This window comes from Microbacterium sp. Be9, assembly GCF_011754135.1.
GTDB lineage: Bacteria > Actinomycetota > Actinomycetes > Actinomycetales > Microbacteriaceae > Microbacterium > Microbacterium maritypicum_A.
Genome location: NZ_WNWT01000004.1, coordinates 1 through 225,810, shown reverse-complemented (window position 1 = coordinate 225,810; position 225,810 = coordinate 1). Strand labels below are relative to the sequence as shown.

General features: G+C 67.4%; 218 protein-coding genes and 3 tRNA genes (1 of these 221 only partly in view). 63 read left to right on the top strand and 158 right to left on the bottom strand.

Annotation, left to right across the window (positions count from 1 at the left end; translation table 11 throughout):
* Both GLO27_RS05280 and GLO27_RS05275 read left to right on the top strand, forming a co-directional pair.
* Positions 1-317, top strand: partial view of a DUF305 domain-containing protein gene (locus GLO27_RS05280; protein ID WP_167253931.1) — the 3' portion only. 289 nt of this gene lie to the left of the window's left edge; 317 of the gene's 606 nt are visible here — the last part of the coding sequence; the start codon falls outside the window, past its left edge; its stop codon occupies positions 315-317.
* A 70-nt stretch (positions 318-387) separates the two neighbouring features.
* Complete coding sequence (locus GLO27_RS05275) at positions 388-1,038, top strand: CueP family metal-binding protein (protein WP_167253929.1); 651 nt, start codon at positions 388-390, stop codon at positions 1,036-1,038.
* Between the two features lie 106 nt (positions 1,039-1,144).
* Here the strand turns inward: GLO27_RS05275 and GLO27_RS05270 are convergent, their stop codons facing one another.
* The 8 genes from GLO27_RS05270 to GLO27_RS05235 all read right to left on the bottom strand — a co-directional run bounded on the left by GLO27_RS05270 (position 1,145) and on the right by GLO27_RS05235 (position 9,399).
* Entirely contained in the window at positions 1,145-1,429 is a 285-nt protein-coding gene (locus GLO27_RS05270; protein WP_021198535.1) for a hypothetical protein, read from the bottom strand.
* Positions 1,430-1,534: 105 nt separating this feature from the next.
* The gene (locus tag GLO27_RS05265; RefSeq protein WP_021198534.1) at positions 1,535-2,542 is read right to left on the bottom strand and encodes an Lrp/AsnC family transcriptional regulator; all 1,008 of its coding nucleotides are present in this window, start codon (positions 2,540-2,542) and stop codon (positions 1,535-1,537) included.
* A 23-nt stretch (positions 2,543-2,565) separates the two neighbouring features.
* Complete coding sequence (locus GLO27_RS05260) at positions 2,566-3,465, bottom strand: alpha/beta hydrolase (RefSeq protein ID WP_021198533.1); 900 nt, start codon at positions 3,463-3,465, stop codon at positions 2,566-2,568.
* A gap of 30 nt (positions 3,466-3,495) precedes the next feature.
* Positions 3,496-4,674: a Xaa-Pro peptidase family protein gene (locus GLO27_RS05255; RefSeq protein ID WP_021198532.1), complete on the bottom strand. Its 1,179-nt coding sequence runs from the start codon at positions 4,672-4,674 to the stop codon at positions 3,496-3,498.
* A gap of 9 nt (positions 4,675-4,683) precedes the next feature.
* On the bottom strand, positions 4,684-5,583 hold the full coding sequence (locus GLO27_RS05250) for an ABC transporter permease (RefSeq protein WP_021198531.1): 900 nt from the start codon (positions 5,581-5,583) through the stop codon (positions 4,684-4,686).
* The gene (locus GLO27_RS05245; RefSeq protein WP_021198530.1) at positions 5,580-6,542 is read right to left on the bottom strand and encodes an ABC transporter permease; all 963 of its coding nucleotides are present in this window, start codon (positions 6,540-6,542) and stop codon (positions 5,580-5,582) included. The genes GLO27_RS05250 and GLO27_RS05245 overlap by 4 nt, the downstream gene beginning before the upstream one ends.
* Positions 6,543-6,574: 32 nt before the next feature.
* Positions 6,575-8,194: an ABC transporter substrate-binding protein gene (locus tag GLO27_RS05240; RefSeq protein ID WP_021198529.1), complete on the bottom strand. Its 1,620-nt coding sequence runs from the start codon at positions 8,192-8,194 to the stop codon at positions 6,575-6,577.
* Positions 8,194-9,399 carry a membrane dipeptidase gene (locus GLO27_RS05235; protein ID WP_021198528.1) on the bottom strand — a complete coding sequence of 402 codons (1,206 nt, stop codon included), beginning with the start codon at positions 9,397-9,399 and terminating at the stop codon, positions 8,194-8,196. The genes GLO27_RS05240 and GLO27_RS05235 overlap by 1 nt, the downstream gene beginning before the upstream one ends.
* Before the next feature lie 156 nt (positions 9,400-9,555).
* Here GLO27_RS05235 and GLO27_RS05230 point away from each other — a divergent pair, with 156 nt between their 5' ends.
* The gene (locus GLO27_RS05230; RefSeq protein ID WP_235045210.1) at positions 9,556-11,223 is read left to right on the top strand and encodes an ABC transporter ATP-binding protein; all 1,668 of its coding nucleotides are present in this window, start codon (positions 9,556-9,558) and stop codon (positions 11,221-11,223) included.
* A gap of 23 nt (positions 11,224-11,246) precedes the next feature.
* Here GLO27_RS05230 and GLO27_RS05225 read toward each other — a convergent pair whose 3' ends face one another.
* From GLO27_RS05225 to rplU, 10 genes are all read right to left on the bottom strand, one after another.
* On the bottom strand, positions 11,247-11,936 hold the full coding sequence (locus GLO27_RS05225; protein ID WP_029260175.1) for an SDR family oxidoreductase: 690 nt from the start codon (positions 11,934-11,936) through the stop codon (positions 11,247-11,249).
* A gap of 1 nt (position 11,937) precedes the next feature.
* Positions 11,938-12,321 (bottom strand): ribosome silencing factor, encoded by a 384-nt coding sequence (gene rsfS, locus GLO27_RS05220; RefSeq protein WP_029260174.1) that lies wholly within the window; start codon positions 12,319-12,321, stop codon positions 11,938-11,940.
* The gene (locus tag GLO27_RS05215) at positions 12,321-13,502 is read right to left on the bottom strand and encodes a hypothetical protein (RefSeq protein ID WP_167253927.1); all 1,182 of its coding nucleotides are present in this window, start codon (positions 13,500-13,502) and stop codon (positions 12,321-12,323) included. The genes rsfS and GLO27_RS05215 overlap by 1 nt, the downstream gene beginning before the upstream one ends.
* Complete coding sequence (gene nadD, locus GLO27_RS05210; protein ID WP_167253925.1) at positions 13,499-14,104, bottom strand: nicotinate-nucleotide adenylyltransferase; 606 nt, start codon at positions 14,102-14,104, stop codon at positions 13,499-13,501. The genes GLO27_RS05215 and nadD overlap by 4 nt, the downstream gene beginning before the upstream one ends.
* A gap of 6 nt (positions 14,105-14,110) precedes the next feature.
* Positions 14,111-14,335 carry a hypothetical protein gene (locus tag GLO27_RS05205; RefSeq protein WP_021198522.1) on the bottom strand — a complete coding sequence of 75 codons (225 nt, stop codon included), beginning with the start codon at positions 14,333-14,335 and terminating at the stop codon, positions 14,111-14,113.
* 65 nt (positions 14,336-14,400) lie between these two features.
* Positions 14,401-15,654 carry a glutamate-5-semialdehyde dehydrogenase gene (locus GLO27_RS05200; RefSeq protein ID WP_029264967.1) on the bottom strand — a complete coding sequence of 418 codons (1,254 nt, stop codon included), beginning with the start codon at positions 15,652-15,654 and terminating at the stop codon, positions 14,401-14,403.
* A 9-nt stretch (positions 15,655-15,663) separates the two neighbouring features.
* A complete protein-coding gene (proB, locus tag GLO27_RS05195) occupies positions 15,664-16,449 on the bottom strand; it encodes a glutamate 5-kinase (RefSeq protein WP_021198520.1) in 786 nt (261 codons plus the stop codon).
* Positions 16,446-17,945, bottom strand: coding sequence for a GTPase ObgE (gene obgE / locus GLO27_RS05190; protein WP_029260171.1), 1,500 nt, complete (start codon positions 17,943-17,945; stop codon positions 16,446-16,448). Before obgE ends, proB begins: the two co-directional genes overlap by 4 nt.
* A 100-nt stretch (positions 17,946-18,045) precedes the next feature.
* Positions 18,046-18,303, bottom strand: a complete 258-nt coding sequence (rpmA, locus tag GLO27_RS05185) for a 50S ribosomal protein L27 (protein WP_028501603.1) — start codon at positions 18,301-18,303, stop codon at positions 18,046-18,048.
* A gap of 18 nt (positions 18,304-18,321) precedes the next feature.
* Positions 18,322-18,630: a 50S ribosomal protein L21 gene (gene rplU / locus GLO27_RS05180; RefSeq protein WP_028501602.1), complete on the bottom strand. Its 309-nt coding sequence runs from the start codon at positions 18,628-18,630 to the stop codon at positions 18,322-18,324.
* A gap of 246 nt (positions 18,631-18,876) precedes the next feature.
* Here rplU and GLO27_RS05175 point away from each other — a divergent pair, with 246 nt between their 5' ends.
* Entirely contained in the window at positions 18,877-19,143 is a 267-nt protein-coding gene (locus tag GLO27_RS05175) for a DUF4031 domain-containing protein (RefSeq protein ID WP_021198518.1), read from the top strand.
* Here GLO27_RS05175 and GLO27_RS05170 read toward each other — a convergent pair.
* Entirely contained in the window at positions 19,108-21,657 is a 2,550-nt protein-coding gene (locus tag GLO27_RS05170) for an Rne/Rng family ribonuclease (protein WP_208323551.1), read from the bottom strand. The two genes, GLO27_RS05175 and GLO27_RS05170, sit on opposite strands and share 36 nt — an antisense overlap.
* Positions 21,658-21,940: 283 nt before the next feature.
* Between GLO27_RS05170 and GLO27_RS05165 the strand changes: the two genes are divergently transcribed.
* The gene (locus GLO27_RS05165) at positions 21,941-22,558 is read left to right on the top strand and encodes a vitamin K epoxide reductase family protein (protein WP_021198516.1); all 618 of its coding nucleotides are present in this window, start codon (positions 21,941-21,943) and stop codon (positions 22,556-22,558) included.
* Between the two features lie 82 nt (positions 22,559-22,640).
* Here the strand turns inward: GLO27_RS05165 and ndk are convergent, their stop codons facing one another.
* From ndk to ileS, 4 genes are read right to left on the bottom strand one after another with little or no spacing between them, the layout of a single operon-like run.
* On the bottom strand, positions 22,641-23,057 hold the full coding sequence (gene ndk / locus GLO27_RS05160; RefSeq protein WP_017830321.1) for a nucleoside-diphosphate kinase: 417 nt from the start codon (positions 23,055-23,057) through the stop codon (positions 22,641-22,643).
* Between the two features lies 1 nt (position 23,058).
* On the bottom strand, positions 23,059-23,499 hold the full coding sequence (locus GLO27_RS05155) for a DUF4233 domain-containing protein (protein WP_208323550.1): 441 nt from the start codon (positions 23,497-23,499) through the stop codon (positions 23,059-23,061).
* A complete protein-coding gene (locus GLO27_RS05150) occupies positions 23,496-24,848 on the bottom strand; it encodes a folylpolyglutamate synthase/dihydrofolate synthase family protein (protein ID WP_167253923.1) in 1,353 nt (450 codons plus the stop codon). The genes GLO27_RS05155 and GLO27_RS05150 overlap by 4 nt, the downstream gene beginning before the upstream one ends.
* Positions 24,845-28,234 carry an isoleucine--tRNA ligase gene (gene ileS, locus GLO27_RS05145; protein WP_167253921.1) on the bottom strand — a complete coding sequence of 1,130 codons (3,390 nt, stop codon included), beginning with the start codon at positions 28,232-28,234 and terminating at the stop codon, positions 24,845-24,847. The genes GLO27_RS05150 and ileS overlap by 4 nt, the downstream gene beginning before the upstream one ends.
* 312 nt (positions 28,235-28,546) lie before the next feature.
* Here ileS and GLO27_RS05140 point away from each other — a divergent pair, with 312 nt between their 5' ends.
* The gene (locus tag GLO27_RS05140; protein WP_167253919.1) at positions 28,547-29,197 is read left to right on the top strand and encodes a pentapeptide repeat-containing protein; all 651 of its coding nucleotides are present in this window, start codon (positions 28,547-28,549) and stop codon (positions 29,195-29,197) included.
* Between the two features lie 7 nt (positions 29,198-29,204).
* Here the strand turns inward: GLO27_RS05140 and GLO27_RS05135 are convergent, their stop codons facing one another.
* From GLO27_RS05135 to GLO27_RS05120, 4 genes are read right to left on the bottom strand one after another with little or no spacing between them, the layout of a single operon-like run.
* A complete protein-coding gene (locus tag GLO27_RS05135; RefSeq protein ID WP_167253917.1) occupies positions 29,205-30,713 on the bottom strand; it encodes an ABC transporter ATP-binding protein in 1,509 nt (502 codons plus the stop codon).
* A complete protein-coding gene (locus GLO27_RS05130; protein ID WP_167253915.1) occupies positions 30,710-31,522 on the bottom strand; it encodes an ABC transporter permease in 813 nt (270 codons plus the stop codon). Before GLO27_RS05130 ends, GLO27_RS05135 begins: the two co-directional genes overlap by 4 nt.
* The gene (locus GLO27_RS20240; protein WP_167253914.1) at positions 31,519-32,466 is read right to left on the bottom strand and encodes an ABC transporter permease; all 948 of its coding nucleotides are present in this window, start codon (positions 32,464-32,466) and stop codon (positions 31,519-31,521) included. The genes GLO27_RS05130 and GLO27_RS20240 overlap by 4 nt, the downstream gene beginning before the upstream one ends.
* Positions 32,467-32,491: 25 nt before the next feature.
* The gene (locus tag GLO27_RS05120; RefSeq protein ID WP_167253913.1) at positions 32,492-34,102 is read right to left on the bottom strand and encodes an ABC transporter substrate-binding protein; all 1,611 of its coding nucleotides are present in this window, start codon (positions 34,100-34,102) and stop codon (positions 32,492-32,494) included.
* Between the two features lie 169 nt (positions 34,103-34,271).
* Between GLO27_RS05120 and valS the strand changes: the two genes are divergently transcribed.
* Entirely contained in the window at positions 34,272-36,887 is a 2,616-nt protein-coding gene (gene valS, locus GLO27_RS05115) for a valine--tRNA ligase (protein ID WP_167253912.1), read from the top strand.
* On the top strand, positions 36,887-37,102 hold the full coding sequence (locus GLO27_RS05110; protein WP_029258189.1) for a hypothetical protein: 216 nt from the start codon (positions 36,887-36,889) through the stop codon (positions 37,100-37,102). Before valS ends, GLO27_RS05110 begins: the two co-directional genes overlap by 1 nt.
* 25 nt (positions 37,103-37,127) lie before the next feature.
* Here the strand turns inward: GLO27_RS05110 and GLO27_RS05105 are convergent, their stop codons facing one another.
* The 4 genes from GLO27_RS05105 to tdh all read right to left on the bottom strand — a co-directional run bounded on the left by GLO27_RS05105 (position 37,128) and on the right by tdh (position 40,309).
* Entirely contained in the window at positions 37,128-37,346 is a 219-nt protein-coding gene (locus GLO27_RS05105) for a hypothetical protein (RefSeq protein ID WP_136025007.1), read from the bottom strand.
* A complete protein-coding gene (locus tag GLO27_RS05100; RefSeq protein ID WP_029258191.1) occupies positions 37,343-37,966 on the bottom strand; it encodes a helix-turn-helix domain-containing protein in 624 nt (207 codons plus the stop codon). The genes GLO27_RS05105 and GLO27_RS05100 overlap by 4 nt, the downstream gene beginning before the upstream one ends.
* Positions 37,967-38,087: 121 nt before the next feature.
* Positions 38,088-39,266, bottom strand: a complete 1,179-nt coding sequence (locus GLO27_RS05095) for a glycine C-acetyltransferase (protein ID WP_021201500.1) — start codon at positions 39,264-39,266, stop codon at positions 38,088-38,090.
* A complete protein-coding gene (gene tdh, locus GLO27_RS05090; protein WP_031208257.1) occupies positions 39,266-40,309 on the bottom strand; it encodes an L-threonine 3-dehydrogenase in 1,044 nt (347 codons plus the stop codon). Before tdh ends, GLO27_RS05095 begins: the two co-directional genes overlap by 1 nt.
* A gap of 82 nt (positions 40,310-40,391) precedes the next feature.
* Between tdh and GLO27_RS05085 the strand changes: the two genes are divergently transcribed.
* The 3 genes from GLO27_RS05085 to GLO27_RS05075 are packed head-to-tail and all read left to right on the top strand — an operon-like array spanning position 40,392 to position 43,910.
* Positions 40,392-41,309 (top strand): LysR family transcriptional regulator, encoded by a 918-nt coding sequence (locus tag GLO27_RS05085; protein WP_029258194.1) that lies wholly within the window; start codon positions 40,392-40,394, stop codon positions 41,307-41,309.
* 32 nt (positions 41,310-41,341) lie between these two features.
* A complete protein-coding gene (locus GLO27_RS05080) occupies positions 41,342-43,408 on the top strand; it encodes a M3 family metallopeptidase (protein WP_167253911.1) in 2,067 nt (688 codons plus the stop codon).
* Positions 43,409-43,412: 4 nt separating this feature from the next.
* Positions 43,413-43,910, top strand: a complete 498-nt coding sequence (locus GLO27_RS05075; RefSeq protein ID WP_167253910.1) for a GyrI-like domain-containing protein — start codon at positions 43,413-43,415, stop codon at positions 43,908-43,910.
* 13 nt (positions 43,911-43,923) lie between these two features.
* Here GLO27_RS05075 and GLO27_RS05070 read toward each other — a convergent pair whose 3' ends face one another.
* The 11 genes from GLO27_RS05070 to GLO27_RS05020 form a co-directional block, all read right to left on the bottom strand.
* Complete coding sequence (locus GLO27_RS05070) at positions 43,924-44,478, bottom strand: NUDIX hydrolase (protein WP_167253909.1); 555 nt, start codon at positions 44,476-44,478, stop codon at positions 43,924-43,926.
* Complete coding sequence (gene clpX / locus GLO27_RS05065; RefSeq protein ID WP_021201506.1) at positions 44,475-45,743, bottom strand: ATP-dependent Clp protease ATP-binding subunit ClpX; 1,269 nt, start codon at positions 45,741-45,743, stop codon at positions 44,475-44,477. The genes GLO27_RS05070 and clpX overlap by 4 nt, the downstream gene beginning before the upstream one ends.
* Positions 45,744-45,920: 177 nt before the next feature.
* On the bottom strand, positions 45,921-46,772 hold the full coding sequence (locus tag GLO27_RS05060; protein WP_021201507.1) for an aldehyde dehydrogenase family protein: 852 nt from the start codon (positions 46,770-46,772) through the stop codon (positions 45,921-45,923).
* Complete coding sequence (locus tag GLO27_RS05055) at positions 46,769-48,211, bottom strand: aldehyde dehydrogenase family protein (RefSeq protein WP_021201508.1); 1,443 nt, start codon at positions 48,209-48,211, stop codon at positions 46,769-46,771. The genes GLO27_RS05060 and GLO27_RS05055 overlap by 4 nt, the downstream gene beginning before the upstream one ends.
* Before the next feature lie 13 nt (positions 48,212-48,224).
* The gene (gene deoC, locus GLO27_RS05050) at positions 48,225-49,226 is read right to left on the bottom strand and encodes a deoxyribose-phosphate aldolase (RefSeq protein ID WP_021201509.1); all 1,002 of its coding nucleotides are present in this window, start codon (positions 49,224-49,226) and stop codon (positions 48,225-48,227) included.
* Complete coding sequence (locus tag GLO27_RS05045) at positions 49,223-50,158, bottom strand: sugar-binding domain-containing protein (protein ID WP_021201510.1); 936 nt, start codon at positions 50,156-50,158, stop codon at positions 49,223-49,225. The genes deoC and GLO27_RS05045 overlap by 4 nt, the downstream gene beginning before the upstream one ends.
* Before the next feature lie 152 nt (positions 50,159-50,310).
* Entirely contained in the window at positions 50,311-50,952 is a 642-nt protein-coding gene (locus GLO27_RS05040) for an ATP-dependent Clp protease proteolytic subunit (RefSeq protein WP_021201511.1), read from the bottom strand.
* A 20-nt stretch (positions 50,953-50,972) separates the two neighbouring features.
* Entirely contained in the window at positions 50,973-51,569 is a 597-nt protein-coding gene (locus GLO27_RS05035; RefSeq protein WP_017830295.1) for an ATP-dependent Clp protease proteolytic subunit, read from the bottom strand.
* An 81-nt stretch (positions 51,570-51,650) separates the two neighbouring features.
* Positions 51,651-52,145 carry a tetratricopeptide repeat protein gene (locus GLO27_RS05030; RefSeq protein ID WP_021201512.1) on the bottom strand — a complete coding sequence of 165 codons (495 nt, stop codon included), beginning with the start codon at positions 52,143-52,145 and terminating at the stop codon, positions 51,651-51,653.
* Positions 52,146-52,215: 70 nt separating this feature from the next.
* The gene (tig, locus tag GLO27_RS05025; protein ID WP_021201513.1) at positions 52,216-53,721 is read right to left on the bottom strand and encodes a trigger factor; all 1,506 of its coding nucleotides are present in this window, start codon (positions 53,719-53,721) and stop codon (positions 52,216-52,218) included.
* Positions 53,722-53,784: 63 nt separating this feature from the next.
* Positions 53,785-53,858, bottom strand: a tRNA-Pro gene (locus tag GLO27_RS05020).
* A gap of 109 nt (positions 53,859-53,967) precedes the next feature.
* Here GLO27_RS05020 and GLO27_RS05015 point away from each other — a divergent pair.
* Both GLO27_RS05015 and GLO27_RS05010 read left to right on the top strand, forming a co-directional pair.
* Positions 53,968-54,038: transfer RNA gene (locus GLO27_RS05015), tRNA-Gly, on the top strand.
* A gap of 142 nt (positions 54,039-54,180) precedes the next feature.
* Complete coding sequence (locus GLO27_RS05010; protein ID WP_167253908.1) at positions 54,181-55,410, top strand: hypothetical protein; 1,230 nt, start codon at positions 54,181-54,183, stop codon at positions 55,408-55,410.
* A gap of 70 nt (positions 55,411-55,480) precedes the next feature.
* Here the strand turns inward: GLO27_RS05010 and GLO27_RS05005 are convergent, their stop codons facing one another.
* The 16 genes from GLO27_RS05005 to GLO27_RS04930 form a co-directional block, all read right to left on the bottom strand.
* Complete coding sequence (locus tag GLO27_RS05005) at positions 55,481-55,834, bottom strand: RNA polymerase-binding protein RbpA (protein ID WP_017830291.1); 354 nt, start codon at positions 55,832-55,834, stop codon at positions 55,481-55,483.
* Complete coding sequence (gene secG, locus GLO27_RS05000; protein ID WP_017202783.1) at positions 55,834-56,082, bottom strand: preprotein translocase subunit SecG; 249 nt, start codon at positions 56,080-56,082, stop codon at positions 55,834-55,836. Before secG ends, GLO27_RS05005 begins: the two co-directional genes overlap by 1 nt.
* Before the next feature lie 81 nt (positions 56,083-56,163).
* Complete coding sequence (tpiA, locus tag GLO27_RS04995; RefSeq protein WP_021201515.1) at positions 56,164-56,955, bottom strand: triose-phosphate isomerase; 792 nt, start codon at positions 56,953-56,955, stop codon at positions 56,164-56,166.
* Positions 56,946-58,160 carry a phosphoglycerate kinase gene (locus GLO27_RS04990; protein WP_021201516.1) on the bottom strand — a complete coding sequence of 405 codons (1,215 nt, stop codon included), beginning with the start codon at positions 58,158-58,160 and terminating at the stop codon, positions 56,946-56,948. The genes tpiA and GLO27_RS04990 overlap by 10 nt, the downstream gene beginning before the upstream one ends.
* Positions 58,161-58,170: 10 nt before the next feature.
* A complete protein-coding gene (gene gap / locus GLO27_RS04985) occupies positions 58,171-59,181 on the bottom strand; it encodes a type I glyceraldehyde-3-phosphate dehydrogenase (RefSeq protein WP_021201517.1) in 1,011 nt (336 codons plus the stop codon).
* Between the two features lie 115 nt (positions 59,182-59,296).
* Positions 59,297-59,923 carry a superoxide dismutase gene (locus GLO27_RS04980; protein WP_021201518.1) on the bottom strand — a complete coding sequence of 209 codons (627 nt, stop codon included), beginning with the start codon at positions 59,921-59,923 and terminating at the stop codon, positions 59,297-59,299.
* Between the two features lie 185 nt (positions 59,924-60,108).
* Positions 60,109-61,086 (bottom strand): DNA-binding protein WhiA, encoded by a 978-nt coding sequence (whiA, locus tag GLO27_RS04975; RefSeq protein ID WP_017830285.1) that lies wholly within the window; start codon positions 61,084-61,086, stop codon positions 60,109-60,111.
* Positions 61,087-61,153: 67 nt separating this feature from the next.
* Positions 61,154-62,026: an RNase adapter RapZ gene (gene rapZ / locus GLO27_RS04970; RefSeq protein WP_021201519.1), complete on the bottom strand. Its 873-nt coding sequence runs from the start codon at positions 62,024-62,026 to the stop codon at positions 61,154-61,156.
* A 34-nt stretch (positions 62,027-62,060) separates the two neighbouring features.
* The gene (gene uvrC / locus GLO27_RS04965; protein WP_167253906.1) at positions 62,061-63,965 is read right to left on the bottom strand and encodes an excinuclease ABC subunit UvrC; all 1,905 of its coding nucleotides are present in this window, start codon (positions 63,963-63,965) and stop codon (positions 62,061-62,063) included.
* Positions 63,965-66,853 (bottom strand): excinuclease ABC subunit UvrA, encoded by a 2,889-nt coding sequence (uvrA, locus tag GLO27_RS04960; protein WP_021201521.1) that lies wholly within the window; start codon positions 66,851-66,853, stop codon positions 63,965-63,967. Before uvrA ends, uvrC begins: the two co-directional genes overlap by 1 nt.
* Before the next feature lie 9 nt (positions 66,854-66,862).
* Positions 66,863-67,456: a hypothetical protein gene (locus GLO27_RS04955; protein WP_167253904.1), complete on the bottom strand. Its 594-nt coding sequence runs from the start codon at positions 67,454-67,456 to the stop codon at positions 66,863-66,865.
* On the bottom strand, positions 67,453-68,766 hold the full coding sequence (locus tag GLO27_RS04950; protein ID WP_208323549.1) for a DUF58 domain-containing protein: 1,314 nt from the start codon (positions 68,764-68,766) through the stop codon (positions 67,453-67,455). The genes GLO27_RS04955 and GLO27_RS04950 overlap by 4 nt, the downstream gene beginning before the upstream one ends.
* The gene (locus GLO27_RS04945) at positions 68,763-69,734 is read right to left on the bottom strand and encodes a MoxR family ATPase (RefSeq protein ID WP_167253902.1); all 972 of its coding nucleotides are present in this window, start codon (positions 69,732-69,734) and stop codon (positions 68,763-68,765) included. The genes GLO27_RS04950 and GLO27_RS04945 overlap by 4 nt, the downstream gene beginning before the upstream one ends.
* A complete protein-coding gene (locus GLO27_RS04940) occupies positions 69,731-70,204 on the bottom strand; it encodes a hypothetical protein (RefSeq protein WP_243844746.1) in 474 nt (157 codons plus the stop codon). Before GLO27_RS04940 ends, GLO27_RS04945 begins: the two co-directional genes overlap by 4 nt.
* A complete protein-coding gene (locus GLO27_RS04935; RefSeq protein ID WP_167253900.1) occupies positions 70,201-70,956 on the bottom strand; it encodes a DUF4129 domain-containing protein in 756 nt (251 codons plus the stop codon). Before GLO27_RS04935 ends, GLO27_RS04940 begins: the two co-directional genes overlap by 4 nt.
* Before the next feature lie 71 nt (positions 70,957-71,027).
* Positions 71,028-71,471 carry a MarR family transcriptional regulator gene (locus GLO27_RS04930; protein ID WP_021201527.1) on the bottom strand — a complete coding sequence of 148 codons (444 nt, stop codon included), beginning with the start codon at positions 71,469-71,471 and terminating at the stop codon, positions 71,028-71,030.
* 45 nt (positions 71,472-71,516) lie between these two features.
* Here GLO27_RS04930 and GLO27_RS04925 point away from each other — a divergent pair, with 45 nt between their 5' ends.
* Entirely contained in the window at positions 71,517-71,759 is a 243-nt protein-coding gene (locus GLO27_RS04925) for a hypothetical protein (RefSeq protein WP_172889137.1), read from the top strand.
* A 35-nt stretch (positions 71,760-71,794) separates the two neighbouring features.
* Here GLO27_RS04925 and GLO27_RS04920 read toward each other — a convergent pair whose 3' ends face one another.
* The 11 genes from GLO27_RS04920 to rpsA form a co-directional block, all read right to left on the bottom strand.
* Positions 71,795-72,145, bottom strand: coding sequence for a TfoX/Sxy family protein (locus GLO27_RS04920; protein WP_021201529.1), 351 nt, complete (start codon positions 72,143-72,145; stop codon positions 71,795-71,797).
* Between the two features lie 11 nt (positions 72,146-72,156).
* Entirely contained in the window at positions 72,157-74,229 is a 2,073-nt protein-coding gene (gene uvrB / locus GLO27_RS04915) for an excinuclease ABC subunit UvrB (RefSeq protein WP_021201530.1), read from the bottom strand.
* 108 nt (positions 74,230-74,337) lie between these two features.
* The gene (locus GLO27_RS04910; protein WP_021201531.1) at positions 74,338-75,555 is read right to left on the bottom strand and encodes an MFS transporter; all 1,218 of its coding nucleotides are present in this window, start codon (positions 75,553-75,555) and stop codon (positions 74,338-74,340) included.
* Complete coding sequence (gene coaE / locus GLO27_RS04905; protein WP_021201532.1) at positions 75,552-76,151, bottom strand: dephospho-CoA kinase; 600 nt, start codon at positions 76,149-76,151, stop codon at positions 75,552-75,554. The genes GLO27_RS04910 and coaE overlap by 4 nt, the downstream gene beginning before the upstream one ends.
* A gap of 32 nt (positions 76,152-76,183) precedes the next feature.
* Positions 76,184-76,762, bottom strand: a complete 579-nt coding sequence (locus GLO27_RS04900) for a CoA-binding protein (protein WP_167253898.1) — start codon at positions 76,760-76,762, stop codon at positions 76,184-76,186.
* On the bottom strand, positions 76,759-78,063 hold the full coding sequence (locus GLO27_RS04895) for an O-acetylhomoserine aminocarboxypropyltransferase/cysteine synthase family protein (RefSeq protein WP_021201534.1): 1,305 nt from the start codon (positions 78,061-78,063) through the stop codon (positions 76,759-76,761). Before GLO27_RS04895 ends, GLO27_RS04900 begins: the two co-directional genes overlap by 4 nt.
* A 12-nt stretch (positions 78,064-78,075) precedes the next feature.
* Entirely contained in the window at positions 78,076-80,091 is a 2,016-nt protein-coding gene (gene acs / locus GLO27_RS04890; RefSeq protein ID WP_167253895.1) for an acetate--CoA ligase, read from the bottom strand.
* Positions 80,092-80,093: 2 nt separating this feature from the next.
* Positions 80,094-80,954 carry an ABC transporter permease gene (locus GLO27_RS04885; RefSeq protein ID WP_136025023.1) on the bottom strand — a complete coding sequence of 287 codons (861 nt, stop codon included), beginning with the start codon at positions 80,952-80,954 and terminating at the stop codon, positions 80,094-80,096.
* On the bottom strand, positions 80,951-81,991 hold the full coding sequence (locus GLO27_RS04880; RefSeq protein ID WP_021201537.1) for an aliphatic sulfonate ABC transporter substrate-binding protein: 1,041 nt from the start codon (positions 81,989-81,991) through the stop codon (positions 80,951-80,953). Before GLO27_RS04880 ends, GLO27_RS04885 begins: the two co-directional genes overlap by 4 nt.
* Complete coding sequence (locus tag GLO27_RS04875; protein ID WP_021201538.1) at positions 81,988-82,836, bottom strand: ABC transporter ATP-binding protein; 849 nt, start codon at positions 82,834-82,836, stop codon at positions 81,988-81,990. The genes GLO27_RS04880 and GLO27_RS04875 overlap by 4 nt, the downstream gene beginning before the upstream one ends.
* Before the next feature lie 142 nt (positions 82,837-82,978).
* Positions 82,979-84,433 (bottom strand): 30S ribosomal protein S1, encoded by a 1,455-nt coding sequence (gene rpsA, locus GLO27_RS04870; protein WP_021201539.1) that lies wholly within the window; start codon positions 84,431-84,433, stop codon positions 82,979-82,981.
* Between the two features lie 239 nt (positions 84,434-84,672).
* Between rpsA and GLO27_RS04865 the strand changes: the two genes are divergently transcribed.
* Positions 84,673-85,221, top strand: coding sequence for a hypothetical protein (locus GLO27_RS04865; protein WP_167253771.1), 549 nt, complete (start codon positions 84,673-84,675; stop codon positions 85,219-85,221).
* Between the two features lie 224 nt (positions 85,222-85,445).
* Complete coding sequence (locus GLO27_RS04860; RefSeq protein WP_243844745.1) at positions 85,446-86,051, top strand: hypothetical protein; 606 nt, start codon at positions 85,446-85,448, stop codon at positions 86,049-86,051.
* A 17-nt stretch (positions 86,052-86,068) separates the two neighbouring features.
* Here the strand turns inward: GLO27_RS04860 and GLO27_RS04855 are convergent, their stop codons facing one another.
* A complete protein-coding gene (locus GLO27_RS04855) occupies positions 86,069-86,794 on the bottom strand; it encodes a hypothetical protein (protein ID WP_167253893.1) in 726 nt (241 codons plus the stop codon).
* An 88-nt stretch (positions 86,795-86,882) separates the two neighbouring features.
* On the opposite strand from GLO27_RS04855, the gene GLO27_RS04850 reads away from it, so the two are divergent.
* Positions 86,883-87,821, top strand: coding sequence for a 5'-3' exonuclease (locus tag GLO27_RS04850; RefSeq protein WP_029258327.1), 939 nt, complete (start codon positions 86,883-86,885; stop codon positions 87,819-87,821).
* A 23-nt stretch (positions 87,822-87,844) separates the two neighbouring features.
* Here the strand turns inward: GLO27_RS04850 and GLO27_RS04845 are convergent, their stop codons facing one another.
* Positions 87,845-88,831 (bottom strand): PHP domain-containing protein, encoded by a 987-nt coding sequence (locus GLO27_RS04845; RefSeq protein ID WP_029258328.1) that lies wholly within the window; start codon positions 88,829-88,831, stop codon positions 87,845-87,847.
* A gap of 2 nt (positions 88,832-88,833) precedes the next feature.
* Positions 88,834-89,904 carry an anthranilate phosphoribosyltransferase gene (gene trpD, locus GLO27_RS04840; protein ID WP_029264931.1) on the bottom strand — a complete coding sequence of 357 codons (1,071 nt, stop codon included), beginning with the start codon at positions 89,902-89,904 and terminating at the stop codon, positions 88,834-88,836.
* 288 nt (positions 89,905-90,192) lie between these two features.
* On the opposite strand from trpD, the gene GLO27_RS04835 reads away from it, so the two are divergent.
* The 7 genes from GLO27_RS04835 to GLO27_RS04805 all read left to right on the top strand — a co-directional run bounded on the left by GLO27_RS04835 (position 90,193) and on the right by GLO27_RS04805 (position 96,148).
* A complete protein-coding gene (locus GLO27_RS04835) occupies positions 90,193-90,750 on the top strand; it encodes a heme-copper oxidase subunit III (protein ID WP_208323613.1) in 558 nt (185 codons plus the stop codon).
* Between the two features lie 20 nt (positions 90,751-90,770).
* Positions 90,771-91,574 (top strand): cytochrome c, encoded by an 804-nt coding sequence (locus tag GLO27_RS04830; protein ID WP_029258331.1) that lies wholly within the window; start codon positions 90,771-90,773, stop codon positions 91,572-91,574.
* A gap of 36 nt (positions 91,575-91,610) precedes the next feature.
* The gene (locus GLO27_RS04825) at positions 91,611-92,687 is read left to right on the top strand and encodes a Rieske (2Fe-2S) protein (protein ID WP_021201548.1); all 1,077 of its coding nucleotides are present in this window, start codon (positions 91,611-91,613) and stop codon (positions 92,685-92,687) included.
* Positions 92,684-94,495 (top strand): ubiquinol-cytochrome c reductase cytochrome b subunit, encoded by a 1,812-nt coding sequence (locus tag GLO27_RS04820; protein WP_021201549.1) that lies wholly within the window; start codon positions 92,684-92,686, stop codon positions 94,493-94,495. The genes GLO27_RS04825 and GLO27_RS04820 overlap by 4 nt, the downstream gene beginning before the upstream one ends.
* An 80-nt stretch (positions 94,496-94,575) precedes the next feature.
* Positions 94,576-94,980, top strand: a complete 405-nt coding sequence (locus tag GLO27_RS04815) for a Rid family hydrolase (RefSeq protein WP_021201550.1) — start codon at positions 94,576-94,578, stop codon at positions 94,978-94,980.
* Complete coding sequence (locus tag GLO27_RS04810) at positions 94,977-95,498, top strand: GNAT family N-acetyltransferase (RefSeq protein WP_021201551.1); 522 nt, start codon at positions 94,977-94,979, stop codon at positions 95,496-95,498. Before GLO27_RS04815 ends, GLO27_RS04810 begins: the two co-directional genes overlap by 4 nt.
* A 230-nt stretch (positions 95,499-95,728) precedes the next feature.
* Entirely contained in the window at positions 95,729-96,148 is a 420-nt protein-coding gene (locus GLO27_RS04805; RefSeq protein WP_021201552.1) for a rhodanese-like domain-containing protein, read from the top strand.
* A gap of 66 nt (positions 96,149-96,214) precedes the next feature.
* Here GLO27_RS04805 and GLO27_RS04800 read toward each other — a convergent pair whose 3' ends face one another.
* From GLO27_RS04800 to GLO27_RS04780, 5 genes are all read right to left on the bottom strand, one after another.
* Positions 96,215-96,649 (bottom strand): cytochrome c oxidase subunit 4, encoded by a 435-nt coding sequence (locus tag GLO27_RS04800; RefSeq protein ID WP_021201553.1) that lies wholly within the window; start codon positions 96,647-96,649, stop codon positions 96,215-96,217.
* A gap of 3 nt (positions 96,650-96,652) precedes the next feature.
* Positions 96,653-98,386 carry a cytochrome c oxidase subunit I gene (ctaD, locus tag GLO27_RS04795; RefSeq protein ID WP_021201554.1) on the bottom strand — a complete coding sequence of 578 codons (1,734 nt, stop codon included), beginning with the start codon at positions 98,384-98,386 and terminating at the stop codon, positions 96,653-96,655.
* A gap of 3 nt (positions 98,387-98,389) precedes the next feature.
* The gene (coxB, locus tag GLO27_RS04790; protein ID WP_167253891.1) at positions 98,390-99,292 is read right to left on the bottom strand and encodes a cytochrome c oxidase subunit II; all 903 of its coding nucleotides are present in this window, start codon (positions 99,290-99,292) and stop codon (positions 98,390-98,392) included.
* Between the two features lie 140 nt (positions 99,293-99,432).
* Entirely contained in the window at positions 99,433-99,795 is a 363-nt protein-coding gene (erpA, locus tag GLO27_RS04785) for an iron-sulfur cluster insertion protein ErpA (RefSeq protein ID WP_017830247.1), read from the bottom strand.
* Positions 99,796-99,865: 70 nt separating this feature from the next.
* Entirely contained in the window at positions 99,866-101,269 is a 1,404-nt protein-coding gene (locus GLO27_RS04780) for a dipeptidase (protein ID WP_029258336.1), read from the bottom strand.
* Positions 101,270-101,315: 46 nt separating this feature from the next.
* On the opposite strand from GLO27_RS04780, the gene GLO27_RS04775 reads away from it, so the two are divergent.
* Positions 101,316-101,888, top strand: a complete 573-nt coding sequence (locus GLO27_RS04775; RefSeq protein ID WP_021201557.1) for a DUF3043 domain-containing protein — start codon at positions 101,316-101,318, stop codon at positions 101,886-101,888.
* Here GLO27_RS04775 and GLO27_RS04770 read toward each other — a convergent pair.
* The 27 genes from GLO27_RS04770 to GLO27_RS04640 form a co-directional block, all read right to left on the bottom strand.
* On the bottom strand, positions 101,863-102,900 hold the full coding sequence (locus GLO27_RS04770) for a quinone-dependent dihydroorotate dehydrogenase (RefSeq protein WP_029258337.1): 1,038 nt from the start codon (positions 102,898-102,900) through the stop codon (positions 101,863-101,865). The two genes, GLO27_RS04775 and GLO27_RS04770, sit on opposite strands and share 26 nt — an antisense overlap.
* A gap of 10 nt (positions 102,901-102,910) precedes the next feature.
* Positions 102,911-103,381 (bottom strand): transcriptional regulator NrdR, encoded by a 471-nt coding sequence (gene nrdR, locus GLO27_RS04765; RefSeq protein WP_021201559.1) that lies wholly within the window; start codon positions 103,379-103,381, stop codon positions 102,911-102,913.
* Between the two features lie 10 nt (positions 103,382-103,391).
* A complete protein-coding gene (hisD, locus tag GLO27_RS04760; protein ID WP_021201560.1) occupies positions 103,392-104,696 on the bottom strand; it encodes a histidinol dehydrogenase in 1,305 nt (434 codons plus the stop codon).
* A 1-nt stretch (position 104,697) separates the two neighbouring features.
* Positions 104,698-105,948 carry a hypothetical protein gene (locus GLO27_RS04755; RefSeq protein WP_021201561.1) on the bottom strand — a complete coding sequence of 417 codons (1,251 nt, stop codon included), beginning with the start codon at positions 105,946-105,948 and terminating at the stop codon, positions 104,698-104,700.
* 71 nt (positions 105,949-106,019) lie between these two features.
* Positions 106,020-109,538, bottom strand: coding sequence for a DNA polymerase III subunit alpha (dnaE, locus tag GLO27_RS04750; RefSeq protein ID WP_021201562.1), 3,519 nt, complete (start codon positions 109,536-109,538; stop codon positions 106,020-106,022).
* A gap of 703 nt (positions 109,539-110,241) precedes the next feature.
* Positions 110,242-111,378 carry a hypothetical protein gene (locus GLO27_RS04745; RefSeq protein WP_021201565.1) on the bottom strand — a complete coding sequence of 379 codons (1,137 nt, stop codon included), beginning with the start codon at positions 111,376-111,378 and terminating at the stop codon, positions 110,242-110,244.
* A complete protein-coding gene (locus GLO27_RS04740) occupies positions 111,365-111,955 on the bottom strand; it encodes a sigma-70 family RNA polymerase sigma factor (RefSeq protein ID WP_167253889.1) in 591 nt (196 codons plus the stop codon). Before GLO27_RS04740 ends, GLO27_RS04745 begins: the two co-directional genes overlap by 14 nt.
* Before the next feature lie 31 nt (positions 111,956-111,986).
* The gene (locus tag GLO27_RS04735) at positions 111,987-112,586 is read right to left on the bottom strand and encodes a GNAT family N-acetyltransferase (RefSeq protein ID WP_167253887.1); all 600 of its coding nucleotides are present in this window, start codon (positions 112,584-112,586) and stop codon (positions 111,987-111,989) included.
* A gap of 48 nt (positions 112,587-112,634) precedes the next feature.
* The gene (locus GLO27_RS04730; protein ID WP_029258343.1) at positions 112,635-113,555 is read right to left on the bottom strand and encodes an RluA family pseudouridine synthase; all 921 of its coding nucleotides are present in this window, start codon (positions 113,553-113,555) and stop codon (positions 112,635-112,637) included.
* A gap of 2 nt (positions 113,556-113,557) precedes the next feature.
* Positions 113,558-114,238 (bottom strand): signal peptidase II, encoded by a 681-nt coding sequence (lspA, locus tag GLO27_RS04725; protein ID WP_046399048.1) that lies wholly within the window; start codon positions 114,236-114,238, stop codon positions 113,558-113,560.
* Positions 114,239-114,247: 9 nt separating this feature from the next.
* Positions 114,248-114,835: a DivIVA domain-containing protein gene (locus tag GLO27_RS04720; protein WP_021201570.1), complete on the bottom strand. Its 588-nt coding sequence runs from the start codon at positions 114,833-114,835 to the stop codon at positions 114,248-114,250.
* Positions 114,836-115,016: 181 nt separating this feature from the next.
* Entirely contained in the window at positions 115,017-115,316 is a 300-nt protein-coding gene (locus tag GLO27_RS04715; RefSeq protein ID WP_167253885.1) for a YggT family protein, read from the bottom strand.
* Positions 115,317-115,319: 3 nt separating this feature from the next.
* Positions 115,320-115,793 carry a cell division protein SepF gene (gene sepF / locus GLO27_RS04710; protein WP_017830233.1) on the bottom strand — a complete coding sequence of 158 codons (474 nt, stop codon included), beginning with the start codon at positions 115,791-115,793 and terminating at the stop codon, positions 115,320-115,322.
* Between the two features lie 43 nt (positions 115,794-115,836).
* On the bottom strand, positions 115,837-116,544 hold the full coding sequence (locus tag GLO27_RS04705; protein ID WP_021199341.1) for a YggS family pyridoxal phosphate-dependent enzyme: 708 nt from the start codon (positions 116,542-116,544) through the stop codon (positions 115,837-115,839).
* Positions 116,541-117,683, bottom strand: a complete 1,143-nt coding sequence (gene ftsZ / locus GLO27_RS04700) for a cell division protein FtsZ (RefSeq protein WP_167253883.1) — start codon at positions 117,681-117,683, stop codon at positions 116,541-116,543. The genes GLO27_RS04705 and ftsZ overlap by 4 nt, the downstream gene beginning before the upstream one ends.
* A gap of 164 nt (positions 117,684-117,847) precedes the next feature.
* Positions 117,848-118,795 (bottom strand): FtsQ-type POTRA domain-containing protein, encoded by a 948-nt coding sequence (locus GLO27_RS04695; protein WP_167253881.1) that lies wholly within the window; start codon positions 118,793-118,795, stop codon positions 117,848-117,850.
* A 3-nt stretch (positions 118,796-118,798) separates the two neighbouring features.
* The gene (gene murC / locus GLO27_RS04690; protein WP_167253879.1) at positions 118,799-120,199 is read right to left on the bottom strand and encodes a UDP-N-acetylmuramate--L-alanine ligase; all 1,401 of its coding nucleotides are present in this window, start codon (positions 120,197-120,199) and stop codon (positions 118,799-118,801) included.
* Positions 120,200-120,239: 40 nt separating this feature from the next.
* Positions 120,240-121,316 carry a UDP-N-acetylglucosamine--N-acetylmuramyl-(pentapeptide) pyrophosphoryl-undecaprenol N-acetylglucosamine transferase gene (locus GLO27_RS04685; protein ID WP_029258349.1) on the bottom strand — a complete coding sequence of 359 codons (1,077 nt, stop codon included), beginning with the start codon at positions 121,314-121,316 and terminating at the stop codon, positions 120,240-120,242.
* Positions 121,313-122,518, bottom strand: a complete 1,206-nt coding sequence (gene ftsW, locus GLO27_RS04680) for a putative lipid II flippase FtsW (protein WP_029258350.1) — start codon at positions 122,516-122,518, stop codon at positions 121,313-121,315. Before ftsW ends, GLO27_RS04685 begins: the two co-directional genes overlap by 4 nt.
* A complete protein-coding gene (gene murD / locus GLO27_RS04675; RefSeq protein ID WP_167253877.1) occupies positions 122,487-124,022 on the bottom strand; it encodes a UDP-N-acetylmuramoyl-L-alanine--D-glutamate ligase in 1,536 nt (511 codons plus the stop codon). Before murD ends, ftsW begins: the two co-directional genes overlap by 32 nt.
* A complete protein-coding gene (mraY, locus tag GLO27_RS04670) occupies positions 124,012-125,118 on the bottom strand; it encodes a phospho-N-acetylmuramoyl-pentapeptide-transferase (RefSeq protein ID WP_029258352.1) in 1,107 nt (368 codons plus the stop codon). The genes murD and mraY overlap by 11 nt, the downstream gene beginning before the upstream one ends.
* Complete coding sequence (gene murF / locus GLO27_RS04665) at positions 125,115-126,527, bottom strand: UDP-N-acetylmuramoyl-tripeptide--D-alanyl-D-alanine ligase (protein WP_096359496.1); 1,413 nt, start codon at positions 126,525-126,527, stop codon at positions 125,115-125,117. Before murF ends, mraY begins: the two co-directional genes overlap by 4 nt.
* Before the next feature lie 27 nt (positions 126,528-126,554).
* Positions 126,555-128,324, bottom strand: coding sequence for a penicillin-binding protein 2 (locus tag GLO27_RS04660; RefSeq protein ID WP_167253875.1), 1,770 nt, complete (start codon positions 128,322-128,324; stop codon positions 126,555-126,557).
* 25 nt (positions 128,325-128,349) lie between these two features.
* Positions 128,350-128,913, bottom strand: coding sequence for a hypothetical protein (locus tag GLO27_RS04655; protein ID WP_167253873.1), 564 nt, complete (start codon positions 128,911-128,913; stop codon positions 128,350-128,352).
* On the bottom strand, positions 128,910-129,848 hold the full coding sequence (gene rsmH, locus GLO27_RS04650) for a 16S rRNA (cytosine(1402)-N(4))-methyltransferase RsmH (protein ID WP_029258356.1): 939 nt from the start codon (positions 129,846-129,848) through the stop codon (positions 128,910-128,912). The genes GLO27_RS04655 and rsmH overlap by 4 nt, the downstream gene beginning before the upstream one ends.
* A gap of 102 nt (positions 129,849-129,950) precedes the next feature.
* Positions 129,951-130,382, bottom strand: a complete 432-nt coding sequence (mraZ, locus tag GLO27_RS04645; RefSeq protein ID WP_017830220.1) for a division/cell wall cluster transcriptional repressor MraZ — start codon at positions 130,380-130,382, stop codon at positions 129,951-129,953.
* A 272-nt stretch (positions 130,383-130,654) separates the two neighbouring features.
* The gene (locus GLO27_RS04640) at positions 130,655-131,029 is read right to left on the bottom strand and encodes a DUF3040 domain-containing protein (protein WP_029258357.1); all 375 of its coding nucleotides are present in this window, start codon (positions 131,027-131,029) and stop codon (positions 130,655-130,657) included.
* A 97-nt stretch (positions 131,030-131,126) separates the two neighbouring features.
* Between GLO27_RS04640 and GLO27_RS04635 the strand changes: the two genes are divergently transcribed.
* Positions 131,127-132,215 carry a polyprenyl synthetase family protein gene (locus GLO27_RS04635; RefSeq protein WP_292776255.1) on the top strand — a complete coding sequence of 363 codons (1,089 nt, stop codon included), beginning with the start codon at positions 131,127-131,129 and terminating at the stop codon, positions 132,213-132,215.
* A 9-nt stretch (positions 132,216-132,224) separates the two neighbouring features.
* Here GLO27_RS04635 and GLO27_RS04630 read toward each other — a convergent pair whose 3' ends face one another.
* Positions 132,225-132,593: an Rv2175c family DNA-binding protein gene (locus GLO27_RS04630; RefSeq protein WP_021199327.1), complete on the bottom strand. Its 369-nt coding sequence runs from the start codon at positions 132,591-132,593 to the stop codon at positions 132,225-132,227.
* A gap of 120 nt (positions 132,594-132,713) precedes the next feature.
* Here GLO27_RS04630 and GLO27_RS04625 point away from each other — a divergent pair, with 120 nt between their 5' ends.
* Both GLO27_RS04625 and pknB read left to right on the top strand, forming a co-directional pair.
* A complete protein-coding gene (locus GLO27_RS04625) occupies positions 132,714-133,916 on the top strand; it encodes a LysM peptidoglycan-binding domain-containing protein (protein WP_200861061.1) in 1,203 nt (400 codons plus the stop codon).
* A gap of 78 nt (positions 133,917-133,994) precedes the next feature.
* Complete coding sequence (gene pknB, locus GLO27_RS04620) at positions 133,995-135,941, top strand: Stk1 family PASTA domain-containing Ser/Thr kinase (RefSeq protein WP_167253869.1); 1,947 nt, start codon at positions 133,995-133,997, stop codon at positions 135,939-135,941.
* A gap of 104 nt (positions 135,942-136,045) precedes the next feature.
* Here the strand turns inward: pknB and GLO27_RS04615 are convergent, their stop codons facing one another.
* Entirely contained in the window at positions 136,046-137,386 is a 1,341-nt protein-coding gene (locus tag GLO27_RS04615; protein WP_017830214.1) for a 3-deoxy-7-phosphoheptulonate synthase class II, read from the bottom strand.
* A 47-nt stretch (positions 137,387-137,433) separates the two neighbouring features.
* On the bottom strand, positions 137,434-138,123 hold the full coding sequence (locus tag GLO27_RS04610; protein WP_021199324.1) for a lysophospholipid acyltransferase family protein: 690 nt from the start codon (positions 138,121-138,123) through the stop codon (positions 137,434-137,436).
* A 151-nt stretch (positions 138,124-138,274) separates the two neighbouring features.
* Here GLO27_RS04610 and GLO27_RS04605 point away from each other — a divergent pair, with 151 nt between their 5' ends.
* Positions 138,275-140,107 carry an AMP-dependent synthetase/ligase gene (locus GLO27_RS04605; RefSeq protein WP_021199323.1) on the top strand — a complete coding sequence of 611 codons (1,833 nt, stop codon included), beginning with the start codon at positions 138,275-138,277 and terminating at the stop codon, positions 140,105-140,107.
* Positions 140,108-140,168: 61 nt separating this feature from the next.
* On the opposite strand, the gene def is transcribed toward GLO27_RS04605, so the two are convergent.
* From def to GLO27_RS04590, 3 genes are all read right to left on the bottom strand, one after another.
* Positions 140,169-140,660 carry a peptide deformylase gene (gene def, locus GLO27_RS04600; protein WP_167253867.1) on the bottom strand — a complete coding sequence of 164 codons (492 nt, stop codon included), beginning with the start codon at positions 140,658-140,660 and terminating at the stop codon, positions 140,169-140,171.
* A complete protein-coding gene (locus GLO27_RS04595; protein WP_167253865.1) occupies positions 140,660-142,474 on the bottom strand; it encodes an AAA family ATPase in 1,815 nt (604 codons plus the stop codon). The genes def and GLO27_RS04595 overlap by 1 nt, the downstream gene beginning before the upstream one ends.
* Positions 142,475-142,539: 65 nt before the next feature.
* Positions 142,540-145,947 (bottom strand): pyruvate carboxylase, encoded by a 3,408-nt coding sequence (locus GLO27_RS04590; RefSeq protein ID WP_029258365.1) that lies wholly within the window; start codon positions 145,945-145,947, stop codon positions 142,540-142,542.
* A gap of 93 nt (positions 145,948-146,040) precedes the next feature.
* Here GLO27_RS04590 and GLO27_RS04585 point away from each other — a divergent pair, with 93 nt between their 5' ends.
* Complete coding sequence (locus tag GLO27_RS04585) at positions 146,041-146,853, top strand: ParA family protein (protein WP_029258366.1); 813 nt, start codon at positions 146,041-146,043, stop codon at positions 146,851-146,853.
* A gap of 69 nt (positions 146,854-146,922) precedes the next feature.
* On the opposite strand, the gene GLO27_RS04580 is transcribed toward GLO27_RS04585, so the two are convergent.
* The 3 genes from GLO27_RS04580 to GLO27_RS04570 all read right to left on the bottom strand — a co-directional run bounded on the left by GLO27_RS04580 (position 146,923) and on the right by GLO27_RS04570 (position 148,740).
* Entirely contained in the window at positions 146,923-147,468 is a 546-nt protein-coding gene (locus GLO27_RS04580) for a MerR family transcriptional regulator (protein WP_021199318.1), read from the bottom strand.
* Positions 147,469-147,568: 100 nt separating this feature from the next.
* The gene (locus GLO27_RS04575; RefSeq protein WP_021199317.1) at positions 147,569-148,255 is read right to left on the bottom strand and encodes a MerR family transcriptional regulator; all 687 of its coding nucleotides are present in this window, start codon (positions 148,253-148,255) and stop codon (positions 147,569-147,571) included.
* Positions 148,255-148,740 carry an FHA domain-containing protein gene (locus GLO27_RS04570; RefSeq protein WP_029258367.1) on the bottom strand — a complete coding sequence of 162 codons (486 nt, stop codon included), beginning with the start codon at positions 148,738-148,740 and terminating at the stop codon, positions 148,255-148,257. Before GLO27_RS04570 ends, GLO27_RS04575 begins: the two co-directional genes overlap by 1 nt.
* Positions 148,741-148,840: 100 nt before the next feature.
* Between GLO27_RS04570 and GLO27_RS04565 the strand changes: the two genes are divergently transcribed.
* Positions 148,841-149,491: a copper resistance CopC family protein gene (locus tag GLO27_RS04565; RefSeq protein WP_167253863.1), complete on the top strand. Its 651-nt coding sequence runs from the start codon at positions 148,841-148,843 to the stop codon at positions 149,489-149,491.
* A 9-nt stretch (positions 149,492-149,500) separates the two neighbouring features.
* On the top strand, positions 149,501-150,898 hold the full coding sequence (gene lpdA, locus GLO27_RS04560; RefSeq protein ID WP_029258369.1) for a dihydrolipoyl dehydrogenase: 1,398 nt from the start codon (positions 149,501-149,503) through the stop codon (positions 150,896-150,898).
* 66 nt (positions 150,899-150,964) lie between these two features.
* Here lpdA and GLO27_RS04555 read toward each other — a convergent pair whose 3' ends face one another.
* The 6 genes from GLO27_RS04555 to GLO27_RS04530 all read right to left on the bottom strand — a co-directional run bounded on the left by GLO27_RS04555 (position 150,965) and on the right by GLO27_RS04530 (position 155,373).
* A complete protein-coding gene (locus tag GLO27_RS04555) occupies positions 150,965-152,086 on the bottom strand; it encodes an NAD(P)/FAD-dependent oxidoreductase (protein ID WP_167253861.1) in 1,122 nt (373 codons plus the stop codon).
* The gene (locus tag GLO27_RS04550; RefSeq protein WP_167253859.1) at positions 152,073-152,798 is read right to left on the bottom strand and encodes a methyltransferase domain-containing protein; all 726 of its coding nucleotides are present in this window, start codon (positions 152,796-152,798) and stop codon (positions 152,073-152,075) included. Before GLO27_RS04550 ends, GLO27_RS04555 begins: the two co-directional genes overlap by 14 nt.
* Complete coding sequence (locus tag GLO27_RS04545; protein ID WP_029258372.1) at positions 152,795-153,955, bottom strand: type III polyketide synthase; 1,161 nt, start codon at positions 153,953-153,955, stop codon at positions 152,795-152,797. Before GLO27_RS04545 ends, GLO27_RS04550 begins: the two co-directional genes overlap by 4 nt.
* A gap of 62 nt (positions 153,956-154,017) precedes the next feature.
* Positions 154,018-154,632: a CYTH domain-containing protein gene (locus tag GLO27_RS04540; RefSeq protein WP_021199310.1), complete on the bottom strand. Its 615-nt coding sequence runs from the start codon at positions 154,630-154,632 to the stop codon at positions 154,018-154,020.
* Entirely contained in the window at positions 154,625-154,837 is a 213-nt protein-coding gene (locus GLO27_RS04535; RefSeq protein WP_029258374.1) for a hypothetical protein, read from the bottom strand. The genes GLO27_RS04540 and GLO27_RS04535 overlap by 8 nt, the downstream gene beginning before the upstream one ends.
* 65 nt (positions 154,838-154,902) lie before the next feature.
* Positions 154,903-155,373 carry an A24 family peptidase gene (locus tag GLO27_RS04530; RefSeq protein ID WP_167253857.1) on the bottom strand — a complete coding sequence of 157 codons (471 nt, stop codon included), beginning with the start codon at positions 155,371-155,373 and terminating at the stop codon, positions 154,903-154,905.
* A 126-nt stretch (positions 155,374-155,499) separates the two neighbouring features.
* On the opposite strand from GLO27_RS04530, the gene GLO27_RS04525 reads away from it, so the two are divergent.
* Genes GLO27_RS04525 through GLO27_RS04515 form a run of 3 tightly spaced genes read left to right on the top strand, consistent with a single transcriptional unit; the run spans position 155,500 to position 161,317 of the window.
* A complete protein-coding gene (locus tag GLO27_RS04525) occupies positions 155,500-156,318 on the top strand; it encodes a hypothetical protein (RefSeq protein ID WP_021199307.1) in 819 nt (272 codons plus the stop codon).
* A complete protein-coding gene (locus tag GLO27_RS04520) occupies positions 156,315-157,853 on the top strand; it encodes a DNA polymerase Y family protein (protein ID WP_167253855.1) in 1,539 nt (512 codons plus the stop codon). Before GLO27_RS04525 ends, GLO27_RS04520 begins: the two co-directional genes overlap by 4 nt.
* A complete protein-coding gene (locus tag GLO27_RS04515; protein WP_167253853.1) occupies positions 157,853-161,317 on the top strand; it encodes an error-prone DNA polymerase in 3,465 nt (1,154 codons plus the stop codon). Before GLO27_RS04520 ends, GLO27_RS04515 begins: the two co-directional genes overlap by 1 nt.
* A 16-nt stretch (positions 161,318-161,333) precedes the next feature.
* On the opposite strand, the gene GLO27_RS04510 is transcribed toward GLO27_RS04515, so the two are convergent.
* From GLO27_RS04510 to GLO27_RS04500, 3 genes are all read right to left on the bottom strand, one after another.
* On the bottom strand, positions 161,334-161,717 hold the full coding sequence (locus GLO27_RS04510; RefSeq protein WP_029258379.1) for a hypothetical protein: 384 nt from the start codon (positions 161,715-161,717) through the stop codon (positions 161,334-161,336).
* A gap of 288 nt (positions 161,718-162,005) precedes the next feature.
* Positions 162,006-162,380 (bottom strand): DUF2255 family protein, encoded by a 375-nt coding sequence (locus GLO27_RS04505; protein WP_021199303.1) that lies wholly within the window; start codon positions 162,378-162,380, stop codon positions 162,006-162,008.
* Between the two features lie 44 nt (positions 162,381-162,424).
* Positions 162,425-163,063, bottom strand: a complete 639-nt coding sequence (locus GLO27_RS04500; RefSeq protein WP_021199302.1) for a TetR/AcrR family transcriptional regulator C-terminal domain-containing protein — start codon at positions 163,061-163,063, stop codon at positions 162,425-162,427.
* A 186-nt stretch (positions 163,064-163,249) separates the two neighbouring features.
* Here GLO27_RS04500 and GLO27_RS04495 point away from each other — a divergent pair, with 186 nt between their 5' ends.
* The 3 genes from GLO27_RS04495 to helR all read left to right on the top strand — a co-directional run bounded on the left by GLO27_RS04495 (position 163,250) and on the right by helR (position 168,319).
* Positions 163,250-164,485, top strand: a complete 1,236-nt coding sequence (locus GLO27_RS04495) for an MFS transporter (protein WP_167253851.1) — start codon at positions 163,250-163,252, stop codon at positions 164,483-164,485.
* Complete coding sequence (locus GLO27_RS04490) at positions 164,482-166,071, top strand: amidohydrolase (RefSeq protein WP_021199300.1); 1,590 nt, start codon at positions 164,482-164,484, stop codon at positions 166,069-166,071. Before GLO27_RS04495 ends, GLO27_RS04490 begins: the two co-directional genes overlap by 4 nt.
* A 115-nt stretch (positions 166,072-166,186) precedes the next feature.
* Complete coding sequence (gene helR, locus GLO27_RS04485; protein ID WP_167253849.1) at positions 166,187-168,319, top strand: RNA polymerase recycling motor ATPase HelR; 2,133 nt, start codon at positions 166,187-166,189, stop codon at positions 168,317-168,319.
* 21 nt (positions 168,320-168,340) lie between these two features.
* Here helR and GLO27_RS04480 read toward each other — a convergent pair whose 3' ends face one another.
* Both GLO27_RS04480 and GLO27_RS04475 read right to left on the bottom strand, forming a co-directional pair.
* Positions 168,341-169,165 (bottom strand): ATP-binding cassette domain-containing protein, encoded by an 825-nt coding sequence (locus GLO27_RS04480; RefSeq protein WP_021199298.1) that lies wholly within the window; start codon positions 169,163-169,165, stop codon positions 168,341-168,343.
* Positions 169,162-169,830 (bottom strand): FCD domain-containing protein, encoded by a 669-nt coding sequence (locus GLO27_RS04475; RefSeq protein ID WP_167253847.1) that lies wholly within the window; start codon positions 169,828-169,830, stop codon positions 169,162-169,164. The genes GLO27_RS04480 and GLO27_RS04475 overlap by 4 nt, the downstream gene beginning before the upstream one ends.
* Positions 169,831-170,107: 277 nt before the next feature.
* On the opposite strand from GLO27_RS04475, the gene GLO27_RS04470 reads away from it, so the two are divergent.
* On the top strand, positions 170,108-171,808 hold the full coding sequence (locus tag GLO27_RS04470) for a 2-isopropylmalate synthase (protein ID WP_208323605.1): 1,701 nt from the start codon (positions 170,108-170,110) through the stop codon (positions 171,806-171,808).
* Here the strand turns inward: GLO27_RS04470 and GLO27_RS04465 are convergent.
* From GLO27_RS04465 to GLO27_RS04455, 3 genes are all read right to left on the bottom strand, one after another.
* The gene (locus GLO27_RS04465; protein WP_167253843.1) at positions 171,805-172,389 is read right to left on the bottom strand and encodes an NADPH-dependent FMN reductase; all 585 of its coding nucleotides are present in this window, start codon (positions 172,387-172,389) and stop codon (positions 171,805-171,807) included. The two genes, GLO27_RS04470 and GLO27_RS04465, sit on opposite strands and share 4 nt — an antisense overlap.
* Positions 172,390-172,480: 91 nt before the next feature.
* On the bottom strand, positions 172,481-173,023 hold the full coding sequence (locus GLO27_RS04460) for a hypothetical protein (protein WP_051667801.1): 543 nt from the start codon (positions 173,021-173,023) through the stop codon (positions 172,481-172,483).
* Between the two features lie 50 nt (positions 173,024-173,073).
* Complete coding sequence (locus GLO27_RS04455; protein WP_136025052.1) at positions 173,074-174,165, bottom strand: ATP-binding protein; 1,092 nt, start codon at positions 174,163-174,165, stop codon at positions 173,074-173,076.
* Between the two features lie 217 nt (positions 174,166-174,382).
* Here GLO27_RS04455 and GLO27_RS20235 point away from each other — a divergent pair, with 217 nt between their 5' ends.
* The 6 genes from GLO27_RS20235 to GLO27_RS04425 all read left to right on the top strand — a co-directional run bounded on the left by GLO27_RS20235 (position 174,383) and on the right by GLO27_RS04425 (position 180,282).
* Positions 174,383-175,024 (top strand): response regulator, encoded by a 642-nt coding sequence (locus GLO27_RS20235; RefSeq protein ID WP_136025053.1) that lies wholly within the window; start codon positions 174,383-174,385, stop codon positions 175,022-175,024.
* Positions 175,021-176,763: a hypothetical protein gene (locus GLO27_RS04445; RefSeq protein ID WP_167253841.1), complete on the top strand. Its 1,743-nt coding sequence runs from the start codon at positions 175,021-175,023 to the stop codon at positions 176,761-176,763. Before GLO27_RS20235 ends, GLO27_RS04445 begins: the two co-directional genes overlap by 4 nt.
* A 48-nt stretch (positions 176,764-176,811) precedes the next feature.
* Positions 176,812-177,486, top strand: a complete 675-nt coding sequence (locus tag GLO27_RS04440; RefSeq protein ID WP_021199289.1) for a GAP family protein — start codon at positions 176,812-176,814, stop codon at positions 177,484-177,486.
* Between the two features lie 27 nt (positions 177,487-177,513).
* Positions 177,514-179,109 carry a carboxylesterase/lipase family protein gene (locus tag GLO27_RS04435; RefSeq protein ID WP_167253839.1) on the top strand — a complete coding sequence of 532 codons (1,596 nt, stop codon included), beginning with the start codon at positions 177,514-177,516 and terminating at the stop codon, positions 179,107-179,109.
* Positions 179,110-179,158: 49 nt separating this feature from the next.
* Complete coding sequence (locus tag GLO27_RS04430) at positions 179,159-179,584, top strand: DUF1003 domain-containing protein (protein WP_029258950.1); 426 nt, start codon at positions 179,159-179,161, stop codon at positions 179,582-179,584.
* A 320-nt stretch (positions 179,585-179,904) separates the two neighbouring features.
* Positions 179,905-180,282 (top strand): hypothetical protein, encoded by a 378-nt coding sequence (locus GLO27_RS04425; RefSeq protein WP_167253837.1) that lies wholly within the window; start codon positions 179,905-179,907, stop codon positions 180,280-180,282.
* Between the two features lie 16 nt (positions 180,283-180,298).
* Here GLO27_RS04425 and GLO27_RS04420 read toward each other — a convergent pair whose 3' ends face one another.
* The 5 genes from GLO27_RS04420 to GLO27_RS04400 all read right to left on the bottom strand — a co-directional run bounded on the left by GLO27_RS04420 (position 180,299) and on the right by GLO27_RS04400 (position 189,831).
* On the bottom strand, positions 180,299-182,872 hold the full coding sequence (locus GLO27_RS04420; RefSeq protein ID WP_167253835.1) for an AAA family ATPase: 2,574 nt from the start codon (positions 182,870-182,872) through the stop codon (positions 180,299-180,301).
* Positions 182,872-185,970: a type I restriction endonuclease subunit R gene (locus GLO27_RS04415; protein WP_167253833.1), complete on the bottom strand. Its 3,099-nt coding sequence runs from the start codon at positions 185,968-185,970 to the stop codon at positions 182,872-182,874. Before GLO27_RS04415 ends, GLO27_RS04420 begins: the two co-directional genes overlap by 1 nt.
* Positions 185,967-187,214, bottom strand: coding sequence for a restriction endonuclease subunit S (locus GLO27_RS04410; RefSeq protein WP_208323547.1), 1,248 nt, complete (start codon positions 187,212-187,214; stop codon positions 185,967-185,969). The genes GLO27_RS04415 and GLO27_RS04410 overlap by 4 nt, the downstream gene beginning before the upstream one ends.
* Positions 187,211-188,776 carry a type I restriction-modification system subunit M gene (locus GLO27_RS04405; RefSeq protein ID WP_167253829.1) on the bottom strand — a complete coding sequence of 522 codons (1,566 nt, stop codon included), beginning with the start codon at positions 188,774-188,776 and terminating at the stop codon, positions 187,211-187,213. The genes GLO27_RS04410 and GLO27_RS04405 overlap by 4 nt, the downstream gene beginning before the upstream one ends.
* Positions 188,777-188,988: 212 nt before the next feature.
* Positions 188,989-189,831 carry a hypothetical protein gene (locus GLO27_RS04400; RefSeq protein ID WP_208323546.1) on the bottom strand — a complete coding sequence of 281 codons (843 nt, stop codon included), beginning with the start codon at positions 189,829-189,831 and terminating at the stop codon, positions 188,989-188,991.
* Positions 189,832-190,195: 364 nt separating this feature from the next.
* Here GLO27_RS04400 and GLO27_RS04395 point away from each other — a divergent pair, with 364 nt between their 5' ends.
* A complete protein-coding gene (locus tag GLO27_RS04395; protein ID WP_167253827.1) occupies positions 190,196-191,023 on the top strand; it encodes a hypothetical protein in 828 nt (275 codons plus the stop codon).
* A gap of 215 nt (positions 191,024-191,238) precedes the next feature.
* On the top strand, positions 191,239-191,667 hold the full coding sequence (locus GLO27_RS04390) for a uracil-DNA glycosylase (RefSeq protein ID WP_208323545.1): 429 nt from the start codon (positions 191,239-191,241) through the stop codon (positions 191,665-191,667).
* Positions 191,668-191,753: 86 nt separating this feature from the next.
* On the opposite strand, the gene GLO27_RS04385 is transcribed toward GLO27_RS04390, so the two are convergent.
* From GLO27_RS04385 to GLO27_RS04355, 8 genes are all read right to left on the bottom strand, one after another.
* Complete coding sequence (locus GLO27_RS04385) at positions 191,754-192,284, bottom strand: DUF3846 domain-containing protein (RefSeq protein WP_167253823.1); 531 nt, start codon at positions 192,282-192,284, stop codon at positions 191,754-191,756.
* Positions 192,278-192,808: a DUF3846 domain-containing protein gene (locus GLO27_RS04380; protein WP_167253821.1), complete on the bottom strand. Its 531-nt coding sequence runs from the start codon at positions 192,806-192,808 to the stop codon at positions 192,278-192,280. Before GLO27_RS04380 ends, GLO27_RS04385 begins: the two co-directional genes overlap by 7 nt.
* Before the next feature lie 363 nt (positions 192,809-193,171).
* Positions 193,172-193,492 (bottom strand): DNA-binding protein, encoded by a 321-nt coding sequence (locus GLO27_RS04375; protein WP_167253819.1) that lies wholly within the window; start codon positions 193,490-193,492, stop codon positions 193,172-193,174.
* Positions 193,493-193,660: 168 nt separating this feature from the next.
* Positions 193,661-194,206, bottom strand: a complete 546-nt coding sequence (locus GLO27_RS04370; RefSeq protein WP_208323544.1) for a hypothetical protein — start codon at positions 194,204-194,206, stop codon at positions 193,661-193,663.
* Positions 194,203-194,784, bottom strand: coding sequence for a hypothetical protein (locus GLO27_RS04365; protein WP_347878392.1), 582 nt, complete (start codon positions 194,782-194,784; stop codon positions 194,203-194,205). The genes GLO27_RS04370 and GLO27_RS04365 overlap by 4 nt, the downstream gene beginning before the upstream one ends.
* A 99-nt stretch (positions 194,785-194,883) precedes the next feature.
* Positions 194,884-195,162, bottom strand: a complete 279-nt coding sequence (locus GLO27_RS04360) for a hypothetical protein (RefSeq protein WP_243844744.1) — start codon at positions 195,160-195,162, stop codon at positions 194,884-194,886.
* Positions 195,163-195,288: 126 nt separating this feature from the next.
* Positions 195,289-195,423, bottom strand: a complete 135-nt coding sequence (locus GLO27_RS19995) for a hypothetical protein (RefSeq protein ID WP_269747796.1) — start codon at positions 195,421-195,423, stop codon at positions 195,289-195,291.
* Positions 195,424-195,872: 449 nt separating this feature from the next.
* Positions 195,873-196,517, bottom strand: coding sequence for a hypothetical protein (locus GLO27_RS04355; RefSeq protein ID WP_167253815.1), 645 nt, complete (start codon positions 196,515-196,517; stop codon positions 195,873-195,875).
* A 194-nt stretch (positions 196,518-196,711) separates the two neighbouring features.
* Here GLO27_RS04355 and GLO27_RS04350 point away from each other — a divergent pair, with 194 nt between their 5' ends.
* The 11 genes from GLO27_RS04350 (at position 196,712) to GLO27_RS04305 (ending at position 205,159) form a co-directional block, all read left to right on the top strand.
* Entirely contained in the window at positions 196,712-197,020 is a 309-nt protein-coding gene (locus GLO27_RS04350; RefSeq protein WP_167253813.1) for a hypothetical protein, read from the top strand.
* A complete protein-coding gene (locus GLO27_RS04345; protein ID WP_167253811.1) occupies positions 197,020-197,301 on the top strand; it encodes a hypothetical protein in 282 nt (93 codons plus the stop codon). Before GLO27_RS04350 ends, GLO27_RS04345 begins: the two co-directional genes overlap by 1 nt.
* Before the next feature lie 197 nt (positions 197,302-197,498).
* The gene (locus GLO27_RS04340; protein ID WP_167253809.1) at positions 197,499-198,113 is read left to right on the top strand and encodes an MT-A70 family methyltransferase; all 615 of its coding nucleotides are present in this window, start codon (positions 197,499-197,501) and stop codon (positions 198,111-198,113) included.
* Positions 198,113-198,313, top strand: a complete 201-nt coding sequence (locus GLO27_RS04335; protein ID WP_167253807.1) for a hypothetical protein — start codon at positions 198,113-198,115, stop codon at positions 198,311-198,313. The genes GLO27_RS04340 and GLO27_RS04335 overlap by 1 nt, the downstream gene beginning before the upstream one ends.
* Before the next feature lie 202 nt (positions 198,314-198,515).
* Positions 198,516-198,716, top strand: coding sequence for a hypothetical protein (locus GLO27_RS04330; RefSeq protein ID WP_167253806.1), 201 nt, complete (start codon positions 198,516-198,518; stop codon positions 198,714-198,716).
* The gene (locus tag GLO27_RS04325; RefSeq protein ID WP_167253803.1) at positions 198,709-200,835 is read left to right on the top strand and encodes a type IV secretory system conjugative DNA transfer family protein; all 2,127 of its coding nucleotides are present in this window, start codon (positions 198,709-198,711) and stop codon (positions 200,833-200,835) included. Before GLO27_RS04330 ends, GLO27_RS04325 begins: the two co-directional genes overlap by 8 nt.
* 181 nt (positions 200,836-201,016) lie before the next feature.
* The gene (locus GLO27_RS04320; RefSeq protein WP_167253801.1) at positions 201,017-201,859 is read left to right on the top strand and encodes a replication-relaxation family protein; all 843 of its coding nucleotides are present in this window, start codon (positions 201,017-201,019) and stop codon (positions 201,857-201,859) included.
* On the top strand, positions 201,856-202,209 hold the full coding sequence (locus GLO27_RS04315) for a hypothetical protein (protein ID WP_167253799.1): 354 nt from the start codon (positions 201,856-201,858) through the stop codon (positions 202,207-202,209). Before GLO27_RS04320 ends, GLO27_RS04315 begins: the two co-directional genes overlap by 4 nt.
* Before the next feature lie 50 nt (positions 202,210-202,259).
* Complete coding sequence (locus GLO27_RS04310) at positions 202,260-203,030, top strand: hypothetical protein (protein ID WP_208323543.1); 771 nt, start codon at positions 202,260-202,262, stop codon at positions 203,028-203,030.
* A gap of 2 nt (positions 203,031-203,032) precedes the next feature.
* On the top strand, positions 203,033-203,158 hold the full coding sequence (locus GLO27_RS19990) for a hypothetical protein (RefSeq protein ID WP_279587979.1): 126 nt from the start codon (positions 203,033-203,035) through the stop codon (positions 203,156-203,158).
* Positions 203,159-203,446: 288 nt separating this feature from the next.
* Complete coding sequence (locus tag GLO27_RS04305; protein ID WP_167253795.1) at positions 203,447-205,159, top strand: recombinase family protein; 1,713 nt, start codon at positions 203,447-203,449, stop codon at positions 205,157-205,159.
* On the opposite strand, the gene GLO27_RS04300 is transcribed toward GLO27_RS04305, so the two are convergent.
* Positions 205,122-205,198, bottom strand: a tRNA-Pro gene (locus GLO27_RS04300). The two genes, GLO27_RS04305 and GLO27_RS04300, sit on opposite strands and share 38 nt — an antisense overlap.
* Positions 205,199-205,304: 106 nt before the next feature.
* On the opposite strand from GLO27_RS04300, the gene GLO27_RS04295 reads away from it, so the two are divergent.
* The 5 genes from GLO27_RS04295 (at position 205,305) to GLO27_RS04275 (ending at position 208,992) form a co-directional block, all read left to right on the top strand.
* Positions 205,305-205,889, top strand: coding sequence for a GNAT family N-acetyltransferase (locus GLO27_RS04295; RefSeq protein ID WP_167253793.1), 585 nt, complete (start codon positions 205,305-205,307; stop codon positions 205,887-205,889).
* 34 nt (positions 205,890-205,923) lie between these two features.
* A complete protein-coding gene (locus tag GLO27_RS04290; protein WP_021199285.1) occupies positions 205,924-206,379 on the top strand; it encodes a hypothetical protein in 456 nt (151 codons plus the stop codon).
* An 80-nt stretch (positions 206,380-206,459) separates the two neighbouring features.
* Complete coding sequence (locus GLO27_RS04285) at positions 206,460-207,128, top strand: lysoplasmalogenase (RefSeq protein ID WP_167253791.1); 669 nt, start codon at positions 206,460-206,462, stop codon at positions 207,126-207,128.
* Positions 207,128-207,499 carry an RNA-binding S4 domain-containing protein gene (locus GLO27_RS04280; RefSeq protein WP_021199283.1) on the top strand — a complete coding sequence of 124 codons (372 nt, stop codon included), beginning with the start codon at positions 207,128-207,130 and terminating at the stop codon, positions 207,497-207,499. The genes GLO27_RS04285 and GLO27_RS04280 overlap by 1 nt, the downstream gene beginning before the upstream one ends.
* 62 nt (positions 207,500-207,561) lie before the next feature.
* On the top strand, positions 207,562-208,992 hold the full coding sequence (locus GLO27_RS04275; RefSeq protein ID WP_167253789.1) for an HNH endonuclease signature motif containing protein: 1,431 nt from the start codon (positions 207,562-207,564) through the stop codon (positions 208,990-208,992).
* A gap of 71 nt (positions 208,993-209,063) precedes the next feature.
* Here GLO27_RS04275 and GLO27_RS04270 read toward each other — a convergent pair whose 3' ends face one another.
* From GLO27_RS04270 to GLO27_RS04190, 17 genes are all read right to left on the bottom strand, one after another.
* Positions 209,064-209,969, bottom strand: coding sequence for an NUDIX hydrolase (locus tag GLO27_RS04270; RefSeq protein WP_029258968.1), 906 nt, complete (start codon positions 209,967-209,969; stop codon positions 209,064-209,066).
* Positions 209,970-210,030: 61 nt separating this feature from the next.
* Positions 210,031-211,503 carry a ribosome biogenesis GTPase Der gene (gene der / locus GLO27_RS04265; protein ID WP_208323601.1) on the bottom strand — a complete coding sequence of 491 codons (1,473 nt, stop codon included), beginning with the start codon at positions 211,501-211,503 and terminating at the stop codon, positions 210,031-210,033.
* Positions 211,504-211,543: 40 nt separating this feature from the next.
* A complete protein-coding gene (gene cmk, locus GLO27_RS04260) occupies positions 211,544-212,263 on the bottom strand; it encodes a (d)CMP kinase (protein WP_167253787.1) in 720 nt (239 codons plus the stop codon).
* Positions 212,256-213,392 (bottom strand): prephenate dehydrogenase, encoded by a 1,137-nt coding sequence (locus GLO27_RS04255; RefSeq protein ID WP_029264873.1) that lies wholly within the window; start codon positions 213,390-213,392, stop codon positions 212,256-212,258. Before GLO27_RS04255 ends, cmk begins: the two co-directional genes overlap by 8 nt.
* On the bottom strand, positions 213,389-214,195 hold the full coding sequence (locus tag GLO27_RS04250) for a pseudouridine synthase (protein ID WP_021199277.1): 807 nt from the start codon (positions 214,193-214,195) through the stop codon (positions 213,389-213,391). The genes GLO27_RS04255 and GLO27_RS04250 overlap by 4 nt, the downstream gene beginning before the upstream one ends.
* Positions 214,192-214,860: an SMC-Scp complex subunit ScpB gene (gene scpB, locus GLO27_RS04245; protein ID WP_243844743.1), complete on the bottom strand. Its 669-nt coding sequence runs from the start codon at positions 214,858-214,860 to the stop codon at positions 214,192-214,194. The genes GLO27_RS04250 and scpB overlap by 4 nt, the downstream gene beginning before the upstream one ends.
* Complete coding sequence (locus GLO27_RS04240; protein WP_231479815.1) at positions 214,850-215,617, bottom strand: ScpA family protein; 768 nt, start codon at positions 215,615-215,617, stop codon at positions 214,850-214,852. Before GLO27_RS04240 ends, scpB begins: the two co-directional genes overlap by 11 nt.
* Positions 215,618-215,690: 73 nt before the next feature.
* Complete coding sequence (locus tag GLO27_RS04235; protein WP_168441067.1) at positions 215,691-216,524, bottom strand: ParA family protein; 834 nt, start codon at positions 216,522-216,524, stop codon at positions 215,691-215,693.
* 153 nt (positions 216,525-216,677) lie between these two features.
* Positions 216,678-217,580, bottom strand: a complete 903-nt coding sequence (gene xerD / locus GLO27_RS04230) for a site-specific tyrosine recombinase XerD (protein ID WP_021199273.1) — start codon at positions 217,578-217,580, stop codon at positions 216,678-216,680.
* 2 nt (positions 217,581-217,582) lie between these two features.
* On the bottom strand, positions 217,583-218,167 hold the full coding sequence (locus GLO27_RS04225) for an NUDIX hydrolase (protein WP_318387314.1): 585 nt from the start codon (positions 218,165-218,167) through the stop codon (positions 217,583-217,585).
* Positions 218,168-218,183: 16 nt separating this feature from the next.
* Positions 218,184-219,878 carry a CTP synthase gene (locus tag GLO27_RS04220; RefSeq protein ID WP_167253783.1) on the bottom strand — a complete coding sequence of 565 codons (1,695 nt, stop codon included), beginning with the start codon at positions 219,876-219,878 and terminating at the stop codon, positions 218,184-218,186.
* Positions 219,879-219,895: 17 nt separating this feature from the next.
* Positions 219,896-221,587 (bottom strand): DNA repair protein RecN, encoded by a 1,692-nt coding sequence (recN, locus tag GLO27_RS04215; RefSeq protein WP_167253781.1) that lies wholly within the window; start codon positions 221,585-221,587, stop codon positions 219,896-219,898.
* A 13-nt stretch (positions 221,588-221,600) separates the two neighbouring features.
* On the bottom strand, positions 221,601-222,521 hold the full coding sequence (locus GLO27_RS04210) for an NAD kinase (protein WP_136023621.1): 921 nt from the start codon (positions 222,519-222,521) through the stop codon (positions 221,601-221,603).
* A complete protein-coding gene (locus tag GLO27_RS04205) occupies positions 222,518-223,315 on the bottom strand; it encodes a TlyA family RNA methyltransferase (protein ID WP_167253779.1) in 798 nt (265 codons plus the stop codon). The genes GLO27_RS04210 and GLO27_RS04205 overlap by 4 nt, the downstream gene beginning before the upstream one ends.
* Positions 223,312-223,488, bottom strand: a complete 177-nt coding sequence (locus tag GLO27_RS04200) for a hypothetical protein (RefSeq protein WP_021201744.1) — start codon at positions 223,486-223,488, stop codon at positions 223,312-223,314. The genes GLO27_RS04205 and GLO27_RS04200 overlap by 4 nt, the downstream gene beginning before the upstream one ends.
* A 52-nt stretch (positions 223,489-223,540) precedes the next feature.
* The gene (locus GLO27_RS04195) at positions 223,541-224,578 is read right to left on the bottom strand and encodes an HAD-IIA family hydrolase (RefSeq protein ID WP_167253777.1); all 1,038 of its coding nucleotides are present in this window, start codon (positions 224,576-224,578) and stop codon (positions 223,541-223,543) included.
* On the bottom strand, positions 224,578-225,336 hold the full coding sequence (locus GLO27_RS04190; RefSeq protein ID WP_167253775.1) for a hypothetical protein: 759 nt from the start codon (positions 225,334-225,336) through the stop codon (positions 224,578-224,580). Before GLO27_RS04190 ends, GLO27_RS04195 begins: the two co-directional genes overlap by 1 nt.
* Positions 225,337-225,810 lie beyond the last annotated feature (474 nt).

Genomic DNA, 225,810 nt, shown 5'->3' with positions numbered 1-225,810 from the left:
GCCCGGAGATCGAACAGCTCGCGGGCTGGTTGGACGATTGGGGCATCGGCTCCGACGACCGCGACGCGAACGGGATGGACCACGGCGACGGGATGATGAGCGACGACGACCTCGCCGCGCTCCGCTCCGCCGACGGTCCCGAAGCGTCGCGCCTGTTCCTCGACCAGATGATCGTGCACCACGAGGGAGCCGTCGAGATGGCGCGGGCGGAGGTCGACGGCGGGAGCGATCCGGAAGCGATCGAACTCGCCCAGACGATCATCGACGCGCAGACCGAGGAGATCCAGGAGATGAAGGACCTCCTCTCCACCCTCTGAACCCATTTCGGGGTCGGTGTCGGCGTATCCCCGCCCACACCGGCCCCACCTCGCACGAAGGACCGTCCCCATGAACCATCCCCTCCCCTCCACCACGTCTCCCGCCTCTCCGTCGGTCTCCGCATCACGTCGACGACGGAGGCTGTCCGCGGGGCTCGCCGCGTTGGCCGTCGCCGGAATCGCCCTGTCCGGGTGCGCGCCCGCCGTCTCCCCCGCCGACGTCGACTCGGTGGCGTCGGCGCGGGACCTGCTCGCCGCGCACGACCTCGCCGGGCTCGACGTCGGCGAGGTGATCGAACGACTCGACGCGATGCCCGTGGCGGACCGCCCGGACGATCTCCTCGCATCCGTCGAACCCGACGCGCTCCTGCTGCGTGACACCAGCGGCCGGGAGAGTCGGCTGCCGATGCCCGACGACGCGGTGTACATCTCGGTCGCACCATTCCGCGAACAGACCCATGAGTGCCACTTCCACAGCCTCACCACGTGCGTCGGCGAGCTCTCCGACACCGAGATGCGCATCGTCCTCACCGCCGCCGACGGGACGGTGCTCATCGACGAGATGCGCCGCACCCACGACAACGGGTTCACCGGCGTCTGGGTGCCTCGGGGAATCGAGGCGACGCTGACCGTCGAGAGCGCCGGCCTGACGGGCACCGTGCCGCTGTCGACCACGTCGCCGGACGATCGCACGTGCGTAACCGATCTGCAGCTGCTGTGATCCCGCACGTGGCCGCCTGAGCTCCGCAGCGCGGCACGCAGGAAGCGCACCCCCTCGGAGATCGAGGAGGTGCGCTTCTTCGTTCGCTGTCCGTGCCGCGGGATGACTAGGTCGCCAGCAGCGGCGGCCGATGGGGAATGGAGATCGGACGTGTGGCCCTGCTCGAACCACGCATCCTCTCGACATCCTCGAGCACCTCGAATGCGGTTCCATAACGCGTGGCGAGCGGCAGGTCACGCAGCCAGGTCACCTCGACCTCGGTCTCGGCGAGTTCGTACACGCACGCGACGACATGGCGCGGGTCGTTGGGCGAGTATCGAAGGTCGTTGATCACCCATTCCGACGCCGTGATGCGATTCAACATGAAACGCGGATCCGGAAGTTCAGACATGTGGGGCCCTCCAGGACTCTCTCTCCACAGAGAGTGCGCCACAAACCGCGCCCGGGGAAGCCCCTTGACACCACGCGCGGAGGGTGCCGTCACGGAAACCCGGGGCTACGACCCGGCGTCCACAGCCCCTGCCGAGGCCACCTGGGCCCGCCACCACGGCGTCTCGATGAAGCCGCGCTTCATGAAGACGAGCTCCATCGCCGCATTCCATCCGCGAACTCCCTTGAGGTGCGCGATGGTCCCGGTGAGGAAGTCGTGCAAGGTCTCGGTGCTCGGAAGGATGATCTCGCAATAGAGCGAGTTCTCCTCCAACGCCGCGGCGAGGAATCGCACCGACACGTGATGGGCGAGCGTCTGGGCGACGGAGGCGATCCGCGACGGTTCTACCCGCAGGATCAACAGTGTCTCGGCACTCATCCCCAGTGCCGATGCCGGCACCATCGTCACGGTGGTCAGGCATCCGGCGTTGCGCATCCGCTCGTAGCGACGGCGCACGCTGCTCTCGTTCATGTCGAGCGTGTCGCCGATCGACTGGAACGACGCACGGCCGTTGTGACGCAGCTCTTCGACGATGGCCCGGTCGGCGTCATCGAAGTGCGTGGGATCGCAAGTGTTCGGCGCGGGCATGTACGACTGCGGGTCGCTTGCAGCCTCGGCATGGGCGTCGTAGAGCTGCCGCCCCCAGTCGAAGCTCACCTTGTACGTGTGCACGACCAGGTCGCTGCGCCACCGTTCGACGCCCGGGATCGCCTGCAGATCGGTGAGGACATGCGCATACGTCGCGGAGTCGCCCGGGATGACGACCTCGGCGAACACGTCGAACTTGCCGGTCACCAAGGTCACGAAGCGCACGTAGGGCGAGCCGATCAGCGCCTGCGCGACACTCAACTGCGACCCCGGTGTGCAGTTGATGCGCACGAAGAAGGTCTCCACGTGCCCTTCGCTGCCCAGGGTCGGCACGATCCCTACACGCACCAGCCCTTCCGCCAGCAGCTGCTGGCCGCGTCGCGTGACGGTCGAGACCGATGCTCCGGCGAACTCCGCGATCGATGTCCAGCTTGCGCGCCCGTCCTGCTGCAGCGCTACGACGATCCGTCGGTCGAGGTCGTTCACTTCTCTCGTCAGGTGAACACTGCTCATCGGGTCGGCGGGTACACCCGGTGCAGGAACGTGCGCACGGTCTTCGTCCACGCCTCTGCCTCCTCGATCTGCGGGGAGTGCCCCGATTTCTCGAACACCACCATCTCGGAGTCCGGGATGAGATCGGCGATCGTCTGGCTACACGATACTGGCGTGATCCAGTCCGTCCGGCCCACGGTGATGAGTGTCGGCACACCGATCTCGTGCAGCCGTGGCTTGAGGTCATAATTCGGGAGGTTCACCGAGAAGGCGTAGTTGTGCGCGCGGTAGCGGTACGGCGTGGCCTGCACCTTGCGCTCGGTCGCCTCCGGATCGTAGACGAAGTCGTACAGAGGCAGGATCTCGCGCCAGCAGTCCTTGAGGTCTTCGTCGTCGTGGACCTGTCCCACGTCGATGCGATCGAACTTCTCCATGTCGATCGTCACGCGGTCGGAGGCGAGCGCGTTCTCGCGAGCCAGATGGGCGTTGGAGTTGTCCGGCGAAGTGTCGCGCAGCACGATGGCCGCCACCCGCTCCGGGTATCGCAGCGCGTACTCCATGGCCATGAAGCCGCCGTACGAGCCCCCCGCCATCACGATCTTCTCGGCGCCGATCCATTCCCGCAGACCATCGATGTCCGCCGCCCACTGCTCGTGGCTGTAGACGCCTTCCCCGTCGCTCTGGCCGCTCCCGCGCGCATCGAACACCACGACGCGGTACTCGTCGGCCAGGCGCCCGAAGCTGGCACGCGGTTCCGCACGGGAACCGAGACCAGGAGCACCGTGGTGGGTGATGATGACGGGCGCCCCCTCAGGACCGAGCACCTCGACGGCCAGGTGGTTGCCGTTGATCTCGACCCACTCGTGGGTGCTGGTGGCTGCGGCGAACTCCGGCGATACCGGCGGTGTCGATGTCATGTTCTCTTCTCTCTCTCGGATTCCGGGGCGTCAGAGCGCGATGGTGCAGTCGTCGAGACTGCGGGGGTAGGTGGTCAGAGGTTCGGCGCCGGTGTCCGTCACGAGCATGCTGTCGCTGATGCGGTACCCCGCGTGCTGTGGGACGTAGATGCCCGGCTCGTTCGAGACGACCATGCCCGCCTCCAGCAGCGTCGCATCGCCGTCTTCCAGCCAGGGCGCCTCGTGCATGCCGAGACCGATTCCGTGTCCTTGACGATGCCGGATGAACGCGCCGAGTCCGGCACCGCGGATCACGTCGAGACAGAGGCGGTTGGCTTCGCGACACTCGAGCCCGGCGCGGATGGTCTCACGCCCGAGCTGCTGCGCCGCGTTGATCGTGTCGTGGTAGCGCCGCTGCTCCGCCGTGGGCTCGCCCAGCACGAAGGTGCGCTCGCCCTCGATGAAGCGACCGCCCACCGCGCAGCCCAACGACAGCATGAAGGTGTCGCCGGCTTTGAGGCGGTTCACCGACGGGAGCCCGTGTGGGAAGGCGGAGTTCGCGCCGGAGTAGACCAGCCCGCCGGCGAGCAGGGAGGCCACCACCACGTTGCGGTGCTCTGCGTACATGATGCCGGTACCCGTCGCCGTGACGTGACGCTCGAGCTCGGCCTCGGTGGGGAGCTCTCCCCCGGCTGCGACGGCCTCGACCACCAGCGAAACCCCGGCCTCGAGCATCCGATCCGTCACGCGGGCGGCCTCGCGGTGCAGGGTCACCTCCTCGGGGAACTTCACGAAACGGGCGCGGGTCAACAGATCCGAGGCGACGAGATCGGCTCCGGGCATCGCCTCCCTCGCCGCCGAGAGACGGGAGAACGGCATGGACGACGCGAACCCGACCCGCCCCCGCGGCGAGACCGCGCGAGCCAGAGCCTCGAACGGTGCAACGACTCCGGGGAACTCGAAGAACGCCACCAGTTCTGCCCTCGCGGACTGCGACTCTGCGTACTCGCGTTCCAGTTCGGGCAACAGCATCACCACCCTGCCGTTCGCCTCGATCCAGATCGCCACCGGACGCTCGGAAGGGTGGTGGAAGAAGCCGGTGAGGTACGCGATGTCCTCCGGATGGTCGGTGAGGAAGGCGTCGAAGCCCTGCGCCCCCATCCGGTCGCGGACACCGGTCTGCACGCGATCGAAGAACTCGGGCGCGAGCCGCTGGTCGAACTCGGTCATCTCCGGCTCCTATCGGGCGAGGTGGCGCGGGTTGCGCGCATCGTTGTAGGCGATCGACAACAGGGTCGCGGACAGCACCAGGATGAGGATCGCGATCGAGGGGAACAGCGTCAGCCACCAGGCACTGACCATCGCGCCGGCCTGCTGCGCCTCGTAGAGGATGCGACCCCAGGACCAGGTCGTCGGGTCGCCGAGGCCGAGGAAGGCGAGTCCGGCGGCCGAGAGCACGGCCCGCGAGGCGGTCACGACCACGGACACCACGACCACCGGCGTGACGGCGGGGAGGACGTGTTTCGTGATGATCCAGACCGGAGAGGTGGTCATCAGGCGCGAGGCATCGACATAGGGCAGCCCGACCACGGTCAGCGCCTGCGAGCGCACGAGACGGGTGACCTCCGGCCAGGAGAACGCGGCGACCACGAAGATGATCGTCGACGTGCTCGGCCCCACGAGCGCGGCGATCAGGATCATGAGCGGGAGCACCGGCAGCGAGAGCGTCATGTCGACGATCACGCTGATAAAGCTGTCGAGCTTGCGGAAGTAGGCGCCGAGAACAGCGATGATCGTGCCGAAGACGATCGCGATCAGCGAGGCGGCCACCGCGACGAGCACACTCTGCTGCGTTCCCCAGATCACCTCGGAGAAGACATCGCGGCCCAGTGCGTCGGTACCGAACCAGTGGTCGCCGCTCGGCGGACGCAGGACGTCCGGTCCGTAGCTGGCGGGATAGGGCGCGATCAGCGGCGCCGCGAGAGCCACGATCACCAGCAGGATCAGCAGCCCGAGCGAGATCATGCCGAGCGGGTCCCGGCGGAAAGCGCGCCAGGTGTGCGCGCTCGCCCGCTCGCTGCCGGCGGCGGTCGGCTCGCTCGGAGCGAGGGTCTCTGAGGCGGGCATCGGAGCGGTCATGAGGTCTTCACTCTCGGGTCCAGGTAGCCGTAGATGATGTCGGTGATCGTGTTGGCGACCACGACGGTGATGGCGAGCATGAGGAAGGCGCCCTGCAGCACGGGGAAGTCGAGCTGTGTGACGGCCTCGTAGATCCCGCGCCCGATGCCCGGATAGGCGAACACGGTCTCGGTGAGTACTGCACCGCCGACCAGGAATCCGAGTTGCAGGCCGATCAGGGTCGTGGTGGGGAGCAGGGCGTTGCGCAGGGCGTGCTTCCAGAGGATGCGGCTGCCACGGATGCCGTTCGCCTTCGCCAGGAGGATGTAGTCCTCGCCGAGCGTCTCGATCAGCGTCGAACGCATCGTGAGCACGTAGGAGCCGACCTGGATGAGCATGAGCGACACCGCCGGGAGGACGAGGTGCTGCGCGACGCTGAGGTACCACTCGAAGCCGTAGGTGTTGTTGGTGTAGGCACCTCCGATCGGGAACCATCCGAGGTTCAACCCGAACACGAAGAGCAGGAGGATGGCGACGCTCGGGACGAACAGGGACTGCCCCGTCACGCCGACCACCTGCACCGCCCTGTCGATGAAGCGCCCCTTGTGGGACGCAGCCGCGACGCCGAGTGGAACGCCGATGAGGATCGTGAGCACCAGTGCCGTGATCGTCAGGAGAAGGGTCCACGGCAGCCGCTGCATGAGGACATCGGTGACCGGGATCGACTGCGTGAACGAGATGCCGAGGTTGCCCTGCAGCAGCTGCCACATGTAGAGCCCGTATTGCACGATCAGGGGCTGGTCCAGCCCGTACTGCTCGAGGATGGTCGCCCGGATGTCGTCCGTCATGTTCGGACTCGCCAGCGCCAGGGCCGGGTCGCCGGGAAGCAGACGCAGGAGCAGGAACGTCACGGTCACGGCGAACCAGATCGTGAGCAGACCTCGACCCACGCGACGGAGAATGAACGATGCTCGGGACACCCGGGCGACCTTCCTCGAGATTTCAGTGGTTGTTACTCGACCGGGTGCGCGCTCGCGAGCGAGAGCGGGTTCACGATCGAGAGCAGCTCGCTCGGCTTCGAGATGAAGCCGGCCCATTCGTCGCTGGCCGCGAAGAACAGGTTCTGCGTGTACATGATGTTGTCGTAGACCTGCTCGTGCACGATCTTGTTCGCCTCGCGCATGATCGAGATCTTCTCGTCCTCGTCGAACGTCACCATGCCCTCCTCGATCAGCGCGTTCAGGTCGGCGTCGTCGACATGGGTGTAGTTGATCGCACCGCCGGGAAGGTACGACAGCGAGAAGTTCGTCACCGGATCGTCCATGATCGCGAAGTTGCCCGCGTAGATGTCGTAGTCGCCCTCGCTGGTCATCGAGAGGTATGTGTTGCGCTCGGTGCCCTGCAGCTCGATCGTGATGCCGGCCTCCGCCGCGCTGTCCTTCACCATCTGCGCCCATTGGCTGGTCACGCTGTCCTGCAGCGAGTAGATCAGCCGGAACGAGACGGGGAAATTCCCGTTCGCGTCTGCCGTGTAACCGGCCTTCTCCATGAGGGAGCGCGACTTCTCGGGATCGAACTCGTACTCCTTCACCGACTTGTCGTAGTACTTCGCGAGCACTGGCATCAGAGCGCTGGAACCTGTCGAGACGGCCTGCCCCTGCAGCACGACGGTGCGGATCGCGTCATAGTCGACCGCATGGGCCAGAGCCTGTCGCACCTCGGTCTTCGCGAGGTCGGGCTTGTCCATGTTGTAGACCAGGTGCGCGTAGCCGAGCCCGGGCGCCTCGACGACCTGGAGGCCGTCGGTGCTGCTGAGCTGCTCGACCTGTGCGGGTGGCAGCGCATTCGCGATCACGTCGATCTCGCCGCTCTGCAGCGCCAGGATCTCGGTGTTCACGTCCGGGTACACGCGGTACACGACCTCGGCGGGCCCGGGGACGCCGCCCTTGACGAGCGGGTAGTCCTCGACGCGCTTCAGCGTGTAGTGCTGACCGACCTGGAAGTCGCTCATGATGAACGGCCCCATGCCCACCCAGCCTCCGGCGCTGCCGTCGTTCGCGAACTCGGCGATCGACCCCTGCGGCTCGAACACGTGCTTCGGAACGACGACGCCCCAGAAGCCGATCTCTTCGACGATCGAGGAGTCGGGCTGGGTGAGGGCGAGCTCGACGCGGGTTTCCGACACCGCGGTCGCGGTGTCGAGGTTGCCCAGCTGCCCGTAGAACGTGCCGGGAGCCTGATCGCGCTTGACGGCGTTCAGCGTCCAGGCGACGTCCTCGGCGGTGAGGGGCTCACCATCGCTCCAGGTGAGATCGTCGCGGATCTCGTAGAAGCCGGTGGTGTCGTCCACGTAGCCCCAGTCGGTGGCCACGTGGGCTTCCTTGGTGCCGTCGTCGCTGATGCTCAGCAGATGCGGATACATCAGGTTCGTGATCCACGAGTCCGTGCGGCTGTTGCCGAGGACCGGATTGAAGTTCACGACATCTGTCGTCGTGCCGATGCTGATCGTCTCGTCGCTGGGGCCGGTGGAGCCGGATGACTCCCCCGGTTCCGGCGCGGACGGGGCGCACGCGGCGAGGCCGACGGCGAGAGCCGCGGCCGCACCGAGGGCGAGGAACTTGCTGTACTTCATCAGACCCAAACCTCCTCGAGTACGCGCATGGTGTTCCCTCCGACGACGGCGCGAATCTCGTCGTCGGAGTAGTCGTGCTTCACGAGCCAGCCGATGATGTTGTAGAAGGCCTCGGCCGGGTTCTCGATACCGTCGACGTACGGCTGCTTCTCGTAGTCGACGTTCGCATGTGCCTGCCCGAGCGACAGGTTCGACGAGAACGCGTCGTGCAGGCCGACGTGATCGCCGAACAGCGTGTCAGGACCGAAGCTGACGTGCTCGAGTCCCACCAGGTCCACGCAGTACTGGAAGTGGTCCATGACCGATTCCAGGGAGTGCTTCGGGTGCTGGGGGGAGATCGTCGTGTGAGGGGCGGCCTCGATTCCGATCACGCCGCCGCGCTTGGCGCATTCGATGATCGTCTCATCCGTCTTCATGCGGTTCGTCGGCCACAGGCCGCGCGCACCGGCGTGCGTGATGAATACCGGCTTGGTCGAGTGGGCGATCACATCGAGACAGGTCTGGTCACCGGAGTGGGAGATGTCGATCGCGATGCCGAGCTTGTTCATACGCTCGACCGCGCGCTCGCCGAAGTAGGTCAACCCGCCGTCTCCGCGCTCTTTGAGACCGCCGCCGAGCATGTTCGCCTCGGAGTATGCGATGCCCATCTGCCGCACGCCGAAGCCGTACAGGACGTCGAGGCGGTCGACCTCGTTCTCGATCATGGTCGAGGCTTCGAGCGCGAAGATGTGCGCGACCCGTCCGGTCTCGGCGGCGTGACGGATGTCCTTGATCGACTCGGCCTTGATCACGTAGTCCTGGTGTGCGAGGTCGGCCATGCGCACGCCGAGGTCGAACAGCACGTCCTGGTACTTCCAGCCGGCATCGCTCGAGATGCAGCAGGTGCCATCCATGCCGTTGTCGAACACGGCGGTCAACCCGGAGCGGGCGAGGCCCTGGTAGCCGGTGGGTTCGCGGCCCTGGCGGATGTGGTCGCGCAGCTCGCCCATGTCCTCGGGAAAGACCTGCACGTGCTCGTGCAGGGAGATCACGGTCTCTTCGCGAAGCAGACGTTCGGTGCGTTCCTGCTGCGCGGCACTGAGCCCGAGGTCGTAGGCCGGCACACGGCCGATCTGCTTGGCGTAGCGGAACTCGCGGTAGTCCTTGCCGGCTTCCAGGTAGTCGTACGCGGTGTAGCCGGTGTACCGGCCAGCTTGTTCGAGCACGGATGCGCTCCTTCGGTTCGATGATGCGGGTGCCCTCCCGGTCGACGAGCGGGAGATTCCTCGAATCTGGAGGATTTCGGCGCAGATGTCAACCATTGTGATTATCTTCGGCTGAAATGTTTCCTGTTCGAAACAATTCAGAACAAAGAAGCTGGCATGATGGCATCCATGGAGAACACATCCGCCCCCCGGAACGCCGTCGTCCTGGACGTCAAGGGACTCACCGTCACCCTCACCGGCGATGGACGCCGCAGCCGCGTGGTCGACGGCATCGATCTCGCCGTTCGCCGCGGCGAAGTCTTCGCGCTGCTCGGCGAATCAGGCTCGGGCAAGTCGATGACCGCCCGCGCGATCATGGGTCTGATCGACGAAGGAGACGTCGAGGCGGAGACGATGTCACTGAGCGGAACCGACCTCCTCGCCCTCTCCCCCGAGCAGCATCGACGCCTGCGAGGCGTGCGCGTCAGCCTGGTCATGCAAGATGCCCTTTCCGCGTTGAACCCGGTCCTCAGCATCGGCGACCAGATCATCGACCTCATCCGCGCTCATGGCAGCATCGGCCGCCGAGCCGCCGAAGCGCGCGCGGTCGAGCTGCTGACCCTCGTCGGTATCCCCACCCCCGACAAGCGCGTGCACGACTATCCGCACCAGTTCTCCGGCGGTCAGCGCCAGCGCATCCTGATCGCCATGGCGATCGCGCTGGATCCTGATCTCATCATCGCGGATGAGCCGACCACCGCGCTCGATGTGACGGTGCAGGCGCAGATCCTCGACCTGCTGCTGTCCCTGCGCGACCGGCTGGGCATGGGAATCCTGCTCATCACGCATGATCTGGGCGTGGTGATGGAGGTCGCCGATCAGGTCGCCGTCATGCGCTCTGGCCGCATCGTGGAGTCAGGGCCCGCCGACGAGGTGCTCACGAAGCCGCAGCACGCTTACACCATGCGTCTGCTGAACTCCATGCCGCGAGATGTGAGCGCCGCCGCGGAGAACGACGGGACGGTGCCCATCCTCGAAGGCCGCGGCCTGAAGCGCACGTTCCGTTCCGGGAGCGGGCGACGAGCGCACCGAGTCGCCGCCGTCGCGGGTGTCGATCTCGAGCTCCGCCAGGGCGAGATCCTGGCGATCGTCGGCGAATCGGGCAGCGGCAAATCGACGCTGGCGCGGATGCTGGTCGGACTCGACTCACCCGATGCCGGCACCCTGCGCTACCGCGATCAGGACGTGACGCGCGGTCGGCTCCGCGACCGGAAGATCCTGCGTCGTGGCGTGCAGATGGTCTTCCAGGACCCGTATATGTCGTTGAACCCGCGGATGACCGTGCAGCAGATCATCTCCGAACCGCTCGCCGCGACCCACTCCGGAACGCCGGCGACGCGACGGGAGCGCGTCGCCGAGCTGCTCGATCTCGTCGGCCTCACCCCCGAGATGGGCTCGCGCTTCCCGCACCAGTTCTCGGGCGGCCAGCGCCAGCGCATCGGCATCGCCAGGGCGCTCGCGCTCGATCCGGACGTTCTGGTGTGCGACGAGCCTGTCTCGGCGCTCGACGTGTCGATCCGCGCACAGATCATCGACCTGCTGTGCGACCTGCGCGAGCGGCTGGGCATGTCGATCGTCTTCATCGCGCACGACCTGTCCCTCGTGCGTCACATCGCCGATCGCGTGGCGGTCATGTACCTGGGGAACATGGTCGAGATCGGGGAGACGGAAGACGTTTACCGCCACCCCGAACATCCCTATACGCGGTCGCTGCTGTCCGCGATTCCGCCGCAGACGCGCGCGGAGCGCGGCATGCTCGCACGCCGAACGCGTGTGACCGCCTGACCGTCCGGTACGACGAGGCCGGATCAGCGACCCGGCCGCACCGTGAGGTCGGTGATCTCCGCGTCTCGCGGAAGATCGAGGGCGGTGAGGATGGTCGTGACGACGGCGTCGGGGGTGATGAAGCGACCGGCGTCGTAGTCCTGCCCCTCCTGCTGGTGCACACGCTCCTGCATCGGGGTGGCGGTGCGACCCGGGTAGATCGACGTCACGCGCACGCCGTGCGGCGCCTCCTCGGCCCGCAACGCATCGGCGAGGGCCCGGAGACCGTGCTTCGACGCCGCATATGCCGCCCACCCGGCGTTGGCACGCAGTCCCGCCCCCGAGTTCACGAATACGACCTGCCCTTGCGACACGCGCAGAACGGGCAGCAGAAGGCGCGTGAGCTCGGCAGGAGCCACGAGGTTCACGGCCAGCTGCTGTTCCCACAACGCGGGAGCGAGGTCGGCCACGTCACCGAGGTCGACGACCCCGGCGACGTGCACGAGCGAGTCGATCCGGTCGGGCAGGTGCTGCTTCGACAGCGCCCACGACAGACGACCCGGCTGAGCCAGATCAGCGACCAGGACGGATGCTCCCGGAAGGCTCTCTGCGATCTGCCTGGCGCGTCCGGCGTCGCGGGCAAGCACCACCACGTCATCGCCACGGTCCAGCAGACGGCGCGCGAGGACTGCACCGATGCCGGAACCCGCACCGGTGATCAGGTGCGTGGGCATGTCAGCTCGGGTCTGTGGTGGCGGGCTCTGCCACGTCGATCGGAACGACGGGGCAGTCCTTCCACAGTCGCTCGAGGCCGTAGTAAACGCGCTCCTCCTGATGGAAGACGTGCACGATCAGGTCGCCGAAGTCGAGGAGCACCCATCGGGCCTCCGCGCGCCCCTCGCGCCGTACGCGCTTGTGGCCCGACTCGATCAGCCGGTCCTCGATCTCATCGGCGATGGCGGCGACGTTGCGCTCGCTGTTTCCGGTGACGAGCAGGAAGATGTCGACGAGCGGAAGAGGCTCGGACACGTTCAGTGCGACGAGATCTTCACCGCCCTTGTCGATGGCGGCTTGTGCTGCGAGACGCAGCATCTCTTCGGCAGTTTCAGGTGATTGCATCAGAACACATTCGTGGTGATGGCGATGATGACGACGACACCGACAGCGAGGGCGAGGCCTCCGGCGACGATCGCCAGGGTGATCATCAGCCGGTTGCCCTTCTCGGGCGCCGGCGGACGGATCACCTCGCCGGCGGGCTTGATGGTGCTGACCGCCGAGCTGGCGGCGATCGGCGTAGGCGACGACGCGGGGGGAAGCTCGCCGTCGATGAGAACGGCGTCGACGTCCTTGCCGTCGGTGGTTCCCAGGGCGTGGCCCTGCGAGCCCATGCCCTGAGGCAGTTCATAAGACCCGGTGACGAGGATCTCACCGGTGGAGGCGACAGGGCCGGAGAGCGAGCCCTCTCCCGGGGACGGCGTGAAGATCAGGGCGTTCGGTGCGGAGTGCTGCGACCCGGTCGAGTCACCGACGGAGAGCAGCTCGTCGAACGACGGGCGGAAGGGGGTGTGCGGGTCGGGAGCATCGGCGAGGATCCCCTCACCGAACGCGGGGTTGACGGTGGGGCGGGCTGCGGCGTCGTCATCGTCATCATCGGCGTCACCGACATCTGCCAGCACGTCGTCACCGTCGGCCTCGGAGTCACCGGTGCTCTCGGCCGGAAGGCCCAGAGCCGAAGCCACGTCAACATCGTCCTCGTCGGACTCGTCACCGGCACCATCGACGGACTCCAGCGGAACATCTCCCACGGAATCCGCGACGACGGATGCACGCACGGGAGCGACGGCGACCTCGTCATCGACGTCATCATCGTCGGCGTCGCCCGGCTCTTCGTTCCGTGTGAAGTTCGGGACCCCCGACACGATCTCCGCGGGGTCGTGCGTCGCGGCGGACTCCTCGTCGGTCGGTTCCGCCGGCGCGTCGGGGGCTGGCTGCTCGACCTCCGCCTCTTCGGACTGCTCTCCGGCGATCACGGGCACCGAGGCCGTGCGCACCTTCTCGAGCTCGCGCGCCTGGCGGCGCGTCAACGGCGCATCGCCGCTGACGTCGTCAGGCACGGAAGTCGGCGCGGGCGGGATCTCCACGGGCTCGGCGGCACGGGGCAGCGGCGGTGCGGGCGGTGCCGCCTCAGCCGCCGCGGCAGCCTCCTCGCTGGAGATGACCGGGGTCGAACCCGTCAATCGAATCTCCCGCAGCTGCTTTCGCGTCAGCGGACCCTGCTCCTGCTGATCCGATGTACTCATGCCTTGCTCCGATACAGATGATGCTTCGCGATGTACTGAACGACCCCATCAGGGACCAGATACCAGACCGGCTGATCGTCGCGAACGCGTTCACGGCAGTCCGTCGACGAGATCGACAGCGCCGGCACTTCCAGTTGGCTGACGTTGTCGCTCGGGAGGCCGTCTGTGCTCAGGACATGTCCAGGGCGTGAGACCGCGACGAAGTGGGCCAACTCCCACAACTCATCATGGTCCCTCCAACTGAGAATTTGCGCTACGGCGTCGGCTCCGGTGATGAAGAAGAGGTCGGCATCCGGTCGATCACGCTTCAGGTCGCGCAGTGTGTCGATCGTGTAGGTGGGGCCCTCGCGGTCGATGTCGACCCGGCTCACCGTGAACTGCGGGTTCGAGGCGGTGGCGATGACCGTCATGAGGTAGCGGTGCTCGCTCGGCGAGACTCCCGACTTCTGCCACGGGTGGCCGGTCGGCACGAAGACGACCTCGTCGAGCCCGAAGGAGTTCGCGACCTCGCTGGCTGCGACGAGGTGGCCGTGATGGATGGGGTCGAACGTACCGCCCATCACGCCGATGCGCGGGGGGCGCGGGGTCGCAGCGTCATTCATGGGGGCCTAGTGGCCGTGTCCCGCCTCGTGGCCGTCCTTGCCGTGCTGCGCTGCCCATGCCTCGGCCTTCGCCGAGTGACGGTTGGCGACGTTCTTGTACGAGAAGGTCACCAGCCCGAGGAAGGCGAACACGACCGCAGCGATGGCTCCGAAGATCACCGTTTCGAGCGCGACGTTGCCGTGGTGCTCGGTTTCGGCAGCGGCCATCGCGATCTGTGCGACGAGGTTCATCCTGACTCCGTTTCGTGGCGTGCTGTTCGGGATCCTGTGAGGTACAGCGTCCCCCAGTCTAGCCCTCAGCCGCGGGTCTGCCCCGACCCACGCGCGAGCCATTTCGTGCTGGTCAACTCGGACAGCCCCATGGGCCCGCGAGCGTGCAGCTTCTGGGTCGAGATGCCGACCTCCGCGCCGAATCCGAATTCGCCGCCGTCGGTGAAGCGCGTCGACGTGTTCACCATCACGACGGCGGAATCCACCTCGGCGAGGAAGCGTTCCGCGTTGCGCGAGTCGGTCGTGATGATCGACTCCGTGTGTCCCGTGCTGTAGCGACGAATATGGTCGAGGGCCTCGTCGAGGGAGTCGACGACCTTGATCGCGATGTCGAGACTCAGATACTCGGTCTCCCAGTCCTCCTCGACCGCCGGGATCACGTTCGACACCATGCCGGCGACCATGTCGTCACCGTGGATCGCGACGCCCTCACTCTGCAGAGCGCTGGCCACGAGCGGGATCAGACGCGGAGCCGCCTGACGATGCACCAGCACCGTCTCCACCGCGTTGCACACGCTGGGGCGCTGCACCTTGGCGTTCACGACGATGTCGCTCGCCCAATCGTCCGGGGCCGTCTCGTCGAGGAAGATGTGGACGTTGCCCGCTCCGGTCTCGATGACGGGCACGGTCGACTCCGTGACGACGGCTTCGATGAGACCGGCACTCCCCCGTGGCACCAGCACATCGATGAAGCCGCGACCGTGCATGAGCGCCTTCGCGCCCTCGCGACCGAAGTCGTCGACGGTCTGGATCGCCTCGCTCGTGAGTCCGACGCTCTCCACCGCCCGCCGCATGACGTCGACGAGCACGGTGTTCGACTCGCGCGCGGCACTCCCCCCGCGCAGCACGACGGCATTGCCCGCACGCAGCGCGAGCGCGGCGATGTCGACCGTCACGTTCGGCCGGGCTTCGTAGATCGCGCCGACCACTCCGAACGGCACGCGCACCTGCTCGAGGGCGACACCGTTGGGCATCCTGTGCCCGCCGACGACGCGGCCGACCGGGTCGGCGAGGGCCGCGACTTCGCGCACAGCGGCGGCAAGGGCCGCCACGCGCTTCTCGTCGAGACGCAGCCGGTCGATGAGCGACTCCCCGATGCCCTCGTCACGCCCACGGACGATGTCGCGGGCGTTCGCCTCGATGATGCGCGGCGCGGCGTCGAGAAGGGCGACGGCGATCGCTTCGAGCACCCGCGCCTTGTCGTCGCTCGTGAGCGCGGCAGCGGCGCGGGAGGCCTCTTTGGCGCGCTCCAGGCGCACCTGTGGGGTCTGGTCGGTCATCCGCCCAGTTTATGAGGTGGCCGGCTCGAACCAGGTTCCTATTTCCGCACCGGCGAGGGCCTGTTCGACGAGGTCGGCGCTGGTGACCAGGACGCCGATGCCGGATGCCGCCGCGAGACGCGCGGCCGAGACCTTCGTGGCCGCTCCTCCCGTGCCGACGCTGTTGACGACGGTCGCCCCGAACTCGAGGCCGGTCAGGTCGGCATCGGGAGCCACGACATCGATCGGTTCGGCGCCGGGGTCCGTCGGAGGTCGCGTGTACAGCGATTCGATATCGCTGAGAAGGATGAGCGCGTCGGCTTCGATCAGCTGGGCGACGAGCGCGCCGAGCCGGTCGTTGTCGCCGAAGCGGATCTCCTGCGTCGCGACGGTGTCGTTCTCGTTCACGATCGGCAGGGTGCGAAGCCCGAGCAGCCGCTCCATCGCGCGACGGGCGTTGGAGCGCGATGTCGGGTTCTCGAGGTCGCCGGTGGTGAGGAGCACCTGCCCCGCGACGATATCGAAGGGACGAAGCGACTCCTGGTAGCGATACATCAGGATGTTCTGACCAACGGCCGCCGCGGCCTGCTGGGTCGCGAGGTCGGTCGGGCGGGCGTCGAGCCGCAGGAACGGGATTCCGGACGCGATCGCACCAGACGACACCAGGACCACCTCGGCTCCGCGTGCATGCGCCGCGGCCAGAGCTTCGACGATGACGGGGATCCGCCACGACGAGTCTCCGCTGATCGAGGAAGATCCGACTTTGACGACGATGCGGGACGCGGTGGCCAGATCCGCGCGTGTGCGTGCTGTCACTCGCCGTCCTCGCGGTACGCGGCGAGACGCTGCGTCTCCACCTCGGCGCGAGCCTCGGCCTTGGCATCCATGCGCTCGTAGTACTGCTCGCGTCGCTCCGACGTCGTCCGGCGCGAATTCGGTGCCAGACGGGGGTCGGTACCCCGAGGCGCGCTCATCAACTCTGCCGCCGAGGTCATGGTGGGCTCCCAGTCGAAGACGATGCTGTCGCCCTCGCCGATCACGACGGTCGATCCCTGCACCGCACCGAGGCGGAAGAGCTCGTCCTCGACGCCGAGCTTCTCGAGACGATCGGCGAGATACCCGACGGCTTCTTCGTTCTGGAAGTCGGTCTGCTGCACCCAGCGCACCGGCTTCTCGCCCATGATGCGATAGACGTTGCCGTAGGTGCCGCCCTCGACCCGGATGGTGAAGTCCTTCTTGGAGCCTCGCGGGCGGATGACGACGCGCTCCGGCGGCGTCTCGAGCGCGGCCTCGGCACGGGCCTTCTCGACCAGCTCGCCCAGCGCGAAGGTGAGGGGACGCAGACCCTCGTGCGAGACCGTGGAGATCTCGAACACCCGGAAGCCGCGAGCCTCGAGATCGGGACGCACGAGCTCAGCGAGGTCGCGTGCCTCGGGGACGTCGATCTTGTTCAGAGCGATGAACTGCGGGCGCTCGAGGAGCGGCGTCTGTCCCTCGGGCACCTCGTAGGCGCCGAGTTCCGCGAGGATGACGTCGAGGTCGGAGATCGGGTCGCGACCGGGCTCCAGAGTCGCGCAGTCAAGAACGTGCAACAGCGCCGAGCAGCGCTCGACATGACGGAGGAACTCGAGACCGAGTCCTCGGCCCTCGCTCGCACCCTCGATGAGACCGGGTACGTCGGCGACCGTGTAGCGGAAGTCGCCGACCTGCACCACGCCGAGGTTCGGATGGAGGGTCGTGAACGGGTAGTCGGCGATCTTGGGGCGGGCGGCGGAGATCGCGCCGATCAGGCTCGACTTGCCGGCCGACGGGTACCCCACGAGGGCGATGTCGGCCACGGTCTTCAGCTCGAGGACGATGTCGCCCTCGTGGCCGGGAGTGCCGAGCAACGCGAAGCCGGGAGCCTTGCGCTTCGGAGTGGCGAGGGCGGCATTGCCGAGCCCACCCATACCGCCCTTGGCCACGACGAACCGCTCGCCGGGGATGATCATGTCGATGAGGACGTCGCCCGCGGTGTTCTTCACCACCGTGCCGACCGGGACGGGCAGCTCGAGCGTCTCGCCGAGGAACCCGGAGCGGTGGTCGCCCATGCCCGGCCCGCCGTTGCCGGAGGAACGGTGCGGCGAGTGGTGGTACGAGAGCAGCGTGCCGGTCTGCGGGTCGGCGACGAGCACGACATCGCCGCCGTCACCACCGTTGCCGCCGTCGGGGCCACCGAGCGGCTTGAACTTCTCGCGGTGCACGGAGACGCAGCCGTTGCCGCCCTTACCCGCACGCAGGTGCAGTGTGACGGTGTCGACGAACGTGACCATTTGCTAGTCCTCAGGGTTGCTGTGCGTTTTCGGAGGGTAGATACACGGACGGGGCGAGCCGAAGCCCGCCCCGAACCGGATATCTAGTGTCGCGCTGTGATCACTCAGCTGCGGCGACGATGTTGACGACCTTGCGGCCGCCCTTCGCGCCGAACTGGACCGCACCGGCGGCCAGAGCGAACAGCGTGTCGTCGCCACCACGACCGACGTTGACGCCGGGGTGGAAGTGCGTGCCGCGCTGGCGAACGATGATCTCGCCGGCGAGGACCTGCTGACCGCCGAAGCGCTTCACGCCGAGGCGCTGAGCGTTGGAGTCACGACCGTTACGGGTTGAGCTTGCGCCCTTTTTGTGTGCCATGTCCTAGTCCCCTCGGGCTTACTTGATGCCGGTGATCTTGACGCGCGTGAGCTCCTGGCGGTGGCCCTGACGCTTCTTGTAGCCGGTCTTGTTCTTGTACTTCTGGATGATGATCTTCGGGCCGCGGAGGTTGCCGATGACCTCTGCCGTGACCTTGACCTTCGCCAGCGAGTCAGCGTCGGTGGTCACCGTGGCGCCGTCGACGAGCAGCACGGCGGCCAGCTCGATCTTCTCGCCCTGGGCAGCCTTGACACGGTCGAGCTGAACGATCGTGCCGACCTCGACCTTCTCCTGCCGCCCACCGGCGCGCACTACTGCGTAAACCACTTCATACCTGTTTCGTTGGGGAGCTCGCGGCTCCGAGATCTCACGGGAAGACTGTTGCTTGCATGCGCCGCAGAACGGCGGGCGCGAACGCAAGACTCTCCGCTTCGACCGACGAGGACGACGCGGCATACGCACCAAGGGACTACTTTACCGGATGCGGGTCGGTGTCGCAAAGCGGCGCGGCTCCGAGGCGTCTCACATTCCGCTTCCGGCCCTGCCCTGTCGAGGCGGTCGTAGGCTGACCGGGTGACCGTACTCGTCGACGAACCCCTCTGGCCCGCCCACGGACGCCTCTGGGCGCACCTGGTCAGCGATGAGAGCCTCGACGAGCTGCACGTGTTCGCGCGCGCGAACGACGTCCCCGCACGTGCGTTCGACCTCGACCACTACGACGTGCCGGAGGAGATCATCCCCCGGCTCGTCGCCGCCGGCGCTCACCACGTGCAGGGCAAGGAACTGGTGCGCCGGCTGATCGCCTCAGGACTCCGAATCCGCAGCCGCGACCGGCGCTGACGGCTCGTTGTTCACCGAGACGGGAGTGCCGGTGAGCGCAGCAGTGCTCACCCGACGGCGTCCTCGCCCCTGACCGGGAGCTTTCGGCTCCGGAAGAGCGTCGAGGACCGAGTCGAGGAGCTGCTCGGCGGGAGACTTCGGCCCCTTGCGGTCGCCGCGCTTCTTGCGGGCCTTCTTCGGACGTTCGGCGGCCGCGGGCGCCTCAGCCGCGACATCGGCCGACTCGACTGCGGGCGCGCCATCCGCCGCCGGGGCGATGGTGGAGGCGGCGATCTGCGCGAGGGCCGATTTCGCGCCCTCGGTGATGCTGTGGGTGACCGGAGGAGCGGAGGGAGCACTCTGGCTCTGTCCGCTCCCGCTGCCGCCGTTGCCGCGCTGACGACGACCGCTCTGTCCGTTGCCGCCGTTGCTGCCGCCGCCGTTGCTGCTGGAGCGGTGCTTCACCACGGGGTCGTGGTGCACGATGACACCGCGACCGGCGCAGACCTCGCACGCCTCGCTGAAGGTCTCGAGCAGGCCGAGACCGAGCTTCTTGCGCGTCATCTGCACCAGACCGAGCGAGGTGACCTCTGCCACCTGGTGCTTCGTGCGGTCGCGGCTCAGGCACTCGATCAGTCGACGCAGCACGAGGTCGCGGTTCGACTCGAGCACCATGTCGATGAAGTCGACGACGATGATGCCGCCGATGTCGCGCAGACGCAGCTGGCGGACGATCTCCTCCGCCGCCTCGAGGTTGTTCTTGGTGACGGTCTCCTCGAGGTTTCCGCCGGAGCCGACGAACTTGCCGGTGTTGACGTCGACGACCGTCATGGCCTCGGTGCGGTCGATCACGAGCGAGCCGCCGGAGGGCAGCCATACCTTGCGGTCGAGAGCCTTCTCGATCTGCTCCGTGATACGGAATGCATCGAACGGATCGGTCTCGTCCTCGTAGGCCTCGACGCGCTCGAGGAGGTCGGGGGCGACGCTCTCCAGGTAGGCCCGGATGGTCTGCTGCGCGTCCTCGCCCTGGATGAGCATCTTCGTGAAGTCTTCGTTGAAGACGTCCCGGACGATCTTGACGAGCAGGTCGGGTTCGGCGTGCAGGAGCGCGGGCGCCTGCTGGTTCTCGACCTGCTTCTGGATGTGCTCCCACTGCGACGTCAGGCGCTGCACGTCACGCGTGAGCTGGTCCTCGGTCGCACCCTCTGCCGCGGTGCGGACGATCACGCCGGAGGACTCCGGCAGCACCTCTTTGAGGATGCGCTTGAGGCGCGCCCGCTCGTTGTCGGGGAGCTTGCGGCTGATGCCGTTCATCGACCCGCCAGGCACGTAGACCAGGTAGCGGCCGGGAAGCGAGATCTGGCTCGTGAGTCGGGCACCCTTGTGTCCGACGGGGTCCTTCGTGACCTGCACGAGAACACGGTCGCCGGGCTTGAGGGCCAGCTCGATGCGACGCGGCTGGTTGCCGGTCTCGACGCCGTCCCAGTCGACCTCACCGGAGTAGAGCACGGCGTTGCGCCCGCGCCCGATGTCGACGAAAGCGGCCTCCATGCTGGGGAGGACGTTCTGCACGCGCCCCAGGTAGACGTTTCCGATGAGCGACGCGTCCTGGTTGCGGGCGACGTAGTGCTCGACGAGCACGCCGTCCTCGAGGACGCCGATCTGGGTGCGGCCGTTCTTGGACCGGACGACCATCTTGCGGTCGACGGACTCACGGCGAGCGAGGAACTCGGCCTCGGTGACGACAGGGCGACGACGGCCGGCATCACGACCGTCGCGGCGACGCTGCTTCTTCGCCTCGAGACGGGTCGATCCCTTGATCGCCTTCGGCTCGGTGATGTACTCGACGACGCGCTGACGCTGACGCGGCTCTTCGCGCTGGTCGTCACCCTCGGAACCACCCCGGCGACGACGACCGCGGCCTCGGCCGGCTGCATCGTCCTGCGGCTGGTCGCGCTCGGCGATGCGGTCGAAGATGCGCTCGCGACCCGGACGTGCGGGCAGCGGCACGATCTCCGGCGCATAGAAGTGCAGTTGCGTGGAGACCTGGGAGACGAACACCTCAGGGAGCAGACCGAGCGACACGGCGGTCACCGGTGCCGGAGCCTCGGGAGCAGAAGGAGCCTCTTCGACCGCGGGGGCATCGTCCGCAGCGGGAGCTTCGTCCGCGACGGGAGCTTCGTCCGTAGCCGGCTCTTCGTCAGCGGCCTCGTTCTCCGCCTCCGATTTCGCCTCGGCGACGGCCTCTGCGATCGACTCGGCCGCAGCAGCGGCGTCGTCGGCAGCCGCAGCAGCGTCATCCGCCGCCGCGTAACCGGCTGCGACGTCATCGGCGGCCGCGTCCTCGGCCACCTCAGCAGCCTCAGCCACTTCAGCAGCCTCGGCGGCTTCCGCAGCAGTGGACGGCTCTTCGCCCTCGCCCGAAGACCCCGCGCGGTCGTCCGCGCCGGGAGCCGTGGGCTCCGTCAGCTCTCCCGCGGCGTCAGCCGGGAAGTCGAGGGTAGGGGCGTTGTTGTCATTGTTCTCATCGGCCATCTCTGGCTTACTCCCTGCACGGGACACTCGGTGTTCCGTGAAATCTCATGCGGTACCCGCAGGTGCCGCGAACTCACTCGGTCTGCGACCGGCTCATAGCTCTGATCGCGTGGGGCATTGGACCCCGAAGTCTGCTCGACGCGTGTCGCGGCAACGCCGTTCATCGCATCACAGGCCATTATCGCACCAAGTGGCTCCGTTCGCGGCATCCCGTCATCCGGGCCGGACATTTCTCCGGCCTGTTCTCGCCGCATCCATAGCAGTCGCTGGGATAATCCCCAGTATGAGCGAGCAGCGCACCCGCCCCGTCATCTACGCCGTCTGGCTGATCATCGCGAGTGTGGTGGGCTGGTTCGCCGCCTTCCAGCTCACTGTCGAGAAGTTCGTCCTGGCGGCCAACCCTGACGCCGTCCTCAGCTGCAACGTGAGCGTGATGATCCAGTGCGGGAAGAACCTCGAATCCTGGCAGGGCGAGGTCTTCGGCTTCCCCAACCCGATTCTCGGTATCGCCGGCTGGATGGCGCCGCTGTTCGTCGGCGTCGCCCTGCTCGCGGGATCCCGCTTCCCGCGGTGGTTCTGGCTGACCTTCGGTGCCGGGGTCACCTTCGCCTTCGGTCTCGTGTGCTGGCTGATCTGGCAGAGCATCTACGCCCCCAACCTCGGCGTTCTCTGCCCCTGGTGCATGCTCACCTGGTCGGTCACCATCCCCACATTCTTCGCGACGATGCTGCACCTCACCCGCAACGGCACCTTCACCAGCAACGAGAAGACGAAGGCCCGCGCCGAGAGGCTGATGGCCTGGGTCCCGCTCGCGACGATCCTCGCGTACGCCGTCGTCGTCCTGCTCGCTCAGCTGCGTGGCCTCGATCTCCTCGGCGAGGTCATCGGCATGATCTTCTGATCCCCGCTCCGCCGACGGCGGAGACGACGAAAGCCCGCCCGCCGAGACTCGGCGGGCGGGCTTTTCACGTGCGGACGGGTTCTCAGTCGAACCAGATGCCGAGCTCGCGCGCGGCGGACTCGGGGCTGTCCGAGCCGTGCACGAGGTTCTGCTGCACCTTGAGGCCCCAGTCGCGACCGAAGTCGCCACGGATCGTGCCGGGCGCAGCGGTCGTCGGGTCGGTGGTGCCGGCGAGCGAGCGGAAGCCCTCGATCACGCGGTTGCCCGCGAGACGGATGGCGACCGAGGGGCCGGAGAGCATGAACTCGAGCAGCGGCTCGTAGAACGGCTTGCCCTCGTGCTCGGCGTAGTGCTCGGCCAGCAGGTCGCGGTCGGGCTCCACCAGACGGATATCGACGAGGGCGTAGCCCTTCGCCTCGATGCGGGCGAGGATCGCGCCGGTGAGGCCGCGAGCGACGCCATCGGGCTTGACGAGGACGAGGGTTTCTTCGGTGGCCATGTCATTCACTCTCTGTGTCTGAGATCTGCGTGGTCTGAGTCTCGGTCGTGGGTCCGGCCGGGCGTCGTGCGTCCAATCGGGCCCCTCCGATGGTCGCATACGCCCACATGCCGCCGAAAATCAGGACGACGAGCAGGATGGAGGGAACGAAGAACGCCGATAGGGCGACGAGTGCCTGCACGACCCACCCGGCGGTGATCGCCCAGGGCTTCGTGATCATCCCGGCGATCGCGATGCAGGCGAGCGCGACCACCGCCCCGGCGACGATCGCCCACCACTGCTCGATACCGTCGGGAAGCTGCCGCAGCCCGAAGATCGTCAGGCCCACGAGGAAGACCACGATGGCCTCGAAACCCAGCACGACAGGTGCGAGCTTCTGCACGAGCGTGCGCGGCGGGCGCGGCCGGCGGGTACGGCGAGCCGGTGTCGCGTCGGCGCTCATGCGCGCCACCCCGCCTTCCAGTCCTCGTCCTGCGCCAGGGCGATCGCCTCTCCGGCGAGCACCACGGAGCCCGCGATGATGACCGCGCGTCGATCGGAGGATGCGGCCCACTCGCGCGCGGCGTCGGCGGCGTCTGCCAGCGAGTGGTGCACGGTCGCCCGCTGTCCGGCCTGCTCGACGAGGTCGGCGATCGCATCCGCATCGCTCGCGCGATCCGAATCCGGAGCGGTGGCGAACACGTGCGCCGCTCCCGGTGCCAGTTCGGCGACGATGCCGGCGGCGTCCTTGTCGGCGAGCACACCGAGCACCAGGCCCCATTCGTCGAAGTCGAAGCTGTCGTCCAGAGCCTGCGCGAGTGCCTTGGCGCCGTGCGGGTTGTGAGCCGCGTCGACGATCACGGTCGGGGCGATGCCGAGCAACTGCAGCCGGCCCGGTGACGTGCTCTCCTGCAGACCCGCCGTCACGATGTCCGCGGCGATGCGCTGGGTGGCACCGCCGATCAGCGACTCGACGGCGGCCACTGCGAGAGCGGCGTTATGCCCCTGGTGAGCGCCGTACAGCGGCAGGTACTCCTCGGTGTACTCCCCCGCCAGGCCACGGATCGTGAGCAACTGGCCGCCGACGGCGAGCTTCTGCTCGGTGAGACCGAACTCCTCGCCCTCGAACGCGATGGTCGCGTTGCGCTCCGCCGCCACGCGACGCAGCACCTCGGCCGCCTCCGCGGGCTGCTGGGCGGACACCACGGCCGCGCCCTCCTTGATGATGCCGGCCTTGACCTCGGCGATCTCGGCGATCGTGCTGCCGAGACGGTCGGCGTGGTCGATGTCGATCGGCGCGAACACCGCGACGTCGCCGTCGGCGGTGTTCGTGGAGTCCCACTCCCCACCCATGCCCACCTCGAGCACGAGCACGTCGATCGGCGCATCGGCCACGGCGACGAACGCCAGCACGGTCAGCAGTTCGAAGAACGTCAGCGGAGCATCACCCGCGGCTTCGAGCTCGGCATCGACGATGTCGACGAACGGCTCGATCTCGTCCCACGCATCCGCGACGGCCTCATCGGCGATGGGCTCGCCGTCGATCATGATCCGCTCGGTGAAGCGCTCCAGATGTGGGCTCGTGAACAGTCCCGTGCGCAGATCGTGCGCCCGCAAGAGGCTCTCGATCATCCGCGCGGTCGACGTCTTGCCGTTCGTACCCGTGATGTGCACGACGCGGTACGTGCGCTGCGGGTCATCGAGGAACGCGAGGATGCGGGCGGTGCGCTCCTTGCGCGGCTGCACCCAGCGCTCTCCGGCGCGGCTCAGCAGGGCCTCGTAGACGGCATCCGCCCTGTCCTTGTCACTCATGCTCCCGCTCCCATCCTGGTGACGGCGATCGTGAAGTCGCCGGCATTGGCATATGTCCCGGCGGGGATGACCGCGGAGAACTCGGGCGTCACTCCCGCAGCCGCGGCCAGGACCGCTCCGTGTCCGAAGATCGAGTCTCCCTGCGCGTCGATCACGTAGTACTCCTCGGCGAGAGTCTCTGCCGCGATGCCGGCCAGGTCGAACGCCGACACGACAGCCTGGGTGTCCACGTCGTCCTGGAACCGGAGGACCAGCTGGATGCGGTCGCTGACGTCGAAGTCGGCGTTCTTGCGCGTCTCCTGCACGGCGCGGATGACATCGCGTGCGAGTCCCTCGGCCTCGAGCTCCGGGGTCGTCCTGGTGTCGAGCAGCACGAAGCCACCGGTCGGGACGATGGCCAGGGCCTCCCCCTCCGGGCGGCCGGTCGTCTCGAGCACGAGCTCGTACTCCGACGGCTCGAGGACGATGCCACCTGCCGTCACGACACCGGAGACCTCACTCCAGTCACCGGAGCGCGCCGCCTGGATCGCCTTCTGCACGTCCTTGCCGAGGCGCGGACCCGCCGCACGGGCGTTGACGCTCAAGCGGTGCGCGATGCCGTACTCCGCCGCCGTGTCATCGGCGAGCGTGACGAGCTCCACCGACTTCACGTTGAGCTCCTCACGGAGGATGTCCTCGAACTGTCCGAGCGACGCCGCGAGCGGTGAGACCACCGTGAAGCGTGCGAGGGGCAGGCGCACGCGCAGCTTCTCCTTCTTGCGCAGCGCGTTGCCGACGCTCGACAGCTCGCGCACCGCGTCCATCGCGTCACGGATCTCGTCCGCTGCCGGGAACTGCGTGTCGTCCGGCCAGTCGGTCAGGTGCACGCTGCGACCGCCGGTCAGGCCCTGCCACACGCGCTCGCTGACGAGCGGCACGAGAGGCGCCGCCACACGGGTGAGCGTCTCGAGCACGGTGTAGAGGGTGTCGAAGGCCTCGCGGCTCTTCGGGTCTTCCGTCACGCCGGTCCAGAAGCGGTCTCGCGAGCGGCGGATGTACCAGTTGGTCAGCACCTCGGCGAAGTCGCGCAGCCGCGCGGACGCGGTGGTGGAGTCCAGCCCCTCCAGATCCACGCGCACCTCGCGGACGAGGTCGCCCAGACGGGCCAGGATGTAGCGGTCGAGCACATCCGTGGAGTCGGTGCGCCACTCGGCCTGGTAGCCCTCGGCCCCCGAGGCGTTGGCGTACGTGGCGAAGAAGTACCACGAGTTCCACAGCGGCAGCAGGAACTCGCGGACCCCCGAGCGGATGCCCTCTTCCGTGACCGCGAGGTTCCCACCGCGCAGCACCGAGCTCGACATCAGGAACCAGCGCATCGCGTCGGAGCCGTCGCGGTCGAGCACCTCGGACACGTCCGGGTAGTTGCGCAGCGACTTCGACATCTTGTAGCCGTCGCTGCCCAGCACGATGCCGTGGCAGCTGACGCCGGTGAAGGCCGGACGATCGAACAACGCGGTCGACAGCACGTGCATGACGTAGAACCAGCCGCGGGTCTGGCCGATGTACTCGACGATGAAGTCCGCCGGCGCGTGCGAATCGAACCACTCCTGGTTCTCGAACGGGTAGTGCACTTGCGCGTAGGGCATCGAGCCCGAGTCGAACCACACGTCGAAGACGTCCTCGATGCGGCGCATCGTGCTCTTCCCCGTGGGGTCGTCCGGATTCGGACGCGTGAGGTCGTCGATGTACGGCCGGTGCAGGTCGACCTCGCCCTCGGGGTTGCGCGGCAACGTGCCGAAGTCGCGCTCCAGATCCTCCAAGGACCCGTACGCGTCCACGCGCGGGTACTCGGGGTCGTCGCTCTTCCAGATCGGGATGGGCGAGCCCCAGTAGCGGTTGCGGCTGATCGACCAGTCGCGCGCGCCCTCGAGCCACTTGCCGAACTGTCCGTGCTTGACGTTCTCCGGCACCCACGTGATCTGCTCGTTGTTCGCGAGCATGTCGTCCTTGATGTCCGTGACGCGGATGAACCAGCTCGACACGGCCTTGTAGATCAGGGGGTTGCGGCAGCGCCAGCAGTGCGGATACGAGTGCTCGTAGCTCTGCAGACGGATCAGCCGGCCGTTCTCACGGATCAGGCGCACGAGCGGCGTGTTCGCGTCCATCCAGAGCTGGCCCGCGACGTCGGTGACGTTCGGGAGGAACTTGCCGCCGTCGTCGAGCGACAGGATCGTCGGGATTCCGGCGGCACCGGCGACCCGCTGGTCGTCCTCACCGTAGGCCGGAGCCTGGTGGACGATGCCGGTGCCGTCGCTGACCGTGACGTAGTCGTCGACCAGGATGCGCCAGGCGTTCTCGGTGCCGTAGGTCTCGGTGTCGGCGTAGTAGTCGAACAGCCGGTCGTAGGTGACGTCCTGCAGCTCGGCACCGCGCACGGTCGCATCGACGGCGGCGAGCGCGTCGTCGACGCTCTCGTAGCCGAGGTCCTTGGCGTATCCCCCGAGGAGCTCACGCGCCAGCAGGTAACGGTGCGCGGAGGCTTCGATCGCCGCATCCGTGGTTCCCGCCGCCTGGTGCACGTCCGCGGCGCCGTTCGGGCCGGCGGGCAGCACGACGTACTCGATTTCCGGGCCCACGGCGAGCGCGAGGTTCGTCGGGAGGGTCCAGGGCGTGGTCGTCCAGGCGAGGGCACGCACGCCGGTGAGGCCGAGGGCTTCTGCCTTGGCGCCTGTGAGCGGGAAGGTCACCGTCACGGAGGGGTCCTGGCGCATCTGGTAGACGTCGTCGTCCATGCGCAGCTCGTGCGCCGAGAGCGGGGTCTCGTCGCGCCAGCAGTACGGGAGGACGCGGTATCCCTCGTAGGCGAGGCCTTTGTCGTACAGGGTCTTGAACGCCCAGAGGACGCTCTCCATGTAGCCGAGGTCGAGCGTCTTGTAGCCGCGGTCGAAGTCGACCCAGCGCGCCTGACGGGTGACGTAGTCCTGCCACTCGTGCGTGTAGGCGAGCACCGAGCTCTTCGCCTTCGCGTTGAAGACGTCGATGCCCATCTCCTCGATCTCGGCCTTCTCGGTGATGCCGAGCTGCTTCATCGCCTCGAGCTCTGCGGGCAGGCCGTGCGTGTCCCAGCCGAAGACACGGTCGACCTTATGACCCGTCATGGTCTGGAAGCGCGGGAACACGTCTTTCGCGTATCCGGTGAGCAGGTGGCCGTAGTGCGGCAGGCCGTTCGCGAAGGGAGGGCCGTCGTAGAACACCCACTCGGGCGCGCCCTCACGCTGCGCGATCGAGGCGCGGAAGGTGTCGTCCGTCTTCCAGAACGCGAGCACCTCCTCCTCGATCTGCGGGAAGCGGGGGCTGGGCGCGACGGAGTCGGCGGCGGGGCCGAAGGAGGAACGGGGGTAGGTCATCGTGTCTCGCAGTGGTCGTCGTGGCGGATGCTCCTGCGAGGACGACCCTCACGGACCGCGGTACCACCTCGCGTGCCGCGCCTTGCGACGCGACCACTCTCACTGCGGCTGTGACGGGCCTGCCCCGCTCGGTTCTACTGAGCACCGCCCGAGGGCCGCGCCGTTCTTCCGAGAGCTCCCCGGTGATGGCCGGATCGATGCTCTTCCCTCCAGTGTACGCGTGCGCATCCCCTCAGGACGCCGCTCTCCTCTCCGGCGCCCGGCACCCCGCTCCCGGTTCGCGATGTCGTCGGCGCGCCCTACGCTCGGACCATGGCCCGCACCCCCGAGTCCCCCGCTCCTCCCCGCATCGCCGACCCCGACCTCCCGCCCGTGCTCGAGCCCGCTGTTCCCCGACGCAGCGCCGACCTGATCGCCGCCCGGCTCGACCTGAGCGGCACCGTCGATCTCGCCTACTCGACGCTCGAGCAGTGCGTGGTGAGCGCTGACGCCGACACGGTCGATCTCACCGGAGCGACGGTCGTCGACGTCGACATGCCGGGTGTGCGCATCGCCTCGCTCCGCATGCGCGATGCCGGCGTGCGGCGGGTGCGGATCAGCGGTGGCCGTATCGGCACGCTCGACCTGAGCGAGTCGCGCATCTCGGAGCTCGAGCTGCGCGACGTGCGCATCGACTACCTGAACCTCGGTGCGGCGAAGGTCACCGATCTTGAGATCTCCGGCTGCGCCATCCGCACGATCGACATGCCGCAGGCCGAGCTGACGCGCGCGAGATTCACCGCCACGTCGACCGACGAGGTCGATTCGCGGGGCATGCGGGCGAAGGACCTCGACCTGCGTGGCCTCGACGCTGTCGCCTTCCTCGATGCCAACAGCCTCCGCGGAGCGACTCTCACGTCATTCCAGGTGCAGCAGCTCGCGCCGGTCATCGCGGCGGGCATCGGCATCCAGATCAAGGACTGACGTCTGATCAGAGCTCGGCAGGGCCGCTCGCGGCGAGCAGCTCACGGGTGAACGCATGCTGCGGCGCCCCGAACACCTCTGCAGTGGTGCCCTGCTCGACGATCCGTCCGTCCTGCATCACGAGCACCTCGTCGGCGACCGCTCCGACCACATCGAGGTCGTGGGAGACGAGGATCATCGTCAACTGCCGCTCCTGCTGCACCCGCGCGAGCAGCCGCAGCACCCGCTCCCGCACCGAGGGGTCGAGGGCCGAGACAGGTTCGTCGAGGACCAACACCTCCGGGTCGGCGGCGAGCGCGCGGGCGATGGCCGCCCGCTGCCGCTGTCCGCCGGAGAGCGCGCTCGGACGCCGGTCGGCGAGCTCCGGGGCGAGGTCGACCTCGGCGAGGAGTCGGGCGACGCCCGCAGCCCGCTGAGCGCGAGGCACCCCGCCCGCTTCCAGCCCCTCTCGCAACGAACGGCCGATCGTCCATCGCGGGTCGAACGCTCCGAGCGGATTCTGGTGCACGAGCTGCACCCGGCGCTGCGATGTCCACCGCAGGGAACCGGCGTCCGGAGCGTCGACTCCGACGATCATGCGCGCCAGCGTCGTCTTACCGGACCCCGACTCCCCGACGATGCCGAGCGTCCGTCCGTCTTTCAGGGCGAAGGAGGCATCGACGACCGCGGGCACGGCATCGAAGCTCCGGGAGACCTCGTCGGCGATCAGCAGCGTCGAGGAATCCGCGGGGGCCGTAGCGCGTGGTTCATGGACCGTCGCCGCGATGAGCTGCTTCGTGTACTCATGCCGGGGGTTCTCGAGAACCTCGGTCACCGGGCCGGACTCCACGACGACCCCACCCCTCATCACCAGGACGCGATCGGCGATCCGTCGGACGGCCGCGAAGTCGTGGCTGATGAACACGAGTGCCGTTCCCGCCTCGACGATCTCGCGCAGCAGACCGAGGATCCGTGCCTGCACGGTCGCGTCGAGAGCGGTCGTCGGCTCGTCCGCCACCAGCACGGCGGGATCCGCGGCGAGCGCGGAGGCGATGAGTGCTCGCTGTCGGAGTCCGCCGGAGAGCTCGTGCGGGTGCTGTCGGGAGCGGCGTTCGGGGTCGGGCATCCATACCCGTGCCAGGAGCTCCCGCACCCGCTCCGCCCTCGCCGCCCGTCGCCGGACGATCTGGTGCAAGAGCAGCGGCTCGGCGATCTCTGCCCCGATCCGTCGCAGGGGATCGAGCGAGACCAGGGCGTCCTGGGAGACGAGCGCGATCCCGGCCCCGCGCAGCTCGCGCCACGCGCGCTCGGACAGCCCGGCCGCATCCGTCCCGTCCACGACCAGCCGGTCCAGCGAGACGTCGGCGTCCGTGGGAGTCAGTCCCAGCAGCGCACGAGCCGTGAGCGACTTGCCGGCGCCGGACTCCCCCACGATCGCGATGCACTCGCCGCGGTCGACGGCGAAGGACACGTCATCGACGACCGGGTTCCCGTCGAATGCGATCCGCAGCCCGCGCACTTCCAGGGCGACGCTCATGCGATCCTCCCGTCTCCGCGAGCGCGCAGGATGCGCCCCACGACGGTCGCCGCCACCACGGTGAGCGTGATCGCGATGCCGGGGAACAGCGAGATCCACCAGGCCTGCCCGAGGACGTTGCGCCCACCGGCGAGCATCAGTCCCCACTCGGGAGTCGGCTCCGACGGGCCGAGCCCCAGGAAGCTGAGCCCGGCCGCTGCCAGGATGCTGGAGCCGATGCCGATGGTGGCGAGCACGCTCAGCGCGCCGAGGACTCCCGGAACCACGTGCCGGGTGAATGCGCGCATCCGTGGCACCCCGAGGATGCGCGCCGCCTCGACGTGCTCGGCGACGCGGAGAGTCTGCGTCTGCACTCGGGCCAGCCGGACGTAGACGGGCACGGCGGCCAGCGTCACCGCGATCGCGATGTTCACCGGTCCCGGGCCCAGCACGGCGACGACGACGAGTGCGACGAGAAACTCGGGGAAAGCCATCAGCACGTCGTTCACCCGCATCACCGTGATGTCGACGCCCCTCGGCGCGACCCCGGCGAGCGCGCCGATGACGAGTCCGCCGACGAGCGCCACCCCGGTGGCGAAGAGCCCGATGCCCAGCGAGCGCGCCGCACCGTAGACGACCCGCGAGTACACGTCGCGTCCGCTCTGGTCGGTGCCGAACAGATGCTCGGCGCTCGGGGGAAGCAGGGCGGCGCGGACATCGGTCTGCAGCGGATCGTGCGTGGCGAGGACACCGGGCCAGAGCGACGCGAACGCGATCACCGCGAGGACCAGGATCGCGACCCACAGCAGCATCCGCTGCGCGCGCCTCATCGGACACCTCCCGGTCGCGAAGCCCTGATGCGCGGGTCGATCAGCGGATGGACGAGTTCGACGACGAGGTTCACCGCCACGAAGACCAGGGCGCTCAAGAGGATGATCCCCGTGATCACCGGAAGGTCGCGGTCGCTGATCGCGGCGAGTGTGACCCGGCCGAGGCCAGGACGGGCGAACACCGTCTCCACGAGCACCGCCCCACCGAGGACGGATCCGGTCAGGTAGGCGGCGAGCGTGACAGCAGAGGCGGCGCCGTGGCGCAGCCCATGCCGCAGCGTGAACCACGAGGGACTGGCCCCACGAGCCCGCACCGTCTCAGCGAAGGGCATCCGCTCCGCCTGCATCAGCCCGTCGCGCAGCACTTGGCTGAGCAGCGCCGCCACCGGAAGCGCGAGCGTGATCGCCGGCAGCACGATCGTGGCGGGGTTGCGAGCACCCGACACCGGGAACCAGCCCAGACCGAACGCGAAGACGCTCAGCAGGACGAGCCCGATCCAGAAGACCGGGGAGGAGAGCACCACCAGTTCGACCGCCGCCGCGACCGTCCGACCCGCCTTGCCGCGAACGAGCACCGCCACGGACAGCGCGAGCACCAGGGCGATCACGAGCGCGAGCACCGAAAGCTGGACCGTCGCACCGAGTTGCCGCCCGATCACCTCGGTCACGGGCATCCGCAGCTGGTACGACTCTCCCAGGTCTCCCCGAGCGAGCTGACCGATGAAGCCGAGGTACTGCTCGAACGGCGGGCGATCGAGCCCGAGATCGGCTCTGATGCCTTCTTTGACCGCCTCGCTCACCTGCGCCTGGGGCCCCAGCATCACCGATACCGGATCCCCCGGGATCACCCGGAAGGCGAGGAAGGCGACGGTCGCCGCGCCCCAGAGGACTATCACGACGGACGCGGCGAGGCCGGCGATACGGACGAGAGCAGCCCTCACCACCCGTGCCCTCCGCTCAGCCGGCGGCTCAGCCGACGGTCACATCGTAGAACAGCGGTCGACCGTACAGGTCGTACTGCAGCCCCTCGACGCGATCGCCGACGGCGGTGATCGCAGACGGGCTGTAGAGCGGCACGATCGCCGTATACGTCGCGTTCCACTGCTGCAGCTGGGTGTAGAGCTCGTTGCGCTCGTCCTGGTCGCTGGTCGCGACGGCCTTCTCCAGCAATGCATCGATCTCGGGATCGCTCACCTGCGACGCGTTCTGGAACCCGTCGGTGTGCAGGTGGCTGCGCAGCAGATCGGGGTCGACGCCGGAGAAGCCCCAGTCCGTCAGATCGAACGTCTTCGGCTCGTACTGCTCGTTGTAGGCCCCGGGTTCGAGCACCTCGCGCTGGACCTCGAACCCGATCTCCTTGAGGTCGGACTGGATCGCGTTCGCGAGAGCGGCGCGGTCATCCGGAACGGGAGTCCAGGCGATCCATCGCACCGAGAGCCGCTTACCGTCCTTCATACGGATGCCGTCGGTGTCGCGTGCGGTCCATCCCGCCTCGTCGAGGAGCGCGTTCGCGGCGTCCTGGTCGAACGGCCAGCTGCCCTCGAGCGACGCGTCGTAGCCCGGGGTCGTCGAGCCGAGGATGCTCCATGCGCGCGGGAACTGGCCGAAGTAGATCTCCTCCACCGCCGCGTCGATGTCGACGCCGCGCGCGAAGGCCTGACGCACCTTCTCGTCCGCGAACACCCCGTACTTCTCGTTCAGGTACAGCGAGTAAGGCAGACCCGGGTACTCGATCGAATCGACCGTGATGCCGTCGCCGAGATCCTTCGCGAGGTTCGGCGGGATGTTGCTGGCCAGGTCGGCCTCCCCGCTCGTCACCACGCCCGTGCGGACCGAGGCTTCCGGCTGGATCTCCACACGCAGCGTCTCGAACTTCGGGGCCTTCGCATCATGCGGACCCCACGCATAGTCGTCGTTGCGGGTGTACACGATCTCCTGGTCCGGCGTGTACTCGGTGAGCTCGAACGGACCGGTACCGACGGTGACGTCGGGTCCCCCCGCCTTGAGCTTGTCCGCGGACTTCGCGAGGACGGCCGGCGAGTAGAAGCCGAGCTGCGGCGTGCTCGCCGCCTGCAGGAACGGTGCGTACGGCTGCGTGAAGGTCACCGTGACCGTGTAGTCGTCGACGACTTCGGTGCCCTCATAGAAGTCGGCGCCGAGCATGCTGGCCGCCTGCGCGGATGCCGTCTCCGGATCGACGATGCGGTCGAAGTTCGCCTTGACCGCGGCGGCGTCGAACTTCTCGCCGTCGGTGAAGGTCACGTCGTCACGGAGCACGAACGTGTACTCCGTGCTGTCCGGCGAGACCTCCCAGCTCTTCGCGAGCCACGGGCTGAACGTTCCATCCGCCTCCTGGAACACCAGCGAGTCGAGCACCGCCCGCTGCACCATGCCGGAGACGTCGAGCTGGCTCACCTGCGGGTCCATGTGCCCAGCCGAGAGGTTCGCGCCCTCGATGGACCACACGAGCTCTCCGCCCTCGCCGTCCGAGCCGGGAGCCGCGCATGCGCTGAGCACCAGCGCAGTGGCAGCGGCGAGCGCCGCGAAGGGCAGGAGACGACGCACAGGTCTTGCGGGCATGACGGTTCCTCTGGACGAACGGGTCGGGACATCCCATCCTACGGCCGATTGTTGGACGGGGTCGATCTGCGACGGGCTGCCGATGCCCCGATGCTCGGTAGACTGTTCGGCACAACCCACACTCAGGCACGCTCACACAGTGCCGCATACATCGCTCGAGGAGACCTTCATGCCTGCTTCCGAATCGTCGCAGAACCAGATTCCCGACAAGCCCGCACTCGAAGGCCTCGAAGCGAAGTGGGACGCCGCCTGGGCCGAGCAGGGCACGTACCTGTTCGACCGTCTTCGCGCGGCGCAGTCCGGCCGCGAGGGCGTGTACTCGATCGACACCCCGCCTCCGACGGCATCGGGAAGCCTGCACATCGGACACGTGTTCTCCTACACGCACACCGATGTGAAGGCTCGGTTCGAGCGCATGCGCGGAAAGACCGTCTTCTACCCGATGGGTTGGGACGACAACGGCCTGCCGACCGAGCGACGGGTGCAGAACTACTACGGCGTGCGGTGCGACCCCTCGCTCCCGTACACCCCCGATTTCACTCCTCCCTTCGAGGGCGGCGACAACAAGTCGAGCCGCGCGGCCGACCAGCAGCCCATCAGCCGCCGCAACTTCATCGAGCTCTGCGAGCGCCTCACCATCGAGGACGAGAAGCAGTTCGAGGCGCTGTTCCGCCAGCTCGGACTGAGCGTGGACTGGACGCAGACCTACCGCACCATCTCCGACGACACCATCCGACAGAGCCAGCTCGCTTTCCTGCGCAACATCGAGCGCGGCGAGGCCTACCAGGCGCTGGCTCCGACCCTGTGGGACATCGACTTCCGCTCCGCCATCGCGCAGGCCGAGCTCGAGGACCGCGACCAGCAGGCGGCGTATCACACGATCGAGTTCCCGTTCGCGGACGGCTCGGGATCGATCGCGATCGACACCACCCGCCCGGAGCTGCTCCCCGCCTGCATCGCGATCGTGACGCATCCGGAGGGGCCGCACAAGCACCTCATCGGCACCAAGGTGAAGACCCCCTTCTTCGGCGCTGAGATCGAGATCCACGGCCACCACCTCGCCCAGCCCGACAAGGGCACCGGAGCGGCGATGGTCTGCACCTTCGGTGATGTGACCGACATCATCTGGTGGCGCGAGCTGCGCACCACCGAGAACGAGTCCCTGCCGAACATGACGACGATCGGTCTGGACGGGCGATTCCTGCCCGAGGCTCCGGCGTCCGTCGAGAATCCCGAGGCCGCGACCTGGTACGCCGAGGAGATCGCGGGCAAGACCGTCTTCAGTGCGCGCAAGGCCATCGTCGAGAAGCTGCAGGCGACCGGCGACATGACCGCAGTCGGCAAGCCCTTCAACCACGCCGTGAAGTTCTTCGAGAAGGGAGACCGTCCGCTCGAGATCGTCTCCACGCGCCAGTGGTACATCCGCAACGGTGCCCGCGACGGCGAACTGCGCGACAAGCTCATCGCCCACGGCGAGGAACTCTCCTGGCACCCCGAATTCATGCGCGTGCGCTACGAGAACTGGGTGGGCGGTCTCACGGGCGACTGGCTCGTGTCGCGTCAGCGCTTCTTCGGTGTGCCGATCCCCCTCTGGTACGCCCTCGACGAGAACGGCGAGCGCGATTATGACCGCGTGCTCACCCCGGATGCGGCGTCGCTCCCGATCGATCCGACCACCGACGTGCCCGCCGGGTACACCGAGGACCAGCGCGGCGTGCCGGGTGGCTTCGACGCCGAGGCCGACATCCTCGACACCTGGGCGACCTCGTCCCTCACACCGCAGCTCGCGGGCGGCTGGCAACGTGATGAGGAGCTGTGGCAGCTCACCGCTCCGTTCGACCTGCGCCCGCAGGGCCAGGACATCATCCGCACCTGGCTGTTCTCCACCATGCTGCGTTCGACGCTCGAAGACGACAGGACGCCGTGGCGCAACGCCGCGATCTCGGGCTTCATCGTCGACCCCGACCGCAAGAAGATGTCGAAGTCGAAGGGCAACGTGGTCACCCCGGCCGACGTGCTCGACGCCCACGGCTCGGACGCGGTGCGTTACTGGGCCGCATCGAGCCGCCTCGGCATGGACGCGGCATTCGACCCGCAGAACCCCACGCAGGTGAAGATCGGCCGTCGTCTGGCCATCAAGGTGCTCAACGCCGCCAAGTTCGTGCTGTCGTTCCCCGTGCCCGACGGCGCACAGGTCACGCACGCCCTCGATGCGTCGATGCTGACAGCCCTCGACCGCGTCGTGGTCGAGGCGACCAAGGCATTCGAGCGGTATGACGCCGCTCGTGCTCTGGAGCTCACCGAGGCCTTCTTCTGGACGTTCTGCGACGACTACCTCGAGCTCGTGAAGGAACGCGCCTACAACCAGGCCGATGTGGGGCAGGCATCCGCGGCGCTCTCGCTGCGTCTGGCCCTGTCGACGCTGCTGCGCCTGCTGGCTCCCGTGCTGTCCTTCGCGGCAGAGGAGTCGTGGTCCTGGTTCGAGGAAGGGTCCGTGCACACCGCCGCGTGGCCGACGCCTCTCGGTATCGACGGTGACCCGGCCGTGCTCGCCGCGGCCAGCGAGGCGCTGATCGGCATCCGTCGCGCGAAGACCGAGGCGAAGGCCTCGCAGAAGACTCCGGTCTCACGTGCGGCGATCGCCGCCCCCGCAGCGAAGCTCGATGCCCTCCGTGCCGCAGCCGATGACCTCCGCGCCGTCGGCCGCATCGCCGAGCTCGAGTTCACCGAGGCCGAGGCGTTCGCGGTCACCGCGATCGAGCTCGCCCCGGTCGAGGCCTCCTGATGCAGCTGGGCACGCGCTGGGCGGCCGGGTCCGAGGCTCCGGCCTCCGTCCCGGCATCCCTCCGGCCGGCGATCGCCGAGGTCGAGTCCCGGGGCCTCACCGGCCACTGGACGCTCACATGGCTGGAGGGTCGCGCGATCGCGGAGCTCGACGCGGGCTGGGAGGTCTTCCAGACCGCGACCGGCGAGATCGTCGCCCGTCCCTTCCAGGACTGAATCCCGGCCGGGACCGCGCTACGCGTCAGCGCCGCGTCAGGCCGAGCTGTGCGAGTGCGTGATCGACTGCGCGCGGATCCTGCCTGCGGGTCTGCTGCTCGCGCAGCAGGTCGAGGGCGATCTCACGTCGCTCGGCACGTCGGGAGATGCGGTGCTCGACGTACGCGGTGAGATGGTCGGCGAGTCGCAGCAGCCCGCGTTCGGTCTGCGTCGGAGCCACCAGGTGAAGCGTCGCGCTGGTCATGATTCCTCCAGGATGTCGTCGCCGGATCCGTGCGTCGCGTGCTGCGGCGTCGGCAGGTCGAAGAGTTCGGTGCGGAGCGAGACGCGTCGCACATCGGGTCCGGTCTGGCCCCGGTAGCGCTCGATGGCCCTCTCGACGATGGTCTCGAGCTCCTCGCGGAGCGACATGGCCTGCTCCGGCGTCATATCGAGGTGCGTGGTGATGGTGATCCCCACATCGCGCCACGCCTCCGGGACCTCGGACTGGGGTCGGTTGAGGTACGACATCAGGGTCTCGTGCCGCAGACGGAAGAACTCCGACGTCACGATCTGGGCAGCCGCCCGATTCGACGGCGAAGTCATCTCGTCAGGACCGGGCACGTCGATGCGCCCCTTGGGCCGTTCCCACCACCGCTCACGCGCCGTGCCTCGCCCCTCGACTTCGCGGATGAGATCGTGAGCAGCCAACGCGCGGAGGTGATAGCTGGTCGACCCCGATGTCTCCCCTACGAGTGCAGCGAGCGAACTGGCGGTCTGCGGACCGCGCGCGGCGAGGATGTCGAAGATCTTCACCCGGAGCGGGTGCGCCAGCGCCTTCAGGGCGCTGGCATCGAGAGTCCTGACCTGCGTCTCGTTCGTCATGCATGCAAAGATACCCTTGCAAAGATTTCTTTGCAAGGGTATCTTTGCAACTAGCCCCGGTTCTGTCGCAGGGTCAGGTGCAGGGCCCGTCGCAGGGTCAGTTGCAGGGTCAGTTGCAGGGTCAGTCGACGACAGCGCGTGCGGCGACGAAGGCCTCCACGCAGCGCTCGACCTGCTCGGGTGTGTGAGCCGCCGACAGCTGCACGCGGATCCGCGCCAGCCCGCGCGGCACGACGGGGAAGCTGAATGCGGTCACGTACACGCCGCGCTCCTGCATCTCCCTGGCGATCCTCGCCGTCTTCGCCGCATCGCCGAACATGACGGGCACGATGGGGTGCTCCCCGGGGAGCAGGTCGAATCCCTCGGCGGTCATGCGCTCGCGGAACAGGGAGGCATTGCGGCGCAGACGCGCACGAAGGTCGGCGGACCCCTCGACGAGATCGAGGGCGGTCAGGGTTCCGGCCACGATCGCGGGAGCGAGTGTGTTCGAGAACAGATAGGGACGAGAGCGCTGACGCAGCAGGGCCACGATCTCGGCGTGCGAGGCGACGTACCCGCCCGATGCACCGCCTAGCGCCTTGCCGAACGTCCCGGTGTAGATGTCGACGCGATCGGCGACCCCGCACAGCTCCGGCGTCCCCCGACCGTTCTCCCCCACGAAGCCGACGGCATGCGAGTCGTCGACGAAGACCAGTGCGTCATAGCGCTCGGCCAAGTCGCAGATCTCGGCGAGCGGCGCGATGTACCCATCCATCGAGAACACGCCGTCCGTCACGATCACCCGGAACCGGGCCTTTTCCGCCGCCTTCAGCTGCTCTTCGAGATCGCTCATGTCGCGGTTTCGATAGCGAAGCCTCTGCGCCTTCGAGAGCCGGATCCCGTCGATGATCGACGCATGGTTCAGCTCGTCCGAGATGATGGCGTCCTCGGCGGAGAAGAGCGTCTCGAACACGCCGCCATTCGCGTCGAAGCATGACGAGTACAGGATGGCTTCGTCCGTGCCGAGGAAGTCGGCGAGCCGACGCTCCAGCTCGAGGTGCTGCTCCTGGGTGCCGCAGATGAAGCGCACGCTCGCAAGCCCATAGCCCCATTCCTGCAAGGCCGTCGTCGCCGCGTCGAGGATGCGCGGGTCGTCGGCGAGCCCGAGGTAGTTGTTGGCGCAGAAGTTCAGCACCTCTGCGCCGTCGGCGGTGATCTCCGCGTTCTGGGGGCCGCGGATGCCGCGCTCATGCTTGGTGAGCCCGGCCTCCTCGATGCCCGCCAGCTCATCCGACACATGCTTCTGAAAAGTCCCGTACATCACAGCTCCGTCCAGTCGAGGATGATCTTGCCTGTTCCCGCCGACTCGGCCGCGGCGAATCCGTGTTCCCAGTCGCGAGCGGGGACCACCTCCGCGATCACGCGGCCGATGGCGTCCCGCAGGGAGGCGCTGGTCTGCAGCATCGCTCCCATCGCGTTCCACGTCTCGAACATCTCGCGCCCGTAGATGCCCTTGATCGTGAGCATGTGGGTGACGAGCTTGCCCCAGTCGATGCCGAATCCCGCGCTCGGCAGACCCAGCATCGCGATGCGACCGCCGTGGTTCATGTTGTCGATCATGGCGGGGAGGGCCGACGGCGCACCGCTCATCTCGAATCCGATGTCGAAGCCCTCCCGCATGCCGAGCGCCTGTTGCGCTTCGCGGATGTCGCGGACCGAGACGTCGACGACCTCGTCGGCGCCCATCCGGCGGGCCATCTCCAGACGCGGCGCGCTGACGTCCGTCGCCGTGATGAACCGTGCTCCCGCATGCCGGGCGACGGCGATCGCCATCAGCCCGATGGGTCCGCAGCCGGTGACGAGCACGTCCTCTCCGACGAGTGGGTAGGTGAGCGCTGTGTGCACGGCATTGCCCAGGGGATCGAAGATGGCCCCCAGCTCGGGGGTCACTTCCGAGTGATGGACCCAGACGTTCGCCGCGGGCAGCACGAGGTACTCCGCGAAGGCGCCGTCGCGCTGCAGACCGAGACCGATCGTGCGGATGCACATCTGGCGGCGACCCGCTCGACAGTTGCGACAGGTGCCGCAGACGATGTGTCCTTCGCCGGAGACCCGATCGCCGACGGCGATGTCGCGCACGCCAGGGCCGACCTCCACGACCTCCCCGTAGAACTCGTGACCGGGGATCAGCGGTGCGGCGATCGCGGACGCCGCCCATTCGTCCCAGCGGAGGATGTGCAGATCGGTGCCGCAGATCCCCGTGCGCAGCACGCGGATGACGACGTCGTCAGTTCCGGCGGTCGGGTCGGGGCGCTCGACGAGCTCGAGTCCCGCACCGGCTGCGGCTTTGAACAGTGCCTTCATGATCTCGATCACACCGCACCTGACGTTGTAGAACAATCGGCATCGTCTGCACCGTCGATGTAGCGAGAGCTACACTGTGGTCGTGGAACTCCATCAACTGCAGATCCTGAGGGAGCTCGGCGCCCTCGGCAGCGTGACCGCCGTGGCCGACGCGCTCAGAGTCACTCCGTCTGCGGTGTCCCAGCAACTCGCAGCCCTGCAGAGGGGTGTTCCGACACCGCTGACACGCCGGATCGGCCGGACCCTCGCCCTTACGCCCGCCGGTGAAGTGCTGGCGACGGCCGGCGCCGAGGCGATCGACGCGATGGCCGCAGCACGGCATGCCCTCGACGAGTTCGAGGGAGCCGCGACGGGAGTCGTGAGCATCAGCGGATTCCACAGCGTCGGGCAGGCCCTGTTCGGCGCGCTGGTGCGGGTACTGGCGTCCGCAGAGGATGCGCCGACGGTCCAGCTCACCGACGAGGATGTCGCGCAGAGCGAGTTCCCCGCGCTCACCGCCCGCTACGACCTCGTGCTCGCGCACCGCATGGAGCACTCCGACCCCTGGCCCACGCAAGGCGTGCGCAGTCTCACCCTCATACGTGAGCCCCTCGATGTCGCCGTCTCGATCTCCCACCCTCTCGCCGGCCGCGCCAGCCTCACTCCGGCCGACGTCGCAGGACAGAGATGGGTCACCAGTCGCATCGGCTACTCCCCCGACGATGTCCTTCGTGCGGTGTCGGCCGTCGCCCACCACCCTGTCGACATCCAGCACCGCATCAACGACTACGGCGCGGTGTCGGCGGTCGTGGCGGCAGGTGGGGTGATCGGAATGCTGCCGCGCTTCACCTCACGGAGCGTCGATGATCGCGAGATCGTGCGGATCCCGCTCGAGGGGGTGAGCACGCACCGGATGATCGATCTGCTCGCCCGCCCGGAGACCCTGCGTCGTCGATCGGTCCGCGTGGTGGTGGAAGCGCTGCGCGGAGTGATGACGCGCCTGAGCGAGGACGGTTCCTGAGCCTGGACAGCCGGGGTGGATAGGCTCGGAAGATGACCGACGCCACGAATCCGCTGCTGCAGCCGTCGACGCTCCCCTACGGCCTCCCGGACTACGGCGCGATCCGGCCCGAACACTACCTCCCCGCGTTCCAGGCGGGTTTCGAGGAGCAGCGTCGCGAGATCGCGCGCATCACCATGGTGCGCTCGATGCCGACGTTCGAGAACACGCTTGAGGCGCTGGAACGATCCGGCGAGCTCCTCGACCGCGTGGCGCACACCTTCTATACCGTGAGTTCGGCCGATGCGACGCCCGAGATCCAGGCGATCGATGAGCAGCTGGCACCGCTCATGGCCGCGCATCAGGACGCGATCACGCTCGACGGCCAGCTCTACTGGCGGGTGCAGCACGTGTACGACCAGCGTGACTCCCTGGATCTCGACCCTGAGCAGCGCTACCTGGTGGAGCGCCACCACCGCGAGATGACCCACGCGGGTGCGGGTCTCGACGACGAGGCCAAGGCGCAGCTGACCGCACTGAACCAGAAGCTCTCGACGCTGACGAACACGTTCGAACGCAACCTCCTGAACGACACCAACGACCTCGCCGTGGTCTTCGACACCGCCGACGAGCTCGACGGGCTGAGCGCGGGAGAGCTGTCAGCCGCCGCGCGCGCGGCAGCGGACAGGGGCCTCGACGGCAGGTACCTGATCACCCTGCCGCTCTTCACCGGGCATCCTGCACTGGCACAGCTGCGCGTACGGGAGTCGAGGCGGCGCATCATGGCCGCCTCGCTCGCGCGCGGATCCCGGGACAATGCCAACGACAACCGAGGGGTGCTCCTCGAGATCGTGCGGTTGCGGGCGAAACGCGCCACACTGCTCGGCTACGACTCGCACGCCGCCTACATCACCGCCGACGAGACCGCTGGAACTCCGGATGCCGTCGAAGAGATGCTCCGTCGCCTCGCAGCCCCGTCCGCGCGCAACGCCCGTGCCGAGCACGCGGCCCTCCAGGCGATCGTCGACGAGACCGAGGCAGCACCCTTCCCGGTCGAGGCGCATGACTGGGCTTTCTACACCGAACGAGTGCGTACAGCCAGGTACGACATCGACTCCAGTGCGCTGCGCCCCTGGTTCGAGGCAGAGCGCGTCCTGCAGGAAGGTGTCTTCTTCGCGGCGACCCGACTCTACGGCGTCACCTTCTCCGAGCGAGACGACCTCGCCGCGTACCATCCCGGCGCACGCGTGTTCGAGGTGCGCGATGAGGACGGCACCGCGGTCGGCCTGTACGTGCTCGATCTGTACACCCGGGACTCGAAGCGTGGCGGCGCGTGGATGAACGCGATCGTGAGCCAATCGCGCCTGCGCGGCACGGCTCCCGTCGTCGTCAACAACCTGAACGTGCCGCTTCCGGGAGATGGCGAGCCGACGTTGCTGACTCTCGATGAGGTGACCACGCTGTTCCACGAGTTCGGGCATGCGCTGCACGGACTCTTCGCGACCGTGACCTACCCACACTTCGCCGGGACGAATGTGTTCCGCGACTTCGTGGAGTTCCCGAGCCAGGTCAACGAGATGTGGATCCTGTGGCCTGAGGTGCTCGACAACTACGCACGCCACCACGAGACCGGTGCGCCGCTCGACCCCGCGATCGTGGAGCGCCTGCGAGCGACCGAGACGTTCGACCAGGGGCATGCCACCAGCGAGTATCTGGCGGCGGCTTGGTTGGATCAGGCCTGGCATCGCCTCGGCACCGACGTGCAGGTCACCGACGTCGCCGCGTTCGAGGCTGCCGCATTGGCGGACATCGGCCTGGACGACTCGGCCGTCCCGACACGGTACTCGTCGACGTACTTCGCCCACGTCTTCTCCGGCGGGTACAGCGCGGGCTACTACTCGTACATCTGGAGCGAGGTGCTCGACGCCGACACGGTCGAGTGGTTCCGCACGAACGGCGGCCTCACCCGGGGCAACGGCGACCGGTTCCGTCGGCGTCTGCTCGGGGTGGGCGGCTCGAAGGATCCGCTCGACGCCTACCGCGACTTCCGTGGCCGCGATGCCGAGATCGAACCGCTCCTGAAGCGCCGTGGACTGGGCGACGGAGTCGTGAGACTCTGAGCGCATGAACGCATTCCCTGAGTCCCCATTCGGTCCCGCGGACCGCCTCGACCTCGACGCCGTCCCCCTCGCGGTGATCCGCCACAACGGCATCCGTCTGGCCGACATCCAGGAGGCGTTCGATGCCGGCTACTCGGCGATCGCGCTCACCTTCGCCGGAGACGTGCTGGTCCCGACCGGCCCCGCGCTCGCGATCTATCACGGAGATCCGATGGACCTCTTCGACCTCGAACTCGGCTTCCCCGTGCAAACTCCCCCGGAGAACCCGATCCCCACGGCCAGCGGGCGCGTCATCGTCGCCTCAAGGCTGCCCGCGGGCCCTGCGGTCGCGACGACCCTGTTCGGCTCCTACGAGGAGCTCGGCGGCGCCTGGGGTGGTCTCGTCGAGCGTGCAGGCGCCCAGGGGCTCCGTCCCGGCGGCGTCTGGATCGAGATCTACGTGTCCGACCCGAGCACCACCCCGTCAGAGCTGCGCACCGATCTCGTCATGCCGACCGCCTGAGGTCATCAGACGTCTACGGGATCGGCGGGACGCATCGTCCGAGCTGCTCCATCGCTTTGTACCAGGTGAGCTGGTGGTAGCTCTGCGAGAGGCGGTCGCCGAGTCCGTCCAGTGACAGCACGTGCACGGCGATCGACTCGCTGTCGTCGAGCGACTGCTCCACGATGCGCGTGCATCCGCGAGCGAGGAAGTGATGCACGCGGTTGGTGTGGTTGCCGAAGTTCGCCCACGTCGCACCGAGGTCGATGAGCTCATCTGCCACGAAGCCCGTCTCCTCCAGGAGTTCGCGGGCGGCCGCATCCTCCGGAGCCTCGCCAGGCTCTACTCCCCCGCCGATCGTGCCGAGCGCCACGACGCGGGCACCGTGCCGATATTCCTCCACCAGGATGGCATCGTCGTTCCGGTCGAGGGCGAGGACCGAGATCCAGTCGCCGTACTCCAGCACGTAGTACGGGGCTATCGAGCGCCCGCTCACGTCTTCGCAGCTGTCCTCATGCAGTCGGATCCATCGGTCGGCGACGAGAGTCTTCCTCGCCACCGTCTTCCAGGGAACCGGCTCCGCGCTCATGCGCTCTTGCGCTTGCGCTCCATCACGATCGTGGGCGGTGCGCCTTCATCGACGGCTGCACGGGTGACGATGACCTTGGCGACGTCCTCCGCCGAGGGGATCTCGAACATGATGGGTCCGAGCACGTCCTCCAGGATCGCCCGGAGTCCACGGGCACCGGTCTTGCGTTCGACGGCCAGGTCGGCGATGGATCGCAGCGCATCTTCTTCGAACTCGAGCTGCACGCCGTCGATCTCGAACATGCGCTGGTACTGCTTCACCAGCGCATTGCGCGGCCCGGTGAGGATGTCGATCAGTGCATCCTGGTCGAGCGGCGACACATTGGTGACGACCGGCAGACGCCCGATGAACTCGGGGATCAGCCCGAACTTGTGCAGGTCTTCCGGGAGCACCTCGCTGAACAGGTCGAGGTCCTTGCCCTTGTCGTGCAGCGGGGCACCGAAGCCGATGCCGTGCTTGCCGACGCGCGCCGAGACGATGTCTTCGAGACCGGCGAAGGCCCCGGCGACGATGAACAGCACGTTCGACGTATCGATCTGCAGGAACTCCTGATGCGGGTGCTTGCGGCCGCCCTGCGGAGGGACCGAGGCGACCGTGCCCTCGATGATCTTCAGGAGGGCCTGCTGCACACCCTCGCCCGAGACGTCGCGGGTGATCGACGGGTTCTCGGCCTTACGGGCGATCTTGTCGACCTCGTCGATGTAGATGATGCCCTGCTCGGCGCGCTTGACGTCGTAGTCCGCGGCCTGGATGAGCTTGAGGAGGATGTTCTCGACGTCTTCTCCGACGTAGCCGGCCTCGGTCAGCGCCGTGGCGTCGGCGACGGCGAAGGGGACGTTGAGGCGCTTCGCGAGCGTCTGCGCGAGGTAGGTCTTGCCGCAGCCGGTCGGCCCGATGAGCAGGATGTTGCTCTTGGCGATCTCGACCTCTTCGGCCTTCTGCTCGGCCGTCTGCAGGGTGCCGTGTGCCCGCACCCGCTTGTAGTGGTTGTAGACGGCGACGGCGAGAGCGCGCTTGGCGGGCTCCTGCCCGACCACGTACTCCTCGAGGAAGGCGAAGATCTCACGCGGCTTCGGGAGCTCGAACTCGGCGACCCCGTCTGCGGACGACTCGGCCATCCGCTCTTCGATGATCTCGTTGCACAGCTCGACGCACTCGTCGCAGATGTACACGCCGGGGCCGGCGATGAGCTGCTGGACCTGCTTCTGGCTCTTTCCGCAGAAAGAGCATTTGAACAGGTCAGCGCTTTCACCGATGCGGGCCATGCGCGTCCTCCTAGGGGGGATCAGAGATCGTTCTTCGAGCCTAACCTCTGCATACGACACCGGGCCGCATTGAGGGCATTCGACATCGGATCGCGAAACGATGAAGGGGCCGGGAGCCTTCAGCTGCCCGGTCGTGGGCGAAGGCTCCCGACCCCCTTCATGAGGTCGTCAGAACGGTCAGACCATGCTCTTGGTGTGCCAGACGGTCTTCACCTCGGTGAAGGCACCGATCCGCTCCGGCGAGGCGACGACGTCTCCCGGGGCGAGCACCCGCTTGAGCGTCTCCGCCGCGGCGATCTGCATGTCGACCCAGTCGAGAGCGCCGGCTCCGGCCAGGTCGAGAGCGTTCACGTCCTGGTGCGAAGCCAGCCACGGAGCGATCTCCGCGGGCGAACCCGTCAGCACGTTCACGACTCCGCCCGGGACGTCGCTGGTGGCGAGGACCTCGGCGAGGCTGATGGCCGAGAGCGGGTGCTGCTCGCTCGCGACGACCACAACCGTGTTCCCGGCGACCAGAGCCGGAGCCACGACCGACACCAGACCGAGCAGCGCCGAGTCCTGCGGGGCGACGATCGCCACGACACCGGTCGGCTCTGGCACGGAGATGTTGAAGTACGGCCCCGACACGGGGTTCGCGTTGCCCGCCACCTGTGCGTACTTGTCGCACCATCCGGCGTACCAGACCCAGAGGTCGATAGCTTCATCGACCTGCGAGGCCGCGGCCGCGGACGACACGCCCTCCTGAGCCGCGATCTCGTCGATGAACTGCGCGCGACGCCCCTCCAGCACCTCCGCGACGCGGTACAGGACCTGGCCGCGGTTGTAGGCGGTCGCACCGGACCAGCCCTTGACGGCGGATCGGGCGGCGACCACGGCGTCGCGGGCGTCCTTGCGGGAGCCCTTCGCGGCGTTCGCGAGGAAGGCCCCCTTCGGCGTGAGCACCTCGTACGTGCGGCCGGACTCGCTCCGCGGGAAGGCCCCGCCGATCGCCAGCTTGTACGTCTTCGGAACAGTCAGTCGCTTGCTCATGCTGCGGCTCCCTTGAGGTAGGCGGTGAGACCCTGGCGACCGCCCTCGCGGCCGAATCCGGACTCCTTGTACCCGCCGAACGGGCTCGACGGGTCGAAGCGGTTGAAGGTGTTGGCCCAGATCACGCCGGCACGCAGGCGGTCAGCCACAGCGAGGATGCGCGATCCCTTGTCGGACCAGATCCCGGCGGAGAGACCGTAGGGCGTGTTGTTCGCCTTCGCGATCGCCTCGGCGGGCGTGCGGAAGGTGAGCACCGAGAGCACCGGGCCGAAGACCTCGTCGCGGGCGATGCGATGCGATGCCTCGACACCGGTGAAGATGGTGGGTGCGAACCAGAAACCCTGCTCCGGAATGGCGCAGTCCGCGGTCCAGCGCTCGGCGCCCTCGGCCTCGCCGATGTCGCTGAGCTCGCGGATACGGGCCAGCTGCGCAGCGGAGTTGATCGCACCGATGTCGGTGTTCTTGTCGAGGGGGTCGCCCAGACGCAGGGTCGACAGACGCGTCTTGAGCCTGTCGACGACCTCGTCGTGGATCGACTCCTGCACGAGCAGACGACTGCCGGCGCAGCACACGTGACCCTGGTTGAAGAAGATCCCGTTCACGATGCCTTCGACCGCCTGGTCGATGGGGGCGTCGTCGAAGACGATGTTCGCAGCTTTCCCGCCGAGCTCCAGCGTCAGCTTCTTGTGGGTGCCTGCCACGGCCCGTGCGATGTCACGGCCGACACCGGTTGAACCGGTGAAGGCGACCTTGTCGACGTCGGGGTGGCGCACGAGGGTGGAACCGGTGGCTCCGGCACCCGTCACGATGTTCACGACACCCGCCGGCAGGTCGGCCTGCTGCAGGATCTCCGCGAAGATCAGCGCCGTGAGGGGCGTGGTCTCTGCGGGCTTGAGCACGACCGTGTTGCCCGCGGCGAGGGCGGGAGCGATCTTCCACGCCAGCATCAGCAGAGGGAAGTTCCAGGGGATGATCTGACCGGCGACGCCCAGCGCGCGGGGGTCGGCGCCGAGACCCGCATGGTCGAGCTTGTCCGCCCAGCCCGCGTAGTAGAAGAACCAGGAGGCGACGAGCGGCACGTCGACGTCACGGCTCTCCTTGATCGGCTTGCCGTTGTCGAGGCTCTCGGCGACGGCGAGCTCGCGAGCGCGCTCCTGCACGAGGCGGGCGATGCGGAAGAGGTACTTCCCACGGTCGCGACCGCTCATCTTCGACCAGGTCTTCTCGTAGGCACGACGGGCGGCGGCGACCGCGCGGTCGACATCCTCGTCGCTGGCCGAGGCGATCTCGGCGATGTGCTTCTCCGTCGCCGGCGAGATCGTGTGGAACGGGGTGCCGGAACCGTCGACGAACTCGCCGTCGATGAACAGGCCGTAGCTGTCCTTGAGGTTCAGGATCGCGGTGGACTCCGGTGCGGGAGCGTATTCCAGAAATGACATGTTCGTCTTCCCGTCAGTCGATCGTGACGTAGTCGGGGCCCGAGTAGTGGCCGGAGCTGAGCTTCTGACGCTGCAGGAGCACATCGTTGAGGAGGCTGGATGCGCCGAACCGGAAGAGATGCGGCTGCAACCACTCCTCGCCCACCGTCTCGGCGACGGTCACCAGGTACTTCACCGCGTCCTTCGAGGAGCGGATGCCACCGGCCGGCTTCACGCCGATCTTCTCGCCGGTGCCGCGGTGCCAGTCACGCACGGTCTCCAGCATGAGAAGAGTCGTCGGAAGCGTCGCGGCGGGCTGCACCTTTCCGGTCGAGGTCTTGATGAAGTCCCCTCCCGCCAGGATGCCCAGCCACGAGGCGCGCTTGATGTTGTCGTAGGTGTTCAGCTCGCCGGTCTCCAGGATCACCTTGAGCGAGGCGTATGAACCGTCCTCGCGACGGCATGCTTCCTTGACCTGGGCGATCTGGTCGAACACGAGGCCGTAGCGGCCGGAGAGGAAAGCCCCACGGTCGATGACCATGTCGATCTCGTCGGCTCCGGCGGCGACCGCCTCAGCGGTGTCTGCGAGCTTGATCGCGAGAGACGAGCGCCCGCTCGGGAACGCCGTGGCCACCGCGGCGACGGAGATCATTCCGTCGTCGGGGTCGCCGTGCAGGCCGCCGAGCGCGACGACGGCGTCGCCGACCATGTCGCCATAGACGCAGACCGCGGCGACCCGTGGAGTCGAGGGGTCTGCGGCGTCGGGGGTCTTCGCCTTGGCGACGAGCGAGCGCACCTTGCCAGGGGTGTCCGCACCCTCGAGCGTCGTGAGGTCGATCAGCTTGATGATCGTGTCGAGGGCCCACGCCTTCGAGGTGGTCTTGATGGAGCGGGTGCCGAGCCCGGCAGCGCGCTGCTCGAGACCGACGGCATCCACACCGGGGAGTCCGTGCAGGAAACGTCGGAGGGTGGCGTCGTCGGGCTCTCCGCCCAGAACGTCCACCGCCGTCCTGCGGCTGAGTTCTTTGGTCGTCACTGTTCCTCCAACAATGCTCGTGCTGTGGTCTCATCGGTCACCAGAACGCCGCACAGGCCGCTGGTGACCACGGTTCGTGCGATGTCGTGCTTGGCGGGGCCCGCCGTGACGAAGATCGCGCGGGCGGCTCCGCGCAGACGATCGAGCGAGACGCCGACCGTTCGCGCATCGAGTTGCGAGTCGACGATGTTCCCCTCGGCGTCGACGTAGCGGCCGAGAACGTCTCCGACGGCGCCGCGACGCGCGAGCTCTTCCACGTCCTCAGCGCTGAGGTAGCCGTTCTCGACGTGCGCGGATGAAGCGTCGCACGGCCCTGCGGTGAACAGGAATGCCTGCGCCTCCGCTGCTTCTTCGAGCACGGCAGCGACGGTGCGGTCGGACTCGATCGCCTGCTTCGTCTCCACACGCTCGAGGATGGCCGGGCTCGGCAGCAGCGAGACCTGGCCAGACGCGCGCTGAGCGATCGTGACAGCGAGGCCTGCCGCCCCGCCGGAGCGCCGATTCAGGCTCACTCCCCCGTTGAGCTGCACGACCGTCACGCCGTTCGCCCATCCATCCGGGAGCGCCTCGGCGACGGCGCGGAGCGTGCGCCCCCAGCTCACCCCGAGTGTGCGGGGCACCGGCCGCAGTGCGGTCAGGAAGTCGGCGGCGGCCTGCGCCACCCGCTCGAGCGTGCCGTCATCGCCTTCCGGGGCCGGCACGACGACGGCGTCCGTCAGTCCGAATCGGTCGACCAGAAGCCGCTCGAGGCCGAGCCTGCGGGCGCGGGGATGCACGATCTCGATGCGCACGATGCCGCGTTCGCGAGCCTGCGTCAGCAGGCGGCCGACCTTCCAGCGGGAGATCTTGAGGAGTCCGCCGATCTCGTCCTGGGTCTTGTCCTCGTCGTAGTACAGCTCGGCGACGCGAACCATGAGCAGATCTTCTTCCACGGCATCCTCCTTCCTCTCCCAGAGTAGGCCCTCATCAGCGTTCGCGCATCATGATGCTCATATGCGCAATCGAGCGTGGGGGCTCTGCACATCCGCCGGGCACGACGAAGGGCGCCCGTCGTGATGACGGACGCCCTTCGGGATCGATCGGGTCAGACGCGCTTGCGCGTCGTGAGGACCTGGTCGACGATGCCGTACTCCAGTGCCTGTGCGGCGGAGAGGATGTTGTCGCGATCGATGTCGCGGTTCACCTGCTCCGGCGTGCGCTTCGTGTGGCCGGCGAGGGTCTCCTCGAGCCAGGTCCGCATGCGGAGGATCTCCGCGGCCTGGATCTCGATGTCGGAGGCCTGGCCGTGGCCCGCCTCGCCCATCGCGGGCTGGTGGATCAGCACGCGGGCGTTCGGGAGCGCGAGGCGCTTGCCCGGCGCGCCGGCCGCGAGCAGCACGGCCGCAGCGGAGGCGGCCTGGCCGAGCACGACGGTCTGGATCTGCGGTGCGACGTACTGCATCGTGTCGTAGATCGCCGTCATCGCGGTGAACGAACCACCGGGCGAGTTGATGTACATGGTGATGTCGCGCTCGGCATCCTGGCTCTCCAGGACGAGGAGCTGCGCCATGACATCGTCGGCCGACGCGTCATCGACCTGCACGCCGAGGAAGATCACGCGGTCTTCGAACAGCTTGTTGTACGGGTCCTGACGCTTGAATCCGTAGGCGGTGCGCTCCTCGAACTGCGGGAGCACGTAGCGGCTGGAAGGCAGGTCACCGGCTGAGCGGAAGGTGGGTGTGTACATGAGCGTCCTTTCGCTTTCCGTTACTCGGTGTCCTGGTCGGTTCCGCCGCCGCCGATGACGTCGGAGGCCGATTCGCGGATGTGGTCGACGAAGCCGTACTCGAGCGCTTCCTCGGCGGTGAACCAGCGGTCGCGGTCACCATCGGCGTTGATCTGCTCGACCGACTTGCCGGTCTGCGCCGCCGTGATCTCCGCGAGGCGGTTCTTCATCGACATGATGAGCTGCGCCTGGGTCTGGATGTCGCTCGACGTGCCGCCGAAGCCGCCGTGCGGCTGGTGCAGCAGCACCCGGGCGTTGGGCGTGATGTAGCGCTTGCCCTTGGTGCCGGCGGTCAGCAGCAGCTGACCCATCGATGCGGCCATTCCGATGCCGACCGTGACGATGTCGTTCGGCACGAACTGCATCGTGTCGTAGATCGCCATGCCCGCGGTGATCGAACCGCCGGGCGAGTTCACGTAGAGGTAGATGTCTCGCTCGGAGTCTTCTGCGGCGAGAAGAAGGATCTTCGCGCAGATCTCGTTCGCGTTCTCGTCGCGCACCTCCGACCCCAGCCAGATGATGCGGTCCTTCAGCAACCTGTCGAAGACGCTCGTTGCGAGGAGGGGTTCTGCAGCCATGTCAGCTCCTGATTCCGTGTTTCAGTGATTCGAATCTACCGGCGACAACGCGGCACCCAGGCCGTGTTCGCCGTCGGCATATCAGGTGTCGGCGTCCGCGATCTCGCGGGCATACGCCGTCATCGACCGGTGGTAGCGCGGCAGATGCGGGACCAGGGCGAGCAGCGCCACCGAGAGACCCTGCGCCGGTCGCCCCGCGCTTGCGAGGATGAGGGCGTGCACGCACGCGATGGCGTCACGGTAGGGACCGTCGGCCGACAGCTGCTCCTCGGCGCGGATCACGGCGAGGGCCTCGTCGTATTCGCCCAGATTCCGCAGCGAGCTCGCCATCTGGATCACGCATTGCGGGCGATGCTCAGCATCCAACCCCAATGCCAGCGCGCGCCGATACAGAACGATGGCTTCCGCGGGCCTTCCCGCGGAATCCCGCGCGCCCGCGCGTTCGAACTCGGCGCGGGCGTCACCTGCTCCGCGCTCGGCGGCGAGGGCGTCGATGCGGGCGATGGTGTCGTCACCGACCTCCTCACCCGTCGCGTCGTCCCACACCTCGTCGATGCGCTCATCCCACGTCTTCATGATTGCCCTCCCTGGATGGAAAAGAGGGCGGATGCCGCAGCACCCGCCCTCTTCACTGGATCGTGTCCGATCACTCGGCCTTGTCGGCCGCCTTCTTGGCCGGAGCCTTCTTGGCCGGAGCCTTCTCAGCCGGAGCCTTCTTGGCGGCGGGCTTCTTGGCAGCCGGCTTCTCGGCCTCGTCAGCGTCATCGGCCTTCTTGACCGGAGCCTTCTTGGCGGCGGGCTTCTTGGCCGGAGCCTTCTTGGCCGGCTTCTCCTCGGCGTCGGTGGACTCGGCGTCGGTGGACTCCGCCTCGTCGTCGGTGACGATGAAGTCGGACAGATCGACGGCCTTGCCATTGCTGTCGACGACCTTCACCTTGCCGAGCGCGATCGCGAGGGCCTTGTTGCGCGCGACCTCTCCGACGAGCGCCGGGAGCTGGTTCGAGGACTGCAGCGCCTCGACGAACTCCTGCGGAGCCATGCCGTACTGCGCAGCCGACTGGATGAGGTACTGGCTGAGCTCTTCCTGCGAGACCTGCACATCGGCCTGCTCGGCGATCGTGTCGAGGAGCACCTGCGTGCGGAACTGCTTCTCGCTCGCCTCGGTGACCTCGGCGCGGTGCACCTCGTCCTCGAGACGGCCTTCGCCTTCGAGGTGGTTGTGCACCTCGTCCTCGATGAGCTGCGGCGGAACGGGGATCTCGATCTGCTCGAGCAGCACCTCGACGAGCTTGTCGCGCGCGGCGGAACCCTGCGTGAAGACGCCCTGCTGAGCGACGCGCTCGGCCAGGCTCTCGCGGAGCTCGGCGATCGTGTCGAACTCGCTCGCGATCTGCGCGAAGTCGTCGTCGGCCTCGGGGAGCTCGCGCTCCTTGACGGCCTTGACGGTCACGGAGACCTCGGCCTCGGAGCCGGCGTGGTCGCCACCGACGAGAGCGGAGCGGAAGGTGGTGTCCTCACCGGCGGTGAGCGACTCGATCGCGTCGTCGATGCCCTCGAGCAGCTCGCCGGAGCCGATCTCGTAGGAGACGCCCTCGGCGCGGTCGATCTCGGCACCGTCGATCGTGGCGACGAGGTCGAGCTCGACGAAGTCGCCCTTGGCGGCCGGACGGTCGACCGGGACCAGCGTGCCGAAGCGCGCGCGCATGTTGTCGAGCTCGGCGTCGAGCGCGGCGTCATCGGCCTCGACGGCGTCGACCGTCACGGTGATGCCGTCGTAGGAGGGCAGCTCGATCTCGGGGCGGACATCCACCTCGATGTCGACGAGCAGGTCACCCGAGAAATCCTTCTCGTTCGGCCACTGCGTGATGTCGGCAGCCGGGCGACCGACGACGCGCAGCTTGTGCTCGACCGTCGCCTCGCGGAAGAACTTGTCCAGGCCCTCGTTGACGGCGTGCTCGATGACGGCGCCACGACCGATGCGCTGGTCGATGATCGGAGCCGGGACCTTGCCCTTGCGGAAGCCGGGGATCTGCACGTCCTGAGCGATGTGCTCGTACGCGTGAGCGATGCTGGGCTTGAGGTCTTCCGGGGTGACCGTGATGGTGAGCTTGACCCGGGTCGGGGTCAGCTTCTCGACGGTGCTGTTCGCCATGCTGGTGTGTTCTCCTTGTGATTTCCGCTTCGATTCGCGGCTGTAAGGTCCGTGGGGGCTGTGTCGGGGCGACAGGAGTTGAACCTGCGACCTCCCGCTCCCAAAGCGGGCGCTCTACCAAACTGAGCTACGCCCCGGGGAATCCGCACGCGGATTCAGCCCCACCGAGTCTAACGGACCGGAGCATGCGCCAGAGTCCGGTATAGTCGATGAGTCGGTACCGAACCTTTCCGAAGGTCCGGATCCGGGGCTGTAGCTTAGTGGTAAAGCCTTAGTCTTCCAAACTAATGATGCGGGTTCGATTCCCGTCAGCCCCTCCGCTCGAGAAGGCTCCCACCATCGGTGGGGGCCTTCTCGCATTCCCCGTGACCTTCTCCGGCTCGCGTCCGCCCGTCGAATACGCTGTCAGCATCGCTGCACGCAGTCTCCGACCGGAAGGCATCATCGAATGGGCACGACGTGACCGACCGGCCCCCTTTCCAGACCGCGACAGGCACGGCGCCGCTCCCGGGCGGGCACGTGCTGCCCGTCCTGCTCTCCGCCGGTCCCCCCACTGCTGCTTCATCGCCGCGACGGAAGAAGCACACGGGCGTGGTCCTCGGACTGCTCGGCGGAGCGGCCGTGATCGCAGGGCTGGCACTCGCTCAGGTGACGGCGAACCTCGGGTACGACAACGCGCTGTCGCGATACGGGAGCACCGCCGAGGCCACGTCGACCACGAAGACGCAGGTCCGTGAGGAGATCGCGGGCCTCCGTGCGGTCACCGGGGCGGCGGAACAGATCCTCGCCCGAGGAAACCAGCCGATCGCGGTGCCCGAGGAGGTCCAGGCGGGGCTCGCCTCAGCGCTCGCCGACGGCACCACCGCCGCCTCCGAGGCCGACGCCGTGGTCGCGACCGAGATCGCCGGGGTGGGCACGAAACCGGGCTGGTTCTGGGAACTGTTCGGCGCCACGTCGGAGCTGGAACAGCGACGGCACGATCTCGACGTGCTGTCCGATGAGCTCGCTGTCGCCTCCGCGGAGACGGCAGACACGCAGGAGGCTGTGGTGGAGAGTGGGTTGGCCGTGATCAACGCCGCCGGTGCGGCCGCTCCGGCGTTCGAGGCCGCGCACCTCTCCGCCCGCAACGAGGCCCTGATCGCCCTGCGCGACGCGGCCGCCGAAGCAATCGCCGCGACGATGGTGGATGAGGATGCGGCGACCGCCTACGTCTCCCTGCAGGACGCGGCCGCGCGGGTCGTCGCCACCGAGGGCGAGGAACTGGCGGAGAAGTCGGGCCCGCTGTTGAACGCGCGGCTCGAGATCGAGGCCTTCGCGCGGTCCCTCGCTCCCGGCGTGCTCCTCGACTTCGACTGGTCGCCGGTCGTGAGCGGGGCCGGCTACAACGGCAGCATGGGCGGGTACACCACCTGGTGGTGGGGAGAATCCGGGCGCGCGACGATCGAGCTCTCGAACTCGGTCGCGGAGCAGTGGCCCTCGACACGGAGCAAGGCGCTCGTCGCCCATGAGGTGGGGCACGCGATCAGCGTGAAGTGCCAGAGCATGTACGACTCGTCCACCCAGGACAGCATCGAGAAGTGGGCGACCGCGTGGGCCATCAGCATGGGCTACACCGACGACGCCAACGGGGTGTGGGCGTACGGCTATCCCCCGCAGAACTACATCGACGCCGCAGCGGGCTGCCGCTGAAGACGGTGTCAGGGTACGGAAGAAGCCGCCGCGATGACTCGCGGCGGCTTCTTCGATGGTCAGACCGAGGTCACTGGCCCCGGCGCTCGCGCAGCTGCGTGAGCGCGTCGTCCAGAAGCTGGACGGCTTCCTCGTCGGTACGACGCTCCTTCACGTAGGCGAGGTGCGTCTTGTACGGCTCCGCCTTCGCGAGCGCAGGAGGATTCTCCTTGTCGCGGCCGGCAGGAAGACCCGATTGCGGGTGATCGATCGTTTCCGGGATCTCCTCTTCGGGGAGACCGGCGGCGAAGTAGCGCACGGTCTCGTTGCCGAGACCGTCCCAGTACGAGACTGCGATGCGGTCGGCGTGATAACCGTGGTCCTGCTCGCCCATGGGGCCCGAGCCGACACGGGTGCCGCGGATCGCGTTTCCACCGGTAGCCATCAGATGACCTCGAATTTCGTGATGAGGCCCAGCGCGACGATGGAGACGAACCACGTCAGAGCCAGGACGACGGTGAAGCGGTTCAGGTTCCGCTCCGCGAGCCCGGAAGAGCCGACCGCTGAGGTCATGCCTCCACCGAACATGTCGGACAGGCCACCGCCGCGGCCTTTGTGCAAGAGGATGAGGAGGGTCAGCAGAACGCTGGTGATGCCCAGCACGACCTGCAGGACGAACTCGAGAATTGCCACGAGAAAGAGCCTTTCGCTGGGGCCGGAGCGCCCCCGTAACGGTCAAGTATACGGTGCAGCGGGGCCGAAGCCCCGCTGCACTCACACGCCGACGTGCTTCTCGAAGCGGATGATCGCGGCGAACTCGTCCACGACGAGGCTCGCCCCGCCGACCAGAGCGCCGTCCACATCGGGTTCGCGCATGAAGCTGGCGATGTTGCCCGACTTCACCGAGCCGCCGTAGAGGATGCGCGTGCGCGCAGCCGCTTCGTCGCCCAGGACCTTCGCGATGACGGCTCGCAGTGCGGCGCAGACATCCTGCGCCTGCTGCGGGGTCGCTGCCTGGCCGGAGCCGATCGCCCACACGGGCTCGTATGCCACGACGATGTCCGCCTTCGGCGAGACGCCCTCGAGCGCGGCCTCGAGCTGGGACACCGGGACCGCACTGGCGCCGAACTTCTCGAGGTCTCCCGCTGTCTCGCCGACGCAGATCACCGGGACGAGTCCGTGCTTGAGCGAGGCCTTCACCTTGGCAGCCACGATGTCGTCGCCCTCGGAGTGGTACTCACGGCGTTCGGAGTGACCGATGATGACGTACTTCGCGTCGAGCTTCGCCAAGAATGCCCCCGACACCTCACCGGTGTACGCACCGGAGTCGTGTGCCGAGACGTCCTGCGCTCCGAGCGCGAACGGGATCTTGTCCGCGTCGATGAGCGTCTGCACGCTGCGGATGTCCGTGAACGGCGGGAAGACCGCCACCTCGACCGATCCGTCTTCGTGCTTCGCGTCCTTCAACGTCCAGTGCAGCTTCTGCACGAACGCGACCGCCTGCAGGTGGTCGAGATTCATCTTCCAGTTTCCCGCGATCAGCGGGGTACGGGAGTTCACGCCCATCCGAGGACCTCCAGCCCAGGTAGTTTCTTGCCCTCGAGGAATTCGAGGCTCGCGCCGCCGCCGGTCGAGATGTGACCGAACTGGTCGTCGGAGAAGCCCAGCTGCCGCACGGCCGCCGCGGAGTCGCCACCGCCGACGACGCTGAGGCCGTCGACCTCGGTGAGCGCCTGCGCCACGGTCTTGGTACCCGCCGCGAACGCCGGGAACTCGAACACGCCCATCGGGCCGTTCCAGAACACGGTCTTCGACTCGCGGATGACCTCGGCGAAACGTGCCGCCGTCTCCGGGCCGATGTCGAGGCCGATGCCGGAGGCACCGAACGGCGTGGACTCGATCGCATCGGCTGCAGCGACTTCGTGCGCGGCATCGGCGCCGAAGGATGCGGCGACGACGACGTCGGTGGGGAGCACGAGCTCCACGCCACGCTCCGCCGCCTCCGCGATGTAGCCGCGAACGGTCTCGAGCTGGTCCTCTTCCAGGAGACTCGACGCCACGGCGTGACCCTGTGCCTTGAGGAAGGTGAACAGCATGCCGCCGCCGACGAGGATCTTGTCGACGCGCGGCAGCAGGTGCGAGATGACGCCGAGCTTGTCGCTGACCTTGGAGCCGCCGAGCACGACCGCGTACGGACGCTCGGGATTCTCGGTCAGACGGTCGAGCACGTCGAGTTCGGTCGCGATCAGCAGACCGGCCGCGGACGGGAGCAGCTCGGCGAGCTCGTAGACGCTCGCCTGCTTGCGGTGCACGACCCCGAACCCATCGGAGACCAGCACATCGCCGAGCTCCGCGAGTTCGGCCGCGAAAGCCGCACGGGTGGCGTCGTCCTTCGAGGTCTCCCCCGGGTTGAACCGCAGGTTCTCGATGACGACGACTCCGCCGTCCTCGAGGGACTCCACGGCGTCCTTCGCCGACTCGCCGACCGTGTCGCGTGCGAACGCGACCGGGGCACCGAGCAGCTCGGACAGGCGCTGGGCCACCGGCTCCAGGCTGTACTTCGGGTCGGGCGCGCCGTCCGGCCGCCCGAGGTGAGAGCACACGACGACGCGGGCGCCCGCATTGATGAGTGCGTTGAGGGTCGGCAACGAGGCGCGGACACGGCCATCGTCCGTGATGATCCCGTCCCGCAGGGGGACGTTGAGATCACAACGGACGATGACGCGCTTGCCCTCGAGCGACCCCAGAGTGTCCAGGGTGCGCAGAGTCATGTGTCTGAGCTTAGAGGCGCTCGGCCACGTACTCGGTCAGGTCGACGAGACGGTTGGAGTAGCCCCACTCGTTGTCGTACCAGCTGGAGACCTTGATCAGGTTGCCACTCACGTTGGTGAGCGTCGAGTCGAAGATCGACGAGTGCGGGTTGTGCACGATGTCGCTCGAGACGATCGGGTCCTCGTTGTACTGGAGGTAGCCGGCGAGGCGACCCTCGGCAGCGGCCTTCTTGTACGCCTCGTTGACCTCGTCGACCGTCAGGTTCTCACGGTCGGTGATGAGGGTGAGGTCGACGATCGAGCCGGTCGGAACCGGAACGCGGTACGACGAGCCGCTGAGCTTGCCCTGGAGCTCCGGGAGCACCTCGCCGATGGCCTTGGCAGCACCGGTCGACGCCGGCGTGATGTTGATCGCGGCAGCACGTGCACGACGCAGGTCGCTGTGCGGGCCGTCCTGCAGGTTCTGGTCGGCGGTGTACGCGTGAGCCGTCATCATGAAGCCGCGGTCGATGCCGAACGCGTCGTTGAAGACCTGGGCGAGCGGCGCGAGGCAGTTCGTCGTGCAGGAGGCATTGGAGATGATGTGATCGGTCTCCGGGTTGTACGTGTCCTCGTTCACGCCCATGACGAACGTGCCGTCGACACCGGTGCCCGGGGCCGAGATGAGGACCTTCTTCGCGCCGGCCTCGATGTGCTTCTTGGCGAGTTCAGCCTTGGTGAAGAAGCCGGTGGACTCGATGACGATGTCGACGCCCAGCTCACCCCAGGGGAGGTTGGCGGGGTCGCGCTCGGCGAACGCCTTGATCGTCTTGCCGTTGACGGTGATGCTCTCATCGTCGTAGCTGATCTCGGCGTCGAGGACGCCGCCCACCGAGTCGTACTTCAGCAGGTGCGCCAGGGTCTTGTTGTCGGTGAGGTCGTTGACGGCGACGATCTCAAGGTCCGCTCCCTGCGCGAGAGCCGCGCGGAAGTAGTTGCGTCCGATGCGGCCGAAGCCGTTGATACCGATCTTGACAGACACTCAGGTCTCCCTGTTTCTCGTGCACTGCACGCTGCTTTCCAGCACGCGTGGAGCGCGGGGTTTTTTGGCTGAGAGGGCGTCCCGACGAGCCGTGGCCCGTCGGGACGCGACCCGATTACGACAGTACCAGCAGGCCGTTCGTCTGCTTGCGGGCGACCTCGAGGCGCTGGGCGACGTTCTCCCAGTTCGCGATGTTCCACGCGGCCTTGACGTAGTCGGCCTTCACGTTGAGGTAGTCGAGGTAGAAGGCGTGCTCCCACATGTCGAGCTGGAACAGCGGGATCGTGCCCTGCGCGGTGTTCGACTGCTGGTCGAACAGCTGCTGGATGATCAGACGCGAGCCGATCGAATCCCAGCTGAGGACCGCCCACCCGGAGCCCTGGATGCCGGTCGCCGCTGCCGTGAAGTGCGCCTGGAACTTCTCGAACGAGCCGAAGTACTCGTCGATCGCCGCCTTCAGCTCACCCTCGGGCTGACCGCCGCCGTTCGGCGACAGGTTCGTCCAGAAGATCGAGTGGTTGACGTGACCGCCGAGGTTGAAGGCGAGGTCCTTCTCGAGCTTGTTGACGTTCGCGAGGTTTCCGCTCTCGCGCGCCTCGGCGAGCTGGTCGAGTGCGGTGTTCGCACCCGTCACGTAGGCCTGGTGGTGCTTGTCGTGGTGCAGCTCCATGATCTTGCCGCTGATGTGCGGCTCCAGGGCTGCGAAGTCGTAGGGAAGGTCGGGGAGCGTGTAGGTCGCCATATCGCTTTCATCCAATCCGCGCCGCGCCGCGGCGCTTGCCGATCCTCCGCGCCGCCGATGTGCGGCGTAGAGCGGACGTGATTCATCCTACTGACGACAACGCGGCGGCGCCCCCGATCCTTCCGTCGTATGACGAAAGACCCGCCGTCCGGGTGCCGGTCGGCGGGTCTTGGTCGAGAGGCGGATCAGACGTCGAGTCCGACGGGGACCGCGGCTTCCGTTCCGGGGATGCCCTCCTGCTGCGCGCGCTTGTCGGCCATCGCGAGCAGACGGCGGATGCGGCCGGCGACGGCGTCCTTCGTCAGGGGCGGGTCGGCGTGGTGGCCGAGCTCGTCGAGGCTGGCGTCGCGGTGCGCCAGACGGAGTTCGCCGGCCACCTTGAGATGATCGGGGACTTCGTCGGCCAGGATCTCCAGTGCGCGCTCGACACGTGCGCACGCCGCGACAGCGGCCTGTGCGGAACGGCGGAGGTTCGCGTCGTCGAAGTTCACGAGACGGTTGACGCCGGCACGCACCTCACGGCGCTGGCGGAGCTCCTCCCACGCGATGGCGGTCTTCTGTGCACCCATCTCGTTGAGGATGGTGCGGATCGCCTCGCCCTCGCGCACGACCACGCGGGGCATCCCGCGCACCTCGCGCGCCTTGGCGGCGACTCCAAGGCGGTGCGCCGCACCGACGAGGGCCATCGCGGCCTCCGACGAGGGGCAGACGACCTCGAGCATGGCCGAGCGTCCGGGCTCGCTCAGGGATCCTGCGGCGAGGAAGGCACCGCGCCACAGTCCCGCGACCTCGGCCCGCGAGCCGGTGGTGAGCCTGTTGGGCAATCCGCGCACGGGGCGCCGACGCTGGTCGAGCAGCCCGGTCTGACGGGCGAGGGTCTCCCCCTGCGCGATCACGCGCACCGCCCAGCGTGCGCCGTCGTTCGCGGTGCTCGACTGGACCTGGGCGATCTCGGGTCGCACACCGTAGATCTCGGCGAGGTCACGAGCGACGCGGCGTGCAAGGGTCTCCGCGTCGACCTCGGCCTCCACGGCCACGCGACCGGCGATCGAATGCAGACCACCGGCGAACCGGAGGATGGCGGTCACTTCCGCGACTCGCACCGTCGGGGGTGCATTGCGGATGCTGACCAGCTCGGCCTTGACGTCGGTGGTTAGTGCCACGACACTCCTTCACGTTCACGCGCCGGATCGCGACGCAAACGTCCAGCTTACTCGGCCGGACGGCCCGCTACTCTCGGCCCAGGTCCCGGTGACGGACGTTCACGGCGACGCCCGGGATCGCGGCGAGGCGGCGCGACAGCTCCTCCGACATGGCGACGGAGCGGTGCTTTCCCCCCGTGCAGCCGATCGCGATCGTCGAGTGACTCTTGTTCTCGCGCTGATATCCCTCGAGCACCGGCACCAGCGCCGCGGAGTAGGCGTCCAGGAATTCCATCGCGCCATCCCGGGAGAGCACGTACTCGCGAACAGTCTCGTCCTGCCCCGTCAGGCCCCGCAGCTCCTCGTTCCAGAACGGGTTCGGCAGGAATCGCATGTCCGCGACGATGTCGACATCCGTCGGCAGCCCGTACTTGAACCCGAAGCTGAGCAACGTGACCCGGTGTCGCGCCTCCCCCTCCTCGGAGAAGATGTCGGAGACCTGGGTGGCGAGCTGGTGGATGTTGAGCGTCGACGTGTCGATCACCAGGTCGGCTGCTTCCCGGATCGGCGCGAGCCGGGCTCGCTCGATGCGGATGCCGTCGAGCAGGGTACCTTCGCCCTGCAGCGGGTGCGGTCTCCGCACGGACTCGAACCGACGTACCAGGACGTCGTCGGACGCGTCGAGGAAGAGCACGCGAACGGAACCGCGGGAGCGCAGTGCGCGCGCCACGCCGGGAAAGTCGTCGAAGAGGTTGCGCCCGCGCACATCGACGACCGCCGCGACCTTCGGCAGAGCAGTGCCGCCCATATCGGTCAGATCGAGCAGCGGACGCAGGATCTGCGGAGGCAGGTTGTCGACGACGTACCAGCCGAGATCCTCGAGTGCGTTCGCCACCGTCGTCCGACCTGCGCCGGACATTCCCGTGACGATGAGGAACTCGCCCTTCTCCCCGTCAGTCATTGCTCAGTGCTCCCTCTCCCCCTCGGCCTCCAGCCTAGCGAGTGGACAGGTGCGTGTGGATGTTCTGAGCGAGCACGGGACCGATTCCCTGGACTTCTTCGATCTGTTCCGGCTCGGCGGCGCGGAGAGCGGTCACCGAACCGAAGTGCTTGAGCAGCACCTTGATGCGGGAGGCCCCGAGTCCCGGTACCTCGGCGAGCACCGAGCCGATGTCGTTGCGCCGCCTCTTGCGCTGATGCGTGATCGCGAACCGGTGCGCCTCGTCGCGCAGGCGCTGCAGAAGGTACAGGGCTTCGCTCGTGCGGGGCAGGATCACGGGGAAGTCCTCGCCGGGGAGCCAGACCTCCTCGAGACGCTTGGCGATGCCGCAGACCGCGATCTCGGTGTGTCCGGCGTCGCGGAGCGCTCGGGCCGCGGCCTCCACCTGCGGCTGTCCCCCATCGACGAGGAGCAGCTGCGGCGGATAGGCGAATCGGGGCTTGCGTCGCACCGTCGCCTCCCCGACGTCTTCCGCCACGACCTCGTCGGTCGTCGGGTCGATGGCCTCGGGCTCTTCGGGACGATCGAGGTAGGCCAGACGGCGACGGAGCACCTGGTACATGGAATCGGTGTCGTCGGTCGTCTCGGCGATGTTGAACGACCGGTACTGGTCTTTACGGGGAAGCCCGTCTTCGAACACCACCATCGACGCGACGACATTCGTGCCACCGAGGTGGGAGATGTCGAAGCACTCGATGCGCAGCGGTGCTTCGTCCATGCCGAGCGCCTCCTGCAGGTCGGTCAGCGCCTGGGTTCGAGCGACATAGTCGGTGGTGCGTCGCGTCTTGTGCCGGATCAGTGCCTGCTGCGCGTTGAGCGTGGCGGTGCGCATGAGGTCGGCACGCTGGCCGCGCTGCGCGACCGCGATCTCGACCTTCTTGCCGCGGCGCTCACGCAGCCACACCTCGAGCTCCGCGGCGTCATCGGGCAGTGTCGGAACCAGGATCCGACGCGGAACGTCCTGCGCCTCTCCGTAGGCCTGCTGCAGCACCTGCTCGACGAGCTCGCCGCTGGAGATGTCGATCTCCTTCTCGATGGTCAGGGCGCGCACACCACGCACCCTGCCGCCACGGATCACGAAGTGCTGGACTGCGGCGGCGAGTTCGTCTTCCGCGATCCCGAACAGATCGGCGTCCTCGTCGCTGGGGAGGACCAGTGCGCTCTTGCCCAGCACGGCTTCGATCGCCGAGAGCTTGTCACGGTACTTGGCCGCTGCTTCATAGTCCATCGCCGCGGATGCCGCCAGCATCCGTTTCGTGAGCTCGCGGGTGAAACGCTCATCGCCACCTGCCATGAAGGCGACGAAGTCGTCGACCATGGCACGGTGCTCCTCGATGCTCACTGTCATCGAGCAGGGGCCCCCGCACTTGCCGATCTGCCCGGGAAAGCACGGACGGCCTGTCTGCATGGCACGCCGGTAGCTGGAGTCGCTGCATGTGCGGATCGGGAAGACCTTGATCATCAGGTCGATGGTCTCGTGCACCGCCCAGACCTTCGGGAACGGACCGAAGTACCGTGCGCCGGGGATCTTGCGGTTGCGGGTGACGATCACTCGGGGTGCTTCGTCCGCGAGAGTCACGGCCATGAACGGGTAGGACTTGTCGTCCTTGTAACGCACGTTGAAGGGCGGATCGAACTCCTTGATCCACATGTATTCGAGCTGCAGCGAATCGACATCGGTGGGGACCACCGTCCACTCGACGGACGAGGCGGTGGTGACCATACGACGGGTGCGCTCATGCAGCGTGCGCAACGGTGCGAAGTAGTTCGACAGACGCTGACGCAGGTTCTTCGCCTTGCCCACGTAGAGCACCCGGCCGGCAGAGTCGCGGAAGCGGTACACGCCGGGGTCGGTGGGAATCTCCCCCGGCCTCGGCTTGTACGACAGCACATCGGCCATCAGCTGGCCTTCCGCGCGGAGCGCCCCTCACCCAGGATCTCGCCGAGGAACAGCCCGGTGTGGCTCGCCTCGACGCGGGCGATCTGCTCCGGAGTGCCCGTGGCGACGATCTGGCCACCGCCGGAACCGCCTTCGGGCCCGAGGTCGATCACCCAGTCCGCCGACTTGATCACGTCGAGGTTGTGCTCGATGACGATCACCGTGTTGCCCTTGTCGACCAGGCCGTTGAGCACCTCGAGGAGCTTGCGGACGTCTTCGAAGTGCAGACCCGTGGTCGGCTCATCGAGCACGTAAATGCTGCGCCCGTTGCTGCGACGCTGGAGCTCGGTCGCCAGCTTGACGCGCTGCGCCTCGCCGCCGGAGAGCGTCGTCGCCGACTGGCCCAGCCGCACGTACCCGAGCCCGACGTCGACGAGCGTCTTCATGTAGCGGTGGATCGCCTGGATGGGCTCGAAGAAATCGGCTGCCTCCTCGATCGGCATCTCGAGCACTTCGGCGATGTTCTTGCCCTTGTAGTGCACGGCGAGCGTGTCGCGGTTGTAACGCTTGCCGTGGCAGACCTCGCAGTCGACGTACACGTCGGGCAGGAAGTTCATCTCGATCTTGATCGTGCCGTCACCGGAACATGCCTCGCATCGACCGCCCTTGACGTTGAAACTGAATCGGCCGGGCTGGTATCCACGGACCTTCGCCTCCGGTGTCTCACTGAAAAGCGTGCGGATGCGGTCGAACACCCCGGTGTAGGTGGCCGGGTTCGATCGCGGGGTGCGGCCGATCGGCGCCTGATCGACGTGCACGACCTTGTCGAGGTTGTCGAGCCCGGTCACCCGCGTGTGCTTGCCCGGAACGGTGCGTGCACCGTTCAAGCGCGACGCCAGCACCTGGTAGAGGATGTCGTTGACGAGCGACGACTTGCCGGAGCCGCTGACCCCCGTGACCGCGGTCAGGACGCCGAGCGGGAAGTCGGCGGTGACGTTGCGGAGGTTGTTCGCACGGGCCCCGACCACACTGAGCATCCGCTTCTTGTCGATCTTCCGCCGCTTCGTCGGCATCGGGATCTCGCGGCGACCGGAGAGGTACTCCCCCGTCATCGATGCGCTGTCATTGAGCAGCGCCGAATACGGGCCCGAATGCACGACCTCGCCACCGTTGACTCCGGCACCGGGACCGATGTCGACGACCCAGTCCGCTGCCTCGATGGTCTCTTCATCGTGCTCCACCACGATCAGGGTGTTGCCGAGGTCGCGCAGGGTGAGCAGCGTCTCGATCAGGCGGCGGTTGTCGCGCTGGTGCAGTCCGATCGACGGTTCATCGAGCACGTAGAGCACGCCGGTCAGCCCCGAGCCGATCTGCGTCGCCAGCCGGATGCGCTGCGCCTCTCCACCGGAGAGGGAGCCCGCCGAACGACTGAGGTTCAGGTACGAGAGACCGACCTGCAGAAGGAAGTCGAGGCGGAGGCGGATCTCGCGCAGCACCTGGGCCGCGATCTTCGCTTCACGGTCGGTGAGGGTGAGGGTCTCCATGAAAGCGCGCGCGTCGGCGAGGCTGAGATGCGAGACCTCGGCGATGGAATGACCGTGCACCTGCACGGCCAGGACCTCGGGCTTGAGCCGGTTGCCATCGCACACGGGGCAGGGCACCTCGCGGAGGTACTCACCCCAGCGGTTGCGCTGGTTGTCGGACTCGGCTTGCAGGTACTGCCGCTCGATGTACGGAACCACGCCCTCGAAACCGGAGGTGTATCGCATCTCGCGGCCGTAGCGGTTCTTCCACTTGACGGAGACCTTGTAGTTCTCGCCGCGCAGCACGGCGTTCTGCACGTCGGAGTGGAGTTCGCGCCAGGGGGTGTCCAAGGAGAAGTCGAGATCATTGGAAAGACCTTCGAGCAGACGCTCGTAGTACTGGAACAGGCCCTTTCCCTGAGTCGTCCACGGGATGATGACGCCCTCGCGGATCGAGAGGTCTTCGTCGCCGAGCATCAGATCGACGTCGACGGACATGCGCGTGCCGAGCCCCGAGCATGCAGGGCAGGCGCCGAACGGCGCATTGAACGAGAACGTGCGCGGTTCGATCTCGGTGAGAGTGAGGGCGTGCCCGTTCGGGCAGGCCAGCTTCTCGGAGAACGTCTGCCACGCGTCGTCGCCCTCGCCGTCGACGTAGTTGATCTGCACCACCCCGCCCGCGAGCCCGAGCGCCGTCTCGACCGAATCTGTGACGCGCCCGAGTATGTCGTCGGACGCGACCAGACGGTCGACCACCACCGCGATGTCGTGCTTGTAGCTCTTCTTCAGCGTGGGCGGCTCGGCGAGCTGGATGAGGTCGCCGTCGACGATGGCCCTCGAGTATCCCTTGGCACCGAGCTCGCGGAACAGGTCGACGAACTCGCCCTTCTTCTGCGAGACGATCGGCGCGACGACCTGATAGCGCGTGCGCTCGGGGAGCTCCATCAACTGATCGGCGATCTGCTGCACCGTCTGACGCTGGATGCGTTCGCCGCATTCAGGACAGTGCGGAATACCGATACGCGCCCAGAGCAGGCGCATGTAGTCGTAGATCTCGGTGATCGTGCCGACGGTCGATCGCGGGTTCCGGTTGGTCGACTTCTGGTCGATCGAGACGGCAGGGCTGAGGCCCTCGATGAAATCGACGTCCGGTCGGTCGACCTGGCCGAGGAACTGGCGCGCGTACGCGCTCAGCGATTCGACGTAGCGACGCTGCCCCTCGGCGAAGATCGTGTCGAACGCGAGGCTGGACTTCCCCGATCCGGACAGGCCGGTGAACACGACGAGGGAGTCGCGGGGAATGTCGATGTCGACGTTCTTGAGGTTGTGGACGCGGGCACCGCGGACACTGAGTTTTCCGGAGGAGGCAACGGGGACGATGGGCACCGAACAAGTCTACGAGGGGCCACGGACATTGGCTCCGCGAGGACGCTCGGCGACCGATTCCTCTCCCGCCGATCGTGCCGGCCGCGGCACATCCGAGCTCCGGACGGCTCTCAGCGCCAGCCCGACACCGAGCACGAGCATCACTGCGGCGAGCGGGGCGAGCGCCGTGATCCCCTGCTCGACGTTCGACGGCGCCAGCAACCAGGCCGCGAGGACGACGGGCTGCGCCAGCAGCTGGATGATGCAGAAGCGCGACAGGCTCGGCCCCAGGACGGCGAGGGCGACACGCGAGGAGATCGGGATCACGAGGCTCAACGATGCGAGCACGTGGATCGCGTGGACGAGCAGGACGGCGAGGGCTGTGCGTCCCGGATCGGGTGGGGTCAGGAGGACTCCGAACACCAGGCACGCCGCCGCGAACCACGCCGCCAGGGACCGCGGGAGCACGACAGCGAGGACCGCGGCGATCACCGCCACGCCCTGCCACAACGGGAATGGAACGAGCACGACCGCCCCTGCCCATACCATCGCGACGAGCAGGAGCCGCACCGTGACGCCGGGCACAGCCGCCCGCACCCGGAACGAACGGAGACCGCGTTTCACCGCCGCACCGTCCGCATCCGCTGCTGACGGAGCGCCGCGAGCCGCATCGCGACGTCGACGTCCTGATCCGTCCACGCGACGACCTCTACGCCGGCATGCCGGAGCTCGACGAGGATGTCCGCGCGTTCCGCGAGCAGGGTCCGGAGCGCGATGCGCTGCTCACGGCTGAGCCGGCTCTCGTCCGGAGCCGGGAGCACGTCGACGGCGACCACGGCGTGCCCCGCCGCCCGCCAACGGATGGCGAGCTGGGCGGCGACACCGTCGAAGAACGTGGAGAGCACGAAGACGATGGATCCCGCAGGCACGACCGGCGACCGGCGGTACCGGGAGTCCTCGTCACTCTGACCCGTCGCCGCGATCACGTCCCACACCCGCGCGAGATGACGTGCACCTCCACCGGAGGGAAGGCTGAGACCTCCGGGCGACAGCGCGTGGTACGCCACCCGATCACCGACGCCGACCGCCGCGGTGGCGATGGACAGCGCGGCCTCCCGCGCGAGGTCCAGCGAGGTGACGCCTGCCCGGTCGGCATCGTCCGCTCCCCAGGCGGCGACGACGGTCCCGAGATCCTCCGCGGTGTCGACCGCGATCACCACCGAGGAATCGCTGAGGGTGGCAGTGCGTCGCACGAGCAGTTCACCCGGTCGGCGAGCGGCGCGCGCGGTCGCCCGCCAGTCGACGCGGCGCAGTTCGTCGCCGGGGGCGAATGGATGGATGTCACGGAAGTCTCCGCCCTGGCCGGGCCGCGATCCCTCATGGGCACCGTGCAGACCTCTCAATCGCGGCGCGACCGGGAGACGCTCGATCCGGACATGCCGCGGCGGTGTATTCCACCCCAGTGCGACGCGAGGAGCAGCCTCGGTGACCCACGCGCCGTCGAGAGCGACCCCGCGCACGGTCACTCCGAGCAGCTCCAGAGGACCGGAGTGCTGCAGGCGGTTGCGCGACGTGAGGACGGAGCTCCCGACCTTCACGTCGGCGGCCCCCGACCGCTGCTCCTCCTGATCGACCGCGATCTGGAGCCAGTCGCCGTCGAGGACCGCATCTGCCGCGGCGATGACCTCCGATGAGCCGTCCGAGCGCTCCGGACGTGCACGCAGCTCGATCGACAGCACATCGTCACCGGGCCGACGCAGCAGCATCCATGCCGTCGCGAGCGCGAGCGGAAGCCCGATGCCGATCACGTCGGGTCGCGAGAAGACGAGCCCTACGGCAGCGAGGATCGTCGAGCCGGCGAGTCCGATCGCGATCACGGGCGTCCGACTCCAGTGCACGGGGGCACGTGCCGTGACACGGACCTGCTCGGTCATCGCACCGCGGCCACGGTCGGCGGCACCGGCGTGGCCTCGACCACCGTCGCCACGACGGACCGGGGATCCACTCCTTGCGCCCAGGCCTGCGGCGTCAGGGTCAGCCGGTGCGCGAGCACGGGTTCCGCGATGCGCTTGATGTCGTCCGGCCGCACGTAATCGCGACCGTCCAGGGCCGCGAGTGCGCGGCCGAGCAGGACGAGAGCCTGCGATCCGCGCGGCGAGGCGCCGACCGCGACATGCGTCGCATCCCGCGTCGACCTCGTGAGCTCCACGCAGTACCGGGCGACATCGGCATCGACGTGGATCCTCTCGACGGCTGCCTGGATCGCGAGGAGCCCCCGTTCGTCGATGACCGGATCGACAGACGCATCGGGGCTCTGTCGGCGTACGCGGTCGAGGATGATGCGCGTCTCATCGTCCGGCCCGGGGTAGCCGACGGCGAGCCGCACCATGAACCGGTCGAGCTGCGCCTCGGGAAGCGCGTACGTGCCCTCGTACTCGATCGGATTCGAGGTCGCGATCACGTGGAACGGACGCGGTAGGGCGAAGCTGTTGCCCTCGACCGTGACCTGATGCTCGGCCATCGCCTCCAACATCGCCGACTGGGTCTTGGGAGTGGTGCGGTTCACCTCATCGGCCAGGAGCAGGCCGGTGAAGATGGGGCCGGGTCGGAACACGAACTCACCGGAGGCCGGTGCATACACGTAGGAGCCGGTGACGTCGCCCGGGAGCATGTCCGGCGTGCACTGCAGGCGACGGAAACCGAGGCCGAGCGCGGACGCCAGGCTCCTCGCCGCGAGAGTCTTCCCCAACCCCGGAACGTCTTCGAAGAGCACGTGGCCACCCGCGAGGATCGCAGCGAGGGCGAGCGTGAGGGGCTCGTCCATCCCGACGACGGCGCCGCGTACGCTGTCGAGCACTCGACGCCCCGTGGCGGCGATCTGCGTGGTCTCCTGGCTGCTCATCCGGTCTCCTCCGTGTCATTCGGGATTCGTTCGATCGCGTCGAGCACGATCTCGATGTCGGTGCTCCGCACTTCACGACCGTGCAGGGCGTCGCGCACTCCCCCGCCGAGCAGCGCGTCGATGCGCGCGTGATGCGTGGGATCGTCGAGGTCGAGTCCACGCAGGGCGAGTCGTCTTCTCAACACGCTCTGCACCCGGCGCACGACGACGTGCCCGGCGACTCCCGTGCGCGTGTTGATCGCCCAGGCCATGCGGGCTACCTCCGAGCCGCGCGTCTTGCGGCTCGGCTTCTCGGGGGGCCAGACAGGCCCGACCTCGATGAACTCCTGTCGGCAGGCGCACACCACCGCGATGGCGAGGATCATCCAGGCGAAGACGAACGGAACCGGAAAGCCCACCTGACCGAGCAGGAGCAGGACGATCACAGCGACGGCGGAACCGACGCCCAGGACCAGGATCCGTCTCTTCATCGCCAGCCCTTCTGGATGCCGCGGAGGCACTCGGCTGCTCGGGCCCGATCGCGCTCGTCGGCGTCGTGCCCGCCGAAGCGCACCTGTTCGTAGAGGCCCAGCAGGGCGACGACATCGTCGGCGATCCCCGCACGTCGGCCGATGATGCGAACGGTGAACTCCGACGGCGTCTCGTTGACGCCGCGGCCGGCGCCGGCATCCGCCGCCGATTCCTCCAGGCCCACCCACGCCGCCACGATGCTGTCGCCGGGCAGAGGCCGACCGTCGATCGTCCTCAGCGCCTCCGCGATTCCACGCTGGATCGTCGCCTCGTCCGGTTTGGCGTGGGCCGCGGGTGCGATGACGACCCGGGCATCGACCCGCGCCGCCTCGCGACGCGCGAGCGGACGGTCACGCCAGAGACCCACGAGGTAGCGGATCAGGAATCGAAGACCGAGGTACACCATCGCGAGCACGACGGCGACGACGACCGCCGCGAGGACGTAGCCGATGATCGCGAGCAACGGCGAATCCTCAGGGGGATCGAACGGCGGTGGCGCGGTCTCCGTCGGCGCCGTCGGCAGGACGTCGTCACCTGCCCGTTCCTCGGTAGCGGTGAACCATCCTCCGAACTGCGGAAGGCCCTGTGCCGAGGCAGCGAACATGATCGTCGCGAAGAAGCCGGCTATCGCGATCAGCGGGAGCAGAAGCCCCCGCGGCCGGTCTGTCCCGGCACGCTCCCGCACCGGGATCGAGGGCTCGGGGCGCGACATGCCTCCACCCTAGGGGGCTGCTCCCCCACCTCGTGGTCGTCGATTCCCGCGAGCCGTGGGCGCACGACGCGTCAGCCGAGGTCAGGACGACGCCCCGCGAAAGGTCCGAGACCGTCCCGAAGCGCCGCGATCTCGTCGACGCCCATGCCGACCGCCGCCATGACCTGGTGCGGAACGTCGACCGCCCGGTCACGCAACGCCGTTCCCGCCGGCGTGAGCGTGATCTCCAGGCGCCGCTCGTCCTCGCTGCTGCGCTGACGCACGACCAGCCCCTCCGTCTCCAGCCTCTTCACGAGCGGCGAAGCCGTCGCCGGCTCCATGGCGAGATCGATCGCCAGGTCGTTGAGAGTCCGCGGCGACCGCTCCCACAGTGCCAGCATGACGAGGTATTGGGGATGAGTCAGCCCCAGCGGCTCGAGGATGGGACGGTACAGGGCGACGACATTGCGCGCCGCGGTCACCAGGGCGAAGCAGAGCTGGTTCTCGAGCCGGAGCAGGTCATCGGATGCTGTCACAAGGGAGACTATACATCTGCACTAATAGTTAGTACACTAATGAACATGGCACAGGATTCCGATCGCCCGCCCCTCCGTACTCGCATCCGCGACGCCGGAGGGCTGTATTCCTGGGTGAACACGAACCTCATCCGGTTCGCGGGACCCGCATCCGTCGGCCCCTACGAGAAGACTCCGCCCCCGAGCGCCGCAGAGCGCGCCGAGCGCGCCTGCCCTCTCTGCGGCGCACCGATGACGGAGCACGAGATCGACCGCACCGGGCCGAAGACCCTGGTGCACTGCCCGTAGCGGCCTCGACCTTGGCGACGGTCCCGCCCGTCGCGTCAGTTCTCCTCTGGAGCCTCGTTCGCCGAACCCGTCGACTCCCGAGCGACGTCGAGCCAGAACATGAGCGCGGTGTCGTCCTCGATGGCCCCGGCCGCCACGTCGAGCCAGCCGGAGCTCATCGTGCGCGCACCCATGACGGCCCGCGCTGCTCCGGGCTCCGTGAGCAGCGCGGCACCGTTCTCGTCATCGACGCGCACCAGAAGGACGCCACCCGGACGCGCGCCGACGAGGATGCGGCCGTCGTCGAGGAACGCCCTGGTACCGAACATCCGACGCTCTTCGATCTCGGTGTCCACGCCCAGCAACGCACGCACCCGATCGGCGAGTTCGTTCCCCGCAGCATCCATCAGCCCGCCTCCTACGCGTGCCCGGCGCGCTCCATGGCACGGAGCTCTTTCTTGAGGTCCTGCACTTCGTCACGCAGGCGCCCGGCGAGCTCGAACTTCAACTCGGCCGCTGCCGCGAGCATCTGATCGGACAGATCCTGGATCGTGGCTTCGAGCTGCTGCGCCCCCTCGGCCGCGATACCCGTGCGGCGCAGGTTCGGCGTGGGCGACTTGCCCTTGCCGGTGGCGCGACCGCGACCGGACAACATCTCTGCCGTGTCGGCGCCCTCACGCGCCAGCACCTCGGTGATGTCGGCGATGCGCTTGCGGAGCGGCTGCGGATCGATGCCGTGCTCTTTGTTGTACGCGACCTGCTTCTCGCGACGCCGGTCGGTCTCCTCGATCGCCTTCGTCATCGAGTCGGTCATCTTGTCGGCGTACATGTGCACCTCGCCGGACACGTTTCGGGCCGCACGACCGATGGTCTGGATCAGCGAGGTCCCCGAACGCAGGAACCCCTCCTTGTCGGCGTCGAGGATCGCGACGAGGGAGACCTCGGGAAGGTCGAGTCCCTCACGCAGGAGGTTGATGCCCACGAGGACGTCGTACACGCCGGCGCGCAGCTCGCTGAGCAGCTCGACGCGACGCAGGGTGTCGACGTCGGAGTGCAGATAGCGCACCCGCACCCCGTGCTCACCGAGGAAGTCGGTGAGCTCCTCAGCCATCTTCTTGGTGAGAGTCGTGACGAGGACGCGCTCGTCGCGCTCGACCCGTACCCTGATCTCCTCGAGCAGGTCGTCGATCTGCCCCTTCGACGGCTTCACCACGATCTCCGGGTCGACGAGACCGGTCGGGCGGATGATCTGCTCGACGATGCCATCGGCGATGCCCATCTCGTACTTGCCGGGAGTGGCGGACAGGTAGACGGTCTGACCGATGCGGTTCTTGAATTCGTCCCAGCGCAGCGGGCGGTTGTCCATGGCGCTCGGCAGCCGGAACCCGTGATCGACGAGTGTGCGCTTGCGCGATGCATCGCCCTCGTACATCGCACCGATCTGCGGGACGGTCACGTGCGACTCGTCGATCACCAGCAGGAAGTCGTCGGGGAAGAAGTCGAGCAGGGTGTGCGGCGGCTCGCCGGGCGCGCGTCCATCCATATGGCGCGAGTAGTTCTCGATGCCGGAGCAGAAGCCCAACTGCTGCAGCATCTCGAGGTCGAAAGTGGTGCGCATGCGCAGACGCTGCGCCTCGAGGAGCTTGCCCTGCCGCTCGAACTCGGCCAGGCGCTCTTCCAGCTCGGTCTCGATGGTGCCGATCGAACGCTGGATGACATCGGTGCCGGCCACGTAGTGCGAGGCGGGGAAGATCGGCACGGCGTCGAGCTTCTCGATGACCTCTCCTGTGAGCGGGTGGAGCGAATACAGAGCCTCGATCTCGTCGCCGAACAGCTCGATGCGGATCGCATGCTCTTCGTAGACGGGGATGATCTCGATGGTGTCGCCGCGCACCCGGAAGTTGCCTCGCGAGAAGTCGACGTCATTGCGGTTGTACTGCATCGCGATGAACTGGCGGATGAGGGCGTCACGGTCGTAGCGCTCCCCCACCTGAAGGGCGACCATGGCGCGCAGGTACTCTTCGGGAGCCCCGAGTCCGTAGATGCAGGACACGGTCGAGACGACGATGACGTCGCGGCGGCTCAGCAGCGAGTTCGTCGTGGAGTGGCGCAGTCGCTCGACCTCGGAGTTGATCGAGGAGTCCTTCTCGATGAAGGTGTCGGTCTGGGGCACGTAGGCCTCGGGCTGGTAGTAGTCGTAGTACGACACGAAGTACTCGACGGCGTTGTTCGGCATGAGCTCGCGGAACTCGTTCGCGAGCTGTGCGGCGAGCGTCTTGTTGTGTGCGAGAACGAGCGTCGGGCGCTGCACCTGCTCGACCAACCACGCCGTCGTCGCGGACTTTCCGGTACCGGTCGCGCCGAGCAGCACGACGTCGGTCTCTCCCGCGTTGATGCGCGCCGCCAGGTCGGCGATGGCCTTCGGCTGATCGCCCGCGGGCTCATACTCGCTGATGACCTCGAAAGGACGGACACTGCGCGTGGGTTGCATACCTCCAGCGTATGCCGCCCCTCCGACATCGAGGCCGTCAAGAGGGATCCACCCCGGTCTCATCCATGCGCACGGCGTCGCCCGCCGCGACAGCATGAGGAGTTTCTTTCAGGAAGACGACTGCCCTGTGGGTGCGCCGCGCAGAGCCGAGACGGCCGCGAGAGCAGCCACGCCGCACATCGCGACGATGACGGCGACGAACCAGCCCCAGTTCGCGGCGCCGAACACGAGGCCGAGCATCCACCCGAACAGGCTCGACCCGGCGTAGTAGGCGAAGTAGTACAGCGACGACGCCTGGGCCCGACTGGCGGGGCCTGCCGCGACCGGCGTCCATCCGGAGGCGACGGCATGGGCTCCGAAGAACCCGGCCGTGAAGAGCACGAGACCGCCCAGCACGATCGTCGCCACCGGCACGAGCAGCAGGCCGGCGCCCGCGGCCATCACAGCGATCGAGGCGAGCAGCACGGGGAAGCGCCCGACCCGCGAGGCGAGCGCCCCGGCCCAGGGAGACGAGACCGTGCCGGCCAGGTAGGCGAGGAAGAGCAGCGTGACCACCCAGGCGGGCAGCACGAACGGTTCGGCCGACAGATGGAAGCCGAGGTAGTTGTAGACCGCCACGAAAGCGCCCATCAGCAGGAATCCCTGCGCGTACAGCGCCCACTGCAAGGGCGAGCGCAACGGCGCACGCAGCTTCTCCAGGATGCCGGGCCCGCGATCGGCGCGCAGACGACCGGGGACGAACCCCCTGGCGCGCGGAGTGAGCCAGAGGAACAGCGCGGCGGCGACCGCGCACATCACGGCGACCGACAGGATGCCGGCGCGCCATCCGCCGACCTCCCCGACGATCCCCGACGCGATGCGGCCGAGCAGACCACCGACCGTGGTCCCGGCGATGTAGCTTCCCGCCGCAGCGGCGGCGTGGCGGGCCTCCACCTCCTCGCTGAGATAGGCGAGCGCCACAGCCGGCACCGCTCCCAGCGCCACCCCTTCCGCGAAACGCAGGACGAGAAGCATCCCGATCTCGCCGCTCAGCGGGGCGGTGAGACCGAACACCGTGGCTGTGAGCACGCCCGTGGCCATGGCGGGCACACGACCGATGCGATCAGCGACCACCGACCAGGGGATGACCGCGAGCGCGAGGCCGAGCGTCGCGGCAGACACGCTCAGGGCTGCCGTCGCCGGGGCGACCGCGAGATCGGAGGAGATCTGCGGCAGCACGGCCTGGGCCGAGTAGAGCTGTGCGAACGTCGCGATCCCCGCGAAGAACAGACCGACGATGAGACGCCGATACTCGCGGGAGCCCGGGGCGTGACCGGAGAAGGTCACCGTGCGCTGATCCGCTCCCAGAGGGAATCCGTCTGCGCGCGTGTGCGCTCGAGAGAGTCGGACGTGTCGATCACCACATCGGCGATCGCGAGACGTCTTTCGTCGGAGACCTGGGCGTCTATCCGGTCCTGCGCCGCGCGCTCGTCCATCCCGCGCAGCTCGACGAGTCGCTGCCGACGCACAGCGGCCGGGGCGTGCGCGACCACGATGAGGTCCCAGGGGTCGTCCACCCGTGCTTCGACAAGAAGGGGCACGTCGTAGACGACGACCGCGTCGGCATCGTCGGCGAAGGCCGCGTCGAAGCGGCGCTGCGACTCTTCGCGCACCGCCGGATGCACGATCGCGTTCAGCTGCGCGAGGAGGTCGGCGTCGCCGAAGACCTTCGCGCCGAGCGCCGCCCTGTCGAGAGAGCCGTCGGGCGCGATGACATCGGCACCGAAGGTCTCGGCGATCCGCACGAGCACAGGCGACCCGGGCGACTGCACGTCACGCACGATCTGATCGGCATCGACGACGATGGCGCCGTGCTCCGCCAGACGCCGGGCGATGGTCGACTTCCCGGAGGCGATGCCGCCGGTGAGCGCGATGAGGGGCATGCCGCCAGTCTAAGGTTCGCTGCGGCCGCTCCTCACCTCGCGAGCAGCTGACGGCGCGAGCTGATCACGCCCGTGTCGAAGCCCGCCAGATGCAGGCCGCCGTGGAACCGCGCGTGCTCGATCTTGATGCACCGGTCCATGACCACCGAGAGACCTGCACGTTCCGCGATGGCCGCCGCGTCCTCGTTCCAGGACCCCAGCTGCAGCCACAGCGTCTGGGCACCCACCTCGATCGCCTCCTGAGCGATGCCGGGAAGGTCATCATGCCGACGGAACACGTCCACGATGTCGGGTACCACGGGGAGGTCGCTCAGCGTCGCGTACACGGGCTGCCCCAGGATCCGGGTCTCTCGGGGGTTCACGAGGTAGACGTCATAGGCCGTGCTGGAGAGCAGGTATGTCGCCACGAAGTACGACGCACGCGCAGGATTGTTCGAGGCGCCGACGATCGCGATGGATGTCGCGCGTCGCAGCAGACCGAAGCGCTCTTGCTGGCTCGGCCTGATCCAGGTGCGCCCGGGGATGGTCGCCGTCGCGCCGGGCAGCGCGCAGGCCGCAGCATCCGTCACGGTGGGGAGCGCGCACGCATCGCCCGATGTCGTCGCGTTCATCGGTTCGTTCCTGTCGCCGTGGTGAGAGCCTGGTCGAGGTCCCAGATGATGTCGTCGGCGTCTTCCAGTCCGACCGATATGCGGATCAGATCTGCACGCACGCCTGCGGCGACGAGCTGCTCCTCGGTGAGTTGGCGATGTGTCGTCGACGCCGGGTGGATGACCAGGGTGCGGGCATCTCCGATGTTCGCGAGGTGGGAGGCCAGCTGGAGGTTCTCGATCAGCGTCTCCCCCGCCGCCCTCCCGTCTTCGGCCGCGACCCCGAAGGCGAACACCGAACCGGGCCCGAGGGGCAGGTACTTGGCCGCACGCTCATGATGCGGGTGTCCTTCGAGCCCTGCCCAGGTCACGTAGGCGACCCGCGGGTCGGAGGCGAGCCAGTCGGCGACGACTCGGGCGTTCGCGAGGTGCGCGTCGATGCGCTGCGGAAGGGTCTCGATGCCCTGGAGCAGATTGAACGCCGACTGCGGACTGAGCGCGGGGCCGATGTCGCGCAGCTGTTCGGATCGGAGCTTGGTGAGGAAGCCGTACTCCCCGAAGTTGTCCCACCACTTGATGCCGCCGTACGAGTCGACGGGTTCGGTCATCTGCGGGAACTTGCCGTTGCCCCAGTCGAACGTGCCCTTCTCGATGACGACGCCGCCGAGCGTGGTGCCGTGTCCGCCGAGGAACTTCGTCACGGAGTGGATGACGATGTCGGCGCCGTGCTCGAGGGGACGCGCGAGGTACGGGGTCGCCAGCGTCGCATCGACCACGAGCGGCACACCGGCCGCATGGGCGACGGCCGCCAGTCCTTCGACGTCGGCGATCTCTCCCGAGGGGTTGCCGATCATCTCGACGTAGACGACCTTTGTCTCAGGACGGATAGCGGCGGCGAAGTCGGCAGGATCGGTCGAGGCGACGAATGTGGTCTCCACACCGAAGCGGCGCAGCGTCACGTCCAGCTGAGTCACGGTGCCGCCGTACAACTGCGCAGCGGCGACGACGTGGTCACCCACGCCGACGAGGGCTGCGAACGTGATGAACTCCGCGCTCATCCCGGATGCGGTGGCGACGGCGCCGATCCCGCCTTCGAGTGACGCCAGACGCTCCTCGAGGGCCGCGACCGTGGGGTTGCCTATCCGGGAGTAGATGTTGCCGTACTTCTGCAGCGCGAAGAGGTTGCCGGCATCCGCCGCGTCGTCGAACACGAACGATGTCGTCTGATAGATCGGCACGGCCCGCGCGCCGGTCGAGGCGTCAGGGGTTCCGCCGGCGTGCAGGGCCCGAGTGCGGAACCCGAAGCGATGTTCTTCCGTCATGATGTCCTCAGTTCAGCGGTGTCGAGAGTTCAGCGGTGTCGAGAGTTCAGCGCTACCGAGCACGTCGGCGATATCGTCGACGGCCCAGGGATTCTGCAGCGAGGTCGTGTCTCCGAGCGGCTGGGCATCGCGACCTGCTCGGCGGTCCTGCTCGGCCTCCCACAGCTGCGCCAGGAGTCGCCGCATGATCTTGCCCGAGCGTGTCTTGGGGAGGTCCGGTACCACCACGATGTGCTTTGGCTTGGCGACAGGGCCGATCGACTGCGCGACCTGCGCACGCAGGTCGGCCGGCGTCACTTCTGCGCGGCCCGACGGTGTCACGAACGCGACGACGGCCTGCCCGGTGATCGGGTCGGACACGCCGGCGGAGCCGGCTTCACCGACGGTGGCATGCGCGACGAGAGCCGATTCGATCTCGATGGTGGAGAGCCGGTGTCCGGAGACGTTGACGACGTCGTCGAGTCGGCCGAGGATCCAGATGTACCCGTCGGCGTCTCGCGTCGCACCGTCTCCGGCGACGTAGAAGCCACCGAACTCGCCGTGACCGGCATACGCCGACCAGTAGGCGTCGCGGTAGCGCTTCGGGTCACCCCACACCGTGCGAGCCATCCCGGGCCACGGGCGGCGGACCACGAGCGTTCCGGAGCGGCCGGGTTCGACCTCGCGTCCGTCCTCGTCGACCACCGCGACGTCGATCCCCGGCAGGGGCACCGACGCCGAGCCCGGCTTGAGTCGTGTGACCCCGGGCAGCGGCGCGATCATCGCGGCGCCCGTCTCGGACTGCCACCACGTATCGATCACCGGAAGCTCGTCACGGCCGAAGTTGCGGCGGAACCACACCCAGGCTTCGGGGTTGATCGCCTCGCCGACCGTGCCGAGCAGGCGAAGGGTCGAGAGATCGTGCCTGGTGGGGAGCTGCGTGCCGAACCAGGTCATGAAGGTGCGGATGAGGGTGGGGGCCGTGTAGTACACAGTCACCCCGTATCGCTCGATGATCTCGAGATGGCGCTCCCGGTGCGGAGAATCCGGGGTCCCCTCGTAGATGACCTGGGTGAGACCGTTCGAGAGCGGTCCGTAGATCTCGTAGGTGTGCGCGGTGACCCAGGCGAGGTCTGCGGTGCACCAGTGCACGTCGTCGGGCTTCGCATCGAAGTGCGCCCAGTGCGCCCAGCTCGCCAGCGTGAGATAGCCGCCCGACGTGTGAACGAGGCCCTTCGGCTTCCCGGTGGTGCCGGAGGTGTAGATGATGAAGAGCGGATGCTCGGCCTCGAACGGCTGCGCGTCGTGCACAGCCGAAGCGGTGTCGACGATGTCATGCCACCAGACATCGCGCCCTTCTGTCCACGGCACGTCCTGTCCGGTGCGCCGGAGCACCAGCACGTGCTCGAGTGAGGGAAGACCGGACGCGGCGACATCGGCCGTGGACTTGATCTCGGTGGCAGCGCCGCGTCGGTACTGCCCGTCGCTCGTGACCAGCAGCTTCGCACCGGTGTCTTCGAGGCGGAAGCGCACGGCTTCGGCGGAGAAGCCCCCGAAGACCAGCGAGTGCACGGCGCCGATCCGCGCGCAGGCCAGCGTGATCACGATCGTCTCGACGAGCACGGGAAGGTAGATCACGACACGGTCGCCCGCCTCGACGCCGAGCGCCACGAGGGCGTTGGCGGCGCGGCACACGCGCTGCCGCAGGTCGGAGTACGTCACCGCGACACGGTCGCCCGGCTCCCCCTCGAAGTGCAGGGCGATCTTGTCGCCTCGGCCGGACTCCACGTGCCGGTCGACGCAGTTGACGGCCACGTTGAGCGTGCCTCCGGTGAACCAGCGCGCCGCAGGCATCGCATCTCCGCTCGGCGGCTCCCACTCATGGGGTGTGTGCCAGGGCTCCGCCCAGTCGAGCCGTCGAGCCGCATCCTCCCAGAAGGCGATGGGGTCCGCCGCGGCGCGGGCGTACGCCTCCGCCGTCACGTTCGCGTGTGGGAAGTGGTCCGACGGCTCGTAGACGCGAGCCTCCTGCAATCGAACCTCGGTCATGCTCACACCCACCGACGGAGCAGGTACTTCTCCACCAGCACGAGAACGCCGTTGGTGATGGTGCCGAGCAGAGCCAACAGCACGATCGAGAGAAGGATGCGGTCCACTCGACCGCTGTTCTGAGAATCCGTGAGCAGGAAGCCGAGCCCCATGGACGAAGCGATGAGCTCAGCGGCGACCAGGAACAACCACGCCTGGGCCAGCGCGAGACGGAGGCCGGAGACGACGGACGGCACGACCGCGGGCAGCTGCACGATGCGGAACAACGACCATCCGCGCAGGCTGAACGAGCGTCCGGCCTCGACGAGCTGCGGGTCGACATGCCGGAGTGCGGAGGCGACCGTGGTGTAGACGGGGAAGAACGCCCCGATCGCGATGAGCGTGACCTTGGACTCCTCCCCGATCTGCATCCAGAGGATCAGCAGCGGCACCCAGGCCAGCGACGGCACGGCGCGGATGGCGGCGAGCGTCGGGCTCAGCAGCACGTCGCCGAGCCGGGACAGCCCCACCACTCCCGCCGCGGCGAGACCGATCAGGGAGCCGATCGCGAATCCGAGCAGCACGCGCTGCACGGAGATGGCGATGTGGGTCCAGAGCTGGCCGCTCTCCGCGAGCTCGACACCGGCCTGGAAGACCGAGGCGGGCGTGGGCAGGCGGTAGGGCGGGATGAGCCCGTTCGTCGTGACGACCTGCCAGACGATCAGGATGATCGCCGGGAGGAGGAGGCCGGCGACGATGCGAACGACCGGACGGTCCCAGGTGCGCCGGGCAGCGGCATCGGGCCGCCTGAGGTCGCCTTTCGCGAAGTCGAGCGCGTCCCGCGAGTCGGCGGGCACGATCACGCGCTGGTCGAGTTCACTCACTCGCCGTCGACCGCCTTTTCGGCGAAGGTCGCGTTCACGATCGAGGAGAGCGCCTTGTCGACGGAGTCCTTGCCGCCCTGCACGTCGCCGGACTCCACGAGCACGGGGGCGATCTTCTCGAGCACGGCGATCTGGTCGTCGCCGGGGACGCCGCTCACGTCGAGGTTCGAGCGCTCCTCGATCACGGTGGTGGCGACGCCGAGGTCGATGCCGGCGACCTCGGCCAGGAGCGCCGCAGTCTTGTCGGGGTTCTCCAGCGCCCACTCGCGTGCCTGCTCGTAGGCGTCGACGACCGCCTGCGCGAGGTCGGGGTGGTTCGTGATGAAGTCCTCGGTGGCGTTGAGGAAGCCGTACGTGTTGAAGTCGACGTTGCGGTAGATGAGCTTGTCACCCGACTCTGCCTCGGCCGCGGCCATGATCGGGTCGAGACCCGACCACGCGTCGACCGAACCGCCGTCGAGAGCCGCCCGGCCGTCGGCGTGCTGCAGGTTCTGCACCTCGACGTCCGAGAGCGACAGGCCGCCCTCTTCGAGCGCCTGCAGCAGGAAGAAGTAGGGATCGGTGCCCTTGGTGGCAGCCACGGAGGCGCCCTTCAGATCTTCGATCGACGTGATATCGCTGTCCGGTCCGACGACGATGGCCGCCCACTCCGGCTGCGAGAAGATGTCGATGACCTGGATGGGCGAGCCGTTGGCACGGGCAAGGAGCGCCGCGGATCCCGCGGTCGAGCCGACGTCGACCGAGCCGGAGCGCAGCAGTTCGTTGGCCTTGTTGGAGCCGGCGGACTGCACCCACTCGACGGCGACGTCATCGCCGAGGATATCTTCGAGGATGCCCTGGTCACGGATCACGAGGCTCAGCGGGTTGTATGTCGCGAAGTCGATCGACAACGTGTCGGACGACCACTCGGTGGTCCCGGAGGTGGGCTTCGTGTCGGTGGCCGCGGCGTTCTCTCCCGCGACGCAGCCGGTCGCGACGAGCATCATCGTCCCGGCGATCGCGATCGCGGGGATGATTCGGCGGGTGGTGATGCTCATCGGGTCTCCTCGGCGGTGCGGTGGTGGGTGTCGACGCCGAGGCCTTCGAGAAGGTCGGCGCGCAGGTCGGCGAGACCGCGATCGGCGCGGTCTCTGGGGCGGATGCCCGGAACGGTGATCGTGCGGGCGATGGAGGACTCGTCGCCGTCGGCCGCGCCCAGCGTGCGCAGCAGGAGGACACGGTCGGCGAGATAGAGGGCTTCTTCCACATCGTGCGTGACGAGGAGGATCGTGGTGGGCTCCGCGGAGTGGATCTTCAGCAGCAGATCGTGCATGCGCAGGCGCGTCAGCGCGTCGAGCGCTCCGAAAGGCTCGTCGAGCAGGAGCACGCCGGGGTTCCGGGCGAGAGCCCTGGCCAGGGATGCGCGCTGGGCCATGCCGCCGGACACCTCGCGCGGATGCTGATCCGTCGCATGATCGAGGCCGACCAGCTGCAGCAGCTCACGGACGCGTTCGCGGCCGAGGCGGCGTGCGGTGCCCCGCGGGAGGCCGAGTTCGACGTTCTGTGCGATCGTGCGCCACGGGAGCAGCCTCGGCTCCTGGAACGCCACGGCCGTGCGCTCATCCACGTCGGCGACGGGCGTGTCGTCGAGTCGGATGCCGCCTCGTGTCGGCGCGTCCAGACCTCCGACGAGGCGCAGCAGGGTCGACTTGCCGCAGCCGGAGGGCCCGACGACGGCGACGATCTCACCGGCGGCTATGTCGACGTCGACGCCCCGCAGCACGTCGCGGTGGCCGTGCGGCAGAGGAAACGATCGTTCGATGCCTTCGAGCCGAACGGCCTGTGCCGTACCCACCGCCGTCGGAGCGGCGGCGGTGCGCGGTGCGGGCAGCAGGGTGGTCATACGCCCATGCTGGCCGAGCGGATCGGTTGTCACGAATGCCGTCGTAATGTTGCGTCACGCGCGGGATTCCGTGGTGTGGATATGCGAAACGGGCCGCCACACCCGCCCGAAGGCGAGGTGACGACCCGTTCCCGAATGCTGCTTAAGCGTTGCCGCCCGAGAGCTTCTCGCGCAGAGCGGCGAGAGCCTCGTCGTCCGCGAGGGTGCCGGCGCCGGCAGCCTCGCTGGTGAAGGTCTGACCGCCGAAGTCGTCTCCGGCCGCAGCCTCGGCCTCGGCCGCCTTGACGACCTGAGCCTTGTGCGCCTCCCAGCGAGCCTGGGCTGCAGCGTACTCCTGCTCCCATGCCTCGCGCTGGGCGTCGAAGCCTTCCTTCCACGCACCGGTCTCGGCGTCGAAGCCCTCCGGGTACTTGTACTCGCCGTTCTCGTCGTACTCGGCGAGCATGCCGTACAGGGCCGGGTCGAACTCGGTGCCGTTGGGGTCGACCGACTCGTTGGCCTGCTTCAGCGACAGCGAGATGCGACGACGCTCGAGGTCGATGTCGATGACCTTGACGAAGACCTCTTCGCCGACCGACACGACCTGCTCAGCCAGCTCGACGTGCTTGCTGGAGAGCTCGGAGATGTGGACGAGGCCCTCGATGCCGTCTGCGACGCGGACGAACGCACCGAACGGGACGAGCTTGGTGACCTTACCCGGCGTGACCTGTCCGATCGCGTGGGTACGGGCGAAGACCTGCCACGGGTCCTCCTGCGTCGCCTTCAGCGACAGGGAGACGCGCTCGCGGTCGAGGTCGACCTCGAGGATCTCGACGGTGACCTCCTGGCCCACCTCGACGACCTCGGAGGCGTGCTCGATGTGCTTCCAGGACAGCTCGGAGACGTGCACGAGGCCGTCCACGCCGCCCAGGTCGACGAACGCACCGAAGTTGACGATCGACGAGACGACACCCTTGCGGACCTGACCCTTGTGCAGGTTGTTCAGGAACGTGGTGCGCGACTCCGACTGCGTCTGCTCGAGCAGCGCACGGCGGCTCAGGACGACGTTGTTGCGGTTCTTGTCGAGCTCGAGGATCTTGGCCTCGATCTCCTGGCCGAGGTACGGCGTGAGGTCGCGGACGCGGCGCAGCTCGATGAGCGAAGCCGGCAGGAAGCCACGGAGGCCGATGTCGACGATGAGTCCACCCTTGACGACCTCGATGACCGTACCGGTGACGACGCCGTCGTTCTCCTTGATCTTCTCGACGTCTCCCCAGGCACGCTCGTACTGTGCGCGCTTCTTGGAGAGGATCAGACGGCCTTCCTTGTCCTCCTTCTGGAGAACGAGGGCCTCGACCAGATCGCCGACAGCGACGACCTCGTTGGGGTCGACGTCGTGCTTGATCGAGAGCTCGCGCGAGGGGATGACACCCTCGGTCTTGTAGCCGACATCGAGGAGGACCTCATCGCGGTCGATCTTGACGATCGTGCCTTCGATGATGTCGCCGTCGTTGAAGAACTTCAGGGTCTTCTCGACCGCGGCCAGGAAGTCCTCAGCAGATCCGATGTCGTTGATGGCGACCTGCTTGGTGGCCGGGGCGGTCGTTGCGGTAGTCATGTAGTGGGTTGTCCTTGTTGAATGGAGACTCGGGCTGGGAGGCAACGACCGCGCACGGCCGACTGCATGCTTCACAGCAGTTGGATTTTGGTTTTCTCGTCACGAGGGCACGCGCATGCACGCCACGAGTGACGGTTAAGGCTATCAGAAGTTCGGATACTGCAGGAGTCGGATTCCGACGGGCACCGACCTGTGGATAACTCCCCCGGGCCCGACGCGCTCCGGGCTACCGTGACGGGGTGATCTCGCCGACTCCTCCGCTCGCCATGTCCCGTCGCCTCGGCGCTCTCACGACGGTCGCCGTTGCCGTGACACTCGCGGGCTGCGCGCCGACTCCGGCTCCGACGCCGACGCCGACCGCAGCCTTCGCCTCGGAAGAAGAAGCCTTCGCCGCCGCGGAGGCGACGTTCCGGCAATACACGGCCGCGACGAACGCCACCGATCTCGCGGATCCAAGCTCTTTTGCACTGGTTTTCGAGTGGCTACTGGCAGACGCCCTATCCGCAGCCCGCGAAAATTACAGCAAGTTTCATGCGGCAGGGATCACTCGACGCGGCACGTCGACCTTCGACACCTTCACACCGGTCACCTATTCCGAGGCGGTAGTTACAGCGTACGTGTGCCTTGATATCGCAGAGGTGGAGCTGTTCAACGTCGACGGCACCTCCGCTGTCCCACCCGACCGTCCGCCGCGTCAGGCGCTTGAGGTGTCGTTCGCACCAGCCAAGACCGACACTGAGTTTGCGATCTCGTCTACGACACCGACAGAGAGCCTTCAGTGCGGGTAATGCCAATCTCCGCCGCCGTGTACTTCGTTCTCGCAATCAGCACCATCCGAATAGGAACAACCGACGTACCACCTCCTCAAGCAGGATTCGATGGGGCCTGGGCATCGACCAGCGAGCACACGGTTGTAATCTCCGGAACCCAGACCCAGCCCTCTTCCGGCAGCCCACACAACAACGCCCCGGGCGGAGGGTCCCCGTCCACCCCGACCTCTCCGGCTTTCCCGGTGCACGAGTTCGACTTCGATTCGTGTCTCGACGACTGGAACAGCTCCCGCAGCTGCTTTCGTGCCGCGGTCGACGAGGAACCGACGTCACCCCCGCCACCGGCGACGGATGAGCCCGCCGCCCCGGCGATCACGATCGACGATCTCGCACAGTTCGCTCCCGATCCGGTCGCGAACGTCGGCGAGCCCGACAATGTCGGTGTGGCCGGGATGCCGACGAACTTCGTCGCGGCGGCGTCCGCGCACACGCGCTCGGGCACCCTTTTCGGCGCCCCTCTCTCGGTGCGGTTCACACCCGTCGACTATGAGTTCGTGCACGGCGACGGCACCTCTGCGACATCGAGCACCGGCGGACAGACCTGGTCGGCGCTCGGTCAGGCGCCGTTCACCCCGACCGCGACGAGCCACGTCTATCGCGAGCGCGGCACCTACCAGGCGCATGTCACCGTCCGCTACGCCGCGGAGGTCGACCTCGGCGGCGGCTGGTTCCCGGTCGCCGGTCGACTCACGATCCCGGGCCCCGCACGGGAAATACGCATCTTCGAGGCTCACACCGCACTCGTGGCCTTCACCTGCGAACAGCGCCCATCGGCCCCAGGCTGCTGAGCGACATCGAAGAAGGGCTAGCGCGCGACGGTCACGACGACCGGGGCGCCGTCCGCATCGACGTACCCGGCGAGCGTCAGTTTCGCGTCCTGGTCGATGCCCTCCGCTGTCACGAACGTGATCTGCGGAACCAGATCCATCGTGCAGACCTCGTTCGCACTCTCCTCGAGCCGAACGATCGCCTCGTTCTCGCTGACGGCCTCGACGGCCCCGGAGGCAGGCATGCAGGTCGACGATCCCCAGGTGAGGACCGCGAGTTCATGCGCGTCGATCCATGCCGCTGCGGGTGTCTGCTCGGGCATCCGATCGGCCGGGATGATCTCCCCTGAGACAAGTCCGGGAAGCGTCAGTTCCGTGGTCTCTCCCCCAGGATCCGTCACTGTCAGCTCGACAGGTCGCGAGGAATCGAACGCCGCCGGCAGCCCGACGTACATCCCGTGAGCGGTCTGCACTGCCGCGCACACCTCATCCGTGCCGTCGACGAGAACGAGCTCGAGCGATTGGTCCCCCGCGACGATGTCCCCGATCTGCGGAGCGCACGCATCGCCCCACGTCTTCACGACGAACGACGTCGCATCCAGCCATGCCGCCTGCGGTGCGTACGTCGTGTCGGAGGTGTCCGGAGCGGACGTCGATTCCGGGACAGGAGAGGTCCCCGCCGACATGGCGCATCCGCTCAGTGCCGCAGCGAGCACCACCCCGCCCAGGACGAGGGACGAGAACGTGCGAAGAGAAGCTGTCATACCCGTGAGTGTCGCAACCGCGCGGATCGTCTCACTCTCCGGCCCGCGACCACCGGCCCGTGTCGCACGCCCGTGCCAGACTGTGCTGGTGACCGATCGCCTCATGCTGCTCGACACCGCCAGCCTCTACTTCCGCGCCTTCTACGGCGTCCCCGACAAGGTGACGGCGCCCGACGGCGCTCCGATCAACGCGGCGCGCGGTCTGCTCGACATCATCGCGAAGCTCGTCACGCTCTACGAGCCCACCCATGTCATCGCCTGCTGGGATGACGACTGGCGCCCGCAATGGCGCGTCGATCTGATCCCCAGCTACAAGACGCACCGTGTCGTCGAGGTCGTCGAGGTCGGACCTGACATCGAAGAGGTCCCCGACCCCCTCGAAGCGCAGATCCCCCTCATCCGGGAGACGCTCGCCGCGATCGGGATCCCGATCATCGGGGTGGCGGAGCACGAGGCCGACGACGTCATCGGCACGCTCGCGACCGGAGCGACGATGCCGGTCGACATCGTCACCGGAGACCGCGATCTGTTCCAGCTCGTCGACGACTCCCGCGATGTGCGGGTCATCTACACCGCGCGCGGCATGAGCAATCTCGAGGTCGTGACCGATGCGACCGTGGTCGCGAAGTACGGGGTGCTCCCCTCGCAGTATGCCGACTTCGCCACCATGCGCGGCGACGCCTCAGACGGTCTTCCCGGTGTGGCCGGGGTCGGTGAGAAGACCGCCGCGACGCTGCTGCAGACCCACGCCGATCTCGAGGGCATCCGCGCGGCCGCCGAGGCCGGAGAGGGCATGAGCGCCGGGGTGCGGGCGAAGGTGCTGGCCGCATCCGCCTACCTCGATGTGGCCCCCACCGTGGTCGCGGTCGCCACGTCGCTTCCCATCACGACGCCCGATATCCCGTTGCGGGTGCTCGATCCCGCGGAGGTCGATGCGGCGACGGCTCTCGCCGAGAAGTGGAACCTCGGCGGCTCGATGACGCGCGCGGTGGCAGCGGTGTCGAAGGCCGCCCTCGCGTCCGGCTGACCCCCGTTCAACCGCAGCTGCACCTATTCCGCCCAGGCGAGAAGCCGGGAGAGTCCCCAGGTCGTCACGATCCGGGAGGCGGGAATCCCCGCGCGCTCGGCTCGCTCCGCGCCGTGATCCAGCAACGAGAGCTGACCGGGAGCATGCGCATCCGAGTCGATGGAGAACAGGCATCCGGCTTCGAGCGCGATAGCGATCAGTTCATCCGGCGGATCCTGACGCTCGGGGCGCGAGTTGATCTCGACCGCCACCCCGTTGTCCGCGCAGGCGGCGAAAACCGCAGCCGCGTCGAACGCCGACTCCGGGCGGGTCCCTCGTTCCCCCTGCACCAGGCGCCCGGTGCAGTGCCCGAGCACGTTCACCCTGGGGTGCGACACCGCGGCGATCATGCGTGCGGTCATCGGACGCGAGTCCATCCGCAACTTCGAATGCACCGATGCCACGACGATGTCCAGTTCGCGGAGCAGGGAGTCCTCCTGGTCGAGAGCGCCGTCCTCGAGGATGTCGACCTCGATGCCGGCGAGCAGGGTGAAACCGTCACCGGACTCCGCACGCACCAGGGGCATCTGCTCCCGAAGCCGCTCGGCCGAGAGCCCTCTGGCCACCCGAAGACGCGGCGAGTGATCCGTTATCGCCTGATACTCATGGCCCAACGCGCGAGCTGCCGCTGCCATGACAGAGATGGGAGTAGTGCCGTCGGACCAGTCGGTGTGAGCGTGCAGGTCGCCGCGCAGCTTCGTGCGCAGCAGCGAGACACGCTCAGGTTCGACGTCGCCACGCAGCTCGACGAGGTAGTCCGGCACCTGCCCGGCCTGCGCCTGACGGATCACCGCGAAGGTGGATTCTCCGATGCCCTTCGCCGCTCTCAGGCGGGTGGGATCGGCCCGGACGTCGTCCGGGAGATCCTGCAGGGTCGCGGCAGCCTGACGAAAAGCCTTCGCTCGGTACCGTGAGGCCCGCTCGCGCTCCAGAAGAGAGGCGATCTCCAGCAGGGCGTCGACGGGATCCACGGTCACTCCTTCGGGGCCGCCAGCTCGCGACTGACGGAGATCCACTGGTCGAGCTTGGCCAGGGCACGGCCGTCGTCGACCGCCGCCGATGCCTTGTCGTACCCCTCGCGCAGTCGTTCGAGGATCGGGCGCTGCACCTGCATGGCGTCCTGGGAGAGTTCGAACGCGACGATGCCCGCCGCCGCATTGAGCAGCACGATGTCGCGCACCGCCCCGGTCTCCCCCGCCAGCGTCCGTCGCAGCACCTCCGCGTTGTGCTGCGGCGATCCGCCGATCAGGTCGGCCAGGTCGGCGATCGGGATGTCGAGGTCACGGGGGTCGAGGTCGTGCTCGTGGATGTCCCCGCGGGTGACCTCCCAGATGCGGCTGTGGCCGGTCGTGGTGAGCTCGTCGAGTCCATCGTCGCCTCGGAACACCAGCGCGGTCGCGCCGCGGGTCCGGAAGACGCCGGTGATCAGCGGTACGCGCTCGATCTGCGCGACACCCACGGCGTTGGCTTCGGCGCGCGCGGGGTTGCACAGCGGCCCGAGCATGTTGAAGACGGTGGGAACCCCGAGCTCCGCGCGGACGGATCCTGCGTGCTTGAAGCCGGGGTGGAACGCGCCCGCCCACGCGAAGGTGATCCCGGTGCGGTCGAGGATGGATGCGACGGCGGCGGGGTCGAGTGACAGTTCGAGGCCGAGAGCACCGAGCACGTCTGAGGAACCGGAAGCCGAACTCGCCGCACGGTTGCCGTGCTTGACGACGGGCACGCCGGTGGCGCCGATGATGATCGCCGCCGTGGTCGAGACGTTCACCGTGCCGACGCGGTCGCCGCCCGTCCCGACGATGTCGAGCACATCAGGAGAGACGGGAAGAGGGACCGCAGCCTCGAGGATCGCGTCGCGGAAGCCGACGATCTCGTCGATCGTCTCCCCCTTGGCACGAAGAGCGACGAGGAATCCTGCCAGCTGGGCCTCCGTGACGTTGCCCTGCATGATCTGCCGCATGGCCCACGTCGACTCCCACACGCTGAGATCGCGACGCTCCAGAAGAGAGGTGAGCACGTCGGACCAGGTCAGGGAATCAGCCATGTGTGCGATCCTATCGGCGCAGAGAAAACATGCAGATGCTTCCGAACACACGTGCACCCCACCCCCACCCCTTGTTTCCCGCGGATTCACCGGGTATTCGCAGTGTTTTCTTAGGGTCTCCTAAGTCGTCGACCGGCAACTCGAAGGTCGCCGGTGCAAGAATCACGCCCGCGGATCGGCCATAATGGAGGGGTGACGACCTCAGCGACGTATGCCCCGGCGGCGAGAACGATTAAGCGGCCCAACCCGGTAGCTGTCGGCACCATTGTGTGGCTCGGCAGTGAGGTGATGTTCTTCGCGGGACTCTTCGCGATCTACTTCACCCTCCGCAGCACCTCCCCGGAGCTGTGGGCGGCCCGGACCGAGCTGCTGAACGTCCCGTTCGCCGCAGTGAACACTGCGATCCTCGTACTCTCCTCGTTCACGTGCCAGATGGGCGTGTTCGCGGCAGAGGACCTGCAGCCCTACAAGATCGGCAAGGGACAGAAGAACGGCGCAGGACGCCGTCGCCTGTTCGGATGGGGAATGGTCGAGTGGTTCTTCCTCACCTTCGCCCTGGGCGCGATCTTCGTCTCCGGCCAGGTCTGGGAGTATGCCCAGCTCGTTGCTGAGGGCATGCCCATCAGCGCTGACTCGTACGCTTCCGCGTTCTACCTGACGACGGGCTTCCACGCCCTGCACGTCACCGGCGGACTGGTCGCGTTCCTGCTCGTCATCGGACGCGCATACGCCGTCAAGAACTTCCGGCACAAGGAGGCGACCTCCTCGATCGTGGTGTCCTACTACTGGCACTTCGTCGACGTCGTCTGGATCGTGCTGTTCCTCGTTATCTACTTCCTGAAATAAGAGCGGAGCTGATCCCCGAGATGGCACGAGAGAAGAAGCGCCGTTCCAGCGGTCGTCGCAGCCCTTTGGCGGCGGCCGCGCTCATCGGCGCAGGCCTCATGATCACCGGCGCCGTGTACGCCGGCGCGACCGCTGCGTTCGCCGCGACCGACACCCAGTCGGCGGCGACCTCGCAGTTGACCGTCGAGGACGGCAAGAAGCTGTTCACGGCCAACTGCGCCACCTGCCACGGTCTCGACCTGCAGGGAACCGCCAATGGCCCCAGCCTCTACGGCGTGGGTGAGCTGGCGACCGAGTTCCAGCTGTCGACCGGCCGCATGCCTCTGCAGATGCAGGGCCCCCAGGCGCCGCAGAAGGCCCCGCAGTTCACCGAGGACCAGATCCTCGCGATCTCGTCCTTCGTCCAGTCCGAGGCTCCCGGCCCGACGTTCCCGTCGGACCACATCCTCGACGGCAAGGGCGATGTCTCAAACGGTGCCGAGCTGTTCCGCGTCAACTGCGCGATGTGCCACAACGTGGCCGCCGCGGGTGGAGCGCTCACCGAGGGCAAGTACGCCCCCGGACTCAGCGAGACCAGCGCGCTGCACATGTATGCCGCCATGGTCACCGGCCCCCAGAACATGCCGGTCTTCGGCGACATGAACCTGTCCGACGAGGACAAGCGAGACATCATCTCGGCGCTGCTCTTCCAGCAGCAGTCCGTGCAGATCGGTGGCTTCTCGCTGGGCTCGCTCGGTCCGGTCTCCGAAGGCCTGTTCGTGTGGATCTTCGGTATCGGCGCGCTCGTCGCCGTCACCGTGTGGATCACGGCGAAGTCCAACTGACGCTTAATCATCGAAGAGGAACGTACGAGGAGCACCATGGCACACGACGACGACTCGCAGGCTCTTGACAGGGCCTACCAGCCCTCTCCGGGGCTGGGTGTCGCAGTCAGCGATCCCGTGCAGAACCCCGGGCTTCCGCCGCACCGCGAGCGGATGACCGATAAGGACCCGCGCGCCGAGAAAGCCGCTGTCCGCACTGTCTACACGCTGTTCTATCTCTCGCTCGCCGGCAGCATCTGGGCGGTCGCCGCCTACATGCTGTTCCCGATCGAGAGCGGCGCGCTCATCGACATCCGGCAGAACAACCTCTTCATCGGTCTCGGCATCGCGCTCGCGCTGCTGGCCCTCGGCATCGGTGCCATCCACTGGTCCAAGGCCCTCATGTCCGACAAGGAGTTCATCGAGCACCGCCACCCCACCCGTGGCAAGGACTCCACGCGCGAAGCGGCCATCAAGGCCTTCTCCGACGCGAATGAAGAGTCGGGCTTCGGCCGTCGCTCAATGATCCGCAACTCGCTTTTCGCCGCGATCGTCGCCTCGATCATCCCCGGCGTGACGCTGTTCCGTGGCCTGGCGCCGCACTCCACTCCGGAAGACCCCACCGCGGGCGACCCGGTCGTGCTGCTCAAGCACACCATGTGGGAAGAGGGTGCGCGCCTGGTGCGCGATCCCGACGGCACCCCGATCCGCGCGGCTGACGTCACCCTGGGTTCGGCGTTCCACGTGATCCCGGAGGAACTCGCCACCCTCAGCCACAGCGACGGCTACCTCGAAGAGAAGGCCAAGGCCATCGTGCTGATGATGCGCCTGCGCCCCGAGCAGCTGATCGAGGCCGAGGACCGCAAGGACTGGTCCTACGACGGCATCGTCGCGTACTCCAAGGTCTGCACGCACGTCGGATGCCCTGTGGCTCTGTACGAGCAGCAGACCCACCACCTGCTGTGCCCGTGCCACCAGTCGCAGTTCGACGTCACGGACCATGCAAAGGTCATCTTCGGCCCGGCGGCTCGTCCGCTGCCGCAGCTGCCCATCACCGTCGATGACGAGGGCTACCTGGTCGCACGCAGCGACTTCAAGGAACCCGTCGGCCCGAGCTTCTGGGAGCGCCATTGAGCACCGCAACGCTGTCCAAAGAGGACAAGGACACCAAAGCGCCCCTCGGCGGTCGCTTCGTCGGTGCCGCGTCGAACTACATCGATGAGCGCACCAGCCTCTCCGGCTTCGTCAAGGAGCTCGGACGCAAGATCTTCCCCGACCACTGGTCGTTCATGCTCGGCGAGATCGCGCTCTGGAGCTTCGTCGTGGTGTTCCTCTCCGGAACCTTCCTGACGTTCTTCTTCCAGGCGTCCATGGTCGAGACCCACTACACCGGCGCCTACGCTCCGATGCGGGGTATCGAGATGTCCGCGGCGCTCGAGTCGTCGCTGCACATCTCCTTCGATCTGCGCGGTGGACTCCTGGTCCGGCAGATCCACCACTGGGCCGCCCTCGTGTTCATCGCCGGCATCGGCGTGCACATGCTCCGCGTGTTCTTCACCGGTGCCTTCCGCAAGCCGCGTGAGCTCAACTGGGTGATCGGCTTCATCCTCTTCATCCTCGCGATGGCCGAGGGCTTCACCGGATACTCGCTTCCCGACGACCTGCTCTCGGGCAACGGCCTCCGCATCATCGACGGCATGATCAAGGGTCTCCCCCTGATCGGCACCTGGACCTCGTTCCTCCTCTTCGGTGGCGAGTTCCCGGGTACCGACATCGTCGGACGCCTGTACACGCTGCACATCCTGCTGCTGCCGATGCTCGTCATCGCGCTGATCGTGGTGCACCTGATGCTCATGATCATCAACAAGCACACGCAGTTCGCCGGCCCGGGCCGCACGAACGACAACGTCGTGGGCTACCCGATGATGCCGGTGTACATGTCCAAGATGGGCGGATACCTGTTCATCGTCTTCGGCACCATCGTGTTGATCGCGACGTTCTTCCAGATCAACCCGATCTGGAACTACGGTCCGTATGACCCGTCCCCTGTCTCTGCCGGCACCCAGCCCGACTGGTACATCGGCTTTGCCGACGGCGCCCTGCGTCTGGCACCGTCGAACTGGGACATCGTCTTCCTCGACCACACCTGGTCGTTCGGCATCATCGCCCCGGTTCTGGTCCTCGGCCTGTTCATCGTGGCGGTGGCGATCTACCCCTTCATCGAGGCGTGGGTCACCGGAGACAAGCGCGAGCACCACATCGCACAGCGCCCGCGCAACGCCGCGACGCGCACGGCGATCGGTGTGGCCGGCGTCATCTTCTACGCCGTCCTCTGGGCCGCGGCATCGTCCGACCTCATCGCGACGCACTTCATGCTCACGATGGAGGGCGTGATCCACACGCTGCAGGCCCTGCTCTTCCTCGGGCCGATCCTGGGTTACTTCGTCACGAAGCGCATCTGCATCGCGCTGCAGAAGAAGGACCGCGAGATCGTGCTGCACGGTTTCGAGTCCGGCCGCATCGTCCGCCTCCCCGGTGGCGAGTTCATCGAGGTGCACCAGCCGGTCGACAAGTACGACCGCTGGAAGCTGATCGACGTCGACACTTACGAGCCCCTCGTGGTGCGCCCCAATGACAAGGGCCGCATCCCGTGGACCGAGAACCTCCGTTCCTCGATCTCCCGTTGGTTCTTCGAGGACCGTCTCGCCCCGCTCACGCAGGCCGAGGTCGAGGCGGCGGATGCTCACCAGCACCACGTCACGGCTCACAACGACGAGACCGAGGCTGCAGAGATCCAGGGTGCCCACGAGCGCGCAGGATTCCCTGACGCCCCGCTCACGGTCGATGAGACCCACGTCGACGAGACGCCGAACACGCCGAGCACGGTCATCGCGACCGAGCCGGTGAAGAAGCCTCGCAAGAAGTCGGAGGATGGCGAGTAGTCGCCACTCCCCCACTGATGAAGGCCTCGTCCCTGCGGACGGGGCCTTCATCGTTAATCCCCTAATGAGAGGATCGATCCATGTCGTCCGTCGTCCAGCTGATCCGCGGCACCGCCCTCGCCGAAGTCCCCTACGCCTACGCCGCGACCGCACCGGCCGGCTCACGCCTGATCTTCCTCGCCGGCGCGTGCCCGCTGAACGACGATGGCACGACTGCTGCACCCGGTGACTACGCCGCTCAGGCGGCCAAGTGCGTAGAGACCCTCCAGGGGGCGCTCGAGATCGCCGGCGCGACCATCACCGACGTCATCAGCACGCGGGTACTCGTGGCCTCCTCATCGCAGGCCGACCTCGTCGCGGCCTGGGATGTCATCCATGCGGCTTTCGGCGCGCACGACGTGCCCAGCACGCTCCTGGGCGTGACGGTGCTCGGCTACGACGACCAGCTGGTCGAGATCGAAGCGATCGCGGCTGTCTCCGAATGAGCATCAACGTCGTCGTCCGCCCGGCCGCGCCCGACGATGACGCGGCAACGGAACAGATCGAAGTGGCCGCCGATGCCCTCCTCATCGAACGGTTCGGAGCCGTCGACTGGCCTCCCCCGACGCCCCCGCAGGAACGCGCGTCGATGCCGGGCTTCGTCCTCGTCGCCGAACACCACGACGGGACCACCACGACGCCGGTCGTTGTCGGCTTCGTGCACGTGCTGGAGCTCGACGGCCACGCGCATCTCGAGCAGCTCTCGGTGCTTCCCTCTTACGGACGCCAGGGTATCGGTCGTGAGCTCGTCACGGCCGCGCTCACGGAATCGCGCCACCGGGGTCATACCGAGATCACCCTTCGGACCTACATCGACGTGCCCTGGAACGCCCCCTTCTACACGTCCTGCGGCTTCGTCGTGAGCGAGCCGGACACCTCACTGCTCCGAGATCTGGTCCAGGTCGAATCCGCGCTGGGCCTCTTCGAGCACGGACCGCGCACGCAGATGACGGCTGTGCTCTGATTCACGGCTGTGCTCTGATTCACGGCTGTGCTCTGATCCACGGATGTGCTCTGATCGGTAGCAGTACGTCGATCGTCGAACGCGCCACGACCGACGACGGCACCTCTGCCGCTGACCTCGCCGGGCCGCCCTGGCTGGCGTATACCCCCGGCTCCGGCATTGACCGCAATCCGTCGCTGAGCGACTGGATTCCGCCGGATGGTTCCCGCGTGTCTCCGTAGGCTGGAATCATGATCGATCGTGCCGAGTTCTACGCAGCCAAGTTGACCTATGAGACAGACCCCAGCGATGTGCACGCGGCGCTCAAGGCCGGCGAGAACATCGTCGTCGTCGACGTCCGCTCCGACGAGGCGTGGGCCCAGGGGCGGATCGCCGGTGCCGTGCACATGCACTACAGCGAGATCGCCTCGCGTGCTGCCACCGAGATCCCCGAGGGTGCGGACGTGGTCGTCTACTGCTGGAGCCCCGGCTGCAACGCCGGCGCCAAGGGCGCGCTCGAGTTCGCCCGCCTCGGATACGCCGTACGCGAGATGATCGGCGGTTTCGAGTACTGGGTCCGCGAGGGTTACGCGGTCGAAGACAGCGATGGCGTCCACCACCGCCCCGTGGATCCGTTGACCGGCATCGCACGCATTCGCGCCCACGCCTGATCACGGCCCCGGCGCACGGAAGAAGGCCCCCGGATTCCTCCGGGGGCCTTCTTCCGTGCAGCTGGGTCAGCGGGCGAAGTTGCCGCGGTAGTACTCGTACACCCAGCCGACGATCGCGACGACGAAGATCGCGAGGCCGATCGGCAGGAGGAAGTGCCCGACCGCGAGCCCCACGACGAAGACTCCCGCCGAGGCAGCGAGGACGATGGGCCACCAGGACCACGGGCTGAACTCGCCGAGCTCCGGGTCACCGTCGTCGATGTCGGAGGTCAGGATGTCTTCGGGCAGCTCACCACGCTGCGCCTTGTGAGTGCGATCGAGATAGAACGCGATCATCGCTGCCATGAAGGCGGCGAAGAACAGGGCGACCGTACCGACCCACTCGATTCGCATCGCGAAGTTGTCGTTCGGTGTGGCCAGGATGTGCCAACCGGTGTAGACGACTCCGACGAGAGCGAAGAACGCCGTCAGGATCCACCAGAGAATGACGTTGTCGCGCATGACTTAGTGGGCCTCTCGCTCGCCGGGAGCCGTCGTGGCGAACTCCGCAGCCTCCGGGTGATTCAGGTCGAACGCAGGCCGCTCGCTGCGGATGCGCGGGATCGACGTGAAGTTGTGACGCGGGGGCGGGCAGGACGTCGCCCACTCGAGCGATCCGCCGTAGCCCCACGGGTCGTTGACCGTGACCTTCGGCGCCTTGCGGGCGGTGATCCAGACGTTCAGGAAGAACGGCAGCATCGAAGCGCCCAGGATGATGGCACCGATCGTCGAGACCTGGTTCTGCCAGGTCCATCCGTCGGCCTCCGAGTAGTCGGCGTAACGACGCACCATGCCGTCGACGCCCAGCCAGTGCTGGATGAGGAAGGTCATGTGGAAACCGATGAACAGAAGCCAGAAGTGCACGTAGCCGAGACGCTCGTTCAGCATGCGTCCGGTCCACTTCGGCCACCAGAAGTAGAAGCCGGCGAACATGGCGAACACCACGGTTCCGAACACCACGTAGTGGAAGTGGGCGACCACGAAGTACGAGTCGGAGAGGGCGAAGTCCAGCGGCGGAGCCGCGAGGATGACACCGGTCAGACCACCGAAGACGAACGACACGAGGAACCCGAGAGCGAAGACCATCGGAGTCTCGAAGGTGACCGACCCTCGCCAGAGGGTACCGATCCAGTTGAAGATCTTCACACCCGTCGGCACGGCGATCAGCATCGTCATGAGCGCGAAGAACGGCAGCAGGACCGAGCCCGTCACATACATGTGGTGAGCCCACACCGCGACCGAGAGAGCAGCGATGGCGATCGTCGCGTAGACGAGGGTCTTGTATCCGAAGATCGGCTTGCGGCTGAAGACCGGGAAGATCTCGGAGACGATACCGAAGAACGGCAGCGCGATGATGTACACCTCGGGGTGACCGAAGAACCAGAACAGGTGCTGCCAGAGCAGAACGCCGCCGTTGGCCGGGTCGTAGATGTGAGCACCGAGGATGCGGTCGGCTGCCGCGGCGAAGATGGCTGCGGCAAGCACCGGGAACGCCATCAGGATCAGGAGGCTCGTGATGAGCGTGTTCCACGAGAAGATCGGCATGCGCCACATCGTCATGCCGGGGGCACGCATCGTGATGATCGTGGTGATGAAGTTGACGGCACCGAGGATCGTTCCGAATCCGGAGATGCCGAGACCCACCATCCAGAGGTTTCCACCCGCACCCGGCGAGAACGATGCCCCTGCCAACGGCTGATAGGCGAACCACCCGAAGGATGCCGCGCCCTGCGGGGTGAGGAAGCCGGCCACCGCGATCGTGGAGCCGAACAGGAAGAGCCAGAAGGCGAAGGCGTTCAGACGCGGGAAGGCGACGTCAGGGGCGCCGATCTGCAAGGGCAGGATCGCGTTGGCGAAGCCGGCGAACAGCGGCGTCGCGAACATCAGCAGCATGATCGTGCCGTGCATCGTGAACAGCTGGTTGTACTGCTCCTTGGTCGGGATGATCTGCATACCCGGCGCGAACAGCTCGGCACGGATGACGAGTGCCATCACACCGCCGAGGAGGAAGAACATCACCGACGCGATCAGGTACATGTACCCGATGGTCTTGTGGTCGGTGGAGGTGATCCACTTGACGACGATGTTGCCCTTCTGCTCGACGCGCGAGGAGCTCATGAGAGCGGCCTGGCGTGCGGGCAGAGTCTGGGGACGCGAGCGGGGAGACTCGTCGGTACGGGGAGCTTCTGTGGTCGACATGGCTTACTCCCCTCCTTCCTCGGTGTCGGTCTTCGGGGTGGTCCCCGGAAGGTTCGAGAGACGGTCGTAGGCGCCGGTGATGTCACCGGTGTTGCCCTGCTCCTCGAGCGACGCGAGGTAGGAGTCGTACTCGCTCTGCGAGACGACCTTCACGTTGAAGAGCATCATCGAGTGGTACTCACCGCAGAGCTCGGCGCACTTGCCGGCGTACTCGCCCTCACGGGTGGGGATGAACGACCAGGAGTTGTCCTTCCCGATGAACATGTCCTTCTTGTACAGGAAGTCGATGATCCAGAAGGAGTGGATGACGTCGCGCGACTGAAGGTTGATCGTGACCTTCTTGTCGACCGGCAGCACCAGTGTCGGCAGCTGCGCCTGATCGATGTTGCCGTCCTTGTCGGGCTGGGCCTGGATGCCCATGGTCCACACGGCGTCGGAGTTGTCCTTCTCGTCACCGTCGTACTGGAAGTCCCACGCCCACTGCTTCGCGATGGCGGTGATCTCGACGTCGGGCTCGTCCCACTTGGCCTCGATCTCCGTCTGATCGCGGGCGGTGAAGAAGAACATGCCCAGAACCAGGATGAGCGGCACGATCGTGTAGAAGATCTCGATCGGCATGTTGTAGCGCATCTGCACCGGGAGACCGGTCTGGCCCTTGCGACGGCGGTAGGCGATCGCCGCCCAAGCCATCAGGCCCCAGGTGATGATGCCGACGGCGAGAAGCACGATCCACGAGTTGACCCAGAGCGACGAGACACGCTCGGTCTGGTTGGTGGCCGCGGGTCCACCCTCCACGAAGCCCGGAAGAAAGCCGTTCAGCTCGGTGGGAGAGCATCCCGCCAGGGCCAAGGTTGCCGCAACTCCCACAGGGAGGGCGGCCCAACGAAGGCTGCGTTTCGAGGGCACGATGCACCTTTCAGATCGCGAACAGAGCACACCCAAGTCTAGGGCAACCTCACACCTGATTCATGCCATCCACGCAGGTTGTGGAACCAGAACGGCCGCCGTCACCGATGGTGACGGCGGCCGAGTCGGCAGAGCGAGGATCAGTGGAAGCTGTCGCCGCAGGCGCAGCTGCCCGCTGCATTGGGGTTGTCGATCGTGAACCCCTGCTCGGAGATCGTGTCCTTGAAGTCGATCGCCGCACCGTCGAGGTACGGGACGCTCATGTTGTCGATGATCACCTCGACGCCGTCGAAGTCGACCGTCTCGTCGCCCTCGAGATAGCGCTCGTCGAAGTACAGCTGGTAGATCAGGCCCGAGCATCCGCCCGGCTGCACGGCGACACGCAGACGAAGGTCGTCGCGGCCTTCCTGCTCGAGGAGGTTCTTCACCTTCGTGGCAGCAGCGTCGGTCAGGGTGACGCCGTGTGCGCGGGTGGTCTCTGGGGAGAGTGTGGTGTCGCTCATGTCGCTCCTTGTGACGGGCCGCAGATGCACGGCTTCTCGGATGATTCTACCGCCGCAGATGCTGTGAGGCTCAGAGTTCCGCCTCATTCATGCGGGCCAGCAGCAGCGCCTCGGTCGCGACCGCATGACGGAACGTGTCGAGGTGCAGCGACTCGTTCGGGCTGTGTGCCCGCGAATGGGGATCTTCGACACCGGTGACCAGGATCTGTGCGGCCGGGAACTCTCGCACCAGATCGGCGATGAAGGGGATCGATCCCCCCACGCCCAGATCGACCGGAGCGACTCCGTAGCCGTCACGCATGGCGTCGCGGGTCAGAGCGACCGCCCAGCCGCTCGTGTCCACCAGGAAGCCGTCGCCGAGATCGACATCCGAGAACGTGAGCTCTGCTCCGAACGGCGCATGCGCGCGAAGATGACCCTCGAGTGCGTCGTAGGCTTCCTGACCGGTCTGCCCGGGGGCGACGCGAGCGCTGATCACGACGGTCACCTCGGGGAGCAACGTGTTGGACGCCGCCGCGACGCTCGTGGCATCGATACCGATCACCGTGACCGACGGCTTGTTCCAGATGCGGCTGAGGATCGTCCCGTCACCGATCGGAGTGGTGCCGGGCAGAAGTCCGGCCTCATCGCGCAGAGTCGCCTCGGTGTAGTCCGGCGTCGGCGCATCGCGCTCCGTCATCCCCTCGACCGCCACCGAGCCGTCGGCGTTCCACAGCGTGGACAGCAGCGTGACGGTCGCCATCATCGCGTCGGGCACCGCGCCACCGAACATCCCGGAGTGCGAGGCGTGGTCCAGGGTGCGCACGCGCATCGTGAAGCGCGCGTTGCCGCGGAGGGAGACGGTGAGACCAGGAGTCACGGAATCCCAGTTGCCGGAATCGGCGACCACGATGGCATCAGCGCGGAGCGCATCCTTGTTGTCGGAGAGGAACTGGGCGAATGAACGGGATCCATACTCCTCTTCGCCCTCGATGAACATCGCGATACCGAGCTCGAGGTCATCGCCGAGCACCTCGCTCACCGCACGGATCGAGGCGATGTGCGACATGATCCCGGCCTTGTCGTCTGCCGCTCCACGCCCGTAGAGACGCCCGTCGCGTACGGTCGGCTCGAACGGCGGCGTCTCCCACAGGGCGTCATCCCCAGGAGGCTGCACGTCGTGGTGCGCATAGAGCAGGATGGTGGGCTTGCCGTTGCGTGCCGCGCGGGTGGCGAGGACGGCCGGCTGTCCCTGCTCCTCGGTGCCCGGGATCGCTGCGCGGAGCACGCGCACCTCGTCGAAGACCCCCGTGTCCGATGCCAGGGCCGCCACGGCATCCGCACTGCGTTGCAGCTGGGTCTGATCGAACGCGGGCCAGGCCATACCCGGAATGCGAACGAGGTGACCGAGATCCGACAGCGCTGCGGGGATTCCGGTCGCCACCGCCTCGAGGACGGCGGCATCGGACTCACGGGGAGGAACAGGAGAGGTCATGCGAGTAATCTTAAGGTGATCCCCCGCCGGCGAACCGAGGAACTCCGTGTCCACTACCCCTACCTCCCCTTCCACGAACGACGACGCCCCCGAGACGACTGCCGTCGGCAAGGGGCGCGCGACGCCGACCCGTGCGGAGCAAGAGGCAGCACGTCGCCGCCCCCTGGTCGCCAACACCAAGGAAGCGAAGGCGGCCGCGAAGGCGGACCTCAACGAACGTCGTGCCCGCGCCCAGGCCGGCATGGCCGCCGGCGAGGAGAAGTACCTCCCCGTCCGCGACAAGGGCCCGCAGCGCCGTTGGGCGCGCGACTACGTGGACGCCGGCTGGCACCCGGCCGAGTTCGTGATGGGAGTGATGGTGCTGGTCATCCTCGCCTCGCTCGTTCCGGCCAACACGGTCATCTCGTTCTACGCCTACATCGTCATGATGGGCTACCTCGTCATCGCCATCGGCGGCATGGTCCTGCTCGGCATGCGGGTCAAGCGCAAGGCCGCGGCGAAGTTCGGCAAGGATCGCCTCGAGCGCGGCCTCGGATGGTACGCCGCGATGCGCGCGCTCCAGATGCGCTTCATGCGTCTGCCGAAGCCGCAGGTCAAGCGCGGCCAGTACCCCGACTGAGCAGTCCCCTGTTGATCTCGCGGCCCCAGAACGGACCGCGGTACAGGAAAGCGGTGTAGCCCTGCACGAGGGTCGCCCCCGCATCGAGGCGCTCCTGCACGTCGGACGGCGTCTCCACTCCCCCGACGGCGATCACGCAGAAGTCGGAAGGAACCGCTTCGCGCACCACGCGGAGCACTTCGAGCGAGCGCTTCTTCAACGGCGCTCCGGACAGACCTCCCGCTCCGGCAGCCTCGACTGTGGCGGCATCCGTGAGCAGCCCGTCTCGGCTGATCGTGGTGTTGTGAGCGATGATTCCTGCGAGCCCCTCGGCTACCGCCATCTGCGCGATCGCCGTGATCTCCTCGTCAGAGAGGTCCGGTGCGATCTTGACGAGCAGCGGAGTGGCCCCGGCTGCCTCGCGCACGGCACGCAACAGCGGCGCGAGCGTTTCGACGGCCTGCAGTCCCCGAAGGCCCGGGGTGTTCGGAGACGACACGTTCACGGCCAGATAGTCGGCGAGCGGAGCCAGCCGCGCCGCCGAGGCCACGTAGTCGGCCGTCGCATCCTCGACCTCGACGACTCGGCTCTTGCCGATGTTGACGCCGATGATCGTGTCGGGAGCCCCGCGACGCAGGCGTGCGAGACGACGTGCCGCTGCATCCGCACCCGCGTTGTTGAAGCCCATCCGATTGATCACGGCACGGTCCGCGATGAGACGGAAGAGCCGCGGCTTCGGGTTGCCATCCTGCGGTATCGCGGTCACGGTGCCGACTTCCACGTGCCCGAAGCCGAGAGCCGCGAGTCCCCGCACACCCACCGCGTTCTTGTCGAAACCTGCGGCGACGCCGAACGGTGACGGGAACGTGAGACCGAGCGCTTCGACGCGCAGCGACGGGTCGGGATGGGTGATCGCACGCGTGGCCCACGAGAACGGGGGCACGCCGAGAACGCGGATCACCGCCATGCCGGCGTGGTGGGCGAACTCGGGATCGAAGCGCGAGAGGACAGCGCGGAAGAGCAGCGGATACATCCCTGCCAGATTACCGCTCCTCGGACTCCCTCTTCGTGTGGTCGGCACGCAGATCGGTGATCGCGGCCTCGAAGTCCTCGAGGGAGTCGAACGCCTGGTAGACGCTGGCGAAGCGCAGGAACGCGACCTCATCGAGTTCACGCAGCGGGCCGAGGATCGCGAGACCGATCTCGTTGGTGTCGAGCTGCGAGACACCGGTCTGGCGCACGGCCTCTTCCACGCGCTGTGCGAGCACGGCGAGGTCGCCCTCCGTGACCGGACGGCCCTGGCATGCCTTCCGCACGCCCGTGATGACCTTCTCGCGACTGAACGGCTCCATCACGCCGGAACGCTTGATCACGTTGAGGCTCGCGGTCTCGGTCGTCGTGAAACGGCCACCGCACTCCGGGCACTGTCGACGGCGCCTGATCGAGAGCCCGTCGTCGCTGGTGCGTGAATCGATGACGCGGGAGTCGGGGTGTCGACAGAAGGGGCAGTGCATCTGACCGATCCTACGCGGTGAAACGGGCCTCGATCGCTTCACCGTGCGCGGGGAGCACCTCGGTGTCGGCGAGGGCGACGACTCCGGCACGCACGGCAGCCAGCGCAGCCCTGTCGTAAGAGATGACCTGCTGCGGACGGAGGAACGTGTACGACCCGAGACCCGGGGCGTAACGCGCCTGTCCCCCGGTCGGCAGCACGTGGTTGCTGCCCGCCATGTAGTCTCCGAGGCTGACCGGCGTCTGGTCGCCGACGAACACGGCACCGGCACTGGTGAAGTCGGCGGCGGCATCCTCGGCGTCGACGAGGTGCAGCTCGAGGTGCTCCGGCGCGTAGGCGTTGCTGAACGCCGTGGCCATGGCCCTGTCATCCACGAGGACGATCGCGGACTGCGGTCCCGAGAGAGCGGCGGCGACACGCTCACTGTGGCGGGTTCTCGCAGCCATGCGCTCCACCTCGACGGCGACCTGTTCGGCGAGCTCGGCCGCATCGGTGACCAGCACCGCGGACGCCTGCTCGTCGTGCTCAGCCTGGCTCACGAGATCGGCGGCGATGAGTCGCGGATCCGCGTGGGAATCCGCGACGACGAGGATCTCGGTCGCCCCGGCCTCCGAGTCCGTGCCGACCACACCGGCGACCGCGCGCTTCGCGGACGCGACGTAGTTGTTGCCGGGACCGGAGACGACATCGACGGGATCGAGATCCAGTGACGGCACACCGTAGGCCAGGGCGCCGATCGCTCCGGCACCGCCCATCGCGTATACCTCCGTCACTCCCAGCAGAGCCGCCGCCGCGAGGATGGTCGGGTGAATCCGCCCGCCCTGATCCGACTGCGGCGGCGATGCCAACGCGATCTGCTCGACCCCGGCGATCTGCGCGGGCACGACGTTCATGATCACGCTGGACGGGTAGACGGCCTTGCCGCCGGGGATGTAGACCCCCACGCGGTGCACTGGCTGCCACCGCTGCGTGATGACGGCCCCGTCCCCGATCCGGGTGACCTGTGTTGCCGGAACCTGCGCGGCGGAGGCCAGACGCACTCGGCGGATCGCCTCCTCGAGCGCGCCTCTGACCTCGGGGGCGAGTTCAGCCAGCGCTGCGGTGATGTGCTCGGCGGGCACTCGTACGGCGTGATCCGTGACGGCGTCGAATCGTTCGGCCTGCTCGCGAAGAGCGTCCTCGCCACGGTCGCGCACGTCCTCGACGATCCGCGCAGCGGTATCGAGCGCTTCGGCACGCGCCTGGGTGGCCCGGGGTACCGCGGCGAGCATGCCTGCGGGCGAGAGCTCGCGCCCTCGCAGGTCTATGGTGCGCATTTCAGCCCTTAGTGATGTCGGAGATGTCGTGGAGGTAGCCGATCCGTCCGTCGTCATGTCGCACGACGAACGCACCCCCACGATCTTCGATCACCAGTGCCCACGCGCTCGGGCCGATGCGGAACAGCGGTTCACCACGCTCGTCGTGGACATCGCGCTCCGAGGGAGCGAGGATCCAGAACGGTTGAGCGGCGGGGGCCGCCTCGCGAGGGTTGGTCGCTTCGAGGTCGGCGTCGGAGACGCCCTCCAACACCAGCGGCGCCGGCTCTTCCGCAACGACGTCGGTCTCATAAGTCGCCGCCGTCTCCAGAAGCGATTCGATGCTCCCGGTGTCCGAGACGATCTCGGGTTCCTGACCGCGCGAACGACGCGAGTAGGCGGGCACATACTCCTCATCCGAGGACTCCTGCTCGGTACCGATGCCGCCGCCCGAGGCGTGGGCAGTGAGGGGCACCTGCTCGGCGAGGTCGAATCGGGCGATCTCGTCGGTCGCCTGCCTCCCGGAGGGCTCGACATCGAGCGGGACCACGAGCGCTGGCGTCGCACCATCGACGATGACATCTGTCCGGCCGTCGGCCTGCGCCTCTGCCCCCTCGAGGGATGCGGACGAGTCGGACCCCGCAGGCGATGCCTCGGCCGACTCGCCGGACGGTTCTTCCGCTGCCGGCGCAGGCTCAGGACGCGGCCGCGCGATGACCGGACGCACCGGATTCGCGTTGCGGTGCGCGAGAGTCACCAGGCGACCGTGGAAGTCTTCCTTCAGCCCCGGGATGATCGGAGCGAACACGGTGAGGACGACGAGGGCCAGAGAGGTGATCACCAGGGCCACCCCGTTCCACGGAAGGCTCCACGTGCCTCCGGAGACGAGTGCAGAGATCGCGAGCCACAGGCTGCCGGCCCAGACCACCGCTGACACGGAGAACGCGACCGAGGCGAACTGATCGATGCCCAGCGAACCGACCCTGCGGATGCCGTCGGGCGAGAAGCGGCGCAGCACGAGAAGGAAGACGGCGACAGTCGGGAGCGCGATCGGGAGTATCCATTGGATGCCGACGCCCCACAGCGAGAGGTCGCCGATCAGCGGGAAGAAGGAGAAGACGAAGGACAGCAACCAGACGCCCACGATCAGCAACTCACGCAGTGTGAAGCCGAGGATGCCGAACTCCGGCGTGACCTCTTCGTCGTAGAGGACGCCGTCATCGTCGCCGAAGACGATGTCCTCGGTGTCCGATTCGGGGAGATCCGTGCTCATGCGTGGTCCTTTCGTCACAGGGCTCGACGGGTGGATTCGTCGTGCTGCCGACGGCTCACGATCCTACCCGCTCACCCCAGACAGGTGGGTCCGAGCAGTGACTTGAGGTCACCGAACAGGTCTGCGGACACCTTGACCGGCATGGGCACCTCGAACACCTTCGCGGTGCCCCCGCGATGCACCCGAAGCAGCACTTCGGTGTCGCCGTTGTGCCGTCGCAGCACCTCTGCGAGCTCCATCATCACCCGCTCTGTCGCGCGCTGCTCGGCGAGGACGAGGGCCAAGGGACCCGCCGCGTCGAAGGACCCCACATCCGGGGCGAAAGCCGACTGCGCGTGCAGGTTGAGTCCGTCATCGCGCCGGGACACGCGCCCGCGGACTGCGAGAATCGCATCCTGCTGCAGCGTGTGCTGGAACTCGGTGTAGGTCTTTCCCATGAACATCACGGTGACCTCACCGTTGAAATCCTCGACGGTGATCATGCCGTAGGGATTTCCGCTCGCCTTGGCGACGCGGTGCTGCACGCTGGTGACGAGCCCGGCCACCGTCACCTGGTCGCCGTCCTGCAGGTCTTCGGAGTTATTGAGGTCGTGGATCGAGATCGAGGCATGCTTCGCGAGAGGCACCTCGAGCCCGGCCAAGGGGTGGTCGGACACGTAGAGACCGAGCATCTCGCGTTCGAAAGCGAGCTTGTCCTTCTTGATCCACTCGGGGCGGGCGGGGACCTTGGCGGGAGCCACCTCGTCCATGCCGTCGTAGAGGCTGTCGAAGTCGAACCCGATGGCGCCCTGTGCCTCGTTGCGCTTGCGATCGACGGCGGCCTCCACCGCGTCTTCATGCACCTCCATGAGCGCTCGACGGGAGTCGCCCATCGAGTCGAAGGCGCCGGCCTTGATCAGCGACTCGACCGTGCGCTTGTTCGAGACGTGCAGCGGAACCTTCTCGAGGAAATGGTGGAACGAGGTGAAGCGCTCGTCCTTGCGGGCCTGCACGATCCCTTCGACGACGTTGCTACCGACGTTGCGGACGGCGCCGAGGCCGAAGCGGATGTCGTCGCCGACGGCCGCGAAGAAGTTGATCGAGTCGGAGACATCGGGCGGAAGGACCTTGATGCCCATGCGGCGGCACTCATTCAGGTAAAGCGCCATCTTGTCCTTGGAGTCGCCGACGCTGGTGAGCAGCGCCGCCATGTACTCGGCGGGGTAGTGCGCCTTGAGGTATGCGGTCCAATACGAGACGAGACCGTATGCGGCGGAGTGGGCTTTGTTGAAGGCGTAGTCCGAAAAGGGCAGCAGGATGTCCCACAGCGCCTTGATGGCCGCCTCGCCGAATCCGCGCTCGGTCATACCGCCCGCGAAGCCTTCGTACTGCTTGTCGAGCTCGGACTTCTTCTTCTTGCCCATCGCTCGACGCAGGATGTCTGCCTGTCCGAGGCTGAACCCCGCGACCGCCTGGGCGATGGCCATGACCTGCTCCTGGTAGATGATGAGCCCGTAGGACTCCTCCAGGATCTCGGCGAGCGGCGCCTCCAGCTCGGGGTGGATCGGCGTGATCTCCTGCACCCCGTTCTTGCGCAGCGCATAGTTCGTGTGCGAGTTGGCTCCCATGGGACCCGGCCGATACAGGGCGATGAGGGCCGAGATGTCACCGAAGTTGTCGGGCTTCATCAGACGCATGAGCGAACGCAGCGGCGGGCTGTCGAGCTGGAAGACGCCCAGGGTGTCGCCGCGCGCGAGCAGCTGGTACACGCCGGGGTCGTCGAGACCGAGATGTTCGAGGTCGAGCTCTTCGCCACGGTTCGTGCGGATGTTGTCGAGCGCATCCGAGATGATCGTGAGGTTCCGGAGCCCCAGGAAGTCCATCTTGATCAGACCGAGGGACTCGCACGACGGGTAGTCGAACTGCGTGACGATCTGCCCGTCCTGCTCGCGGCGCATGATCGGAATGATGTCGAGGAGCGGATCGGACGACATGATCACGCCGGCGGCGTGCACGCCCCACTGGCGCTTCAGCCCTTCGAGACCCAGCGCGCGGTCGAAGACCGTCTTCGCCTCGGGATCCGTCTCGATCAGGGTCCTGAACTCGCTCGCCTCCTTGTACCTCGGGTGAGCAGAGTCGAACATGCCGTCAAGGGGCATGTCCTTGCCCATCACGGGCGGCGGCATCGCCTTGGTGAGGCGCTCCCCCATGCTGAACGGGAAGCCGAGCACTCGACCGGCGTCCTTCAGCGCCTGCTTGGACTTGATCGTTCCGTACGTGACGATCTGCGCGACGCGCTCGGATCCGTACTTCTCCGTGACGTAGTCGATGACCTCGCCGCGGCGCCGGTCATCGAAGTCGACGTCGAAGTCGGGCATGGAGACACGGTCGGGGTTGAGGAAGCGCTCGAAGATGAGTCCGTGCTCGAGCGGGTCGAGGTCGGTGATCTTCATCGCGTACGCGACCATCGAGCCGGCACCCGAGCCACGGCCGGGGCCCACGCGGATGCCGTTGTCCTTGGCCCAGTTGATGAAGTCGGCGACGACGAGGAAGTATCCCGGGAAGCCCATCTGCAGGATGATGCCGGTCTCGTACTCGGCCTGCTTGCGCACCTTGTCGGGGATGCCGCCGGGATATCGGTAGTGCAGGCCGGCCTCCACCTCCTTGATGAGCCAGCTGTCCTCGGTCTCGCCGTCGGGCACAGGGAAGCGCGGCATGTAGTTGGCCGAGGTGTTGAACTCGACCTCGCAGCGCTCGGCGATCAGCAGCGTGTTGTCACAGGCTTCGGGGTGGTCGCGGAACAGTTGGCGCATCTCGGCCGCGGTCTTGATGTAGTACCCGTCGCCGTCGAACTTGAACCGGTTCGGGTCGTCCATCGTCGATCCCGACTGCACGCACAGGAGCGCCTCGTGCGCGTCGGCCTCGTGCTGGTGCGTGTAGTGAGAGTCGTTGGTGGCGACCAGCGGGATGTTCAGGTCCTTCGAGAGACGGAGGAGATCAGTCATCACGCGTCGCTCGATGGACAGACCGTGGTCCATGATCTCGGCGAAGTAGTTCTCTTTGCCGAACAGGTCCTGGAACTCGGCCGCGGCCGCGCGCGCAGCGTCGTACTGTCCGAGACGCAGGCGCGTCTGGATCTCGCCTGACGGGCATCCGGTGGTCGCGATCAGTCCTTTGGAATAGGTCTGCAGCAGCTCGCGGTCCATGCGCGGCTTGAAGTAGTAGCCCTCCATGCTCGACCGGGAGCTGAGCCGGAACAGGTTGTGCATGCCCTCGGTGCTCTGACTCCACATGGTCATGTGGGTGTACGCACCGGAACCCGAGACGTCGTCGCTCTTCTGATCGGGCGAGCCCCACTGCACGCGCGTCTTGTCACTGCGGTGCGTGCCGGGAGTGACATAGGCCTCGAGCCCGATGATCGGCTTGACACCCGCGGCATTGGCCGCCTTGTAGAACTCGAAAGCCGCGAAAGTGTTGCCGTGATCGGTCACCGCGATGGCCGGCATCTTGTAGTCGGCGGCCGCCTGGGTCATCGCGTTGATCTTCGCCGCTCCGTCGAGCATCGAGTACTCGCTGTGCACGTGCAGGTGGACGAAGGAGTCGGATGCCATGCCTCCGATTCTACGGCGGGGCCCCGACACCGGAGGCCGGTGTCGGGGCCCGGAGGGCACTATCCGAAACCGCTACGGGGCAGAGTCGACGATCGACACGGAGTACGTCATGCGTATGTCGGGCACGGTCTGAGGGACCACATCCCCCGGACCGGCATCGACGCGATCCGAACGCAGCGTGCACTCGGTGGCCCACCCCGCCTCGGCATCGATCGAGACCGTGTCGGTGCGGCGATCTGTGTTCCCGTACCTGATTCGGTAGGTCGTTCTCGTACCTGATTCGGTAGGTCTCGACGCCGTTCGCCGTCGATGCAGGGACACCGGCGAGGTCAAGCGCGTGCTGAACGGAGTGCCGGAGATCTGCAGGCGCGACGTTGCTGCCACGGAGTCCGGACCCGGATTCGCCGCTGCCCCGACTGCGGGGTCGTACCCGGGAACGGCTCTGTGACCGTCGTCCCCGACGTCGTGCTGGGCCTCGGGGCCGGTGTCTATCGCGGCGTCGGAAGCGCGGTTTCCTGCGGCACTGCCTCGACCTGCGGGCTCGGCGCGTCCATCTGGCTGATCAGCACGACACCCGCGGTCGCCGCGCCCACTCCGGCCATGGCGCCCGGCGATCACGAACATCGGGCGACGGGTTGTCCGCCTCCGCTCCACGCTCGTGTCTGCATCGATACCGGTGAGAAGCAGCGCTCTTCGAAAGTGGTCACGGCAGAGTATCGACCACGCTCATCTCGAAGGTCATCCGGGAGTCGGGGACGTCGCCCGGGATCACCCCCTCGCCTACAGACGTGGTGTCCGTGGTCTCCACCACGATTCCCGTCGCCATGTCGATCGTCAACGTGAACCGCCGAAGCGATGTCTCCGTGCTCTCAGAGGAGCCGAGATGCGAGTCGAAGGTGACCGTGCGTCGTCCATTCTGTTCGGCTCCCACCGTCGAGCCCGGGAGCAGACTGAGCGCCCGATACATCGCAGCACGCATCTCCGGGTCGCCGACGTTGTGCGACAGCAGTCCGATGATGAGCCACCCGACCTTCCCATCGGCCCATCCCTGCTCGTCGGCGCCCAAGTACTCGTGAATCCACGCGATCATCGTGGCCGGGTCACGCGGCAACGATTCAAAGAACCAGAGCACATCCTCGGCACCGCCCTCGGGGAGCCGTGGCGCATCTGACGGGAACAGGCCGACCGCTGGCCCGTAGGACTGCAACGCCTCATCCTGCTGTGCAAGACCTTGCACCTGGTCGCCGTAGACCCCACCTGCGACGGGAGCTCCCCACTCCTGATACCACTGCGAGCGAAGGTTCGCCGGCGCGTAGTCGGCACCGCTGCGGCTGATGACCCATCCACTCGATGCTTCCGCGCGCGATGCACCGTAGCCGGGCTGCCCTGCGTCGCCGAGGTCGGCGTCGAACACGCCCAGGGTCTGCGACGTCCACGCCCGCCGCAGATACTGGCCGGGCGCGAGCACCGGTGGCGTGAAGCCCGCTGTCGCGTTCGCTGCCCCCAGGAGCGCCTCCGGGCCCGTCATCGGTGAGACCGCGGGTGACGGCATCGGAGTAGGCACGAGCACCGGCCCCGGCACGCGGGTCGGCACCGCCTCAACAGTCGGCACGGGCGTCGGGGCCGTGATGTTGCTCACCACGAGCACTCCGGCGGTGACGGCAGCTGCCGCGCCGACGGCGCCCGCGGCGATCAACCATGGCCGCCGCGCCGCCCGTGAACGCGCAGGAGAGCGTTCATTCTGGATCTCCATCAGAAGGAGGGCACGCGCCGCAGTGAGATTGTCATCCGCCCCCTCGATCTCGGGCCTGGTCTGCTGAACCTTCTCAAACACGTCCAAGGGTCTCTCCCTTCTTCTGCTGCTGCTCGAATGCCTGGATCCTCCGGGTGGAGTCCAACCGTCTGCGGACGCGATTCAGCCGCGATCGCACGGTACCGACGGGAACGCCGAGTGCCGCCGCGACCTCGTCGTAGCTCATCCCCTGCCAGGCATAGAGCAGGAGTGCCTCACGATCTCTCGGCGCGAGCGCCGCGATGCGCGTCTTCAGCGTCTCGACCTCGCGCTCGGCATCGAGGCGGGACATCGCATCGTCCAGATCTCCGAGCGTCGAGTGCTCTTGCCGGGAGATGGATGCCGCGAACGACTTCCACTGCTTCGCCTCCAGCGCGCGATGGCGACGGATCAGGCGCGAGGCGATCCCGAGAAGCCAGGGCACCGCCGATTCGATGTCCGTGTCGAAATCGGCGCGTCGGCGGAAGGCGACGAGGAATGTCTCGCTCAGGACGTCCTCGGCAGCATGCCGGCCGAGGCGATACGTCGCGAACGCGTTGACCGCGCGCGCATGTCTGTCGAAGAGCTCGGCGAACGCCGCCGGCTGCTGGAGAGATCGCTGGATGATCTCGCTGTCTGTGGTCACGCTATGTATTGGCCGTGCGCCGTCGAGCGGTTCACGCTTTCTTTGACGACTTCTGCGATGCACCCAGATCGAGCCGCATCAGCACCCGAGGGAATCCGTCCAGGACAGAACCGGTGTCTGCCGCCTTCACGAACCCCGCGCTCTCGAACAACGACCGCGTGCCGACGTACGCCATGGTGAGATTGACCTTCTCCCCGCCGTTATCGACCGGATACCCCTCGATGGCGGGCGCGCCGCGCTCCATCGCGTAGGCCACTGCTCCCTCGATCAGCGCATGCGAGATGCCCTGCTTCCGATAGCCCGGTCGCACGCGAAAGCACCACAGTGACCATACGTCGAGATCGTCGACGTGCGGGATGAGGCGGTTGCGGGCGAAGCTCGTGTCGTTCCGCGGATGCAGCGCCGCCCATCCCACCGGTTCGTCATCGAGGTACGCGATCACGCCAGGAGGTGGATCCTGGTGGCACAGTTCCCGGACCCGATCGGAACGCTCCTGCCCTTTCAGTGCCACGTTCTCTTTGCTGCCGATGCGGTAGCTCAGGCAGAAGCACACGTTCGACGTCGGCTTCTTCGGCCCGACGAGAGTCGCGACATCGTCGAAATCCGTCGCGGGCAGAACCTCGATGGTCATGGGTTCAGTGTGGCGCACAGGGCCGACATCGCGCGATCGAAGCGCGGGCTACTCTCCGCGCAGCACGTCCAGTGCGTGCCGGAAGTCCTCGGGATACGGGGACTCGAACGTCACCCAGTCCCCCGTCGTCGGGTGCGCGAAGGCGAGCTGATGCGCGTGCAGCCACTGGCGGGTGAGCCCCAGCCGCGCGGACATCGTCGGGTCTGCTCCGTAGAGCGGGTCGCCGACACAGGGGTGGCGGTGCGCAGCCATGTGCACGCGGATCTGATGCGTGCGGCCCGTCTCGAGGTGGATCTCGAGCAGCGACGCGCCAGGAAACGCCTCGAGCGTCTCATAGTGCGTGACAGACGGCTTCCCGTCGGGCACGACGGCAAACTTCCAGGAGTGGTTGGGGTGACGCCCGATCGGCGCATCGATGGTCCCGGCAAGCGGATCGGGGTGACCTTGGACGACGGCGTGATAGATCTTCTCGACGGTACGGTCCTTGAACGCCTGCTTCAGGACCGTGTACGCGTGCTCGGACTTGGCGACGACCATGAGGCCGCTGGTGCCGACGTCCAGCCGGTGCACGATCCCCTGACGCTCGGAAGCTCCGCTCGTCGCGACGCGGAAGCCGGCGGCCTCCAGCGCTCCGACGACCGTCGGGCCCTCCCAGCCGACCGACGGATGGGCGGCGACCCCCGTCGGCTTGTCCACCACGATGATGTCATCGTCGTCGTACACGATGCCGAGCTCCGGCACGGCGATGGGAACGATCTTCGGCGCCTCTTTCGGCTGCCATTCGACATCGAGCCAGCCGCCCGCGCGCAGGCGGTCGGACTTGTCGAGTGTCACGCCGTCGAGTCGCACTCCCCCTGCGGCGGCGACGTCAGCAGCGAAGGTGCGGGAGAACCCCATCAGCTTCGCCAAGGCTGCGTCGACGCGGGTACCGTCCAAACCGTCCGGAACCGGCAGGGACCGCGATTCCACGGTCAACGTCCTTCCGATGCGGGAGCCGCATCCTCCGAGGGAGAATCGTCATCGGTCGAACGCACCGGCACGGGAGCATCGGCGTCGAGCATGTCGTCATCCGTGTCGGTCGCCAGGACAGCCGCCGTCGCGGCGGCTTCGGCTTCTTCCTCGGTCTCGACGATCTCGTGATCGCGTTCGCGCGTACCGTCGAAGCGCAGGCCGAAGACCACGAGCAACGCGACCGAGATCATCCCCGTCACGATGAAGATGTCGGCGACGTTGAAGATCGCCGGCATCATCCACGGCATCGAGATCATGTCGACGACGTGCCCCACCGGAAAGCCGGGCTCACGAAACAGACGATCACTGAGGTTGCCGAGGACTCCGCCGAGGAGACAGCCGAGCACGACCGCCCACAGGCGGGACTTGAGCCCGAACGCCTTCCAGACGATCACGCACGCTACGACCGCGAGGGCGATCGTGAAGATCCAGGTGACCTCGGATCCCAGGGAGAACGCCGCCCCGGGGTTGCGAACGTAGTACAGCTGAAGGAACTCCCCCAGGACCGGAACCGGCTCCTGGTAGGGGAGGTTCTCGATCGTGAGGTACTTCACAAACTGATCGGCGGCCAGTACGAGCGCTGCGAGAATCGCAACGACCGCACCGGCCGCCGACCGACGAAGGGGACGGCGTCCTGACAAGAGGGCGCCTTACAGACCGATCGCGGAAACGGGTGTCGAGTCCGTGGAGGTCGACTTCTCGTCGAGCTCGCGGAGCTGACCCTCGATGTAGCCGCGCAACTGCGAGCGGTAGTCGCGCTCGAAGTTGCGGAGTTCGGTGATACGAGCCTCGAGAGTGTTGCGCTCGCGCTCGAGTCGTGCGGACTCCTCGCGCTGCTTGGCCTCGGCCTCGGTGCGGATGCGGGCGACCTCGGTCTCGGCCTCCGCGATGAGCGCGTTCCGCTTCGCCTCGCCCTCGGCGACGTGCTCGTCGTGCAGACGCTGTGCGAGTTCGATGATGCCAGCGGTCGCGGTCGCGGAACCGGTCGGAGCGGGCTCCGCGGGGACCTCGGCCACGGGGGCGGGAGCCTCGACAGCGGCGGGCGCGGCGGCTTCAGGAGCAGCACCGGACTCGTACGCGGCCAGCTTGGCCTTCAGCTCCACGTTCTCCTCGAGAGCCTTGCGCCACTCGATGACGATCTCGTCGAGGAAGTCGTCCACCTCGTCCGGGTCGAAGCCGTCCTTGAAGCGGACGTGCTGGAACTGCTTGGTGACGACGTCATCCGGGGTAAGTGCCATGGGTGGCTCCTCTTTCGATGAGTTCGATTGCCAGTATCGATGTATGGCGTGGTCGTGATGTGGCGCGAACCCGGGGCGCGCACCTGGGTGCCAGCATAGCCCCCGAGCATTGGCGCCGCGATGTCACGACACCCAGAGTGGGAGAAGTCGCAGCCACCGGATCAGGGGACACGCCGGGATTTCAGCGGATGAACAGCCCGACGACGTTCATCAGAATCAGGACGATCAGCAGAGTCAGCGCGAAGCCGAAGTCGAGCGAGAGCGAGCCGATCCGCAGTGGCGGGATGATCCGCCGGAAGAACCGGATGGGCGGATCGGTGAGGGTGTAGACGGCCTCGGCGAGCACGAGCCCGAATCCCTTCGGACGCCATTCGCGATTGAACATCGGAATGTAGTCCAGGATCAGGCGCGCGAACAACACGAAGATGTACAGCAGGAGCACCAGATGGACGATGCTCGCGAGGACGGAGACCAGCTGCACGGGCTACGACTGGTCGAAGCCCGCAGACTCGGCGTCTGCGTGTGCGATGCCCCCGTGACCCGATACGGCGATGTTCTCCGGCGACAGCAGGAACACCTTCGAGGTCACGCGCTCGATCCGGCCGTAGAGGCCGAGGGAGAGCCCACTCGCGAAGTCGATGAGGCGGCGCGCGTCGGCATCGCTCATCTGCGAGAGGTTGATGATGACCGGGACGCCCTCGCGGAAGCTCTCCGCGATCAGCTGGGCGTCGCGGTACTGCTTCGGGTGGACGGTGAGAATCTCGTTCACGGCTCCTGCAGACGGCTGGCGGACGGCGACGGGGCGGCGCAACGGCGTGACGGGGGCCGGTGCCGGCTCCTCGCGGTCACGGTCACGCTCGCGGTGAGCGCGGGCGGGCGCCTGCGTCTCTTCCTCGTAGACCTCTTCTTCATCGGCGAGGCCGAGATACACCATGGTCTTCTTCAGTGGGTTACCCATCGTGTCCTCCGGTTCGAACGTGTCGGGCTGGTCTTTTCACAGGTTAACCCCGGTCGGGCCGGGGGCCGGTGATTGCGGAACCGATCCGCAGGTGTGTCGCGCCGGCGGCGATCGCCTCGGCGAAGTCTCCGGTCATCCCGGCTGAGATCCACGACGCGGTTGAGTCGATCGCACGCACGCTGTCGGCGATGTCGTGCAGACGAGCGAAGGCGGAAGCGGGTTCCTCATCGAGGGGCGCCACGGCCATGACGCCGCGCAGCCGCAACGACGGCAGGGCCAGGACATGCTCCGCGAGGGCGACCGCCTGAGCCGGCACGACTCCCCCACGACCGGGGTCGTCGGTGAGATTGACCTGGACGAGAACGTCGAGCCGACCATCATCGTCCGCAGCGCGGTGCAGAGCATCCGCGAACCGGTCTCGATCGACCGAGTGCACGACGTCCGCACTCCGGCGGATCGCCGCCGCCTTGTTCGTCTGCCCCTGGCCGATGAAGTGCCAGCGCAGATCTGGTGCTGCGACTTCTGCTTCCTTGGCCGACAACTCCTGCTGGCGGTTCTCGCCGACGTCCTTCACGCCCAGCCCGTGCAGGGCACGGACCAGCGACGCCGGGTGGAACTTCGTCACCACGATCCGGGTGATCTCCTCGGAGCTCCGTCCGGCCGCCTGCGCGGCGGCGGCGATCTTCTCGTCGATCGCCGACAGCCGCGCAGCCAGGCCGGAAGGCTCGGCCGCGTCGACCGAGGACGTCACTTCAGGAATTCGGGGATGTCGATGTCGTCATCGGCGAATGCCGGCTCGATGCTGGTGGCCGGCACGCGCTGCTGCACGGGCTCAGGCTGAACCGTCTCGCTCTTGCTCTCGGGCTCGTCCGTGAGCGCGACCTCGGGAAGCGACGTCGTGGACGGCCGCGAAACGACCATCGGGTCCAGCCGGAGGGAGGGTTCGCCGCCGTCGAAGCCGGCCGCGATCACCGTCACCCGCACCTCATCGCCGAGCGTGTCGTCGATGACCGTACCGAAGATGATGTTGGCTTCGGGGTGGGCGGCTTCCTTGACGAGGTCGGCCGCATCGTGGATCTCGAAGATCCCGAGGTTCGAGCCGCCCTGGATCGAGAGCAGCACGCCGTGCGCACCTTCGATGCTCGCTTCCAGGAGCGGAGACTCCACGGCCAGCTCCGCAGCTTTGATGGCACGGTCGGCCCCACGAGCGGAGCCGATACCCATGAGCGCGGATCCCGCACCCTGCATGACCGACTTCACGTCGGCGAAGTCGAGGTTGATGAGACCCGGAGTCGTGATCAGGTCGGTGATCCCCTGCACACCGGCGAGGAGCACCTGGTCGGCCGTGGCGAAGGCCTCGATCATCGAGATGCCGCGGTCGCTGATCTCGAGGAGGCGGTCGTTCGGCACCACGATGAGGGTGTCGACCTCTTCCTTGAGCTTGGAGACACCGGCTTCGGCCTGGCTCTGGCGGCGGCGGCCCTCGAACGAGAACGGCTTCGTCACGACACCGATGGTGAGGGCGCCGATGGACTTCGCGATGCGTGCCACGACGGGCGCGCCACCGGTTCCGGTGCCACCGCCCTCGCCGGCCGTCACGAAGACCATGTCCGCACCGGTCAGAGCCTGCTCGATCTCCTCGGCATGATCCTCTGCGGCACGTCGGCCCACCTCGGGGTCGGCACCGGCACCGAGGCCGCGGGTGAGTTCGCGACCCACGTCGAGCTTGACGTCGGCGTCGCTCATGAGCAGCGCCTGCGCGTCGGTGTTCACGGCGATGAACTCGACTCCGCGGAGGCCGAGATCGATCATGCGGTTCACGGCGTTGACGCCGCCACCGCCGACGCCGACGACCTTGATCACGGCGAGGTAGTTCTGGTTCTGGCTCATGGCCGGCCTCCGATTATTCGAGCCTGGAAGTGGGTGAACCTTAAACCTCAAGTAGAGGTGTAAAGTATTTCCCGGTATTGCGTTCTCTTTGATCGAAGGTAAGCGCCGCCCGGCCGCGTTCGCGCGAAGACACGGGCGTGTCGCCCCATTCCCCGAGAAAGGGATCAGCCGACGACGGCGACTTCGGGGGAAGTGACGTCGATCGACGCGGCTTCGGGGTTCGAGGCCATCGCCTTCGAGAGGACGACGGCCTTCAGCGCGGACTCCTCCGCGCTCCCCCAGACCACACTCAACCCGCTGTTGAGCGTGAGAGTCACGTCGTCGGCGGTGCGCGCGCTGATCTCCGTCAGCGCCGCACGGATTTCGGCGGGGAGCGAGCGCACCACGAGACCTGCGCTGCGGAACGCCGCCGAGTCGACGCCGCCCGGGACGTCGATCACCGGCTGCCCCGCAGGCTGATCCGAGGTGGTGGAGAGGGCGACACCGGCGGCATCGACCAGCGTGTACCCGGCGTCCGAACGGATGACGCCGACCGGAGTGCGTTCCACGATGCGCACGGTCAGGTCATGTGGTGGACGTGCTTCGAGGGAATAGGTCTCGATGAGGGGGAAGGCCAGCAACGCGGCCTTCACCTTGCTGGAGTCGACGAGCGCGAGCGGGGTTCCGAGCTGGTCGCCGAGCGCGGCCTCGATGGCTGCGGGGTCGAGAGTCGTGGCCCCGGCGACGCTGATCTTCTGAACGGCGAAGAGCGGACTGTAGGCCGCGGCGACACTGCCCCCGACGAGCAGGAGTGCGGCGCCGATGCTGCTCAGCCACACGATCCTGCGCCGTCTGGAGCGCTGCGTGAAACGACGGATCTCGGCGCGAAGCGCCTTGCGTCGTGCGCGGGCCGCGCGCCAGACGTCCCTCGTCGACGTCGGCTGCGGACCGCCGGTCGACGTGTCATCCCTGTGCTCCTCGGGCGTCACGTCATCGGACATCACGTCATCGGCGGCCGAGAACTCCTCCTCCGCTTCAGCATCGCGTCGCCGCCTGCGGGACTTCGCCCCCGGCGCGGCGTCCTTCTCCCCCGGACTCTCCGGGGTGGTCGGAAGCGGTGCAGGCCGACGCATCGGCTATGCCCCGTCGGTCCGACGCAGCGAATCCAGGACCTGCGGGATGATCTGGTAGACGTTTCCGCAGCCGAGCGTGACGATGAAGTCACCTTCCCGTGCGACGGCGGCGGTGTAGTCGGCGGCCTGCTGCCAATCCGCGACGTAGTGCACGTGCGACGGGTCCTGGAACGCGCCGCTCACCAACTCGCCGGTGACACCGGGCACGGGGTCCTCCCTGGCGCCGTACACGTCGAGCATCACGGTGTGATCGGCGAACTCCTCGAGGACGTCGGCGAACTCCTGGTACATGTGCTGAGTGCGCGAGTAGGTGTGGGGCTGCTGAATCGCGATGATCCGTCCCGCTCCTGCGATGCTGCGCATCGCCTCGAGTGCAGCCCGCACCTCCGTGGGGTGGTGCGAATAGTCGTCGTACACGGTCACGCCGCGCTCGACACCGTGCTGCTCCAGTCGACGCACGGTTCCCGCGAAGCCTTCGACGGCGCGAACGGCCTCCGCGAGCGAGTAGCCGAGCGCACGCAACACCGTCACGGCCCCCGCCGCATTGATCGCGTTGTGCACACCGGGAACGGCGAGCTGCATACGCGCCTGTTCCTCACCGTGCGTCAGCGTGGCGGCGACCGGACCCGCGGCGACGATGTCGGTGACGCGTACATCCGCTCCTTCGGCCTGACCGAACGTCAGCACGTTCGGGTGAGAGAGACCGGCACCGACCCGCAGCGCACCCGCGTCGTCGCTGGAGATCACGACCGCCTCCGTCGCGGCGTCCGCGAACTGCACGAATGCCTGGTGGAAGGCCTCATCCGAGCCGTAGTGATCGAGGTGGTCGGGATCGACGTTGGTGATCAACGCGACAGCGGTGTCGTACAGCAGGAACGTGCCATCGGACTCGTCGGCTTCGATGACGAACAGCTCTCCCGATCCAGTCGCGCTGGATGTGCCGAGCTGCTCGATCACGCCGCCGTTGACGAAGTGCGGATCCGCGCCGAGCTCACGCAGGGCGGTCACGATCATGCCCGTCGACGTCGTCTTTCCGTGGGCGCCGGCGACGGAGACGAGACGGCGTGTGCCGATCAGCCAGTGCAGGGCCTGCGACCGGTGGATCACGTGGAGTCCACGGGCCTTCGCGGTCACGAACTCGGGATTCTCCGGCCAGATCGCTCCGGTGTGCACGACGGTGTCGGCGTCACCGAGGTGAGCGGCGTCGTGACCCACGTGCACCGTCGCGCCGGCGGCCGCCAGCGCGCGCAGATTCTCGCTGTCCGCGCGGTCGCTCCCGGAGACGCGGATGCCGGCGTCGAGGAACATCTTCGCGAGACCGCTCATACCGGAACCGCCGATGCCGATGAAGTGCGCGGAGGTGATCGTCTCGGGAATGGGGAGGGAGAGGTCGGGTCTGATCATTTCCGCTTCAGTCTACTTTTCTTCGGTCTCGTCGACCGCGTCAGACGGCGACGAGTGCGCGGTCGATGAGGGTGATGACGTTCTCGGTTCCGGCGCGGGTTCCGGCGGTCTCTGCAGCGGCGGCCATCCGTGCGATGCGCTCTCCGTCTCCGAGCAGAGGGACGACGATGCGCCGCACCGCGTCACCGTCAAAGGACGCATCGTCGAGCAGCTCTGCGGCCCCTGCAGCGACGGCCGAGGCGGCGTTCAGACGCTGCTCGCCGTTGCCCACGGAATACGGGACATACAGCGCGGGGATCCCCAGAGCACTGATCTCGCTCACGGTCGCTGCCCCGGAACGGGAGACGATCAGATCGGCCAGAGCGAACGCGAGATCCATGCGGTCGACGTAGCGGTGCAGCGCGTAGCCGTCGACGCCCGGATCGGCGAGGTCGCTGCGCTCACCCGTCACGTGCAGCAGCTGCCAACCGGTGCCCAGGACGTCGCGCCACGAGTCCGCGAGCGCCTCGTTGAGCCGCTGCGCTCCCAGCGAGCCGCCGAACACGAGAAGGACGGGGCGGTCGGCGTCGAGGCCGAAGTACTCCGCCGCCTCCGCGCGCGAAGCCGCGCGGTCGAGGGCGATCACCTCCCGCCGCAGGGGCATTCCGACGACCTCGCCACCACGGAGCGGAGTGCCCTCGAAGGCAACCCCCACCGCGGCCGCACGGCGTGCCCCGAGCACGTTCGCCAGCCCTGGCTTCGCGTTGGCCTCGTGCACCACGAACGGCACGCCCTCACGGCGCGCGGCGACGTATGCCGGCGCAGACGCGTATCCGCCGAAGCCCACCACCACGTCGATGCCGTGCCGACGGATGTGGTCGCGCACCTGGGCGATGGCCCGACGGAACCGCCCCGGGAACGACAGGGCCTGCCTGTTCGGCCGCCGCGGGAAGGGCACCTTGTCGACGATCAGCAGTTCGTAGCCGCGCGCGGGGACGAGACGGGACTCCAGTCCCTCGGCCGTGCCGAGCACGAGCACGGAGGCTTCGGCATCACGTGCGCGGAGACCGTCCGCGACGGCGAGCAGGGGGTTGACATGACCGGCGGTGCCACCGCCGGCGAGGAGATACGAAGTCACCTGGTGACCCTACCCCGCTCGGCTGACTGCTTCTCGGTCACAGGGATCGTCCGTGCGAACGCCAGCAGCACGCCACAGGCGATGAGCACCGCGAGCAGGGCCGTGCCGCCCTGGGACATGAACGGAAGAGGGACGCCCATCACCGGGAAGACGCCGATCACGACGCCGACGTTCATGACGGCCTGGCCGACGATCCACACGGTGATGCCGCCGGCTGCCACGCGGATGAACGGATCCGGTGTCTTGCGGATGATGTGGAAGGCGCCGATCGTGAAGAACGTGAACAGGGCGAGCACGACGATGCAGCCGATCAGGCCGAGCTCCTCGCCGACGATCGCGAAGATGAAGTCATTGCCCGCGGCGGGGAGCCACCCGTACTTCTCCTGCGAGTTGCCGAGGCCGAGGCCGAAGATGCCTCCGGTGGCCATACCCCAGATTCCGTGGATCGACTGGTAGCAGTCCGTGTAGTAGAGCGCCATGTTGTCGCAGGTCGCGGTGATGCGCCGCATGCGGTCCTCGCTCGACAGCGCGTAGGCGAGCACCGCGATGACGCCGAGGATCAGCGGGATGATGAACAGCCGGAGCTTGACGCCCGAGAAGAAGAGGCACCCGAGGAGGATGAGCACCAGCACCATCGCGGTACCGAGGTCCTTGCCCGCGAGCACGGTGCCGATCGCGAGTGCGCCGACCGGGATCACGGGGATGAACACATGATGCCAGGTGCCGAGCATCGTGCGCTTGCGCAGCAGCACGGCAGCGATCCAGAGCGCGAGGGCCAGTTTGAGGAACTCGGAAGGCTGCAGGGTGAAGCCCGCGATCTTGACCCAGTTCCGGTTACCGCCGTCCTCGATACCCAGCGGAGTGAACACGAGCATCTGCAGCGCCACGGCCCCGAACAGTGCGGGCCACGCCATCCTCTTCAGGAAGTCCACCGGCAGACGGCTGATCAGGAACATCAGCGGGATGCCGAGCAGCGCGAACACGCCCTGGCGCAGCACGCCATCCATCGGGTTGACCCCCTTGGAGACGGCTGTCGCGCTGGTCGCAGACAGCACCATGACGAGACCGAAGAGGGTGAGGAGCAGCGCGGTCGAGGCGATGAGCAGGAACTCGGTCGACACCGGGGTGAACCGGCGACCGAGCGAGACCCTGGCCGCGAGACCGCCGGACTCAGAGCGCGGAGGGCGGGATACCTGTGTCATCGGCGCTCCCCCGGTCGATCCAGTCCCGCACCGCCTCGGCGAAGCGATGGCCTCGTTCCGCGTAGCCGGAGAACTGATCGAAGGATGCCGCCGCCGGGGCCAGCAGGACTGTGCCCTCGTCGTCGACGATTCCCGCGGCGATCTCCACGACACGGTTCATGACCTGTCCAGTCTCGCCAGCATCCACCTCGAACACCGGCACCCCGGGCGCGTGTCGTCGGAATGCCGCGACCACCACGGAGCGTTCGACCCCGATCACGACGGCTGCACGCGCCGTCGTGCCGACCTCAGCGACCAGGTCGGAGATGTCGACCCCCTTCAGATCTCCGCCGATCACCCACACGGCGCCGGGGTATGCGCGCAACGACGACGCCGCGGCGTGCGGGTTCGTCGCCTTGGAGTCATCGATCCAGGTGATGCCGCGGTGCCGGGCGACGACCTGGATGCGATGCGCATCGAGGCGGAAGGACTGCAGGGCCGTGTGGATGGCCTCCGGCTCGACGCCGAGCGAGCGTGCCAGGGCACTCGCAGCGAGGATGTTCTGCACGATGTGAGGAGCGGCGAGACCCGCCGCATCGAGATCGGCGACCGTCGTCAACTCGAGGGCGCTGCGCGAGCGATCGTCGAGGAAGGCCCTATCGACGAGCAGTCCCTCGACCACGCCGAGATCGCTCGGGCCGGGGATGCCGAGATCGAAGCCGATCGCACGGGCTCCCTCGACCACCTCCGCCTCTTCCACCATGCGACGCGTGGCCTCGTCCGCCTTGTTGTAGACGCACGCGATCCGGGTGTTCCGGTATACGACGGCCTTCGCGTCCCGGTAGGCGTCCGCGCTCCCATGCCAGACGAGGTGATCGTCGGCGAGGTTCAGGCACACGGAGGCGTAGGGGAACAGCTCCCCTTCGGGCCTCGACTGTCCCAGATACCAGAGCTGATGGCTGGAGAGCTCGACCACGAGGACATCGAACCCCGCAGGGTCGCGTTCGGCGTCGAGCACCGGCACGCCGATGTTCCCGCAGGGGGCCGCCCGCAGTCCGCCTTCCACGAGCAGCGTGGCCGTCAACTGGGTGGTCGTCGTCTTGCCGTTCGTCCCGGTGATGAGCACCCAGTCCGCCGGCGTGCCGTCGGCACGGACGACCTTGTCGCGCACGCGCCAGGCGAGCTCGACGTCACCCCAGATCGTGACAGCGGATTCCTGCGCCCACCGGATGAGTGGATGCGACGGCGAGAATCCCGGCGAGGCGATGACCACCTCGGGGTCGAACTCGACGAGCACGGGCGGAACCTCGGCGAGCGGGCCCAATTCGAGTCGGGCGCCGATCACCGGGAGCAGTCGCTCGTACTCATCCTCAGCCGACTCGCTCAGCACGAGAACGTCGGCGCCCAGTTCGGCGAGCGTGTCCGCCACCGAGAATCCTGTCATCGAGAGGCCGAGCACGGCGACCCGTAGACCGCTCCAGTCGGCGTTCCAGCTCGTCAGTCCGGCGAGACGATCAGTCGACACGAGTGAGCCATTCGACGTAGAAGAGTCCGACCGCCGAGACGGCGAGCAGCCCGGCGATGATCCACATGCGCACCACGATCGTGACCTCGGACCACCCGCGCATCTCGAGATGGTGGTGGAACGGGCTCATGAGGAACAGCCGCTTGCCACGAGTGATCTTGAAGTACGCGCGCTGCAGGATGACCGAACCCGACGAAAGCACGAAGACGCCGGCGATCACGAGCAGGAGGAGCTCGGTGCGGGTCAGGATCGCCATCGCGGTGATGACGCCGCCGATCGCCATCGACCCGACGTCCCCCATGAAGACCTTCGCCTTGGGCGCGTTCCACCAGAGGAATCCGATGAGGCTCGCCGCGAACGACGCCGCGATGATGGCGAGGTTGAACGGGTCGCGCACTTCGTAGCAGCCGCCGAGGGCATCGGGATCGCCGCCGATGCACGGCTGCTTGAACTGCCAGAACGCGATCACGCTGTAGGCGCCGACGACGATGACGCCGGCTCCGGCAGCGAGCCCGTCGAGTCCGTCCGTGAGGTTCACACTGTTCGAGGTCGCGACCCCGATGATCGAGATCCAGACGAGATAGAGGATCCATCCGAGCACCACGCCGAAGGCGAACAGGTTGAGCCAGGTGATGTCGCGGAACAGCGAGATCGCGGAGCTCGCCGGTGTCTGGCCCCACTTGTTCGGGAAGTTCAGCGCGACGATGCCGAAGGGGATGATGACCAGCAGCTGGCCGATCACCTTCCGCCAGCCCGAGAGCCCGAGGCTGCGCTGGCTGCGCACCTTCATGTAGTCGTCGATGAATCCGACGGCGCCGAATCCGACCATCAGCCAGATCACGAGCAGCGCGGAGAGTGCGGGGACTTCACCGCTCACCAGCACACCGGTGAAGTAACCGACCATCGAGCCGACGATGAAGATGACGCCGCCCATCGTGGGGGTGCCGCGCTTGGCCTCGTGACTCGGGTTGTGGACGGACTCCGGGGTACGGATGACCTGCCCCCAGCCCCACTTCCGGAAGAGCCGCAGGAAGACGGGGGTCAGGAACAGGGTGAAGGCGAGCGAGATCGCCGCCGACATGATGAGAGACCTCACGAGAACAATTCTCCCAGACGATCGCCGAGATGCCGGAGGCCCACGGAATTGGATGACTTCACGAGCACGCGGTCGCCGTCGCGGAGCTCGGTGCGGAGATACTCGAACGCGGCGTCCTGGTCGGGCAGATGGACTGCCTCGCTGTCCCAGGAGCCCTCCCCGACCGCGGCGAGGTAGAGGCGCCTCGCCTCGGGGCCGACGACGACGATCCGCTGGATGTTCAGACGCACGGCGAGCAGCCCGATCCTGTCGTGCTCCTCCCCCGCGCTCTCACCGAGTTCGCTCATGGCTCCGAGGACCGCGACGGTGCGCTCGTCGGGACCGGTGATCTGTGCGAGCGTGCGCAGGGCCGCCGCCATGGAATCCGGGCTGGCGTTGTAGGCGTCGTTGATGATCCGCACCCGATCGCTGCCCAGGGGCTGCATGCGCCAGCGTTCGGCGATCTCGACCGTCTCCAACCGGGCCACGGCGTCGGCCGCCGAGACCCCGAGCACGCGTGCTGCGGCGATGGCCGCCAGAGCGTTGGAGATGTGGTGCGCCCCGAGCACGCGCAGCCGCAGGGGAATCCGTTCGGCGTCGACCTCGATGACGCAGGACGTGCCGGAAGCGGATACCTCGATCTCATGCGCGCGCACGTCCGCTGTGGGCCCCTGACCGAAGCCGACGGTGCGGAGTCCGCGAGCGTCCGCGAGTTCGCGCATGGCCGCGACACGCGGGTCGTCGACGTTGAGCACGGCGGTCCCGGGCACGCGGGCGGCGGCGACGAGCTCGGCCTTCGCCTTCGCCGTCTCCTCGATGCCGCCGAATCCGCCGGCGTGCGCCATGCCGACCATCAGCACGACGGCGACGTCCGGCTCGACGAGTCCTGCGAGGTGAGCGATGCTCCCCGGAGCCGCGGCACCGAACTCGCTCACGAGGAAGCGGGTGCTCTCCGTCACCCGGAGCATGGTGACGGGGGCGCCGACCTCGTTGTTGAACGACTTCACGGGGGCGACGGTCTCGCCTTCCCCCTCGAGGATGCGCGCGAGGAAGTTCTTGGTGGTGGTCTTGCCGTTCGACCCGGTGATGCCGACGATCCGGAGCGCGCCGTCGGCACGGACACGCGCGACGACCTCCCTCGCGAGTGCACCGAGGGCGGCGACAGCGTCCGGAACCACGATCTGGCTCACGGCGACGTCCACCGGGTGCTCGACGATCGCCAGGGCCGCTCCCGCGGCGACAGCCGACCCGACGAAGCGGTGTCCATCGGTCTCGGCTCCGGGCTTGGCCACGAAGATCGATCCAGGCCCCATCGTGCGTGAATCGGTGTCGACGATTCCGTCGACCACGGTCTCGGCCGTGTCTTCACCGGCCACGCGCAGATCACCGCCGAGTGCAGCGGCGATCTCAGCGAGCGTCAGGGCGATCATGTCATCTCCATGCGCGGCTCTCGCCGACTATCCGAACTTGGGGAGGAGCTCGTCCATCGGGACAGAGGACGGCATCACGCGATACGTTTTCATCACCTGCGTCATCGCCTTCTGGAAGGCGGATGCGGTGGCCGCGGACGATACAACCTTAGTCGGCTCGTCGAGGGTGACCACGACGACGTACTGCGGATCGTCGACCGGCGCGAAGCCCACCATGCTGGTGTAGTAGACCCCGGCCTTGTAGCCGCCGTTGCCGTCCGACACCTGCGCCGTACCCGTCTTGCTGGTCACGCGGTAGCCGGGGACCTGGATGCGCTCGGCGTTGCCGCCCTGTACTGCGACGTTCTCCAGCATGCGTGTCAGCTCCGCTGCGGTCTGCTCCTTGACGATCTGCTCGCGCTTCGGGTCGGCTGGCGCGGTCACGGTGCCGTCCGCGGCGGTGCACGACTCGACGAGCGAGAGGTCGATCTTCTCGCCGCCGTTCGCGATCGCCTGGTAGGCGCCGGCGAGCTGGGCGGCCGTCACGGTGAAGTACTGCCCGAACGTCGTCGTGTAGAGCGACTGGTTGTCCCAGTCGCTGACCGGGTGCAGGATCCCTCCGACCTCCGAGGGGAAGTCGAGCGTCTTGTCCCCCACCCCGAAGCGCTGGAGGTAGTCGTAGCGCACATCGGGGCTCACCATGGTGCCGAACTTCGACAGGGCGACGTTCGACGAGTCGATGAGGCCCCCGGCGAGCGTGTAGTTGTACGCCGGGTGGGTGAACGCGTCGTTCACGACGGCGCCGTTCGGGAACTTCTCCCGAGAGGCCGCGCTCACCGTGCTGAGCGGGGTCAGGCCCGCTCCTTCGATGGCGGCAGCCGCGGTGACGGCCTTGAACGTCGATCCGGGCTCGAAGTCGTGGTGGAAGATCTGACTGGCCCTGGTCGCCGGTGTCGACGCATCGAGATCGTTCGGGTCCAGCGCGGGCCACTCGGCCGCGGCGCGGATCTTGCCCGTCTTGACCTCGACGACCGTGACTGTCCCGCCCTTGGCGCCCTGCGCCTGTGCCTCTTCGGCGATCATCTGCTGCAGGTACCAGTTGAGGTCGCTGTTGATGGTCAGCTGCACGGATCCGCCGTTCACGGCATCGACGGTGCGCTCGCTGCCGGGGATCACGACGCCGTCCTTGCCCTTGCGGTAGGTCTCCTCGCCGTCGATGGGCGCCAGGCAGGAGTCGTCGAGCTTCTCCACACCGGCCTGCGCCTCACCAGAGTTGTCGAGGAAGCCGAGGATGTTTCCGGCGACCGCGCCGTTCGGGTATACGCGTGTCTCTCGCGCCTTCAGCGACAGGTACGAACCGACTCCGAGATCCCGCAGCGCCATGTACTGCTCCGTGTTCAAGCCCTTCTTGAGAGGCGCGTACTGGCTGTCGGGGTTCTCGGCGAGGGCGTTCGAGACCAGAGCCCGCACCTCGTCGCCGGTCTGGCCGGTGATGGCGGCGATCTTGTCGGAGGCCTCGGCCCACGGCAGCTTCGGCTTCTTCTCCTCGACGAGCATGATGACCTGCGGGCTGAGCTGCGCGTCGTAGACCATCACACTGGAAGCGAGCACCGTGCCGCCGGAGTCGACGATCGACCCGCGCTGGCCCGGGATCGCCGAACTCGCACCGAGGTGCTCGAGGGACTCGGAGACGTGCTCATCAGCGCTGACCACCTGGATGTCGACCAGGCGTACCACGAACGCGACCAGCACCGAGAGGATGACAGCGAGAGCGACGACGGTGCGTCGCCGCGGACCGCGGGTGGCTCGTGTCGTCATGGGATCTCTCCGTCGCTCGTGGGTGTCAGTGCGTCGTGGGGCTGGGGAGGCCGTCGGTGATCGACGGCGGAAGGTCCTGGGTGGGCTGGTCCGTCGCCGTCCCCTCGTCGGTCTCCGCCGGAGGAGGCGGCGGTTCCACGATGAGGGAGTTGCTCACGGCCCCGACACCGGCGGGATTGACGGTCGATGTCCAGTCGGCCCCCGCACCGGTGCCGAAGACGGCACCGTCGCTGAGACGCAGATACGACGGCGATCCGGCGACGACCATCCCGAGTCCGGCTGCGCTGCTGGCGAGCACCTGGGGCGAGCTGACGCCGGTGAGTTCTTCCTGGAGGGCGTGCGTCTTCAGGTTGAGCTCGCGCTGCTGTGACGAGAGACTCGCGAGAGTGAACGAGTCCTGGGTGATGGCGAGCGACAGCCCGATCTGCGCGGCTCCGATCGCGAGTGCTCCGCCGAGCGCGATGAGGGCGTAGGCGAGCTTCGGCTTGCGGCGGACTACAGGGCGGGTGACGGGCTGCAGCTTCCGTTGGGGCGTCCTCTCCGGGGCGACCGGCTGCACCGGCTTCCGGACGACGGCATTCAGGCTCATGCGCTCTCCCGCAGCTTCTCGGCGGCGCGCAGGCGCACCGGGATCGCCCGCGGGTTGCGCGCGCGTTCTTCGTCGTCGGCCAGCTCGGCGCCTTTGGTCAGGATGCGGAAACGTGGAGCGTGTTCGGGGAGCTCGACCGGGAGCCCGGCAGGAGCGGTCGAGGCGGAGGCCGCAGCGAACGCCTGCTTCACGAGACGATCTTCCAGCGACTGGTACGACATCACGACGATGCGCCCGCCGACTGCGAGCGCGTCCATCGCCGACGGGATCGCGTCGGCGAGCACGTTGAGCTCGGTGTTCACCTCGATGCGCAGCGCCTGGAACACGCGCTTGGCCGGGTGGCCCGCGCGCTGGGCAGCCGCGGGTGTGGCGGCGATCAGGATCTCGACGAGTTCACCCGACCGCGTGATCGGCTGCTTCTGCCGCGCGTCGATGATGAACCGTGCATACCGACCGGCGAGTTTCTCCTCGCCGTAGCGCTCGAAGATGCGGCGGAGATTGCCTTCGCTGTAGGTCGCGATGACCTCTGCGGCCGTGACGCCCTTGGTCTGATCCATCCGCATGTCCAGCGGGGCATCCTTCGAATAGGCGAAGCCGCGGTCGGCTTCGTCCAACTGCAGAGACGAGACGCCGAGATCGAAGAGGATGCCGGCTGCGCCCTGGGCGTGCAGTCCGATCTCGTCGTACACCGTGTGCACGAGCGTGACGCGGTCCGTGAAGCGGGCGAGCCGCTCCCCCGCGATGCGCAGCGCATCGGTGTCGCGGTCGAGTCCGACCAGACGGATGTTCGGGAAGCGTTCGAGCAGCGCCTCGGAGTGACCGCCCATGCCGAGGGTGGCATCGACGAGCACCGCTCCGTCCGCCTGGAGGGCGGGAGCGAGCAGCTCGACGCAGCGGTCGAGCAGTACGGGGGTGTGGATGTCTCGGAGGTTCATGATCTTTCTCGGGGTGACCTTCGGCTCTGATCCCCCTCCGCTTCTCGACCCGGCACCGGGGAAGTGTGTCGGGGCGGGAGCGGCGGGGCATCACAGCCGTGGTCAGAAGAGTCCCGGAATCACCTCCTGCTCGAGGTCGGAGTAGGTCTCCTCGCCGGCGGCGAGGTAGGCGTTCCAGCTCTCGGCATCCCAGATCTCGGCGTGGGCGCCGACTCCGGTGACGATGAGTTCCTTCTGCAGACCTGCGTACTGACGCAGGTGCGCCGGGATGGTGATGCGGTTCTGGCTGTCTGGCATCTCCGCGCTGGCTCCGGAGAGGAACAGTCGCATGAAGTCACGCGCCTGTTTGTTCGCGAGCGGCGCCTGACGGATCCGCTCGTGCATCGCCTCGAACTCGGCCGTGCTGAACACGTAGAGGCACCGTTCCTGGCCTCGGGTGACGACGATGCCGCCGCCGAGGTCTTCGCGGAACTTCGCAGGAAGGATGACCCGTCCTTTGTCGTCCAGCTTCGGTGAGTGCGTACCCAGCAACATCGGCCACCACCCCCTCTGCGTCCGGCCAACTCGAGGTGCGCCCCACTTTACTCCACTTTCCTCCACATACCTACGACCAATCCATCGGAAATCAGGGTCTATGCCGACAGGTACGCCGAACAACCCCGGAATTCCGGGGTGGAGGAAGGTGGAGGGTGAGTGGAGGGCGAGTGGGGGACGGACGCGGCGAGCCGGCCGGCGGCGAACGCGGTCAAACGACAGAAGCCCGGATGCTCAGCATCCGGGCTTCTGTCGTGAAGTGTGTGGGGAGGTCAGTGACCGTCCTGGCGGCGATCCCATCGATCGTTCATCCGATCCATGAAGGAGGCCGATTCCTGCCGCTTCGGGGCGGAACGCTCACGGGGCGTGGTCGCGGTGGTGCGTCGCACTGGCGTGACGGCGACCATGACACCGGCGAGCATCGCGGCGAATCCGACGACACCGACGACGATGCCCCAGACGCCACCGAGAATGACTCCGGCGACCAGACCGCCGACACCGGCGAGCAGGAGGAGTGCTCCGTAGACGAGATTTCGGTAGCTCAATGCTCGATCGCCGGACGGCGCGGTCACGACGTCGGCATCGTTGTGGAGGAGATGGCGTTCCATCTCGTCGAGCAGACGCTGCTCCTGTTCGGAGAGTGGCATTTCGTCCCCCTCGGGTATCGTGCCTCCCATTCTACGCGCGCCGAGGCGTCCGGGGCTAGCAGTTCGACGTCCCCTTGCTTTACGTATGCTGGGAGTCGTGCCGTCATCCTCCCCCGTCCCCGACGCCGTCGCCACGCACCTCGCACGCTTCCTCGCGCGGATGCGTGAAGAAGCCTCGGACTACGGCCCTGACGCGGCAGCATTCCTGGACGCCGCCGCCGGCACGCTCGACGGCGGCAAGCGCCTTCGAGCCCGCTTCTGCCATGCGGGGTGGCGTGCCGTCGCGAAATTCGGTGACCGCGACGCGGCGGAGACCGATGCGCTGTGGGACATGTGCACCGCGCTGGAGATCTTCCAGTCGGCCGCGCTCGTCCACGACGATCTGATCGACAACTCCGATACCCGCCGTGGTCGCCCCGCCGCGCATCGTGCGCTCGAGACGTCTCATCGCGCGGCCGGGTGGTCCGGAGATGCAGAGCAGTTCGGCAGGGCATCCGCGATCCTCCTCGGCGACCTGCTCGTCGCATGGAGCGATGACCTTCTGGAATACGCACTCGAGGGCCAGCCGCATGCGCGAGCCGTGCGCGCCGAGTACGCGCGGATGCGAAGGGATGTGACCACCGGCCAGTTCCTGGACATCGCAGAGGAATCGGCCTGGAGCGTGAACGACGGAAGTCTCCACGCCGAGAGGGCGCTGCGCGTGGCATCCCTCAAGTCCGCCAGATACAGCATCGAGCAGCCGCTCGTCCTGGGTGGCGCTTTCGGCGGAGCCCACGAGGACCAGGTCGCCGCACTGCGGCGCTTCGGCCATCCGATCGGCCTCGCATTCCAGCTCCGCGACGACGTGCTCGGCGTGTTCGGCGACGCATCCGTCACCGGCAAGCCGGCGGGCGACGACCTTCGGGAGGGCAAGCGCACGGTGTTGATCGCCCTCACCCGACAGGCTCTCGACGCCTCCGCACGGAATCTCCTGGACGAGATGCTCGGCGACCCCGCTCTGACATCGCCGCAGGTGTCGTCCCTGCAAGCCACGATCACTGCTTCGGGCGCGCTGGACCAGGTCGAGGCGATGATCGCCGACTATGCCCTCGAGGCCGACCGTGCGCTCTCAGGCGCCCGGCTCGACAACGCCGCCGTCGGCGAGTTGCGTGATCTCGCACGCGCGGCCACCGTGCGCGCGTCCTGACGGGCTTCGTCAGGCGAGAGTGCGCGCGAGACGCCGGACCGAGCTCTTGTGCCCGGCCAGCAGGGCGGCGATCGGCGAGCGCCCCAGGCTTTCCTCTTCGGCGAGCAGCCAGTCGATCAGCTCGTCGTCGGTGAAACCGGCGTCCTGCAGGACGATCACTGTTCCGCGCAGAGAACTCAGCGGGTGGCCGTCGACGATGAACACCGAGGGCACGGCGAACGTCCCGTTGCGACGCGACCCCACGAGGTAGTGCTCATCGATCAGACGACGCACTCGGCCGAGGGGCTCGTCGAGCACCTCGACGAGGTCGGGCATCGTCAACCACTCGACATCGGCAGCGGCAGGGGTTCCAGCAACGTTCTCAGACACGTTGCCCACTATCTCACCTCCGTCTGGCCGCCGCATATCGACCATCAGTCACATCCGTCACTTGCGTCACTTCTGTTGACTTCTGTTTACATCCGTGTCAGCGTGAAAAACTCGAAAAGGGGGCAAGCCTTGACAGTCAAGACCGCCACGCGTCGAACGCGATACCTGCCTATCGGAGTGCCTGCGGCGGTGCTCGGAGCCCTGGCGACCACGCTCACGGCGGCACCGGCCCACGCGGCTTCTCCGTCGGATGCTGCCGCCGTCGAGCGTCCACGTCTTCTCCCCGCGCGCGGGGTGCCCACCGAGGCCGCTCCACCCAGCTACGTCGTCCGCCCCGGCGACACCGTCTCCGCCATCGCCACGCGCTTCGGTCTTCGAGCGGTCGATGTCCTGACCTGGAACGGCCTCTCCTGGCGTTCCGTGATCTACCCTGGTCAGACCCTGACGCTGCTGCCTGCGGCCCCGGCGGCGACACCCGCAGCCACGCCCGCCGCCGCGCCGGCGCCCCCGGCCTCGGCCACGCATCAGGTCGTCGCCGGCGACACCGTCTACGCCATCGCGCAGCGATACGGCACCACCGTCGACGCCGTCCTGTCGGCGAACGGCCTCACGCGCGCTTCGATCATCCTTCCGGGCCAGAGTCTCGTCGTCGCCGGCACTGCAGCACCGGCAGCCGCGCCGACACCGGCTGCTGTCCCCGCAGTCGCTCCCGCATCCGCCGCGACGCACACCGTCGTGGCCGGAGACACGCTGTTCGGCATCGCACAGAAGTACGGCACCACGACGCAGACGCTGTACGCCGCGAACGGCCTCGGCCCCTCGTCGATCATCTACCCCGGCCAGACGCTCTCTCTGCAGGCGACGCCGGTAGCGGCTCCCGCCCCCACCACCGCTTCCGCCTCGGCCGGCGGCCAGCAGACGGCGACGCTCACCGCGGAACAGGCTGCGAACGCTGCGCTGATCATCCGCGTCGGTCGCGAGCTCGGCGTCTCGGACCGGGCCATCGCCATCGCCCTCGCGACGGGGATGGTCGAGTCCGGGCTGCGCAACCTCGACTGGGGCGACCGTGACTCGCTCGGCATCTTCCAGCAGCGCCCCAGCACCGGGTGGGGAACGCCCGCGCAGATCATGGACGCAGAGCGGAGCACACGCGTGTTCTACGGAGGGCAGGCCGACCCCAACGGGCAGGTGACACGCGGGCTCCTGGACATCCCGGGCTGGGAGGGCATGCCCTTCACCGAAGCGGCCCAGGCGGTGCAGATCTCCGCCTATCCGGACAAGTACGGCCAGTGGGAGACGCAAGCCTATGCCTGGCTCGCTCTGCACGGCTGACGACATCCGGGAAAACCCGAAGGCCCGAGGGGTGAGCCGCTCCCCTGTCTTTCAGGCAGTTCTCCATAGAATTCTGACGTGACGACCAATCAGCAGGCCGACCCCCTCATCGGGCGGCTTGTCGACGGCCGCTACCGGGTGCGTGCCCGCATCGCCCGCGGCGGGATGGCGACCGTGTACGTCGCGACCGACCTCCGCCTGGAGCGGCGCATCGCCCTCAAGGTGATGCACGCGCACCTCAGCGACGACTCAGCCTTCCAGAGCCGCTTCATCCAGGAGGCCAGAGCCGCTGCCCGGCTGGCGGACCCCCACGTCGTGAACGTGTTCGACCAGGGCCAGGACGGCGAGCTGGCCTACCTCGTGATGGAGTACCTGCCCGGCATCACGCTGCGCGAGCTCCTCCGCGAGCAGAAGCGCCTCACGATCCCGCAGACCATCACCATCATGGATGCGATCCTGGCCGGCCTCTCGGCCGCGCATCGTGCCGGGATCGTGCACCGCGACGTGAAGCCCGAGAACGTCCTCCTCGCCGAAGACGGTCGCATCAAGATCGGCGACTTCGGGCTCGCGCGAGCGACCACCGCGAACACCGCGACCGGACAGCAGCTGCTCGGGACGATCGCCTACCTCGCCCCCGAACTCGTCACGCGCGGAACCGCCGACGCCCGCAGCGACATCTACGCCCTCGGCATCATGCTGTACGAGATGCTCGTGGGTGAGCAGCCCTACAAGGGCGAGCAGCCCATGCAGATCGCTTTCCAGCACGCCACGGAATCGGTGCCCCGACCGAGCGTGCGCAACCCCGCCGTGCCGGAGCAGCTCGACGAGCTCGTGCTCTGGGCAACGGAGAAGTCGCCGGACGACCGACCCGACGACGCGCAGCAGATGCTCGAGCGCTTGCGGGAGATCGAACGAGACCTCGGCATCGCCCCGGCTGCGGCCAGAGCCACCGCGCCGCAGCACAGCCAAGGCGACTCCGGTGACCTCACCAAGGTGATGCCGGGAACGATGGTCATCGCCGACCCCACGGCTCCGGCACCCGCCGCCCTCGACAACGCGACCCTCCTGCGACGACGAGCGTCCAAACGCCGCGCGCGCGGGGCGTTCCTCCTCACTCTCGTGCTGCTGCTGGCGGTGCTCGCCGGCGGGGTCGGCTGGTGGTTCGGTTCCGGACCCGGCTCTCTCATCGCCGTGCCCGCGGTCGCCGGAGGCACGTACGACGCCGCAGCGGCAACGCTCACGGATGCCGGATTCGTGCCGTCGCAGAAGGACGAATTCTCGATCGACATCCCCGCGGGGACCGTCATCGAGACCGATCCGGCGGAGGGCGCGCGACTCGACAAGGGCGCCTCGGTCACGGTGATCGTCTCCGCGGGGCCGGCGACGCACACGCTCGACCCGTTGAACGGCCGCGCCGAGCAGGATGCGCGCGACTACCTCGCCAGCCTCAAGGTCAACGTCACGGACAAATCTCTCCTGCTCTTCTCCGATGCCGACGCCGGCATCGTCATCAACGCGTACGTCACACCGCGGGCCGGCGGGGACTCCTACATCTGCGGGGACGGTTGCGAGGTCTTCGAGGACGACACGGTGGAGCTCTACGTCTCCGCCGGCGACTTCCCCGACGTCGCGGGTATGTCGGTCGGCGAGGCCACCTCCACGCTCACGGACAAGGGCCTCACCGTGACCGCGGACCCGCAGTACACCTTCAGCGACAGCGTCGCCAAGGATGTGGTCATCGGAGTGGCCGATCGTGCGGAAGAAGGCAATTGGCGGCCGGGCGACAGCGTGCAGCTCATCGTCTCCAAAGGCCCGGAGCTGTTCCCCGTGCCGGATGTCTCGGGCAAGACCTTGAACGAGGCGAAGAAGATCCTCTCCGACAAGGGGTTCAAGTCGACCTATGCCGCCTGGGGCGATCTGCCGGGCTTCGCGGAGATGGCCAAGGTCACGGGGCAGGATCCCGGCCCGGACACGTCGCTCCCCCGTGGAGGCACCGTGAACCTCTCGATTCAGCTCAGCGGTTGAGCGCTCCGTCGGGGAACGACCGCGAGACGTCATGAGCAAAGAGAAGGCCGCCTCCCCGTGTTCCGGGGGGCGGCCTTCTTCGACGGTGTCTCAGCGCTTCTGTCTCAGCGCTTCTCGAGCTCCTCGGCCACCAGGAAGGCGAGCTCCAGCGACTGCATGTGGTTCAGTCGCGGGTCGCACAGGCTCTCGTAGCGCGTGGCCAGCGCGGCCTCGTCGATCTGCTCCGACCCACCGAGGCACTCGGTGACGTCGTCACCGGTGAGCTCGACGTGGATGCCTCCGGGGAAGGTCCCGACCGCACGGTGCGCTTCGAAGAAGCCGCGCACCTCGTCGACGACGTCGTCGAAGCGACGGGTCTTGTAGCCGGTCGGCGTGGTGATGCCGTTGCCGTGCATCGGGTCGGTGACCCACAGCGGCTGCGCGCCGGAATCGCGGACGGCCTCGAGCAGCGGCGGCAGAGCGTCGCGGATCTTTCCGGCGCCCATGCGGGTGATGAAGGTGAGGCGTCCCGGCTCGCGTTCGGGATCGAGCTTGTCGATCAGCGCGAGCGCGGTGTCGGGCGACGTGGTCGGTCCGAGCTTCACGCCGATGGGGTTGCGGATCTTGGAGAAGTAGTCGACGTGCGCGCCATCGAGCTCACGCGTGCGCTCTCCGATCCACAGGAAGTGCGCAGAGGTGTTGTACGGCGTGTCCGTGCGCGAGTCGATGCGCGTCATCGGGCGCTCGTAGTCCATCAGCAGACCCTCGTGCCCCGTGAAGAACTCGACGCGCTTGAGCTCATCGAAGTCCGCTCCTGCAGCCTCCATGAACTTGATCGCGCGGTCGATCTCCGCGGCCATGCGCTCGTAGCGCTGGTTGGCAGGGTTCTGCGCGAAGCCCTTGTTCCACGAGTGCACCTCGCGGAGATCGGCGAAACCACCCTGGGTGAACGCGCGGATCAGGTTGAGGGTCGACGCCGCCGTGTGGTAGCCCTGGAGCAAGCGACCGGGGTCGGCGGTGCGGGACCCCTCGGTGAAGTCGTAGCCGTTCACGATGTCACCGCGGTAGGCGGGCAGAGTGACGTCACCGCGGGTCTCGGAGTCGCTCGAGCGCGGTTTCGCGAACTGACCCGCCATGCGGCCCATCTTGACGATGGGCATCGAGGCGCCGTACGTGAGCACGACAGCCATCTGCAGCACCGTCTTGATGCGGTTGCGGATCTGTTCGGCGGTCGCCCCGGCGAAGGTCTCGGCGCAGTCACCACCCTGGAGGAGGAACGCCTGGCCGGACGCCGCACGGGCGAGCCTGTCACGCAGGTTGTCGACCTCGCCAGCGAAGACCAGCGGCGGAAGGGTCGCGATCTGCTGGGAGACGTCGGCGACGCGGTCCGCGTCGGGCCACTGCGGCTGCTGCTTGATGGGAAGCGAGCGCCATGCATCAAGGGCTTCGATGTGGTGCGGGAGCATGCGTTCCAGCCTAGTGGTCGCGGGTACCACCCAGATCCGCGTGAGGCCTATGTGACGCGCGTGGGGAGCCGGTCCTTGACCGTCGACGCGTAGACGTCCTCGTACTTCTGCTCGCCGAGCCGCTGCAGGGCCACCATGATCTCGTCGGTGACCGAACGCAGGATGTAGCGATCGTTCTCCATGCCCGCGTAGCGCGAGAAGTCGAGGGGCTCCCCGATCACGATTCCGACGCGCACGATGCGGGGCAGCCTCCTGCCGATCGGCATCGCCGTATCGGTGTCGACCATGATCACCGGCACCACCGGGACCTTCGCCTCGAGCGCCATCCTGGCGATGCCGGTCCGACCCCGATACAGCTTTCCGTCGGGGCTTCTGGTGCCCTCGGGATAGATGCCGAGCAGGTCGCCTCCGCCGAGCACCTGGAGTCCGGTGTTCAGCGAGGCCTCGGAAGCCTTGCCACCCGATCGATCGATGGGGATCTGTCCCGTCGCCTTCATGAAGAACTTCGTGGCCCAGCCTTTGAGGCCGCGGCCCGTGAAATAGTCGCTCTTCGCGAGGAAGGACATCGACCGGTCGATCACCAGAGGAAGGAAGATGGAGTCGGCGAAGGAGAGGTGATTGCTCGCGAGGATCGCCGCACCGTTCGCGGGCACGTTGTTGCGCCCGACGATCCAGGGGCGGAACACCGCCTTGACCACGGGGCCGATCACCACGTACTTCATCAGCCAGTAGAACATCGTGGTGAAGTCTAGCGCCGCGCCCGGCGTCCGTGGAGTCGACTCCTTGCTCCGACCATCCACGCGACCCAGTTCCACCTGAGGCGCGACTGGGTTCCATGCCCTAGACTCGGAAGCAAGTCCGTGCCCGACCGGTACCGAAGGAGCTGCCGTGGTCCAGTTTGAAGTCCCCGCGATCGTCCCCGCCGATCCCGACGCGAACGTCGCCGACCTGCTGGTGAAGCGCGTCGAAGCCACTCCGGATCGTGCGCTGTTCTCGGTTCCGGAGGGAGAGGGGTGGCGAGACATCTCGGCCGCCGACTTCCAGACGGCCGTGACCGCCCTCGCGAAGGGCTTCGTCGCCGCCGGCATCCAGCCCGGCGAGAAGGTCGGATTCCTGGCGCGCACGACGTACGAATGGACGCTCGTCGACTTCGCGCTGTTCTACGCCGGCGCCGTGATGGTGCCGATCTACGAGACCAGCTCGCCCTCTCAGATCCAGTGGATCCTCGAGGACTCCGGTGCCATCGCGCTCATCGTGGAGTCGCCTGAGCACTTCGCCCGCGTCGACGAGGTCCGTGGCGACCTCCCGCTGATCCGCGAGGTGTGGCAGCTGCACCTGGGCGCCATCGACACCCTGACCGCCCAGGGCGCCTCCGTGGCCGATGCCGAGATCGAACGCCGGCGCTCCCTTGCGGTCGGATCCGACATCGCCACGCTCATCTACACCTCCGGCTCCACGGGGCGCCCGAAGGGGTGCGTGCTCACGCACAGCAATTTCGTCGAGCTCTCCCGGAACTCCGCCAAGGCTCTGGACGAGGTCGTCCAGACACCGGGAGCCTCCACCCTCCTCTTCATCACGACTGCCCATGTGTTCGCACGGTTCATCTCGATCCTCGACGTCCATGCGGGAGTGCGCACGGGTCACCAGCCCGATACGCGCCAGCTTCTTCCGGCGCTCGGCTCGTTCAAACCGACGTTCCTCCTCGCTGTCCCCCGCGTGTTCGAGAAGGTGTACAACTCGGCGGAGCAGAAGGCCGAAGCTGGCGGCAAGGGCAAGATCTTCCGTGCCGCCGCCGACGTCGCCATCGAGCACTCCAAGCTGCTCGAAGCGGGCAAGCCGATCCCGTTCGGGATGAAGCTCAAGTTCGCCCTGTTCAACAAGCTCGTCTACAGCAAGCTCCGCGAGGCCATGGGCGGCAATGTCGTCTACGCCGTCTCGGGCTCCGCGCCCCTCGGCTCGCGGCTCGGCCATTTCTTCCACAGCCTCGGTGTGGTGATCCTCGAGGGCTACGGCCTGACGGAGACGACCGCGCCCGCCACGGTGAATCTGGCGGACAAGTCGAAGATCGGGACGGTCGGCCCCGCCCTCCCCGGCGTCGGCGTCCGCCTCGCCGACGACGGCGAGATCGAGGTGCGCGGCATCAACGTGTTCAAGGAGTACTGGAACAACCCCGAGGCGACGGCCGAGGCCTTCAGCGAGGGCGGCTGGTTCCACACCGGCGACATCGGCAGCTTCGACTCCGAGGGCTTCCTGACGATCACCGGGCGCAAGAAGGAGATCATCGTCACGGCCGGCGGCAAGAACGTCGCTCCGGCCGCGCTCGAGGACCCGATCCGCGCGAATCCGATCATCGGTCAGGTCGTGGTCGTCGGTGACCAGCGTCCGTTCATCTCGGCGCTCGTCACGCTCGATCCCGAGATGCTTCCGACCTGGCTCGCCAACAACGGCCTCGAGGCCACCATGTCGCTCGTGGACGCGTCCAAGAACGCGGCCGTCCGGGCCGAAGTGCAGCGCGCGGTCGATGCCGCCAATGCACGCGTCTCGCGAGCCGAGTCGATCCGGAAGTTCACGATCCTCGACTCCGAGTGGACGGAGGCCTCGGGGCACCTGACCCCGAAGCTCTCGATCAAGCGGAACATCATCATGAACGACTTCGCCGACGAGATCGCCGCGATCTACGACGAGCCCGTCGCGACCACGAATGTCCCGATCGGCGGCTGACCCGATCCCCCCGATGAAGAAGGGCCCCGCACGCGCGGGGCCCTTCTTCATCAGTCCGGCGTCAGAACCAGGAGCTCTCCCGCACTTCGCGCATGGCGACCTTGCGGACCTCCGGATCGAGCCGGGTCAGGAAGAGCTTGCCGTCGAGGTGATCGGTCTCGTGCTGCAGCGCCTGAGCGAGCAGGCCGTCCCCCTCGAGCACTACGGGGTCGCCGTCGAGATCGATCCCCTCGACGCGCGCCCAGGGATGGCGCTGCGCGTCGTGCCAGAGTCCCGGGACTGAGAGACAGCCCTCCCCCGTCGGCACCGGTTCACCGCGCACCTCGGTGAGCACCGGGTTGAGCACATAGCCGATGTCGCCGTCGATGTTGTAGCTGAAGGCGCGCAGAGCGACGCCGATCTGCGGCGCCGCGACTCCCGCGCGCCCCGGCAGCTCGACGGTGTCGACGAGGTCGGCCACGAGTGCCCGGACCCCGTCGTCGATCACCTCGATCGGGGCGCAGACCGTACGCAGGACGGGGTCGCCGAAGATGCGGATCTCACGGACGGCCATCAGGCGGCCCTGGCCCGCAGGCCCTCGACCAGCAATGCCGCGAGTTCTCGGGCGGCGATGCGGGTCTCGGGCAGAAGGTTGGCGAACACGATCGTGCCACCCCCGGCGATCTGCGGGTCGTAGGGGACCCGCACGACACTCCGTGCACGTGTGGCGAAGTGCGCCTGCAACTCGTTCAGCCGCACGAGGGGCGTCCCGGGCGTGGACTGGTTGAGGACCACGATCGCCTCGCGCGCCTGCTCGGCATACCCGTTGGTCTCGAGCCACGTGAGGGTCTCGGATGCGAGGCGCGCCTCGTCGACGCTCAGCCCCGAGACGATGACGACCTGGTCGGCGAGATCGAGAGTTGCCGACATCACCGAGTGGACGATCCCTGTTCCCGTATCGGTGAGGACGAGCGAGTAGTAGTGCGCCGCCACGCCGGCCACGTCACGGTAGTCGCTGTCGCTGAAGGCCTCGGCGATGCGCGGGTCGGCATCGGAGGCGAGGACGTCGAGGCGTGTCGCGTCGCGCGCCACGATGGCGGAGATGTCGTGGTATCCCTTGACGTCATCGTGGATGCGGACGAGGTCGCGCACGGACTTGCGGTGATGCGGACGCACGATGCGCTCGGCGAGTGTTCCGCGATCCGGGTTGGCGTCGACGGCGATCACGCGATCTTCCCGAGCGTCGGCCAACGCCATGCCCAGCAGCGCCGTGATCGTGGTCTTGCCCACCCCGCCCTTGCGGGAGAGTACGGGCACGAAGCGCGCTCCCCCCGCGAGCGGTGCGGCGATCCGCGCGGAGAGGGCCTTGCGCTCCCGCGCACGACGGCCGTCGCCGATGTTGATGCGCCGACCGGAGACGGCATAGAGGAAGTGACTCCACGCCCCCTCGGGCTCCGGCTTCGCGATCCGGTGCGGGTCGAGCAACCGGTCGGCGGTGAGCAGATCAGCGGACTCGCGCGAGGACTCGCCCAGATCATCCAGGCGCTTCGAGGTGAGCGTCACGTCCGTGCGTGCCGCCGGGCGAGCCGGTTTCGCCACGACGGGCCTCTCTTCTGGGGTGGACACGGTGGTGGTCTCCTTCTCGGCGGACGCCCGCACGGCGGATGCCGGTGCAGGAGGAGTCGTCTCGATCTCGGATCGAGCCTGGGAGAGGAACCGGGCGGCCGCGGCTTCCTCTGCAGCCCGCCCCTCGGCGGAATCCAGATCGTCGGCGACCGGCTCAGAGTCCGGCTCATCGATGACGACCGCATCGACGACGACCGCATCGACGACGACATCGTCGACGGGGATCACCGGATCGAGTGCGGTCACCTCGATCACGATCCGTTCCGTGCCGGGTGCCTCATCGATGACGGGTGCCTCATCGATGACGGGCGCCTCGTCGATGACGGGCGTCTCGTCGATCACGCCCGTGACGACGGGAGGTTCCACGGTCGACCCGACTGTGGGCTCGACGTTCGAGGAGGCCGCCGGCTCCTCCGCCGGTTCGACGACGGGGGCCGATCCGGAGACCGGCGCGGATGCGGCGGCGTTCGCCGATGGGGTCACAGGACGGGTCTGCGATCTCGGCAGCGTCTTCGTCTTCCCCTTCGTCCCGGACTTCGGGACCTGCTCCACGGCAGGCACCTGATCGATCACGAGGTCGCCGATGACCTCGCCGTCGACGACGCCGTCGTCGGCGAGGTCATCCTCCTCGTTTCGGGGAAGGGTCACGCTGACCTGAGCGGTCCCGCCGAGGATGCCGATGCCGGCCGTGTCGAGAGACGCGGCTTCGTCGAGCACCCCCAGCGAGTTCTCCTCGGGGTCGGTGGTGTTCTTCGGTGTCACGATGTCGCTCCAAGCCTGCGCGAGCCTCGGGTGCGCACGCATGCGCGGCCCTCGCCCGCACAAGATTAGTGCGCCGGACGGATCACGACCAAAAGATCTCCGGCGTCCACCTGCTGCGTCTCGGCGATCGCGTGGCGCTCGACCACGCCGTCGACGGGGGCGGTGATGGCCGCCTCCATCTTCATCGCCTCGATGGAGGCGACGGGTTCGCCGGCCCGGACGACGGCTCCGACCTCTGCCTTCAGAGTGACGACGCCGGAGAACGGAGCCGCCACCTGACCGGGAACGGAGGTATCGGCCTTCTCGACCTCGATCGCATCGACCTTGATGGAGCGATCCCGGACGAACACCGGGCGGAGCTGTCCGTTCAGCGTCGTCATCACGGTGCGCATGCCCTTGTCGTCCGCGTCGCCGATGGCTTCGAGCCCGACGTACAGCCGCACCCCGCGATCGATCTCGATCTGGTGCTCCTGGCCGGCGACGAGGCCGTACAGGTAATCGCTCGTGTCGAGCACCGACAGGTCGCCGAACAGCTCGCGACGCTCCGCGAACTCCGCACTGGGCGCAGGGAACAGCAGCGTGTTGAGTCGGGTCCGCCGTTCGGCGCTGGTCCCGCCGAGAGCCGCCTCGTCGTCTGCAGTGATCGCGGTGAGACCCGTACGCACGGAGCGCCCGGCGAGGACCTTGGTGCGGAACGGCTCCGGCCATCCTCCGGGAAGATCGCCGAGCTCGCCGGCCATGAAGCCCACGACCGAATCGGGGACGTCGTACTTCTCGGGATGGGCTTCGAAGTCGGCAGGGTCCGCCTTCACCGCCGCGAGGTGGAGGGCGAGATCGCCGACGACCTTCGACGACGGCGTCACCTTGGGCACACGGCCGAGGATACGGTCGGCCGCGGCGTACATGTCCTCGATGAGCTCGAAGTCGTCGGCGAGGCCGAGCGCCTTGGCCTGCTGCCGGAGGTTCGACAGCTGTCCGCCCGGGATCTCGTGGTGGTACACACGGCCTGTGGGACCGGGAAGCCCGGACTCGAAGGGCGCATACTGGCGACGCACCGCCTCCCAGTACGGCTCGAGGTCGGAGACGGCGTCGAGCGAGATGCCGCTGTCGCGTTCGGTATGGGCGAGGGCCGCGACCAGCGACGACAAGGACGGCTGACTCGTGGTTCCGGACAGCGGCGCCGACGCGGCATCCACCGCATCCACGCCGGCGGCGCTGGCGGCGAGGAGCGTCGCGAGCTGACCGCCCGGGGTGTCATGCGTGTGCAGATGGACCGGCAGATCGAAGCGCTCGCGGAGCGCCGTGACGAGTGCGGCAGCGGCGGCGGGACGCAGCAGACCCGCCATGTCCTTGATCGCGATGATGTGCGCGCCGGCCTCGACGATCTGGTCCGCAAGGCCCAGGTAGTAGTCGAGGGTGTAGAGGTCCTCCGCGGGGTCGAGCAGGTCGCCGGTGTAGCAGAGCGCGACCTCGGCGATCGCGGTCCCGGTGTTGCGGACGGCCTCGATCGCCGGACGCATCTGCTCCACGTCGTTGAGTGCGTCGAAGATGCGGAAGATGTCGACGCCGCTGGCGGCGGCCTCCGCGACGAATGCCTCGGTCACCGCCGTCGGGTACGGCGTGTAGCCGACGGTGTTCCTCCCACGAAGGAGCATCTGGATCGCCACGTTGGGCAGAGCGGCACGGAGCTTGTCGAGGCGCTCCCACGGGTCTTCGCCCAGGAAGCGCAGCGCGACGTCGTAGGTCGCACCGCCCCATGCCTCGACCGAGAGGAGTCCAGGAGTGAGCCGCGCGAGATACGGTGCGGCAGCGACGAGATCCTTCGTGCGCACACGCGTCGCCAGAAGCGACTGGTGCGCGTCGCGGAACGTCGTATCGGTGATCGCCAGCGCCGTCTGCGCACGAAGGCTGCGGGCGAAGCCCTCCGGCCCCAGCTCGAGGAGCTTCTGACGCGAACCCGGGACCGGCTCCGAGGTCAGATCGATCGACGGAAGCTTGGTGACGGCGTCGACCACACCGGGGTGCACGCCGTGGGGCTTGTTCACCGTGACGTCGACCAGCCAGTTGAGGAGCTTCGTGCCGCGGTCCTTAGAGACGCGACCGCGAAGCAGCTCGGGCCGCTCGTCGATGAACGACGTGCTGACGTCGCCGGCGATGAACGCGTCGTCCTCCAGGAGCGCCTGGAGGAAGGGGATGTTGGTCGAGACACCGCGGATGCGGAACTCGGCGAGGGCACGACGGGCGCGGGCGACGGCTGCCGGGAAATCACGCCCGCGACACGTGAGCTTCGCCAGCATGGAGTCGAAGTGGGGGCTGATCTGTGCGCCCTGATGGACCGTGCCGCCGTCGAGACGGATCCCGGCGCCCCCGGGAGAGCGGTAGGTCGTGATCTTGCCGGTATCGGGGCGGAAGCCCTGCGTCGGGTCCTCCGTCGTGATCCGGCACTGCAGTGCGGCACCGCGCAGATGCAGGTTCTCCTGCTGCAGTCCCAGTTCGGCGAGGGTCTGGCCCGAGGCGATGCGCATCTGGCTCTGCACCAGGTCGACGTCGGTCACCTCTTCGGTGACCGTGTGCTCGACCTGGATGCGCGGATTCATCTCGATGAAGACGACCTCGCCGGTGCGCTCCCCCGCGGTCTCGAGCAGGAACTCGACCGTCCCGGCGTTCTCGTACCCGATGGAGCGGGCGAAGGCGACGGCGTACCCGTGCAGAGCGGTGCGCACGCTGTCGTCGAGGTTCGGCGCCGGTGCGATCTCGACGACCTTCTGATGGCGCCGCTGCACCGAGCAGTCACGTTCGAACAGGTGCACGGTCTCGCCGGTCTTGTCGGCGAGGATCTGCACCTCGATGTGGCGCGGGCGCACGACCGCCTGCTCGAGGAACATCCTGGCGTCGCCGAAGGCGCTCTCGGCCTCTCGCATCGCTTCGGCCAGAGCGGGAGCGAGGTCCCCGGCCGTCTCGACACGACGCATCCCGCGGCCTCCGCCACCGGCCACGGCCTTGGCGAACAACGGGAATCCGATCTCCTCCGCCTGGGCGACCAGCGCCTCGACGTCATCGGATGCCTCGGTGGAGCGGAGGACCGGGACACCGGCTTCGATCGCATGGCGTTTCGCCTCGACCTTGTTTCCGGCCATCTCGAGCACGTTCGATGGCGGGCCGATGAACACGATGCCGTTCGCCGCCGCCTTCTCGGCGAGCTCCGGGTTCTCGGAGAGGAAGCCGTATCCGGGGTAGATCGCGTCCGCCCCCGACTCGAGTGCGACGCGGATGATCTCGTCGACATTCAGGTACGCGCGCACCGGATGCCCGCGCTCACCGATCTCGTAGGCTTCATCGGCCTTGAGCCGATGGACGGAGCCGCGGTCCTCATGCGGGAACACCGCGACGGTGCGCGCTCCCACTTCGACAGCCGCACGGAAGGCACGGATCGCGATCTCGCCGCGGTTCGCCACAAGGATCTTCTGGAACATGCACACCTCTGGGAGCTCGATGCGCAGCGTTTTCGATGCGCATGGGGCGGGGCTGAGTGTTCCCCCAGCCTAGGGGAAGGTAACGTGGTCTCCGTGCACGTACTCAGCGTCAGCTCTCTCAAGGGAGGCGTCGGCAAGACGACCGTGACACTCGGGCTGGCCTCAGCGGCTTTCGCCCGAGGCGTCCGGACTCTCGTCGTCGACCTCGACCCGCAGTCCGACGTCTCCACCGGGATGGACATCCAGGTGGCCGGACGACTCAACATCGCCGACGTCCTGGCGAACCCGAAGGAGAAGGTCGTCCGTCAGGCGATCACCTCCAGCGGCTGGGCGAAGGTGCACCCGGGCACGATCGACGTGCTCATCGGCAGCCCCTCCGCGATCAACTTCGACGGCCCGCACCCGAGTGTGCGCGACGTGTGGAAGCTCGAAGAGGCCCTCGCCTCCGTCGAAGCCGACTACGACCTCGTGCTCGTCGACTGCGCGCCGTCCCTGAACGCGCTGACCCGCACGGCGTGGGCTGCGAGCGACCGTGTCATGGTCGTCACCGAACCCGGCCTCTTCTCCGTCGCCGCAGCCGACCGCGCCCTCCGCGCGATCGAGGAGATCCGGCGCGGACTCTCGCCCCGGCTCCAGCCGCTCGGCATCGTGGTGAACCGCGTGCGCCCCCAGTCGATCGAGCACCAGTTCCGCATCAAGGAGCTGCGCGACATGTTCGGGCCGCTCGTGCTCTCCCCTCAGCTGCCCGAGCGCACGTCTCTGCAGCAGGCTCAGGGTGCCGCCAAGCCGCTGCACATCTGGCCCGGAGACTCCGCCCAGGAGCTCGCCGCCGACTTCGACCAGTTGCTCGACCGCATCATCCGCACCGGTCGCATCCCCGTCCCCGAGAGCGGTCAGCAGAGCTGACCCTCCCGACGCGCACAGCGAAACGGCCGCCCTCTTCGAGGACGGCCGTTTTCTGTATGACGTGAGACGTCAGGCGGAACGCTTGGTGCGACGCGCGGACAGCTCGTCGACAGGGTCCGGAGCGGTGGCATCGAAGGCGACGAGGGTGGACTCCACCTCGCGGAGCACCTTGCCGACGGCGATTCCGAAGACACCCTGACCGCGGCTGACGAGGTCGATGACCTCGTCGTTCGATGTGCAGAGGTAGACCGAGGCGCCGTCGCTCATGAGCGTGGTGCCTGCGAGATCGCGGATGCCGGCGCGACGGAGTTCTTCGACGGCGGTGCGGATCTGCTGCAGCGAGATGCCGGTGTCGAGAAGGCTCTTCACGAGCTTGAGGACGAGGATGTCGCGGAAGCCGTAGAGACGCTGCGAACCCGAGCCGCTCGCGCCTCGGACGGTGGGCTCCACCAGCTCGGTGCGGGCCCAGTAGTCCAGCTGACGATAGGTGATGCCGGCGGCACGAGCAGCGACCGCACCACGGTAGCCGACCTCGTCATCCATGGCCGGAAGGCCGTCGGTGAAGAGGAGTTCGGGTACGAACCGCGGGTCGCCTGTGAGCTCATCCGCATTCATCTGAAATCCTCCCTGGAACGGTTATCTTCCACGGTAGAGCAGTGCCTGGGCACCGGCAATCACATCCGTGCCGCGGCGAAGGTGTGTCGCAATCAGTTCGTTACGAAAGCACGCGCGAGAGCGCATCCTTGACGAAGAGCGAGCGCACTTCGTCGATGCGCGTGGCGAGCTCGGGAGCGAGCTCGCTGGCTTTCGCTCGGGAGGCCGCATCGGTCCGGCGGAGCAGCGCGGACATGGCGGATTCGATGAGGGCGACCTCGCGCTCGGCGCCCTGACGCAGCGAACGAAGGTGCCGCGGCTCGATGCCGTGGCGGTCCAGGCCGACGAGACCGCGAAGCAGCGTCACCGTCGCCTCGGGGTAGCTCTCCTGAGCGGTGATGACGCCGGTGCTGATGGCGTCGTTGAGGAGCTGCGGGCCTGCTCCGGCCGCGGCGAGGAGCTCGTCGCGGCGGTACCGGCGGGGCGCCGGGGTGATCGACGGCGGGGGCACGAGAGCAGTCGCGTCTCCCCCGGCGTCGACGTCGTCGAGCTGTTCGCGGATGACGCTCAGAGGAAGGTAGTGATCACGCTGCAGCGTGAGTCCGAGCCGGAGGCGCTCGATGTCGGACGCCGAGAACTTGCGATAGCCGGAGTCGGTGCGAGAGGGGGTGACGATGCCCTGCACCTCGAGGAAGCGCAGCTTGCTGGAGGTCAGGTCGGGGAACTCCGGGGTGAGCCTTGCGAGCACCTGACCGATACTCAACAGACCCGCGGACGCAGAGCGTTCGCGGGCAGGAGAGGCCGCCATCAGGCGTTCGCCGCCGGGCGGTCGTGCGGAGAGGCGAAGAAGTTCAGACGGAACTTGCCGACGCGGAGTTCGGAACCGTCCACCAGGGTGCTGCGATCGACACGCTCGCCATTGACGTAGGTCCCGTTGAGCGAACGCTGGTCGATGATCTCGAACGTGGACCCCGTGCGCGTGATCTCCGCATGCCGGCGCGAGACCGTCACGTCGTCGAAGAAGATGTCGGCCTCGGGGTGACGGCCGACGGTCGTCACGTCGGTGTCGAGGAGGTACCGGGCTCCGGCGAGAGCGCCGGAGCGGACCAGCAGAAGCGCCGATCCCGCAGGCAGCGCGGCGATCGCCGACTGCTCGACGTCGGTGAGTTCCACTCCGAACGGCACGAACGACAGATCGGAATCGTGCCCGAACGTCTGCGTAACGTCGTGTCTCTGCTCACCGGAACGGTGGATCGCGGCTTCTCCGGCCGGTCGGCTGTCGCTGTCAGTCACTGTGCCCTCCTGGTTGTCCAGACTAACGGATGCCGAGCCGGTCGCGGGAGGCCGCTTCCACACTCAGCCGCCCCATACCGAGGATTCATAGGCTGTACTCGTGAAGACCAAAGCTCTGAGCCGCTCGGCCGCCCCGATCGCCCTCGCCGCGACCCTGCTCGCCGCCTTTCTCGTGCTCCTCTCCCCTCTCTCCGCCTCTGCGCACGACGCACTCGTGTCGTCGTCGCCGGCGGCAGACGAGTCGGTCGAGGTCGTTCCCGCCGCGTTGACGCTCACCTTCAACGCGAAGCTGATCGGCGGCGAAGGCGCCACCGAGGTCGTCGTGACCGATCCGTCCGGCGCCTCCATCACCGATGGTCCGGCGACCGTCGACGGCGCGATCGTCACGCAGCCCTTGACGGGCTCGGGGCCGGCCGGCGCCTACCACGTGATCTGGAAGGTCGTCTCCAGCGACGGGCACCCCACGTCGGGCGAGTACTCCTTCACCGTCACCGTCGGCGACGAAAGCGCCGCGACGACCGAACCCAGCGCCGCGCCGACCACGACGCCGCCGACGGCCGAGCAGACGGCAACTCCCGCCCCCACGGCCACGACCGTGACGGAATCCGGCGATTCTGCCGACGGGTCCGCCTGGATCTGGGTGGTCGTGATCGTCGCCGTGCTCGTCGTCGCCGGCGTGGTCGTCTGGATCGTCATGAGCCGCCGCGGCGGAGGCCCCCGGACCGATTCCGACCCCTCGTCCGAGCGATAGGCTTAAGGCATGCCACACTACGACGTCGTCATCCTTGGTGCAGGTCCTGGCGGATACGTCGCTGCGGTTCGCAGCGCGCAGCTCGGTCTCTCCACCGCGATCATCGAGGAGAAGTACTGGGGCGGTGTCTGCCTCAACGTCGGCTGCATCCCCTCCAAGGCGCTCCTGAAGAACGCGGAACTCGCCCACACCCTGAATCACAAGGCTGATTTCTTCGGAATCTCCGGTGAGTTCACGATCGACTTCGGCAAGGCCTTCGATCGCAGCCGCGAGGTGGCCGAAGGCCGCGTCAAGGGCATCCACTTCCTCATGAAGAAGAACAAGGTGACCGAGTACAACGGTCGCGGCACCTTCACCGGCCCCAAGGCGATCTCGGTCGCCAAGGCCGACGGCACGACCGAAGAGGTCACCTTCGACAACGTCATCATCGCCACCGGCTCCAAGGTCCGCCTGCTCCCGGGCGTCACGCTCAGCGAGAACGTGGTGACCTACGAAGAGCAGATCATGACCCGTGAGCTGCCCGAGTCGATCGTCATCGTCGGCGCCGGCGCCATCGGCATGGAGTTCGCGTACGTCCTGACGAACTACGGCGTCAAGGTCACGATCATCGAGTTCCTCGACCGTGCGCTCCCCAACGAGGACGCCGACGTGTCGAAGGAGATCACGAAGCAGTACAAGAACTACGGCGTCGACATCCTCACCTCGACCAAGGTCGAGTCGGTCGTCGACAACGGCTCCTCGGTCACCGTCACATACACCGGCAAGGACGGCCAGCAGAGCTCGATCGAGGCCGGCAAGGTCCTCATGTCGGTCGGCTTCGCCCCGAACGTCGAGGGCTTCGGGCTCGAGAACACCGGCGTGAAGCTGACCGAGCGCGGCGCGATCGACATCGATGACCACATGCGCACCAACGTCGACGGCATCTACGCGATCGGCGATGTGACGGCCAAGCTGCAGCTCGCCCACGTGGCGGAGGCGCAGGGCGTCGTCGCCGCCGAGACCATCGGCGGAGCCGAGACCCAGACGCTCGGCGACTACCGCATGATGCCGCGCGCGACGTTCTGCTCCCCGCAGGTCGCGTCGTTCGGTCTCACGGAGCAGCAGGCCAAGGACGAGGGGCGCGAAATCAAGGTCGCGACCTTCCCGTTCATGGCGAACGGCAAGGCACACGGCCTGGGCGAGCCGGTCGGCTTCGTCAAGCTGATCGCCGATGCCGAGCACCTCGAGCTCATCGGCGCCCACATGATCGGCCCCGATGTCTCCGAGCTCCTCCCCGAGCTGACGCTGGCCCAGAAGTGGGACCTGACGGCTCTCGAGCTGGCCCGCAACGTGCACACCCACCCGACGCTGTCGGAGGCGCTGCAGGAGGGCTTCCACGGCCTCGCCGGTCACATGATCAACTTCTGATCGAGACTCCTCACGAAGGCCCGGTCCGCGGACAGCGGATCGGGCCTTCGTGCGTCTCCGAGGCCGTCAGAGGCCGCGCATGGTGAGGAGGCCGGTCGTCCATCCGCGCAGCGGTGCCGATCCGAGCCCCTGCATCAGCATCTCCCGTCCACGCACGACCGTCCGGGGAGCGGGAGCGCCCATCGACATGTAGAACGCCGAGCGGCGCTGCGCCCGGGAGGCCGATCTGCGCGCGTGCCGCTCGTACCCCGACAGGTCGGGCGTCCGACTCGGCAGCGTCCTGACGAGGGCGGTGGCGAGACGAACGGCATCCATCCACCCGAGGTTCATCCCCTGCCCGCCGATCGGACTGATCTCGTGCGCGGCATCGCCGAGGAGCACCAGCCGCCCGCGCTGCAGTCGCTTCGCCGCGTGCTGCGCGGCGACGAATGACGTCGGCATCGCGTCCGCCGCGGGGGCGACGGCGATTCCCGTGCGCGTCTCGATGGTCGCGCAGAATTCCTCGATGCTGCGCAGACCTCCACCCTCCGCTTCCCGCACCACCCACCGGCGCTGTCCACCGGGAAGTGGGAACGACTCGACGAGTCCCTCCGGTTCGCAGTGCAGCACGGCGCGCGCGTCGGGTGTCGCATCGGCGAGGTCGATCATCGCATAGGAGGCCCGTCCGAGGCGGCGGCGCCACCCGGCGTCGATCCGGTCACGGAGTCGGCTGCGCACGCCGTCCGCGACGACCACCACGGAAGCCGACAGCTCGTGCGGTCCGTCGAGGGAAGCGCATGCGATCTGCACGGCATCCGCGGTCTGCCGTACGCCCCGCACGTCGTGTCCGAGAAGCAGCGACTCGGGGGAGAGCGACTGCAGGCGTGCGCGCAACAGTGCGCCGGTCCGCGGCTGCGGGAGGATGAGGATCGGGTGATCCTGCCCGAACGTCAGAGTCGCCAGGGTCCGGCGGCGACTGCGCACCTCGCCGCCGTCGAGGCGCAGCGCCTCCGCCCGCACCGCGTCACCGATGCCCGCGGTATCCAGAGCCTCCAGCCCCGGACGGTGGATCCCGATCGCCCTGGTCCGCTCATCCGCATCCGTACGGCGCTCGCACACAGCGACATGCCTCCCCTCCTGCACCAGCAGACACGCCAGCAGCAGCCCGACGGGCCCCGCTCCCACGATCAGGACGTCATGGTCGGGCACGGTCTCCCTCCCACCGCAGTTCCAGACGAGCGGGCACACCCCCGCTGACGGTCCAGCCGGTCGGGGCGATCGCTGCGAGCTCGGAGACCGTGTACGAACGGCGGATGCTGATGAGGCCGTCCTCGCGGATGAACGAGTCCGCGAGCAGAGTTCCGGAGACCGGCCACGTCGCCGCGGCGAACAGCGCATGAGCCGTGCGGCTGCGGGCGATGTCGTGATGGGATACCAAGCCGTCTGGAGCCGCGAGCTGCACGGAGTCACTGAGCATGGTCCGGAGTTCGGCGTCGTCGAGATGGTGCAGCACGTGGTTCGACAGCACCACGTCGTAGGTCTCGCCCGCCGCCACCAGCTCGGTCGTGAGGGCGCGGCGATACCGGATGCCGGCGCCGCGATCGTGCGCCGATGCCCAGCGGATCGCCCGCTCGTCGACGTCGAGAGCGGTGATCTCGGCGTCGAACCCCTCATGACGCAATCGCCGGGCGAGCAGACGGCAGAGGTCGCCCCCGCCCGCCCCCACGTCCAGGATCCGCAACGACCGGGAGCGCAGCGCCCGAGGCCGGATGTCACGACGGTAGAAGGCTCCAGGGCGGGAGACCAGAGCGTTCACGAACCCGAACCGCCCGTAGGTCCGGGCCAGCTTGCGCGCATCGGCGTGCGGATCGTCCATCAGCTCGCGGGCGCCGACGTCCCGCGTGGCGAGGGACCGCCTCATGACTCGGTCGAGGCGACGACGGTCATCAGCGCGCTCTCGGCGGTGAGCCCCGGGCCGAACGCCATCGCAGAGACCCGGTCCCCTGCCCTCGCCCCCTCCTCCTCCAGGATGTGTTTGAGGACGAACAGCACGGTCGCGCTGGACATGTTTCCGTTCTGCCGCAGCACCTCCCTGGCCGGGTGCAGCTGCGCGTCGCTGAGGTGCAACCGCTCCTGCACCTTGTCGAGGATGCTGCGCCCACCGGGGTGGATCGCCCAGTGCTCGACCACCTCCCCCACGCTGCCGGCCTCGAAGGCCTCGCCGAGACTCTCTTCCGCGGCATAGAGCGGTCGGAGGGCGCCGATGATCGTCTCGCCGATGATCTGCGGAACCGCGGTGGAGAGGATCATCTCGAATCCGGTGTCGCCGATCGTCCAGGCCATGTCCTTCTCGCCCTCCGGCGCTATCGCGGTGTGGAAGCGGTCGAGGCGCAGCCCGGTCGAAGGAGAGGGAAGGTCGCGGGCCGTGACGATTCCGGCAGCCGCACCATCGGCGAACAGGGACGAGGCGACGATCGTGTCGGGGTCCTCCGAGGAGCGCAGATGCAGCGTGCACAGCTCCACGCTCACGACCAGGACGACCGCGTTCTCGTCCGCCGCGCAGAACTGACTCGCTGCGCGGAGCGCCGGCATGGACGCATAGCAGCCCATGAAGCCGAGGTGGAAACGCTGCACCGCATCGGACAGCCCGAGGGCGCGGACGATCTCGTACTCCGGGCCGGGGGCATGGAATCCGGTGCAGGAGACCGTGATGACATGCGTCACATCGGCGGGCCCGAGATCGGGGTCGGACCCGATCGCTCGCCTCGCAGCCTCGACGAACAGCCGCGTGGCCTCACGCGTGTAGAGGTCGTTGCGTACTTTGGTGCCGGGGGCGAGCAGCCTCCCGGTTCGCCGGTCGAAGAAGACGGGATCGGTCGTGTCGGATGCGAGCGACAGCTCATCGATCACCGTGTGCCTGGCGTCGATCCCTGAGACGTTGAAGGATGTCGTGACGATGCGCTGCGCCAGCCTCCCGAGGTCGGGCTGCTGCGCGAAGACATCACGCACCTGCTCCTGGACGAGAACGGTGTCGGGGACGATCGTCTGCAGCGATCGAAGCACAGGCGGTCGGCTCATGGTGTCACTCAAGCACTGCGCACCGTCCCGGGGGAAGGGGTTGCGCGCGACCGCGCCCTGCCCTAGAAGCCGAGCGCCCGCGCGAGCTTGGAGCCGGATGCCGATTCGCGGCCTCCGGCTGCGCGGACGGCCTGCTCCACGGCGTCGAAGAACAGGGCACGCCCCGCGTCATCGGACGGCGCCGCGGGCCCGAGCTCCATCTCCCATTCCCGCCATTCGCGCTGCACGTTCTGACGCAGGTCGGTGGCGCGCACCCGATCGTCGACGAACTCGGCGACGATCCCGCCGGGGCCCGTGAGCAGATAGGCGGTGCGGTCGTTCTCGATGCGTGCGAGCGGGGTGAGGGGTGCGCTCGTCCACTCCGAGACGGTCTCTGCGACGGCGGGAGGGAGCTCATCGCCCTCGCCCAGCGGCCAGCCGATCTCGAGTCGCCCGTCACCCTGCCGCGGACCCTTCACATGCCAGCCCTCATCGGGCCCGCCGGTACGACGACGCAGTGCCACGCCGCTCTGCGAGAGAGCACCGTCAGCGGTATCGAAGTACCGGGCATCCAGGATGCGCTCCTCGCCGGAGGTGACGGTGTCGACTCCGGGGATCGCGTCCCAGTGCGGCAGCGGCGTCTCGAGATCGACGTCGTACTTGCGCTCGACCTCGACCGTACGGGACGGTTCAGTCATCGTCGAGCGTGAGGTCCTCGAGAGACTCTTCGAACCAGTAGTCGATCTCGGTGGGCCCATCGTTCGGGCCGGTGTTCTGCGGTCCGCCTCGGCGGTTGTACACCACCTGCGTCTCGCTGTAGGGGACGATCAGCTTGTCGTCCGCGTCGCCGAGAGGGATGATCTGCCCGTCGAGCGGGCCGCCGTGAAGCCGTGCGAGTGCCATGTGCTCAGGGTAGCGCCGTCGGTGCGGTATCCGGGCGAGGCATGCGGATTCCTCCGAGGGCGGCATCATCCGAGGACGACGCCGAGAAGGGCGCCGGCGATCATCCACGGCCCGAAAGCGATGCGGGTGGAACCGTCCGCTCTTCGCAGCAGGATGAGCACGAGCGCGTAGAGCGCCCCCAGCACGAAGGCCGCTGCCGCGCCGACCGCCAGTGCCTGCCAGCCGTGCCACCCCAGCACCAGGCCGATGACGGCGGCGAGCTTCACGTCTCCCCCACCCATCCCCGCACGGCTGATGACCCGCAGCACCGCGTAGAAGCCGCCGAGCAGCAGCATGCCGAGGAGGGCACGGAGGAACGGCCCGCTCTCCCCCGTGCACAGGGCATCGATCGCGCCGAGTCCGATCAGGGAGGCGAGCGTCGGCAGCACGATGCGGTTCGGGAGCCGGTGTGTGCGGACGTCGATCACGATGAGCCAGGTCCCGACGCCCAGCAGGAGACCGTGCATGAGGACGACGAGGGCGAGTCGGATATCCATCCCCGCAGAGTAGGAGATCGCCGACCGCTGCCCCGACCCCCTGTGGACAACCCCTGGCCAATGTCCGATGTACGAACTATTGTCAGTCGGACCCCTTGGTATATTAGAATATATCTTCGAGAAAGGATGCAGGTGATCGGGCTCGATGCCATCGCCCCGCTCTCCCCGGCGGGCGATTCCCGCGCGGGAGAAGTGCTGCGACTGCGCCGCGAGATCAGCCGGATGCAGCGGCGACGCAGCGAGCACGCGCTGCTCCCCCTCGACCCCGCCCTCGCCGCCCTCCTTCCGGAGGAAGGGTTGCAGACCGGCACCTCCTACACCGTCTCCCCGTCACCGAGCCTCGTGCTCGCGCTCCTCAGCGCGGCGTCGCAGAAGGGACTCTGGTGCGCCGTTGTCGGCATGCCGACCCTCGGCGTCGAAGCGGCCGCCGCATTCGGCATCGACCTCACCCGGCTGATCCTGGTGCCCGCACCCGGCGATCGTTGGCTGGCGGCGACCTCCGCCCTGGCCGAAGTCGTTCCCCTGATCGTCGTGACTCCCGGCTCACGGGCTCGAGACGCCGACGTCTCCCGGCTGAGCGCGCGCCTGCGCGATCGCGGATGCACACTCCTGGTCACCGAATCTCCCGGCGTCGAACGCTGGCCGCAGACCGAGGGGACGATTCGCCTGCACGACCCGCACTGGCACGGCCTCGGTGCCGGCTGGGGACTGCTCTCCGACTGCACGGTCACGGTGACGGCTCGGACACGGCACAGCCCTCGCCCGTCGAGCGTGCGCGTGCAGCTGCCGGGCGGACACGGCGCCGTCGAGCCCACCGCCGTCGAGCCCATCGCCATCGCGCCCGCTGCCGTCGACCTCACCGCGCTGTCCGCCCCTTCCCACGAGTCTCCCGTGCCCGTCGAGCCCGTATCGCTGGAGCTCCTGCACTGGGCGGAGGCCGGATGAACAGCCCGCTTCGCGTCCTCGTGCTGTGGTTCCCCGATTGGCCGATGCGTGCCGTCCTCAGCAGCGCGCCCCCGCATCCGCCCGCAGCCCTGGTGCAGGCGAACACGATCGTCGCGTGCACCGCCTCCGCCCGGGAACACGGCGTGCGCACCGGCCAGCGTCGCCGGGTCGCGCAGGGGCATCTCTCGTCACTGCGAGTGCTCCCCCATGACCCCGAGAGGGACGAGCGCGCCTTCCTGCCGGTGCTGCATCTGATCGAGAGACACGCCCCTGGGGTCACGCTGCTGCGACCGGGGCTCGCGATCCTCCGTGCCCGGGGCATCTCCCGTTACCACGGAGGAGAGGCGGAGGCCGCAGAGGCACTCACCGCCGTCCTGACGGAGGCCGGCTTCCCCGAGGCACGTGCGGGGGTCGCCGATGGTCCCTTCACGGCGGAGATCGCCGCGCGCGGTTCCGCCGCGTGCACGGTGGTGCCACCGGGGGGCTCCCGGGAGTTCTTGGCGCCCTACCCCGTGCAGGTGCTGCGCGACGAACAGATCACCGGTCTGCTCGTCCGCCTCGGAGTGCGCACCCTCGGCGAGTTCACCGCCCTCGCCCCTCTCGACGTGCGCGATCGCTTCGGCGAGCACGGCGCGCGCCTGCACGCGCTCGCGGCCGGTGCCGACTCCCGGCCGCTGACACCGCGCCCACCCGATCCGGAGCTGGCGCGGCGGATCGAGTTCGACTCCCCGCTGGGCGGAACGGATCAGGTGGCCTTCGCGGTGCGCCAGACGGCTGATGCGGTGATGCTCGCTCTCGGCGGCGTCTCACTCGTCTGCACCGAGGTGCGAATCGAGCTGACCGACGACAACGGGGCCGTCTACTCCCGCTCCTGGCTGCATCCGACCTGCTTCGACGCCTCCGACCTGGTCGACCGGGTGCGGTGGCAGCTGGAGGCTCTGGCCGCGCAGTCCGCCAAGGAACCGGTCGACGAGGCGCGGGCTTTCGGCGGCATCATGGCGGTGCGCATCATCCCCGCCGCCGTCGATGACGCCGCGCATCACCAGCCCGGTCTCTTCGGCTCCGGCACCGATGAGCGCCTGCACCACGCGGTCTCGCGCGTGCAGACCATGCTGGGCCATCAGGGCGTGGTCACCGCCGCCGTCGCGGGTGGGCGCTGGCTCGCCGACCGGCAGGTGCTCACGCCCTGGGGAGAGCGCACGGTCCCTCCGCGCGACCCCGGCTCCCCCTGGCCGGGAAGCCTTCCCGATCCGCTGCCCGCCGAGGTCTTCCTCCCCCCGCGCCCCATCGCGGTGCTCGCCGCGGATGAGAGCACCATCGGCGTCGACGAACGCGGGGCGCTCTCGAACGACCCCGCCCGCATCGAGGGAGCGACCGTGCAGGCATGGGCCGGCCCCTGGCCGGTGCACGAACGACGCTGGACCTCGGGCGGAGGGAAGCGAGGGCACCGGCTCCAGATCGTCGACGACCACGACCGCGCGTGGCTGGTCTTCCACGCCGGCGGGCGCTGGTGGGCCGAGGGGAGGTATCGCTGATGGGGTGGCACAATCCCCCCTTGTCCTGGAACGAGCTGGAGCGCACCCTCAGCGGCGAGGAGTCACCCTCGCCTCCTCCCGGCTCCGAGCCTCGAGGGCAGCGGACGGACCCCGGACCGGTGAGCCGTCGCCGCACGCGCACGCCCCCCGTCGCCGCGCCCCGACCCGAAGACCCGATCCCCTATGCCGAGCTGCACGCCCATTCGTCGTACTCGTTCCTCGACGGCGCCTCCTCCCCGGAAGAACTCCTCGCCGAGGCCGACCGCCTCGGGCTGACCGCTCTGGCCCTCACCGACCACGACGGCTTCTACGGCGCCGCGCGCTTCGCCGAGGTGGCCGGCCTCATGGAGAGCCCGCTGCAGACGGTGTTCGGAGCGGAGCTCTCCTTGGACCTGCCCGCACCACAACGGGGTCACGCCGATCCCGCCGGCGAGCATCTGCTGGTCCTCGCCCGGGGCACGGAGGGCTATCACCGGCTCTCGGGGGCGATCACCGCGGCGCAGCTGCGCGGCGGTGAGAAGGGGCGCCCGGTCTACGACCTCGACGATCTCGCCGCACGTGCGGGCGGGCACTGGACGATCTTGACCGGATGCCGCAAAGGCGCCGTGCGCCGCGGTCTCGAGGCCGGAGACGCCGCCCATCCGCTGCGGTCGCTCGTCGACCTGTTCGGGAGCGAGCACGTCGCCGTCGAGCTCTTCGACCACGGAGACCCCCTCGACACCCGTCGCAACGACACCCTCGCCGAGCTGGCCCGTCGGATGCGCCTGCCGGTGGTCGCGACCAACAACGTGCACTACGCCACGCCGGCGCAGGCGCCCCTCGCCGAGGCCGTGGCCGCGGTGCGCGCGGTGCGCAGCATGGACGAGCTCGACGGGTGGCTGCCCTCCCACGGCGGTGCACACCTGCGCAGCGGGGCCGAGATGTCGGCGCGCTTCCGGCGCCACCCCGGAGCGATCTCGTACGGGCTCGAACTGGCCGCGGCATCCGCCTTCCCCCTGCGCCTCGCACGACCGGCGCTGCCGCAGCAGAAGGTGCCGGAGGGGCACACGCCCATGAGCTGGCTGCGCCATCTGGTCTGGGAGGCGGTGCCTACGAAGTACCCGCGACTGGACGACGACGGCCGGCACCGGATCGCGCGCGAGCTCGACGTGATCGAGGAGAAGGACTTCCCCGGGTACTTCCTGATCGTGCACGGGATCGTCACGGAGGCACGACGGCTCGGCATCCTCTGCCAGGGTCGGGGGTCGGCCGCGGCGAGCGCGGTCTGCTACCTGCTGGGGATCACCGCCGTCGATCCGATCCTCTACCGTCTCCCCTTCGAGAGGTTCCTCGCGACGACCCGCACGGAAGAGCCCGACATCGATGTGGACTTCGACTCCGACCGCCGCGAGGAGATCATCCAGTGGGTGTATCGGGAGTACGGCAGGGAGCGGGCGGCCCAGGTGGCGAACGTCATCCAGTACCGCCCGAAGAACGCGGTGCGGGATATGGCCAGAGCGCTCGGCCATTCCCCCGGCCAACAGGACGCATGGTCCCGCCAGGTCGACGGCTGGGGCGTGGGTCTGGAGCCCGTCGAAGGACACGACATCCCCGAGAACGTGCTCGCCTACGCGGGAGAGCTGCTGAAGGCTCCTCGGCATCTCGGCATCCATTCCGGTGGCATGGTGCTCACTGCACGCCCGGTCGGCGAGGTCGTTCCCGTGGAGCACGCCCGCATGGAGAACCGCACGGTCATCCAGTGGGACAAGGACGACTCCGCCTTCATGGGACTGGTGAAGTTCGATCTGCTGGGTCTCGGGATGCTCGCCGCCCTCCAGCACTGCTTCGACCTGATCCGGGAGACCACAGGCGAGCAGTGGACGCTCGAGAGCATCCCCAAGGAGGAGGCGGGGGTCTACGACATGCTCTGCCGTGCGGATTCGATCGGAGTCTTCCAGGTGGAATCCCGCGCGCAGATCGGGCTGCTCCCCCGTCTGCAGCCGCGGAGCTTCTACGATCTCGCCATCCAGATCGCGCTCATCCGCCCCGGACCCATCCAGGGTGGCGCTGTGCATCCTTTCGTGCGGCGCAAGATGGCGAAGGACCGCATCGATGAGGAGAACCGGGAGCGCGCCCTGCGCGGCGAAGAGCCGGTGGAGTTCCTGATCCCGTATCCGCACAGCGATCTGGAGGACATCCTGAAACGCACGCTGGGCATCCCGATCTTCCAGGAACAGCTCATCCAGATGGCGACGGCGATCGGCGACTGCACGGCCGATGAGGCGGACCTGCTGCGCCGGGCCATGGGCTCCAAGCGCGGCCTGGAGAAGATCGAGAAGGTCAGGGACAAGCTGTACGCGGGGATGGCGCGGCGCGGACTCGTCGATGAGGCGGCCGATCGTATCTACGCGCAGATCCAGGCGTTCTCCAACTTCGGCTTCGCCGAGTCGCACTCCCTGTCATTCGCCCTTCTCGTCTACGCCAGCTCCTGGCTGAAGCTGCACTACCCCGCCGCGTTCCTCGCCGGCCTCCTGCGCTCGCAGCCCATGGGCTTCTACTCCGCAGCGACCCTCACTGCCGATGCGCGACGGCACGGGGTCGAGGTCCACCGCCCCGATCTGCATGTCTCCGGTGCGACAGAGACCCTGGAACCACTCGCCGGCGCCTCGGGGAACGGGCCCACCGGCCGGGACGAGTGCCTCACCGACCCTCAACCTCCTGTCCTCCGCTTCGACCGTGCGGCACCGGATGAGTCGGCCGCGCACCGCAGGGACGGGGAGTTCGCGGTGCGACTGGGGCTCGGCGGCATCCGTGGGATCGGTGTGCCGATGGCGGAGAGGATCGTCGCCGAACGCGACGCGAACGGCCGGTACCGTGACTTGAACGACCTGGTGCGACGAACGGATGCCACCGCCGCGCAGCTGGAGGCCCTCGCCACCGCCGGCGCCTTCGACTGTCTGGGCCTGGAGCGTCGAGAGGCCATCTGGATGGCCGGCGCCGCGGCGGACGACCGTTCCCGGTTCCTCCCGGGGACGACGGTCGCGGTGCAACCGCCCCTGTTCGCCGATCAGACCAGCTACGAGCGTCTCTCCGCCGACCTGTGGGCGACCGGCGTGTCGACCGACGATCATCCGATGGCGCACTTCCGCGACGAGTTGCGCGCGCGCGGGGTTCTGACGGCGATCGACCTGCAGGGACACGAGGTCGGTCGACGCATCGAGGTCGCCGGTCTGGTCACTCACCGTCAGCGACCCGCGACGGCCGCCGGGATCACCTTCGTGAATCTCGAGGACGAAAGCGGCCTGGTGAACGTGGTCTGCTCAGCCGGGGTCTGGAACCGCTACCGCCGGGTCGCCCGCGATTCACCGGCACTCATCATCCGCGGCATCCTGGAGCGATCTGCGGAGGGCGTGGTCAACGTGCTCGCCGATGGGTTCGAGGATCTTCGCACCGGTCTCACGCATCGGTCCAGGGACTTCCGCTGAGGACGGCCGCCCCGACTCACCAGAATCGCTCGGGCTCCTCCACGGGAGGACGGTCGGCTCCACCCCAGCGGTCCGCCTCGGCCTTCGCGGCGTCGGCGGCTGCGTCGGCTTCACGGAGAGCGACCTTGGCGCCGGTCGGACCGGGTCCGATGGGGTCGACGAGCAGCGAGGTGTGCGCGCCGGCGCCACCCATCGTCACGGTGCAGCGCAGGACGCGCCCGATCCAGCGGGAGAAGTCGCCACTCGGGTCTTCTGCGCGTCGATAGCGGATGCCCGTGTCGAGGTCGACGATGGCGAGGACGACCGGTTCGTCGGTGAGCGGATCGGTCTGCTCCGTCACCTCGATGCGATGGCCGTGGGCGATGGCGACCTGAGCGGTGAGCACGAGCAGTCTGTCCATGAGTCCACCCTAGAGAAGGCCGTCAGGAAGACAACAGGGAGTCCCTCACGAGCAACATTCGTAAATTTCTTTGTCCCCCAAATGGCGGACAAGCGGATTAAGCGATATTCTGCTCTTCGTAGCGGGGGCTACGAGGCTGAGGACTGGGGAATCAGCCGTGAGCGCAGCGATATCTTCGCCGCCTCCCCTACCGTCCGGGAAGGGCGGTGAGCCCTCTCGACGACACCGTCTGGGGCGGGTCATCGAGAGGGCCAATCTCCCCGGTCGACGCGACGCATCGCGACACGGTCAGTCGAGCGGGATGACCTCGAGCGTGTTCGAACGCACCGGCTCCTGACCCATCTCGGGAGCGTATGGGCTCGGCGTGTACTTGCGGAGGTACTCGGCATCGATCGCGGCGTTGATCGCCTCATCGCCGACCCTCTCGAAGCGGACATCCTTCGTGACGCCACCCGCGGAGACGCGTCCGCGCAGACTGGCCAGGGCCGGGGCGTACCACTTGCCCGCAAGTCCCGTGTAGGAGCGGACGAACAGACGACCGTCGACCGCGACCGCCCAGATCCCCACGGTCTTCGGCATGGTGCCGTCCTCGAGCTGCGCGGAGAGATCGAACATCTCCGGCTCGGCGATGCGGCTGAGCTCGTCAGGGTTCCAGGTCGTCATGGGTCCTCCTCGGTATCGACGGATGCGGCAGAGTGCATGCTACGTCAGAACCGGGAAGACGCCTGACCGGTCACGGGCGGAGTGCCGACGAGGCGCGCGCGCAGCGAGTCGAGGAGCAGGCCGACCCCGAGCTCGAATGTACGATCCGACCGCGCACTCCCGCGCTCCGCACCGTCGATGAGACGCCCCAGAGTGCGCGTGCCGCCTTCGGGCTGCCAGACCTCGTCGGGAGAGGCGAGATCGAGACCGAAGCCGATCGCGAAGGCGTCGATGACGGCGATCACCGAGAGCACCTCATCGTCGGGGAAGCCTCCGTCGACGAGCACGGATGCGAGATCGTCGTATGCGGCGATCACCGCCGGGTGCGTGATCGTCTTCCCCACGAGCAACGGAACGAGCTGCGGGTGGTCTGCGTACATCCGGCGTTGCGTGCGCAGCACAGCGAGCACGAACTCGTCCCAGGGCTCGCCGTGCCACTCGACGCGGTATCCCTCCACGAGTTCTCCGCGCATGAGCTCGAGGATGCCGTCCATGCCGTCGACGTGGTTGTAGAGCGATGACGGGCGCACGCCGAGCTCGCGGGCGATGGCGTTCACTCCGAACGGTTCGCCGGCTCTCGCGAGCGCGAGACCCGCCGAGCCGATGATCTCCGGGGACAGGAGCGGGGAGGAAGGCCTCGGCATCGGGGACTCGCTTTCTCCGGCGGACCGGGTATGAGATCTGGGGGTTCCGCGAGAACCCTCATCTGTGCATAATAATGAACACCATTCGTTTACGAACACCATTCGTTTACGCCTCGTGCCCCACCCGACGCACGTCCGCTGTCTTCCCTCTCTCCGCACAATGCCGTGCCGACTCCCTGGAGCCCCATGACCACTCTCGATCTCCGCACCCGAATCCCCCTCCGCTTCCCGACGGCGACGGCGACGTTCGCCATCGGGATCGCGGGGTACCTGGGCGTCAATCTGTCGCCCTACATGATCACCGCCGCGCAGACAGGCCTCGGCCTCGACGTCCTCACCGCCAGCTGGCTCGTCACCGCGACCCTCCTGCTCACCGCGGTGACCGGCTTGGCCATCGCCCCGCTGTGCGCCGGGGCGCATCGCCGCACTGTCGCGCGCGCCGGGCTCGGCCTCGCCGTCGTGGGCTTCGCGACCGCGGCCCTCGCGCCGGCGGCCATGCTTCCCGGGCTGCTCCTCGGCGGCGCCGGAGCAGGTGGCGCGGTCGCCGCATCGGGCGCGGCGCTCGCCGCTTTCCGCAACCCCGACAGGGTCGCCGGCTTCAACGGGCTCGCGAACCGCGGAGTCATCACGGTGGTCCTCGCCGTGATCCCGCTGATCGGCCTCGCCCCTCTCGACGTCTTCGGTGCGCTGGCGCTGTTCAGCCTGATCGGGCTGATCGCCTCGGCATGGCTTCCCGCCGCTCCGGTCCTCGCCCCGCAGGCGGGGGCGGCCGTCGCCGAGGCGATGCCGATCGAGATCCCTCCGACAGGCACCGTGCGCACCTCCCCCGCCCGCTCGCGGACCGTGACGATCGCCGGTCTCGGACTCCTCATCGTGTTCGCCCTGTGGGCGGCGAGCGAAGACTCCCTCTGGGCCATGGCGGGCATCATGGGCGCGGAACAGGCCGGCCTGACTCCCGAAGGGCTCGGCGTCGCACTCAGTGGCGCAACAGCCGGCGGACTCCTCGGCTCGCTGCTGCTCATGATCGTCGGAGCCCGATTCGGGCGCGCGGTTCCCCTGGTCGTCCTGCTGGTCGCCGGGGGCGCACTCAAGATCGTGGAGGGGTTCGTCACCGATCCCACCGCCTTCATCGTGGTGTTCATCGCCTGGAACTCGATCTACGCCATCGCGTTCATGTACTTCGTGTCGACGTCCGCGGCACTGGATGCCGACGGGCGCTGGTCGGGACCGCTGCTCGCCGTCTACCTGGTCGGGTCGGCGCTCACCCCGGTCATCGGCGCGGCCCTCGTCGGCGCCCTGGGATATCAGGGATTCGCGGTGGCGCTCGGCATCGCGAGCTTCATCCTGGCCGTCCCCACCGGGGCGATCGCCCTCATCTCGACCCGTCTGGAACGCATGACCGCACAGGAGATCGACGCATGACCCGCACCCTCTACCGCAACGGCCGCATCTTCACCGGGGACGAATCCCGGTGGAGCTCAGCGCTCGTGGTCGACGACGACGCGTTCGCGCATGTCGGCACCGAGGAGTCGGCACCGCACGCGGACACGGTCGTCGATCTCCACGGCCGCGTCGTGCTCCCCGGATTCACCGACGCGCACACCCACCTGCTCATGATGGGCGAAGCGCTCGGACAGGTAGGACTCACGGACGCCTCCTCTCTCGAGGAGATCCAGCGCCGGCTCCGCACCGCGCGCGAGGCCGCGCCCGGTGTGCTCCGCGGACGCGGATGGCTGTTCGATGCGATCCCCGGCGGTGAACCGACAGCGGCCATGATCGATGCGGTCGTCTCCGACGTTCCGGTCTACCTCGACGCGAACGACTATCACTCGTGCTGGGTGAACACGGCCGCGCTCGCCGAGCTCGGGATCACCCGCGACACCCCCGACCCCATCGGCGGCCGCATCGCCCGCGATGCGGCGGGCGATGCGACCGGGATGCTCTACGAGACCGCCGCGCAGCTGCACGCCTGGGCTCATCGCGACGCCACGACCACCGATGCGCAGCGCGATGCGGCGGTCGAGCGGGTCGTCTCCGCGTACCTCGCCGCCGGCGTGACCGGAGCCGTCGACATGGCTTTCGACGAGCTCGGGCTCGCCGCCCTCGGTCGTGCGGCCGCTCACGACAGCCTGCCACTGCGCATCGCCGCGCACTGGTTCATCGTCAATACCGGCGACGATGCCGCGAACCTCGCACAGGTCGCGCAGGCCGCCGCCCATGCGTCCTCGACGACGGCGGGGGTGCGGGTGCTCGGGATCAAGCTCGTGCTCGACGGGACGATCGACGCGTGCACGGCCGCCATGCGGGCACCCTACGCCGACGGGACGAACGCCGCGCCGATCTGGCCCGCCGAACGCCTGCTGCCGGTCGTCGCCGCGGCGGATGCCGCGGGACTGCAGATCGCGATGCACGCGATCGGCGATGCGGCGAGCACCCTCGCCCTCGATGCGATCGAGCATGCCGTCGCGGTGAACGGCGACCGCCAACGACGGCACCGCATCGAGCACCTCGAGTACGCGGCGCCGGGAACCGCGGAGCGGATGGCGCGGCTCGGAGTGACGGCGTCCATGCAGCCCGTGCACGCTGATCCCGCGATCTTCTCCAACTGGGCGGCACAGGTCGGAGACGAACGGGCCGACCGCGCGTTCGCCTGGTCGGAGTACGACGAGGCTGGTGCGCTCCTCGCCTTCTCCACCGATGCTCCGACGGCGCCGCATGAGGCCATGGCGAACATGTACGTCGCGGCCACCCGTGCTTCAGCTCTGGCTCCGGGCGTGCCGGCGATCCATCCCGAGCAGGCGCTCCCCCTGGAGCGTGCGATCGCGCATGCCACTCGGGATGCCGCGGCCTCGATCGGCGACGGGGACTGGCGCGGACGTATCGCTGTCGGATATGCGGCCGACTTCGTCGTTCTCGATGTCGACCCGTTCGAGGGGGATCCTGCTGCCCTGCTGACGACCCGTGTGGTGCGGACCGTGATCGCCGGCCGCACGGTGCACGAGGTGTAGCTCTCCGTCTGCATTTCCAGGATATCGCCGAGGTGGGGGCTTGCCGCAAGGCCCCCACCGTGGGGCAGAATCGACCCTCGCTCGTGCGAACTGCGCGCGGGCCTGAAGGAGATCCATGCCTTTCGACCCCTTCCATCTCCCCGACGATCTGCGCGCGAAGTCGACGGCAGAGCTCATCGACGCCGACCGCGATCACCTCCGCAGGATCGACGACGCCCTCGAGGCGCACCGTGCCGCCGTGACCTCGCGTCTGGCCGAGATGCGTCAGCGTTCCGCCCGGTTCGGAGACACGGCCGTGGAACGCGACCTCGAGATACGTCGCCTGAGCGGACGGCTGCGCGTGCTCGAGCGCTACGGCATCGACATCTGCCTCGGTCGGATGACCCCGGAACACGGCGACCCCGTGTACATCGGCCGCACGGGCCTGGCCGCCGCCGACGGCACCCGACTGCTGATCGATTGGCGGACCCCCGCGGCAGAACCGTACTTCGCGGCGACCATGGAGGATCCGCGCGGGCTCCTGTCCCGACGTCGATACCGGTGGGTCGACGGACGGATCAGCGACTACTGGGATGAGGCATTGACCGACACCGCATTCGACGGTTCGGCCTCGCTCGACGACCAATCCGCCTTCATCGCCGGCCTGGGCGCCCAACGCACGTCGCGCATGCGGGACGTGCTGGCGACGATCCAAGCCGACCAGGACGCGATCATCCGCGCGTCCTCGCCCGGCGCACTGGTCGTCGACGGTGGACCCGGCACGGGAAAGACCGTCGTGGCGCTGCACCGCGCCGCGCACCTGCTGTACGCCGAGCCGCGACTCACGCAGAGCGCGGGCGGCATGTTGCTCGTGGGGCCTCACCCGCACTATCTCGCGTACGTCGAAGATGTTCTGCCCAGCCTCGGCGAGGACTCCGTCCGGCTCTCGACCCTGCGCGATCTGGTCCCGGAAGGAGCAGCGGCCGTGGACGAGCAGGATGCGCGGGTGGCGCTGCTCAAGGCCGCCCTCGATCCCGTCGCGATACTCGATGCGGCGGCGATGTGGTTCGAGCGCCCTCCTTCGCACGCGATGCGCATCGAGTCGCCGTGGGCCGACCTCTGGATCAGCCGCGAGGAATGGACGGCACTGTTCTCCGGCGCCGACCCGGCGGTCTCGCACAACGTGGCGCGTGACGAGGTGTGGGAGGAGATCCTCGAGTTGTTGACAGACCAGGTGCACGACGATGACGTGCCTCCCCACATCGTGCGACGGTGGCTGCGACAGGACGAGGAGCTCATCGGGACGTTCGTGCGCGCCTGGCCGATGCTGTCGCCGGCCTCGATGGTCGCTCGGCTGTGGAGCTCCCCCGACTTCCTGCAGCGCTGCGCTGCGAGCCTCTCGCCCGGAGAGGTCGCGGCTCTGCAGCGCGAGGACCCCGAGAAGTGGACCGTCGCCGATCTCCCGTTCCTGGACGCCGCGCGCCGGCGGATCGGCGATCCCGACGCCGTCCGCGACGAGCACCGCCGCCAAGCCGTCGTCGCCTCGGCGCAGGAGCAGATCTCCCACGTCGTCGACCACCTGATCGAAGACGATGACAGCGAGATGAAAGTGATGTCCATCCTTCGCGGACAGGATGCGAGGAACGTGCTGCTCGGCGTCGACGCCCCGCCCGCGCTCCCGCCGGACGAGCTGGCGGGGCCGTTCGGGCACATCGTCGTCGATGAAGCGCAGGAGCTCAGCGATGCGGAATGGCGGATGCTCCTCGCCCGCTGCCCCTCACGCAGCTTCACGATCGTCGGAGACCGCGCACAGGCGCGGCACGGCTTCACCGAGAGCTGGGAAGCGCGGCTCACCCGCATCGGCCTCCGTGATGTCCGGATCGCCCACCTGGGCGTGAACTACCGGACTCCGGCCGAGGTGATGGCGGCGGCGGGACCGGCGATCCTCGCGGCGATCCCGGACGCCAATGTGCCGACGTCGGTGCGCGAGAGCGGAACGCCCGTGCGATACGACGTCGTCGCCTCGCTCCCCCGCCTGCTGGATGCCTGGCTCGATGAGCACCCGGACGGGATCGCGTGCGTCATCGGCGCCCCGGACCTCGCCCCGACAGCGCGCGTGCGATCGCTGACTCCCGAGGGGGCGAAGGGCCTGGAGTTCGATCTGGTCGTCCTCGTGCGCCCGGAGCAGTTCGGTGACGATGTCACCGGCGCCGTGGACCGGTACGTGGCGATGACCCGGTCGACACGGGAGCTGGTGGTCCTCCGGTGAGGAAGCCCGGGCCTCGTGTGTTCAGCCCACGAGCGCCCGGCCGGCACGGGCCTGCCATCGCTCATCGCGATGCTCGATCCGGATGGGGTACTCGAACGCCGCGGTCACGAGGGCGGTCGTGAGAACATCGCTCGCCGCCCCCTGCGACACGACCTCCCCCTTCGAGACCAGGGCTGCGTGAGTGGTCGACCCCGGCAGCTCCTCGAGGTGGTGCGTCACGAGCACCGTCGCGAGATCGGGTTGCGCGTCGTGCAGCAGGTCGAGGGTCTCGAGGAACTGCTCCCTGGCGGCGACATCGAGACCGGTGGAGGGCTCGTCGAGCAGCAGCAACGCGGGGTCGGGCAGAAGGGCTCGCGCGATCAGTGCCCGGCCGCGCTCCCCCTGCGACATGGTCGGCCAGGTGGCGTCCTGCCGCCCGCCGAGGCCCAGCATCCCGATGAGGTGGTCCGCCCTCGCGATGAGCGACGGCGACGGCTCCCAGCGGTTCATCATCTCCGTCGTCCCCGTCGCACCGGTCAGGACGACCTGCCGCACCGTCAGCGGCGAGCGCAGCGGATGACGAGGGTTCACATGTCCGATCGATTCGCGCAGCAAGCGGATCTCGACCCGCCCGAGCTGCTGACCGAGCACATGCACGGACCCTCGGGTCGGGTGCGCCTCCGCGCCGCACATGCTCAGGATCGTGCTCTTGCCCGCGCCGTTGGGTCCGATGAGGGCCCAGTGCTCCCCTGCACGGACGGTGAGGTCGACGCCGGTCAGGATCTGGCGCGAGCCGCGGACGACGTCGACGCCCCTCAGCACCAGCACGTCGGACGGGCGGTTCTCACGAGGCTTCTCCTCGGTCATGCCAGCGCGTCCCGCAGTGTGAGGAGGTGTGCACGGCTCCGCGCGGCGGCAGCGCCCTCGTCGCGTTCGACGATCGCGTCGACCTGGGCGGCGTGGGCGTCGTGGTCGGCATCGTCGCCGAATTCCCGTCGGATGCGGAGCATCTCGATCATGGCCGCGCGCAGCCGGGGGGTGAAGCTGTCGAACAGGTCGAGGAGGACGGCGTTATGCGACGCGGCGACGACCGCACGGTGGAACGCGGTGTCGGCATCGACGTGACTGTCGATGTCGGAGCGATGCGCGTCGCGATCGGCCAGGGCGCGGCGGATGCTGCGCAGGTCGGAGGGCGTGCGTCGCGCGGCGGCGAGCGCGGCGGCTTCGGTCTCGATCGCGATGCGCGCTTCGATCACCGCGACGATGCCAGCCTTTCGCAGCACCGCGTCCCAGTCCTCGGGCGCATCGAGCGCGATGACGAAGACGCCGGCGCCCTGTCGTGAGGCCAGCACCCCGCGCCCGGCGAGCTGGCGGATCGCCTCGCGCACGGTGGAGCGGCCCACTCCGAGCTGCGGCGCGAGCGTCGTCTCCCCGGGGAGCTTCTCCCCCAGTGCCCATTCTCCGGCGCGGATCCGTTCCAGCAGGAGTGCCGCAGCCTGATCCGCCAAGGGTTCTCGCCTCACCTGTGCCATGCGCAATGCCAGCCTCTCGTCTACTTGTCTGAGGAGTTGTGTTACAGTCTAGCCATGTTCTCGTCAGAGCACCTTCTTCTTCGCCGCCACGGCGGGACGTAGCCGGACCGGCTCCCCGTCGTGGAGTCGAACGTGTGCCGGTCGCAGACCCTCGAAGAAGGACACCGCACCCGCCATGACCACGACATCGTTCCCCCACCCCTCCCCGGCCGCCGACCTCGATACCGACACCGGCTCCGACCGGACGCCGACCTGGAACAGGCAGCGACGTTCCCCGATGCCGTCGCACCGCTACCGCGACGTCTACTCCCGCGTCGACGTGCCCCTCACCGAGCGGGACTGGCCGACACGGCGTCTCACCGCGGCCCCGCTCTGGGTGCCCGTCGATCTGCGGGACGGCAACCAGGCGCTCGCCGAGCCGATGGACCCCGCGCGCAAGCGCCGCTTCTTCGAGCTGATGGTGAGGATGGGCTACAAGGAGATCGAGGTCGGATACCCGTCGGCGTCGCAGACCGACTACGACTTCGTGCGGCTCATCGCCGAGAGCGACATCGCCCCGGATGACGTGACGATCGTGGTGTTCACGCCCGCGCGTCGCGACCTCATCGAACGCACGGTCGCCTCCATCCGGGGCATCGCCAATCCGGTCGTGATCCACATGTACACCGCGACCGCCCCGACCTGGCGCAGCCTGGTGCTCGGGCACGAACGCGAAGCGCTGACGCAGCTCATCCTCTCCGGCGGCCGTGACGTGTGGGAGTTCGCCGGAGACCTGCCGAACGTGCGGTTCGAGTTCTCTCCCGAGGTGTTCAATCTGACCGAACCCGACTACGTGATCGATATCTGCGATGCGATGACCGACCTGTGGCAGGCGACCCCCGAGCGCCCGGTGATCCTCAACCTCCCGGCCACGGTCGAGGTCGCCACCCCGAACGTGTACGCCGACCAGATCGAATACATGCACAAGAACCTCGCCCGTCGCGATGCCGTGATCCTGTCGGTGCACCCCCACAACGACCGCGGGACCGGCATCGCCTGCGCCGAGCTCGCGGTGCTCGCCGGCGCGCAGCGGGTCGAAGGCTGCATCTTCGGCAACGGCGAGCGCACGGGCAACGTCGACATCGCGACGCTCGCCCTGAATCTGCACGCGCAGGGCGTGGACCCGATGATCGACTTCTCCGACATCGACGAGATCCGCCGCACGGTCGAGTACTGCAACCGGATCGAGGTGCACGCCCGCCACCCCTATGTCGGCGACCTGGTGCACACGGCATTCAGCGGGACCCACCAGGACGCGATCAAGAAGGGCTTCTCCGAGCATCGCGCTCGGGCTGCGGCCGGGGGCCGCGACGAACGGGAGATCGAATGGCGGGTCCCCTATCTGCCGATCGACCCCGCCGACATCGGCCGCGACTACGACGCGGTGATCCGCGTGAACTCGCAGTCGGGGAAAGGCGGGATCGCCTACCTGCTCGAAACGGAGTACGGGATCGAACTGCCCCGCCGCCTGCAGATCGACTTCGCGCGACACGTGCAGCGGCACACGGACACGATCGGCACCGAGGTCGCGGCATCGGAGCTGTGGAGGGTCTTCGGGGACGTGTATCTCGGCTCCGGTGCTCCCACCGATATCGCGCTCGTCGCATACGACACCACCGGATCCGACGGCGAGTCCCGCATACGGATCACGCTGCGCATCGAGGGGCGCGAGCACACAAGCACCCATGCGGCAGGTGGTCCGGTCGAGGCCCTCACTGCGGCACTCGATACCCGGGGAATCCGTGTCGACGTCGTGAGCCTGCACCAGACCAGCGTCGGATCCGGCGCCGACGGTGAGGCGCTCATCCTCCTCGAGCACCGCACGGAAGAAGGGGTCGCCTGGTCGGCGGGCCGCGGGCGCTCCGTCCTCTCCGCGAGCCTGTCCGCCGTGATCACGGCGGCGAGCCGCGCCGCATTCCCCGACGCGACGCCCGACTAGTCCGGGTCGCCGACGTGGCCGGGAGCTGTGAGAGAGAGCACACGCTCGACGAAGGCGGCGTACTCCTCCATGTAGTGCTCCAGGAACTTGCGCGTACTCTCGTCTTCGACCGAACCGTCGACGCCGAACATCTCGGGGCGATACGTCAGGTACGCCTCGGGCGCGTTGAGCTGTGGGGCGTTGAGGAAGCTCAGCACGCTGCGCATCGACGACTGCATGACGGCGGTGCCGATGGCCCCGGTGGAGGCGCCGATGATGCCGGTGGGCTTGCGCGCGAACGAGTTGTGACCCCAGGGGCGTGAGCCCCAGTCGATCGCGTTCTTCAACGCACCCGGTATCGAACGGTTGTACTCGGGCGAGACGATCAGCAGTCCCTCCGCGTGTTCCACCGCCCGCTTGAACGTGGTCACGGCGGCGACCGGATCGAGCTCGTCGTCGCGGTTGTACAGCGGCAGATCGCGGATCGGGATCTCGACCATCTCGAGGCTGGGAGGTGCCAGCTTCACGAGGGCGGTCGCGACGACGCGGTTGATCGAGTCATGGGCGAGGCTCCCGATGAGGTAGCCGATCCGGTGAGTCATGCGCATTCTCCCTCGTTCGTTCCGCCGTTGTCGTTGGCGTTCAGGGTAGCCCCGTATGCCGAAACCGCAAGCCCGACACGGCTCACCGGTCTCAGTGCACGAGAGCCTTGAGAACCACGAAGACGAGACCGAACGACGCCGTCCCCAGGGCGCCGAGCACGCGCGTGAGCAGGGGGCTCCCCCGACGGAGGAAGGCCACATAGCCGAGGAACGCGAGGATCACGACACCAGACCAGAGCGCGAGGTCGTTCGCGAGCCCGTCGGGCATGACGCGGGTCGTGCCGGCCAACAGGAAGACCGCCGGCACGGTCGCCGAGCTGAGCATGCCGAAGGAGTGCTTCACCGACGCGGCGAACGCCGCCCGAACCCCGACGGATTCACCGTGCTCGCGTTCATCGTGATCGCTGACCCTGGCCACAGTGCCGGCATACACATGAGCACCCCAGAACACCAGCACCGTGACGGCGACCGTCACCAGCACGGCCAGTGATGTCTCCCCGTGCGCCGAGGACACGGCCACCAGGCCGCTGACGAGAATCGTGCCGTACACCGCGGCCTCGGTGCCGAATCCCGATCGCAGGGCCCTGTGCACGCGAAGGATCCCGTCATCCGCAGTCGTTCTCCGCCTGTCCATCCCCGGTGCTGCTCCTGATCCGTCGTGCCATCGCTACCTTGGAGCTCCCATCATCCCTCGACGCGCAACGGGACCTTCACATCGCCGCCCGCCTCCTCGGTGATCCGCTCCCCCATCTGCACGAAGGTCGGCGCCGAGATGAAGCCGCCGGCGAACAGCGCCTGCCCCTGCACGAAGTCGGCGGAACGGCGGATGGCGTCCTCGGAGGCGAATCCGAAGACGTCGGCGAGCTCGGCGAGGTCGCGGGGCGCGTTGACCCGCATCAGCGCGAGGTTGTCGCACTGCGAGAGCACGTTGGGGTGGATCTTCGTCGGACGCTGTGTGGAGAGCAGCAACCAGAGCCCGAACTTGCGCCCCTCGGCCGCGATCTGCACGAGCTGCTCGGTGAGGGCTCGTTCGACGGCGGTCTCGGGATTCGGCGAGCAGAGGTTGTGTGCTTCGTCGATGACGATCAGGACGGGCCGTCGTTCCTCACGGTGTGCCCAGAGATGTTCGAGCACGGCGAGGGCCGCGACCTTCGGCTCGGCGGGGTGCTCGAAGCCGCCCAGGTCGAGGACCGTGGCTCGTGGGCGTTCTTCGATCACGTCGATGACCGATCCGGCGCCGCGTGACCAGAGCGCCCACTCCAGCACCTGCAGGTTCTCCATGCGGTTCGCGAGCCGCACCCGGGCGGGGTCGCCAGAGGCTCGCAGACCGGGGAGCATATCGCGACCGTCGAAGACGTGCGCATCTCGTTCCTCATGGAGCAGAGCGTTGTACTCTTCCGCATCCGCGATCGGGTCCATCTGCAGAACGGCTGCCTTCGATGCCGGCACCAGATCGACGTAACGCACGTGCAGGCGCTCGCCCTCACCCGCGCCGGAGCGGAACACGCGGATGTCGAGTTCTGCCATGCGGTCGGTCTCGGATGCTCCTGCGGAGGCCCGCGTCTCCCGCAAGCGCGTGAAGTCGCTGTTCGGATCGAGGACGATCAGCGGCAGCTCGGTGTGCAGGAGCAGCTGTTCCAGCACGACACCGAGCGCATACGTCTTCCCGCTGCCGCTCTGCCCGACCCAGAAGGTATGCCTGTTGAAGCGCCGGGCGTCGAGGTCGACCGGAGCCCCCGGGTCCTCGAGCGTCGTTCCGATGGTGAGGTTCGTCATCACTCCGGTGCACCTTTCCTTCATCCCGTCATTCCTCGCGGCGGGGCGAGCCCATCCTCCGAGACCGATGCACGACATCATCCTCGCCCGGCTCGCCTTCGCACCAGTGCCGACATCCGTGGCCGCGGATTCCCGTGCGCAGTCCCGACACCCGAGAAGGCCGATTCCCCTCCTGCCCCGACGTTCCGACACCGCTGCGCTCCACTAATGTGACAACGTGGGCGCGGAGTGGAGACGACGGGTGCTCGTCGTCGAGGATCAGGGTGCCCTCCGCATGCTGGTGTGCGATCTGCTCGAGCGCCACGGCTTCCAGACCGCGGCAGCCGCCGATGCCGCCGAGGCGACACGCCTCTTCACCGAATTCGACCCGGACGCGCTGCTGACCGACATCGATCTGGGCTCCCGCCCCTCCGGGGCGGAGCTCGCCGCGATGCTGGTCGAACTCGCACCGCACATCGCGGTCGTGTTCCTCAGCAGCTACCCCCGTGCCGCCGCCGGTGCCACGGCGATGGGGATCGAGCAGGCCGTGTTCGTCGCGAAACAGGACCTCGATTCCCCTGCGGCTCTGCTCTCCGCGCTGGAACGTGCTCTGTCGACGCATCCGACACCTCTGCCGCCCTCGGCCGAAACAGGCGACCCCCTCGGCTCACTCACCAGGCATCAACTGGAGATCCTCGCGATGATCGCACGCGGATGGTCGAACGAGCGCATCGCCGTCGAGACCGGTGGCACGGTGCGCGCAGTCGAACGATCCATCAGCCGGTTGTTCGGAAGACTCGAGGTGACACGCGACCCGACCGTCAACGCTCGTGTCGCTGCGGCGGGACTCTACCTCGCCGCGTTCGGTCCCGCCCGATGAGGAACCTCCGCCGTGCGGCTGTCCGCGCCTTCGGCGGCGGCCGATTCCTCACCGTCTGGTCGATCGCCGCATCCCTCCCCCTGTCCCTCACCGTCATGGCGCCCGCGGGTGTCGGCATCGACACTCTGACCGCGCTTCCCGCCATGGTCGCGACCTGGCTCTGCTTCGCCGCGGCGCTCACGGGCATCGCCGCATGGGAACGTCGCGGCCAATCCCGGCGAGAGCGAGCAGCCGTCGTGACCGCCGGGATCGTCGTCTGCGCGGCGATGCGTCCGGTGATGCAAGACGGCTGGCTCCACCTCGCCGGCCTTCCCGCACCACCTTCAGGTCAGCTTCCGTACCGGATCGCGACGAACATCGTCGTCTGGATGATCGTGCTGAGCACCATCGCCGTGCTGGATTCCTCGCTCCGGTCACTGCGACGGACGAACGCCCTGCTGCGGTCCGTGGCCCAGGAGCTCGCCCGGACACAGGACGATGCGCACGCGCTGGCGACCGATGCGCGGAACCTTCTCGACCAAGCGCAGTCGACCCTCGATGCGGCGATCATCGAGATGGAACCGACACCCGCCGGCGTCCGAAGGCTCGGTGACAAATGGATCCGCGAGTGGAGTCACCGTCTCGCCGAGCTCGCCGAGAAGAGGGAGGTCGGGAATCCGCATCGAGCCCGCGACGGCTTCAGTGATCGCGCGGACCCGAGGTCTTCCCCGTCGCCTCGGTACGTCCCGTTCCGCCTCCCGCCGCCGGGTCTGGTCACCCTCATGTACGCGGTGTGCCTCCTCCCCTATGCGACCCGCACGCAGACGCCACTCGAACTGCTCATCGGGATCGCCGCCCTCGCCGCGGGAGGTGCGGTCGTCGACTTCCTGCCGCGACGCCGCGCGATCGCTCGGGTGCCCTACCACGCGTCCTTGCTCTTCATGATCCTCTCCTGCGTCGTCGGCATCGCGCTCGCAGCGCTCGCGGCCGCGCAGGGGGTGGCTCCGTTGCTCGCCGCCGTCTCCGCCATCGCGTACATCGGGTTCGCGTTCGCCGCCGGAACGTGCGCCGGCGCGCTGCACCGTCTCCGCAGCGAACAGCACCGACTTTCGAGCGCCGTCGCCGACGCCCAGCAGCTCGCACGTGCCGGCACCCGCCCCACTCGCGACGGCCTCAGAGCCGCCGCCGACCTCCTGCACGCGGATGCGCAGGGAGCCTGCATTATGTTCGCGCTCGCACACCCCACACCCGATCCGGACGATATCCGGCGGCTGCGGGCAGAACTCGCGACTGTCGTGAGCCGACTTCCCGAGGCTTTCGCCACGGCCGACGATCCCCGTGCCCATACTTCCCTCACCGCACTCTTCGAGACGTGGGCGCACGTCATCGAGCTCCGTGTCGACGTCGACGACGAGGCACGCGATGTTCTGTCCTCGATCCCCTCGGTGGTGCGAGACTGTTACGACATCGTCGCCGAGGGGCTCCTGAACGCCGCGAAACATGCGAGTGAGCGACGAGCGGAGGTGTCGATCCGTCGAGTGACGACCGGCGCCGGACCTCGGCTTCACGTCCGTGTCTCGTCGCCCGGGATAGCCGCACGCGGCACACGTCTGCGCGCATCCTCACGGATGCAGGAGCTCGGCGCCCATCTTGTCCGCATCCCCGGCGGTGTCGCCCTGGAAGCCGCGTTCGCGCTTCCGCTGCGCGCGGCTGTCGTGTCAACCGAACATCGCGACGGAGAGCACCCGACCCCGCCGTAGCGTCGTCTGCGCCCCACCGAAGGGCACACGAAGACGATCGGACGAGACGTGAACCAACTGCATGACCTCCTCCCGCTGGCTGTGGGCATGCTCATCTCGCCGCTGCCCCTCGTGGCGATCATCGCGATCATCCTCGCTCCCCGCGGCCGGACGGCGGCGCCCGTCTACGCCGCAGTGTTCATCGCGATCTCCCTCGCGTTCGTCATGGTCGGCGCGCTCACCTCCGCCGGTTCCGCCTCGGGGTCTCCCTCCGCCACCGCGAAGACAGTCTCGTTCTTCCTCGCCATCGTGCTCGCACTCGGCTTCGCCGCGCTCGCCGTCGCGAGTTGGTCGTCTCGCCCCCGCCATGGCCAGCCACCCCAGACGCCGGCCTGGCTCGCGGCCCTCGATGCCGTCACCCCGGCGAAGGCGGCCGCGCTCGGCTCGATCATGGCGGTCACCAACACGAAGAACATCCCGCTCGCGCTGAAGGGCGGTGCACTGATCGGCGAGGCGCATCTCCCTCTGCTCGCAGCGGGAGGGCTCTGCATCGGGCTGGTCGTCGCCGGCACTCTGCCGCTGCTCGTCACGGCCGCCGTCGCCACGAGCAGATCGGCGGTCGTCACGAAAGCACTCGAACGGGTCAAGTCCGAGATGATCGCGCACAACGCGATGATCATGACGGTGCTGTTCGCGGTTCTCGCCGCGAACGAGGCCGCCCAGGTCATCCGTCACCTGTCCTGAAACACGACCATGTCAGGAGCCGCACGCATGTCAGACAACTCTCCCCCCGACGACGAGACGCGCGTCGTCACCGTCACGGCACCGGCCGGGACGTTCCGCGGCACGGATGCCGACGGTGCGCGCTCATGGCGCGGAATCCGCTATGCCCAGGCGCCGGTCGGTCTGCTGCGTTGGCGTGATCCCGTCGCGGCGCCGAGCGTCGAGGAGGAGATCGACGCCACCGTCTACGGCAACGTGTGCCCGCAGCAGATCAACCCCGCCGTACCGCTGGGCGACGACGCGGTGATGGACGAGGACTGCCTCGTGCTGAACGTGTGGGCACCGTCGGAGCGACCCGAGAGCGCCTTCCCCGTCATGGTATGGCTGCACGGTGGCGCCTACACGTTCGGCTCATCGAGCCAACCGCTGTTCGATGCGACATCGCTCGTCACGCGCGGCGAGGTCGTGGTCGTGACGGTCAACTACCGACTCGGCGCATTCGGTTTTCTGGATCTCGCCGGACTCCTGCCCGATGAGGGTTTCGATCGCAACCTGGCCCTGAAGGACGCGCTGCTCGCGTTGCGCTGGGTGCAGGAGAACATCTCGGCGTTCGGGGGCGACGCGGGCAGGGTCACGGTGTTCGGGGAGTCCGCGGGAGGAGGGCTGGTGACGACTCTGCTGGCGACGCCTTCGGCCGAAGGTCTGTTCGCCCGCGCGATCGCGCAGTCCTCCCCCGCCTCGAGCATGTACGGGACCGAACGGGCGCGTGACGTCGCCGCGCGGTTCGTGCATGAGCTGGGCATCGATTCGACGGATGCTGCGGCGGTCGCGGGGGCTCTGCGCGCGGCATCCGTCGATGACATCGTGGCGGCGAGCATGGAGGTGTACGCGGCCGTGCCGGACGACGCACCGGGGACCCTCGCGTTCGCGCCCGTCATCGACGGCGATGTTCTTCCGGAGGCGCCGGTGACCGCGCTGCGCGAAGGACGCGGGCTCCGGGTTCCACTCCTGATCGGGACGAACAAGGACGAGGCGTCGCTCTTCAAGTTCATGAAGTCGCCTCTCATCCCGATCACCGACGACCGCATCCGACAGATGTTCACCGACATGGCCGAGGACAATCCGACGATCTCCCTTCCCTCCGCCGCTCAGGTCCGGACCGCCTACGAGAACGTGCGGCATGGCGCCGTGGGGCTCGGGATCGCCCGCGACATCGGATTCCGTCTGCCGACGCTGTGGATAGCGGAGGGTCACAGCACCGTGGCGGATGTGTGGCTGTATCGCTTCGACCACGCGGCGCCCTTTCTCCGTCTGATCGGTCTCGGTGCGACGCACGCGACCGAGCTGCCGTACCTGTGGGGCAACCTGTCGAGCGGCCCCAAGGACCCGACGTTCCGGCTCGGCGGCCGCCGAGCCGCGCAGGAGATCTCGGTGCGGATGCAGGAACGCTGGGCGGCGTTCGCGCACGGACGCACACCGGATGCGGCGACCGCGAAGGATGCGCCGACCTGGGCGCCGTATTCTGCATCGGATGCGGCCGGCCGCCGTCAGACCCTCGTGATCGAGCGGCAGGACACTCTCGTCGCCGACCTCGATGCTCCTCTACGCGCGGCATGGGGCGACGACGTGCTCGATTTCCGGTGAGCGCTCGTGCATCCGAAGGGCCGGCCGTGCGGCGACGTACCATTGGCCGATGACGCGACCTCTCACCAACTGGCACACTGCTCAGGCCGAACATCTCACGGCAGGTCAGCGCGCGGCTGATCGGCTTCGGAACGGGATGGGATCATGGCCGTTCATCGGGGTGTTCGTGCTCTTCATGATCGCCTGGGCGATCGTCAACAGCACGGCCCTCATGTGGGATCCCTACCCGTTCATCCTGCTCAACCTCTTTCTGAGCATGCTCGCCGGGCTCCAGGGAGCGATCCTTCTGATCGCCGCGAAGAGGCAGGATGCCATCGCCGCCGCCCTCGCACAGCACGACTACGACACGAACCTCGCCGCGAAGAAGGAGATCGAGGACCTCATGTCGATCAACCGGATGCAGCTCGAACTCCTGACGGAGCTGCGCGCCGCGGTCACGAACGACGGAGACGGGGCAGCGACGTCCGCGCGCTGACCTGCTCGACGAGCAATGTCGGGAACGGTGAGGGAACCCTCGTCGACGGGGCATCTGCTCGTCCAGAGAGGGTGAGACCACGTTCTTCTGCACGCTCTTCTGCACAGTCTTCTGCGCACCGGCCCGTGACCTCTCGTGCTCGGCAAGAGCATCAGCTCGTCGCACAGCGAAGCGGACCGGTGGACCGGGGACAGTCGGCGTGCGCGGCGGCGCCAGACATGCAGAAGGCCCGGAGACTCTTGCGAGTTTCCGGGCCTTTCTCGGTCGACCTTGTTTACCTCTGTTCCACAAATTCGGAAACAGGGGTCACGACGGCCGCGATGCGCCGAATCCTGCGCGATTCCGCGGATGTTCGAACCCCTGGCGAGACCACCGCTACGCGACGGAAGTGGACGCGCCTGAGCGATGAAGCCCGCGCTGCGGTGATCGAGCGATACGAAGCGGGCGAAACGACGACGGCCCTCGCGCAGGCGTATGGCGTCGCCAAGTCCACGATCCTCGGCATCCTGCGGGCGAACAGTGTGGTCGTGCGACGGCAGCCACTGACGGCGGAGCAGGTGAGTGAAGCGGCCCGGCTGTACAACTCCGGGCTGTCGCTATCGCAGGTCGCGGCGCGATTGAAAGTAAACCAGGAAACGATGCGCGTGGCGATCGTCGCCAATGGCATAATCCTCCGGCCGCCGAGCGGCGGGAGTTGAGCCCGCTGAACGAGACTCATCGCGTGTACTGCTTGATTCGAGCGTGCCACGCCTTGAGCCAGGTGACTTCGCCGCAAAGCTCGTCAACTGTGGGCGCGACGTAGTTCTCTTCGGGCGCGTTGTCGTGTCGTGCCGCCCAGCTCGAAGTCTTCGCGTACGCGGCTTGGAACTCGTCATGATCGCCCTGCGTGAACTTCGGCAGGATCTTGAGCATGGTCGGGCGTACTTCGTTCGTTCCTCGATCGACGAGTTCGTTCACGATATGCAGATTGACGGCACGCTCAAGTGTCTCGGACAGTCGACCCGCGATCTGAGCGGTTCGCTCTGTGTAATCGTCCTCCGACAGACTCTCGCGCTCCTTCTTAAGCTGCGCGAGGTCTGCCTCAAGCTTGCTGATGCGCTCGGGAATGTCCTTCGCGGCCCAAGGGAGTTGGTCAACGATGAGACCGGGCTGAGCGCCACCCAGACGCTGAATCGACCGTGTTGTCGTGGCGATCGACTTACTCTTTGCCGCCTTGACCAGTGCGTGCACGAACGTGATCTCGTGTGTGAAGACAATCACCTGTCGCTGACTTGCCAGCTCCACCAGGCGCTGAGCGACCTTTGACCGCCGCTCGGCGTCGAGCGACGAGACCGGATCGTCAAAGACAACGCTTGAGAGCGATTTGTCGAGTTCCACTTCAGTGAGAAATCCCGCCAGGCCGAGCGCCGTCTGCTCTCCTTCACTAAGCACCTGATCGACGCCGGCGTTGCGTCGCGATCCCAGCAGACTCGGCTGATGTTCGAGCGCGGAGTTGCGGCCACGTCCGGTTCGATTGAGGGTGACTCGGCGCAGTTCGAGGCGCTCGGTTTCTCGCGTGAAGTGATCCCGAACTTCCGCTGTGACGTATGTCTCGGTCAGCTCTCCACGCTTCGTTGTGATCGCGTTCGTCGCGGTGAGCCGGCGAACGTCTTCAATCATCTTGCGTTCGGCGAGTCGCGTCACCTCAGTCTCGACGGCCAACTTTGCTTCGCTGAGCGTCTTGGCGTCCTGCAACTCGACGACCTTCTTGCTCGTCGTGCTGAGCGTTTGAGCGAATGTCGACGCGTCGATCTCTCGCGCCCTCGTCGTCAGCGCTTGTGCTCGCGTGCCGGCCTGGGCGCTGATCGAGGCTGTGAGCGCAAGGAGATCGGCACCTTCCTTCCCATCGAGCCAGGCAACCGCCGCTGCTGCAGCGCGCGTCCCTACTTCAAACCAGTCGAGCACTGACTGGACGTCTTCGCCAGCGTCCTGCAGTCGATTGATCGCGGCAGAAACCGCGACTGGCAGAGTTTGAAGTTCGACGAAGTGGTCTCGGAACATCGCAAGTGCCTTGGCGACCGTGTCCGCGTCACGTGACGTTGTGTCCGTGACGAACGCCTCGAATCGAGTGAGCCGGTCGGTGGCCTGTTCGTTCAAGGGCTGCTGGCAGAGAACGCAAACTGCGTCCTCGCCTGTCACTGGAAAGTCATGATCGTGGTAGGCGTCGGTGAGAGAGAACTTACGCGCCGCTTCCCACAGCGCCCGCCACGCCTCTGAGCCGACGCTAGAAAGGGGCTCGGTGTCGAAGGTTCGAGCGGATGCGATGCGGGCGGCTTCCTGGAGCTGAATGGACCTCTGCTGCAGCTCTCTAAGTTCGCGCTGCTCACTATCACCCAGGGCGGCTTCCACCGCCTTGGCGTGCGCTTCGACCGTCGACCAGTCACGCCCGAGGGACGTGAGGCGATCCTTCTCCTTGTTGGGGTCGCTCCCCTTAAGCCGAGCCTCCTCCGCGAGCTGCTTCGCAAGCTGCGTGTCGTGATCGTCGGCCAGGTTGGTAGCTTCTGCGATCAACTCCTTGGAGGTCGTGGCTGAGATTCCTGACAGGAACGTCGACGCCCGGGTTCCTGGGTGGAGCACCGGTAGTTGCGGTCGCTCAGTCTGGTTTGCCCCAAGGCGGCGACTGAGTTCAGCAGCGACCGCTTCGCAAGCATCGGACAGTTGGTCCAGGATTGTGAGCGCCGAAGGTCGGTAATTGGCCTCCGAGGCGGTCGTGACGTACGCGTCACCGCAGTCCTCGTCGTAGAAGCGAATTCGGGACAACTCGGTGCTCTGGGGCTCACCGAGATTCCACGTCTCGGCATTGGCTCCAACCTGGTAATCGAGCTTCGCCGTCTGCGCAGTGTCAACGTCCGAGAAGACGTCACCGAGGAGCTGCGCATCTTTCACGCGAGCCGTGACCGCTTCGCGTATGAGCCGAGCGTAGCCCGACTTGCCGCTGGCGTTGTTGCCGAAGGCGATCGTAAGGCCCGCGGCACCAAATGAGAGCGTTTGACCTCCAGTGAGCGCATTGACGCCCCTGACATCCGATACCTGAACAAGGCTGACAGGATCGCCTGCCGCCGTCGAGCCAGGAATGTCAGCGGCTTCGACGTTCACGGCAACCGGGTACGTTCCCGCGATCAGTTGGTCCGCAATGTTGGATACGTCCTCAGCTGACAACGTCTCGTTGCGGCAGAAGCGGGCAACGACGTCCTTCTGCCAGTGGGGCCGCGCCGCCAGGAAACTCGCAAGATCCTCATTGAGAGTCACTACTCTCCTCCTGAACTCAGTCCGAAGAACCGCTCGAAGAACAACCCAAGCTTCTCGATCACGCGCTGCTTCTTCTCTCCGTGGCCGCCATCGGCCGAGAACCGGGAGGCGGGCGGAAGCACCTTGGTGATCGCTGTCCCGGTCGTGCGGAGCGCACCGTCGCGGAACGCGATCTCGATAAATGCGCGAGTGGCGTCGGCGCGGAGCCGCTCGTCCTCGATGATGGCCTCGAGCTCGGCCTCGCGCTTGGCCGCGATAAACGCCTGCCACTCCTCGTCGATAGCACCGTCGACCGAGACGGAGTCGACGAAGGCTTCGATGAGGTCCTTCTTGTTGCGCAGTGTCGGGCTGGCGTCGACGGCGCGGGAGATCTCGGCGCGGATCTCCTTGTCCTCGCCATCGCCGTGCTGGCTGCGGTACTTCTGCACGAGCATCAGGATGTAGTCGACGTTGATCTCGACCTGCTTGATCAACTCGATCTCGAACACGACGTCGTCGTTGATGAGTTCCTTATCCGTGTCCTTGACCTTGCGGAACTCCGCGTACAGGTCGAGGTAGACGCTGCGGTAGTCCTGGCCCTGGCGCTCGGTGAGAATCTGGTTCCCGGCGAAGTCATCGAACGATGTCAGGATGTTCTCGAGCCGCAGGATCTGCCCGAACAGCTGGATGAACTCCTTCTGCGCAGCCTCTCCGATGATCTGGTGCCCGAGTGGGAAGGATGCCAGCAGCTCGTTGACCTTCTCGGAGTACTCACCGTAGTAGTCACCGTACGGCTTGAGCAGCACGACACCGCGGGCGTCCTTATTGCCGAACAACTCGAGGGCGGCGTTGGTCTCCTCTTCAAGGTCACGGAAGGCGACGATGTTGCCGTACGTCTTGACCGAGTTGAGTATGCGGTTGGTGCGCGAGTACGCCTGGATCAGGCCGTGCGCCCGCAGATTCTTGTCTACGAAGAGCGTGTTGAGAGTCGTGGCGTCGAAGCCGGTGAGGAACATGTTGACCACGATGACGAGGTCGAGCTCCCGGTTCTTCAGCCGCTGCGAGAGGTCTTTGTAGTAGTTCTGGAACTTGTCGGCGCTGGTGTCGTAGCTCGTGCCGAAGATGTCGTTGTAGTCCTGGATTGCGTCTTCGAGGAAGCTGCGCGCATCAGTGCTCAGCGCATCGGTGTCGAAGGCTTCGTCGTCGAGGATGCCGTCGTCGCTGGCGTCGTTCGCGCCGTAGGAGTAGATCAGGCCGATCTTCAGGCGCCGATCCGCAGGCAGGGCTTCCTGCTGGATCTGGAAGTGGTTGTAGTAGCGACGCGCCGCATCGATCGAGGCCGTCGCGAAGATGGCGTTGAAGCCACGCACGCGCTTACGCTCACGCACCGCCTCGGCCTGACGGCGGGCGCGTGTCGACTCGGCGACGTTCGTCACGACTGAGTGCTCGTAGCTCGAAGATCGCTTGGTCTTCTGATCGAAGTGCTCCAGGGTGTACTTCACGACCTGGCTGATGCGCTCCGGCGCCAGCAGTGCCTTCTCAGTGTCGATGGCCGACACCTGCTTGTCGACGATGGTGCCGACCTTGACGGTGTTGACGTAGTCGATCCGGAACGGCAGGACGTTCTTGTCGGTGATGGCATCGACAATCGTGTACGTGTGCAGCTTCTCCCCGAACGCCTGCTCGGTGGTCTTGAGCTGCGGGTTTCCGCCCGTACCGGCGTTGACCGCGAAAATCGGGGTGCCGGTGAAGCCGAAGAGGTTGTAGCGCTTGAACGCGCGTGTGATGTCGGTGTGCATGTCGCCGAACTGCGAGCGGTGGCACTCGTCGAAAATAATCACGACGTGGTCGTTCGTGATCGCGTGACCCTTGTTGGCCTTGATGAACGTTGAGAGCTTCTGGATCGTTGTGATGATGATCCGCGCGTTCGAGTCCTCGAGCTGCTTCTTCAGGACCGCGGTTGACGTGTTCGAGTTGGCCGCGCCCTTCTCGAAGCGGTCGTACTCGCGCATCGTCTGGTAGTCGAGGTCCTTGCGGTCTACGACGAACAGCACCTTGTCGACGCTCGGCAGCTTCGATGCCAGCTGCGCCGTCTTGAAGCTCGTCAGGGTCTTCCCGGAACCGGTGGTGTGCCAGACGTAGCCGCCTGCGGCGACGGTGCCGAGCTGCTTGTAGTTGGTGGCGATGTCGATGCGTTGCAGGATTCGCTCGGTTGCGACGATCTGGTACGGGCGCATCACCAGCAGGAGCCGGTCTGCGGTGAGCACGCAGTAGCGGGTGAGGATGTTCAGCAGCGTGTGCTTGGCGAAGAATGTCTTCGCGAATGAGGTCAGGTCGGTGATTGGCTTGTTCTGCGCGTCCGCCCACCACGACGTGAACTCGAACGAGTTCGACGTCTTGCGCCCCTTGGTCTGCTTCTTGCCCTCGCTGATGTGCTGAGTGCGGGTCGTGTTCGAGTAGTACTTGGTCAGCGTGCCGTTGCTGATCACGAACAGCTGCACGTACTCGAACAGACCAGAGCCGGCCCAGAAGCTGTCGCGCTGGTAGCGGTTGATCTGATTGAACGCCTCGCGGATGTCGACACCGCGGCGCTTGAGTTCGATGTGCACCATCGGGAGGCCGTTGACGAGCACCGTCACGTCATAGCGGTTCGCGTAGTTTGCGCCGCCCTCGGCCTGGCCGATCTCGTATTGATTGATGACCTGAAGTCGGTTGTTGTGGACGTTCTGCTTGTCCAGCAGTGTGATGTTCTTCGTCGAACCGTCGTCCCGCTTCAGAAGCTGGACGTGGTCCTCCTGGATGCGCACGGTCTTCTCGACGATGCCGTCGTTCTTGCCCGCGATTTTGGAGTCGAAGAAGTCCGCCCACTCTGCGTCCGAGAAGGTGATGTGGTTCAGCGACTCGAGCTGGGTGCGCAGGTTCGCCACGAGCTGCGCCTCGGAGGTTACCGGCATGTATTCGTACGCCTGGGACTCCAGGAGTCGGATCAGTTCTTGCTCAAGTGCGGACTCTGACTGGTATGCGGCCGACGCGTGGGCGTCTGGGATGTACTCCGCGACGACCGTGGACTCGGCAGAGACGGCGATCGGATCGTACTTACGAGGTAGCGATTCGCTCATGCGGCGGCCTCCTCGAAGGTGAGGAGCTGGTCGCGGTAGTACTCATACTGCTGGCGACGTGCGGCGAGCTCGGCAGGCAGGCCAATGCTGAGGTCATTGACGAGAGCATCGAACCTGTCGAGCACCTCAACGATCCGCCGCTGCTCTTCGAGCGGCGGAATGAATAGCTCCCACGACGCCATGGCGGCAATCGGAATACGGTCGACAGTTGAGCCGGTCACCGTTTTTGATCGGATCACCGATTGAAACTGGGGCCCGAGATACACGAGCGTCAAGAATCGGGGGTCGATCACAGATGTGTCGGGCCGGAGGAGTCCCATTCTGCGGCCAAGCGCCGCCGGATCATCGACATCCCAATATGCGGCCTGTCCCAGGCGTGTTTCGTACGAGAACAGCGTGTCACCGCGGCGTGGCGCCACTCGACGAGTCCACTTTGGCAAGTCGTCGTTCGAGAGGTGGGCCGATTCGGTGAAGTCAAACCGTCCGCCCTTCAGAGACGAGATGCTCAGATACCACGGACCTTCTTCAGTCTTCTTCGGGGTGGCATGTGGGCCGTCGAACACCTGCGCCACACCACCGACAGTGGTCGCCTCCCAACCCGGTTGGGGACTGAGCAGGGATTCCCAGTAGTACGCATGCTGAGTTCGACGCGCTTCCAGCTCCGCTTCCAGCTCCGCTTCCAGCTCCGTGAACTGCTCCGTGAACTGCTCCAGTACTCGCACAATACTGCGTTGAACATCGAGGGGCGGCACCGGGATCTGCATGTCCAGCACTTTCAGCATGCTCGGGTGCTGGATGCCAGCTCCGCGGTAGTAGGACCGGAGTTCCTTCAGTCTCGACAGCAGTACGAAGTAAAGAAACTTCGCATTTAGGACGGACGGATCCCGCACTACTGCAATTCGATTGTCGGCGGTGACGAAGGCGCCGTTGTAGTACTGAACGGATGGATTTCCGCCCCAAGGGATCGCGATAATCTCCCCCGTCGCTACCCGTGAGCCAGCCACTTCGGACGTAGTCCATCCGAAATCCTCACTGCCCGTTCCGAGCAGCTTGATTGCGCCGCCGTCAGCTACTGCTAGTGCTCTTAGTTCACTTGCGAGCTGGTATGAGTACGTCCGCGTTTCGGGCTGCTTGTGCCGTTCAACGGCATTGAACTTCTTGTCCCAGATAGTCAGCTTCCATAGAGGTTCGTGGGTAGCTGAGCGAGGCGACAGCGCTTGCATCACCTCATCCACCCGACTCACTTGGAGTCCTCCAGTGTCGCGATGATCTCGTCGATCGAGATGCGCAGTTTCGCCTGCCGTGACACGATATTGGCGATCTCGGCATTGAGCGCCGAGATGTCTACTACCTGTCGGGTGTCTTCCGCCTCGACATACGAGGATACGGCGAGGTTGTAGCCGTTCCCGGCGATGGTTTCGTTCTCCACCAACCTTATGAAGTGGTCCTCGTCGGTGCGGTTTGCCAGCGCAAGAAGTATGTTCTGCTGGTTGTCCGGGGTCAGCTTGTTCTTGTTGCCGATGCGCCTGAACTCATCCGAAGCGTTGACGAAGAGCACTGAGTTGTCGGTCTTGGACTTCTTGAGCACGATGATGCAGGTCGCGATCGTGGTGCCGAAGAACAGGTCCGGCGGCAGCTGGATCACGGCATCAACGTAGTTGTTGTCGATCAGGTACTTGCGGATCTTCTGTTCCGCTCCCCCGCGGTAGAGCACGCCGGGGAACTCAACGATGGCAGCAGTACCGTTCACGGCGAGCCAACTCAGGATGTGCATCGTGAAGGCGAGGTCGGCCTTTGACTTCGGTGCGAGCACACCGGCCGGCGCGAACCGCTCGTCGTTGATCAGGAGCGGGTTCGCGTCGCCCTCCCACTTGATGGAGTAGGGCGGGTTGGACACGATCGCCTCGAACGGCTCGTCGTCCCAGTGCTGTGGGTCCAGCAGGGTGTCGCCGTGCGCGATGTCGAACTTCTCGTAGTTGACGTCGTGCAGGAACATGTTGATCCGCGCGAGGTTGTAGGTGGTCAGGTTGATCTCCTGACCGAAGAAGCCGCCGACGTTCTCGCGACCAAGTACCTTCGCGAACTTGAGCAGAAGCGAGCCGGATCCGGCAGCGGGGTCGTAGACCTTGTTGACGCGCTTCTTACCCATGACCGTGATGCGGGCGAGCACCTCGGAGACTTCCTGCGGGGTGTAGTACTCGCCACCAGACTTGCCGGCCTGCGAGGCGTACATCTGCATCAGGTACTCGTACGCGTCGCCGAACAGGTCGATCGAGTTGTCCTCAAAGTTGCCGAGCGGCAGGTCGCCGATCGCATCAAGCAGCTTCACGAGCTTCTCGTTGCGCTTGGCGACTGTGTTGCCGAGCTTCGAGCTGTTCACGTCGAGGTCGTCGAAGAGACCCTTGAGGTCGTCCTCGCTGTCTGTGCCGACCGCCGAGCCTTCGATGTTCTTGAAGACGCGCTCAAGCGTCTCGTTCAGGTTCTCGTCTTTGGCCGCGCGATGACGCACGTTCTGGAAGAGCTCCGAAGGGAGGACGTAGAAGCCTTTCTCGGACACCGTCTCCTTGCGCCCGAACTCGGCCTGCGCATCGGGAAGGTGAGCGTAGTTGAAGTCGGTCTCGCCGGCCTCGTGCTCGCCCCTGTTGATGTAGGCGGTGAGGTTCTCGGAGATGAAGCGGTAGAAGAGCATGCCGAGCACGTAGCTCTTGAAGTCCCAGCCGTCGACCGACCCACGCAGGTCGTTCGCGATCCGCCAGATGGTCTTGTGTAGCTCTGCGCGCTGGGATTCTTTGGTGGTCGGCGTCATTGACTTGTACTTCTCCTCGCGCCCAGTTCGGCGCACTTTATGTTGATGACCTCGGGTGCACCAAGGCTACTGGCGCGCGACGACATGGCCGGGCTGACAGCACCGCTTCGAGGCAAGGCCGACGCGTGGGAGCAGGCTCAAACCACGTGGCAGCGTCTGAGGATAATTGTATATCTATCAGGGATTTTCGTAAACGCCAAGCATCCACGCACCTAGAGCGCGGAGTTGGCTGGCACAGTGCGCGGGGCCTCGCGGTGATCAAAGACGAGGCGAGGCGAAGGGCGGACAACCAGGTCATGGGCCTCGTCCGCAATCTCGCGCACTGACTGGAAGTTCTTGGCCACGGTTGCCCACCTGAGGTATGCGATGTCATCGACTCGGCGCAGCGTCGAGGTGACTCCGGCCGACAGTTGAGCACTGAGGACCTTTCGTTGGCCTGCGAGATGGGCTAGGACCCAGGCCGCAACCAGTTGCGCATTGTCCACCGGCCGGTGCCGTCCGACGAGTGCCATCTCGATGCTGTTCGTGAATTGCTGGAGCCCGAACGCACGTGCTTCTCCGGACTTCTTGATGACGTGCGTTGGATGGGGCGTAACGACATCGGGCCACCACCGGTCGAGTGGGCGCGCAGGCTGGCGGGGGATCGCGCGCTTGAGATCCGAGTACGCGCCGGGCGAGTAGAGCCACTCGAGAAAGCCCTGCGCGTTCCGGAGACCTGCACGCCCGGGGGTGTCGACGCGTCCACGAATGCCGAGTGCGTATAGCACGTGCACCGAACGGTCGCTCGCCTGCCGGAGTCGCAACTCGGTGGCTTGACGAATGTCGGTGTCGACGATCGCGGCGGCGTAGCTGCCTGATGAGTGGTGTTCGCGCTCCTCGACGCTCAGCGGTTGAACCAACCCAGCAAGTCGCTCCTGCAGGTCGCCTTCGATATCGGCGATGATCTGGTTGATCTCCTCGTCAGGTAGGCGGCCGAGGACCGCAGTTCGAAGATCCCGACGAAGACGGGTAACGGAGTATCTCTCGGTGATCTGCTTGTCACTCGCTCGACGCACGAAAGTATCCTTCAGATCCTCGTGGCGGAGCGACTCGGTCGTATGGAACTTATGCTCCGCGTTTGCCTTGCACACCCGGCGACGGGTGGTAGAGCGGCCGTCAACAGCAAGCCGTGTATCGATGATGTTTGAGTCGGAGATGACGCCGTCGGCGCCGCAGCTCGGGCAGTACAAATCCTCGTCCCCCTAGTGCCTGGTGGGCAGGATTCTAGTGATCGCAGGCGATCTCCGATCACGGGCACACCACATGTTGGCAGCTCCGACCGAGATCTCTAGTCGCTGGCCACGCCCTCGCTAGGGATTCGTTGCCGACCGGTGGACGGCGGCGCACACTTGCGGCACAACCGCACGCAAGGAGGATGCCATGCTTACTCGGCTCGCAAGTGACCCCCCGGTGATCGCGCTTCTCGACGTGTTCGAGCGTGTTCGTACGCGCTTGGAACTTGGCGGTCATAGGTTCCCAACAACCTCCGACATCCTCATCACGTCTCAGAGCCTGATCGCGGCCGGAGCCGAGTTTTCCGATGTTGTGGTCGCTGCGCAGCAGGACTGGTTCCGCCGCGGACAAACGGGGTGCGTATTCGCTCGCATCGCCGCGCTGAAGCACACCGATGGCGCTTGGCCGTACCTGGTTGTCGACAACGAGACGACCCCGGAATACTTGGACAGTCGCGTGACCGAGCTGTGCGACGGCGACGGCATTCAGGTCGCCAGTATCGTGTTTCCACAGTGCTCATCGCTTTCGGACTTCGTCAAGGTCGTCGGCGAGCTCGTCCACACCACGACATTCTGGTGCGAGGGCTTGAAGGTCCTGGGGACCAGCGCGATCCTCAAGATCCGGCGCCCGATCAGCCCCGGTGTCGAAGCGTGGGTCATGGCATTCGGCCCGGACCCCTCGCTCCCGGCAACGCGCCGAGCGCCGTTCTATGAGCTGGCCCTCCGAGTCAAGTCGAAGCGAGGTGATGAGTATCGTCGCCTCAATCAGGATCCGTCCGTCGCCCATCTGGCGGATTTCCCGCTCACGATGCCGCCGCGACACTGGGACGATCGCTGGGACACCACCAAGCGCCGCACCGCGGCGATTCTTGGGCATGTTCCGGATCAAGTGTCGGCGGCGCGGTCAACACTGACGGTTCCGGTGGAGCTGCTTGACAAGTTTGGGCACGTCCCGCACAGTGTGCCCCAGACATGAGTGACCTACGACTCGACGACTTCTGGCAGGCGCTGGACGAACTGAACGGTTCGTCCAGCGCCTGCTCTCTCTATGACTCTTCAACCCCCGCGTCGCAGCTCCGGCGGCGCAACCTGAGTCGATACTTGGAGCTCATGGCCGCGAGGATGCCGAGTACGCTCCTGGTTGGTGAAGCGCCTGGCTACAGGGGAACGGCGGTTACTGGCGTCCCATTCATGAGTGTGCGCGAGATCACGTCCGCACCCGGTCTAGTGAGCGGCGCAGCTGATGGTGACGACTACGAGGTGCCCGACGAGCCCCCGTTCGTCCGCGAAGCAACGTCTCAGGCGATGTGGTCGACGCTTGCTGAAGACGCGGAGCTTCCGCTGTTGTGGGCCGCCTTTCCGCTTCATCCGCATGAGCCCGGGCATCCCTTCACGAATCGTCGGCCAACGCCAACAGAGATTCGCGCTGGTCTCTCCGTGACGCTCGCCCTTGTGCATGCATTCAAGATCGAACGAGTTATCGCTGTCGGCCGTGTCGCCCAGGCGGTCCTAGCACCGCATTTTCCTGCAATTCCATACGTCCGCCATCCGGCTCGGGGTGGCGTCGCTCAGTTCCGGTCCCAGCTTCGAGATTTGCGCGAGGAGCAATTGCGTTCGTGAGTGCCCGGTGCTGAATGATTGAGGGCGGCGACCGCGCCGGACGAGAACTCGGAGGTTCTCAAGTCCGGGCAGTCGCCGCCCTGTTGTCAGGCCGCGGATGGCGGACTGACGTTGGTTGACGCGATCTCGTCGTGGAGCACTGGCACTACACGGGTGTCTTCCGCGGCCGTCCAGCGCTCCAGGGTGACCATCGCCCAGACGAGCGCCTCGAAGTAGTCCGCGTACGTCCTCTGGTTGCGGTACCACTTCGGGTCACCGACAGTCCGCACTTCAACGCGCCACTCCCCCGGGTGGGCGAGCATGGCGACCACTTCGCTCGGGACATCGGCGCTGTCGCCGCTCCGGTCGGGCAGCCCCGTGATGAGCGCCGGGCCGACGAGCATGGCCCTCTGGCGAGCTTCGGGCACGAAGTACCACCAGAGGAATGTCGCCCGAGGATTGAAGGGGAGATTGAGCATCAGCCCCTCCTCGTGGACGTACACCGTCACGCCGAGCGCCGGGACGTCGACCGGCTCGATCGAGCCGCCCACCACGGACTGGTAGTCCTCGAGCGCGTCGACGTCGCACTCCTTGATCGGCTCGCCCTCGGTGGTCGGGATGACGAGCGCCTTCACCATGACCGGTCACCTCCGAAGAGGGGAAGCTCGGCGATGTGAATCGGTGGCTCGCTCCGAACTCGGAACCGAGCTCCGGGACGCATCGTGGCCTCGAAAAGCAGACACCAGAGGGCGGCGTCGAAGACGCTGTCGAAGCGCGCGAACGAGTCGCACCAGGAGCTGCGGTCGTACGGGCGGACCTGCACCACGAAGTTGTCGCGGTGAAAGATCTGCTCGACGACCACCTCCGGGATGTCGCCCTCGCGCTCCCGGTCGCCGACGCCCGTCAGGACGACGTCGCCGAGGATGACCGGGTGGGCCGTCGGATGTGCACTGTGGAGCCACCAGAACGCAGTGGCCCGGGTGTTCAGCGGACCGTGGGTCCGACGTTCGGCCTCGTTCATGTAGATGGTCACGCCGATGGACGGGATCTCGATGAGATCCAGCCAGCCGTCGACCGCCTCCTGGAACGCGCCAAGGTCGGCGAGCTCTACGAGGGCAGGGCGCTGCTCTGTGTCGTGCGGGATGACGATGCTGCGCACCATTCGTCCCACCTCCTTACTGTTGTCGCGGCCGAGAACCCCTCTCGGGTTCTCTTCCGAAGCCGCGGGGCAGCAACGAGGAACTGACCATGTCGGTGGTCACCAGAAGACTCCGACTCATGCCGACCTGCACGAAGACGCGCTATCGCGACCGGATCGCGGCGTTGCTGGTGCTGGCTCAGATTCAGAACCAAGACAAGCTTCGCGTCCGAAGCAGGAAGCGCGCGTCTACTTCTGCGACGACTGCCGTGGTTGGCATCTCACGTCGCGCAAGCGCTGGCGTTGATGGTGTACCGACTGTCCGGGACGAGCGCGATGAAGCGCCCAGTCCCGAACAGCCGGATCTCCCTGCATGCCGAACTGCGGTCAGGCGGAACCCGACGACCGGCGCGGCGTCTTGCCGCCGCTCGCACCGCCGAAGATGGCCTCGATCGCGCTCTGCTTGGTCTTGGCTTCGCGCTCGATCTCGGCGCGCACCGTCTCGGCGCGCTCGAGCACCTTCGGGTCGGACTTGCTGGTCTCGACCCACGACTCGAGGGCGAGGCGGATCTCTTCGGTGACGGTGCGGTCGTTGAGCTGGGCGAGCACGTCCAGCTGCGCCCGCAGGCCATCGGTGATACGAACGGCGAGCGTCCGCAACGGACCGAGTGCCGAGGCCGGCACGTCGGCAGGGGTGTTCTCACTCATGGTGAGCCTCCTCATCGGAAGCGACGGACGATCCCCGGTTGGGATCATCTACGCCGCACGCCGACGAGGAGCGAGGCCGATTATGCACCGCCTGTTCGCGGGGTCAATCTTCCGATCGCGAGCGTTGTCAATTCCGCAACGGCGGGCGACGCCAGGCAGCTGTGCTGTCTAGTGATCGCCCAGGCGGGCGTATGCCTCACGGAAGCCCGCGACGAACTGATCACGCACGTTGCCGAGCGGAAAGCTCAGGGCGCGGGTGTGAAGCAATGGCAGCCCAGCTTCGCGCAGCGGCAGCGCGAGCGCATCGAAGACATCGCTGCTGCAGAGAATGATGCCGTCCGGGTTGAGGGCGCGGGCGCGCTCGATGCAGCCTGGGACGTTCTCGCGAAGTATCGCCTTGCGCTGCTTCTTGCTTGATACATCGTTGACGGGGTAGGGAACCAGATCGATCAGGAAGACGCCGTCGGCCTGCAGCCGTCGCAGCCATGGGCGCTTGTCGTGCGAGCGCTTCTCCAGCCCACGGAGGTCGTACAGAGCCTCGACGACGCCACGGTAGAGGTTGTCGTAGCCGAGATGGTCGGCGTAGAAGAAGTTCCGCGGCCGAGTGCCGCCGTGGTCGGTCGGCGCGCTCTCGCCAATCAGGAGCAGGCGGACATGCTCGGGCTGATACTGGGCGCGCAGTTCGGCATACCAAGCGTCCTCGATCTCGTTCACCACTGCGGAAGCCCCTCGTGCCACTCGTGGTCTGGCGGTAGGCCGACGCGTTCCGTGAGCGCAAGGTCTCGGAAGCCCGAGGGCAGCAGAACCGGGGCGGCGCTCTGGTCAACTTCGAGCAGGTCCCAGCGGTCCTCGTAGTCGGCAAAGGTCCGAAGGAGCACCCGAGAGCGCTCGACCGGCGCATTCCGCTTTCCAGGGAGCGCATCGGGATGGGTGAGCCAGTTCATGTGCTCGATCCAAGCCGCCGCCGCGACGTGGACGCGGGGCACCACAAAACTGCGGGGATGGTCGCGGAGATCGTGAGGGATTGCGACCATGACGAAGTACTCCCGCTCGTGCAGGCTCGGTGCCTGCGACTTTGAGCCGAGCGGCCAGCTGATCGAGTCCATCTTGGCGCCGCGCGCTGCCTTCACCTGGACTTCGACGAGGCGACGCTCAGTGCCATCTGCGAGCACCGCGAGGATGTCGGTGCGTTCGAGTCCGTCCCGGGTGAGGGCCGGTGCCCAGCCGCGTCGAGCCAGCTCGGCGGCGACATGGTGTTCGCCGATCGTCTTCGTCTGCTTCGTATCGACCACGATCTGAGGCTATCGATGCGGCCGGACACCGATCGGCGCCGCTCCCTGCAGACATACGAAGAGGGCGCCCGCGAACTTGGGACGCCCTCTGCGTATGGCCTAGAAGCGGATCCTGTCGGGCTTGAGCGTGATCTTCGTGCCGTCGCTGATCAGCTGCGCCCACTCGGTCAGCTCGGGGTCGGTGATCTTGCCGTCGTAGCGCGCGAACAGGCGCTGCAGTGCGGGCTTGATCTCCTCGATCGGGCGACCGGTATACGTGGCGCTCATGCGCTCGAGCTCCCGGTTCTGCTCACGCGCCATCTGATCGATGCCCTTCTGGGCCTCGCGCTGAACCTCGCGCATGAATGCGTTCTTGTCGAACTTGAACGAACTGCTCATCTGGTGAACTGCCTCTCCGCTCGTGGGAGCGGGTAGCGAAGCAGTCGGAGCACCCGGAGCGGTATCGCGTCGCGTGAAGTGCTGGTAGGGAGGGCCGACCAGCAGGTGATCGACCCTCCCCGGTGCTCAGCCCTTGCCGAGCGTCGAGCCGGCCTTCGACTTGGCGGTCTTGCTCGACGAGTCGGACGCAAGCGTCCGTCCCGCCTTGCTGAGTGCCGCCTTCGAGGGCTTTCCGGACGACCGTGACGACGACTTCGCCATCAGGTACTCCTTCCGCTTCTTGAGTTGAAGCAGATCTCTCGAGGACCGGCTCACCGGGTCGCGAAGAGGCCATCTGAGCCTCTAGAGTCGAGTAGTCCGTCCAAGACACTCAGCCCCGATCTGCTGCGATTCGAGCCTTGCGCCGAACCAGTCGGTCGGGGCTTTTCTCGCACTCCATAGCCTACCGCGCACCGCCGACAGGCGGCCAGCTGTGGCTTTGGGGTCCCGTTTGGGTACCGAACCTTATGCACAAGCGTTTCGGGCGCTAGGGGCGCCCCTGGGGGCCTTCTAGGCCCGGATTTCCGGTCTAGTCGACCAAATCGATACTTACAGCCGTGTAATTCTCCACAGGCAACGGATGCTTCGACGAGCTATCCACAGTCCGATGTTGTGGAAACTGCGTCAAGCGGTCGCTATCCAGGTCGCCGCCCAAAACAACAAAGCGCGGATCATCGCCAGAGACTCACTCGAGCGCTGGAATTTCTCTCGGTGGTCAGCCTCGCGCCGAGCCCTGGGGTCTTGAGCATCGTCCCCGTTTGCCAGATGGGCCACACCGGCATCACCCAGAACACCTCGATAACGAACTCGTCGTCGCCGGGACTTGCGGGCGGTAGCAAGGGGATGTTGTCGAAGCGCTCCTGCGCTGTCGCGAAGAACTCGCTCGTCTCGGAGTCGTGGAGCACGAAGTCGCGCTCCTGGTACTCCCCGTTGATGTGCACGTGCGGTCGGCGCCACTGGGATCCGTGCAGGACATCGACTATCACTCCGGCAACGACAAGTCCGTCCATCTCGCTGACGACGATCTTCCCCCAGGGCCGCTCGATCGTGAGTGTGTCCCGCAGGATGTAGCTCAGCTTCTCGGCACCGCGGTCGCTCCGCCGAAGCCCGGTGCGCTGTTCGACGTGATGTTCCTCTGCGTAGACCTTGAGACGCGCATCGAGCGTGTCGCCTGGCGTCTGGAACCCGCTGGTGTCGAAGTAGGCGCGGATATCGCTCTCGGTATCGGCGCCGTGACGAACAAGCGCATCGAGCATCGCCCCGTACGCACGCTCGATGCTTCCGCGACCGACGACGTCGGTAAGCATCTCAGACATGGCCATCCGCTCCATACCAAACTCACCTGGGCCGCGACGCAATTGCCGCAGTTCGGCGAGAATCTCGCGCCGAAGCGGATCATCCTTCATCCCGCCATCGTGTCAGTTTCGTGTCAGTGACGCTGTTTCCTCCGTACACGAGCCTGGAATTACCAACTCCCCATCCGCAGGGAGCTACCTCCAGGAGGCAGAAGATGACCGCATCCGAACTGCTCCCCACCACGGGGAGCGCCATGAGCCCGCAGGGGTTCTCTTCGTTGTCGCTGGGCATCCAGCGGCAGACCCGCCGCGAGGTGGAGCGAGTGCAGTCCCGCGCCATCGTCGCCAAGCTCACCGAGGACGGCCGCGCGTTCGTGACGCACACCGCGCTCGAGCACGTCGGTGCCCTGACGGCGCTGGAGCAGCACCTCATCACGGTCGCACCGCTCGGCGAAGCCCGCTACCGCGAGATCGTCGACAGCTACACGCTGGGCGCCTCTGCAGCGATTCGGCGGTGGCAGTGATGGCCACCACGACCCAGGGCGCCTTCGACCGCCTGGTCGACGTGTCGGCCGAGACGATCCAGTGGGCGCGTGACCTTGTGGTCGCGGTCCGGAACTCCTTCGGCGAGCGTCGTCGGGCGCGCATCGAGGCCGAGCTCGACCGCAAGCAGGAAGAGCTGCGCCGCACCGTGCTCCAGCTGGCCAATGCGCTCGGCATGGAAGCGCACGAGGCGCGCAAGGCGCTCATCCGCGAGTCCTTCCTCGCCTCGGGGAGCACGCCGAACGAGTCGTCGGACTCGTGATCTGAACCGCGCGGCGGCGCGGGCGATGACCACCCGGCGTCCGCGTCGCCGCATCAACTGCTCGTCAGCGTCCCGGTCGTTGTGGTTTTCGCAACGACCGCGACCGGAATATTGACGACTCGTTCTCGGACGCGCATAACCAGTCCTCGCCATCGCTCGCACCCTTTGCTGCGGGCTGGAGAAAGGAGTTCCTTGACATGACCAAACTGACCCCGGGCGCCGCCGCGGCGTCCACGCACAAGAAGTACGCCGTGATCTACGCCGATCCGCCCTGGGATATCGCCCAGGCCGGCGCCCGCGGCGCCATCAACCACTACGACCTGATGACCTTAGACCGCATCAAGCAGATGCCGGTCGCCGAGCTCGCCGCTGAGAACGCGACGCTGCTGCTGTGGACGACCAATGCCGCACTGCCTGGAGCACTGGAGGTTATGAAGGCATGGGGCTTCACCTATAAGACGAACGCCGTCTGGGACAAGTACTACATGGGCCTCGGGAACTACTTCCGCGGCTCCCACGAGATCCTGCTGCACGGCGTGCGCGGCCGGGCACCGTTCAAGTTCCGCGGCCAGCGCTCGACACTGCTCTTCCCACGGCAGGCGCACAGCCAGAAGCCCGAAGAAATGATCCCCCTGATCGAGCGCGTCCTCGACGGCCCGTACCTCGAGCTGTTCGCGCGGCAGCGTCCGAACAGCCACGCGGACTGGTCGGTGTGGGGGAACGAGATCGACTGCGACATCACGATCCCGGGGTATCCGGTGCCGAGCGACTTCACCAGAGCCGGCGCAGATGGAGGGGTCGGTGATGACTGATGCCCGACGACACCCCCGCGCCCACGCCGATGCGCTTCTTCCGCGCCTGCCTGCTCATTCTCGGCGGCATCGTCGCTCTCTGGCTCGCCTTGGAGCTACTCGCGCAGTTCTGGGGCTGGGTCCTCCTGATCGTCGGCATCGCTCTCGTCTGGTGGTGCGCGGTCATCGTGTACCGCTACTGGTGGGGTCGACGGTTCTAAGCATGAGCGAGTTCACCTCTGTCGGGTCGTTGTGGAATGGACAACGGCGCTTGAAAACGCTTGACAAATCGAGCGTTCGAGTTCGTAATAGGCGCCATTGTGCTCATTCGGCTTATGGCTATGAGCGATCCCAACGTCCTTCCGCGACCGTGACGCGAACCAATCAGCCCTTCATGGGCAGCGGTGGGAAGGAGGTTGTCTCATGACCCGACACACCCGCGGCCGTCGCCGCTACCGGAAGAGCGTGGACCGGCGCGTCCAGGTGTTCTCCGAGTCCAACAGCGATACGCGCACCGAGCGGATCGCTCGCATCATCACCAGCGCCGGTCTCGAACAAGCTCGCCTCGAAGCCGCAGCTCGCGCCGAGTACTTCGAACGTGACAAAGGAGGCGACCATGCCTGACTTGGTCTTCACACGTCTGCATCTGCCGCGCCCACTCGGCGCCGACAGCGTGGCTCAGCTGATGACGCGCCTGATGAGCGCCGACGCTCCACGACCGCTCGTCTTCGAGGTACACGCCAGCGCGGACGGCGTGACGCATCTCGTCGGCTACCCGTCCGCGGCCGCACCGCGCCTCAAGCGCCTCCTTCGGGGCCACCTTCCAGGCCTCGCCCTTGAGCCCGCCACACGGCCGGACGTGGCCGCTGTCAGCCGGGTCGTGGCGCACCCCGCCATCCTGCCGCTCGCCGACACCGACCCGGAGCAGGTCACGTCGGCGATATACCTCGCACTCGCGGCACGACGAGGCGAGGAGCACGTTGCGCTGCAGCTCGTCCTGGGACGTACGCAAGCGGCGCATTCGGTCTCAGCGAAGTCGGCCGACCCGATGCAGCCACTCGCGTCCCTCGTGTTCGAAGGTGTCCGCGCCGTGGAGCCTGAGACGCGCCGTCGGCTTCAACTGCGAGCTGGCCAGCCCACGACCGCAGTGACGCTCCGGATCGGGGTCACGGCTGGCACCCAGAAGCGAACCGGCGCGCTCGTCTGGGAAGTGTTCGGTGCCCTCCAGCTACTGCAGAGTCCCGGACTTCGGCTCAGCCTCAACTACGACTCGTCGAGCCGCTGGCGCGCGGCAACCGCTCGCGCCGCGTTTCGGCTTTCACCGGACGAGCTGACGTCGATGCTGGCCTGGCCGCTCGGCGAGCGCGACTATCCCGGCATCGCCGGCACCCATCCGCGTCGCTTGCCGGTGCCCGAGATCGTCAGCGCGACGTCGTCGGTATTCGCGACCGGTACCGCACCGGGTCCGGAGCGTCTGATCGGGATGGATCCGGCCAGTCGGCTGCAGCACCTGGTGGCGACCGGGCCAACGGGCTCGGGCAAGTCCACCGTGCTGGAGCACCTCATCCTCTCCGACATCGAGGCTGGTCGGGCCTGCGTAGTCGTCGAGCCCAAGGCGCAACTGGTCGACAGCATCCTCGATCGCATCGCCCCCGAGCATGCGCAGCGCGTTGTCGTGCTGGACGCTGCCGACACGATGCCGGTGGGCTTCAACCCGCTCGACATCGGCGACCGCGATCCGGACGTCGTGGTCGACGGCATCATCGCCGCCCTCGCCGCCGTCTTCGAGGAAGGGTGGGGACCACGCACCGAGTACCTGATCCACGGTGCGCTCCTATCGCTCGCCCGGGCTGGGCAACGGACCATCGATCCGTACACGCTCATCGATCTGCCACGCCTCCTCACGGACGCTGCCTTCCGACGCCCAGTGATCGCCGCGATGCAGGACGACGCGACGCTGGCCTCCTTCTGGGCCGAGTTTGAGGAACTCAGCCCCGCCCAACGCGCTGCCATGATCGCTGCACCTCTGAACAAGCTTCGCAAGATCCTGTTGCGCGCACCGCTGGTTCTCGTGCTCGGGCAGGCACGACCGCGCTTCCGGCTCCGCGACGTCTTCCGCGAGCGCAGCGTCGTCCTGGTACCGCTGAACGATGCGCTGATCGGGACCGGTGCGGCCAAGCTGCTCGGCAGCCTGATCGTCGCCGAGATCTGGAACGCGACGCTGGAGCGTGCCCGCGAGAAGGACCCGACGAAGCGGCCGGGGATGGTGTTCATCGACGAGGTGCAGAACTACCTGCACCTGCCGACCTCGATCGCCGACGCCCTCGCGACCTCACGTTCCTATGGCGTCGCCTGGCATCTGGCACACCAGTACCGAGGCCAGCTTCCACCCGCCATGCGGGCGGCGCTCGATACGAATGCGCGCAGCAAGATCTGCTTCGCCGTCGGCCCGGACGACGCCCGCGATCTCGCCCGGATGGCCCCCCAACTGTCTGCCGGCGACTTCCAGGCGCTGCCTCGCTTCGAGATCTACGCCCACCTGGTTGCCGGGAGCGTGCCAGCCGGATGGTGCTCGGGGCGCACCCTTCCACCGCGCCCAGCGCTCGGTACCCGCGACGATGTCCGCCAGCGCAGCCGAGATCGCTACGGCGCCCTGCCGCCGACCACCTCCGAAGTCGCAGCAACCCCGTCACCAGAGGACCAGGCGGACCGCCCGACGCACCAGAAGGCGAGGCGCGCATGATCGCTCGGCACGCCCTCAACCACTGGATCGCCCTGTCCGCTCGACGCTCCGTCCGCTGTTCACTTCACGACGAACACCCGCCGCCACGTTCGGCCCCGTTCCGGCGAACATCGGCCGGTGCGGGCGCGGACTGCCTCCGCGTTGCAGGACACTTCACCCCAGTCCGGAGGGCAGCCTCGTGATGGCCGCTGTTCGTCATCTCGACCTCGAGGAGCACCTCACTGAGCGCGACGTTCGCATCCTCGAGGATCTGGAACGCTTTCGACTTCTCACCACTCGACAGCTACAGCGACTGCACTTCCCGGCGGCACCCCTGGGTCCACATGTCACCGCGAGCGGTGCGACGCGAGGGACGACCCGCGTGCTGAACCGACTCGAAGCCCGCGGTGCAATCACGCGGCTGGCCCGGCGTATCGGCGGCATCAAGCACGGCTCAGCCGTCACGATCTGGCAGCTCGGGCCAGCGGGCGACCGCTACCTTCGTGCCCGACGCGGCGAACCGCGGAGGCGGCGCTACGACGAGCCAGGTCTCACATTCGTCGCTCACACCCTCGCCGTCGCCGACATCGCGGTCAGTCTGCTTGAGCAGGCACACGCCCAAGGCTTCGAACTCCTCGAACTCGAACTCGAGCCGGCCAGCTGGCGCAGCTTCAACAGCAGCGGCGCCTCCGTGATCACGCTCAAGCCCGACCTCCTGGTCGTCACTGCCGACGCCAGCACCGAGACGCACTCGTTCATCGAGGTCGACCGCGCCACCGAGCATCTGCCCGCCGTACTTCGAAAGTGCCAGACCTACCAGCGCCACCAACGCACGGGCATCGAACAACAGGCGCGGGAGCTGTACCCGGCCGTCGTCTGGATCGTCCCCACCATCGACCGCGCCCAGAAGATCCGCGAGGCCATCGCAGCTGATCGCGGACTCGAGCCGGGCATGTTCACCATCATCACCGGCGAGCAGACACTCGCCACGCTGGCCCCGTACGGGCCGTCATCATCATTCACCCCGAAAGGAGGAATCACATGAACTCATCAACCATCCCCGTCGCGCCGACTGGCGCCGAAAACAACGACCTGCGCACCAAGCCCAAGTTCCCGAAATGGATGCGCACCATCGACCAGACCGAGCACGCACACTTCATCATCGATGCCTGGCTCACGCTCGACCCGAACAGTCGCGATGCCTTCCTGGCGCAGCTCATCGCGGCCACCATTCACGATGGCCCCGGCAGCGCACTCGAGCGCTTCGCCGGAACCGGCATCCTCGACGCCGAAGCGGCGCTCGCTGAACTCAACGACGTCACCGTCCCGATCGAGCGAGAGCCCTGGCTCGACGCGCTCGGGCGCTACATCATCACCGCGGGGAAGCGCTCATGAGCGAGCACGAGCCCACTGTCACACCCGAAATGCGTCTCGCACCTGAACGCATGTCACCCGACTGGCGTCGACTCGAAGTCGCCTCCCACCGCTTCGAACATCCCATCGCGAACGGCATCGCAGCCGCACTCGCGGAACACCGGGAAGTCGACCACGACACCGCCCGCTGCATCGCCCACGCGCTCGGGCGCGCGCTCGGACGAGAGTCCGCCCTCGCCGAGTTCGGGAGGACGGGCGAGAGCACCTACCTCGATCTTCGCGAGGAATACCTACGCCTCTACACCGACGAGGACGCCACCGCCGAGGTCAAAGAACTCATCGACTGGTTCGGTACGTACCTCATCGACAAGATGGGAACCGGCTCCGGGCGGACGTATCAGAACGAGCATCTGCCACCCAAGCTCGACCGTCTCCTGGTGCGTACCACTCTCACCACCAGCGGTAGGCCCGTCACGGTGCATGTCCCCGCCAGCCTCGACGCCGCCGGGATGGAGCAACTGATCGTCCGTCTCGAAGAGTGCGACGAGTTCTTCGGTCCCGCATTCAGAGCGTTCCTGGCGCTGCCGGATGTGAACGCCGCCGCGGCGGATCTGCTCGACAGCTTCCAGGAGAACTACGTCGGCAGTTTCAACTCCATCGATGACGCGGTCTACGCGCTCAGTCCACTCGAGGACTGGGAGATCGAGCTCGGCAACTGGGCTGATGATCACAGCCTGCCCGCTGACGCCGTCCACCTGAACATCGACTACGTCATCGAACGCACCCGCGACGTCTATGACTTCGTCGAGGAGGGGGGCATGCTCTATGCCTTCAACAAGTAGCAGTGACCCACCCCGCAGACGAGGGCGCCCACGCGCAGACCGGCGCATCGACATCACACCCGTCTGGCGTGCGCGACCCGATCCGCGTCGGCTCGCTCGCGTACTCCTCGGCCTCGTCGTTCACCTAGAACAGCCAACGAAAGAGCCCCAGACACAAGAAGGGAAGGGCCATGGACGAGCGCCCTGAGCGAGGTGAAAACTACATCGCCGACGCGACCCCGGTCGACGGCGGTGTAGGTGCCGGGAAAGCCGCCAAAGGACTGGACTTCCCGGCCGAGAAGAGCGTAAATCCGGAGGACCTAACCGAAGGAGGGCCTCATATGTACCAAGAAGGCGAGGAAGCGGCAGCCACCCTGGCAAAGCCGAATCTCACATCAGTCGCAGGGCTTGAACACCTATTCAAGGGCGACGACACGATGCACGTCCCGCTCCGCACGGGCGTGGCAATCAGCTATCTGCGCGTCTCCACGACGCGCCAGCTCAACACCGCAGCCGACCTCGACGAGGACGGCAACAGCATCGCCACTCAGCGCGAGTGGGCGATCCGCAAGGCGAAGGAGCTCGGCGTGCCGATCCTTCGCGAGTTCGTCGAACCGGGCCAGTCCGCGCAGACCATCGACAAGCGGCCGGAGTTCAAGAAGCTCCTCCGCTTCGTCGATGCCAATCCGGATGTGCGCTACGTCGTGATCTACATGCGCTCGCGCGTCTTCCGCAACCACCTCGACGCCGCCATCACCAAGCGCCAGCTGCGCGACAAGGGCGTCGAGCTCATCTCGGCCAAGGAGAACTTCGGCGACGGGTACATGGGCGACGCGATGGAGGCCATCACCGACGTCGTCAACGAACTCCAGGTCCGCATGAGCGGCGAGGACATCCGCATCAAGATGGCCCACAAGGTCGAACGGGGCGGCAGCGTTGGGCGGGCCAAGCTCGGCTACCTGAATGTGCGCAAGGACTTCGACGGACGACTCGTCAACACGATCGACGTCGACCCCGTCCGCGCACCACTCATCATCTGGGCCTTCGAGCAGTACGCCACGAACCAGTTCTCGATCACGCAGCTTCAGATGATGCTCGAAGACCAGGGCCTGACCACGCGGCAATCGAGCAAACGTGCCGCCAAGCCGCTGTCGAGCAGCCAGCTCGCCATGATCCTGCGCGACCCGTACTACACCGGAGTCATCCGCTACAAGGGGAAGCTCCACCCGGGCAGGCACACGCCCCTCATCTCGAAGGAGCTCTTCCTCGCGGTGCAGAAGATCCTCGACGGACGAAACCGCAAGGGCGACCGCGACCGGATCCACTTCCACTTCCTCCGCGGCCTGCTGTACTGCGCCGAATGCAAGTCGGAGGGGCGCACGAGTCGACTCGTCTACAGCCAGAACAAGGGGCACGGCGGCACATACGAGTACTACGTCTGCACCGCGAAGCAGCGCGGTCACTGCTCGATGCCGTCGGCGCGACTGGACGAACTCGAGGACGAAGTGGCGCGACGGGTAGCGGCCGAACGCTTCGATGCTGACGACATCGCGTCCGTTCGTGAGGAAGTTCGACGCGCCCTCGTCGAACTCCAAGCCGCGGATCAGGAGGAGAAGGACGCCCTGCGCACCCAGCTGAAGAAGCTCGAAGCCCAGGAGGAGCGACTCATCGAACTCGCCGCCGACGGAACGATCGCGGTCGAGAAGCTGCGCCAACGCCTCGAGTACGTCACGCTCCAGAAGGGCGCCATCACCGAGAAGCTCACCCGGACGGTCGAACGAATCCGGCACGGCGTCGACAAGGCCTTCGCGTTCGTCGACCTCCTCGAAGATCCCGCCGCGCTCTACAAGCAGCTGCCCGACAACGTCCGCCGCGAGCTGCTCACCGCGTTCTTCACGCGACTCGACGTCCAGGTCACCGACCGCGAGGTGAGCATCGGCGTCGAACGCACCGAACTCAACGCCGGCCTGCACGACTGGCGCGCCCAGCACCGCCTCAGCGCCTCGGCCCACACACCGGCCAAAGAAAAGAGAGCCTCCCGCATTCCTGCGGAAGACTCTCTTTCGGACCCATACCCGCTTACTCAGTCCAAAGGTTTGAATAAGCCTGTATTGGTCGGGCTGACAGGATTTGAACCTGCGACCCCTTGACCCCCAGTCAAGTGCGCTACCAAGCTGCGCCACAGCCCGTTGTTCTGCGCTCTCGCGCAGGCAACTCCCCTATCTTAGCCGTATCTCCACCCCCTCCGCGAACCGAGGCGTTGCGAGTGTCGGATGCCCGGCGTAGCGTCACGGCATGGTGACGATCACGACCGAGGTGGCGACGACCGCTCGTTGGGATGACGTGCAGCACGCGCTCACCGGAGGCGGGGATGGAGCAAGCTGTCAGTGCATCTGGCCGGTGCTCAGCAACAAGGACTGGAACACGACAACGACTCCGCAACGCATCGAGATGTTCCGCGCCGAGATCGACGACGGCCCGCCGCCGGGAATCATCGCCTACGTCGACGGCGAGGCCGCAGGTTGGATCCGCATCGGTCCCCGCACCCGCCAGGCGCGTGTTCCCCGCACCCGCATCATCGCGTCGGCCAGCACCGAGCCGTTCGACGACGAATCAGTGTGGGCCGTGACGTGCTTCGTGGTGCGCCGAGAACACCGCGGTGCCGGGCTCAACCTCGAACTCCTGCTCGCGGCGGTGGATTACGCCCGCGGCTCCGGGGCCCGCCTGATCGAGGGGTATCCCGTGGACACCGGGGGCGAGAGGAAGCGCACCAACGACCTGTTCCACGGCACCCTGGGCACGTTCCTCTCCGCCGGCTTCACGGAGAAGACCGAGCTCAAACCTGGTCGCGCGCTGGTCACCCTCGATCTGACCCCATGATGACGATCGCCCAGAAGCCACTAGCGTGAAAGGCATGACCGACGAGAACGCGACCATCGACGATCCCGAGCTCGGCAGGTTCGCCCGTGCCCGTTCGGAACTCACCGACGGCACGGTACTGACGCACGATTGGTTCGTCGGCACCACCTCCGTCGAGGGCACCGAGGTCGAGCTCATGCTGGAGGGCACGAGCTCCGACGAGGTCGCACCGCTCCTTCCCCGCATGCGCGACGCGGTCAAGCGACTGGACATCGTGCACCGGATCGCCACCGACGCGGTCGTCGCGAATTTCAGCACGGGTGCCCCTGAACCCCGCGAGCTCGACGAAGCCGCCTCCGACCTCACGATCGAGGCGATCGAGGCGGCTTCCGACGGCACCGTCATCCTGCACCTCACCGACAACTGCGGAGAGCACTTCCCCGAAGGCTACTGGCCGGCCGTGCACCTCAGTGTCGACGACAGCGTCACGCAGGTCGCCGTCGAATCGTGAACAGCGGGATGACGCCGGGGCCGACGCCGGGGACGGCGATGCCCGTCGCCCCCAGTCAGGGCGAACCCTACGATGGCGGGATGCAACGTCGCTCCCCGCGCCACGCTCTCATGTGGGCCTTTCTCCCGTTCGCGGTGATGTCCCTCCTGCACGTCATCCTCCTGACCATCGACAACCCGCTCGCTGCGCCCACGAAGCTGCTGCTGATGCCGTTGCTGGCCATTCCGGTGCTGGTCTCTGCGCGACGCCTCTCTCCGCGGATCACGCTCCTCCTCCTCGTCGCGGCATTGTCGTTCTCCTGGCTCGGCGACGGTGCCGGCACCTTCTTCCCCCAGGGCCCGGAGCTGCCTCTGATGCTGACCTTCTTCGGCATCGCCCACGTGGCATACATCGTGCTGTTCGCGCGCCACCTGTCCGTCCGGCGCATGCCCTGGTGGGCGCTGGTGTACGCCGCCTGGTGGGCGGGCATGATCACGACCCTGGGTTCGCACACGGGCGATCTATTCATCGCCGTCGCCGCCTACGGGCTCGTGCTCGGCGGAACCGCGGCATTCTCAGCGCGCTGTCACCCCCTCATCGCGGTCGGCGGGGCCTTCTTCCTCGCCAGCGACACCATCCTCGCCTTCCGCCTGTTCCTCCCCGATTCGCTGCCGTCCTGGAGCAGCCCTGCAGTCATGCTCACCTATACGATCGGCCAAGGCCTGATCGTTGCCGGCGCCCTCGTGACGCTGCGGAAGAGGAGCACTTGATGGATGCCGCCCGTGTCGACAGCTGGCTCTGGGCCATCCGCGTCTACAAGACGCGGTCGGCCGCGACGACCGCATGCCGAGCGGGGCATGTACGGGTGAACGGAGACAAGGTGAAGGCCGCGCAGCAGGTTCGCATCGGCGATGAGCTGCGCATACGCATCGCGGGATTCGATCGGATCCTCATCGTCCGTCAGCTCCTGGTCAAGCGCGTGGGGGCTCCGGTGGCCGCGCTCGCCTACGAGGATCGCACTCCCGAGCGCGAGCCCCAGGCAGCGCTGGGACTCCGCGACCGCGGGGCCGGACGCCCCACCAAGCGAGAACGCCGCGACATCGACAAACTGCGCGGGCGGAACGACGAGAGCTTTCACTGATATCCCGGCATGCACCGCCATCACACCTTACGATATTCGAAGCTTTGTTCTAATCTGGAGGTATGCCACTCTCGACTGATCTCGACCTCGATCTCGAGGAACGACGGCGCGTCTTGGACGCGTGGGTCGACACGAGACGTCGGATCGCCGCACTCGAAGCCGAGGCCGCAGACCTGCTGACGGAGCAGATCGCCATCCTCGACGCCGATGTCTCCGCGAGCCCTTTTCATCGCGAGGCGATCCATCGCTCGATGATCGCGGAGTTCTCCGCTGCCGGACACGTGTCGAAAGGCTCGATGGAGTTCGCCTTCGCCGATGCCCACGCCCTTCACACCCATCTCCCGGCCGTCCGTGCCGCATTCGCCGACGGCATGATCAGCGTCGGACATGTGCGAGAGATCTCCAGGGCCTGCGCGGTCGTCGCCGAAGCGATCCGCAACAGGAAGGCCGATCCCGCGGTCATGGAACTCTTCGAAGCCGCGGCGCTCGTCGTCGCCGAACGCGACACGGCCGCACGCACACGCGCCCATGCGCGCCAGGTCGCGGCTGCCCTCGTCGGCGAGACGCTCGTGGAGAGGCACCGCCGCGCTGCAGAAGAACGATGTGTGACGGTGAGGGCACTCGACGACGGCCTGGCACTTCTCACCGCGGTGCTCCCCGAGTGGATCGCCGCCGCGATCTCCGACCGGCTCAACCGGATGACGCACGAAGTCGTACGGGCTCGAGACACCCGCGAGATCCTGCCCCCACCCCGGTGGTTCCACGATGCGGCTGAGCACATCGATGAGCCTCCCCTCGATGAGCCTCCCCCCGCCGCCCCATCGGTCGACTTCGTCGATGGTGGCGTGATCCGCGGTGCTGATGGTGACACGTTCGCGACAGATCCCGAAGTGACGCACTTTCCGGCCGACACCCGAACATGGAAGCAGACCGAGGCGGACCTGTTCTCGGACCTGCTCCTGACCGCAGATCCGAGCACCGCACACGGCGACGCCCTCGACGGCATCCAGGCCCGCATTCAGGTGACCGTCGCGGCGACCACGCTCGCCGGCGTCGACGACCGCCCTGCCGAGCTCGACGGACTCGGCCCCCTGAGGCCCGACATCGTCCGGGAGCTGGCGGGGCGCAACACCGGCTGGACCCGTCTGTTCCTCGACCCGACAGGCATGGTGGTCGAGACAGACACCTATACGCCGACCGAGGGGATGCGACGGTTCCTGCGCGCGCGTGACCGACACTGCCGCTTCCCGGGGTGCCGCATGCCGGCGCACCGCAGCGAGATCGACCACAACCACGATCATGCGAAGGGAGGGAAGACCAGGCTCGACAACCTCGGCCACTTCTGCCGGGGCCACCACACGCTCAAGCATCCGGACATTCCCGATCCGTATCGCTGGACCGCTCAGCAGGAGAAGGACGGCAGCATCACGTGGCACAGCCCGCTGGGCCGCGACTATGCCGACCCGCCGCCCCGACGCGTGATGTTCGTCTGAATCACGACGTCGGGACCCCAGCGCTAGGACCACGGCGCGCTAGGAACAGCGCGCGGGGCTTGGGGCGAAAGTCAGCCGTTGGCCGCGAAGAGATCGAGCAACCACCCGGCCGAACGGATGTGCGCGGCTCCGGCGCTCTCGGCGCGATCACGGAGGCCCCTATCGCTCGTGACGGTCACGACCAGCTGCTGCATCGCGACACGGCGCTCGACTTCGGCGACGATCGCGTCATCACCCGCGGCTTCCGCGCGGATCACCGAGACCGTGCCGGCCTGGTCTTCGATACCTCGCGCCTGCCCCTCGACCACCATCGACACGTCGGGGAACCACTCATCGCCTGCGAGTTCCAGCGCGTGCGCGGGGACCGCCAGTCCCTCCAGACGCGCACGAAGACGAGCTGCGGCGCCCGCACGGTCTTTCCACCACCCATCAGGGACCGAGCCGACGACATTCGCGGCATCCACCACGATCGCCGGCCGCACGTCGAGCAATTCGAGCAGCGCCGGCCACGACGAACCGAAACCGGGGTGCAACGGTCGTGACGACACCTGATCGACCGGCACCCACTCAAGCGCGACGCTCTCGGGGTCGCTGATCACCGGCTCGAAAGGCTCCCCGACATCGGCGACGACGGTCGTGTACGACCAGATGCCCAGATCGAGAACGCTCGTGAACCGGGCGCGCACGGCACCGTCCGGCACGCCCGCCTCTTCCTGGGCCTCACGGATCGCTCCCGCGATCGCGCTCTCCCCCTCGTGGAGTGCGCCGCCCGGCAAGCCCCAGGTTCCACCGAAGTGACTCCACGCGACACGATGCTGCAGCAGGATGCCACGTGCGGGGTCATAGGCGAGAAGCCCGGCAGCACCGAAGCGCCCCCAGTACTTCTCCCCCGACTCCGCGATCACCCAGGCATCACCGGGGTTCCGCGGCCCCTCGGGGCGACGCGGTTCACCGAAAGCAGGAGGTACGACAGTCACCCCTTCAGCCTTTCACAGCATCGGGGTCACAGCACCACGGCGCGACATGCGCCGGAACAGATCAGCGCTGACGCTTCTCGCGCACGCGCATGTTGATCACGATCGGCGTGCCCTCGAACGAGTAGAGCTCGCGCAGACGCCGCTGGATGAACCGGCGGTACCCGGGGTCGAGGAAACCGGTCGTGAACAGCACGAACGTCGGCGGGCGCGTCGACGCCTGGGTGCCGAACAGGATGCGCGGCTGCTTGCCACCGCGCAGCGGGTGCGGGTGCTCCGCCACGAGTTCTGCGAGGAACGCGTTGAACTTGCCCGTCGGAATACGACGGTCCCAGTTCTCCAGGGCCGTCTCCAGCGCGGGCACGAGCTTGTCGAGGTGACGCCCGGTCTTCGCCGAGATGTTCACCCGCGGGGCCCAGGCGACGTGCGCCAGATCCTGCTCGATCTCACGCTCGAGGTAGCGACGGCGGTCGGCGTTCTCGAGATCGTCGTCGTTCAGACGGTCCCACTTGTTGAAGGCGAGCACGAGCGCGCGGCCCGACTCCAGCACGAGATCGATGATGCGTACGTCCTGCTCACTGATCGACTCCGAGACGTCGAGAACGACGACGGCGACCTCGGCCTTCTCCAGCGCGGCCGAAGTGCGCAGCGAGGCGTAGAAGTCGGCCCCCTGCGCCATGTGCACGCGACGACGAATACCGGCGGTGTCGACCAGACGCCACATCTTCCCGCCGAGTTCCACGACCTCGTCCACCGGGTCACGGGTGGTGCCGGCCAGATCGTTGACGACCACGCGCTCCTCGCCTGCCGCCTTGTTCAGCAGTGACGACTTGCCCACGTTCGGACGACCGAGGATGGCGACGCGGCGCGGTCCGCCGATCTCCTGCTTCGCGACGGCCGAGACCTCGGGAAGCTTCTTGAGCACAGCATCCAGCAGGTCGGCGACGCCGCGTCCGTGGATCGCCGACACGGGCCAGGGCTCGCCGAGGCCCAGGCTCCACAGCGCTGCGGTCTCCGGCTCCTGGCGGGCGTCATCGATCTTGTTGGCGACGAGGAACACCGGCTTGCCGCTCTTGCGCAGCAGCTTCACGACGTGCTCGTCGGTCGACGTCGCCCCCACCATCGCGTCGACGACGAACAGCACCATGTCGGCGAGGTCGATCGCGACCTCGGCCTGCATCGCGACCGAACGGTCGATGCCGCGCGCGTCGGGCTCCCACCCGCCGGTGTCGACGAGCGAGAAGCGACGGTCGGCCCACTCGGCCTTGTACGTCACGCGGTCACGGGTGACACCGGGGGTGTCCTCGACGACGGCCTCGCGGCGGCCGAGGATGCGGTTGACCAACGCGGACTTGCCCACGTTCGGTCGTCCGACGATCGCCACCACGGGAAGAGCCGGACTGTAGTGGATGCCGTCTTCGCCGAGCGTGATGCCCGCGAGGAGTTCCGCGTCCTCATCGTCCAGCTCGTAGTCGGAGAGGCCGGCGCGCAGCGTCTCCGCGCGCTGCTCGGCGAGATGCTCGTCGAGCTGGTCCATCTTCTCGGCGAGCTGGTCGGGGCCGCCTTCGTATTCGTCGTCAGCCACGGTGTGCTCCTTGGATTCGTTCGATCACCGTGAGGACGGCGTCGATGGTCTGGGGGAAATCGAGTTCCGTCGAATCGACGACCTCGACGCCTTCTGCGGCGTTCAGGAAGTCGACGACGGCGCTGTCTGAGGCGTCACGCTTGTGCAGCGCCGCGGCGACAGCAGCCGCGTTCTCGCCGGCGAGTTCACCGGCACGTCGTGCAGCCCGTACCTCGGGAGCTGCGGTGAGAAGGATCCGCACCGGAGCGTCGGGGGCGACCACGGTCGTGATGTCACGGCCCTCCACCACGACGGCGGAGTACGACGACTCCGACACCAGACGGCGGAACAGCTCGTTGACCTGCGCGCGAACCTCGGGCACGCGTGCCACGCCGCTCACCGCGCCGGAGACCCTCGGGTCTCGGATGGCCTCGGTGACCTCGACGTCGCCGACGAGCACCGTCCGCTCGTCGGGGTCGAGCCCCAGCGTCAGAGGGAAGTCTGCCGCCGCAGCGCGCACGGCCTCAGGGTCTTCGGTGTCGGCGCCCCGATCGAGCACATGCCAGGCGAGTGCGCGGTAGGCGGAGCCGGTGTCGAGGTAGCCGAAACCGAGTGCGCGGGCGACGGCCTTCGAAACGCTGGACTTGCCCGATCCGGCCGGCCCGTCGATCGCGATGAACTTGTGCGCGTCGGTCACCGAAGCGTCCGCAGCAGAGGTCGAGATATCAGTCATTCGTGCTCCCAGCGATGCGCCATCCACGTTCCTGCAGCCCGGTGATCGCGCCATGCAGCGCCGCGGGATCGACGCTGATCTCGGCGAGGCCGAACTGCGCGCCGGGCGAATGCTCGAGGCGGAGGTCCTCGACGTTCACACCGAGCTCGCCGAGCTCTCCGAACAGCCGGCCGAGCTGACCCGCGGTGTCGTCGACCATCACGACGAGGGTTTCGAAACGCTGATTCTGTCCGTGCTTGCCGGGGAGCCGTTCGACGCCGTCGTTTCCTTGCCGGATGGTCTCGGCGACGATGCGGCGGGCGCCCGGAGCGCTCGGCGCACGCAGGGCATCGGAGATCTCGCCGAGGTCGGAGGCCAGCGCATCGAGGATCTCGACCACGGGTGCCGCGTTCGCCCCGAGGATCTGCACCCAGAGCTCGGGGGCGGATGCCGCGATGCGTGTGGTGTCGCGGACGCCCTGGCCTGCAAGGCGGAGCGCCCCCTCTTCCGCTTCGGCGAGGCGACCGGCGAGCAGGCTCGCGACCACCTGGGGCACGTGCGAGGTCAGCGCGACCGAACGATCGTGCTCCTCCGGAGTCATCTCGAGGGGCGTCGCTCCGACGTCGAGCGCGAGGGCCTCGACGAGGGCGAGGTCGGAGGCTCTCGTCTCCTCATCACGGCACACCACCCAGGGGCGACCGATGAAGAGGTCGGCGCGCGCCGAGATCGCGCCCCCGCGCTCACGACCGGCGAGCGGGTGAGAGCCGATGTAGCGGGTGAGGTCGACACCGCGCGCCTGGAGTGCACGGAAAGGCTCGAGCTTCACGCTCGCGACGTCGGTGACGACGGCCTCTGGGAACCGTTCGAGTTCGGCCTGGATCACGTCGGCAGTGACATCCGGCGGGACCGCGACAACGACCAGGGACGGCTGATCGTCCTCGTTCGAGATCCTTCCGGCGCCGTAATCGACGGCGAGACGCAGTTGGGCGGGCGAGGCATCGGTCAGGACGACATCTACCCCCTTCGCGCGGAGGGCGTGGCCGATGCTCGCGCCGAGGAGTCCGGCGCCGACGATGCGGACGGTACCGGAGAGGCGCGGCGCGACGACGCCCGCTCTCCGCCCCGTGGGCGCACTCGTCGTATCGGTCATTCGTTCTCCTGCTCGCCTGGCGCCTCGGCGACACCGGAATCACGGCGCGACAGGGTCAAAAGCGCGCCGAGTTCGATTTTACTCAGTTCCCGCGTCTTCCCGGCCGGGAGGGTTCCCAGGTGGAGCGGACCGAACTGCCGGCGGACCAGTTCGGTGACGGGGTGGCCCACCGCCGCGAGCATGCGTCGCACGATGCGGTTGCGACCGGAGTGCAGCGTCAGCTCGACCAGGCTCTCCTCGCGGGAGGTGTCCAACAGCCGTGCCTTGTCGGCGGCGATCGGTCCGTCCTCCAGCTCGATGCCCTTCGTCAGCTTCGAGATCGTCTGCGGCAGCACTGTGCCCTCGACCTTCGCGATGTACACCTTCGTCACGCCGAAAGACGGGTGGGCCAGCACGTGGGCGAGCGCGCCGTCGTTCGTGAGGATCAGCAGACCGCTCGTCTCGGCATCGAGGCGGCCGACGTTGTAGAGGCGCTCCTCGTACTTCTCGGTGAAGCGACGCAGGTCGGGGCGGCCGCTCTCGTCCTTCATGCTGCTCACCACGCCGGTCGGCTTGTTGAGCATGACGTAGCGCTTGGAGACGTCGAGCTGGATCGCGGTACCGTCCACGTCGACGAGGTCGCGCTCGGGGTCGATCCGTCGCCCCTGCTCGGACACGACGATGCCGTTGACGCGGATGCGGCCCTCGGCGATGTACTGCTCCACCACGCGGCGGGAGGCCACGCCTGCCGCGGCGAGCACCTTCTGCAAGCGCACGCCCTCGGGCGCGGCCTCGGAGTCTGTCGAGGCGTCGAAGCCTGTCATCGGATGGTCCCTTCGTCGAAGCCGTCTGCACCGTCATCGAGCAGCGGGGAGATCGGGGGCAGCTCGTCGAGCGAGTTGATGCCCAGGTGCTGCAGAAGCGCGTCGGACGTGCCGTAGTTGATCGCGCCGGTCTCGGAATCCGCGAACAGCTCCGTGATCAGCCCGCGGGCGAGCAGCGTGCGCACGACGGAATCGACGTTCACCGCGCGGATGGACGCGACCTGGCTGCGCGTCACCGGCTGCTTGTAGGCGATGACCGCCAATGTCTCGAGCGCGGCCTGCGACAGTCGCGCCGGGGCCTGCCCTCCGACGAACTCGGCCACCATGGCATCGAGATCTTCGCGGACGTACAGTCGCCACCCGCCCCCTACCTCGCGCAGCTCGAAGCCGCGCCGTGGTCCCGTGCCCCGCCCGTCGTAGTCCTCGACGAGCATCTCGAGCGTCTGACGTACCGCTGGCACCGGCGACCCGACGGCGGCAGCCAACGCGACGAGGCCGATCGGCTCATCCACGATGAAGAGGATCGCTTCGACCCGCTCGGCGAGGGGAATCTCGGGTGCCGTCCCGGCAGGGTCCGAGGTCTGATCCTCCGACCCCGTGGGGTCGGACCCCTCCGCGTCGTCGGTCTCCATCACAGCGTCGGTCTCCGTCACGTCATCGGTCATAATCGGCTCCCAGGGTCGCCAGCGTCTCGTCCGACCAGGAGTCGGCGGCCCAGCGGAGCGTCAGCTCGCCGAGCGGTTCCAGTTGTTCGAAGGACAGCGCCGCGTGCCGATAGAGCTCCAGCACCGAGATGAAGCGCGCGACGACGATGCCCGGCTCCGTGACGCCCGCGACGAGCTCACGGAAGCTCACCGACTCGGTCCCACGCAACAGTGTCACGACGATCGCCGCCTGCTCGCGGATGCTGACCAGCGGTGCGTGCAGATGGTCGAGCCCGACGTGCGGGATCTCCTTGGGTGCGAACGCCAGCAGCGCGAGCGCGGCGAAGTCGTCGGCGCTCAGCGACCAGACGAGCTCCGGAGTCTGCCGCCGGTGCTTCTCCTCGAGGGGAACGGCACGGACGTGTCGGCGATCCTCGCGCTGCAGGCAGCGAGCGAACCACGTCGAGACCTCCTTGAAGGCCCGGTACTGCAGCAGGCGGGCGAACAGCAGGTCACGCGCCTCGAGAAGTGCCACCGCCTCGGCATCCACCAGCTCGCCCTGCGGCAGGAGTCCCGCCACCTTCATGTCGAGCAGGGTCGCGGCCACGACCAGGAACTCAGAGGCCTGGTCGAGGTCCTCATCGTCGTCGAGTTCCCCCAGATACGCGATGAATTCGTTCGTGACCGCGCTCAACGACACCTCGGTGATGTCCATCTCATGTTTCGAGATGAGATTCAGCAGCAGGTCGAAGGGGCCGTCGAAGTTCGACAAGGACACCCGGAAGCCTGCCGTGTCTGTGGCCGCGGCATCGCCCGCGCTCTCCTCGAGCGTTGCGTCGACAGGCCCCTCGCTAGGCGACGGCGCCACGGGCGACCAGCTCCCGCGCCAGCCGCAGGTACGCCTGAGCGGCGGCGTGCTCGGGGGCGAACTCGGTGATGGGCACGCCCGAGACCGACGCGTCGGGGAACTTCACGGTGCGGCCGATCACGGTCTCCAGCACATCGTCGCCGAATGCCTCGACGACCCGCTCCAGAACTTCGCGGGAGTGCAGCGTGCGCGGGTCGTACATCGTCGCCAACAGGCCGTCCATCGTGATCGACGGGTTCAGCCGGTCGCGGACCTTGTCGATCGTCTCGATCAGCAGCGCCACACCGCGCAGGGCGAAGAACTCGCACTCGAGGGGGATGATCACGCCGTGCGCCGCGGTCAGCGCGTTCACGGTGAGGATGCCGAGGGACGGCTGGCAGTCGATGAGAATGACGTCGTACTCCCCCGCCACCTGGCGCAGGACACGTGCGAGGATCGTCTCGCGCGCGACCTCGTTGACGAGGTGGACCTCTGCGGCAGAGAGGTCGATATTGGCCGGCATGACGTCGAGACCCTCGACGCTCGAGTGCACGATCGCATCGTGCGCGTCGCGCTTGGTGTCCAGCAGCAGGTCGTAGATCGTCGGCACATCGTGCGTCGGGATGCCGAGGCCGGCCGACAGGGCACCCTGCGGGTCGAAGTCGACGGCGAGGACCTTCCGGCCGTACTCCGCGAGGGAAGCGGCGAGGTTGATCGAGGTCGTCGTCTTGCCGACGCCGCCCTTCTGGTTGCACAGCGCGATGATGCGCGCCGGGCCGTGCGACTTCAGCGGCTCCGGGATCGGGAACCCGTGATAGGGGCGGCCGGTGGGTCCCATGGGGGTCTCGTCGGCCTTCTGCGCCTTCGCCCTGGACTTCGCCACTTTCTCAGCCACCCGTTCTCCTGCTCCGTCGTGCTTGGTCGATTGTACCGGCCGGGCCCCCGCTCAGCTGCCTCGGCACGCGGCAGACGCCAGGCCGGCGCTGCGAGGTCACCGGGCGCGCGGGTGCGACGTCGCGTAGATGTCGCGAAGGGCGTCGACCGAGACGTGCGTGTAGATCTGCGTCGTCGCGACCGAGGAGTGTCCGAGCAGTTCCTGCACGACACGCACGTCGGCACCCCCTTGCAGGAGATGCGTCGCGAACGAGTGCCGCAGCGTGTGCGGCGATACGTCCACGGTGATCTGGGCGCTCTCGGCTGCCGCGCGGATGACGAGCCACGCGCTCTGGCGGGAGAGCGGGGCGCCTCGCGCCCCGAGGAAGAGCCGGGCCGAGGCGCGACCCTTGGCGGCGAGGGCGGGGCGCACACGGGTCAGATACGTGTCCACGGCGGCGCGCGCGTAGGAACCCAGCGGCACGATGCGTTCCTTGGATCCCTTCCCCCGCAGCCGCAGCACATCGCCGTGCGCCAGGTCGTCCACATCGAGGTCGATCGCCTCGGACACGCGCGCACCGGTCGCATAGAGAAGCTCGAGCAGAGCGCGATCACGGATGCCGAGCGGCGCTTCGGGAGACGGCGCGGCGAGCAGACGCTCGACCTGTTCGATCGTGAGGGCTTTGGGCAGCCGTCGCGGCGCCTTCGGCGGGCGGAGCCGACCACTCGGGTCGTCGGCCTCTATGCCCTCTCGTGCGAGGAAGCGGTGCCATCCCCGCACCGACGACTGCAAGCGTGCGAGGCTCGTCGACGCGGGTGGCGGCTCCGCGGAGGCCCGTTCCGCGATGAATCGGTCGATCGTCGCCGGCGTCACCTCGCCGGTGTCGTCGATCCCCTCGGCGACCAACCACTCCCGGTATCCCTCGAGGTCGCGCCGGTAGGCCGCGATCGTGTGCGCGCTCAGACCACGCTCGATCGTGACATGACGCAGGTAGGCGTCGAGGGCGCGCTCGAGCTGCATCCTCAGCCCCGGTCGTGCAACCTCTGCGAGGCCGCCAGCACGCCGATCGCGAGGATCCCATTGCGCATCCGACCCTCCATGACCGCAGAGACCGCATCGGCCAGAGACACCCATTCCACCCGGATATCCGCTTCCTCGTCCTCGCGATCGTGCGCCGCACCGGACGGTTGGACGCCGGTCGCGAGGAACACGTGGATGATCTCGTCGTTCCCACCGGGCGTCGTCCACGAGGAGACCAGTGGCTCCCAGTGAACGGCGACCAGGTCGGCCTCCTCGGCGAGCTCACGCCGGGCGGCCTCGAGAGGCTCTTCGCCTTCCACATCGAGCAGTCCGGCCGGGAGCTCCCAATCACGATGGCGGATCGGGTGGCGGTACTGCTGGATCAGCAGCACCCGCCCCTGTTCGTCGAGGGCGACGATCGCCACCGCGCCGGTGTGGGTGACGTACTGCCGCACGATCTCACCGTCGCCATAGCGCACGCGGTCAGAGCGCACGTCCCAGACCCTGCCGCGGTAGACGAGGTCGCTCTCGAGAACCTCCGGCTCGAAGGTCTCGTCCCGGAGGCTCTCCGTCGACTCCGTCATCATCGCTCGATTGCTCGATTCAGTCGTCCGCGCTGACGTCGAACAGCTCGCTTGCGCGGTGCCGATCGATCGCCGCGCCCACCAGCCCGCGGAACAGCGGGTGCGGGGCGGTCGGACGCGAACGCAGTTCCGGGTGCGCCTGGGTGGCGATGTAGTACGGGTGCACGTCGCGGGGCAGCTCGACGTACTCGACGAGGTCGAGCTCCGGGTTGAGTCCGGAGAACACCAGCCCCGCCTCGGAGAGACGGTCACGGTAGGCGTTGTTCACCTCGTAGCGGTGGCGGTGACGCTCGGAGGCCTCAGGGGCGCCGTAGAGCTCGCGGGCGAGCGAGCCTTCCGCCAGGGCTGCCTGGTACAGACCGAGGCGCATGGTGCCGCCGAGGTCGCCACCGTCGAGGATGTCGACCTGCTCGGCCATCGTCGCGATGACCGGTTCTGCGGTCTCCGGGTCGAACTCGCTGGACGAGGCCCCGACGATGCCGGCGACGTCACGTGCGTACTCGATGACCATGCACTGCAGACCGAGGCACAGGCCGAGCGTCGGGATGCCCTGCTCGCGCGCGAACTTCAGCGCGCCAAGCTTGCCCTCGATGCCACGGATGCCGAAGCCGCCGGGCACGCAGATACCGTCGAGCTGTGCCAGCTGCTCCTGCGCGCCTTCCGGCGTCTCGCAGAGATCGGAGGGGATCCAGCGGATGTTGACCTTGGTCTCCTGCGCGAAACCGCCGGCTTTGAGCGCCTCGGTCACCGAGAGGTACGCGTCGGGCAGGTCGATGTACTTGCCGACCAGACCGATCGTCACCTCGTGCTTGGGGTTGTGCACCGCGTGCAGCACCTTGTTCCAGCGGGTCCAGTCGACGTCGTCCGCCTTCTGGTCCAGGCCCAGCCGTCGCACGATGTACGAGTCGAGCCCCTGCTCGTTCAGCGTCGAGGGGATGTCGTAGATGCTCGGCAGGTCGACGGTGTTGATGACGCCTTCGACGTCGACGTCGCACATGAGAGCGATCTTGTTGCGGTTGCTCACGCTGACCGGACGGTCGCTGCGGAGCACCAGGGCATCGGGCTGGATGCCGACCTGGCGGAGCGCCGCGACGGAGTGCTGCGTCGGCTTGGTCTTCTGCTCCCCCGACGCGCCCATGAACGGGACGAGCGATACGTGCACGAAGAACACGCTGTCGCGTCCGAGCTCGTGACGAAGCTGGCGCGCGGACTCGAGGAACGGCTGCGACTCGATGTCGCCGACAGTGCCGCCCACCTCGGTGATGATCACGTCGGGGCGCGGGTCTTCCGAGGCCTGCAGGCGCATGCGGCGCTTGATCTCGTCGGTGATGTGCGGGATCACCTGGACCGTGTCTCCGAGGTACTCGCCGCGGCGCTCTCGCGCGATCACCTGCGAGTAGATCTGACCCGTGGTGACGTTGGCCGCCTCGGACAGGTTGATGTCGAGGAAGCGCTCGTAGTGTCCGATGTCGAGATCGGTCTCGGCGCCGTCGTCCGTCACGAACACCTCACCGTGCTGGAACGGGTTCATCGTTCCCGGATCGACGTTCAGGTACGGGTCGAGCTTCTGCATCACGACGCGCAGACCGCGGGCCGTGAGGAGGTTTCCGAGGCTGGCTGCCGTCAGCCCCTTGCCCAAAGACGAAACGACACCACCAGTCACGAAGATGTGCTTGGTCGTGTCGTTCTTGGGTCCCGCAGAAGAAGAGTTCATCACGGGCTTCGATCCTATCAGGAGGTGGGGACGCGGAGGCTGAGAAGTTCGCGGGCGTGGGTCAGGGCGGCGTCGGAATCGGCGAGTCCTGACAGCAGACGAGCCATCTCGGCTTCCCGTTCCTCCCCTTCCAGACGGCGCACGCTGGAGGCCGTGACCGCACCATCATTGGCCTTCACGACCGACAGATGGTTGTTCGCGAAGGCCGCGACCTGCGCGAGGTGCGTCACCGCGATCACCTGCGACTTCTCGGCGAGTCGGGCGAGTCGCCGACCGACCTCGATCGCCGCGGCTCCGCCGATGCCGGCGTCGACCTCGTCGAAGACGAACGTCGGAACCGGATCGGTCGCGGCGATCACCACTTCGATCGCCAGCATCACTCGCGACAGCTCTCCGCCGGAGGCTCCCTTCGAGACCGAGCGCGGCTCGGCTCCCGGATGGGGGGCGAGGAGGATCGCGACGTCGTCCCGGCCGTGGGCGCTCTCGGTGCCCTCGGAGACCGAGACCTCGAGGCGCGCGTCCGGCATCGCGAGCGCACGCAGTTCTTCCGTCACGGCAGCACCGAGACGAGAAGCCGCCTCAGCGCGCGCCGCCGTCAGCGCCTCGGCGTGGGCGTCGAGTTCGACCCGTGCCGCATCGCGCTCGGCGATCAGTCGTTCGATCCGATCGCCGTCGTCATCGAGTTCGGCCAACCGAGCAGATCCGGTCTGCCAGACGGTCAGCGCCTCGTCGAGCGAGCCGTGTGCACGGATCAGGGTGCCCAGCGCAGCGCGGCGTTCCTCGACAGCGGCGAGCTCGTGCGGACCCGTCTCGTCGAGATCGGCGAGATAGGCGGAGAGAAGGCCTGCGGTGTCGGCGATCCGATAGCCGATGTCGGCGAGGCTCTCGCTGATCTCGGTCAACTTCACGTCGGCAGCGCGTTCGAGTACTCGACGCGCCTCCGCGACGAGAGCCGAGGCATCAGGTTCGCCCTCTTCGCTCGAGAGCGCGCCGTGCGCGAGCGAGGCCGCGAGACGCAGCTCCTCGGCGTTCGCGAGACGCTCGGCACGCGCGGTGAGCTCCTGGTCCTCCCCCGGCTCCGGAGCCGTCGCCTCGATCAGCGCGAGGGCTTCTCGCAGCCGCGACGCCTCTTCAGCGCGACGTTCACGGTTCTCGGTGATCTCGGATATCTCGGCGTCGAGTGTCCGCCAGCGTGCGAAGGCCCGGGCGTATTCGTCCACGGCCTCAGCGATCGGGGCCCCACCGAAACGATCGAGCGCATCACGCTGCGCGACGGCCGAACGCAGTCGCAGCTGCTCGGACTGGCCGTGCACGACCACGAGCTCGTCCGCGAGCGAGGAGAGCACACCCGCGGGGGCCGCGCGCCCACCGACACTGGCACGGCTGCGTCCTTCCGAACTGAGCGTGCGAGACACGTAGAGTTCCGCGCTGCCAGCACCGACAGGCTCCAGCTCGCCACCGGCCTCGGCGACGATCTCGGCGACGGTTCCGCTCTCGGGGACGATCCAGACGCCCGCGACCGATGCCTGCGCCGCGCCCGCACGCACGGCTCCGGAGTCGGCGCGCTGGCCCAGCAGCAGTCCGAGCCCGGTGACGACCATGGTCTTTCCGGCGCCGGTCTCGCCGGTGATGGCGGTGAATCCGGGACCCAGCGGCAGCACGGCATCGGCGATGACGCCGAGCCCCTGCATCCGCATCTCCTCGATCATGACGTCTCCTCGATCATGACGTCGCCCCCGGCGCCTGTCCGCGCCACCCTTCGACGGGAAGCTGGAACTTGCGCACGAGTCGGTCGGTGAATGCCGTGGGGTGCAGACGAGCCAGCCGCACGGGACGCGAAGAGCGGCGCACCACCACGCGCGCGCCCGGCGGCAGGTCGTGCGAGCGGCGGCCATCGCACCAGAGGATGCCCGAGCCGTCCGTGCGTTCGAGCATCTCGATCGCCACCGAGGCATCGGGGCTCACCACGAGCGGCTTGGCGAACAGGGCATGCGCCGACAACGGCACCACCGCGATCGCCTCGACACTCGGCCAGATCACCGGCCCCCCGGCGGAGAAGTTGTAGGCCGTCGAGCCGGTCGGGGTGGAGATGACCATGCCGTCGCATCCGAAACTCGACAACGGCCGGCCGTCGATCTCGAGAACGATCTCGATCATCCGCTCACGGCTGGCCTTCTCGACCGTGGCCTCGTTGAGGGCCCACGTCTCATAGACGACCGTGCCGTCGACATCCTTCACACGCACGGACAGGGCGAGCCGTTCCTCGACCTCGTAGTCGCGGTCGATCACACGACGTACGGCTTTGTCCATGTCGTCGCGGTCGATCTCCGCGAGGAAGCCGACGTGCCCCATGTTGATGCCGAGCACCGGAGCCCCGCTGTCGCGCACGAGTTCCGCTGCGCGCAGAATCGTCCCATCCCCACCCAGCACGATCGCCAGTTCGAGGTCGGCCGGATCGACGGAGATGCCGAGTACGGCGATGTCGGCGAAGAAAGGATCCACGGCCACGAGTGCCTCGTGATCGTCGGCGGCCAGGACCGGTCGCGCTCCGGCCTCCCGAAGCGCGTCGACCACCCGCCGAGCGGCGTCGACGGTGTCCACACGGCCCGCGTGAGCGACGACCAGGATGCTGCGCTCGTTCATCGTCCTCCTGCCAGTCGGTTGATGCTGTCCAGCCATTCTGTCGGATTGCTGCCTCGACCCGGTGCGAGGTGCACGAGATACTCGGCGTTGCCGTGGGTTCCGAGGATCGGGGAGGGAAGGATGCCGAGCATCCCCAACCCCGCGTCCCAGGCGCTCCACACGATGCGAGCCACGGCATCGGCGCGTGTTGCGGGGTCGGTGACCAGTCCCCCACGGACGGCGGTGCGTCCGACCTCGAACTGCGGCTTCACGAGAAGCAGGACGTCGGACTCCAATGGGACCACCGCGGCGACGGCCGGCAACACGAGTTCGAGAGAGATGAACGAGAGGTCACCCACGACCAGATCGGGGGCTGCGACCTCGCCCGTCGCCTCGGCGAGATTCTCCCGTGTCATGTATCGGACGTTGTAGCCCTCGACGGAGACGACTCCGGGATCGGCGGCGATCGACGCGGCGAGTTGTCCATGCCCGACGTCGACCGCGAGCACCTCACGTGCTCCCCGCTCACGGAGCACCTGGGTGAAACCGCCGGTGGATGCGCCCATGTCGAGTGCCAGCCGCCCCTCGACCGGTATCGCGAAGCCGTCGAGGCCCGCGATGAGCTTGTGCGCGGCACGTCCGACGTAGTGGTCTGCACCGGCGATGGTGATCTCCGCCGCATCGTCGACCGCAGTGGAGGCCTTCACGACAGGTCGCCCGTCGACGCTGACGAGGCCCTCCGAGATGAGAGTGGCCGCGTGGGTGCGCGAACGGGCGAGTCCTCGGGCGGCGAGGGCAGCGTCGAGTCGCGTCATCGGGATCCCGAGGTCTCCCGCTGCTCGAGCTTCGCGCCGCTCTCGAGGCGACGGGAGAGCTCGTCGTGGAGGGCCGAATACGCGTCGGCCCTCGCCGGCAGCGGCTGCCCCTCGATCAGACGCAGTCGACTCCACAGGCCATCGGTCGGCGCGCTCGTCGTCTCATCGGTCACGGTTCTACTGTACGCGGCCCGTCCGACGCGGAAGGGCGCCACGCGAGCACCGTCAGGGACGGTGGAACGGGTCGTCGTAGAGGCGCTCCGGAACCCTCAGCACGAACACGGGGGTGCCGGATGCCCAGATGGCGGCGGCTCCCGCGCGCAGCAGGTCGATCTGCTCACCGGAATCCGCCACGATCTCGACGTCGGCGCCCGAAACCCGCACCGCCGCACCGTTCACGCGGAAGACGCCGTCCTGCTCGGTCACCTCGGGATACGGGGCATGCAGTTCGCGCAGGTCGCCGAGGATGTAGGTGGGACGCGAGCCCTCCGGGGCGGCCAGCACATGCTTCGGTCGGTCGATGCCGGTGAGCACCAGGGCAGAGTCGATGCCGACCCTGCTCGCCCCCATGATGTCGGTGTCGAGACGGTCCCCGATGAAGAGGGCCTTCTTCGCTCCGAAGCGTGCAAGGGCCTCCTGGAAGATCGGCTCCTCCGGCTTCCCCGCGACGGTGGCGAGCCTGCCGATCGCCGTGTGCACGGCGGACACGAGCGTCCCATTGCCGGGCGCCACTCCCCGCTCACGGGGGATCGTCCAGTCGGTGTTGGTGGCGATCCACGGGATGCCGCCTTCGTCCTCGGGAAGCTTGAGAGCGAAGGCCGCCTCAGCGAGATCCGTCCACGCGACCTCCGGAGCGAACCCCTGCACGACGGCGCTCGGCGCATCCTCCGCGCTCCGTGTGACTGTGTACCCGGCTTTCTGCACCTCGTCGACGAGGCCGTCACCGCCGATGACCAGGATCGTTGCCGGGGCGGGCACGATCTGAGCCATCAGCCTCATCGCCGCCTGCGGACTCGTGACCACGTCGGATGCCTGGACGCGCAGCCCGAGACTGCTCAGGTGCGCTGCGACCGAGGCATCCGTGCGTGCCGCGTTGTTCGTGATGTAGCCGAGTCGAGCCGACTTCGCCGCCTCGTTGAGGCTGTCCACCGCGTAGGGCAGGGCCCCGGGGCCGGCGTACACCACACCGTCGAGGTCGGCGAGTACGGTATCGACTCCGTCAAGCGGAGTGCGAGGCGATCGCTTCCGAGAGAACAGCGCCACTACGCCTCCGGTTCCGACTCGTCGTCCTCGCCGAGGAGCTCGCGCACCTCGTCTTCGACGGTCGGTTCCTCAGCGACGATTGCGGCTTCGTCGACGTCGGCAGGCGCATCGGACGCTGGCTCTTCCCGATCCGCGTCATCTGCCTCCAGGGGCGTATCCGCCGCGGAATCATTGTCATCCTCGTCGGGGAACTCTCCCTCGATGAGGCTGTCTTCGATGAAGATCTCCTCGTCGCCGGCCTCATCGACCCCTAGCGCCTCAGCGGCGACTTCGGCGCGGTGCGCCCAGAACTCCGCCTCCTCGGTGCGCCCGAGGTCTTCGAGCACGGCAGCGCGGGCGGCGAACAGCGCCGGGCTCCATTCGAAGGCCCGATCGGGATCGAGCTCCGGGATCTCCAGCTCGCCGAGTGCGAGTTCGAGATCGCCCTGGTCGAGACGGGCACCGGACATCGCGATCGCAAGCGCGACCCGGACCGGAGTCTCGAGCGCCGAACGATCGACGGCGCGTCCGGTCTCGAGCGCACGATCGGAGCGACCGATTCCGCGCTCGCTGTCGACCATCAGAGCGATCTGATCGTCCTTGCCGGAGATACGACGGTAGGTCCGCAGTTCGCGGAGCGCCAGGGCGAAGTCTTCCGTGGCGTAGGCGGTGATGCCGAGGGTCTCACGGACGATCGCGATGCGTCCAGCGCGGCGCGATGCGGCCAGCGCGTGCTCGTGGGCGAGCGCCGGGTCCTCGTCGATGAGACGAGAGGCCATCGCCAGGTGACGGGCGACGTGTTCGGCGTTCTCCTTGCTCAGCGTCTTGAGCTCATTACGCGCTGCGCCGTTGAGGTCGCGAGCCGTGACGTCGTCGGGGATCTGCGGCTCATCGAACCGCGGACGCTCGTTCGTCGCCTGAGCCGGACGCTCTCGCCCCGCTCCCCCGCGCTGCGGGAATGAACGTGAACGATCGCGGTCGCCGCCTTCGCGACGCGGGGCGCCACCGTCACGGTTGTAGCCGCCACCTTCACGACGGGGAGCTGCGCCGTCACGGCGCGGGGCACCCCCGTCACGGTTATACCCGCCACCCTCACGACGGGGAGCTGCGCCGTCGCGACGCGGGGCGCCACCGTCACGGTTGTACCCGCCCTCGCGACGGGGAGCTGCGCCGTCACGGTTGTACCCGCCCTCACGACGCGGTATAGTACGCGGCGAGACCGGCCCCGAGCTCAGGGCGGCTAACGACTACGC

Excerpts from the sequence above, each read along its gene's own strand:
- GLO27_RS05275 (WP_167253929.1), top strand. The coding sequence starts at position 388 with ATGAACCATCCCCTCCCCTCCACCACGTCTCCCGCCTCTCCGTCGGTC.
- GLO27_RS05270 (WP_021198535.1), bottom strand. The coding sequence starts at position 1,429 with ATGTCTGAACTTCCGGATCCGCGTTTCATGTTGAATCGCATCACGGCG.
- GLO27_RS05260 (WP_021198533.1), bottom strand. The coding sequence starts at position 3,465 with ATGACATCGACACCGCCGGTATCGCCGGAGTTCGCCGCAGCCACCAGC.
- GLO27_RS05255 (WP_021198532.1), bottom strand. The coding sequence starts at position 4,674 with ATGACCGAGTTCGACCAGCGGCTCGCGCCCGAGTTCTTCGATCGCGTG.
- GLO27_RS05250 (WP_021198531.1), bottom strand. The coding sequence starts at position 5,583 with ATGACCGCTCCGATGCCCGCCTCAGAGACCCTCGCTCCGAGCGAGCCG.
- GLO27_RS05240 (WP_021198529.1), bottom strand. The coding sequence starts at position 8,194 with ATGAAGTACAGCAAGTTCCTCGCCCTCGGTGCGGCCGCGGCTCTCGCC.
- GLO27_RS05230 (WP_235045210.1), top strand. The coding sequence starts at position 9,556 with ATGATGGCATCCATGGAGAACACATCCGCCCCCCGGAACGCCGTCGTC.
- GLO27_RS05225 (WP_029260175.1), bottom strand. The coding sequence starts at position 11,936 with ATGCCCACGCACCTGATCACCGGTGCGGGTTCCGGCATCGGTGCAGTC.
- rsfS (WP_029260174.1), bottom strand. The coding sequence starts at position 12,321 with ATGCAATCACCTGAAACTGCCGAAGAGATGCTGCGTCTCGCAGCACAA.
- GLO27_RS05215 (WP_167253927.1), bottom strand. The coding sequence starts at position 13,502 with ATGAGTACATCGGATCAGCAGGAGCAGGGTCCGCTGACGCGAAAGCAG.
- nadD (WP_167253925.1), bottom strand. The coding sequence starts at position 14,104 with ATGAATGACGCTGCGACCCCGCGCCCCCCGCGCATCGGCGTGATGGGC.
- GLO27_RS05205 (WP_021198522.1), bottom strand. The coding sequence starts at position 14,335 with ATGAACCTCGTCGCACAGATCGCGATGGCCGCTGCCGAAACCGAGCAC.
- GLO27_RS05200 (WP_029264967.1), bottom strand. The coding sequence starts at position 15,654 with ATGACCGACCAGACCCCACAGGTGCGCCTGGAGCGCGCCAAAGAGGCC.
- obgE (WP_029260171.1), bottom strand. The coding sequence starts at position 17,945 with ATGGTCACGTTCGTCGACACCGTCACACTGCACCTGCGTGCGGGTAAG.
- rpmA (WP_028501603.1), bottom strand. The coding sequence starts at position 18,303 with ATGGCACACAAAAAGGGCGCAAGCTCAACCCGTAACGGTCGTGACTCC.
- GLO27_RS05170 (WP_208323551.1), bottom strand. The coding sequence starts at position 21,657 with ATGGCCGATGAGAACAATGACAACAACGCCCCTACCCTCGACTTCCCG.
- GLO27_RS05165 (WP_021198516.1), top strand. The coding sequence starts at position 21,941 with ATGAGCGAGCAGCGCACCCGCCCCGTCATCTACGCCGTCTGGCTGATC.
- ndk (WP_017830321.1), bottom strand. The coding sequence starts at position 23,057 with ATGGCCACCGAAGAAACCCTCGTCCTCGTCAAGCCCGATGGCGTCGCT.
- GLO27_RS05155 (WP_208323550.1), bottom strand. The coding sequence starts at position 23,499 with ATGAGCGCCGACGCGACACCGGCTCGCCGTACCCGCCGGCCGCGCCCG.
- GLO27_RS05150 (WP_167253923.1), bottom strand. The coding sequence starts at position 24,848 with ATGAGTGACAAGGACAGGGCGGATGCCGTCTACGAGGCCCTGCTGAGC.
- ileS (WP_167253921.1), bottom strand. The coding sequence starts at position 28,234 with ATGACCTACCCCCGTTCCTCCTTCGGCCCCGCCGCCGACTCCGTCGCG.
- GLO27_RS05140 (WP_167253919.1), top strand. The coding sequence starts at position 28,547 with ATGGCCCGCACCCCCGAGTCCCCCGCTCCTCCCCGCATCGCCGACCCC.
- GLO27_RS05135 (WP_167253917.1), bottom strand. The coding sequence starts at position 30,713 with ATGAGCGTCGCCCTGGAAGTGCGCGGGCTGCGGATCGCATTCGACGGG.
- GLO27_RS05130 (WP_167253915.1), bottom strand. The coding sequence starts at position 31,522 with ATGAGGCGCGCGCAGCGGATGCTGCTGTGGGTCGCGATCCTGGTCCTC.
- GLO27_RS05120 (WP_167253913.1), bottom strand. The coding sequence starts at position 34,102 with ATGCCCGCAAGACCTGTGCGTCGTCTCCTGCCCTTCGCGGCGCTCGCC.
- valS (WP_167253912.1), top strand. The coding sequence starts at position 34,272 with ATGCCTGCTTCCGAATCGTCGCAGAACCAGATTCCCGACAAGCCCGCA.
- GLO27_RS05110 (WP_029258189.1), top strand. The coding sequence starts at position 36,887 with ATGCAGCTGGGCACGCGCTGGGCGGCCGGGTCCGAGGCTCCGGCCTCC.
- GLO27_RS05105 (WP_136025007.1), bottom strand. The coding sequence starts at position 37,346 with ATGACCAGCGCGACGCTTCACCTGGTGGCTCCGACGCAGACCGAACGC.
- GLO27_RS05100 (WP_029258191.1), bottom strand. The coding sequence starts at position 37,966 with ATGACGAACGAGACGCAGGTCAGGACTCTCGATGCCAGCGCCCTGAAG.
- GLO27_RS05095 (WP_021201500.1), bottom strand. The coding sequence starts at position 39,266 with ATGTACGGGACTTTTCAGAAGCATGTGTCGGATGAGCTGGCGGGCATC.
- tdh (WP_031208257.1), bottom strand. The coding sequence starts at position 40,309 with ATGAAGGCACTGTTCAAAGCCGCAGCCGGTGCGGGACTCGAGCTCGTC.
- GLO27_RS05080 (WP_167253911.1), top strand. The coding sequence starts at position 41,342 with ATGACCGACGCCACGAATCCGCTGCTGCAGCCGTCGACGCTCCCCTAC.
- GLO27_RS05075 (WP_167253910.1), top strand. The coding sequence starts at position 43,413 with ATGAACGCATTCCCTGAGTCCCCATTCGGTCCCGCGGACCGCCTCGAC.
- GLO27_RS05070 (WP_167253909.1), bottom strand. The coding sequence starts at position 44,478 with ATGAGCGCGGAGCCGGTTCCCTGGAAGACGGTGGCGAGGAAGACTCTC.
- clpX (WP_021201506.1), bottom strand. The coding sequence starts at position 45,743 with ATGGCCCGCATCGGTGAAAGCGCTGACCTGTTCAAATGCTCTTTCTGC.
- GLO27_RS05060 (WP_021201507.1), bottom strand. The coding sequence starts at position 46,772 with ATGAGCAAGCGACTGACTGTTCCGAAGACGTACAAGCTGGCGATCGGC.
- GLO27_RS05055 (WP_021201508.1), bottom strand. The coding sequence starts at position 48,211 with ATGTCATTTCTGGAATACGCTCCCGCACCGGAGTCCACCGCGATCCTG.
- GLO27_RS05040 (WP_021201511.1), bottom strand. The coding sequence starts at position 50,952 with ATGTACACACCCACCTTCCGCTCAGCCGGTGACCTGCCTTCCAGCCGC.
- GLO27_RS05035 (WP_017830295.1), bottom strand. The coding sequence starts at position 51,569 with ATGGCTGCAGAACCCCTCCTCGCAACGAGCGTCTTCGACAGGTTGCTG.
- GLO27_RS05030 (WP_021201512.1), bottom strand. The coding sequence starts at position 52,145 with ATGAAGACGTGGGATGAGCGCATCGACGAGGTGTGGGACGACGCGACG.
- tig (WP_021201513.1), bottom strand. The coding sequence starts at position 53,721 with ATGGCGAACAGCACCGTCGAGAAGCTGACCCCGACCCGGGTCAAGCTC.
- GLO27_RS05005 (WP_017830291.1), bottom strand. The coding sequence starts at position 55,834 with ATGGCTACCGGTGGAAACGCGATCCGCGGCACCCGTGTCGGCTCGGGC.
- tpiA (WP_021201515.1), bottom strand. The coding sequence starts at position 56,955 with ATGGGCGTGAACTCCCGTACCCCGCTGATCGCGGGAAACTGGAAGATG.
- GLO27_RS04990 (WP_021201516.1), bottom strand. The coding sequence starts at position 58,160 with ATGACTCTGCGCACCCTGGACACTCTGGGGTCGCTCGAGGGCAAGCGC.
- GLO27_RS04980 (WP_021201518.1), bottom strand. The coding sequence starts at position 59,923 with ATGGCGACCTACACGCTCCCCGACCTTCCCTACGACTTCGCAGCCCTG.
- rapZ (WP_021201519.1), bottom strand. The coding sequence starts at position 62,026 with ATGACTGACGGGGAGAAGGGCGAGTTCCTCATCGTCACGGGAATGTCC.
- uvrC (WP_167253906.1), bottom strand. The coding sequence starts at position 63,965 with ATGGCCGATGTGCTGTCGTACAAGCCGAGGCCGGGGGAGATTCCCACC.
- GLO27_RS04950 (WP_208323549.1), bottom strand. The coding sequence starts at position 68,766 with ATGACCGAGCAGGTCCGTGTCACGGCACGTGCCCCCGTGCACTGGAGT.
- GLO27_RS04945 (WP_167253902.1), bottom strand. The coding sequence starts at position 69,734 with ATGAGCAGCCAGGAGACCACGCAGATCGCCGCCACGGGGCGTCGAGTG.
- GLO27_RS04940 (WP_243844746.1), bottom strand. The coding sequence starts at position 70,204 with ATGAAGAGACGGATCCTGGTCCTGGGCGTCGGTTCCGCCGTCGCTGTG.
- GLO27_RS04935 (WP_167253900.1), bottom strand. The coding sequence starts at position 70,956 with ATGTCGCGCCCCGAGCCCTCGATCCCGGTGCGGGAGCGTGCCGGGACA.
- GLO27_RS04925 (WP_172889137.1), top strand. The coding sequence starts at position 71,517 with ATGGCACAGGATTCCGATCGCCCGCCCCTCCGTACTCGCATCCGCGAC.
- GLO27_RS04920 (WP_021201529.1), bottom strand. The coding sequence starts at position 72,145 with ATGGATGCTGCGGGGAACGAACTCGCCGATCGGGTGCGTGCGTTGCTG.
- uvrB (WP_021201530.1), bottom strand. The coding sequence starts at position 74,229 with ATGCAACCCACGCGCAGTGTCCGTCCTTTCGAGGTCATCAGCGAGTAT.
- coaE (WP_021201532.1), bottom strand. The coding sequence starts at position 76,151 with ATGCCCCTCATCGCGCTCACCGGCGGCATCGCCTCCGGGAAGTCGACC.
- GLO27_RS04900 (WP_167253898.1), bottom strand. The coding sequence starts at position 76,762 with ATGAACGCGACGACATCGGGCGATGCGTGCGCGCTCCCCACCGTGACG.
- GLO27_RS04895 (WP_021201534.1), bottom strand. The coding sequence starts at position 78,063 with ATGACGGAAGAACATCGCTTCGGGTTCCGCACTCGGGCCCTGCACGCC.
- acs (WP_167253895.1), bottom strand. The coding sequence starts at position 80,091 with ATGACCGAGGTTCGATTGCAGGAGGCTCGCGTCTACGAGCCGTCGGAC.
- GLO27_RS04880 (WP_021201537.1), bottom strand. The coding sequence starts at position 81,991 with ATGAGCATCACCACCCGCCGAATCATCCCCGCGATCGCGATCGCCGGG.
- GLO27_RS04875 (WP_021201538.1), bottom strand. The coding sequence starts at position 82,836 with ATGACCACCCTGCTGCCCGCACCGCGCACCGCCGCCGCTCCGACGGCG.
- rpsA (WP_021201539.1), bottom strand. The coding sequence starts at position 84,433 with ATGACTACCGCAACGACCGCCCCGGCCACCAAGCAGGTCGCCATCAAC.
- GLO27_RS04855 (WP_167253893.1), bottom strand. The coding sequence starts at position 86,794 with ATGACAGCTTCTCTTCGCACGTTCTCGTCCCTCGTCCTGGGCGGGGTG.
- trpD (WP_029264931.1), bottom strand. The coding sequence starts at position 89,904 with ATGGCTGATTCCCTGACCTGGTCCGACGTGCTCACCTCTCTTCTGGAG.
- GLO27_RS04835 (WP_208323613.1), top strand. The coding sequence starts at position 90,193 with ATGTTCTTCGCGGGACTCTTCGCGATCTACTTCACCCTCCGCAGCACC.
- GLO27_RS04830 (WP_029258331.1), top strand. The coding sequence starts at position 90,771 with ATGGCACGAGAGAAGAAGCGCCGTTCCAGCGGTCGTCGCAGCCCTTTG.
- GLO27_RS04825 (WP_021201548.1), top strand. The coding sequence starts at position 91,611 with ATGGCACACGACGACGACTCGCAGGCTCTTGACAGGGCCTACCAGCCC.
- GLO27_RS04815 (WP_021201550.1), top strand. The coding sequence starts at position 94,576 with ATGTCGTCCGTCGTCCAGCTGATCCGCGGCACCGCCCTCGCCGAAGTC.
- GLO27_RS04810 (WP_021201551.1), top strand. The coding sequence starts at position 94,977 with ATGAGCATCAACGTCGTCGTCCGCCCGGCCGCGCCCGACGATGACGCG.
- GLO27_RS04805 (WP_021201552.1), top strand. The coding sequence starts at position 95,729 with ATGATCGATCGTGCCGAGTTCTACGCAGCCAAGTTGACCTATGAGACA.
- GLO27_RS04800 (WP_021201553.1), bottom strand. The coding sequence starts at position 96,649 with ATGCGCGACAACGTCATTCTCTGGTGGATCCTGACGGCGTTCTTCGCT.
- ctaD (WP_021201554.1), bottom strand. The coding sequence starts at position 98,386 with ATGTCGACCACAGAAGCTCCCCGTACCGACGAGTCTCCCCGCTCGCGT.
- erpA (WP_017830247.1), bottom strand. The coding sequence starts at position 99,795 with ATGAGCGACACCACACTCTCCCCAGAGACCACCCGCGCACACGGCGTC.
- GLO27_RS04780 (WP_029258336.1), bottom strand. The coding sequence starts at position 101,269 with ATGACCTCTCCTGTTCCTCCCCGTGAGTCCGATGCCGCCGTCCTCGAG.
- GLO27_RS04770 (WP_029258337.1), bottom strand. The coding sequence starts at position 102,900 with ATGTATCCGCTGCTCTTCCGCGCTGTCCTCTCGCGCTTCGATCCCGAG.
- nrdR (WP_021201559.1), bottom strand. The coding sequence starts at position 103,381 with ATGCACTGCCCCTTCTGTCGACACCCCGACTCCCGCGTCATCGATTCA.
- hisD (WP_021201560.1), bottom strand. The coding sequence starts at position 104,696 with ATGCGCACCATAGACCTGCGAGGGCGCGAGCTCTCGCCCGCAGGCATG.
- GLO27_RS04755 (WP_021201561.1), bottom strand. The coding sequence starts at position 105,948 with ATGAGCACGGATCTCCCCGAATCGGACACCGAGGACATCGTCTTCGGC.
- dnaE (WP_021201562.1), bottom strand. The coding sequence starts at position 109,538 with ATGGCATCCGACTCCTTCGTCCACCTGCACGTGCACAGCGAGTACTCG.
- GLO27_RS04735 (WP_167253887.1), bottom strand. The coding sequence starts at position 112,586 with ATGACCATCGAGGTTCTGCCCGCGACGGATTTCGACGATGTCGCGACT.
- GLO27_RS04720 (WP_021201570.1), bottom strand. The coding sequence starts at position 114,835 with ATGGCACTTACCCCGGATGACGTCGTCACCAAGCAGTTCCAGCACGTC.
- sepF (WP_017830233.1), bottom strand. The coding sequence starts at position 115,793 with ATGGGTAACCCACTGAAGAAGACCATGGTGTATCTCGGCCTCGCCGAT.
- ftsZ (WP_167253883.1), bottom strand. The coding sequence starts at position 117,683 with ATGAGCCAGAACCAGAACTACCTCGCCGTGATCAAGGTCGTCGGCGTC.
- GLO27_RS04695 (WP_167253881.1), bottom strand. The coding sequence starts at position 118,795 with ATGCGTCGGCCTGCACCGCTTCCGACCACCCCGGAGAGTCCGGGGGAG.
- murC (WP_167253879.1), bottom strand. The coding sequence starts at position 120,199 with ATGATCAGACCCGACCTCTCCCTCCCCATTCCCGAGACGATCACCTCC.
- ftsW (WP_029258350.1), bottom strand. The coding sequence starts at position 122,518 with ATGACACAGGTATCCCGCCCTCCGCGCTCTGAGTCCGGCGGTCTCGCG.
- murF (WP_096359496.1), bottom strand. The coding sequence starts at position 126,527 with ATGATCGCCCTGACGCTCGCTGAGATCGCCGCTGCACTCGGCGGTGAT.
- GLO27_RS04660 (WP_167253875.1), bottom strand. The coding sequence starts at position 128,324 with ATGACGACACGAGCCACCCGCGGTCCGCGGCGACGCACCGTCGTCGCT.
- GLO27_RS04655 (WP_167253873.1), bottom strand. The coding sequence starts at position 128,913 with ATGAGCCTGAATGCCGTCGTCCGGAAGCCGGTGCAGCCGGTCGCCCCG.
- rsmH (WP_029258356.1), bottom strand. The coding sequence starts at position 129,848 with ATGAACCTCCGAGACATCCACACCCCCGTACTGCTCGACCGCTGCGTC.
- mraZ (WP_017830220.1), bottom strand. The coding sequence starts at position 130,382 with ATGTTGCTGGGTACGCACTCACCGAAGCTGGACGACAAAGGACGGGTC.
- GLO27_RS04640 (WP_029258357.1), bottom strand. The coding sequence starts at position 131,029 with ATGCCACTCTCCGAACAGGAGCAGCGTCTGCTCGACGAGATGGAACGC.
- GLO27_RS04615 (WP_017830214.1), bottom strand. The coding sequence starts at position 137,386 with ATGCTCCCGCACCACATCGAAGCCCTTGATGCATGGCGCTCGCTTCCC.
- GLO27_RS04610 (WP_021199324.1), bottom strand. The coding sequence starts at position 138,123 with ATGTTCTACTGGCTGATGAAGTACGTGGTGATCGGCCCCGTGGTCAAG.
- def (WP_167253867.1), bottom strand. The coding sequence starts at position 140,660 with ATGGCCGTCCGTGAGATCCGCATCTTCGGCGACCCCGTCCTGCGTACG.
- GLO27_RS04590 (WP_029258365.1), bottom strand. The coding sequence starts at position 145,947 with ATGTTCCAGAAGATCCTTGTGGCGAACCGCGGCGAGATCGCGATCCGT.
- GLO27_RS04580 (WP_021199318.1), bottom strand. The coding sequence starts at position 147,468 with ATGAATGCGGATGAGCTCACAGGCGACCCGCGGTTCGTACCCGAACTC.
- GLO27_RS04575 (WP_021199317.1), bottom strand. The coding sequence starts at position 148,255 with ATGGCGGCCTCTCCTGCCCGCGAACGCTCTGCGTCCGCGGGTCTGTTG.
- lpdA (WP_029258369.1), top strand. The coding sequence starts at position 149,501 with ATGCCACACTACGACGTCGTCATCCTTGGTGCAGGTCCTGGCGGATAC.
- GLO27_RS04550 (WP_167253859.1), bottom strand. The coding sequence starts at position 152,798 with ATGAGGCGGTCCCTCGCCACGCGGGACGTCGGCGCCCGCGAGCTGATG.
- GLO27_RS04545 (WP_029258372.1), bottom strand. The coding sequence starts at position 153,955 with ATGAGCCGACCGCCTGTGCTTCGATCGCTGCAGACGATCGTCCCCGAC.
- GLO27_RS04540 (WP_021199310.1), bottom strand. The coding sequence starts at position 154,632 with ATGACTGAACCGTCCCGTACGGTCGAGGTCGAGCGCAAGTACGACGTC.
- GLO27_RS04535 (WP_029258374.1), bottom strand. The coding sequence starts at position 154,837 with ATGGCACTCGCACGGCTTCACGGCGGCCCGCTCGACGGGCAGATCATC.
- GLO27_RS04530 (WP_167253857.1), bottom strand. The coding sequence starts at position 155,373 with ATGGATATCCGACTCGCCCTCGTCGTCCTCATGCACGGTCTCCTGCTG.
- GLO27_RS04525 (WP_021199307.1), top strand. The coding sequence starts at position 155,500 with ATGCAGGTGATCGGGCTCGATGCCATCGCCCCGCTCTCCCCGGCGGGC.
- GLO27_RS04520 (WP_167253855.1), top strand. The coding sequence starts at position 156,315 with ATGAACAGCCCGCTTCGCGTCCTCGTGCTGTGGTTCCCCGATTGGCCG.
- GLO27_RS04515 (WP_167253853.1), top strand. The coding sequence starts at position 157,853 with ATGGGGTGGCACAATCCCCCCTTGTCCTGGAACGAGCTGGAGCGCACC.
- GLO27_RS04510 (WP_029258379.1), bottom strand. The coding sequence starts at position 161,717 with ATGGACAGACTGCTCGTGCTCACCGCTCAGGTCGCCATCGCCCACGGC.
- GLO27_RS04505 (WP_021199303.1), bottom strand. The coding sequence starts at position 162,380 with ATGACGACCTGGAACCCTGACGAGCTCAGCCGCATCGCCGAGCCGGAG.
- GLO27_RS04500 (WP_021199302.1), bottom strand. The coding sequence starts at position 163,063 with ATGCCGAGGCCTTCCTCCCCGCTCCTGTCCCCGGAGATCATCGGCTCG.
- GLO27_RS04495 (WP_167253851.1), top strand. The coding sequence starts at position 163,250 with ATGACCACTCTCGATCTCCGCACCCGAATCCCCCTCCGCTTCCCGACG.
- GLO27_RS04490 (WP_021199300.1), top strand. The coding sequence starts at position 164,482 with ATGACCCGCACCCTCTACCGCAACGGCCGCATCTTCACCGGGGACGAA.
- helR (WP_167253849.1), top strand. The coding sequence starts at position 166,187 with ATGCCTTTCGACCCCTTCCATCTCCCCGACGATCTGCGCGCGAAGTCG.
- GLO27_RS04480 (WP_021199298.1), bottom strand. The coding sequence starts at position 169,165 with ATGACCGAGGAGAAGCCTCGTGAGAACCGCCCGTCCGACGTGCTGGTG.
- GLO27_RS04475 (WP_167253847.1), bottom strand. The coding sequence starts at position 169,830 with ATGGCACAGGTGAGGCGAGAACCCTTGGCGGATCAGGCTGCGGCACTC.
- GLO27_RS04470 (WP_208323605.1), top strand. The coding sequence starts at position 170,108 with ATGCCGTCGCACCGCTACCGCGACGTCTACTCCCGCGTCGACGTGCCC.
- GLO27_RS04465 (WP_167253843.1), bottom strand. The coding sequence starts at position 172,389 with ATGACTCACCGGATCGGCTACCTCATCGGGAGCCTCGCCCATGACTCG.
- GLO27_RS04460 (WP_051667801.1), bottom strand. The coding sequence starts at position 173,023 with ATGGACAGGCGGAGAACGACTGCGGATGACGGGATCCTTCGCGTGCAC.
- GLO27_RS04455 (WP_136025052.1), bottom strand. The coding sequence starts at position 174,165 with ATGACGAACCTCACCATCGGAACGACGCTCGAGGACCCGGGGGCTCCG.
- GLO27_RS04445 (WP_167253841.1), top strand. The coding sequence starts at position 175,021 with ATGAGGAACCTCCGCCGTGCGGCTGTCCGCGCCTTCGGCGGCGGCCGA.
- GLO27_RS04435 (WP_167253839.1), top strand. The coding sequence starts at position 177,514 with ATGTCAGACAACTCTCCCCCCGACGACGAGACGCGCGTCGTCACCGTC.
- GLO27_RS04430 (WP_029258950.1), top strand. The coding sequence starts at position 179,159 with ATGACGCGACCTCTCACCAACTGGCACACTGCTCAGGCCGAACATCTC.
- GLO27_RS04425 (WP_167253837.1), top strand. The coding sequence starts at position 179,905 with ATGCGCCGAATCCTGCGCGATTCCGCGGATGTTCGAACCCCTGGCGAG.
- GLO27_RS04415 (WP_167253833.1), bottom strand. The coding sequence starts at position 185,970 with ATGAGCGAATCGCTACCTCGTAAGTACGATCCGATCGCCGTCTCTGCC.
- GLO27_RS04405 (WP_167253829.1), bottom strand. The coding sequence starts at position 188,776 with ATGACGCCGACCACCAAAGAATCCCAGCGCGCAGAGCTACACAAGACC.
- GLO27_RS04395 (WP_167253827.1), top strand. The coding sequence starts at position 190,196 with ATGCTTACTCGGCTCGCAAGTGACCCCCCGGTGATCGCGCTTCTCGAC.
- GLO27_RS04390 (WP_208323545.1), top strand. The coding sequence starts at position 191,239 with ATGAGTGTGCGCGAGATCACGTCCGCACCCGGTCTAGTGAGCGGCGCA.
- GLO27_RS04385 (WP_167253823.1), bottom strand. The coding sequence starts at position 192,284 with ATGGTGAAGGCGCTCGTCATCCCGACCACCGAGGGCGAGCCGATCAAG.
- GLO27_RS04380 (WP_167253821.1), bottom strand. The coding sequence starts at position 192,808 with ATGGTGCGCAGCATCGTCATCCCGCACGACACAGAGCAGCGCCCTGCC.
- GLO27_RS04375 (WP_167253819.1), bottom strand. The coding sequence starts at position 193,492 with ATGAGTGAGAACACCCCTGCCGACGTGCCGGCCTCGGCACTCGGTCCG.
- GLO27_RS04360 (WP_243844744.1), bottom strand. The coding sequence starts at position 195,162 with ATGAGCAGTTCGTTCAAGTTCGACAAGAACGCATTCATGCGCGAGGTT.
- GLO27_RS19995 (WP_269747796.1), bottom strand. The coding sequence starts at position 195,423 with ATGGCGAAGTCGTCGTCACGGTCGTCCGGAAAGCCCTCGAAGGCGGCA.
- GLO27_RS04355 (WP_167253815.1), bottom strand. The coding sequence starts at position 196,517 with ATGTCTGAGATGCTTACCGACGTCGTCGGTCGCGGAAGCATCGAGCGT.
- GLO27_RS04350 (WP_167253813.1), top strand. The coding sequence starts at position 196,712 with ATGACCGCATCCGAACTGCTCCCCACCACGGGGAGCGCCATGAGCCCG.
- GLO27_RS04345 (WP_167253811.1), top strand. The coding sequence starts at position 197,020 with ATGGCCACCACGACCCAGGGCGCCTTCGACCGCCTGGTCGACGTGTCG.
- GLO27_RS04340 (WP_167253809.1), top strand. The coding sequence starts at position 197,499 with ATGACCAAACTGACCCCGGGCGCCGCCGCGGCGTCCACGCACAAGAAG.
- GLO27_RS04335 (WP_167253807.1), top strand. The coding sequence starts at position 198,113 with ATGCCCGACGACACCCCCGCGCCCACGCCGATGCGCTTCTTCCGCGCC.
- GLO27_RS04330 (WP_167253806.1), top strand. The coding sequence starts at position 198,516 with ATGACCCGACACACCCGCGGCCGTCGCCGCTACCGGAAGAGCGTGGAC.
- GLO27_RS04325 (WP_167253803.1), top strand. The coding sequence starts at position 198,709 with ATGCCTGACTTGGTCTTCACACGTCTGCATCTGCCGCGCCCACTCGGC.
- GLO27_RS04320 (WP_167253801.1), top strand. The coding sequence starts at position 201,017 with ATGGCCGCTGTTCGTCATCTCGACCTCGAGGAGCACCTCACTGAGCGC.
- GLO27_RS04315 (WP_167253799.1), top strand. The coding sequence starts at position 201,856 with ATGAACTCATCAACCATCCCCGTCGCGCCGACTGGCGCCGAAAACAAC.
- GLO27_RS04310 (WP_208323543.1), top strand. The coding sequence starts at position 202,260 with ATGTCACCCGACTGGCGTCGACTCGAAGTCGCCTCCCACCGCTTCGAA.
- GLO27_RS04305 (WP_167253795.1), top strand. The coding sequence starts at position 203,447 with ATGCACGTCCCGCTCCGCACGGGCGTGGCAATCAGCTATCTGCGCGTC.
- GLO27_RS04295 (WP_167253793.1), top strand. The coding sequence starts at position 205,305 with ATGGTGACGATCACGACCGAGGTGGCGACGACCGCTCGTTGGGATGAC.
- GLO27_RS04290 (WP_021199285.1), top strand. The coding sequence starts at position 205,924 with ATGACCGACGAGAACGCGACCATCGACGATCCCGAGCTCGGCAGGTTC.
- GLO27_RS04285 (WP_167253791.1), top strand. The coding sequence starts at position 206,460 with ATGCAACGTCGCTCCCCGCGCCACGCTCTCATGTGGGCCTTTCTCCCG.
- GLO27_RS04280 (WP_021199283.1), top strand. The coding sequence starts at position 207,128 with ATGGATGCCGCCCGTGTCGACAGCTGGCTCTGGGCCATCCGCGTCTAC.
- GLO27_RS04275 (WP_167253789.1), top strand. The coding sequence starts at position 207,562 with ATGCCACTCTCGACTGATCTCGACCTCGATCTCGAGGAACGACGGCGC.
- der (WP_208323601.1), bottom strand. The coding sequence starts at position 211,503 with ATGGACCAGCTCGACGAGCATCTCGCCGAGCAGCGCGCGGAGACGCTG.
- cmk (WP_167253787.1), bottom strand. The coding sequence starts at position 212,263 with ATGACTGATATCTCGACCTCTGCTGCGGACGCTTCGGTGACCGACGCG.
- GLO27_RS04255 (WP_029264873.1), bottom strand. The coding sequence starts at position 213,392 with ATGACCGATACGACGAGTGCGCCCACGGGGCGGAGAGCGGGCGTCGTC.
- GLO27_RS04250 (WP_021199277.1), bottom strand. The coding sequence starts at position 214,195 with ATGACAGGCTTCGACGCCTCGACAGACTCCGAGGCCGCGCCCGAGGGC.
- scpB (WP_243844743.1), bottom strand. The coding sequence starts at position 214,860 with ATGACCGATGACGTGACGGAGACCGACGCTGTGATGGAGACCGACGAC.
- GLO27_RS04235 (WP_168441067.1), bottom strand. The coding sequence starts at position 216,524 with ATGGGACCCACCGGCCGCCCCTATCACGGGTTCCCGATCCCGGAGCCG.
- xerD (WP_021199273.1), bottom strand. The coding sequence starts at position 217,580 with ATGCAGCTCGAGCGCGCCCTCGACGCCTACCTGCGTCATGTCACGATC.
- GLO27_RS04225 (WP_318387314.1), bottom strand. The coding sequence starts at position 218,167 with ATGATGACGGAGTCGACGGAGAGCCTCCGGGACGAGACCTTCGAGCCG.
- GLO27_RS04220 (WP_167253783.1), bottom strand. The coding sequence starts at position 219,878 with ATGAACTCTTCTTCTGCGGGACCCAAGAACGACACGACCAAGCACATC.
- recN (WP_167253781.1), bottom strand. The coding sequence starts at position 221,587 with ATGATCGAGGAGATGCGGATGCAGGGGCTCGGCGTCATCGCCGATGCC.
- GLO27_RS04210 (WP_136023621.1), bottom strand. The coding sequence starts at position 222,521 with ATGAACGAGCGCAGCATCCTGGTCGTCGCTCACGCGGGCCGTGTGGAC.
- GLO27_RS04205 (WP_167253779.1), bottom strand. The coding sequence starts at position 223,315 with ATGACGCGACTCGACGCTGCCCTCGCCGCCCGAGGACTCGCCCGTTCG.
- GLO27_RS04190 (WP_167253775.1), bottom strand. The coding sequence starts at position 225,336 with ATGGCCTCTCGTCTCATCGACGAGGACCCGGCGCTCGCCCACGAGCAC.